This window comes from Pseudoalteromonas spongiae UST010723-006, from assembly GCF_000238255.3.
GTDB lineage: Bacteria > Pseudomonadota > Gammaproteobacteria > Enterobacterales > Alteromonadaceae > Pseudoalteromonas > Pseudoalteromonas spongiae.
Genome location: NZ_CP011039.1, coordinates 1,330,758 through 1,561,443, shown reverse-complemented (window position 1 = coordinate 1,561,443; position 230,686 = coordinate 1,330,758). Strand labels below are relative to the sequence as shown.

At 40.6% G+C, this 230,686-nt stretch carries 211 protein-coding genes and 3 tRNA genes (1 of these 214 running past the window's edge); 94 read left to right on the top strand and 120 right to left on the bottom strand.

Translation table 11 applies throughout. The annotated features are described in order from the left end of the window. Positions 1 to 91 precede the first annotated feature (91 nt). The 5 genes from yfaE to ubiG all read right to left on the bottom strand — a co-directional run bounded on the left by yfaE (position 92) and on the right by ubiG (position 5,623). On the bottom strand, positions 92 to 355 hold the full coding sequence (yfaE, locus tag PSPO_RS07360; protein ID WP_010560077.1) for a class I ribonucleotide reductase maintenance protein YfaE: 264 nt from the start codon (positions 353 to 355) through the stop codon (positions 92 to 94). Further along, on the bottom strand, positions 355 to 1,485 hold the full coding sequence (gene nrdB / locus PSPO_RS07355) for a class Ia ribonucleoside-diphosphate reductase subunit beta (protein WP_010560078.1): 1,131 nt from the start codon (positions 1,483 to 1,485) through the stop codon (positions 355 to 357). Before nrdB ends, yfaE begins: the two co-directional genes overlap by 1 nt. Before the next feature lie 64 nt (positions 1,486 to 1,549). Further along, positions 1,550 to 3,835, bottom strand: a complete 2,286-nt coding sequence (gene nrdA, locus PSPO_RS07350) for a class 1a ribonucleoside-diphosphate reductase subunit alpha (RefSeq protein ID WP_010560079.1) — start codon at positions 3,833 to 3,835, stop codon at positions 1,550 to 1,552. A gap of 401 nt (positions 3,836 to 4,236) precedes the next feature. After that, positions 4,237 to 4,911, bottom strand: coding sequence for an HAD family hydrolase (locus PSPO_RS07340; RefSeq protein WP_010560081.1), 675 nt, complete (start codon positions 4,909 to 4,911; stop codon positions 4,237 to 4,239). 1 nt (position 4,912) lies between these two features. Next, positions 4,913 to 5,623 (bottom strand): bifunctional 2-polyprenyl-6-hydroxyphenol methylase/3-demethylubiquinol 3-O-methyltransferase UbiG, encoded by a 711-nt coding sequence (gene ubiG / locus PSPO_RS07335; RefSeq protein ID WP_010560082.1) that lies wholly within the window; start codon positions 5,621 to 5,623, stop codon positions 4,913 to 4,915. 154 nt (positions 5,624 to 5,777) lie between these two features. On the opposite strand from ubiG, the gene gyrA reads away from it, so the two are divergent. The 10 genes from gyrA to PSPO_RS07285 all read left to right on the top strand — a co-directional run bounded on the left by gyrA (position 5,778) and on the right by PSPO_RS07285 (position 16,486). Continuing rightward, a complete protein-coding gene (gene gyrA, locus PSPO_RS07330) occupies positions 5,778 to 8,474 on the top strand; it encodes a DNA gyrase subunit A (RefSeq protein WP_010560083.1) in 2,697 nt (898 codons plus the stop codon). A gap of 122 nt (positions 8,475 to 8,596) precedes the next feature. Continuing rightward, positions 8,597 to 9,676: a 3-phosphoserine/phosphohydroxythreonine transaminase gene (serC, locus tag PSPO_RS07325; RefSeq protein WP_010560084.1), complete on the top strand. Its 1,080-nt coding sequence runs from the start codon at positions 8,597 to 8,599 to the stop codon at positions 9,674 to 9,676. Beyond that, a complete protein-coding gene (aroA, locus tag PSPO_RS07320) occupies positions 9,676 to 10,953 on the top strand; it encodes a 3-phosphoshikimate 1-carboxyvinyltransferase (RefSeq protein ID WP_010560085.1) in 1,278 nt (425 codons plus the stop codon). Before serC ends, aroA begins: the two co-directional genes overlap by 1 nt. 108 nt (positions 10,954 to 11,061) lie before the next feature. After that, on the top strand, positions 11,062 to 11,751 hold the full coding sequence (cmk, locus tag PSPO_RS07315) for a (d)CMP kinase (protein ID WP_010560086.1): 690 nt from the start codon (positions 11,062 to 11,064) through the stop codon (positions 11,749 to 11,751). A 77-nt stretch (positions 11,752 to 11,828) separates the two neighbouring features. Then, a complete protein-coding gene (rpsA, locus tag PSPO_RS07310; RefSeq protein ID WP_010560087.1) occupies positions 11,829 to 13,496 on the top strand; it encodes a 30S ribosomal protein S1 in 1,668 nt (555 codons plus the stop codon). Positions 13,497 to 13,560: 64 nt separating this feature from the next. Then, positions 13,561 to 13,848 carry an integration host factor subunit beta gene (gene ihfB, locus PSPO_RS07305; RefSeq protein WP_010560088.1) on the top strand — a complete coding sequence of 96 codons (288 nt, stop codon included), beginning with the start codon at positions 13,561 to 13,563 and terminating at the stop codon, positions 13,846 to 13,848. A gap of 12 nt (positions 13,849 to 13,860) precedes the next feature. Continuing rightward, complete coding sequence (locus tag PSPO_RS07300; protein WP_021033007.1) at positions 13,861 to 14,124, top strand: LapA family protein; 264 nt, start codon at positions 13,861 to 13,863, stop codon at positions 14,122 to 14,124. A 3-nt stretch (positions 14,125 to 14,127) separates the two neighbouring features. Further along, positions 14,128 to 15,264 carry a lipopolysaccharide assembly protein LapB gene (locus tag PSPO_RS07295; protein ID WP_010560089.1) on the top strand — a complete coding sequence of 379 codons (1,137 nt, stop codon included), beginning with the start codon at positions 14,128 to 14,130 and terminating at the stop codon, positions 15,262 to 15,264. Between the two features lie 47 nt (positions 15,265 to 15,311). Next, positions 15,312 to 16,010 carry an orotidine-5'-phosphate decarboxylase gene (gene pyrF / locus PSPO_RS07290; protein ID WP_010560090.1) on the top strand — a complete coding sequence of 233 codons (699 nt, stop codon included), beginning with the start codon at positions 15,312 to 15,314 and terminating at the stop codon, positions 16,008 to 16,010. 86 nt (positions 16,011 to 16,096) lie between these two features. Beyond that, positions 16,097 to 16,486 (top strand): hypothetical protein, encoded by a 390-nt coding sequence (locus tag PSPO_RS07285; protein ID WP_010560091.1) that lies wholly within the window; start codon positions 16,097 to 16,099, stop codon positions 16,484 to 16,486. A 24-nt stretch (positions 16,487 to 16,510) separates the two neighbouring features. Here PSPO_RS07285 and PSPO_RS07280 read toward each other — a convergent pair whose 3' ends face one another. Together PSPO_RS07280 and PSPO_RS07275 are read right to left on the bottom strand one after the other, a co-directional pair. Then, on the bottom strand, positions 16,511 to 17,347 hold the full coding sequence (locus PSPO_RS07280) for a CvfB family protein (RefSeq protein WP_010560092.1): 837 nt from the start codon (positions 17,345 to 17,347) through the stop codon (positions 16,511 to 16,513). After that, positions 17,347 to 18,681 (bottom strand): DEAD/DEAH box helicase, encoded by a 1,335-nt coding sequence (locus PSPO_RS07275; RefSeq protein ID WP_010560093.1) that lies wholly within the window; start codon positions 18,679 to 18,681, stop codon positions 17,347 to 17,349. Before PSPO_RS07275 ends, PSPO_RS07280 begins: the two co-directional genes overlap by 1 nt. Before the next feature lie 207 nt (positions 18,682 to 18,888). Here PSPO_RS07275 and trhO point away from each other — a divergent pair, with 207 nt between their 5' ends. The 6 genes from trhO (at position 18,889) to PSPO_RS07245 (ending at position 26,029) form a co-directional block, all read left to right on the top strand. Continuing rightward, positions 18,889 to 19,875: an oxygen-dependent tRNA uridine(34) hydroxylase TrhO gene (trhO, locus tag PSPO_RS07270; protein WP_010560094.1), complete on the top strand. Its 987-nt coding sequence runs from the start codon at positions 18,889 to 18,891 to the stop codon at positions 19,873 to 19,875. Between the two features lie 327 nt (positions 19,876 to 20,202). Continuing rightward, positions 20,203 to 20,694 carry a hypothetical protein gene (locus PSPO_RS07265; RefSeq protein ID WP_010560095.1) on the top strand — a complete coding sequence of 164 codons (492 nt, stop codon included), beginning with the start codon at positions 20,203 to 20,205 and terminating at the stop codon, positions 20,692 to 20,694. Positions 20,695 to 20,890: 196 nt separating this feature from the next. Then, positions 20,891 to 21,796: an AAA family ATPase gene (locus PSPO_RS07260; protein WP_010560096.1), complete on the top strand. Its 906-nt coding sequence runs from the start codon at positions 20,891 to 20,893 to the stop codon at positions 21,794 to 21,796. A 27-nt stretch (positions 21,797 to 21,823) separates the two neighbouring features. Further along, complete coding sequence (locus PSPO_RS07255) at positions 21,824 to 22,774, top strand: DUF58 domain-containing protein (protein WP_158523439.1); 951 nt, start codon at positions 21,824 to 21,826, stop codon at positions 22,772 to 22,774. Further along, positions 22,767 to 24,713 carry a transglutaminase TgpA family protein gene (locus tag PSPO_RS07250; protein WP_010560098.1) on the top strand — a complete coding sequence of 649 codons (1,947 nt, stop codon included), beginning with the start codon at positions 22,767 to 22,769 and terminating at the stop codon, positions 24,711 to 24,713. Before PSPO_RS07255 ends, PSPO_RS07250 begins: the two co-directional genes overlap by 8 nt. Continuing rightward, positions 24,710 to 26,029, top strand: a complete 1,320-nt coding sequence (locus PSPO_RS07245; RefSeq protein WP_010560099.1) for a Na+/H+ antiporter family protein — start codon at positions 24,710 to 24,712, stop codon at positions 26,027 to 26,029. The genes PSPO_RS07250 and PSPO_RS07245 overlap by 4 nt, the downstream gene beginning before the upstream one ends. A gap of 20 nt (positions 26,030 to 26,049) precedes the next feature. On the opposite strand, the gene PSPO_RS07240 is transcribed toward PSPO_RS07245, so the two are convergent. The 4 genes from PSPO_RS07240 to PSPO_RS07225 form a co-directional block, all read right to left on the bottom strand. After that, on the bottom strand, positions 26,050 to 26,481 hold the full coding sequence (locus tag PSPO_RS07240; protein WP_010560100.1) for an Mpo1 family 2-hydroxy fatty acid dioxygenase: 432 nt from the start codon (positions 26,479 to 26,481) through the stop codon (positions 26,050 to 26,052). A gap of 86 nt (positions 26,482 to 26,567) precedes the next feature. Next, positions 26,568 to 26,990, bottom strand: coding sequence for an acyl-CoA thioesterase (locus PSPO_RS07235; protein ID WP_010560101.1), 423 nt, complete (start codon positions 26,988 to 26,990; stop codon positions 26,568 to 26,570). Between the two features lie 2 nt (positions 26,991 to 26,992). Beyond that, entirely contained in the window at positions 26,993 to 27,808 is an 816-nt protein-coding gene (locus PSPO_RS07230; RefSeq protein WP_010560102.1) for a M23 family metallopeptidase, read from the bottom strand. Beyond that, positions 27,801 to 28,655: a 6-carboxytetrahydropterin synthase gene (locus PSPO_RS07225; RefSeq protein WP_010560103.1), complete on the bottom strand. Its 855-nt coding sequence runs from the start codon at positions 28,653 to 28,655 to the stop codon at positions 27,801 to 27,803. The genes PSPO_RS07230 and PSPO_RS07225 overlap by 8 nt, the downstream gene beginning before the upstream one ends. A 146-nt stretch (positions 28,656 to 28,801) precedes the next feature. Between PSPO_RS07225 and fabA the strand changes: the two genes are divergently transcribed. Then, a complete protein-coding gene (gene fabA, locus PSPO_RS07220) occupies positions 28,802 to 29,317 on the top strand; it encodes a 3-hydroxyacyl-[acyl-carrier-protein] dehydratase FabA (RefSeq protein ID WP_010560104.1) in 516 nt (171 codons plus the stop codon). 55 nt (positions 29,318 to 29,372) lie between these two features. Here the strand turns inward: fabA and rmf are convergent, their stop codons facing one another. From rmf to PSPO_RS07175, 9 genes are all read right to left on the bottom strand, one after another. Continuing rightward, positions 29,373 to 29,543: a ribosome modulation factor gene (gene rmf / locus PSPO_RS07215; RefSeq protein ID WP_010560105.1), complete on the bottom strand. Its 171-nt coding sequence runs from the start codon at positions 29,541 to 29,543 to the stop codon at positions 29,373 to 29,375. 420 nt (positions 29,544 to 29,963) lie between these two features. Continuing rightward, complete coding sequence (locus tag PSPO_RS07210) at positions 29,964 to 31,805, bottom strand: protein kinase domain-containing protein (RefSeq protein ID WP_010560106.1); 1,842 nt, start codon at positions 31,803 to 31,805, stop codon at positions 29,964 to 29,966. 88 nt (positions 31,806 to 31,893) lie between these two features. Further along, positions 31,894 to 32,655, bottom strand: a complete 762-nt coding sequence (locus PSPO_RS07205; protein WP_010560107.1) for an SDR family oxidoreductase — start codon at positions 32,653 to 32,655, stop codon at positions 31,894 to 31,896. Between the two features lies 1 nt (position 32,656). Next, positions 32,657 to 33,553, bottom strand: coding sequence for a 3-hydroxyisobutyrate dehydrogenase (gene mmsB, locus PSPO_RS07200; protein ID WP_193437081.1), 897 nt, complete (start codon positions 33,551 to 33,553; stop codon positions 32,657 to 32,659). A 2-nt stretch (positions 33,554 to 33,555) separates the two neighbouring features. Continuing rightward, on the bottom strand, positions 33,556 to 34,659 hold the full coding sequence (locus PSPO_RS07195) for an enoyl-CoA hydratase/isomerase family protein (RefSeq protein WP_010560109.1): 1,104 nt from the start codon (positions 34,657 to 34,659) through the stop codon (positions 33,556 to 33,558). Next, on the bottom strand, positions 34,659 to 35,435 hold the full coding sequence (locus tag PSPO_RS07190; protein WP_010560110.1) for an enoyl-CoA hydratase: 777 nt from the start codon (positions 35,433 to 35,435) through the stop codon (positions 34,659 to 34,661). The genes PSPO_RS07195 and PSPO_RS07190 overlap by 1 nt, the downstream gene beginning before the upstream one ends. Before the next feature lie 10 nt (positions 35,436 to 35,445). Beyond that, on the bottom strand, positions 35,446 to 36,603 hold the full coding sequence (locus PSPO_RS07185; protein WP_010560111.1) for an acyl-CoA dehydrogenase family protein: 1,158 nt from the start codon (positions 36,601 to 36,603) through the stop codon (positions 35,446 to 35,448). A gap of 35 nt (positions 36,604 to 36,638) precedes the next feature. Next, positions 36,639 to 38,129 carry a CoA-acylating methylmalonate-semialdehyde dehydrogenase gene (locus tag PSPO_RS07180; RefSeq protein WP_010560112.1) on the bottom strand — a complete coding sequence of 497 codons (1,491 nt, stop codon included), beginning with the start codon at positions 38,127 to 38,129 and terminating at the stop codon, positions 36,639 to 36,641. Positions 38,130 to 38,179: 50 nt separating this feature from the next. Beyond that, positions 38,180 to 39,376, bottom strand: coding sequence for an acetyl-CoA C-acyltransferase (locus PSPO_RS07175; RefSeq protein ID WP_010560113.1), 1,197 nt, complete (start codon positions 39,374 to 39,376; stop codon positions 38,180 to 38,182). Between the two features lie 290 nt (positions 39,377 to 39,666). Between PSPO_RS07175 and PSPO_RS07170 the strand changes: the two genes are divergently transcribed. From PSPO_RS07170 to asnB, 9 genes are all read left to right on the top strand, one after another. Beyond that, the gene (locus PSPO_RS07170; protein WP_010560114.1) at positions 39,667 to 40,065 is read left to right on the top strand and encodes a MerR family transcriptional regulator; all 399 of its coding nucleotides are present in this window, start codon (positions 39,667 to 39,669) and stop codon (positions 40,063 to 40,065) included. A gap of 48 nt (positions 40,066 to 40,113) precedes the next feature. Beyond that, on the top strand, positions 40,114 to 41,289 hold the full coding sequence (locus tag PSPO_RS07165) for an isovaleryl-CoA dehydrogenase (RefSeq protein WP_010560115.1): 1,176 nt from the start codon (positions 40,114 to 40,116) through the stop codon (positions 41,287 to 41,289). Between the two features lie 8 nt (positions 41,290 to 41,297). Next, positions 41,298 to 42,905: a carboxyl transferase domain-containing protein gene (locus tag PSPO_RS07160; protein WP_010560116.1), complete on the top strand. Its 1,608-nt coding sequence runs from the start codon at positions 41,298 to 41,300 to the stop codon at positions 42,903 to 42,905. Positions 42,906 to 42,914: 9 nt separating this feature from the next. Further along, positions 42,915 to 43,682 (top strand): enoyl-CoA hydratase/isomerase family protein, encoded by a 768-nt coding sequence (locus PSPO_RS07155; RefSeq protein ID WP_010560117.1) that lies wholly within the window; start codon positions 42,915 to 42,917, stop codon positions 43,680 to 43,682. Positions 43,683 to 43,693: 11 nt separating this feature from the next. Beyond that, the gene (locus PSPO_RS07150) at positions 43,694 to 45,655 is read left to right on the top strand and encodes an acetyl/propionyl/methylcrotonyl-CoA carboxylase subunit alpha (protein WP_010560118.1); all 1,962 of its coding nucleotides are present in this window, start codon (positions 43,694 to 43,696) and stop codon (positions 45,653 to 45,655) included. Next, positions 45,655 to 46,554 (top strand): hydroxymethylglutaryl-CoA lyase, encoded by a 900-nt coding sequence (locus PSPO_RS07145; RefSeq protein WP_010560119.1) that lies wholly within the window; start codon positions 45,655 to 45,657, stop codon positions 46,552 to 46,554. The genes PSPO_RS07150 and PSPO_RS07145 overlap by 1 nt, the downstream gene beginning before the upstream one ends. 34 nt (positions 46,555 to 46,588) lie before the next feature. After that, complete coding sequence (locus PSPO_RS07140; RefSeq protein ID WP_010560120.1) at positions 46,589 to 47,287, top strand: CoA transferase subunit A; 699 nt, start codon at positions 46,589 to 46,591, stop codon at positions 47,285 to 47,287. An 8-nt stretch (positions 47,288 to 47,295) separates the two neighbouring features. Continuing rightward, a complete protein-coding gene (locus PSPO_RS07135; protein ID WP_010560121.1) occupies positions 47,296 to 47,952 on the top strand; it encodes a CoA transferase subunit B in 657 nt (218 codons plus the stop codon). Between the two features lie 441 nt (positions 47,953 to 48,393). After that, positions 48,394 to 50,055 (top strand): asparagine synthase B, encoded by a 1,662-nt coding sequence (gene asnB, locus PSPO_RS07130; RefSeq protein ID WP_010560122.1) that lies wholly within the window; start codon positions 48,394 to 48,396, stop codon positions 50,053 to 50,055. A 50-nt stretch (positions 50,056 to 50,105) separates the two neighbouring features. On the opposite strand, the gene PSPO_RS07125 is transcribed toward asnB, so the two are convergent. From PSPO_RS07125 to PSPO_RS06995, 28 genes are all read right to left on the bottom strand, one after another. Beyond that, positions 50,106 to 50,513: a hypothetical protein gene (locus tag PSPO_RS07125; RefSeq protein ID WP_010560123.1), complete on the bottom strand. Its 408-nt coding sequence runs from the start codon at positions 50,511 to 50,513 to the stop codon at positions 50,106 to 50,108. Positions 50,514 to 50,596: 83 nt separating this feature from the next. Beyond that, complete coding sequence (locus PSPO_RS07120) at positions 50,597 to 51,679, bottom strand: DUF3137 domain-containing protein (RefSeq protein ID WP_010560124.1); 1,083 nt, start codon at positions 51,677 to 51,679, stop codon at positions 50,597 to 50,599. Between the two features lie 30 nt (positions 51,680 to 51,709). Further along, complete coding sequence (locus PSPO_RS07115; protein WP_010560125.1) at positions 51,710 to 52,291, bottom strand: LemA family protein; 582 nt, start codon at positions 52,289 to 52,291, stop codon at positions 51,710 to 51,712. A gap of 263 nt (positions 52,292 to 52,554) precedes the next feature. Next, positions 52,555 to 53,214 carry an IPT/TIG domain-containing protein gene (locus tag PSPO_RS07110; protein ID WP_010560126.1) on the bottom strand — a complete coding sequence of 220 codons (660 nt, stop codon included), beginning with the start codon at positions 53,212 to 53,214 and terminating at the stop codon, positions 52,555 to 52,557. Positions 53,215 to 53,386: 172 nt separating this feature from the next. Next, positions 53,387 to 53,974, bottom strand: a complete 588-nt coding sequence (locus PSPO_RS07105; protein WP_010560127.1) for a hypothetical protein — start codon at positions 53,972 to 53,974, stop codon at positions 53,387 to 53,389. Positions 53,975 to 54,090: 116 nt separating this feature from the next. Beyond that, positions 54,091 to 54,783: a hypothetical protein gene (locus PSPO_RS07100; protein ID WP_010560128.1), complete on the bottom strand. Its 693-nt coding sequence runs from the start codon at positions 54,781 to 54,783 to the stop codon at positions 54,091 to 54,093. Between the two features lie 71 nt (positions 54,784 to 54,854). Beyond that, a complete protein-coding gene (locus PSPO_RS21940; protein WP_267890923.1) occupies positions 54,855 to 54,983 on the bottom strand; it encodes a hypothetical protein in 129 nt (42 codons plus the stop codon). Positions 54,984 to 55,014: 31 nt separating this feature from the next. Further along, on the bottom strand, positions 55,015 to 57,042 hold the full coding sequence (locus PSPO_RS07095; protein ID WP_010560129.1) for an IPT/TIG domain-containing protein: 2,028 nt from the start codon (positions 57,040 to 57,042) through the stop codon (positions 55,015 to 55,017). A gap of 72 nt (positions 57,043 to 57,114) precedes the next feature. After that, on the bottom strand, positions 57,115 to 57,540 hold the full coding sequence (locus PSPO_RS07090) for a hypothetical protein (protein WP_148665232.1): 426 nt from the start codon (positions 57,538 to 57,540) through the stop codon (positions 57,115 to 57,117). A gap of 32 nt (positions 57,541 to 57,572) precedes the next feature. Next, the gene (locus tag PSPO_RS07085; protein WP_010560131.1) at positions 57,573 to 58,271 is read right to left on the bottom strand and encodes an IPT/TIG domain-containing protein; all 699 of its coding nucleotides are present in this window, start codon (positions 58,269 to 58,271) and stop codon (positions 57,573 to 57,575) included. Positions 58,272 to 58,404: 133 nt separating this feature from the next. Continuing rightward, positions 58,405 to 58,860, bottom strand: coding sequence for a hypothetical protein (locus PSPO_RS07080; protein ID WP_010560132.1), 456 nt, complete (start codon positions 58,858 to 58,860; stop codon positions 58,405 to 58,407). Positions 58,861 to 58,906: 46 nt separating this feature from the next. Continuing rightward, complete coding sequence (locus tag PSPO_RS07075; RefSeq protein WP_010560133.1) at positions 58,907 to 63,070, bottom strand: IPT/TIG domain-containing protein; 4,164 nt, start codon at positions 63,068 to 63,070, stop codon at positions 58,907 to 58,909. A gap of 14 nt (positions 63,071 to 63,084) precedes the next feature. Beyond that, positions 63,085 to 63,888, bottom strand: coding sequence for a TadE family protein (locus PSPO_RS07070; RefSeq protein ID WP_010560134.1), 804 nt, complete (start codon positions 63,886 to 63,888; stop codon positions 63,085 to 63,087). Next, positions 63,875 to 64,378 (bottom strand): tetratricopeptide repeat protein, encoded by a 504-nt coding sequence (locus tag PSPO_RS07065; RefSeq protein WP_010560135.1) that lies wholly within the window; start codon positions 64,376 to 64,378, stop codon positions 63,875 to 63,877. Before PSPO_RS07065 ends, PSPO_RS07070 begins: the two co-directional genes overlap by 14 nt. Further along, positions 64,369 to 64,713: a DUF192 domain-containing protein gene (locus PSPO_RS07060; RefSeq protein ID WP_010560136.1), complete on the bottom strand. Its 345-nt coding sequence runs from the start codon at positions 64,711 to 64,713 to the stop codon at positions 64,369 to 64,371. Before PSPO_RS07060 ends, PSPO_RS07065 begins: the two co-directional genes overlap by 10 nt. Beyond that, on the bottom strand, positions 64,714 to 65,577 hold the full coding sequence (locus tag PSPO_RS07055) for a type II secretion system F family protein (protein ID WP_010560137.1): 864 nt from the start codon (positions 65,575 to 65,577) through the stop codon (positions 64,714 to 64,716). A gap of 9 nt (positions 65,578 to 65,586) precedes the next feature. Beyond that, positions 65,587 to 66,435, bottom strand: a complete 849-nt coding sequence (locus PSPO_RS07050) for a type II secretion system F family protein (RefSeq protein WP_010560138.1) — start codon at positions 66,433 to 66,435, stop codon at positions 65,587 to 65,589. Further along, positions 66,428 to 68,167 (bottom strand): TadA family conjugal transfer-associated ATPase, encoded by a 1,740-nt coding sequence (locus tag PSPO_RS07045; RefSeq protein ID WP_010560139.1) that lies wholly within the window; start codon positions 68,165 to 68,167, stop codon positions 66,428 to 66,430. Before PSPO_RS07045 ends, PSPO_RS07050 begins: the two co-directional genes overlap by 8 nt. Positions 68,168 to 68,172: 5 nt before the next feature. Continuing rightward, positions 68,173 to 69,468 (bottom strand): type II and III secretion system protein family protein, encoded by a 1,296-nt coding sequence (locus PSPO_RS07040; RefSeq protein ID WP_010560140.1) that lies wholly within the window; start codon positions 69,466 to 69,468, stop codon positions 68,173 to 68,175. Positions 69,469 to 69,476: 8 nt separating this feature from the next. After that, complete coding sequence (gene cpaB / locus PSPO_RS07035; RefSeq protein ID WP_010560141.1) at positions 69,477 to 70,364, bottom strand: Flp pilus assembly protein CpaB; 888 nt, start codon at positions 70,362 to 70,364, stop codon at positions 69,477 to 69,479. Between the two features lie 18 nt (positions 70,365 to 70,382). Then, entirely contained in the window at positions 70,383 to 70,613 is a 231-nt protein-coding gene (locus PSPO_RS07030; RefSeq protein ID WP_010560142.1) for a hypothetical protein, read from the bottom strand. Beyond that, entirely contained in the window at positions 70,614 to 71,291 is a 678-nt protein-coding gene (locus PSPO_RS07025) for a hypothetical protein (protein ID WP_010560143.1), read from the bottom strand. Beyond that, the gene (locus PSPO_RS07020) at positions 71,284 to 72,189 is read right to left on the bottom strand and encodes a hypothetical protein (protein WP_010560144.1); all 906 of its coding nucleotides are present in this window, start codon (positions 72,187 to 72,189) and stop codon (positions 71,284 to 71,286) included. Before PSPO_RS07020 ends, PSPO_RS07025 begins: the two co-directional genes overlap by 8 nt. Further along, positions 72,190 to 73,602: a pilus assembly protein TadG-related protein gene (locus PSPO_RS07015; protein WP_010560145.1), complete on the bottom strand. Its 1,413-nt coding sequence runs from the start codon at positions 73,600 to 73,602 to the stop codon at positions 72,190 to 72,192. A gap of 61 nt (positions 73,603 to 73,663) precedes the next feature. Further along, on the bottom strand, positions 73,664 to 73,957 hold the full coding sequence (locus PSPO_RS07010; RefSeq protein WP_010560146.1) for a Flp family type IVb pilin: 294 nt from the start codon (positions 73,955 to 73,957) through the stop codon (positions 73,664 to 73,666). 28 nt (positions 73,958 to 73,985) lie between these two features. Then, positions 73,986 to 74,249, bottom strand: a complete 264-nt coding sequence (locus PSPO_RS07005) for a Flp family type IVb pilin (RefSeq protein WP_010560147.1) — start codon at positions 74,247 to 74,249, stop codon at positions 73,986 to 73,988. A gap of 132 nt (positions 74,250 to 74,381) precedes the next feature. Continuing rightward, entirely contained in the window at positions 74,382 to 74,978 is a 597-nt protein-coding gene (locus tag PSPO_RS07000; RefSeq protein ID WP_010560148.1) for a response regulator transcription factor, read from the bottom strand. 14 nt (positions 74,979 to 74,992) lie between these two features. Further along, positions 74,993 to 75,712 carry a hypothetical protein gene (locus PSPO_RS06995; RefSeq protein WP_010560149.1) on the bottom strand — a complete coding sequence of 240 codons (720 nt, stop codon included), beginning with the start codon at positions 75,710 to 75,712 and terminating at the stop codon, positions 74,993 to 74,995. Between the two features lie 135 nt (positions 75,713 to 75,847). Between PSPO_RS06995 and PSPO_RS06990 the strand changes: the two genes are divergently transcribed. Beyond that, the gene (locus PSPO_RS06990; protein WP_010560150.1) at positions 75,848 to 76,753 is read left to right on the top strand and encodes an OmpA family protein; all 906 of its coding nucleotides are present in this window, start codon (positions 75,848 to 75,850) and stop codon (positions 76,751 to 76,753) included. A gap of 68 nt (positions 76,754 to 76,821) precedes the next feature. Here the strand turns inward: PSPO_RS06990 and PSPO_RS06985 are convergent, their stop codons facing one another. From PSPO_RS06985 to PSPO_RS06975, 3 genes are read right to left on the bottom strand one after another with little or no spacing between them, the layout of a single operon-like run. After that, positions 76,822 to 78,024, bottom strand: coding sequence for an ABC transporter permease (locus PSPO_RS06985; RefSeq protein WP_010560151.1), 1,203 nt, complete (start codon positions 78,022 to 78,024; stop codon positions 76,822 to 76,824). Continuing rightward, entirely contained in the window at positions 78,017 to 78,805 is a 789-nt protein-coding gene (locus PSPO_RS06980) for an ABC transporter ATP-binding protein (protein WP_010560152.1), read from the bottom strand. The genes PSPO_RS06985 and PSPO_RS06980 overlap by 8 nt, the downstream gene beginning before the upstream one ends. Beyond that, the gene (locus PSPO_RS06975; protein WP_010560153.1) at positions 78,802 to 79,611 is read right to left on the bottom strand and encodes a DUF3025 domain-containing protein; all 810 of its coding nucleotides are present in this window, start codon (positions 79,609 to 79,611) and stop codon (positions 78,802 to 78,804) included. Before PSPO_RS06975 ends, PSPO_RS06980 begins: the two co-directional genes overlap by 4 nt. Positions 79,612 to 79,718: 107 nt before the next feature. Between PSPO_RS06975 and PSPO_RS06970 the strand changes: the two genes are divergently transcribed. Both PSPO_RS06970 and PSPO_RS06965 read left to right on the top strand, forming a co-directional pair. Beyond that, on the top strand, positions 79,719 to 81,344 hold the full coding sequence (locus tag PSPO_RS06970; RefSeq protein ID WP_010560154.1) for a M28 family metallopeptidase: 1,626 nt from the start codon (positions 79,719 to 79,721) through the stop codon (positions 81,342 to 81,344). 91 nt (positions 81,345 to 81,435) lie between these two features. Then, positions 81,436 to 82,593: a putative manganese transporter gene (locus PSPO_RS06965; RefSeq protein ID WP_010560155.1), complete on the top strand. Its 1,158-nt coding sequence runs from the start codon at positions 81,436 to 81,438 to the stop codon at positions 82,591 to 82,593. 37 nt (positions 82,594 to 82,630) lie between these two features. Here the strand turns inward: PSPO_RS06965 and PSPO_RS06960 are convergent, their stop codons facing one another. The 6 genes from PSPO_RS06960 to seqA all read right to left on the bottom strand — a co-directional run bounded on the left by PSPO_RS06960 (position 82,631) and on the right by seqA (position 89,965). Further along, on the bottom strand, positions 82,631 to 84,187 hold the full coding sequence (locus PSPO_RS06960) for a dihydrolipoyllysine-residue acetyltransferase (RefSeq protein ID WP_010560156.1): 1,557 nt from the start codon (positions 84,185 to 84,187) through the stop codon (positions 82,631 to 82,633). Between the two features lie 9 nt (positions 84,188 to 84,196). Next, positions 84,197 to 85,174 (bottom strand): transketolase C-terminal domain-containing protein, encoded by a 978-nt coding sequence (locus PSPO_RS06955; RefSeq protein ID WP_010560157.1) that lies wholly within the window; start codon positions 85,172 to 85,174, stop codon positions 84,197 to 84,199. Continuing rightward, entirely contained in the window at positions 85,174 to 86,388 is a 1,215-nt protein-coding gene (locus tag PSPO_RS06950; protein WP_010560158.1) for a thiamine pyrophosphate-dependent dehydrogenase E1 component subunit alpha, read from the bottom strand. The genes PSPO_RS06955 and PSPO_RS06950 overlap by 1 nt, the downstream gene beginning before the upstream one ends. Before the next feature lie 288 nt (positions 86,389 to 86,676). Further along, positions 86,677 to 87,720 (bottom strand): succinylglutamate desuccinylase, encoded by a 1,044-nt coding sequence (gene astE, locus PSPO_RS06945; protein WP_010560159.1) that lies wholly within the window; start codon positions 87,718 to 87,720, stop codon positions 86,677 to 86,679. Positions 87,721 to 87,778: 58 nt separating this feature from the next. Further along, positions 87,779 to 89,419 (bottom strand): phosphoglucomutase (alpha-D-glucose-1,6-bisphosphate-dependent), encoded by a 1,641-nt coding sequence (gene pgm, locus PSPO_RS06940; protein WP_010560160.1) that lies wholly within the window; start codon positions 89,417 to 89,419, stop codon positions 87,779 to 87,781. Positions 89,420 to 89,437: 18 nt separating this feature from the next. Next, on the bottom strand, positions 89,438 to 89,965 hold the full coding sequence (gene seqA / locus PSPO_RS06935; RefSeq protein ID WP_010560161.1) for a replication initiation negative regulator SeqA: 528 nt from the start codon (positions 89,963 to 89,965) through the stop codon (positions 89,438 to 89,440). A 132-nt stretch (positions 89,966 to 90,097) separates the two neighbouring features. Here seqA and PSPO_RS06930 point away from each other — a divergent pair, with 132 nt between their 5' ends. The 5 genes from PSPO_RS06930 (at position 90,098) to fur (ending at position 92,785) form a co-directional block, all read left to right on the top strand. After that, entirely contained in the window at positions 90,098 to 90,868 is a 771-nt protein-coding gene (locus tag PSPO_RS06930) for an alpha/beta fold hydrolase (RefSeq protein WP_010560162.1), read from the top strand. 343 nt (positions 90,869 to 91,211) lie between these two features. After that, positions 91,212 to 91,433 carry a DUF2788 domain-containing protein gene (locus tag PSPO_RS06925; protein ID WP_010560163.1) on the top strand — a complete coding sequence of 74 codons (222 nt, stop codon included), beginning with the start codon at positions 91,212 to 91,214 and terminating at the stop codon, positions 91,431 to 91,433. Then, positions 91,433 to 91,711 (top strand): LexA regulated protein, encoded by a 279-nt coding sequence (gene ybfE / locus PSPO_RS06920; protein WP_010560164.1) that lies wholly within the window; start codon positions 91,433 to 91,435, stop codon positions 91,709 to 91,711. Before PSPO_RS06925 ends, ybfE begins: the two co-directional genes overlap by 1 nt. Before the next feature lie 6 nt (positions 91,712 to 91,717). Then, entirely contained in the window at positions 91,718 to 92,245 is a 528-nt protein-coding gene (gene fldA, locus PSPO_RS06915; protein ID WP_010560165.1) for a flavodoxin FldA, read from the top strand. A 96-nt stretch (positions 92,246 to 92,341) separates the two neighbouring features. After that, the gene (gene fur / locus PSPO_RS06910) at positions 92,342 to 92,785 is read left to right on the top strand and encodes a ferric iron uptake transcriptional regulator (RefSeq protein ID WP_010560166.1); all 444 of its coding nucleotides are present in this window, start codon (positions 92,342 to 92,344) and stop codon (positions 92,783 to 92,785) included. A gap of 258 nt (positions 92,786 to 93,043) precedes the next feature. Here the strand turns inward: fur and PSPO_RS06900 are convergent, their stop codons facing one another. From PSPO_RS06900 to lrp, 11 genes are all read right to left on the bottom strand, one after another. Beyond that, entirely contained in the window at positions 93,044 to 94,327 is a 1,284-nt protein-coding gene (locus PSPO_RS06900; RefSeq protein ID WP_021033004.1) for a sensor histidine kinase, read from the bottom strand. Next, entirely contained in the window at positions 94,314 to 95,681 is a 1,368-nt protein-coding gene (locus PSPO_RS06895) for a sigma-54-dependent transcriptional regulator (protein WP_010560168.1), read from the bottom strand. Before PSPO_RS06895 ends, PSPO_RS06900 begins: the two co-directional genes overlap by 14 nt. Positions 95,682 to 95,687: 6 nt before the next feature. Continuing rightward, the gene (locus PSPO_RS06890; protein ID WP_010560169.1) at positions 95,688 to 98,084 is read right to left on the bottom strand and encodes an ABC transporter permease; all 2,397 of its coding nucleotides are present in this window, start codon (positions 98,082 to 98,084) and stop codon (positions 95,688 to 95,690) included. A gap of 3 nt (positions 98,085 to 98,087) precedes the next feature. Beyond that, entirely contained in the window at positions 98,088 to 98,810 is a 723-nt protein-coding gene (locus PSPO_RS06885; protein ID WP_010560170.1) for an ABC transporter ATP-binding protein, read from the bottom strand. A gap of 12 nt (positions 98,811 to 98,822) precedes the next feature. Continuing rightward, positions 98,823 to 99,986: an efflux RND transporter periplasmic adaptor subunit gene (locus PSPO_RS06880; RefSeq protein WP_233430465.1), complete on the bottom strand. Its 1,164-nt coding sequence runs from the start codon at positions 99,984 to 99,986 to the stop codon at positions 98,823 to 98,825. 331 nt (positions 99,987 to 100,317) lie between these two features. Next, entirely contained in the window at positions 100,318 to 101,610 is a 1,293-nt protein-coding gene (serS, locus tag PSPO_RS06875) for a serine--tRNA ligase (RefSeq protein WP_010560172.1), read from the bottom strand. A gap of 6 nt (positions 101,611 to 101,616) precedes the next feature. After that, the gene (crcB, locus tag PSPO_RS06870) at positions 101,617 to 102,003 is read right to left on the bottom strand and encodes a fluoride efflux transporter CrcB (RefSeq protein ID WP_010560173.1); all 387 of its coding nucleotides are present in this window, start codon (positions 102,001 to 102,003) and stop codon (positions 101,617 to 101,619) included. Next, complete coding sequence (locus tag PSPO_RS06865) at positions 101,990 to 103,333, bottom strand: replication-associated recombination protein A (protein WP_010560174.1); 1,344 nt, start codon at positions 103,331 to 103,333, stop codon at positions 101,990 to 101,992. The genes crcB and PSPO_RS06865 overlap by 14 nt, the downstream gene beginning before the upstream one ends. After that, complete coding sequence (gene lolA / locus PSPO_RS06860; protein WP_010560175.1) at positions 103,326 to 103,991, bottom strand: outer membrane lipoprotein periplasmic chaperone LolA; 666 nt, start codon at positions 103,989 to 103,991, stop codon at positions 103,326 to 103,328. Before lolA ends, PSPO_RS06865 begins: the two co-directional genes overlap by 8 nt. 1 nt (position 103,992) lies before the next feature. Next, positions 103,993 to 106,599, bottom strand: coding sequence for a DNA translocase FtsK (locus PSPO_RS06855; RefSeq protein WP_010560176.1), 2,607 nt, complete (start codon positions 106,597 to 106,599; stop codon positions 103,993 to 103,995). Between the two features lie 96 nt (positions 106,600 to 106,695). Next, complete coding sequence (lrp, locus tag PSPO_RS06850) at positions 106,696 to 107,163, bottom strand: leucine-responsive transcriptional regulator Lrp (protein WP_010560177.1); 468 nt, start codon at positions 107,161 to 107,163, stop codon at positions 106,696 to 106,698. A 146-nt stretch (positions 107,164 to 107,309) separates the two neighbouring features. Here lrp and ald point away from each other — a divergent pair, with 146 nt between their 5' ends. Further along, complete coding sequence (gene ald, locus PSPO_RS06845) at positions 107,310 to 108,428, top strand: alanine dehydrogenase (RefSeq protein WP_010560178.1); 1,119 nt, start codon at positions 107,310 to 107,312, stop codon at positions 108,426 to 108,428. Between the two features lie 75 nt (positions 108,429 to 108,503). On the opposite strand, the gene pssA is transcribed toward ald, so the two are convergent. Then, the gene (gene pssA / locus PSPO_RS06840; protein ID WP_040641594.1) at positions 108,504 to 109,829 is read right to left on the bottom strand and encodes a CDP-diacylglycerol--serine O-phosphatidyltransferase; all 1,326 of its coding nucleotides are present in this window, start codon (positions 109,827 to 109,829) and stop codon (positions 108,504 to 108,506) included. A 245-nt stretch (positions 109,830 to 110,074) separates the two neighbouring features. Between pssA and trxB the strand changes: the two genes are divergently transcribed. The 4 genes from trxB to infA all read left to right on the top strand — a co-directional run bounded on the left by trxB (position 110,075) and on the right by infA (position 112,802). After that, the gene (trxB, locus tag PSPO_RS06835; protein WP_010560180.1) at positions 110,075 to 111,028 is read left to right on the top strand and encodes a thioredoxin-disulfide reductase; all 954 of its coding nucleotides are present in this window, start codon (positions 110,075 to 110,077) and stop codon (positions 111,026 to 111,028) included. Between the two features lie 41 nt (positions 111,029 to 111,069). Beyond that, positions 111,070 to 111,789, top strand: coding sequence for a leucyl/phenylalanyl-tRNA--protein transferase (gene aat, locus PSPO_RS06830; protein WP_010560181.1), 720 nt, complete (start codon positions 111,070 to 111,072; stop codon positions 111,787 to 111,789). Then, on the top strand, positions 111,782 to 112,486 hold the full coding sequence (locus PSPO_RS06825) for an arginyltransferase (protein ID WP_010560182.1): 705 nt from the start codon (positions 111,782 to 111,784) through the stop codon (positions 112,484 to 112,486). The genes aat and PSPO_RS06825 overlap by 8 nt, the downstream gene beginning before the upstream one ends. 97 nt (positions 112,487 to 112,583) lie before the next feature. After that, positions 112,584 to 112,802, top strand: a complete 219-nt coding sequence (infA, locus tag PSPO_RS06820; protein WP_010560183.1) for a translation initiation factor IF-1 — start codon at positions 112,584 to 112,586, stop codon at positions 112,800 to 112,802. Between the two features lie 64 nt (positions 112,803 to 112,866). Here infA and clpA read toward each other — a convergent pair whose 3' ends face one another. Further along, on the bottom strand, positions 112,867 to 115,137 hold the full coding sequence (gene clpA, locus PSPO_RS06815) for an ATP-dependent Clp protease ATP-binding subunit ClpA (protein WP_010560184.1): 2,271 nt from the start codon (positions 115,135 to 115,137) through the stop codon (positions 112,867 to 112,869). A 23-nt stretch (positions 115,138 to 115,160) separates the two neighbouring features. Beyond that, positions 115,161 to 115,478: an ATP-dependent Clp protease adapter ClpS gene (gene clpS / locus PSPO_RS06810; RefSeq protein ID WP_010560185.1), complete on the bottom strand. Its 318-nt coding sequence runs from the start codon at positions 115,476 to 115,478 to the stop codon at positions 115,161 to 115,163. Positions 115,479 to 115,735: 257 nt separating this feature from the next. Between clpS and cspD the strand changes: the two genes are divergently transcribed. The 8 genes from cspD to PSPO_RS06770 all read left to right on the top strand — a co-directional run bounded on the left by cspD (position 115,736) and on the right by PSPO_RS06770 (position 124,119). Next, a complete protein-coding gene (cspD, locus tag PSPO_RS06805; protein WP_010560186.1) occupies positions 115,736 to 115,951 on the top strand; it encodes a cold shock domain-containing protein CspD in 216 nt (71 codons plus the stop codon). A gap of 274 nt (positions 115,952 to 116,225) precedes the next feature. Beyond that, the gene (locus tag PSPO_RS06800; protein ID WP_010560187.1) at positions 116,226 to 118,454 is read left to right on the top strand and encodes an NADP-dependent isocitrate dehydrogenase; all 2,229 of its coding nucleotides are present in this window, start codon (positions 116,226 to 116,228) and stop codon (positions 118,452 to 118,454) included. An 89-nt stretch (positions 118,455 to 118,543) separates the two neighbouring features. After that, positions 118,544 to 119,212, top strand: coding sequence for an rRNA large subunit pseudouridine synthase E (locus tag PSPO_RS06795; RefSeq protein WP_010560188.1), 669 nt, complete (start codon positions 118,544 to 118,546; stop codon positions 119,210 to 119,212). Positions 119,213 to 119,299: 87 nt separating this feature from the next. Continuing rightward, positions 119,300 to 120,400, top strand: a complete 1,101-nt coding sequence (mnmA, locus tag PSPO_RS06790; RefSeq protein WP_010560189.1) for a tRNA 2-thiouridine(34) synthase MnmA — start codon at positions 119,300 to 119,302, stop codon at positions 120,398 to 120,400. Further along, positions 120,400 to 120,999, top strand: a complete 600-nt coding sequence (gene hflD / locus PSPO_RS06785) for a high frequency lysogenization protein HflD (protein WP_010560190.1) — start codon at positions 120,400 to 120,402, stop codon at positions 120,997 to 120,999. The genes mnmA and hflD overlap by 1 nt, the downstream gene beginning before the upstream one ends. A 28-nt stretch (positions 121,000 to 121,027) precedes the next feature. Beyond that, a complete protein-coding gene (gene purB / locus PSPO_RS06780; RefSeq protein ID WP_010560191.1) occupies positions 121,028 to 122,398 on the top strand; it encodes an adenylosuccinate lyase in 1,371 nt (456 codons plus the stop codon). An 81-nt stretch (positions 122,399 to 122,479) separates the two neighbouring features. Then, a complete protein-coding gene (locus PSPO_RS06775) occupies positions 122,480 to 123,649 on the top strand; it encodes a cupin domain-containing protein (protein ID WP_010560192.1) in 1,170 nt (389 codons plus the stop codon). 8 nt (positions 123,650 to 123,657) lie between these two features. Beyond that, positions 123,658 to 124,119, top strand: coding sequence for a GNAT family N-acetyltransferase (locus PSPO_RS06770; protein WP_084616533.1), 462 nt, complete (start codon positions 123,658 to 123,660; stop codon positions 124,117 to 124,119). On the opposite strand, the gene PSPO_RS06765 is transcribed toward PSPO_RS06770, so the two are convergent. The 6 genes from PSPO_RS06765 to PSPO_RS06740 form a co-directional block, all read right to left on the bottom strand. Further along, positions 124,103 to 124,543 carry a DUF4826 family protein gene (locus PSPO_RS06765; protein WP_010560194.1) on the bottom strand — a complete coding sequence of 147 codons (441 nt, stop codon included), beginning with the start codon at positions 124,541 to 124,543 and terminating at the stop codon, positions 124,103 to 124,105. The genes PSPO_RS06770 and PSPO_RS06765 overlap by 17 nt on opposite strands. Before the next feature lie 68 nt (positions 124,544 to 124,611). After that, the gene (locus PSPO_RS06760; protein ID WP_010560195.1) at positions 124,612 to 125,142 is read right to left on the bottom strand and encodes a DUF924 family protein; all 531 of its coding nucleotides are present in this window, start codon (positions 125,140 to 125,142) and stop codon (positions 124,612 to 124,614) included. 1 nt (position 125,143) lies between these two features. Further along, the gene (gene gltS, locus PSPO_RS06755; RefSeq protein ID WP_010560196.1) at positions 125,144 to 126,349 is read right to left on the bottom strand and encodes a sodium/glutamate symporter; all 1,206 of its coding nucleotides are present in this window, start codon (positions 126,347 to 126,349) and stop codon (positions 125,144 to 125,146) included. Then, a complete protein-coding gene (locus tag PSPO_RS06750; protein WP_010560197.1) occupies positions 126,350 to 127,576 on the bottom strand; it encodes an FtsX-like permease family protein in 1,227 nt (408 codons plus the stop codon). Beyond that, positions 127,573 to 128,256, bottom strand: a complete 684-nt coding sequence (lolD, locus tag PSPO_RS06745) for a lipoprotein-releasing ABC transporter ATP-binding protein LolD (RefSeq protein ID WP_010560198.1) — start codon at positions 128,254 to 128,256, stop codon at positions 127,573 to 127,575. The genes PSPO_RS06750 and lolD overlap by 4 nt, the downstream gene beginning before the upstream one ends. Continuing rightward, positions 128,249 to 129,445, bottom strand: coding sequence for a lipoprotein-releasing ABC transporter permease subunit (locus tag PSPO_RS06740; protein WP_010560199.1), 1,197 nt, complete (start codon positions 129,443 to 129,445; stop codon positions 128,249 to 128,251). Before PSPO_RS06740 ends, lolD begins: the two co-directional genes overlap by 8 nt. Before the next feature lie 193 nt (positions 129,446 to 129,638). Here PSPO_RS06740 and PSPO_RS06735 point away from each other — a divergent pair, with 193 nt between their 5' ends. From PSPO_RS06735 to PSPO_RS06695, 9 genes are all read left to right on the top strand, one after another. Continuing rightward, a complete protein-coding gene (locus tag PSPO_RS06735; RefSeq protein ID WP_010560200.1) occupies positions 129,639 to 131,300 on the top strand; it encodes a SulP family inorganic anion transporter in 1,662 nt (553 codons plus the stop codon). Between the two features lie 79 nt (positions 131,301 to 131,379). Continuing rightward, positions 131,380 to 131,961, top strand: a complete 582-nt coding sequence (locus tag PSPO_RS06730; RefSeq protein ID WP_010560201.1) for a PilZ domain-containing protein — start codon at positions 131,380 to 131,382, stop codon at positions 131,959 to 131,961. A 60-nt stretch (positions 131,962 to 132,021) separates the two neighbouring features. Beyond that, complete coding sequence (locus PSPO_RS06725; RefSeq protein ID WP_010560202.1) at positions 132,022 to 133,059, top strand: agmatine deiminase family protein; 1,038 nt, start codon at positions 132,022 to 132,024, stop codon at positions 133,057 to 133,059. 2 nt (positions 133,060 to 133,061) lie between these two features. Further along, on the top strand, positions 133,062 to 133,949 hold the full coding sequence (locus PSPO_RS06720) for a carbon-nitrogen hydrolase (RefSeq protein WP_010560203.1): 888 nt from the start codon (positions 133,062 to 133,064) through the stop codon (positions 133,947 to 133,949). A gap of 15 nt (positions 133,950 to 133,964) precedes the next feature. Continuing rightward, positions 133,965 to 137,432, top strand: coding sequence for a transcription-repair coupling factor (gene mfd / locus PSPO_RS06715; RefSeq protein ID WP_010560204.1), 3,468 nt, complete (start codon positions 133,965 to 133,967; stop codon positions 137,430 to 137,432). Continuing rightward, on the top strand, positions 137,432 to 138,511 hold the full coding sequence (locus PSPO_RS06710) for a CsiV family protein (protein ID WP_010560205.1): 1,080 nt from the start codon (positions 137,432 to 137,434) through the stop codon (positions 138,509 to 138,511). The genes mfd and PSPO_RS06710 overlap by 1 nt, the downstream gene beginning before the upstream one ends. A gap of 12 nt (positions 138,512 to 138,523) precedes the next feature. Further along, positions 138,524 to 138,772, top strand: coding sequence for a hypothetical protein (locus tag PSPO_RS06705; protein WP_010560206.1), 249 nt, complete (start codon positions 138,524 to 138,526; stop codon positions 138,770 to 138,772). A gap of 238 nt (positions 138,773 to 139,010) precedes the next feature. Beyond that, entirely contained in the window at positions 139,011 to 139,955 is a 945-nt protein-coding gene (locus tag PSPO_RS06700) for a LysR family transcriptional regulator (protein ID WP_010560207.1), read from the top strand. A 136-nt stretch (positions 139,956 to 140,091) separates the two neighbouring features. Beyond that, positions 140,092 to 140,544, top strand: coding sequence for a hypothetical protein (locus PSPO_RS06695; protein ID WP_010560208.1), 453 nt, complete (start codon positions 140,092 to 140,094; stop codon positions 140,542 to 140,544). Here PSPO_RS06695 and PSPO_RS06690 read toward each other — a convergent pair. From PSPO_RS06690 to PSPO_RS06675, 4 genes are all read right to left on the bottom strand, one after another. After that, positions 140,536 to 141,645: an isocitrate/isopropylmalate family dehydrogenase gene (locus PSPO_RS06690; protein WP_010560209.1), complete on the bottom strand. Its 1,110-nt coding sequence runs from the start codon at positions 141,643 to 141,645 to the stop codon at positions 140,536 to 140,538. The genes PSPO_RS06695 and PSPO_RS06690 overlap by 9 nt on opposite strands. A 54-nt stretch (positions 141,646 to 141,699) precedes the next feature. Further along, positions 141,700 to 142,809, bottom strand: a complete 1,110-nt coding sequence (locus PSPO_RS06685) for a DUF3083 family protein (RefSeq protein WP_148665231.1) — start codon at positions 142,807 to 142,809, stop codon at positions 141,700 to 141,702. Positions 142,810 to 143,048: 239 nt separating this feature from the next. Further along, positions 143,049 to 145,643, bottom strand: a complete 2,595-nt coding sequence (locus PSPO_RS06680; RefSeq protein ID WP_010560211.1) for a TonB-dependent receptor — start codon at positions 145,641 to 145,643, stop codon at positions 143,049 to 143,051. Positions 145,644 to 146,038: 395 nt separating this feature from the next. After that, positions 146,039 to 146,434 (bottom strand): hypothetical protein, encoded by a 396-nt coding sequence (locus tag PSPO_RS06675; protein ID WP_010560212.1) that lies wholly within the window; start codon positions 146,432 to 146,434, stop codon positions 146,039 to 146,041. A 335-nt stretch (positions 146,435 to 146,769) separates the two neighbouring features. Between PSPO_RS06675 and ccoN the strand changes: the two genes are divergently transcribed. From ccoN to PSPO_RS06615, 12 genes are all read left to right on the top strand, one after another. Then, positions 146,770 to 148,200, top strand: a complete 1,431-nt coding sequence (gene ccoN, locus PSPO_RS06670) for a cytochrome-c oxidase, cbb3-type subunit I (RefSeq protein ID WP_010560213.1) — start codon at positions 146,770 to 146,772, stop codon at positions 148,198 to 148,200. A gap of 10 nt (positions 148,201 to 148,210) precedes the next feature. Further along, on the top strand, positions 148,211 to 148,861 hold the full coding sequence (ccoO, locus tag PSPO_RS06665) for a cytochrome-c oxidase, cbb3-type subunit II (RefSeq protein WP_010560214.1): 651 nt from the start codon (positions 148,211 to 148,213) through the stop codon (positions 148,859 to 148,861). A gap of 6 nt (positions 148,862 to 148,867) precedes the next feature. Next, a complete protein-coding gene (locus PSPO_RS06660) occupies positions 148,868 to 149,056 on the top strand; it encodes a cbb3-type cytochrome oxidase subunit 3 (RefSeq protein ID WP_010560215.1) in 189 nt (62 codons plus the stop codon). After that, positions 149,053 to 150,000, top strand: a complete 948-nt coding sequence (ccoP, locus tag PSPO_RS06655) for a cytochrome-c oxidase, cbb3-type subunit III (protein WP_010560216.1) — start codon at positions 149,053 to 149,055, stop codon at positions 149,998 to 150,000. The genes PSPO_RS06660 and ccoP overlap by 4 nt, the downstream gene beginning before the upstream one ends. A gap of 158 nt (positions 150,001 to 150,158) precedes the next feature. Then, positions 150,159 to 150,650, top strand: a complete 492-nt coding sequence (locus PSPO_RS06650; RefSeq protein ID WP_010560217.1) for a FixH family protein — start codon at positions 150,159 to 150,161, stop codon at positions 150,648 to 150,650. A 3-nt stretch (positions 150,651 to 150,653) separates the two neighbouring features. Then, positions 150,654 to 153,023 carry a heavy metal translocating P-type ATPase gene (locus PSPO_RS06645; RefSeq protein ID WP_010560218.1) on the top strand — a complete coding sequence of 790 codons (2,370 nt, stop codon included), beginning with the start codon at positions 150,654 to 150,656 and terminating at the stop codon, positions 153,021 to 153,023. Between the two features lie 14 nt (positions 153,024 to 153,037). Next, complete coding sequence (ccoS, locus tag PSPO_RS06640) at positions 153,038 to 153,208, top strand: cbb3-type cytochrome oxidase assembly protein CcoS (protein WP_010560219.1); 171 nt, start codon at positions 153,038 to 153,040, stop codon at positions 153,206 to 153,208. Then, a complete protein-coding gene (locus PSPO_RS06635) occupies positions 153,198 to 153,860 on the top strand; it encodes a sulfite exporter TauE/SafE family protein (RefSeq protein WP_010560220.1) in 663 nt (220 codons plus the stop codon). Before ccoS ends, PSPO_RS06635 begins: the two co-directional genes overlap by 11 nt. 47 nt (positions 153,861 to 153,907) lie before the next feature. Further along, positions 153,908 to 154,639 carry an FNR family transcription factor gene (locus PSPO_RS06630; RefSeq protein WP_010560221.1) on the top strand — a complete coding sequence of 244 codons (732 nt, stop codon included), beginning with the start codon at positions 153,908 to 153,910 and terminating at the stop codon, positions 154,637 to 154,639. An 80-nt stretch (positions 154,640 to 154,719) separates the two neighbouring features. Then, on the top strand, positions 154,720 to 155,649 hold the full coding sequence (gene uspE, locus PSPO_RS06625) for a universal stress protein UspE (RefSeq protein WP_010560222.1): 930 nt from the start codon (positions 154,720 to 154,722) through the stop codon (positions 155,647 to 155,649). A gap of 58 nt (positions 155,650 to 155,707) precedes the next feature. Further along, positions 155,708 to 156,610, top strand: a complete 903-nt coding sequence (gene ttcA / locus PSPO_RS06620) for a tRNA 2-thiocytidine(32) synthetase TtcA (protein WP_010560223.1) — start codon at positions 155,708 to 155,710, stop codon at positions 156,608 to 156,610. Positions 156,611 to 156,737: 127 nt separating this feature from the next. Then, positions 156,738 to 157,730 carry an ATP-dependent 6-phosphofructokinase gene (locus tag PSPO_RS06615; protein ID WP_010560224.1) on the top strand — a complete coding sequence of 331 codons (993 nt, stop codon included), beginning with the start codon at positions 156,738 to 156,740 and terminating at the stop codon, positions 157,728 to 157,730. 79 nt (positions 157,731 to 157,809) lie between these two features. Here the strand turns inward: PSPO_RS06615 and PSPO_RS06610 are convergent, their stop codons facing one another. Further along, the gene (locus tag PSPO_RS06610; protein WP_010560225.1) at positions 157,810 to 158,370 is read right to left on the bottom strand and encodes a TetR/AcrR family transcriptional regulator; all 561 of its coding nucleotides are present in this window, start codon (positions 158,368 to 158,370) and stop codon (positions 157,810 to 157,812) included. Between the two features lie 113 nt (positions 158,371 to 158,483). Here PSPO_RS06610 and PSPO_RS06605 point away from each other — a divergent pair, with 113 nt between their 5' ends. After that, on the top strand, positions 158,484 to 159,419 hold the full coding sequence (locus tag PSPO_RS06605; RefSeq protein ID WP_010560226.1) for an NAD(P)-dependent alcohol dehydrogenase: 936 nt from the start codon (positions 158,484 to 158,486) through the stop codon (positions 159,417 to 159,419). A 145-nt stretch (positions 159,420 to 159,564) separates the two neighbouring features. Here PSPO_RS06605 and PSPO_RS06600 read toward each other — a convergent pair whose 3' ends face one another. The 6 genes from PSPO_RS06600 to PSPO_RS06575 form a co-directional block, all read right to left on the bottom strand. After that, positions 159,565 to 160,389, bottom strand: a complete 825-nt coding sequence (locus PSPO_RS06600; RefSeq protein WP_010560227.1) for a LytR/AlgR family response regulator transcription factor — start codon at positions 160,387 to 160,389, stop codon at positions 159,565 to 159,567. A gap of 2 nt (positions 160,390 to 160,391) precedes the next feature. Next, positions 160,392 to 161,456 carry a sensor histidine kinase gene (locus PSPO_RS06595; protein WP_040641592.1) on the bottom strand — a complete coding sequence of 355 codons (1,065 nt, stop codon included), beginning with the start codon at positions 161,454 to 161,456 and terminating at the stop codon, positions 160,392 to 160,394. Positions 161,457 to 161,619: 163 nt separating this feature from the next. Beyond that, a complete protein-coding gene (locus PSPO_RS06590) occupies positions 161,620 to 163,176 on the bottom strand; it encodes a SulP family inorganic anion transporter (RefSeq protein WP_010560229.1) in 1,557 nt (518 codons plus the stop codon). Between the two features lie 198 nt (positions 163,177 to 163,374). Then, entirely contained in the window at positions 163,375 to 163,833 is a 459-nt protein-coding gene (locus PSPO_RS06585; protein ID WP_010560230.1) for an Lrp/AsnC family transcriptional regulator, read from the bottom strand. Between the two features lie 78 nt (positions 163,834 to 163,911). Continuing rightward, the gene (locus tag PSPO_RS06580) at positions 163,912 to 164,556 is read right to left on the bottom strand and encodes an MBL fold metallo-hydrolase (RefSeq protein WP_010560231.1); all 645 of its coding nucleotides are present in this window, start codon (positions 164,554 to 164,556) and stop codon (positions 163,912 to 163,914) included. 2 nt (positions 164,557 to 164,558) lie between these two features. Further along, entirely contained in the window at positions 164,559 to 166,316 is a 1,758-nt protein-coding gene (locus PSPO_RS06575; RefSeq protein ID WP_010560232.1) for a M14 family metallopeptidase, read from the bottom strand. Between the two features lie 106 nt (positions 166,317 to 166,422). On the opposite strand from PSPO_RS06575, the gene PSPO_RS06570 reads away from it, so the two are divergent. Further along, on the top strand, positions 166,423 to 167,250 hold the full coding sequence (locus tag PSPO_RS06570; protein WP_010560233.1) for an SDR family oxidoreductase: 828 nt from the start codon (positions 166,423 to 166,425) through the stop codon (positions 167,248 to 167,250). 636 nt (positions 167,251 to 167,886) lie between these two features. Here PSPO_RS06570 and rplT read toward each other — a convergent pair. From rplT to thrS, 4 genes are all read right to left on the bottom strand, one after another. Continuing rightward, positions 167,887 to 168,246 carry a 50S ribosomal protein L20 gene (gene rplT / locus PSPO_RS06560; protein ID WP_010387194.1) on the bottom strand — a complete coding sequence of 120 codons (360 nt, stop codon included), beginning with the start codon at positions 168,244 to 168,246 and terminating at the stop codon, positions 167,887 to 167,889. Between the two features lie 15 nt (positions 168,247 to 168,261). After that, complete coding sequence (gene rpmI / locus PSPO_RS06555) at positions 168,262 to 168,462, bottom strand: 50S ribosomal protein L35 (RefSeq protein WP_010560234.1); 201 nt, start codon at positions 168,460 to 168,462, stop codon at positions 168,262 to 168,264. A 170-nt stretch (positions 168,463 to 168,632) separates the two neighbouring features. Continuing rightward, the gene (gene infC / locus PSPO_RS06550; protein WP_010560235.1) at positions 168,633 to 169,190 is read right to left on the bottom strand and encodes a translation initiation factor IF-3; all 558 of its coding nucleotides are present in this window, start codon (positions 169,188 to 169,190) and stop codon (positions 168,633 to 168,635) included. 62 nt (positions 169,191 to 169,252) lie between these two features. Next, positions 169,253 to 171,163, bottom strand: a complete 1,911-nt coding sequence (gene thrS / locus PSPO_RS06545; RefSeq protein WP_010560236.1) for a threonine--tRNA ligase — start codon at positions 171,161 to 171,163, stop codon at positions 169,253 to 169,255. A 232-nt stretch (positions 171,164 to 171,395) separates the two neighbouring features. Between thrS and PSPO_RS06540 the strand changes: the two genes are divergently transcribed. Further along, positions 171,396 to 172,316: an endonuclease/exonuclease/phosphatase family protein gene (locus PSPO_RS06540; RefSeq protein WP_010560237.1), complete on the top strand. Its 921-nt coding sequence runs from the start codon at positions 171,396 to 171,398 to the stop codon at positions 172,314 to 172,316. A gap of 95 nt (positions 172,317 to 172,411) precedes the next feature. Further along, positions 172,412 to 172,852 (top strand): DUF3010 family protein, encoded by a 441-nt coding sequence (locus PSPO_RS06535; protein ID WP_010560238.1) that lies wholly within the window; start codon positions 172,412 to 172,414, stop codon positions 172,850 to 172,852. A 42-nt stretch (positions 172,853 to 172,894) separates the two neighbouring features. Here PSPO_RS06535 and PSPO_RS06530 read toward each other — a convergent pair whose 3' ends face one another. The 4 genes from PSPO_RS06530 to cobU form a co-directional block, all read right to left on the bottom strand. Further along, the gene (locus PSPO_RS06530; RefSeq protein ID WP_010560239.1) at positions 172,895 to 174,142 is read right to left on the bottom strand and encodes an amidohydrolase family protein; all 1,248 of its coding nucleotides are present in this window, start codon (positions 174,140 to 174,142) and stop codon (positions 172,895 to 172,897) included. Between the two features lie 11 nt (positions 174,143 to 174,153). Continuing rightward, a complete protein-coding gene (locus PSPO_RS06525; protein WP_010560240.1) occupies positions 174,154 to 175,536 on the bottom strand; it encodes an amidohydrolase in 1,383 nt (460 codons plus the stop codon). 106 nt (positions 175,537 to 175,642) lie between these two features. Beyond that, complete coding sequence (locus PSPO_RS06520; protein ID WP_010560241.1) at positions 175,643 to 176,242, bottom strand: histidine phosphatase family protein; 600 nt, start codon at positions 176,240 to 176,242, stop codon at positions 175,643 to 175,645. Next, complete coding sequence (gene cobU, locus PSPO_RS06515) at positions 176,223 to 176,747, bottom strand: bifunctional adenosylcobinamide kinase/adenosylcobinamide-phosphate guanylyltransferase (protein ID WP_010560242.1); 525 nt, start codon at positions 176,745 to 176,747, stop codon at positions 176,223 to 176,225. The genes PSPO_RS06520 and cobU overlap by 20 nt, the downstream gene beginning before the upstream one ends. Positions 176,748 to 176,816: 69 nt before the next feature. Between cobU and cobT the strand changes: the two genes are divergently transcribed. From cobT to PSPO_RS06495, 4 genes are all read left to right on the top strand, one after another. After that, complete coding sequence (gene cobT / locus PSPO_RS06510; RefSeq protein WP_010560243.1) at positions 176,817 to 177,830, top strand: nicotinate-nucleotide--dimethylbenzimidazole phosphoribosyltransferase; 1,014 nt, start codon at positions 176,817 to 176,819, stop codon at positions 177,828 to 177,830. Then, positions 177,830 to 178,597 carry an adenosylcobinamide-GDP ribazoletransferase gene (cobS, locus tag PSPO_RS06505; protein WP_010560244.1) on the top strand — a complete coding sequence of 256 codons (768 nt, stop codon included), beginning with the start codon at positions 177,830 to 177,832 and terminating at the stop codon, positions 178,595 to 178,597. The genes cobT and cobS overlap by 1 nt, the downstream gene beginning before the upstream one ends. A gap of 2 nt (positions 178,598 to 178,599) precedes the next feature. After that, a complete protein-coding gene (gene cobO, locus PSPO_RS06500; protein ID WP_010560245.1) occupies positions 178,600 to 179,196 on the top strand; it encodes a cob(I)yrinic acid a,c-diamide adenosyltransferase in 597 nt (198 codons plus the stop codon). 256 nt (positions 179,197 to 179,452) lie between these two features. Beyond that, complete coding sequence (locus PSPO_RS06495) at positions 179,453 to 179,803, top strand: DUF3718 domain-containing protein (protein WP_010560246.1); 351 nt, start codon at positions 179,453 to 179,455, stop codon at positions 179,801 to 179,803. A gap of 95 nt (positions 179,804 to 179,898) precedes the next feature. Here PSPO_RS06495 and PSPO_RS06490 read toward each other — a convergent pair whose 3' ends face one another. After that, entirely contained in the window at positions 179,899 to 180,603 is a 705-nt protein-coding gene (locus tag PSPO_RS06490) for a DUF445 domain-containing protein (protein ID WP_010560247.1), read from the bottom strand. Positions 180,604 to 180,813: 210 nt separating this feature from the next. On the opposite strand from PSPO_RS06490, the gene PSPO_RS06485 reads away from it, so the two are divergent. Next, positions 180,814 to 181,689, top strand: coding sequence for a fructosamine kinase family protein (locus PSPO_RS06485; RefSeq protein WP_010560248.1), 876 nt, complete (start codon positions 180,814 to 180,816; stop codon positions 181,687 to 181,689). A gap of 60 nt (positions 181,690 to 181,749) precedes the next feature. After that, positions 181,750 to 181,953, top strand: coding sequence for a CPXCG motif-containing cysteine-rich protein (locus tag PSPO_RS06480; RefSeq protein WP_010560249.1), 204 nt, complete (start codon positions 181,750 to 181,752; stop codon positions 181,951 to 181,953). A 15-nt stretch (positions 181,954 to 181,968) separates the two neighbouring features. Here PSPO_RS06480 and PSPO_RS06475 read toward each other — a convergent pair whose 3' ends face one another. Next, positions 181,969 to 182,598, bottom strand: a complete 630-nt coding sequence (locus tag PSPO_RS06475) for a riboflavin synthase (protein ID WP_010560250.1) — start codon at positions 182,596 to 182,598, stop codon at positions 181,969 to 181,971. Positions 182,599 to 182,664: 66 nt separating this feature from the next. Here PSPO_RS06475 and PSPO_RS06470 point away from each other — a divergent pair, with 66 nt between their 5' ends. The 7 genes from PSPO_RS06470 (at position 182,665) to PSPO_RS06440 (ending at position 189,914) form a co-directional block, all read left to right on the top strand. Next, complete coding sequence (locus PSPO_RS06470; RefSeq protein ID WP_010560251.1) at positions 182,665 to 184,020, top strand: MATE family efflux transporter; 1,356 nt, start codon at positions 182,665 to 182,667, stop codon at positions 184,018 to 184,020. A gap of 61 nt (positions 184,021 to 184,081) precedes the next feature. Continuing rightward, a complete protein-coding gene (locus tag PSPO_RS06465; RefSeq protein ID WP_010560252.1) occupies positions 184,082 to 185,005 on the top strand; it encodes a DUF3080 family protein in 924 nt (307 codons plus the stop codon). 182 nt (positions 185,006 to 185,187) lie between these two features. Beyond that, positions 185,188 to 185,264, top strand: a tRNA-Val gene (locus tag PSPO_RS06460). Between the two features lie 164 nt (positions 185,265 to 185,428). Continuing rightward, positions 185,429 to 186,541, top strand: a complete 1,113-nt coding sequence (locus tag PSPO_RS06455; RefSeq protein ID WP_010560253.1) for an MltA domain-containing protein — start codon at positions 185,429 to 185,431, stop codon at positions 186,539 to 186,541. Beyond that, on the top strand, positions 186,538 to 187,179 hold the full coding sequence (locus tag PSPO_RS06450) for an LOG family protein (RefSeq protein ID WP_010560254.1): 642 nt from the start codon (positions 186,538 to 186,540) through the stop codon (positions 187,177 to 187,179). Before PSPO_RS06455 ends, PSPO_RS06450 begins: the two co-directional genes overlap by 4 nt. A gap of 21 nt (positions 187,180 to 187,200) precedes the next feature. Further along, on the top strand, positions 187,201 to 188,907 hold the full coding sequence (aceK, locus tag PSPO_RS06445) for a bifunctional isocitrate dehydrogenase kinase/phosphatase (RefSeq protein ID WP_010560255.1): 1,707 nt from the start codon (positions 187,201 to 187,203) through the stop codon (positions 188,905 to 188,907). A gap of 65 nt (positions 188,908 to 188,972) precedes the next feature. Continuing rightward, positions 188,973 to 189,914 carry a LysR family transcriptional regulator gene (locus tag PSPO_RS06440; RefSeq protein ID WP_010560256.1) on the top strand — a complete coding sequence of 314 codons (942 nt, stop codon included), beginning with the start codon at positions 188,973 to 188,975 and terminating at the stop codon, positions 189,912 to 189,914. A gap of 228 nt (positions 189,915 to 190,142) precedes the next feature. Here PSPO_RS06440 and PSPO_RS06435 read toward each other — a convergent pair whose 3' ends face one another. The 7 genes from PSPO_RS06435 to glk all read right to left on the bottom strand — a co-directional run bounded on the left by PSPO_RS06435 (position 190,143) and on the right by glk (position 196,891). Beyond that, a complete protein-coding gene (locus PSPO_RS06435; protein ID WP_010560257.1) occupies positions 190,143 to 190,475 on the bottom strand; it encodes a membrane lipoprotein lipid attachment site-containing protein in 333 nt (110 codons plus the stop codon). 91 nt (positions 190,476 to 190,566) lie between these two features. Then, positions 190,567 to 190,845 (bottom strand): hypothetical protein, encoded by a 279-nt coding sequence (locus PSPO_RS06430; RefSeq protein WP_010560258.1) that lies wholly within the window; start codon positions 190,843 to 190,845, stop codon positions 190,567 to 190,569. Positions 190,846 to 190,924: 79 nt separating this feature from the next. Continuing rightward, entirely contained in the window at positions 190,925 to 191,929 is a 1,005-nt protein-coding gene (gap, locus tag PSPO_RS06425; RefSeq protein WP_010560259.1) for a type I glyceraldehyde-3-phosphate dehydrogenase, read from the bottom strand. A gap of 1 nt (position 191,930) precedes the next feature. Next, positions 191,931 to 192,560: a bifunctional 4-hydroxy-2-oxoglutarate aldolase/2-dehydro-3-deoxy-phosphogluconate aldolase gene (locus PSPO_RS06420; protein ID WP_010560260.1), complete on the bottom strand. Its 630-nt coding sequence runs from the start codon at positions 192,558 to 192,560 to the stop codon at positions 191,931 to 191,933. A gap of 12 nt (positions 192,561 to 192,572) precedes the next feature. Next, positions 192,573 to 194,435, bottom strand: a complete 1,863-nt coding sequence (gene edd / locus PSPO_RS06415) for a phosphogluconate dehydratase (RefSeq protein WP_010560261.1) — start codon at positions 194,433 to 194,435, stop codon at positions 192,573 to 192,575. A 458-nt stretch (positions 194,436 to 194,893) separates the two neighbouring features. After that, positions 194,894 to 195,910, bottom strand: a complete 1,017-nt coding sequence (locus tag PSPO_RS06410; RefSeq protein WP_010560262.1) for a LacI family DNA-binding transcriptional regulator — start codon at positions 195,908 to 195,910, stop codon at positions 194,894 to 194,896. Positions 195,911 to 195,925: 15 nt separating this feature from the next. After that, entirely contained in the window at positions 195,926 to 196,891 is a 966-nt protein-coding gene (gene glk, locus PSPO_RS06405; protein WP_010560263.1) for a glucokinase, read from the bottom strand. Between the two features lie 249 nt (positions 196,892 to 197,140). Between glk and PSPO_RS06400 the strand changes: the two genes are divergently transcribed. Continuing rightward, positions 197,141 to 198,160: a LacI family DNA-binding transcriptional regulator gene (locus PSPO_RS06400; protein ID WP_010560264.1), complete on the top strand. Its 1,020-nt coding sequence runs from the start codon at positions 197,141 to 197,143 to the stop codon at positions 198,158 to 198,160. 21 nt (positions 198,161 to 198,181) lie between these two features. Here PSPO_RS06400 and PSPO_RS06395 read toward each other — a convergent pair whose 3' ends face one another. The 6 genes from PSPO_RS06395 to PSPO_RS06370 form a co-directional block, all read right to left on the bottom strand. Then, entirely contained in the window at positions 198,182 to 198,583 is a 402-nt protein-coding gene (locus tag PSPO_RS06395) for an energy transducer TonB (RefSeq protein ID WP_084616575.1), read from the bottom strand. A 227-nt stretch (positions 198,584 to 198,810) separates the two neighbouring features. Further along, positions 198,811 to 201,216, bottom strand: a complete 2,406-nt coding sequence (locus tag PSPO_RS06390; RefSeq protein WP_040642419.1) for a glycoside hydrolase family 15 protein — start codon at positions 201,214 to 201,216, stop codon at positions 198,811 to 198,813. A 24-nt stretch (positions 201,217 to 201,240) separates the two neighbouring features. Beyond that, positions 201,241 to 202,734: an MFS transporter gene (locus PSPO_RS06385; protein WP_010560267.1), complete on the bottom strand. Its 1,494-nt coding sequence runs from the start codon at positions 202,732 to 202,734 to the stop codon at positions 201,241 to 201,243. Positions 202,735 to 202,737: 3 nt separating this feature from the next. Then, on the bottom strand, positions 202,738 to 204,540 hold the full coding sequence (locus tag PSPO_RS06380; RefSeq protein ID WP_040642398.1) for an alpha-amylase family protein: 1,803 nt from the start codon (positions 204,538 to 204,540) through the stop codon (positions 202,738 to 202,740). Then, positions 204,541 to 206,037: a tryptophan halogenase family protein gene (locus PSPO_RS06375; RefSeq protein ID WP_010560269.1), complete on the bottom strand. Its 1,497-nt coding sequence runs from the start codon at positions 206,035 to 206,037 to the stop codon at positions 204,541 to 204,543. It abuts the gene before it with no gap. 54 nt (positions 206,038 to 206,091) lie between these two features. Further along, complete coding sequence (locus PSPO_RS06370) at positions 206,092 to 208,887, bottom strand: TonB-dependent receptor (protein WP_010560270.1); 2,796 nt, start codon at positions 208,885 to 208,887, stop codon at positions 206,092 to 206,094. Between the two features lie 646 nt (positions 208,888 to 209,533). Here PSPO_RS06370 and PSPO_RS06365 point away from each other — a divergent pair. Then, positions 209,534 to 211,144, top strand: coding sequence for an alpha-glucosidase (locus PSPO_RS06365; protein ID WP_010560271.1), 1,611 nt, complete (start codon positions 209,534 to 209,536; stop codon positions 211,142 to 211,144). A 109-nt stretch (positions 211,145 to 211,253) separates the two neighbouring features. On the opposite strand, the gene PSPO_RS06360 is transcribed toward PSPO_RS06365, so the two are convergent. From PSPO_RS06360 to PSPO_RS06345, 4 genes are all read right to left on the bottom strand, one after another. After that, on the bottom strand, positions 211,254 to 211,652 hold the full coding sequence (locus tag PSPO_RS06360) for an FAD synthase family protein (RefSeq protein ID WP_010560272.1): 399 nt from the start codon (positions 211,650 to 211,652) through the stop codon (positions 211,254 to 211,256). Positions 211,653 to 211,774: 122 nt separating this feature from the next. Next, the gene (locus tag PSPO_RS06355) at positions 211,775 to 212,848 is read right to left on the bottom strand and encodes a CDP-glycerol glycerophosphotransferase family protein (protein ID WP_010560273.1); all 1,074 of its coding nucleotides are present in this window, start codon (positions 212,846 to 212,848) and stop codon (positions 211,775 to 211,777) included. 68 nt (positions 212,849 to 212,916) lie between these two features. After that, positions 212,917 to 213,966 carry a CDP-glycerol--glycerophosphate glycerophosphotransferase gene (locus PSPO_RS06350; protein WP_010560274.1) on the bottom strand — a complete coding sequence of 350 codons (1,050 nt, stop codon included), beginning with the start codon at positions 213,964 to 213,966 and terminating at the stop codon, positions 212,917 to 212,919. A 45-nt stretch (positions 213,967 to 214,011) separates the two neighbouring features. Continuing rightward, positions 214,012 to 215,301, bottom strand: a complete 1,290-nt coding sequence (locus PSPO_RS06345; RefSeq protein ID WP_010560275.1) for an NCS2 family permease — start codon at positions 215,299 to 215,301, stop codon at positions 214,012 to 214,014. 297 nt (positions 215,302 to 215,598) lie between these two features. On the opposite strand from PSPO_RS06345, the gene PSPO_RS06340 reads away from it, so the two are divergent. From PSPO_RS06340 to PSPO_RS06330, 3 genes are all read left to right on the top strand, one after another. Beyond that, on the top strand, positions 215,599 to 216,069 hold the full coding sequence (locus PSPO_RS06340) for a tetratricopeptide repeat protein (RefSeq protein ID WP_010560276.1): 471 nt from the start codon (positions 215,599 to 215,601) through the stop codon (positions 216,067 to 216,069). Positions 216,070 to 216,152: 83 nt separating this feature from the next. After that, on the top strand, positions 216,153 to 216,590 hold the full coding sequence (locus PSPO_RS06335) for a SulA-like leucine-rich domain-containing protein (protein WP_010560277.1): 438 nt from the start codon (positions 216,153 to 216,155) through the stop codon (positions 216,588 to 216,590). 30 nt (positions 216,591 to 216,620) lie between these two features. After that, positions 216,621 to 217,079, top strand: a complete 459-nt coding sequence (locus PSPO_RS06330) for a YchJ family protein (protein WP_010560278.1) — start codon at positions 216,621 to 216,623, stop codon at positions 217,077 to 217,079. Positions 217,080 to 217,559: 480 nt separating this feature from the next. Here PSPO_RS06330 and PSPO_RS06325 read toward each other — a convergent pair whose 3' ends face one another. Then, a complete protein-coding gene (locus PSPO_RS06325; RefSeq protein ID WP_010560279.1) occupies positions 217,560 to 218,069 on the bottom strand; it encodes a VC2046/SO_2500 family protein in 510 nt (169 codons plus the stop codon). 112 nt (positions 218,070 to 218,181) lie between these two features. Here PSPO_RS06325 and PSPO_RS06320 point away from each other — a divergent pair. Then, positions 218,182 to 218,266 (top strand) — tRNA-Tyr (locus PSPO_RS06320). Positions 218,267 to 218,739: 473 nt separating this feature from the next. Beyond that, positions 218,740 to 218,824, top strand: a tRNA-Tyr gene (locus PSPO_RS06315). Between the two features lie 25 nt (positions 218,825 to 218,849). On the opposite strand, the gene PSPO_RS06310 is transcribed toward PSPO_RS06315, so the two are convergent. Next, positions 218,850 to 219,542, bottom strand: a complete 693-nt coding sequence (locus PSPO_RS06310) for a M48 family metallopeptidase (RefSeq protein ID WP_010560280.1) — start codon at positions 219,540 to 219,542, stop codon at positions 218,850 to 218,852. Positions 219,543 to 219,602: 60 nt separating this feature from the next. On the opposite strand from PSPO_RS06310, the gene PSPO_RS06305 reads away from it, so the two are divergent. Beyond that, on the top strand, positions 219,603 to 221,249 hold the full coding sequence (locus PSPO_RS06305) for a response regulator (protein WP_010560281.1): 1,647 nt from the start codon (positions 219,603 to 219,605) through the stop codon (positions 221,247 to 221,249). Between the two features lie 56 nt (positions 221,250 to 221,305). Then, positions 221,306 to 222,283 carry a pentapeptide repeat-containing protein gene (locus PSPO_RS06300; protein ID WP_010560282.1) on the top strand — a complete coding sequence of 326 codons (978 nt, stop codon included), beginning with the start codon at positions 221,306 to 221,308 and terminating at the stop codon, positions 222,281 to 222,283. A gap of 472 nt (positions 222,284 to 222,755) precedes the next feature. Here PSPO_RS06300 and recD read toward each other — a convergent pair whose 3' ends face one another. The 3 genes in view from recD to recC are tightly spaced (each overlapping or abutting the next) and all read right to left on the bottom strand, a layout consistent with a single transcriptional unit that may run on beyond the window. Then, entirely contained in the window at positions 222,756 to 224,570 is a 1,815-nt protein-coding gene (gene recD, locus PSPO_RS06295) for an exodeoxyribonuclease V subunit alpha (RefSeq protein WP_010560283.1), read from the bottom strand. Then, positions 224,563 to 228,132 (bottom strand): exodeoxyribonuclease V subunit beta, encoded by a 3,570-nt coding sequence (recB, locus tag PSPO_RS06290; RefSeq protein WP_010560284.1) that lies wholly within the window; start codon positions 228,130 to 228,132, stop codon positions 224,563 to 224,565. The genes recD and recB overlap by 8 nt, the downstream gene beginning before the upstream one ends. Beyond that, positions 228,119 to 230,686 carry the 3' portion of an exodeoxyribonuclease V subunit gamma gene (gene recC / locus PSPO_RS06285; RefSeq protein ID WP_010560285.1) on the bottom strand. Its footprint extends 714 nt past the window's final position, so only the last 2,568 of its 3,282 coding nucleotides appear in the window; its start codon lies off the right edge, out of view; it ends in the stop codon at positions 228,119 to 228,121. The genes recB and recC overlap by 14 nt, the downstream gene beginning before the upstream one ends.

Here is a 230,686-nt window from a genome sequence, read left to right as displayed (position 1 = left end):
CAAATAAATAAATTGTTATATCATTACATATATTAATTGTTTCTAATTACGGAATTATTACGGCGAAATACAGAAAGAGGAGTAGGCAGCTTTAAAACTTTGGAATGTCTATTTCGATATCTTCAAGTGGCGTGGCGCAACACAATAAAATCTCACCTTTACGAACAAATGCCAATGGTTCCTGTTGGTAGTCGACCTTGCCACTGACTAGCTTACAGCGGCAGGCACCGCAAAACCCTTCACGGCAGTGAAATTGTGTTTGGATTTTATTTTTTTCTAAGAAGGTGAGTAGATTTGGCTGATCAGAGTCGAATTCAAGACTCTGATCAGTATTTACAACAGTAACTTTGCTCATCAAAGATCAAAGTCACCAAAGTCAGAAGCATTTACTTCTGAATCAATTTGACCGACAAGGTAAGAACTAATTTCAGCTTCTTGTGGTGCTACCTGTACGTTATCTGAAACTAACCACGCGTTGATCCAAGGAATTGGGTTTGAGCTGGTTTCAAATACAGTTGGTAAACCAACGGCTGCCATACGTACATTTGTAATGTATTCAACATACTGGCAAAGAATGTCTTTGTTTAAGCCAATCATTGAGCCGTCTTTGAATAAGTATTCTGCCCATTCTTTTTCTTGCTCTGCTGCCTTGGTGAACATTGCAATCGATTCTTCGCGGCATTGCGCTGCAACAATGGCCATTTCAGGGTCGTCATCACCTTCTTGCATAATGTTTAGAATGTGCTGTGTGCCCGATAAGTGAAGCGCTTCATCACGTGCGATAAGCTTGATGATTTTCGCATTACCTTCCATCAATTCACGTTCTGCAAACGCAAACGAGCAAGCAAAACTAACATAGAAGCGGATTGCTTCTAAAATGTTTACTGACATGATGCAAAGATACAGTTTCTTTTTAAGATCGAATAGATTGATCTTTACTTCTTCACCGTTAATTTGGTGTTTGCCTTCACCGTATTCGTTGTAAATCGTCGTTAAGCTGATTAGTTCATCATAGTAACGCGTCACTTCTTCTGCGCGCTCTGCAATTTTTTCATTGGTAACAATGTCGTCAAAAATCAGTTCTGGCTGTTTTGTTACATTGCGAATAATGTGGGTGTACGAACGGCTGTGAATTGTTTCACTGAACGCCCACGTTTCAATCCAAGTTTCAAGTTCTGGAATTGATACGATAGGGAGTAACGCAACATTTGGTGAACGACCTTGTACACTATCAAGTAGTGTTTGGTATTTTAAGTTACTCAAGAAAATGTGCTTTTCGTGCTCTGGTAAACCCTCGAAGTCGATGCGGTCTTTGCTTACGTCAACTTCTTCAGGACGCCAGAAGAACGAAAGTTGCTTTTCAATTAGCTTTTCAAAAATAGGATGCTTTTGTTGATCATAGCGCGAAACATTAACAGTTTGTCCAAAGAACATTGGTTCTTTTAGTTGGTCATTATGCTCGCGACTAAATGTTGAATACGACATATTATTATTAACTCTAGAGAAAACAAACTAGCGGGCAAAGAGTGTATACTTTGCCCGCTGGGATTTAGATCTTACACGCGCCGCCTGCACAGCCATCATCTTCAGGCTCTGGCTTAAGCTCGTCCTGAGAATCCGATGCACCATCACGGGTGTTGTGGTAGTAAAGTGTTTTAACACCAAGTTTGTATGCAGTTAGTAAATCCTTAAGCAATAGCTTCATTGGAACTTTACCGCCTTCAAACTTATTTGGATCATAATTTGTGTTAGCAGAAATGGTTTGGTCGATAAATTTCTGCATAATACCCACCAATTGCAAGTAACCATCGTTGCTTGGAATATCCCAAAGTAACTCGTACGCATCTTGCAAGCGCTCGTACTCTGGTACTACTTGCTTTAAGATACCGTCTTTACTCGCTTTAACACTGATGTGTCCACGCGGTGGCTCAATACCATTGGTTGCGTTAGAGATTTGCGATGACGTTTCTGACGGCATTAACGCAGATAACGTTGAGTTACGCATACCGTGTTTAACAATGCTGTCACGTAGGCCATCCCAATCAAGGTGCAATTGCTCATTACATACCGCATCAAGATCTTTCTTGTAGGTATCAATTGGCATAATGCCTTTTGCGTACGTTGTTTCGTTAAACTTAGGACATGCGCCTTTTTCTTTAGCAAGTTCATTTGACGCTTTCATTAAGTAATATTGAATTGCCTCAAATGTACGGTGAGTTAACGCGTTTGCTGAACCGTCTGAATACTTAACACCGTTTTTCGCAAGGTAATAAGCGTAGTTAATTACACCAATACCTAACGTACGACGACCCATAGTTGCGTTATATGCAGCCGGTACAGGGTAATCTTGATAATCTAGTAAGTTATCTAGTGCACGTACAGCAAGTTCTGCTAATTCGTCTAATTCATCAAGTGATTTAATCGCACCTAGGTTGAACGCAGAAAGCGTACACAGTGCAATTTCACCTTCTTCGTCCATTACGTGTTTTAACGGCTTAGTAGGAAGCGCAATTTCTAAACACAAGTTAGACTGACGAATTGGTGCTACTTTTGAATCAAACGGGCTATGTGTATTTGTGTGGTCTACGTTTTGTAGGTAAATACGACCTGTGCTTGCACGCTCTTGGGCAAACATAGAGAATAATTCAATCGCTTTAATACGTTTTTTACGAATTGATTCATCTTGTTCGTATTGTACGTATAAGCGCTCGAACTCATCTTGATCTTCAAAGAATGCATCGTAAAGACCAGGCACATCTGACGGGCTAAACAGCGTGATGTAATCGTCTTTAATTAAACGCGAATACATTACTTTGTTAAACTGAACGCCGTAATCTAAGTGACGAACACGGTTGTCATCAACACCACGGTTGTTTTTAAGCACCAGTAGGTTTTCAACTTCTAAGTGCCATAACGGGTAGAATAGGGTTGCCGCGCCACCACGTACACCGCCTTGTGAACAGCTTTTAACTGCCGTTTGGAAGTGCTTGTAGAAAGGAATACAGCCAGTGTGGAATGCTTCACCGCTGCGAATTGGGCTACCTAATGCGCGAATTCGACCAGCATTAATACCAATACCAGCACGTTGGCTTACGTATTTTACAATCGACGATGACGTTGCATTAATTGAATCTAGACTATCGTCACATTCAATCAGTACGCATGAACTGAATTGACGTGTAGGGGTACGCACACCCGCCATAATTGGCGTTGGTAATGAGATCTTAAACGTCGATGTCGCGTCATAAAAACGTTTTACATAGTCTAAACGCGTGTCTTTCGGATATTTTGAGAATAAACATGCTGCAACTAAAATATAAAGGAACTGCGCGCTTTCATAAATCTCACCGGTAACACGGTTTTGCACAAGGTATTTACCTTCTAACTGCTTAACGGCAGCATAGCTGAAGGTAAGATCACGAGAATGATCAATATATGCGTCAAGCTCTTCGATTTCCTGCAGGCTATAGTCGGCAAGTAGATGTGGATCATACTTGTTCATTTCAACCATCTTAACCATATGATCATATAGTTTCGGTGGCTCAAATTTACCATAGGCTTTCTTACGCAAATGGAAAATTGCCAAACGCGCAGCAAGGTACTGATAATCTGGTGTTTCTTTCGAAATTAGATCAGCAGCAGCTTTGATAATGGTTTCGTGAATATCTTCTGTACGGATACCGTCGTAAAACTGAATGTGTGATTTTAGTTCTACTTGCGATACAGATACGTTATTTAGGCCTTCTGCTGCCCATGCAATAACGCGGTGAATTTTGTCTAGGTCAAGCGGTTCCTTGCGACCGTCACGTTTACTGACTGAAAGCTCTTGGTTCATAGTTATGCCTGCAATTTCCTTCAAACGAGCAAAAAATTTTTATTATGTCGAAATATTAAACTGGACTTTTGTCCTATTATTTAAGCGCACGGCTCAGGCGAAATTACCACTAGTGCTCGTTTTTCGCTTAGCTACTAGATATGGTGTCGCCATCACAGATGATCACAAGATAGAGGGGTATGCGTCTTTTTTCAAGGCCTAGAAAAGCGAGATAATTTGTGATCAATTTTTTACTAACTAGTCTGTTAGCATCCACTAACTTGTTAAGTAAAGTGTGTTTAGTCTATGTGAAAAAACAACGAAAAAAATACGATAAAAAAAAATATTTAAAATTTATTTGTTGCAAATTCACAAGGTATTGTTTTTGGGTCCGAGATTAAAATAACCACTATATCTAGTGGTTATTTTTTACCATAGTAACTAGATATATGGTTAAGCAGTGAGCAGGCGTTGGTAAAGCTAAAGTCAGATTGCCAGCTTGAAACAGGGTTGCCATTTAAATATCCCCAAAGCGCCGAAGCTGTTTTCATCCCCGCAGATTTGCCAGCAATGATATCGCGCTCATCGTCACCGACATAGATGCAACACCTAGGATCAACCTTCATTAATTCACAGCTGTAAAGCAAAGGATCAGGGTAGGGCTTGGCCCGCTCAAGTGTGTCACCCGATACAATATTTTTGCAGTTTGCAAATTGTGTGATTTGCGCAACAAGGGGGTTAGTTAAGTGCTTTGGTTTATTTGTCACAATCGACCAAGGAACTGCGTGCTCATCTAAAAACGTAATTAGTGGCACAATACCTTGGTAAAAACGGCTTTTACACCATAAATTGTTCGCGTAATAAGTAAGAAACGCTTCTTTTAAATGTGTTTGTTCGTCGTTTGAGAAATGTCGCCATTCATCACCAAAACCAAGTTTGAGTAATGCAAGCGTACCGTTAGAGGCCTGCGTACGATATGTTTCTGCACTTACCGTCGGTTTATTATGTTTGGCCAACACAAAGTTAAGCGCAGCACCTAAATCATCCGCACTGTCGATTAAGGTGCCATCTAAATCAAACAATACTGCTTGATACATTTTATGCTAACTTTTCGAAATGGATCATATAGTTAACTGACACATCGTTGGTTAAACTATACGTTTGACCAAGCGGATTGTAACTTAACCCTTTCATAATGCGCGCTTTAAGGCCGTATTTTTCAGCCCAATTAATCAAAGTTGCAGGCTTGATGAATTTGTCGTGGTCGTGTGTGCCTTTTGGCACAATCTTAAGTAAGTGCTCGGCACCGACAATGGCAAATAAATACCCTTTAAGTGTTTTATTAAGCGTTGACATAAACACATGACCACCAGGCTTCACCAATGTTGCTAATGATGCGATTACCGATTCAGGGTCCGGTACATGCTCAAGCATTTCCATACACGTAACAACATCAAATTGCTGAGGGTTTTGCTCGGCAAACGCTTCAGCGGTCACTTTTTCATAGTTAAGGGAAACGCCCACTTCTAATGCATGTAATTTAGCAACATTTAAGGGCTCTTCACCCATATCAATGCCCGTCACATGCGCGCCTAGTTTAGCCATGCTTTCAGCTAATATACCGCCACCGCAGCCAACATCTAATACATTTTTTGAGAAAATGCCTTGGCTATATAAGTTAATAAAGTCTAAACGAAGCGGGTTTATTTCGTGTAGCGGTTTAAATTCACCATTAAGGTCCCACCAACGGTCGGCCATGGCTTCAAATTTTGCAATTTCACTTGCATCTACATTTTGTTGAACGGTCATAAAAAGCATCCAGAGTGATTTGAGGGCATTATAAAGGGATTTTTTATAAAAAGACTACCGCTTACAACCTGTAAATAATGATTTTTTGTGTTAGCATGCTTTGGTTATAAAAATAATAACTGAATTAATACACGATTGAAGGAAGAGAAATCGGATGACAGATCTCGCCAATGAAATCCTTCCAATCAATATTGAAGATGAATTAAAAAATTCATACCTCGATTATGCCATGAGCGTAATTGTAGGACGTGCGCTTCCTGATGTACGAGATGGTTTAAAACCAGTTCATCGCCGCGTACTTTTCGCAATGAATGAACTCAATAATGATTGGAACAAACCTTATAAAAAGTCTGCACGTGTTGTAGGTGACGTAATCGGTAAATATCACCCACATGGTGATAGCGCGGTTTACGATACGATTGTACGTATGGCTCAGCCGTTCTCACTTCGTTATTTATTAGTTGATGGTCAAGGTAACTTCGGTTCGGTAGACGGCGACAGCGCTGCTGCGATGCGTTATACCGAAGTACGTATGGCTAAAATGGCCCATCAATTATTAGCGGATCTTGAAAAAGAAACGGTTGATTACGTTGATAACTATGATGGTACGGAAAAAATCCCAGCGGTACTACCAACACGAGTTCCTAACTTGTTAGTAAACGGTGCATCGGGTATCGCGGTAGGTATGGCGACTAACATTCCGCCACACAATTTATCTGAGGTAATTAACGGCTGTTTAGCGGTTATTGAAAACCCTGAAATACAAATTGAAGAGCTTATCGATTATATCCCAGGCCCTGATTTCCCAACAGCGGGTATTATCAGCGGCAAAAAAGGTATCGAGCAAGCGTATAAAACAGGCCGTGGTAAAGTTTATATCCGCGCCAAAGCAGAAGTTCAAGTTAACGAAAAAACGGGTAAAGAAACAATTATTGTTCACGAAATCCCGTACCAAGTTAACAAAGCACGTTTAATTGAAAAGATTGCTGAACTTGTTAAAGACAAGAAAATTGAGGGCATCAGTGCACTGCGTGATGAGTCTGATAAAGACGGTATGCGCATTGTTATCGAAATTAAACGTGGTGAAGTAGGCGAAGTTGTTCTAAACAACCTGTATGCACAAACACAAATGCAAACAGTGTTTGGTATGAACATGGTTGCGCTAGATAATGGTCAACCTAAACTACTTAACCTAAAAGAAATGCTTGAAGCGTTTGTTACGCACCGTCGCGAAGTAGTAACGCGCCGTACGGTATTTGACTTACGTAAAGCACGTGACAGAGCACATACCCTTGAAGGTTTAGCAATCGCGCTTGCGAATATCGATCCTATTATCGAGGTTATTCGTCGTTCGCAAACTCGTGAAGAAGCAAAAGTAGCCTTACTTTCTCGTAGCTGGGAACTTGGTAACGTTAAAGGCATGCTAGAAAAAGCAGGTGAAGACGACGTTGCTCGCCCTGAATGGCTTGCACCAGATTTAGGTATTCGCGATGGTCAATACAACTTGTCAGAAGCACAAGCGAATGCAATTCTAGACCTTCGTTTACATAAACTAACAGGTTTAGAACACGAGAAAATCTTAAATGAATATAAAGAGCTATTAGATCTAATCGCTGAGCTACTTTATATCCTTTCAACTCCTGAGCGTTTAATGGAAGTTATTCGTGAAGAGCTAGTTGAAATTAAAGAAAACTTCGGCGATGAGCGTCGCACTGAAATTACTGCAGCTGCGCACGATATTAGTCTTGAAGACTTAATCACTGAAGAAGACGTTGTGGTAACACTGTCACACGAAGGTTATGTTAAGTATCAACCGCTTTCTGATTACGAAGCGCAGCGTCGTGGCGGTAAAGGTAAGTCTGCAACTAAGATGAAAGATGAAGACTTTATTGAACGTCTATTAGTTGCAAACACCCACGACACTATTTTATGTTTCTCTACGTCAGGTCGTTTATATTGGCTGAAAGTGTATCAGTTACCATTAGCGAGTCGCGCGGCGCGTGGCAAGCCAATTGTTAACTTACTACCACTTGAAGCTGATGAGCGTATTACCACTATCTTACCAGTACGCGAGTATGAAGAAGATAAGTATGTATTAATGGCCACAGCGAACGGTACAGTTAAGAAAACACCACTTAAGGCATATAGTCGCCAGCGTGCTTCGGGCATCATCGCAATCAACCTAAACGAAGGCGATAGCTTGATTGGTGCAGATATCACCGACGGCACAAACGACATCATGCTGTTCACTGACCACGGTAAAGTAGTACGCTTCAACGAAAAGCAACGTGATTCAGAATCAGGTGAAGTGAAACTTGACCCAGAAACAGGTGAAGAATTACTAGCGTTACGCCCAATGGGCCGCACAGCGACAGGTGTACGCGGTATTAAGATGCCAGATGACGTGAAAGTTGTGTCACTTATTGTACCTAAGAATGATGGTCCGGTATTGACCATCACTGAAAATGGCTACGGTAAACGTACACTACTTGAAGATTACCCAGCGAAGAGCCGCGCAACACAAGGTGTTGTGTCGATTAAAGTATCTGAGCGTAATGGTAAAGTAGTTGGCGCGGTGCAAGTTGAAGATAATGATGAAATCATGATTATCTCTAACAAAGGCACATTAGTACGCACCCGTGTTAATGAAGTATCTACCGTTGGTCGTAATACACAAGGTGTTATTTTAATTCGTACAGCTGATGACGAACAAGTTGTTGGTTTACAGCGTATCGATGAAATTGAAGAATCTCAATTCCTTTCTGAAGAAGGTGAAGATGAAGCAGTTTCAAGCGAAAGTAATGAAACACCAAATACAGATGAAAATAATTCAGAGCAACCGGCTGAATAGAAAAAATATTCATCTTTATCATGCGGTAATTTGATATTTAATCAGTTACAGTATGAACAATGTTAAAAGCGGCTAACAGCCGCTTTTTTGTTTTCTAATTATGTACAAATGAGGTTTTGGGAATGAGTGTATATAATTTTTGTGCAGGGCCAGCTAGTCTGCCCCGAGCAGTATTAGAAAAAGCGCAAAAAGAGTTTTTAAACTGGCAAGGGCTTGGCGTTAATGTGATGGAAATAAGTCATCGCAGTAGCGAATTTATAGCGCTTGCTGAGCAAAGCGAACGTGATTTACGTGAGTTAATGAACATACCTGATAACTATGCTGTATTATTTATGCACGGTGGTGGTCGCGGTCAGTTCGCTGCAGTACCGCAGAATCTTCATGTTGCAAACAAACAAGCGGTCTACATCAATAGTGGCATTTGGTCTGATGGTGCATTTAGCGAAGCACAAAAGTTTACTGATGCTATTGAAATTAATGTACGCGATGATAAAAACGGCGAGTTTAATTGTTTAACGCCTGACCTTTGGCCATTACCGAGCGATGCGTCATACATTCATTATTGCCCAAATGAAACAATCGACGGTATTGAAATTTTTGATACGGTAAAACACAGTGCGCCAATCGTCGCTGATATGTCTTCAAACATTCTTTCGCGTGAAATTGACGTTAATCAGTTTGATTTAATTTATGCGGGCGCACAGAAAAATATCGGCCCATCAGGCCTTGCGATTGTTATTGTGAAAAAATCACTGCTTTCACGTGAAGGTACTGAGAAGCCGAGCATTTTTGATTATGCCTTAGAAGCTAAAAAAGAGAGCATGTATAACACGCCACCAACGTATTCTTGGTATTTAGCTGCGGAAGTTTTTAAATGGCTAAAAGCACAAGGTGGCGTTGCCGCAATAGAACAACAAAATATCGAAAAAGCGTCATTACTTTATGACTTTATTGATAATAGCCAGTTTTATAAAAATACCGTTGCGCGTGACTTCCGTTCACGTATGAATGTACCATTTTGGCTTAACGACGAATCACTGAACAAAGCATTTTTAGCAGAGTCGAAACAAGCTGGGTTACTCGCCCTCGAAGGCCACCGTATGGTAGGTGGTATGCGTGCCAGTATTTACAATGCAATGCCAATTGACGGCATAAAAGCATTAGTAGACTTCATGCATAAGTTCGAACAGGAGCATAAGTAATGGAACAGTTGCACTTAAAAGCGATTCAGCGTGTAAATGGCGAAGTAACGTTACCGGGCTCTAAGAGTTTATCTAACCGCATTCTATTACTAGCAGCACTATGCGAAGGTACAACACAAGTAGAGAATCTTCTCGATAGCGACGATATTCGTCATATGCTTAAAGCGCTCAATGCTATGGGCGTTGAGGTATCGCTAAATGAAGATAAAACAATTGCCCAAGTTCATGGTAAAGGCGGCAATTTTGAAACACCTACTGAACCACTATTTTTAGGTAATGCAGGTACCGCATTTCGTCCACTTACCGCGGTTTTAGCGACTTCCAATGGGGAATATGAGCTAATCGGCGAACCTCGCATGGAAGAAAGGCCAATTGGTCACCTTGTTGATGCACTTCACGCATTAGATGCAGATATTAGCTACTTAAAAAATAAAGATTATCCGCCACTTAAAATCGTGGGTAATCAACTGGCCGGTGGTAAAGTAGAAATTGACGGTAGTATTTCGAGCCAATTTTTAACCGCGCTGTTAATGGCGGCGCCGCTTTTTAAAAACAACACAGAAATCACGATAAAAGGTGAGCTTGTTTCAAAACCTTATATTGATATTACGTTAGGCGTAATGGCCAAATTTGGCGTTCGTGTTGAAAATAACGATTATCAATCATTTGTAGTGACCGGTAACCAGCAGTATCAATCGCCTGGTCGCATTATGGTTGAAGGTGACGCATCAAGTGCGTCTTACTTTGTTGCGGCCGCAGCGATTAACGGCGGCACAATTCGTATTAATGGTGTTGGCGCAGCAAGTGTGCAAGGCGATATTGGTTTTGCAAAAGTGATGGAGCAGGTGGGTGCAAAAATCGAATGGCATGACGATTATCTTGTTGTGTCTAAGGGGGAGCTTAAGGGCGTAGATATCGACGCCAATGCAATCCCAGATGCAGCGATGACACTTGCAACCGTTGCGCTTTTTGCAAAAGGTAAAACAGCGATACGCAACATTTATAACTGGCGAGTAAAAGAGACGGATCGTCTTTATGCTATGGCAACGGAGCTTAAAAAGCTCGGTGCAGAGGTGGTAGAAGGGCATGACTTTATTGAAGTAACCCCAACTGATAACATTCAACTTGCTGAAATAGACACTTATGATGATCACCGAATTGCCATGTGCTTTTCAATGGTGGCGGTAGGTGGTCATGATGTAATTATCAATGATCCTAAATGTACCTATAAAACATTTCCTACCTATTTTGAAACACTTGCAAGTGTGTCGGAATAATCGTCTAAAATAGAAATCACAGATTTTTCGCCGTAAAGTAGCGATAATTTTTTAATTATCGCGTATACTGCGCGGCGATTTTAGTTTTGTACATTTTGGGAGGTTGTAATGTTGGGTAGTCAACCAGTAATTACAGTCGATGGACCAAGTGGTTCAGGTAAAGGAACCGTTTGCCGTTTATTAGCAAATAAGCTTGGATGGGACGTATTAGATAGTGGCGCGATTTATCGTGTTTTAGCGCTAGCAGCGAGCCACCATATGATAGCGCCAACAGACGAAGAAGCTTTATTGCCGTTAGCGGCTAATTTAGATGTGCAATTTGTGGTAGATAATGAAACCGGCAATGGTAAAATTATTTTAGAAGGTGAAGATGTTACCAAATCGATTCGTACTGAAGAGGTTGGTGGCATGGCATCTAAAATTGCCGCATTGCCGAGTGTTCGCGAAGCGTTATTACGCCGCCAGCGTGCATTTAGAAGCGAATCAGGCTTAATTGCGGATGGTCGCGACATGGGCACTGTAGTGTTCCCTGATGCAGTGCTAAAAGTATATTTAACAGCATCAGCAGAAGAGCGCGCAAATCGCCGTTTTCTTGAGTTGAAGCAACGTGGTGTTGATGTTAAAATAGACAGCCTAGTTGCAGATATCAAAGCACGTGACGACCGCGATATGAATCGCCCAGTTGCTCCGCTTGTGCCTGCTGAAGATGCAATTGTTATAGACACTACCGAACTCGATGCAAATCAAGCATTTGAGCAAGTAGTGTCTTTGTGTATCGAAAAGAATTTAATTGGTTAACTCATAGGAAGAGTTAATTTTTACAACAACCCCACGCGGCAGGATAGCCAAATGGATATTTTATTTAGAGACTTATAATGTCAGAAAATTTTGCACAGTTATTTGAAGAAAGCCTAAAGGGTTTTGAAGCAGAACAAGGTTCAATCGTTAAAGGTACTGTTATTTCAATCGAAAACAACATCGTACTAGTAGACGCGGGTCTTAAGTCTGAAAGCGCAATCCCTGCTGAGCAATTCAAAAACACTGCTGGTGAATTGGAAGTAGCAGTTGGTGATGAAGTAGATGTTGCACTAGATGCAATCGAAGATGGTTTCGGTGAAACTATCCTTTCTCGTGAGAAAGCTAAGCGTCACGAAGCTTGGATCCGTCTTGAAAAAGCATGTGAAGAGCAAGAAACTGTTACTGGTATCATCAATGGTAAGGTTAAAGGTGGTTTCACTGTTGAAGTTGACACTATCCGTGCATTCTTACCAGGTTCACTAGTTGACGTGCGCCCAGTACGCGACACAGCTCACCTTGAAGGTAAAGAGTTAGAATTCAAAGTTATCAAGCTTGACCAGAAGCGTAACAACGTTGTTGTTTCTCGTCGTGCTGTTATCGAGTCAGAAAACTCACAAGAGCGTGAAGAACTTCTACAAAACCTTGTTGAAGGTCAAGAAGTTAAAGGTATCATCAAGAACCTTACTGACTACGGTGCATTCGTTGATTTAGGTGGTGTTGACGGTCTTCTACACATCACTGATATGGCTTGGAAACGCGTTAAGCACCCAAGCGAAATCGTTAACGTTGGTGACGAAATCTTAGTTAAAGTACTTAAGTTCGACAAAGATAAAACACGTGTTTCTCTAGGTCTTAAGCAGCTTGGCGAAGATCCATGGGCAGCTATCGCTGGTCGTTACCCAGAAGGTTCTAAGCTTTCTGGTCGTGTAACTAACCTTACTGACTACGGTTGTTTCGTTGAAATCGAAGAAGGCGTAGAAGGTCTAGTACACGTTTCTGAAATGGATTGGACTAACAAGAACATCCACCCTTCAAAAGTTGTTAACTTAGGTGACACTGTAGAAGTTATGGTTCTTGAAATCGACGAAGAGCGTCGTCGTATTTCTCTAGGTCTTAAGCAATGTAAAGCTAACCCATGGCAAGAATTTGCTCGTCTACAAAACAAAGGCGACCAAGTTACTGGTAAGATCAAGTCAATCACTGACTTCGGTATCTTCATCGGCCTAGAAGGCGGCATTGACGGTCTAGTTCACCTTTCAGACATTTCTTGGAACACGCCTGGCGAAGAAGCTGTACGTGAATTCAAGAAAGGCGACGAAATCACAGCTATCGTTTTACAAGTTGACCCAGAGCGTGAGCGTATCTCTCTAGGCGTTAAGCAAATCGAAGCTGATCCTTTCAATAACTACCTGGACGCAAACAAAAAAGGTGCTATTGTTAAAGGTAAAGTAACTGAAGTTGACGCTAAAGGCGCTACAGTTGAACTTATCGAAGGTGTTGAAGGTTACATCCGTGTAGCTGACGTAGCAGTTGAGCGTACTGAAGACGCTTCAACAGTTCTTTCTGTAGGTGACGAAGTAGAAGCTAAGTTTGTTGGTGTTGATCGCAAGAACCGCGCAATCAGCCTTTCAATCAAAGCAATTTCAGAAGCTGAAGAGAAAGAAGCGCTAGATAAGCTTAAGAAAGAAGAGCCACAGTTCGAAAACGCTATGGCAGCAGCTTTCAAAAATGCTCAAAAAGACTAATTAGTCGACTTGGAAGAGCAGCTTAATAGCTGCTCTTCCTATTACAATTATAAAGGGTACTTACATGACAAAATCAGAACTGATTGAAAAACTTGCTGAACAGCACGCAAATATTCCAGCGAAAGATGTAGAAAATGCAGTAAAAGAAGTGTTAGAACTTATGGCTGATTCTTTATCAAGTTCAGATAGAATTGAAATCCGTGGTTTTGGCAGTTTCTCTCTACATTATCGTGCACCACGTGTTGGTCGTAACCCAAAAACGGGTGATAAAGTAGAATTGCAGGGCAAATACGTACCTCACTTTAAGCCAGGAAAAGAACTGCGCGACCGCGTGAATGCAAGTATTGCATAATTTGAGGCTGTTTTGACCAAAATTCTCAAAGTAACTTTTCTCCTGTGCTTGCTATTTGTTTTATTTGTATTGGGGTCGCAAAACCCTCATCTGGTAAAAATTAACTTTATAATAGCAAGTGCAGAAATCCCTCTCGCTTTCATAATAAGTATTTGTTGTGCTTTAGGCCTATTTTTAGGTGTAGCACTCAGTACAATTCTATTGTCAAAAGCTAAACTGCAAAACCGTCGTTTAAGAAGACAAAATCAGAAGCTTACTTCTCAAAGTCATGGATAGTTAATGATCGAATTGCTGTTTTTGTTGTTACCAGTAGCGGCAGCTTACGGTTATATCATGGGTAAAAACAATGCAAATAATGAAGCCCAACAACAAAACCAAGAAATTATTAATGAGTATAGTAAAGGTTTAAAGTTCTTACTTGACCGTGAAGAAGACCAAGGCTTAGAACACCTAATTGGTTTACTAGAAATTTCAGCAAATTCTGTTGAACATTATTTAACTCTGGCAACCTTATTCCGTCGACGTGGTGAGTTAGACCGCGCAATTAAAGTACACGAATTACTGTTAAAACATGACGGACTTTCATTAGAGCAAAAAAAACATGTTCTTTATGAACTTGCGCAAGATTATATGATGGCAGGATTGCTTGACCGCGCTGAAGAAAATCTTGTTTATCTGCATTCATTAAATGATAACAACGCGCTTTGTCAGTTAATGCTATTGTATTTACAAAGTCATGATTGGGATAAAGGCATTGCGCTATTTCAATCTCACGAGTCCGACTTTAACACCAGCCAATTAAAGAAAACAATCGCTAATTTTTATTGCGAAAAGGCGATTCAAGACAAAGATTTAAAACCTCTTGATGTCGTAACAGAACTGACACAAGATCTCGTTAGACCAAAGTACATGCTTGGCGCAAAAGCATTTAACGATGGTGATTTTCTTCAAGCGATTAAATACTGGGGTAGTTTACTCGATAAAAATGTCGCATTCGCGCCAATTTTTTTAGATAGATTAGAAGTAAGCTACGAAAAGCTTAACTTACAAGATAACTATTTCTCTCATCTTTCTAAGCATTTAAAAAGCGATAGTGTGCTTATAAAAATACATTATTGTAAAAGTCTTATGGCCCAAGGTAAGGTTAATGAAGCGAGAAACTATATTACACAAGTTTTGCGTAAGCAGCCCAATATTAGGGGCTTTAGTTACTTATTAATGTTAATGTCTGAACAAAGCCAAGACATTAAAACAGTGTTAACGGAAATAAATAATTTAGTCCAAGACTACATCGCCACAAAATCATTGTATCAATGTAACCACTGTGGCTTTACAAGTAAAAAAATGTATTGGTTTTGTCCTTCTTGTAAACATGTTGAGTCATTGGTGCCATTGAGTGGCGTAGACGGGTTTTAAACAAAACACATAAAATGTTATTCCTTTTTTTGAGTTAGGATTTATTAATGAACCACGATGCCAAAGTATTAATTGCATTAGATTACGCAGATGAAAGCGCCGCGTTAGATTTTGTAAAACGCGTTTCACCACAAGATTGCCGCTTAAAAGTGGGCAAAGAAATGTTTACGTATTTTGGCCCTCAATTTGTGAAGAAGTTAATTGATTTAGGCTTTGATGTATTTCTAGATTTAAAATTTCACGATATTCCAAATACAGTTGCAAAAGCAGTTGCCGCAGCGGCGGAATTAGGCGTTTGGATGGTCAATGTACATGCCAGTGGCGGCCCAGAAATGATGCGCAAAGCCAAACAAGCGCTTGAAAAGTATGGCGATGACGCACCATTGCTGATCGCAGTAACAATTCTAACATCAATGGACGAAGCTGAACTAAAACGTTTAGGTGTTGATAAAACGCCTAATGAACAAGTGCAGTTTTTAGCGAAATTGGCAAAAGATGCAGGCCTTGATGGCGTGGTATGTTCTGCTCAAGAAGCGTCAGTATTAAAGTCAACTTTGGGTCGTGAATTCAAGTTAGTCACCCCAGGTATTCGACCTGCTGGTTCTGATAAAGGCGATCAAAAACGCGTTATGACACCACGAGAAGCAATTGATGCCGGTAGTGATTACCTTGTTATTGGTCGCCCAATTACCCAATCTCCTGATCCACAAGCGACTTTAATTGAAATAAATAACACTTTAAGTTAACCTCATTAAAGTAGTTGCACTAATGTAAATTAAGGCATTAGTGCATTCCCGTTTGAAGCTAAAAAGAATAAGAAGAGTAGTACTTCATGCGTTTTATTTTTGCAATTGCTGCTATTGTTGCAGCCTATCTAGGTTATCAACATTACGATAACGAAACACGCCAAAATGCGTTTATAGATATATTAGATACCATTAATCACCAGCCCATTAATCAATTTGAATTAAAGCTTTCATTAAATACGCAAGTTGAGGCTCGTTGCCAAGCGATTGGTAAAAACGAAACTAATTTAGCAAAAATGGAAGAGTGCTTGAATTTAATTGAAACATATAAAGACGAATGCGAACTGCAAATTTTCCGTTTAGCGCCTATCGAGTTTGAAGACGGTAATGAGGCATTAGATTACGGCAAACGTTATCAGAAATGTGTTTACAGTAATCAATTTGCTGATCTCGTAGATTCAACAAACCATTTATAGAAAAAGGCACGCAATGTGCCTTTTTTATTTAACTAACGTAATCTTAGTCGCGGCAAGATCAATCTTACCTTCCTTAAACAAATGCCCAATAGCACGCTTAAAGTTTGCTTTACTGCAACCAAATGCTTTTTTGATGGCGATTGGATCTGACTTATCACCTAAATGAATAACACCGTTTTCCTGTGTTAACTTATCGTAAATTACATCAGATAGTTCATTTGAACCTGCAATACCAGGCTTACTTAAACGAATATCTAATTTGCCATCTTCACGTAATTTAGCAACATAGGCTTGCAGCTTTTGACCAATAAACAGAGGTTTAAAAACTTGGTCAGTAAACACCATGCCCCAGTATTCATTATTTACAATCACTTTAAAACCTAGATCTGTGCGACCAGCAACAATAATGGATACTTCTTGAGACTTTTTAAAGCCTGTTGCTTCTTGTTTAACAAATTTGTTTAGGTTTGATGAACCACATAAACGCTGTGATGCTTTGTCCAAATAAAGATGTACTAAGTATGAACGTGATAACTCAAATTTTGGGCGTTGCTCGTTGTAAGGCACCAATAACTCTTTACCAATGCCCATATCAACGAACGCACCAATGGCATTAATTGATGTGACTTGGAGTAGGGCAAAGTCACCTAATTGTGCAATTGGGGTTTTGGTTGTTGCGGTTAAGTTTCCTTGCTCCTCAAATACAAATACCTCAATCACTTGTTTTACTGCTAAGCCATTGGGCATCTCTTCTTTTTTAAGAAAAACTTCACCATTACCGCTGTCATCTGTTAAATACGCACCTTCATACGCAATTTCGTTAACAACTAAACTATTCATTTTACCACGTTGAATTGTCATTATTCTTCATCCTTTTTTGGGCGACGCTTTAACGGTGCAACACCATCAACATCAAACGGTGCCGGAATAGCCTTCGCAATTTTGGCTTTATTTGGCTTTTTGAATGGTTTTTTATGTTTGCTTGTTTTTTGATTGACGGATTTTGCTTTAACATTCTGTTTTGGTTGATGTGTTTTTTCTTTAAACCCTTTAAATTTACCTACTAAGCCATCAATTTCTGAAAAGCCAATACGCTTAGATAAGTAACTTTCAATTGCTTTAAAACTCTGCCAATCTTTTGCACTTACTAAAGACAATGCGTTGCCTTTAAAGCCAGCGCGTCCGGTGCGACCGATACGATGCACATATTCTTCAGCTTGCTTGGGTAAATCGAAATTAATAACTTGTGATACATTGAGTAAATCTAGACCACGAGATGCAACGTCCGTCGTCACTAAGATTTGTGCTTGGCCACGAGAAAACGCATCCATAATAGAATTACGTTTGCTTTGATTCATATCGCCCGATAACGCGAGCGTTTTATAGCCTTCTTGCTCTAAGATTTCGGATAACTTTATCGTGTCATCACGGGTTGCGGTGAACACGATTTGTTGGCCGGATTCAGCGCTTTTTGTTGTGGCGATTAATAGCGCAATCTTATGATCTAAGTGATCCGCTAAGAAAAACTTTTGCGTAATGTCGTTGTGTTCTTGTGTACTGGCATCAATGGTTACGCGTTTTGGGTTCTTAAGTAAATTACGTGAAAGCGCATCTACTTCGGCATGCTCTAATGTAGCCGAGAAAAATAAAGTTTGGCGTAAACGGTGATTTGCCGCAGTGTTTATTTTTTCGATTTGTTCTTTAAAACCAAGCTCTAATACACGGTCCGCTTCGTCAAGAATCAATAATTCAAGACCTTCTAAGTAGAAATTACGGTCATCAAGGTGGTCAACTAGTCGACCTGGTGTTGCAACAACAAATTGTGGGTCTTTAGAAAGCGCTTTAACTTGGTCGTTATAATTATCACCGCCAACAATTTTTGTCGCTTTTAATCCTGTGCCTGCAATAATCAAGGTTAACTGTTTATACACTTGATTCGCCAATTCACGTGTCGGCGTAATGATTAACGCACGCGGATCACGTTTACTTAACGCTTTTTGCTTACTTAAGCGTGTAATTGCAGGTAATAGAAATGCAAATGTTTTGCCCGAACCTGTTTTTGATTGGGCAAGTAAATCATGTCCAGCAATGGCAACAGGAACTGCTTGTTGCTGGATATCCGTCGGCGTAGTAATACCAATGTGTGAAAGTTGACTTGCAATTCGCTTATCAACGCCTAAATCTTCAAAGGACAAATGTGTCTCTCCACTCAATGTGTTTGTGGCATAAAATAAAGCGAGCATTTTACATGAAAGACAAAAACATAGCTAATTAGCGATGGTTTTGTGTGCAAAATATAGACAGTAGAATTGAACAGTACAAAGTTTCTGATACAATAGCGACCCATTTTGGCGCCGGAATTACGCTCCGGTTAGTATTTAAAGCTAAACATTAGGAAAATTATGTCTCAACAATACGTCGTGTGTGCCCTTTATAAATTTGTTTCTTTACCTAACTATAAAGAAATTCGTCAACCTTTACTTAATACTATGGAACAACATAATGTGCGCGGTACATTATTGTTAGCTGAAGAGGGTATTAACGGAACGGTTGCCGCAAAGCGTGAGGGTATCGATGCATTATTAGCGTGGTTAGATAAGCAACCAGGACTTGATAATATTGTATCGAAAGAATCGTTTGATGACGAATGTCCGTTTTACCGCACCAAGGTAAAACTTAAGAAAGAAATCGTTACTATGGGTGTACAAGGCATTGACCCTAAAGAAGTTGTTGGTACTTACGTAAAACCAAAAGACTGGAATGCACTTATTTCAGACCCTGATGTTGTGCTAGTTGATACACGTAATGATTACGAAATCGAAATTGGTACTTTTGAAAATGCCGTTGATCCAAAAACCAAAACATTCCGCGAGTTTCCCCAATGGGCTAAGAAAAACCTCGACCCAAGCAAAAATAAAAAAGTAGCAATGTTCTGTACCGGTGGCATTCGCTGTGAAAAATCAACAGCTTATATGAAAGAGCAGGGCTTTGAAGAAGTTTATCACCTTGAAGGCGGTATTCTTAAGTACTTAGAAGAAGTTCCAAAAGAAGACACTATGTGGAAAGGCGAGTGTTTTGTATTTGATAATCGCGTTGCGGTAGACCACGACTTAAATAAAGGCTCATACGATCAGTGTCATGCGTGTCGTATGCCTATTACCGAAGAAGAAAAGCAACTTGAAGCTTATCAAGAAGGCTTATCATGTCATCATTGTATCGATACAGTAAGTGACGAGCAACGTGAGCGTTTTGCAGAGCGTCAAAAACAAATTGAGCTGGCAAAAGCACGAGGAGAAGGCCACATAGGTAAGGAAGCACAAGAAGCTATCATCAAACGTAAAGCTGAAAAAGCCGCGCGTAAAAAGGCACAATCTGAAAAAGCTTCATAGCAATATTAAAACGTTGTTTTACATTAAAATCCGATGGCGTGTAGTCATCGGATTTTTTTATTCTTTCAATAAACACAACTCAGTAATAAGCGCAAAAAAGCACGTGTGATAAAGCGTTAAAAAATAGGGTGGTTTTAAGTAAAATTTATTTTCTTTCCTTAAAGCACCTTCCTGTAAACATGTGAATACTGGTGACAAGTAAACTATGGGATTATAAAATTCTTATCTATTGATGAGCATTCGGTAAAAACATGGCCTGATATTTGTAAATTAACATACGTATTTAACTGTTCGCACAGCGAACAACATAAAGGTTAAGGGATTATTATGTTGTTATTTAGCACATCATCAACCAATGCAGAACACCTGATTAAGCAACCAAACCACAACAACAACGTTAATGAAAATAAAACTGGCAAGGAAATGCCGCTAGCTGATGAAAATTCGGCAACATTTAGCCACGCATTGACAAAAGAAATGCCAAGTCAGACTGCATCTGAAACATCACAAAAGTATCAAAATAAAAGCATGTTTGAATCAGAGCGCAACGCGAGTTTTTTAGAAAAAATTCAAGAAGCGATTTTAATGCAACGACTCGGCGTCGATCTTGAAAAAGTGAAACAGCTGAAAGAAAAAATAGCCGAACTTGAAAGCATGCTTGAAACGGGTGACATTAGCCAAGAAAATTTCCAAAAACAAGTTTTAGCATTAGAAGAAATGATCGCTGAAGAATATCAAAAAGGCCAAGAACGACGTCAAGAAAAGGAATTAAAACAAGCCAATGAGACCCAAAATACCAACGACGAATTGAAAATCTAGCAAAGATAAATTTATTACGATGTTAAGATGATTGAAAGTAATAAATTCAAGTTAACTAGGGGAAGTTATTCAATAAAGTGATTCCTATAACATATATTATGTTAAATAATGTATTTGATACTGTTTTCCTATTTGTTGCGTCCACTTCTTTGTTATATGCTGTTGTGAATTATTAGTTTATTTAAACATTAGCATAATGAACAAAACACTCGACCAGATAATACAACAACTAAATTCGGTCATCTTAGGTAAACAACAACAAATTAAACTCTCAATATGTTGTTTGCTCGCTAAGGGTCACTTATTAATTGAAGACTTACCAGGTATGGGTAAAACTTCTTTGGCGCATGCGCTATCCAATGTTCTTGGTCTCAATTATCAACGCGTGCAGTTTACTAGCGATCTGTTACCGTCGGATATTACCGGCAGCACCATCTTTGATCCAAATAAGCAAACTTTTCATTTCCATGCAGGCCCACTATTTAATCAAGTTGTGTTGGCAGATGAAATAAACCGCGCAGGCCCTAAAACACAAAGTGCCTTGCTTGAAGCAATGGAAGAACAACAAGTGAGTATCGATGGTAAAAGTCACACACTTCCTTCTCCTTTTTTTGTGATAGCTACACAAAACCCAATGCATCAAGCTGGCACCTTTCCATTGCCAGAGTCTCAGTTAGACCGATTTTTGATGCGTATCGGTTTAGGTTATCCAGATAAAGCTTCAGAAAAATCTATTCTTCTTGGTGAAATAAATAACGCGGCAAAGAAAATTAATGCATTACTTTCACCAGAGCTTTTAGTCGAGATGCAGCAAATCGTTAGCGAGGTCGTACTTTCTTCAGTTGTTGCTGATTATATTTTAGATTTAGTAAATGAAACACGCGATAGCCCTGATTACCCAATGGCATTATCGCCACGAGCATCCATAGCGATAGCAAACGCAGCTAAGGCGTGGGCATTTATACACCAACGTGATTATGTTATCCCAGATGATGTACAAGCTATATTTCCATTTGTTGCGGAACATCGTCTTGGATTAACCAGTAATACCTCAAATAGTTTGTCATATGACTTATTAAATAAAGTTAAAATCAACCCTTAAGTTATGTCCGATACTAAAACAAGTCTTGTGCAGTCAATAAAATCGCACGTAAATGTTTGGTTTAACAATCAATTAAAAAAACGTAAGCACAGCGAAACGTCTATTACCCTTACTCATAAAAATATTTATATTTTACCGAGTAAATTTGGCATGGCGTATTTGATATCGAACGTTTTGGTCTATGTGTTAGGTATTAATTACCAAAACAACTTAGTAATTATGTTTAGTTACTTAATGTTTTCGTTTCTTTTAGTGAATTTTATCGTTGCGTTTATCAATCTGTATAATCTTAAAGTATCACTTTCTCACACAGTCGCGGGTTATCAGCACACCGGGTACTTTGCCTACTTTCAATTGGTCAATAAAGATGGCACCACGAGTTTAGAAGTTAGTGGTGAGCATATTCGCAGCCAGTTTATTGATAGTATTGAAGAGACTACGCAAAAATTAGAATTACAAATTAATATCGCTAATCGCGGTCTGCATAGTTTGCCACGGTTAAAGTTTTTTTCTCGCTATCCTTTTGGTCTTGTAACTACTTGGAGTTACTTTGTTCCCGATAAAAAAACGTATGTATACCCCACTCCACTGTCGTTTTCATTTCACCAAGTAAGCCAAGCTGAAATTGAATCAGACAGCCAATCTCAATCTAACCAAGCAACGGTTAGTGAGAACTATCAAGGAGTTAGGCCTTATATTGATGGCGACAAAGTGAATCGCATATCGTGGAAACATTATGCAAAAAACCAAGTACTTGCAACTAAAGACTTTTCTTCAGGCAGTACCAGTGAATACGAATTCAGCTTGCAAACAGTACCCGGCAACCTAGAGCAAAAACTGCAACATCTAAGCTATTTAGTAACCCATGCGGAAAATGAAAATTTACGATATAGCCTATTGTTACCACACGCTAAAGTAGATTTAGGTTCGGGTACACCGCATATGACCAAATGTTTGGAAGAATTAAGCAATGTATAATCATCAAAGCGTTAAAAGCTTATCTGCGCTGATCATCGCTATTGTTAGCGCCTTATTATTTAATGAACTTGCGGTATTATTTGTTGCTACCGTTGCACTTTTAATTATTTGGGTATTTGCAATTGCTTACACAAAAGCCAGTGCACCAACTGTTATCGTTGGTAATGTACTCGCTTTGGTATGCACGCTTACCTTATTCTTAACAATCGGCATCAGTGAGCTTGTAAATTTATTTATCGCCATGTTATTGCAAGCCAATTGTCTGAAACTATTGATTGCTGAAAAGCCACGTCAAATCAAATCAATTGTGTTAGTTAACTTTTTCATTTCAAGCTGTGTGTTTTTGTTTTATCACTCGCTGCCGGTTACACTTTTGGTTTTGTTTTTATTTTTGCTCAACATCACCGCGCTGTATTTACTTACCAACCGAAAAATCATAAAACAAAGCGGCGCACGTGCTTTTAAGCTATTACTGTTAAGTTTGCCAATAACCTGTGTACTTTTCCTGTTTTTACCAAAATTGCCAGCCTTTTGGCGAATGCCTAGTTTATCTACCGCGCAAGTTGGATTATCTGAATCGGTAAACCCTTTTAATATCTCTGATCTCACTAAGTCAGACAAACTCGCATTTCGCGCTGTTGTGCCTGACAATATTGCTGCTCCTTACTATTGGCGCACTATGATACATGAAGAGTTTGATGGTCGTTCATGGAATATCGTTGATTCAGCGGATTTAAAATTGCGCAACAGCGCGCTTAAAAAAGCCGGTCACGAGATTAAAATCTACCATGAACAAACATCATTAAACTGGCTACCCACTTTGTATGCAGGTTCGTCAAGCACCGGTAATATCTTCACTACAGTTGACGGTGGTTTATATCGAGTTAACCCTAACAACCAAAAATTTACGTATGACATAACCGAAATAGACTTTGCTGACGATTTAACGTCTAGCAAACGTCGGTTAAATCTCACATTACCACAAGATATCAATACTCAAGCCATTGCGTTAGCTGCTCAATTAAAAGCACAATCAACATCAACCGAGCAGTTTATTCAATTGCTATCACGCTATTACACTCAACAACAATTTAGCTATACGTTAAAGCCACCTATTTATACTGGTAACAATTCAATTGATGAGTTTATGTTTGGGGAAAAACAAGGTTTTTGTGGGCATTACGCAAGTAGCAGCGCCTTTATATTTCGAGCAGCGGGCATTCCTGCTCGGGTAGTATCGGGTTACTTAGGTGGTGAAGCTTCAAATAGCGCGAAATATTTATCAGTTTATCAATACGATGCACACGCTTGGACGGAAGTTTGGCTACCTTCAAAAGGTTGGGTTAAATTTGATGCGACTGCATTTGTCGAACCTGATCGTCTATACGGTTCTCTCTCTCAACTTGATAATACACGCGATGACTTCGAAGATAATATTGGCGTGGGCCTCACCGCGTTAAGTGATATTGCTGTTTTTAATGAACTAAGGCTTTATCTCGAACAATTGGATTATCAATGGACAGCATGGGTGCTGAGTTTTGATAACGAAGCACAAAATAAGTTATTAAAAGAGCTTATAAAGGAAACCAGTGCGCTCAAAATAGCAGTGATTGTGATGTCGTTAATTGGATTATTTTTGGTAAGCTTTTTAGTGATAAAACTATGGCAACTACGTACGCAAATTGACGACCCAGTTGCTGCTTACTTAATTGCATTAGAGCATTTTGCGAAAGGCAAAAATCTCGCCCGTGAAAATGGCGAAACTGTAGCACATTTTTTAACACGATTATGCGAACATTTCCCTAATAATAAAACCGATTTAATGAGCTTCTTAAGCCTTTATAGTCGCCACCGTTATGGTGAAAAAACGCTTACAAAGGCACAAACTAAGATGCTTAAACGTAATGTCAATAACATAAAATATAAGAGACAATTATGAACTCAGTCGTACTCGGCGTTAGTGTAATGCTGATTTTAAGTTTACTGCGTATTAATGTGATCGTAGCGATGACAATCGCCGCGATTACCACAGGATTAACCGCAGGTCTTGGCCTTGAACAAACACTGCAAGCATTTAATGATGGTTTGCAAGGTGGCGCAAAAACCGCTCTAAGTTATGCAATGCTTGGCGGGTTCGCAGTTGCTATTGCCAAATCAGGCTTAACCGATATCGTCGCAGACAAATTAATTAACCAGATAAAAGGTGAACAAACTCAATACTCACAACTTTTTATTAAAGCAAGCGTATTGAGCTTAATCTTACTTGTATCAATCAGTTCACAAAACTTAATTCCAGTGCATATTGCGTTTATTCCAATTTTGATACCGCCTTTGCTTATTATTTTTGATCATTTAAAACTCGATCGCCGCGCAATAGCATGCGTGTTGACCTTTGGTTTGGCAACCGCCTATATGGTGCTGCCTTACGGCTTTGGTGGAATATTTTTATATGACATTGTGCACACCAATCTTGGAAAAAATGCGCTAGAAATTGACGCTTCCAGTGTACCGTTTGCGATGATTATTCCAGCTATTGGCATGTTAATTGGTTTGATAATCGCGGTGTTTTTTACTTATCGCAACGAGCGAACTTATCAAGCGTTAAACCAAACTTCCGAAATTAAACTGCCTAAAAACAAAAGCAAAGTGATTGCTGTTGGCTTTATTGCAGTAGTGACTTCTCTTTACGCGCAAACCATTACCAACTCAATGATTCTAGGTGGCTTAATCGGCGTACTTATTTTTACTATTTTTGGTATTGTAAAATGGCAAGAGTCGTCTGATATTTTCAGTAAAGGTGCAGCAATGATGGCGATGATCGGGTTTATTATGATCTCAGGTCAAGGCTTTGCCTCTGTTATTCAACAAACCAATGAAGTATCAACGCTTGTGCAAAGTATCTCGAGTTCAATTGGTGATAGTAAAGCACTTGCCGCAGCACTTATTTTAATAATTGGCCTGTTGATCACTATGGGCATTGGCAGTTCGTTTTCCACGGTGCCAATCGTGGCGACGATTATTGTACCACTTGCCATAACACTTGGCTTTTCGCCAATGGCCACCGCTGCGTTAGTGGGCACGGCAGGTGCATTAGGTGATGCTGGCTCCCCTGCTTCTGATTCAACCCTAGGTCCGACATCTGGTCTCAATGCCGATAATCAACACGACCATATAAGAGATACCGTTATACCAACATTTATTCACTTTAACATTCCGTTGTTAATATTTGGCTGGATTGCTGCAATGGTATTATAAAAAAGGCCTTATTTGGCCTTTTACTTTTTGTCAAAACTAAAAATCGGATTAAATACCCAAGCAGGCCCTATGAGTAAAAAGCTCAAGTCATCAAAAAATGATGGCTTTTTACCTTCTACTTTATGCCCCACAAACTGAAATATCCAAGCGACAACAAATACCGCAATGGCAATTTCAATCACATAAATTGAAATACTGCTCGCAACGTAAATACACAGCCCAGTAAAAATCAACATTACAAAACCAAGTTTAATGCTCAGAATAAAATAAAAGAGTAATGCGGCCAGCGTGATAGCACCAAGAATAACGTGCCCCGTTAGCCCTGGTATTGCACTAATTAGCGCTACAACAGAGAAGTAAATAAGCGGCACTGCGACTTTGTGGATTTTAATGTTGGTGGGGTTTTGATGGCTTTCGCCATACAAAGAAAACCATTGTTCAATCGTTTTCATAATTACCTCAGTGTTATTAGATTTATTAGAATAATTACACTAACAACAATAATACACTGAGGTATAAAAAGCCAATTTGCTCGATGCTATTCGAAACCATTTATCATTTTGTCACATACAACCGGTGTTGGCTTATGCTCGGCATCGACAGCAACAAATGTAAAACTACCTGAAATAGCCTGATGCTTGTCATCTTTGTGCATAGTTTCAAGGTAAATAACTACCTCTACTTTCAAACTGGTATTACCTACGTGTACCACTTTAGCTACAAGCTCAGCAAAACTGCCTGCAGGGATCGCCTCTTTAAAATCAACGCGATCAGAAGAGATGGTTACTAAAGGCTTACGACAAAAACGTGTTGCAGCAATAAACGCCACTTCGTCCATCCATGCAAGTGCATCACCACCAAATAAGGTGTTGTGATGATTTGTACGACCTGGAAATACCGTTTTAGTTACAGAGGTAATTGAGTCTTTAATACGTTGTTCAATAATATCTTGATTTGTCATGATTACTTTTGTTTACTCGCAAGCTGAACTTGCATTAATAGTGCGGGATCTAGGCGAACTTGACCCCAGTTTAAGCGCCAATCTAAATGAGGCCCAGTAACGCGGCCAGTAGCGCCTATTTCAGCGATTTTATCGCCTAATTTGACTTCCTGACCTTCTTTAACGTGCAGTTTATGAAGGTGAATATAGGTTGTGGTTACGCCATAACCATGGTCAAGAATAAGCGTACCACCTGAGTAATATAAGTCGTTATTGGCAAATACAACTTTACCTGAAACGGGTGCATATACAGGTGTACCGGTTTTGTTAGCAATATCTAACCCAAAGTGTGGACGTTTAGGGGTACCATTGAAATAACGCTGACTACCATACACGCCAGAAATACGTCCTGTCGCAGGGCGATAAAGCGGCGACAAAAAATCTTCTCGATGAGAAAAGGTACTGCGTGCCTCTTTCACGGCTTTTGCTTCTTTTTTAGTGCGCGTAAGCACTGATTTTGGCGGAGAAACATATTTCTTTTCTACACCAGTAATTTTATCAATGTCGTAATCACGCTTGGTTATTACTATCGGTTGCGTTTGCCAGCTGCCATCAGCAGTTTGCCAAGAAAGCGTGTGTGTTAATGTTTCATCGCGGCCAAAACCAAAAACAAAATGGCCTCCGGGGGTAATCGCAAGCGGTTTATCGTTTAGCTTAACCTGCTTAGCGTTTTTTATATGACCTGTTACTAAGCCACCTTGGGTTAAATGCCCTTTTAGCTCTAATGCTTGTGCTGAACTTATAATTGAAAGACTTAATGCCAACAGTTTTTTAAGCATATGCAATAGCTCCTTTCCCAACACCTTCATAGGCGGCTACGCGATAAGAATTCTCTGGGTTATCATTTTTTAATGTTTGTACAACATGTTGTGCAATGCACTCAACGGTTGAATCAACCGGTAAAATATCGGTAACCGCTTCACTGATGCTTAGCTCAAAATACCCTTGCGATGCGTTGTAGGCAGAGTGAACACCATTTTCAATTGGTGCTACAAACTTAAGTTCGTTTGCGTTGATACGATCCTCTGCACTTACAAGGTAAATATCTTGCCACTTTTGACACCAAAGCTTGTTAAGCCTTGGGCTGCGCATGCCATTTTCTTCAATTTCAATGGTGCTGCGATGACCGTGAATAATACGCTGACAATTACCATCGTGTTTTTTCAAACCATGACTATAATGATAATAAAACCCGTTGGTGTGTTCTGGTCTTAAGTTCAGTATGATTTTACTTACGTTACTAGGTAGTTGTGGCAGTATTGTTTGTTCTAAAAAGCCTTTAACACTGGTTTCGTTGATTTTATCTGTATCAATCAAACAAAACGCTTGATGAGGCGAACTGACGGCAAGCTGATGCTCGCCAAAGCTAAAACTAACATTGGTTTGTTCACCGGCCTCAGAAATAACCGCATCGCCTTGTGTTGCAATCGCTAATTTATGGTCAATCACATCATCTATAATGCGTTTCACTTGTTTTTTAACCAGTGAAAAATCAAGCACCATTGATTCGTCGTTTAAATCGCCATGCATTTCAAGGTCGACGATCCAACTTTCACCCAATGGACCACGGTCTTTACAAAGGTAAGAAAAATCAATAACGGTTAGGTCTTTTACAAATAAAATCATAGATAAGCTGCGCTTTTTAACAATGCTGTAATTATAAAGGGATAACGTGGCTATTAGTAGCAAATTGTTGTAATTCAACTGTTCGGAGTTGTTTGGCGTACAAGTGTAAGCTAAAGTAGCCGGAAAAATTTAAGAAGAAAGAAGTTATGGAACAGAAAAACAGTTATAGCAAAGCCGAATTAGAAGCATGTGGTCGTGGTGAAATGTTTGGAGAAGGCAATTGCCGCCTTCCGTCAGATAATATGCTCATGATGGACCGCATCATTAAAATCGCCGATGAAGGCGGTGAATACGGTAAAGGCGAAATCATTGCTGAGCTTGATATCGACCCTAGCCTGTGGTTTTTTGACTGTCACTTTAAAGGTGACCCAGTAATGCCAGGTTGTTTAGGTCTAGACGCTATGTGGCAGTTAGTGGGCTTTTTCTTAGGTTGGTCTGGTGGTCCAGGTCTTGGCCGTGCATTAGGTGTTGGCGAAGTTAAATTTACAGGCCAAATCTTACCAACAGCTAAAAAAGTAACGTATCGTTTAAATATGAAACGTGTAATCAAGCGTAAATTATTTATGGGTCTTGCAGATGGTACGGTTGAAGTTGATGGCCGTGTAATCTATGAAGCAAAAGATTTAAAAGTAGGTCTTTTCCAAGATACTAGCGCGTTTTAATTTAAAACGAGCAGATACAAAAACGCCCACTTTGTGTGGGCGTCGTCTCCTAAAACTATGATTTAAACATTGTGCGATCTTCCATCGCTTCTCGCCATCCACCGAGCCATTGAGATCTTGGATCAATATTGTCATACGGACACATTTCTTTGGAACGACCTGCTAGGCCTGCTTTGTAACCTTGAGAATGTGCTCTTTCTAAACGATCTCTTTTTTGTCTCTTCATAGGTAATGTCCTCACCTTCTTATTAAACTAATTGGATGTTGAAGTTGGGCAAAGGCCCTTAACCAATAACTTAAAAAATTCGTAACGGTCTCACGTTACAGTTACGGTGTTTAACATTTCCTTGTTAGCAATCGTTGCTAACAAATGGAAGTGCTCTACATAGATTTAAGTTGCTCCTTTTTACATTATGAGTAAGTGAACTGGCTCAAAGGCCACATGTCTAGAAGACCATATTTATAAGGTTAGATCAAACACAGAAAACATGTTAGATAGAATAAACATGACAAATGTATGAAGATTTAATTGCATATTTGGGAAATCAATGCAGTTTTGTGTAAATAGGAAAATTATTTTTTAATGAAGTGACAATAAGCGAATAAATATTTTTATTTGTGTTTTTTTTAAAACAATTTTTGAACTTTATTTATTACCTCTATCTATTTGATTTTCAATGAATAGTTTCGGATTTTTCGGGTAGTAAAAGCTAGGGTGTTGATCGCAAAGAGAAAACTCACGAGTGTTTTTATACGGCAACTTCATAAAGCCCGCAACACCATGATCTTTGATCCGTACGATGTTTGCCATAATGCGGTTTAACAGATTTTCAAACAGGCCTTTTTTGCTAGGTTCTAACAAGCGATAGTAATAATGCACTTTGATACGTTCAGGCAGCGACTCAATAATAATGCAACCTGTATGGTGAATTTGGTTTAAGCCAAAAACTGCTTTTAAAATTTCATTGGGTAACGTTAGTTGTTCGTCTGGGTCTTTACCATCTTCAAAATAACTGTGCGGCCTTACTATTTCGCTATCAGGCATTTCAGAGACGGAATAATGCAAGGTTGGCATTTCATCGAAAATGAGTGCACCTTCTTGGTCGCGCTCAAGCTGAATGGTTTGCCTTGCATCGAATAAACAACACTTAAACAACCCTTTTTGCTTAATGCCTTGAGCAATACGAATGGTATTGTTTACCGCTTGAGTAAAGGCTGTGCGATATGATTCATCGTGCAGCACCAAATTAGATTCAACATACAAATTATCTTCACGCCATTGATAACTTAAGCCGCCTACCACAGGATATTTAGCTAAACGTGAAATAGACGCCAAAAACGCTTTTTCAGTATCCCCCATATCCACTAAAAACTCTTTGTAGTAGCGATCAAGCTGGGCATCTTCAACCTTAGCAAGTTGCTTTTCACTGTCGGCTTGACGTAAAAATTGTTTTCGAGAGCTATACACTACGGTATCAGGCTTATCATCAAAGGGATGATGCCAAAACGGAATAAGTGCTTTGTCTTTATGAAGTGGTAAGTCAGGTAAATAGCTTTTGGCAATTTTTGGCATGTTTTTAATAAAGTAATCGCCTGATAAATCGCGAGTGGTTTTATCTTTACTGAGCATGCCATCGATAATACTGGCAAACTCAACCGGTAAGCCTAAACTTTTAGCGGGTAAGATTTGATTAGCAAAACGACATGATTGTGCAGACGCTAACGCATAAAGTGTAGATGCTACACCTTGTTCATCAAAACGAGGCGAGGATTTAGCCCCCGACATCTGCTCATCACCAATAAAATAAACATCGCCCATGCGTGCATTTGAATAATTCGCATCATGGCTCATTAAATCCATCATATTGGCTGCAACGGGATTACCAAAACCGTCTTCTTGCGCAAACACACTTGAGCCCCAATCAACTAACGAAAACTGGTTTGTGTTTTCATCCCACACAATATTAGAAGGTTTAATATCACCGTGCACTATAGGCTGTTCGGTAAAGCCAGTTTTATGATTGCGAAGTGCCAGCAAAATATTGCGAAGTTCAAGACCCAGATTTACCAAAAAAGGCACTGACACGCGGCCTTGTTGTAAGCTGACTTGTTCTAGGTTATCGCCTTTCGCATAGGCCATCATTAAAATGCCCTGCTTTTTAATGCGCTCAAAGGCATAGAATTCAGGCACCATAGGATTTTTTACCTGAGAAAGCATGTAGCCTTCATCTTCTAAGCGATCCCGAACACTTTGTGCAAGGGTAATACGTGAAAACTTAAATACGCATTCTTTACCTTGAGTATTGGTGCCAACAAAAACAAAACCAAATGCGCCTGAGCCAATTACTTTAACGTGATGGTAGCCAAGTTTTTCTAGCTGCTTTTCGCAAATTTTCAGCCATTGCTTATGTTTTTTAGCATCAATGTGTGAAAGCAAATAAATTGATTGCTCTTCATTGATATAAAAATTACGAATGGCTTTAGACATGAAAGGAAATAAACTGTGTTTTTATTGATTATAAAGAAAAAAACGAGTGAAAGACCACTCGTTTTTAGATTTAAACGCGCTTTAATGGTTAGAAAGTGATACCTCCATCAATTTCCATTACGCGGCCAGTAACAAAGTCATTTTCAAAAATAAAGTTCGCTGTATGCGCGATTTCATCTGCTTCACCTAAACGACCAACAGGCTTCATTTTAAGTAAACGCTCTTTCGCTTCAGGTTTCATTGCATCTGTCATGGCAGTGCGGATAACACCGGGTGCAATAGCAGCTACACGAATACCATAACGGCCTAGTTCACGTGCCCAAGTGGTCGTCATTGCAACAACGCCGGCTTTTGATGCTGCGTAATTGGTTTGTCCCATATTGCCTGCTCGGGCCACACTCGACATATTAATAATAACGCCTTTATTCCCGTTATTAACCATATGGTTTGCCGCTTCACGGCCACACAGAAATACACCTGTTAGATTAACGTCAATGACCGATTGGAACTGCTCTAGTGACATTTTTTTGGCCACTTTGCCCTCTTTGACTTTTAAAAATAAACCGTCACGTAAAATGCCTGCGTTATTTACTAAGCCATCAATCTGACCAAAATCGCTATTAATTTGGTTAAAGGTGTCTTCAACTTCTTGTTCTTGCGTTACATTACATACGTAAGTGCGAATAACGCCCGTTGTGGTGCCTAATTCAGATTTCGCATTTGCAAGCATCTCTTCTTGCATATCAATAAGGGCAATACTCGCGCCTTTATCTGCAAAATGTTTTGCCATCGCAAGCCCTAAACCTTGCGCACCTCCGGTAATAACAATGTTTTTACCATTTACTTGCATATTATGAATCCTTATTAAACAACTTAAAGATTGAAGAAAAGTCGAGATTACCCATCTCTTGATTTTGCATTAACTGATATAAGCTTTGCGATAAACGGCCAAGTGGTACAATTGATTGACTGCTGTTTGCTGTATCCATCGCAAGGCCGAGATCTTTTGCCATTAAATCAACCATAAAGCCACCTTTATAGTCATTTGAGCTTGGCACATTTTCAAGCACATTCGGGCAAGGGTTATATAATTCTAACGTCCAGTTACGGCCAGAACTTTGCAGCATAATGTCTGACAAAACTTTAGGATCAAGGCCATTATCGATACCCATTTGAAGTGCTTCGCTGGTACCCGCCATTAAAATAGCAAGTAGCATGTTATTACAGATTTTAGCTACCTGACCTGCACCATGGTCGCCCGCATGAAAAATGTTTTTACCCATATCAGCTAGTACGGTTTTAGCATTTTCAAATTCAGTAACACTGCCGCCAACAATAAAGGTTAATGTGCCATTCGTAGCGCCCGCTACGCCACCAGAAACAGGTGCATCTACAAAACTAACGCCACGTTTGGCAAGTTCGCTTGCAACAAATTTAGCCGTATCCGCATCAATGGTGCTGCAATCAATCACTTGTGTATTATTTGTAAGCGCAGCGCCAACACCGTTTTCATCCAAATAAATAGACTTAACGTGTTTGCCAGCAGGTAGCATGGTAATAACAAAATCTTTCTCTTCCGCGCATGCTAAGGCTGTTGTGGCGCTGTTAGCACCTTTTTCAACAAGTTCAGACACTGCTGAATCATTTAAGTCAAATACCGTAACTGCATGACCTGCTTTAACAAGGTTTGCAGCCATTGGGCCGCCCATGTTACCTAAACCAATAAATCCAATATTTGCCATGATTATTCCTATAAATCCGTTAGTGGATGCCCGTTTGACCATTCAACATTAAAGAATGATGCAATCACATCGCTATCTACATTGCTGATGGCGTCAAATTGCCATTGAGGTGCATTGTCTTTATCAATCAGTAATGCGCGCACACCTTCTTTAAATTCACCAAGTTGACCACAACGTACGCTCATACCTAGCTCCATTTGAAAGCAGGCTTTGAGTGATAAGCCATTTGCACGATTAAGCTGTTGATATACTAGATGTGCACCCAGTGGGCTACCATGTGAAAGGCCTTTTTGCGCACGTGTTAGCCATTTATCGTCTGTTTCAAACGATAAAATGGCATCTACTTTATCGGTAAGTTCGTCTACTTCTGCCATTGCAGCAAATACTGCGTTGTGCGATTCAACATTGGCTGGCAGGTTAATATCACTTTTCGCGTTAAACGTTGTTAATAAATGACTTAATGCTTGATGGTTTTCATCAGCATTGGTTGACCACTTTGTACTTATAAGTGAATCTATTAGCTCACTTTTAAACTGATGCTCGATTACGGTATCGCCTAAACCAATATAAAGCGCATCTTGGGCATTCACCGATGCACCGGTTAATCCCAAAAATAAGCCTACTTGCGTTGGCATTTTATTTAGAAAATAGCTGCCACCGACATCAGGGTATAAACCAATGGTAAGTTCAGGCATAGCGATACGCGATGATTCAGTTAACACACGGTGAGATGCACCAGCCATTAAACCAAGGCCGCCACCCATAATAATGCCATTACCCCACACACAGATTGGTTTTGCATAATTATGAATAAGGTAATCTAAACGATACTCTTTAGTGAAAAACGTCTCAATGTAATTGCTTGGCTCGCCGGTATGCATTGCATTGTACAAGCTAACTACATCACCACCGGCGCAAAACGCTTTATCGCCCGCACCTTGTAACAGCACCATGCTAACCTTTTCATCACTTTGCCAATCAAGTAACTGGTTATAAAGCAGCTCAATCATTTCAAGATTAAGCGCATTAAGTGCCTTTTCAACGTTTAAGGTTGCGATACCGATAACAAAGCCGTTATCGGTATTTTTTGTTTCAAACGTAACAACAGCCATTAGCCGTTCACCCAGTTTGCTTTACGCTTTTCTAAAAAGGCATTCACGCCTTCTTTTTGATCTTGCGTATCAAATAGGTTGATGAAAAGTTCACGTTCAAGTGGTAAAGCTGAACTCATAGTGCCTGAGCGGCTATGTTGGATCAGTGATTTACACGCAGCAACCGAAGTTGGGCTTTGTTCTTCAACTTGTTTTGCAAGCGCAATTGCTTTATCAAACGCTTCGCCTTTAGCAACAACCTCTTCCACAAGTCCAATATTATGGGCTTTCTCGGCAGTTAATCGCTCACCACATAAAATCATGCGTTTCGCCCAGCCTTCTCCAACAAGCCATGCAAGGTTTTGCGTACCGCCAGCACAAGGTAATAAACCCACTTTTGCTTCAGGCAATGCCATTTGCGCTTGTTCTTCAGCAATGCGTAAATCACATGCAAGTGCAACTTCTAAACCGCCACCCATGGCATAACCGTTAATCGCTGCAATAGATACACCACGGAAATTACTTAACGCTTCAAACGCCTGGCCAAAAATAATAGACATTTCAGCGGCAACGCCTTTGTCGCCACTTGCAAATAGGTTTAGGTCAGCGCCAGCTGAGAAGAATTTTTCACCTTCCCCTGTGATCACAAGCGAATACACATCTTTATTGTTATTCAGATCAGCGACCATATCACGCAATTGCGTTAGTGTTTCTTTGGTCCACGTATTTGCCGGTGGATTAGACATAGTAACAACTGCGATATGCCGTTCAATCGATAATTTGATTTGTGCGCTCATTGTGCTCTCCTTACAAAATCTCTTGTGAACCTTCAGCCAAAATACGACGACCAATAATTAGGCGCATAATTTCATTTGTGCCTTCTAAAATTTGGTGTACACGCACATCACGGAAGTGACGCTCTAACGGGTATTCTTTGATGTAACCATAACCACCGTGAAGTTGCAGTGCATCGTCACATACTTTAAAGCCAACATCGGTTGCATAGCGTTTTGCCATTGCACAATACGTGGTGCGCTCAGGATCTTTTTCATCCAATTTAAATGCAGCAAGGCGTACCATTTGACGGGCAGCTACCAGTTCTGTGTTCATATCAGCAAGTTTAAATTGAAGTGCTTGGAATGCTGCTAATGGTTTGCCAAATTGCTTACGCTCAAGCATATATTCTTTAGCTGTGTTAAGTGCTTGCTGCGCAGTACCAATTGAACAGGTCGCAATATTAATGCGGCCGCCATCTAAGCCCATCATGGCAAATTTAAAGCCTTCGCCTTCTTGACCAAGTAAGTTTTGTTTTGGAATACGTACACCATCAAACGAAATAAGACGTGTCGGTTGCGCGTTCCAACCCATTTTTTCTTCTGCTTTACCGTATTCAATACCTGCAGCATTGGCATCAACTACAAACGCCGAAATACCTTTCGGGCCATCTTCACCAGTGCGCGCCATAACTACTAATAAATCTGTTTCGCCTGCACCTGAAATAAACATTTTAGAACCAGAAATAACGTATTCATCCCCTTCTAAAACCGCTTTGGTTTTAAGAGATGCGGCATCTGAACCGGAACCTGGCTCTGTTAAACAATACGATGCAAGCAATTGCCCCATCACAAGTTCATCACAATACTGCGCTTTAACTTCATCAGTACCAAAGCTTGCAATCATCCAAGTTGCCATATTGTGAATGGTCAACATCGCAGTGGTTGCCGTGCATCCCATTGCCAACTGCTCAAAAATAATGCTCGAATCAAGACGCGATAAACCAAGACCGCCAGCTTCTTCAGGCGTATATAAACCACAGAAACCTAGTTCACCGGCTTTTTGGATTACGTCTTTTGGAAAAATATGTTCTTGATCCCACTTGCCCGCATTTGGTAGTAATTCGCTCATCGCAAATTGTTTAGCGGTTTCTGCAAACGCTTGTTGATCTTCTGTTAGATTAAAATTCATAGTCACCCCTTTGAACGTCAGATAAGGCAAACGCCTTATCGTAGGTTGATACTCATATTTGGACCGGTTGCGATATCATCTTCAAACCAGCGTGCAGTAATTGTTTTAGTCTCAGTGTAAAAGCGAACACCTTGTTTACCATAGGTGTGTTGGTCACCGTAGAATGAGCCTTTCCAACCAGTAAATGAGAAGAAAGGAAGTGGTACCGGAATTGGCACATTAATACCTACTTGGCCTACTTCAATTTCATGCTGGAATTTACGTGCTGCAGCACCGCAAGCAGTAAATAGAGATGTACCATTACCGTATGGGCTTTCATTGATAATTTGGATTGCTTCATCAAGCGTATCAACGCAAATACACGCAAGCACAGGACCGAAAATTTCTTCTTTGTATAAGTCCATTTCACGCGTTACATCAGTAAATAACGTTGGGCCTACCCAGTTACCTTTGTCATAACCTTCAACAACAAAGTCAGAGCCATCTATTAAACACGTTGCACCTTGCGCTTTACCACTTTCAATAATTGATAAAATACGCGCTTTTGCTTGTGGCGATGTTTGTGGGCCATAGGCAGCTTTAGGGTCATTCCAAACGCCAGGACGTACTTTGGTAAATTCTTCTTTTAATTCGTTTATCCATTCTTTTGATTGACCAACGAATACAGCGACTGAAATGCCCATACAGCGCTGGCCAGCCGCACCAACCGATGCACCAACAAGGTTTGAAATGGCACGCTCTTTTTTCGCATCAGGCATAATTACCATGTGGTTTTTAGCACCAACACAGGCTTGAACACGCTTAAGATTCGCTGTACCACGTGAATAAATGTACTCACCAACACCACATGAACCAACAAATGAAATTGCACGTACACTTGGCTCATCTAAAATACGGTCTACTTGGTGTTTTGTACCATGAATAACCTGTAATACACCTTTAGGTGCGCCAGCTTCTTCAAACAGTTCAACTAAACGCATTGGTGTAAGCGGATCTTGCTCAGACGGTTTTAAAATAAAGGTATTACCGCAAACAATCGCCATTGGGAACATCCAAAGTGGGATCATCGCAGGAAAGTTAAATGGTGTAATACCAGCACACACGCCGAGTGGCTGCATGTACGAATAAGTATCGATATTACGCGCTACGTTTTCAACGGTTTCACCCATCATTAATGCAGGCGCGTTAGCTGCTTGTTCAATAACTTCAATACCACGCCACACATCGCCTTTAGCATCTTCAAAGGTTTTGCCTAATTCGTGACAAATAATGGTTGCTAGCTCGTCATGGTGTTCTTTTAAAAGTGCTGCGTAGCGCATCATAATGCGTGCACGTTCTGTTACTGGAACATCTTTCCACGTTTTAAACGTCTCTTTTGCAGAGGCAATTGCTTCATCAATTTCACTGTCTGTTGCCAATGGCACTTGTGCTAGTACTTCTTGATTAGCTGGGTTTACAACATCTAACCATTCATTTGATTCCGACTGGCGCATTTCGCCATTAATATATAAAGGAACCTTTACCATTATTCTTCTCCCCAATAAAAAAGGCGCATTAACGCGCCTTTAATTTTTAATTATTTTACTTCGATTGCCATTGCGACCGCTTCACCACCACCAATACACAGTGATGCAACGCCTTTATTTAGGCCACGGTTTTTAAGTGCATGAATAAGGGTTACTAAAATGCGCGCGCCACTTGCACCGATTGGGTGACCAAGTGCACATGCACCGCCATTCACGTTTACTTTATTGTTATCAAGTTGCATTTCGTTAATAGCAAGCATGGTTACCATGGCAAATGCTTCATTAATTTCCCAAAGATCAACGTCTTCTTTTGACCAGCCCGCTTTGTCTAACACTTTTTCCATCGCACCAATTGGCGCTGTTGTAAATTCAGCTGGAATATGTGAATTTGTTGCATGTGCTTTAATTTCACAAAGAGGTGTTAAACCAAGTTCTGCTGCTTTTGACGCTTTCATTAAAACAAGTGATGCAGCACCGTCAGAAATAGACGATGAATTTGCCGCTGTAATGGTGCCATCTTTTGCGAATGCAGCACGTAGGCTTGGAATTTTCTCAGGACGCGCATTACCTGGCTGCTCATCAATTGCTACTGTCACATCACCTTTACGGTTTGAATAGGTATGTGGCGCAATTTCAGATTCAAATGCACCACTTTCAATTGCAGCGTTGGCTTTAGAAAGGGATGAAATGGCAAACGCATCCATATCGTCACGGGTTAAGCCGTACTTATCAGCCGTTTCTTGTGCAAAACAACCCATTGCTTTGTTGTCGTATGCGTCTTCTAAACCATCAGCCATCATGTGATCTTTAATTTCACCATGACCCATACGGAAACCGCCACGTGCTTTTGGTAAGAAGTAAGGTGCGTTACTCATGCTTTCCATACCGCCAGCAACGGCAACATTAATGCTGTCTGCTTTAATTAAGTCATGGGCTAACATCGCTGCTTTTAAGCCTGAACCGCATACTTTATTAATAGTTGTAGCTCCTGTTGCTAAATTAAGCCCTGCTTTTATCATTGCTTGACGTGCAGGTGCTTGGCCAAGACCTGCTGGTAAAACGCAGCCCATAATTACTTCGTCGATGATATCAGCGTTTAAATCGCAGCTTTCAATACTACTTTTAATAGCAGTAGCTCCTAAATCAGTTGCATTTACCGATGATAAAGCACCCATAAAACCGCCCATTGCAGTGCGTTTTGCACTCACAATTACTACCGGATCGATTTGTGAATTTTCAACAGACATTTGTTATCTCCAAAATTTATATGTTTTCAGCATACATAAAAATTACGTTTACGCAAACGTAAATCTAGATGTCATACCTTTTATAGTGTTAAGAAATAATGACAATGAATGGCAACTATGTAATGAAAATAAGGCGGTAAGCTTATTAAAGATTGTTGGCGACGCAACATTTATTGCATATACCTACGACTAGTTGGGGTAGATAAATACTCTCTCTCTCAAGTATGCAGCTTTACCTTTACGTAAACTTCACTTATAGTTAATTACCAAATTAATAAGGTGTAGTTTAGATGAGTACAGAAAATACAGAACAGACCTTTAGTATTAGCGAACTTGCAAAAGAATTTGACATAACAACTAGAAGCATTCGTTTTTATGAAGACCAAGGTTTGGTTACGCCCCGCCGTCAAGGGCAAACACGTATCTATAGTAAACGCGACAAAGTGCGTTTAAAACTGATCTTACGAGGTAAACGCCTAGGATTTACGCTAGCTGAAACAGGCCGTTTGTTTGAGCTGTATGATGCCGACAAATCAAGTGCAACTCAACTTAAAATTATGCTTGAGCTAATCTCTGATAAAAAAGCACATCTAGAACAGCAAATGGATGACATTAAAGTTGTTTTAATGGAACTGGTTACCGCTGAACGACGCTGTCGTGACACACTTAAAAACCTAGACGACGCTTAAAATAATAATCACACCTTATGGCAACAACACATCAATAGGATACACACAATGAGCACCGTTTCTCTTTATAAAGAATTAAATTTTGGTCTTGGTGAAACAGCCGACATGATCCGTGACCACGTAAATAGTTTTGCAACAAATGAAATTGCCCCTCTCGCCGAAAAAACAGATATCGACAATATGTTTCCGAATGAGCTTTGGCCAAAATTTGGTGAAATGGGCTTATTGGGCTTAACCGTTGATGAAGAATTTGGCGGTTCTAACCTAGGTTACCTTGAACATGTAATTGCAATGGAAGAAATCAGCCGTGCCAGTGCGTCAATCGGTTTAAGCTACGGTGCACATTCAAATTTATGTGTAAACCAAATTGCCCGTAACGGTAACCAAGTGCAAAAAGAAAAATATTTGCCAAAACTTATTTCAGGTGAACACATTGGTGCGCTTGCCATGAGTGAACCAAACTCTGGCTCAGACGTTGTTTCTATGCGTTTAAAAGCCGAAAAGCGTGGCGATAAATACATTCTCAACGGTAATAAAATGTGGATCACCAATGGTCCAGATGCAGATACCTTTGTTATTTACGCAAAAACGGATTTAGAAGCGGGCCCGAAAGGCATTACAGCTTTCATCGTTGAAAAATCGTATCCAGGTTTTAGTCAAGCACAAAAACTCGATAAATTAGGTATGCGTGGCTCAAACACTTGTGAGCTTGTGTTTGAAGATTGTGAAGTACCAGAAGAAAACATTCTTGGCGAGTTAAACCAAGGTGTAAAAGTGCTCATGAGCGGCCTTGATTACGAGCGTGTTGTGCTTGCAGGTGGTCCACTTGGCATTATGCAAGCGTGTATGGACATTGTTGTACCTTATATTCACGAGCGTAAGCAGTTTAATACTGAAATTGGTAACTTCCAGCTAATTCAAGGCAAGATTGCTGATATGTATACGCAAATGAATGCCGCACGTTCTTACGTTTATACCGTTGCAAAAGCCTGTGACCGTGGTGAAACAACCCGTAAAGATGCTGCTGGCGCAATTTTATATGCCGCAGAGCTGGCTACCAAAATGGCACTTGATGCAATTCAAATTCTAGGTGGTAACGGTTACATCAATGAATATGCCACAGGCCGATTACTGCGTGACGCAAAGCTCTATGAAATTGGTGCGGGTACATCTGAAATTCGCCGTATGCTGATTGGTCGTGAACTATTTAACGAAAGTAAATAGGATGTACCATGACCATATTAACTTCAAATATTAACCCGCTTGATTCTGACTTTTTAGCAAAAGCTGAATCAATGCAGCTACTGGTTGATGACTTAAAAGCTAAAACGCAAGAAATCACCCAAGGTGGTGGCGAAAGCCTTGTTGAACGTCATCGCAGTCGCGGTAAATTATTTGTCCGTGACCGCATTAATTGTTTATTAGACGAAGGTTCACCGTTTTTAGAAGTATCGCAATTTGCAGCTTTTGGCGTGTATCCAGAGCAAATCCCATGTGCTGGCGTAGTCGCAGGCATTGGCCGCGTTAAAGGCGTTGAATGTATGATCATCGCAAACGACGCAACAGTTAAAGGCGGTACCTACTTCCCTATTACGGTAAAAAAACACCTGCGTGCACAAGAAATTGCAGAGCGTTGTCATTTACCGTGCATTTATCTAGTTGATTCAGGTGGTGCTAACCTGCCTGAGCAAGATGAGGTATTCCCAGATAAACTGCATTTTGGCCGTATTTTCTATAACCAAAGCCGTATGTCAGCAAAAGGTATTCCGCAAATTGCTGTGGTAATGGGCTTATGTACCGCAGGTGGCGCTTATGTACCAGCAATGGCAGATGAAAGTATTATCGTTAAAGAGCAAGGCACCATCTTTTTAGCAGGTCCGCCTCTTGTAAAAGCAGCAACAGGTGAAGAAGTATCAGCCGAAGAACTTGGCGGCGCAAATGTGCACTGTAAAACATCTGGTGTTGCCGATCACTACGCTGAAAATGATGAGCATGCCCTTTCAATTGCACGCCAATGTGTATCGCGTTTAAATCATACACGCCCTACTGCCCCAATTTTAACAAGTTTCAAAGCTCCTCGTTATGATGCGAAAGAAATTTACGGCATAGTAGGTACCGACCTTAAAAAACCATTTGATGTTCGTGAAGTGATTGCCCGTGTTGTCGATGATTCATCGTTTGATGAATTTAAACAGTACTTTGGCGAAACCTTAGTCACCGGCTTTGCTGAGATCTTTGGTATGCCCGTAGGTATTGTTGCCAACAACGGAATTCTTTTCTCAGAATCAGCGCAAAAAGGCGCGCACTTTATTCAACTTTGTGCTCAGCGCAATATTCCATTAGTGTTTTTACAAAATATTACCGGCTTTATGGTGGGTAAAAAATACGAAGCTGAAGGCATCGCAAAACACGGTGCGAAAATGGTAACAGCTGTAAGCTGCGCTGATGTGCCGAAGTTCACTATTTTAATTGGTGGTTCGTACGGTGCTGGTAACTATGGCATGTGTGGCCGTGCATTTGAGCCAACCATGATGTGGATGTGGCCTAATGCTCGTATTTCAGTAATGGGTGGTGAACAAGCCGCTGGCGTATTAACCCAAGTAAAACAAGATGGTTTAAAACGTAAAGGCCTTGCAATGAGCGATGATGAAGTTGCGGCATTCAAAAAGCCTATTATTGCGCAGTATGAAGAACAAGGTCATCCGTATTATGCCAGTGCACGATTATGGGATGACGGCATCATCGACCCTGCTGAAACACGAAACGTACTCGGACTTGCTTTAAGTGCAGCTAAAAATGCGCCAGAGCAAGAATCGAAGTTTGGCGTATTTAGAATGTAGGAGTAAGTGATGTCTGTAACCTTAACAATAACAAAGCAGAAAGTTGCGACGCTTACAATTGAACGCAGCGAAGTACATAACGCATTTGACGCACACACCATCGCACAACTTATTCAACAAATTGAATATGCCAACACTTTAGATATTCGCGCGTTAGTTTTAAAAGGCGAAGGTAAGCATTTTAGTGCTGGTGCTGATTTAAACTGGATGAAATCCATGGTGTCTAATACGTTTGAAGATAACGTAGCGGATTCAATGGAGCTTGCCCGTTTAATGCAGGTACTGTTTGAAACCAAAGTGCCTACCTTATGTTTAGTACAAGGCGCGGCTTTTGGTGGTGCCCTAGGTTTAATTGCCTGTTGTGATATTGCGGTAGCTAATGAAAAAGCGAAATTTTGCCTAAGCGAAGTAAAACTTGGTCTTATTCCCGCAGTTATAAGCCCATATGTAATTAATGCAATTGGTGAGCGACAAGCGCGTCGTTATTTCCAAACGGCTGAAGTGTTTTTTGCCGATAAAGCTCTTGCCCTTGGTTTAGTTCATGAAGTATCAGATTCACCAGAAGATACACTCGACACCCTACTTCATGCAATTTTACAAAACGGACCTGAGGCTACAAAGCAAGCAAAACAGCTTATTTGTGATGTAGCAAACAAATCGATTGATAACGATTTACGACAACTGACTGCAGAACGTATTGCCCAAATTCGTGTATCGGATGAAGGACAAGAAGGTCTGCAAGCCTTTTTTGATAAACGCAAACCTAGCTGGCAATAGAGAGCATCACCATGATTAATAAACTTTTAATAGCAAACCGCGGTGAAATTGCGTGTCGTATTATCAAAACAGCACGTCGTCTAGGCATTAAAACAGTTGCGGTTTATTCCGACGCTGATATTCATGCCGAGCATGTAAAATCAGCGGACGAGGCCTACCATATTGGCGCAGCACCAAGCCGTGAATCTTATTTAGATGGCGATAAAATTATTAATGTTGCGCTTAAAGCAGGTGTAAATGCAATTCACCCGGGCTATGGTTTTTTATCAGAAAACACACATTTTGCTGATAAGTGCGAGCAAAATAACATTATTTTCATTGGTCCAAGCAGTGAAGCGATTAACGCTATGGGGTCAAAATCACGCTCAAAAGAGCTGATGTTTGAAGCCAATGTGCCGCTTGTACCCGGTTACTATGGTGAAAACCAAGACCCAGCATTTTTACTTACAGAAGCGGAAAAAGTGGGCTTTCCAGTTTTAATTAAAGCGACCTATGGCGGTGGCGGTAAAGGCATGCGTGTGGTACGCGATAGCGCATCATTTAACAAAGAGTTAGAAGGTGCAAAACGAGAGGCACTTGCTGGCTTTGGCAACGATAAAGTGCTGATTGAACGCTATGTTGAAGCACCGCGTCACGTAGAAGTGCAAGTGTTTGCAGATAACTTCGGTAACTGTATTTATTTAGGCGATCGCGACTGTACACTGCAGCGTCGTCACCAAAAAGTGATTGAAGAAGCTCCAGCGCCTGGTTTAAGCGCTGAGCTTCGAAAAGAAATGGGAGAAGCGGCGGTACGCTGCGCCAAAAAAATTAACTATAAAGGCGCAGGTACCGTTGAATTCTTATTGTGTGGCGATGAATTCTTCTTTATGGAGATGAATACACGCTTGCAAGTAGAGCACCCTGTTACTGAATGTGTGGTGGGTCAAGATTTAGTAGAATGGCAATTAGCCGTGGCTAGTAACGAGCCGCTACCGCTAGAGCAAGACCAAGTAGTGATTTCTGGCCATGCTTTCGAAGCGCGTATCTACGCAGAAGAGCCAAGTGATGACTTTATGCCATCTTCAGGTGTATTAAGCCTATTTGATATGCCAAATGAGCATGCAAGTGATCTTTCAGCAGTAAGAATCGATACGGGTGTAATTGAAGGTTCTGAAATCTCGGCATTTTACGATCCGATGATTGCAAAACTGATTGTGCATGGTGCCAATCGCACAGTTGCGTTGCGCCAGCTATCACTTGCCCTTGAGAAAACAGCCATTTCAGGTGTTGCGACTAACGTAAGCTTTTTGCATACCTTAGCAAATCACCCAAGTTTTATTGAAAGCCCAACTAGCACCCATTTTATAGATGATCACATTAGTGAGCTAACGCAAAAAGATGAACAAGAACAGACTCTGCAATTAATAATGGCGGCGCTTGTTTATATTAATGCAAATACGTGTCAAACAAGTACATCACCTTGGAATACGCTTACCGCATTTAGCTTAAATGCCAGTAATCATTATACCTTGCCATTTGTTGATTTTAACCTTGAGTGCCAGCGTAATAACGATGCTATGACCTTGGTTTACGATACTGAACACTTTGCAGTAAATGCCGATTTTAACGGTAACAACCTCACCGCATTTATCAACGGTGAGAAACACACGGCGAAGTTTGTATTAGATGAGCAGTCTATTGCGATTATGCACAGTGGTAACACTCACCAATTTGCATTGAAAAGTAAGCACTATGTGGCTGAAAAACAAAATGATGGTAATAGTTTACAAGCACCACTTAATGGCACAGTAGTCAAGCAAGTGGCAAGCGTAGGCGATAACCTTAAACAAGGTGATGCAGTTATTATTATTGAAGCGATGAAAATGGAATACACCTTAACGGCACCATTTGATGGCCAGTTAAGCCAATTTTATTTTGCTGAGGGCAATCTTGTATCGCACGGTGACCTACTTGCTAAAGTTGAGGAAGCGTAATGCAACCAAAGTTTGTAAAAGTAGTTGAAGTAGGCGCTCGTGATGGCTTGCAAAATGAAGGTTCAGTTTCAACACAAGATAAAGTTTCGCTGATTAACGCTTTAGCAAAAGCGGGTGTTAAGCATCTCGAAGCCGGAGCTTTTGTGTCACCCAAATGGGTGCCACAAATGGCTGATTCTAGCGATGTATTACGCCAAATTGATAAAAGTGCACTCACTACATTCAGCGCACTTACACCTAATTTAAAAGGCGCTGAGCTTGCATTTAATGCAGGCGCAAATGAATTTGCCATATTCACTGCGGCAAGCGAAGCCTTTACCCAAAAAAACATTAATTGCTCGATTGATGAATCCATAGCACGTTTTCAACCTGTAATGGATTTTGCTAAGCAACATAATATTCCGGTACGTGGTTATGTGTCGTGTGTTATGGGTTGCCCCTACGATGGTGCTGTTAGCCTTGATACTGTTGTAAAAGTAACCAAAAAGCTTTTAGCTATGGGCAGTTACGAAGTATCGCTGGGTGACACCATAGGTGTTGGCACACCTCAATCTACCGAACAATTATTAAACGCCCTGCTTGAGCAAGTATCCGCTGACAAGTTAGCTGTACACTTTCACGATACCTACGGCCAAGCACTTGCTAACGTGTATACCGCGCTTAATATGGGCATTAAAACCGTCGATTCAGCGGTTGCAGGCCTTGGTGGCTGCCCTTATGCTGCTGGTGCGTCAGGAAATCTTGCCACTGAGGATTTAATTTATATGCTTAATGGACTTGGCATTGAGCATGGAATTGATTTAGAAATGCTAGCCCAAGCAGGTTGGCAAATTAGTGAAGCATTAAATAAACAACCAACAAGTAAAGTTTCACTGGCATTACAAGCCAAACTAACTTAACCGATTTCTCGCCCTACTCGTTCAGGAGAATTTTATGGCAGGTTTTAATAAGGTCGTCGACAATTATCAAGACGCACTTGAAGGCATTAAAGACGGCGATACTGTTATCGCAGGCGGATTTGGCTTATGTGGTATTCCAGAGGGCTTAATCGCAGAAATTAAACGTAGAAAAACCACTGATCTTACCGTGGTTTCAAATAACTGTGGTGTGGATGATTTTGGCTTAGGTATTTTATTACACGATAAGCAAATTAAAAAAATCATCGCATCATACGTTGGTGAAAACGCGATTTTTGAACAGCAGTTACTTAACGGTGAAATTGAAGTTGAGCTAACACCACAAGGTACGCTTGCCGAGAAAATGCGTGCTGGCGGAGCCGGTATCCCTGCGTTTTATACCGCAACGGGTTACGGTACACCGGTGGCTGAGGGCAAAGAAGTAAAAGAGTTTGACGGTCGCCCGTATATTCTTGAAGAGTCAATTACCGGTGAATTTGCCATTGTAAAAGCGTGGAAAGCAGATCGCTACGGTAACTTGGTGTTTCGCCACACAGCAATGAATTTTAACCCTATGGCCGCAACAGCAGGTAAAATTACCGTAGCTGAAGTGGAAGAGATTGTTGAGCCTGGTGAACTATCACCAAGCGAAATTCACACCCCAGGCATTTATGTTAACCGCGTGATTAAAGGTAACTTTGAAAAACGCATCGAACGTGTAACTACAAAAGACTAGGAGGCAACATGGCGTTATCAAGAGAACAAGTTGCAATGCGTGTTGCACAAGAACTACAAGACGGTTATTACGTTAATTTAGGCATTGGTATTCCTACCTTAGTGGCAAACTATGTACCCGATGGTATGGAAGTCATGCTGCAGTCTGAAAATGGTTTGTTAGGTATGGGTCCATACCCTACACGTGACCAAATTGACGCGGATATGATCAACGCGGGTAAAGAAACCGTTACAGCAGCCATAGGTGCGGCAATATTTAATAGTGCCGAAAGCTTTGCAATGATCCGTGGTGGTCATGTAGATTTAACAGTACTTGGTGCCTTTGAGGTTGATCAACAAGGAAATATTGCTTCTTGGATGATCCCTAAAAAGCTTGTTAAAGGCATGGGTGGCGCAATGGATTTAGTGGCAGGTGCAAAAAATATTGTCGTTACCATGACCCACGCCAATAAACACGGTGAATCAAAGTTACTTGAATCATGCACGTTACCACTGACAGGCGTTAACTGCGTTAGGAAAATCGTAACCGATTTAGCCGTGTTAGAAGTAAAAGACGGTGCATTTTATTTGTTAGAGCGCGCACCTGGTGTAAGTGTTGATGAAATTATCAGTAAAACGGCTGGTAAGTTAATTGTTGAAGGTGATATTCCTGAAATGAAAGTATAAACCGCTTACACAGTAACAGTTCCTCATTCCCGGTGTAATGAACACTGAGAAACCCAACAAAAACCCCTCAATTGAGGGGTTTTTTCTTTAACCCTATCGACAAAACGACTTAATAAATTTATCACGTCGCATTAAAAGGCTAATAAATGTCTTTGTTAAAGCCAAAATCTAGTTTTTTGATTAACTGCATAAACTAGCTCAAAAATACTTTTTTGTGCGAAAAACACACTAAATTATCGATTTGATAATATTCATTGTAAATCATCGTTAATTATTAATAATCCAATCATTGAGAGCTTATATTTTTAACGAATTCACAATCAAATTGATAAATCATTATTTTTTGTTCATTTTGATGTGACATTTGATTTTTGGTTTGGTACAAATTAATTAACAAACTTATCCAAGATAAGAAAAATTGACAGGAATGAGGAAAGAAGTATGTGTTCAATTTTTGGCGTACTAGACATTAAATCAGATGCAGCGCAGTTGCGTTCACAAGCAATCGAAATGTCGAAGTTACTTCGTCACCGTGGCCCAGATTGGTCGGGCGTATATTCATCAGAAAAAGCAATTTTGGTACACGAGCGTTTAGCCATCGTTGGTGTTTCAAGTGGCGCGCAACCACTTTATAACCCAGAGCAGACACACGTACTGGCAGTAAACGGTGAAATTTATAACCACAAACAATTAAAACAAGATCTAAGCGTAGACTTTGAATTTCAGACCGAATCAGATTGTGAAGTCTTACTGGCTCTTTATAAACAAAAAGGGCCTGAATTCTTAGATGACCTAAACGGCATTTTTGCATTTTGTTTATACGATGAAGAAAAAGACGCATACTTAATTGGCCGTGATCACATTGGTATTATTCCACTTTATACCGGTCATGATGAGCATGGTAACTTTTATGTTGCATCTGAGATGAAAGCCCTTGCACCTATTTGTAAAACCATTGAGGAGTTTCCTCCAGGTCATTACTTATGGAGTCAAGATGGTGAAATTCGCCCTTATTACGCACGTGACTGGCAAAGTTATGATGCGGTAAAAGATAACGAAGCAAAAGTAAGCGATGTAAAAGAAGGCTTAGAAGCGGCAGTTAAACGTCAATTGATGTGTGATGTGCCTTACGGCGTATTATTATCGGGCGGCTTAGACTCATCGGTAATCTCAGCAATCACGCAAATGTTTGCCGCTAAACGTGTTGAGGATAACGATGAATCGAGTGCCTGGTGGCCTCAGTTACACTCTTTTTCTATTGGCTTAGAAGGTTCGCCAGATCTAGCTGCTGCACAAAAAGTAGCAGACAGCATCGGCACAGTACACCACCCTATTACCTTTACAATTCAACAAGGTATCGATGCGCTTAAAGAGGTTATCTACCACATAGAAACATATGATGTAACAACCATTCGTGCGTCTACACCGATGTATTTAATGGCACGTTATATTAAAGCCATGGGCATTAAAATGGTGTTATCAGGTGAAGGTGCTGATGAGTTATTTGGCGGTTATTTATATTTCCACAAAGCGCCAAATGCTAAAGAGTTCCATGATGAATTAAACCGTAAAGTAAGTAAGTTACACCAATTCGATTGTTTACGAGCAAACAAATCGATGGCAGCTTGGGGTGTTGAAGCGCGTGTACCATTCTTAGATAAAGAATTTGTTGATACCGCAATGCGTATCAACCCTGAAGGTAAAATGTGTAAAGACGGTAAAATCGAGAAACACATTATTCGTGAAGCGTTCGATGGCTATTTACCAGATGAAGTATTATGGCGTCAAAAAGAGCAGTTCTCAGATGGCGTTGGTTATAGTTGGATTGATACTTTAAAAGAGCATGTTGAATCAATCGTAAGTGACCAAATGATGGAAGCTGCTGCGTTTAAGTATCCGATTAACACACCACAAACAAAAGAAGCCTATTACTATCGTTCAATTTTTGAAGAGCACTTCCCAGGTGATGCTGCAGCGAAAACTGTACCACATGGTAAGTCGGTAGCCTGCTCTACTGAAGCCGCTCTTGAATGGGATGAAAGCTTTAAGAACAACGCCGATCCATCAGGTCGTGCAGCGGGTGTTCATAACGAAGCGTATTAATAATTCACTTTATATAACATGATAAAGCCCGAATTTTCGGGCTTTTTTATTTAAAACGGTCTTGGATTTTTAGTGAAAAACGCATCTAAGCCTGTAGTTGAATTAAATTTTATAACCGCTATGTAACTTATATCACTATCAATCGAAGCGGGTTTAGTAAATTCAACCTCATTGGTTACTGCGTTATTTCCCGACACTTGCCAGCTAAGAGAGAGCTTCGCATTTTTATAATGCGTTTGCGGAAAACCTGTCGCACAATAACGCTTTGGCTCTACAAGCGTGCAACTCACCATTTTCCCAGTCTCTGTTACTTTAAGTGTTACATTTTCAATGGTTTCGTTGCTGTCGTTGTAAAAAGCCAGACCCGAAACCATTAGTTGATTTTCAACATGTGAACTGCAACCAAATAACGCGCTAAATAAAGCCATAAAGGCTAAGTTACGCATATTGTTTTGCACTGTGTAATACCCCTTTACATAAAAAGAGCGCCTTTAATATCAGGCGCTCTAGCCATAAAACCATAAATAAAACACACAAACGATTATTGATTTACGGCCATTTGTGCACTTGATACTTTTCGTGCTGCCATTAAATCAAGGTTAAGTTGTTTTGATATAGAGGTTAATAATTCAAGTTCTTGCTCAATCAGTGGTAACGCATCAATATCGTAAGCTGACTGACTTATCCACGCTGGTTCAATCAGATTAGCTTTGTAACTAATTAAAAATATCGCAGTGTTATCAATAAATTCACACTCAAAGCTTTGTGCACCGGCTTTGTGCATAAACATGGTATAAAGCGCTAGGATCTGTTCCATCATCACTGGCGTAAGTATATAGCGAGCAAGCACTTGATCAGTTGAAAATACTTCGAATGCTTGTTCAAAGTAATTGTTTTCTAATTCTACTTTTTGTGTTGCTTTGGGATCTTTTGTTAGCCAATTTGCTACTTTACCGCGATCTTGCTGAACGATAGTGTGTGAATTAAAATCAAACGGCATGGTTAACTTAACCATACAGCCTTTAAACATAGTGTGTCGGCCATTATTACCACTGCGCTCAAGCTTTAGTTCACAAAATTGAAAGCCAATATTATCAAGCTCGCCAACAATGCTATCTTCTGTTTCAATGTGATCAAAACTAGGTGAGATTGCGAGCTTTTTAATCTCGTCTTTTTTGATTTCTGAGGTCAGTGAATAACTAAATTCACCATACATTTTAACTAATATCGGCATCACGTTTCGTTTGTAAAAGTGTATATAATCAAGCGCTGGTTTATACGCCCAACTGGTGCCAATACAAAACGCAAATATAAGTGTAGAAAAGAAACTACCATCGCCCCCTAGCGCAACCACTAACAAAACAATAATTACCACTGCAGGAAATACTTTAAAATTAAGCAGGCGATTTCTCTTTTCAAACTCGCTGTTAAACGAATCTCGTTGCTGCTCAATAAGGTCTAACTTTGGTTTAATCTCATGTTCAAACGTGTTTTTTAAGGTGTCTGATGCTGGCACATCGGTGGCATTTTTTTTATGACGTCTGAAACGTAATGACAATGCATCAATATATCCTTTTATTTCTTTCGACAAAAAATCTGCAAACTCATGTTTATCCGATGACATAAACTCTCCTTGTTGCTAAAAAGCCCGTAACTAGTTTAAAAGTTCTGCGGCGTTAACCGGCTGTCGTTCAGATTCAGAAATTTCGAAAAATGCCATCGCTTTTACGCCAACCATGGCGGCAATGATGTTGCCTGGAAACACTTGAATTGCGTTACGTAATACACGATTTGCGCTATTAAAATTACGTCTTGCCGCGGATATATGCGCTTCTACATCGGCATAGGTACGTTGCGCATCAAGCATTGTTGCATCCGATTTTAGCTCTGGATAATTTTCTACCGCAATCATCAAACCAGATAGCGAGTTTTCTAACTGACCTTCGAGTTTAAAACGTTGTTCGTTGTTATTGCTGCTGGCCGCATTTAATACATCAGTTCGTAAACGGGTGACTTCTTCAAGTAGCTCCTTTTCGTGTGTCATAAATTTTTTCGCGATTGCTAATACATTTGGAATTAAGTCGGTGCGTTTTTTAAGTTGCACATCAATGCCAGAGAACGCTTCTTCCATCGCGTTGCGTTTGGTTATTATTGAGACATACCACGCATAAAAAATAACAATAAAAACGACTAAAATTGAAATGAGCAACCAGTTTGCTGTGAGAAATTCAGACATAATTGTTTCCTTTTAACTTTATCAATCCTTTTAATAAACGGGCTAGTAATAGCTTGTGTATGACTTAGTAAAGCCCGTCTAGGTTTTAACCATTACCTTAACATTTAAGTACATCATTTTAAATTACCTATATATCTGGTATGTGTAATTTTGCTGCGCTATTTTAGCTCTTATTAACTGTATTTTTTCGCGTCGTTCGACGTAACGCCTAAACCGATATGCTATTCAAACTGCGATAAGCAATCATAAAATATCAACAGTTTTTAATAACTAACAATTCGTACAATGTTACTCTTTGAGGACGCATTTTCGACGTATAACTGCAGACCTGCAGCGTTATTGGGAACATCAAATTGTATTTGCGTACTGGTGACGTTTGACGGGGTTACTTTTAATGCGCCAATGACAATTTTGCTGCCTTTTGTAAAACCAACGCCGTTTAAGGTAAACGACTTGCCTTTACTAAGCGATATCTCACTGTGACCAAAAATAAGCGGAGACGCATTATTAAACGCATCGACTTTCATTTCATTTGTTTTGCTATCAGCGTCGTAAATAAACAAGGCATACTTGCCTTTTGGCACATCAAAATTAAAGGTTAATTGATTAGCGGTTACGGAATTAGGTTTAAAGTTAAATACATTATTGTGTTGATACACAACCACAACAGGATCGTTTAACGCACTGAAATTATCACCTATTAACGTAATTGAATCACCAAAACGATAGCGCCCTTTTTCTATCACGTTGTTAAAATTTCCACCCAATTCATTAATTTGAATAAAACCTTTAGCAAACGGCTTTACTTTAGAAGATGGATTTAAATCAAAGGTATCAAGTACTTTATCGTTATCACTGTCTGATGCAAAAGCATTTGCACAAAACAAACAACCCGTAATAATAGCGATAACATAACTTCTCATAATTAACTCAAATTGTGACTACTTTATTAAGTTAGTCATATACCATTTATTAATAAAGATGTTTATAAAAATATTGCACAAAAGTGCGTTTTTCTCGACTGTTAACACACAGCGTTGATAAAGACGGTGCTTTGTTTATTCAAGTACATAATTAACGATCTCGAAACTAATTTTATACCAGCCACGAAAGCGCAAAAAACAGTGGAAACAGAAAAATATAAATAACAGGCCAACGTGCGATACGATATTTGACCTTTACCCCGCGCGCCTTTAAAAACGCAATGAACAATTCTGAATTTTTGGTGTTAAATGTATGCACTCCATGAGACACGTTTAATATATCCGTTAGGGAAAAGTGCGTTGTAATGTACGGACCAAATTTGAATAATGGGGTTAGTGGTAAATAATACACGTTAATACTTACGATATTGGCATATTTTATAAAGTAGTCTTGATGCCCTTTTAAATCAGGAATACTCACACCTTTACGGGTAATAAACACATCTGAGTTATAACAGGTACTGCGTTGAAAAAAAGCCTGTAACCACACTAACAATGTAAAAATAAACGGCGTTGCCGCTAATATAACGCTTGTTTGTGATTCCCGTGTATTATAAAGCGGCCCAGCATCGATAAAAAATGCAATAACCACTGATGCAATCAACATGATTAAAAATGAGGTAAAACGTGTATAAGGTATTCGCCGAGTATGCGCTAAACATACTTGGTGTTGGTTTTTAAGTAACTCTTCGATATTCATTTGGATATATTTTACGTGTGTTAGGAATAATTAGATGCTATATGAGTTTGATATAACAAAATCGATGCAAATAAGTTAGTTCAAATTTATCACGTATTTCTCATAATTTATTCTTGTTATAAAAAGCTATCACTGAATAATGCTCCGCTTATAGCCATTACACTAATTACCGGAATAATTAACATAAACATACGTGCCATTTTTAAAATACCAAAATGTGTTCTTTCGAAACTAAGCGGGTAACCAAAGTACGTTAGTAAATAAAGCATTGATTGAATTGGAAAATAATCCACTTTTAGTGTGATGACGTTGTTAGAGATTGACTCTATTGTTAACTGTAAGGCGCGACAAGACAGACTATGACTCGTAGTATTTTGCATATACTGCACTTTTATCTCTTTTATATCGCCTTTTGCTAAAACCAGCTGCCCTTTTTTATGACCAATTAAGCGATTTGCAGGCAGCACTAACGCACTGTTACTGACTGACACAAACAGTTTGCTACCAGTTTGATAATACAAATTCACCAGTAGCATTCGTATAACTAAATAACATGGCACAATGGGCAGATAGACTAAGGTTAAGTCTCTAAAAGCAATATTAACTATTGCAACGTAATGATTAACGAGCGGAAACAGCGAAACTGCTAACAGTAATACAAAGAAAATAAGTTCAAGCCAAAAAGGTAATGGATAAAATGTCTTTGTTACTCTTAATTGGATAACACTGTTTTCACACAGCTCGTTTTTACCGTTAAAGTCGGTGTATTTAAACCAATGTTTATTGTCGGTTGTTATCGTCTCTTCCATGGGTTGTTTACCACAATCCTTTTTATTTTAATAAGTTGATCATGTACCACTTGTTATCTAAGAGCGCGAATTTACAGTGCATCAATTCCGGTTGCTGGTGTACCTTTTGGGTTAGGGTTTTGATCTAGTTCATATACTGCCGCACTTAAGTACATCGGTGTACTGTTTTGAACTTCCGTGTATCCGTCGTAATCAAACAAACTTGTTACGCCTTTCCTCGTCGGTTCAACCTTAATTCCATCTTGCCTGTTGAGACTGTTTTTTTGCCATTTCTGCAATTAAGATATCCCTAATTTGAACTAGCTTCATTTCTAATGCATATTCTTCATCAGTAAGGAAAACTTCATAATCCGAAGCTAAACCTTGCTCATAATATAAAATAATTTCTTGATATTCATCCAGCTCAACAAGTGTGTTTAATGCACTAGTTTTAAATGCGTCGTCTTTGTTTAAAAATAATGGCGTTAGGACATTTTCTTTAATAAAGCTTTCTAACGAAAGTTCAACACTAGTCTGACCTTTTAACAATATAGTTGATAATATTTCTTGCTCGTTATGCCAAATACTCACCTTGGTCTCATCAATGTCTACCACCAACTGTTCTGGCAAATCTTGCCATGAGGCAACCTCTTGCTTTGTAGGTAATACTTTAAAAGGTCCTGTGAACCCTTGATATACAGAAGGAATATCTACTGACGTTTGCAGTGATTTACTTTCGTCGATTGCAAAGAAGACCTTGTTACTCTTTCCATATGAGTTTTCTACATGTAAATAATTAGACTGTGTATTTTGTGGGACAATAAAACTAATAGAGTTATCGCTTTGCCAAGTAACCGCTGTTTTATATTCACCAAGCACTATTTCTGATAGAGAAGTAAGGTTTTCTCCATCTATAACAACACTGGTACCGGGTGTAGCCCGTTTTTCGCTAATAGAGTAAATAAGCGGTGTTTCTGGGTGTAGTAAATGCAGCTCGACACTATTAGTTTTGTACTCGTCGGTTGCAACAAACACAGTTAACGGTTCTCCACCCAGTTCAACTGATTCATAATTTGGTACGACAATAGTGAGCTTATCAGGGTCGTTGTTGTTAATCCTTTCGTTAACGATTGGTATACGTTTATCACCTTTAAAAACAACTACAGTGGCATTTGTTAAGTCTAGATTCTGGCCATGTAATGTAATAGGCCAAAAAGGACGGGCTGTGTTTACCATTGATTCCGACTCAGACAATGATAGAGTCACCTGAGTTAACACAGCATTAGTTTGTTGACTTGAATAATCAATAGGCGTTAGCGGAGCTTTATCGAATATATCGAGTACCCCATCATTGTCATCATCTATATCAACAACATTTATTAGTGAATCTCCATCGCTATCCAAAAGCTTTTCATCAGCCTCAAACGTTGCCTTGTCGGACGTACCATCGTTATCACTGTCCTTATCAATGAACGCAGGCAGTTTGTCCGCATCAAGATCCGTTGTTTTTTCAAACGTATCTTTTATGCCATCGTTATCACTGTCTTCATCTAACCAGTTTGGTACTGAATCATTATCACTATCGTGAGAAAATACATTGCGACTTGAAAAAGCATAATACTCATTGCCATCTACTACGCCATCACCGTCTGTATCTTGAACTAAGTGGTTTAAGCCTAGCGCTTGTTCCATTTCATCTGGCACGCCGTCTCGGTCTGAATCGATAAATGCGATAACCTCATATTCGAATAATTCATCATGAATACCATTCGCATCTAATATTGAGAAGTTCAGTTGTCCTTCTTCTTTTGGTCTGATATTAATCGCAGCACCCAATGGATTAACGGTATCTATTTTAAGTTTCACATGTTGAACAGCTTTACCTTCGTTAGTTAACACACCAACGGTTGGTGAAAATCTATCTGCTTGCTTCAAAACTATAAAAGTAATTAGGTCATCGTTATCAATAATCTCTTGTGTTACGTCAAATTTGAAATCATCAATATCAATATGTTGGTTAATGACCCCCTCTACTCTAAAAGGGACTGAACCAATATAGTTTGCTTCACCAACGTTATTGTTAAATTCTTCTTCTATGTGTTCAGGAAAAACCGCTTTGCTCTTGTCAAATGGAAAATCATCGTTTTCATCTAAAACGCCGTCGCCATCTTCGTCTTTGTTTTCCCAAGTGCCCTTAGGCGTTTCGAGTTGATTAAGTGGCGCTGCATACACGCCTGCGCTATATAATGTGAACGCTACTAACGCTAATCGAAAAATCATAACAATCCTTGTTACTTTATTTATGTTCACGGTTTAACCGTCATCATAAAGCGACTTTAGTAAATAAAAACGCTATAAGTGAATTCTCCACAAATCGCTATCTTTTATTTTTTCAAAAACACAACCGTCATGTGATGAAAATTTTTCCCCATTTGTCCAATTTATGAGTACTTCTGCGAAATTATCTTGCGTTTTATCTGAAAGACGCTTTTCTTTAACGATATAGTTACCGGCTTTTGACACTCTTTGTTCAAAGCGGGCTGCTTTCTTTAACAAAGCTTGCTCCGCTCTTTTAGCTTTATCACCTTCAAACCACACTTTATCTACAAATGACTTTAGAGTTTCTAAGTCTCCCTCTTTTTGCGCTTGTTGATAAACATCGCATTTTTCTATAAAAATTGGATCTTGGTTATTTTTTGCAGCGATACCGTAGTTTGGTGATGCAATTAGTGATGCGCTAGACAATGCTAGTGCAAACATAGTCCATCTAAATTTCATAACAGTCCTTGTTTAGCTTGATATGTGAATCGTTAATTATATTTGAATACGCGAATACTATTACTTTTTGCGAATTTATTGCGTACTTGCAAATACCCTTCACTACTCGACTCTGGCACTTTAAATGACAGGGAATCGTTTGACACTGCGAGAGGAGTAATGGTTTTAGCGCCAATTAACACTTTTGTATCTGTATCAAATCCTGTACCAGTTATGGTGTATTCTTTCCCTCTCGTTAAGATAACTGACGTGCTGCCGAAAATTAGCGGTGCGTCCGCTGCAAAAGGTTCGATATATAAGTCATTTGTACGCTTATCATTGCTGTAAACAAATAGCTTATATTTACCTTGCGGAACGCTAAGTTGAAAAGAAATGCCTTTATTGCTTAATTCGATCTGCTTTACGTTATAGCTTCGTACGTTATCGTAAATTACAACCACAGGGTCTTTAATCTTGTCGATGCCCATGCCGGTCAGTGTAACTGTATCACCGATGCGATAACGCCCTTTTACAATTTTGTTATTAAAGTTGCCTGATATTCGTGATAATTGAATTATCGGCAGGTCCTCAATCGACATTGTTTTAACTTTTTGCTGTGGCGAACTGTCATAGATATCAAACACTTTATCATGATCTGTGTCTTTTTCAGTTTGACTACTTAATACTGACCCAGATGCCATTACATTGGTTGTAAACAGCGAAAGAAATAATAAATTTGCTAGCTTACTCATCTTTACCCTTTGCTTAGTAATTAAATACACTGTTTTATCAGTTGAGGTCACGTTATTGTTAGAATCAAACTTGAGCGCAAGTTAACCTTTATACAAGTGTTAAATACTTCTCTAACCAATGAATTTTTGCGCTCTATTTAAGTAAGTTCAGCATATACCAGTTATTATCTATATAGCCAAACTCACAATAACCACCAACTGATTGTTCTTTTTGAGTTCTTACTATCGTTGTATCAAATGTATACCTGATTCGTAATAGCTTGGTGGCCCCCCATTTTTCATGACTCCTTCTAACTGAAGAAACCTTATGACTTTGAGGTTGCTTTATGAGCTCATAATCAGTTGTTTTAAAGTTTGCTATGCCGTTATATCGAGAGCCAAAGTACTTGTTATGTTGTTTAGTAACCAAACGTTGAAGCGCAGAGGTATTATTCGACAGTACCTCTGGTAAAAATGATTTAAACGTATCATAGTCTTGGTTCGTTACAATGTCTGACGCTGTTGCACATTGATTTTCTTGCTCACTATATTCCGAAGCGTATACGTGACTTAGTGAAAAAAAGCATACAACACAGAATAATTTTTTCATTACAACTCCTATAAAAGCCCTTAAAAAAGGGCTTTATTTAAATTAACTATCTCGCTGCACATTCGTCATCTGTTGAGCGTGCAAATTCAGATTGTTTTACCATTACTTGTTGTGTAACTGCATGATAATGAGTGCCTGATTGACCTACTTCTACTTGATAGCGCTTAACAACATCTGGACATAAATCTCTGCCTGACTGCGCATCACCGGAAACACTTATAACATCACCGCCGAACTGTATGTAGTAGGTACCAATTCCATCATCAGCTCGGATACCTGTAAGTTCAACTGAGTGTGTTCCCTCATCTAGAGATACATAGACAGGTCCTACTTTTCGTTTTGGAGAACTATTGTCATATTTAACCGCACCATTAACAGATAGTTTGTAAACGTCATCATTAAAGTTACCGTTGTCGCCAAATATAATTTCTAGCTGACTTGGGCCGAAGAAAGGATATTCGTTACTTAAATCGCCATTTACTTCTACAGTAATAAAGCCTGTTTGAACCTGATTCGGTACTTTAACTACGAGCACTTCGGTAGTGGCTGAAACAATCGTGGCACTGATCCGCGTGTCATTCGGGCCTGTGAAAGTGACTTTATTATCTGATATTTTCGTACTGAACCCGACGCCTTCAATTGTTACCTCAGTTCCGGGTGGCGCTTTGTTAGGTGTAACATTTGTGATTGAAAGACTAGAGCCAATTAGTATTTCATAACCTAGCTTTGCTTCATCGCCTCGATGTCTAACATAAACCGTAAGAGGACCAACTGCCTCTTCAATCTGCTGGATATTATCGAGTGTAAATGTTAGTTTTGTACCCTCTTTGTTTACATACTGAACATCAGTATCAAGCTCTTTACCCGTAACGCTATCAATAACAATTACTTCTGGTTCGTCGTCCCAAATCCCTTTTACAACAGCCATACCACTGCCGACAATCTCAAATGATTTTTGGGTATTATCTTTGAAAATTGTTCGTGGTGTAATGTCTGAAAGCGTTAGCCCCCACGAAACAACATAATCGATCTTTGTCGGAACCGCCGCCATATCTTTTAGTGTTTTTGCCATATCTATCATTGCGGACGCAACCATTGAGGCATCATATGCTGTGTCTATGGCCCCCCAACCAGGGAATAACTTTTTCGCAAGCTTTTCAGCGAGTGCCTTTCTAAAATCAGGCATTTGAATTTCATAGGCAGAAAGAATCGCTTGAGTAGCTGGGCCTACCGGTATGTTTGGTAGTTTACTCATATCCATCGTTAGGATTGGCTGAATTTCTTTCTTATAAAGTTCTTGACCAATATTATATGCAAGATCTTCCCAATCCTGCGCGGTCACAGTGTCCTTAGCGGCCAGAGCTTCAACCTGATCTGTGATTGCAGGCATATGCTGATACACTGCCATAATAACGTCACGTACCATTTTCGCTTTTGTTGCGTTGTCGGCTGGTATGCCAATTCCAACAGCATCAATTAGCGTATTGTAAAAGCGAATTACAATGTTATCGATGATCGTTCTAATCGCTAACATTTTCTTAGCTTTTTGGCCCGATAAATTATAACTTTCAGTACCTTTTAAACTAAAAGGACTGATGCCATAGATGCCATCTACTCCAGGCGTGATTATTTGATACAAGCAGTCTTTATAAACGCATTTATCAATTAATGAATCAGCTGACCAAAACTCTAAACCAAGGAAAGTACCACTCGTAGGCCCCATCATATCTTTATGATAAGGTGTATCGACATGCTCTTGCAGTGGGTTATTTAAAGCACCGTCTTTCAAGTTACCGGTCATGGGGTTTACCTCATATACACGATAACTTAAGTACAATTGGCTTCGGTTTTGTAACTCGACACAGCCATCGTAATTGAGCACTTCGTGCCATTTAGGGTCTACGCCTTCACCACACTTATGTCCGGCAACAAACTTATTCTCAAGAAAGGTAGTTGCCTCCATAGACATATCGAAAAGCGCCCAAGTTCCGTTGGTTTCAGGGTAAGAAACAATACTTGGTTCAATTGACGTATCAGTATTGGTAGAAATAAATTTATTTGTCGCGCCAGTTTCACCATTGGCTTTAGCAACTCGATGCTTTTCGGCACTGTTAGGCCTAGTTACTTTGTCTAAAATTTTACGTCCATATTGGTTCAATAGCGCAATACGCTCCTGACGAGGTTCGGTAAACGAGAAAAACGCCGAGTCTTGTTCTAAATAAGCCACAGACTGTTCGATATAGTCTTTATACTCCTCAAATTCAGCTACTTTCTCTAAAACTTCCTGTGGTCCAATACCCGCACCTAATAACATTAAATCAAGATAAGCAACCAGTGCTGAACTCGCTGTAGACTCATCACTAAATTCGATTTTACGCTGACCAGGAACCAACAATGTACTCAAATAAGTTTCACGCTCACCTTGTTGGTTTACTGTATAGCTATAAATCACTTCAGGTTGGCTACCGAGTACTTGGTGCTCAAATGTATTTCCTGTTATAGCGGAACCATGGCTAGGTAAAATTCCTCCGATATGGGTAATTTCCTTTACATTGCTTGACGTTACATTAAATTCAACATTTGTGTTCAATATGTAACTAACAGCGTTACTTGCGCCATGTGTGTTAGTAACCCAATATGAACCACCAGTGATGCCCTCTGGCACTTGCACCGTGATTGTGTTTTCGTCAATCAAGCTTGCTTTAGCCGCTTTACTACCAAAAAACACACTTGTGTCGTTATCAAAATTATCACCTGATAACGTTAACAAATCTTTTTCTTCTATCGTTCTAATCTCATTAGACAACAGAGGTAAACTTGATTCGTGTACAGTGAAAGGCATTTCCTCAGAAATGTAATCTCCTTCATAGGCTACTTTTAGATAACCATTACCAACAATATTTGGTACCTCTAACGTCAATCTATAATTATTATCTTGATCTTGTGTGATTTGAGGTTTTGAATTTGTTACGACGCCGTTTATTTTATATGACACCACAACATTCTGCGTTTGTTCTGTTATACCACTTACAATTAACTCAGCCTTGTCTCCAGCTCTAATAAAATCTCTTACCGTATAAGCTGTTGACGTTACATTATTCGTCCAGCGCAGCATGATGCCGTTTTCTTCTATAGCAGTAATACGCGACGCGTGTTCTAAACGCTTTTGGTCATATACATCAAGAATATCATCATTGTCATCATCTAAATCTAAGTGGTCGATAAACGAATCATTGTCAAAATTATTAGGATTCTTTGGGTCGCCACTTTCTAACTGGTCGTCAATATTATTTCCGTCCGAATCCCTATCAATGTAATTTGGGAAAAAATCGTTATTTAGATCGTTGATACCTTCAATTTCATCACTAAATCCGTCTCCATCCGCATCTTCATCGAACCAGTTTGGAATACCATCCTCATCGAAATCAATATGACTTGGTGCAGCCATAAGCGCGTACTCGAAGCCGTCCTTAATCCCATCTTTATCGTTATCTTGAGATACCAGACTAGAGCCAAATGCATATTCCTTCATGTCATCAAAGGCGTCTACATCTTCATCGGTAAAAACACTTACGTTGTAAATTAGGTCGCTTCCACCGGCGTAATTGTTATCCATTACACTTAGGTTATATGTACCGGCATTTTGAATTTGAAAGTTAACAATCACAACGTTTGGACTTACTGAACGATACATTTCATAAGATTCAAGCACTTCACCGTCTGCATTTGACAAATAAACTTGTGGTGAAAACCTTTGTGCATCTGTTCTAAAAATTGCGGTAATAAATTTAGTGTCTTGTACTTCAAACGCGAATAGATCACCTTTATCAAGGTTTGAAGAAATCACACCATTAACAATAAACCCATGTTCTAAGCTTACTGGATTAGCAATTGATGGATTGTCATTGGGTTCCTGTTCAAAGAACTCTGGATAACTGTTTTCATTAGGGTCGAAAGGTAAGTCATCTTCTAAATCAGGTGTACCATCCCCATCTTCGTCATTGTTTTCCCATGTACCTGTCGAAGGGTCGATTACATCTCCACCGTCATTACCATCAGTGCCATCATTTCCGTTTCCATCATCAGTCCCCCCATTTCCATCATCTGGTTGCACCGTGTCAGGTTCTGTTTCTATTGGGTCGTTACATCCAGCTAATCCGAGTGAAATTACACCACTCAAAAACATCGCTATAAGCGTTTTAGTCTTCATTAGTTGTCCTTTTTCTAATCTTTTATATCCGGTATAGATGAGTCTTGTTGTCTATATGGGGTTTGCATTCGTGCAATCGCATATGACTTAAGTGAAATGTAATACTCGTTAATATTGAATGTACCGTCAGCACCCGATACTAAGCCGAGCGCATTACAACCAAGTTGATGGTTACTCGGTACATAATTTACATATTTTGCGTCAAATGGATTAATAGAAACGTCGGTAAACGTTAAGATTTTACCGATTACCCAATTGGCAATTGGCACTTCAAGTTTTTTACACCAATTTACTTCTATCTTGAGTAAATTGGCATCTTGTACATTGAGAAACACATCACCTTTAATATGCTTTTGTACTGGATTTCGATACATTAAATTATCGTTCGGGATTTCATACCAGACATTGCCGCTGCCATCTTTTCTTAAAACCTTATGTTTCTCGTAGACTTCGTTGGTAGGGTGTAATTGTTTAATTTGCGCGCCTACCCCAAGCATATTACTCCCTTCAACATAAGCTCTTGCAAGCAAATAAGCCCTACCAACCTCAACACCAGACGACTCATCACGCATAAATAATGGCGTCATACCTTGTGCGAGCGCTTCTCGCATTTTAGCCATACTACCGTGATTTAATGTTCCCGATCTCACAGCATCAAACGTTGCAGCGTTTAATGTCATTTTGTCTCGGTAAATCGTCGCCCATTGAATCAAAAGCATAATTAATACAAGTACGATCGGAGCTAAAAATGGCAGACTGATTGAAAACTCAGCCATCGATTGTCCCACTTGCCCCCTTTTAACGTTATAAGTTTTCATAACTCGCTACTTTCGGTCCCTGATTTTTAGCCGATTGGATCCGCATTAGTTCAAGAAATAGTTGGTCCATTCTATCTTTCGCTGCGGTGTCTACCACCAAATGATTCTGCGCTTCAATTAAAACATCAGTTGCTTGTCTAACACGTGCAATCGCAAGGTTATGCCAAGCTTTTGCATGCTCGTTGTCACTTGATATACTGTTTTGATACGCATTAACTGCCGCGTCAAGACGGTTAGTGCGGGTGTAAATATTTCCCAACCGAAACCATGCCGGTGCATAATCTTTTTTATAAGAAAGCAATTGACGATAAAGCCCTTCTGCTAGTTCTAAATGACCAGATTTGTATGCTGTATCTGCGTTACCTTCTAACACCAATAAATCAATATTGTTCTCTTGTGCAGCACTTTTCGGTGCATTTGCAGTTGAACATCCATGAGTGAGTATTACCGCAAGCACGAATGCGATGCATCGAATTGATTTTAACCCCATGAAATTACACTCCCTTCTTTTAACTTTAGCTTTTCTGCATTGCCAGACTTTAGCTCCAATACATTTTTTGCGTTTTTGCATCGCGCGAATTTCCAAGGTGCTAAATGTTGATGTATTGACGTTATACGTCCTTTGGAATCCAAAAATACCGCATCGATATCGTAGGCCATCCACATTGTGTGAATGCTATTACAAGGCATAATAATTAGACCAAAATTATTTGATATTTTGCGTCCAAGCAATCCACGAAGGCGTAACCAAATTGAATCTGCAATACCCAAATCAAAACCTGATATGTACTCACCATCGAGCATCAATCTACTAACTCTCATCATTTACACTTCGTATATAAATTTCATAACGATTGGGAAAAATAAGATTGCAAATGTCACAGGAAATATGAATGCAACAAGCGGAAACACAAGTTTAACTGGCGCTTCTAGAGCCTTTTTCTCAGCACGTTGAAATCGTTCTACTCGCCTTTGATCAGCTTGTATACGTAACGTAGAACCCAAACTCGCACCGGTACGTTCAGCTTGTGCTAAAGCACTTACTAAGTTATTGATCTCACTTATATGGACACGCTCAGCCATCGATCTAAATGCGTCGATTTTGCCAACGCCAGAACGTAAATCTCGCATTACTTTTTCAAACTCTACTTTTAATGGACCATCAGGGCCTTTATCTACGGATTGTGCGATCGCGCCTGTTAAATTCAAGCCTGCTTCCACCGCCATAGTAATAAAGTCGAGATAAACAGGAAGCGCTTTAACTATTTTTAATTGACGTTTCTTTTTCAAATCACTTAACGTGACTAACGGTAAAAAGTAACCAGCAATCAACGCGAAAACAATATAGTCTAACGACACAGAGTCCAAAGCAGATAAACAAAACCATGTCATTAAACCGCATATCATTGACACAACAAGACGAATGCCAAAGTAGTCTTCTGCTGAAATAATGTAAGAAAGACCTGAAATTTGCAGTTTTTTATTGGTTTTAACCAAGTAATCAATTGGTAAACGTTCACCGATATAATAGGAAGCAATTTTAACCAAAGGCCATATAATCTTTAACGACGGTGGCAATGGATCCATAAAATCACGCGTATCTTCAGGCACTTCCTGTTTTATTTTAGTAACGCTATATATACCTAGGCATATTGATGCGCCAAAGAAAAAAAGTATCCAATAAACCATTTTTACCTTCTAAACATCTATGTTAACTATTTTCTGAATAAAGAAATATCCGATGTACAACATGACTGATGACCCCGCAATGACAATCCATCCCATCGGTTCTGTAAATAAGCGTGACATATGAACTGGCTCCATGTGATACAGCACGTATCCTAGAAAAATAGGTAAACACGTCATCACAATTCCCTGAATTCGACCTTGCGCAGTTAAACTGTCAATTTTACCTTCCATCTCAATTTTCTTTCTAAGAGTCTCGCCTAGACGTTCGAGCGTTTCGGCCAAATTGCCACCGATTTCTTTCGAAATTTGCATACCCGAAACGACGAGTTTAAAGTCTTGTTCAGGCATTCTTTCGACCATGTTGTCCAGGGCTTCCATAAAATCTACCCCCAACCGCTGCTCTCTTAAAAAGAGTGAAAACTCTTGAGAAATTGGCGCTTCAGCTTCCTGCACCATAGCCTCTATGGCGTTAATTAAACTTGAACCTGAGCGCATTGATGCGCAGATCATATTCAATCCATCAGGCAATTGTTGAATAAACTTTTTACGACGTCGTTTTTGTAAATACTTGTACAAATACGGCGGTAAAATAGCCATGCCAATAACCGCAATTAATGCTACAAACCATGCGCCTGTATAAGCCCACACGACAATAAAAGTAACAACCATTAAGACAATGTTTCCAACAAAAAGCTTTCCTGGTTCAATAAATAGAAACATGTCAGAAAGGTTACGCTTCGCATTGTATTTGAAGGTTTCATGGTATTTTTGCGCTAACTCTTGTGAAATAAAAGAGCCTCCGAACACTAAAATAGCAACGGATATACCAACTATTACCATCAATAAGACACTAGACATTTGGCACCTCAGGTTTGAAGATACTTAGATCTACATCAATACCACGATCTCGGAGATTTTCATAAAACTCAGGCACCATACCTGTTGCCATATAGTGCCCAACGACCTTCCCGTTCTGGTCATACCCTGTTTGCTTAAATTTGAAAATTTCAGACAATTGCAAGGTGTTACCCTCTACGCCGGTAACTTCTGTAATTGACGTAACACGCCTCGAGCCATCACTAAAACGTGATTGTTGAACAATCATATTTACTGCTGAGCCAATTTGTTCGCGTATCGCCATTATTGGTAAATCCATTCCCGCCATCATAACCATGACTTCAAGACGGGAAATACAGTCTCGCGGAGTGTTTGCGTGAGCGGTAGTTAAAGAACCATCATGACCCGTATTCATTGCTTGCAGCATATCTAACGCTTCACCGCCACGACACTCGCCTACTACAATTCTGTCCGGGCGCATACGTAAACAGTTTTTAACTAAATCTCGAATTTCAACAGCACCTTTGCCTTCTTGGTTAGGTGGCCTTGCTTCAAGTGACACTAAGTTTGGTTGGTAAAGTTTTAATTCAGCCGCATCTTCAACAGTAATAATGCGTTCATCATCTGGAATAAAGTTTGATAACACATTCAGTAATGTTGTTTTACCCGAACCTGTTCCACCCGAAATAACGACATTTCGCTTATTTAAAACAGTAGTTTTTAAGAAGTTAGCCATATTTTCATTCATTGAACCAAAGTTAATGAGGTCTTCTATCTCTAACTTTTTTTCCATGAACTTACGAATTGTGATACAGGGTCCCTTTAATGCTAATGGCGGAATTATTGCATTAACTCGAGAACCATCTTTTAAGCGCGCATCAACCATTGGCTGCCCTTCATCGATACGACGCCCAATTGGAGTCACTATTCGTTCAATTGCACTAAGCACAGCCTGTTGGTCGGTAAAGCTAATATCTGAAAGAAAAAGCTTTCCAGAGCGTTCATAAAAGATCTCATCATAAGCGTTTACCATAATTTCAGACACATTTTTGTCGTTGACAAGTGCTTCCAAAGGACCTAAACCAACAGATTCATCCAAAACCTCTTTAGCGAGCTCTTGTCCATCTATATGCGGAGGTACATTTAATCCTTTAATTATGTTTGAGATTAAATTTCCACTTTGAGAGCGCAATTCTTCATCGGACATTTCAGATACATTGACTCGTCTTAAATCAATTTGATTGATCAGTTCCTTGTGAACACGTCTACGCCATTCGTTACGCTCTCTAATTTTTTGTCGCGTCTCGTCGTTGTCACCTTGAGCCAAATCATGACCTTCTATTTTAGTTTCAGGCATTGGCTTGCTCGGAACTGAAATGTCAGTTTCGAGGTCTGGGCCTAAAGGTCTATTTGTTGACGCGCTTGTATTAAACGATTGGCTCGAATTTGTAGAGTGTTTGTTTTCAGCTTTTACGTAAATATGATAACCACCAATTTCGATTCTATCAGACTCAGATAAAGGTCCTGCAGACTCAATTTTTTGGCTATTAACAAATGTACCTGTACGACTAGCTCTGTCTTCTAAAAAAATACCCTCGGGACGGTAATATAACTTAGCGTGTTCTTTTGACACTTTAAAACCATGTAGTTTAATGTGGTGATGCTTGTCTTTACCGATTAAACAAGATGGTTCACTACAACGAACGGTGCCTACATCTGTGCCCTTAGCTGTTTTTATACTTATCTCAAACATAATAATTAATCCAAGATATTAAACATTTCGAGCTTTTCAGCGTCACCGATCAACTCTTTAGCACGTTTTAAGCGGTTTTTATGAGATTCGTCCTCAATTGGCACTATTTTTGGTGTAACTAGTATCACAAGCTCACTTTTCTTGTCGATAAAGTCGCGAGATTTAAAGAGCTCTCCTAAAATTGGAATGTCGCCTAATAATGGCACCTTATTAACAGATTTCGACATATCACTATTCACAAGCCCCGAAATTACAAGTGTTTCACCATTTCTTACATTCACAACTGATTCGGTTTCACGGGTTTGAAAACCTGGATAACCGGCAACCGTAACCGATGGGTCGATAGCACTAACTTCCGCTTTTACATAAGACACGATGTTGCCGCTTTCATCTGATGTCGGCTCAATTTCTAATTTAACGCCATACTCTTTATATTCGACATTAAGCCCACCATTAGAATCAGTAATTGGGATAGGAACTTCACCACCCGCTAAAAACTTTGCCTTTTCGCCGCTTCGAGTGCTTAACGTTGGTCTTGCCAACGTACGAGAGTCGCCCTGCTCGTCTAACAATTGAATTTGCGATGCAAGTCCTGTCACAATTCCAAATGACGCATAACCGTTGCCTCCGATTGCAACATCACCGATAGACTCAACAATTTTGTCGCCAATGTCACTTTGTGTATATGTTGCAAATAAATCGTTATGCACAAAGTTCTTTACTCCACCATAAGCAGGGCCTGCCATAGAATTGTCCCACTTTACACCAACATTTTTTAATGTGTTGTTACGCATTTCAACAATTTGCACATCCATGCGGATCATGTGTTTAAGATCAACTGATTGAGGAGATAAACTCAGCATTGAAGTTAAGTTTGGAATAACCTGAGACAATTTAAGCGCTTGTTTCATTGTTTCGCTACTCACCTCACCCTCTAAAACGACTAGTGAGCCAACTTGTTTGGCGCTTACACCAGGTAATCCTGCAACTAGCACTCGTACTTGCTCGACAAGTTGCTCCATATTGACCGAATCTACGTTGACATAAATCTTTTTAGTATTGTTTGCCTCATCCCAAATTTGAATTTCAGTCTGTCCAAACTCTTCTGCAATAAGCAGTAAGCGGTTGTCATCTAATACTTTTGCACTAACGATGCCACCTTTACCAACCACTACTCGCGTAACTTTAGAAACCGGCAAAACCTCTATGGCACCCACATGCATATCAAGTTTAATACTTGCCAGCAAATAACTAGGAAAAAGCGCTACGACACACATCGCTAAATAAAATAAACTTCTCATTTTTATCCCTAAAACTTGTTATTCACATTATTTGCGAATGATTTCAATGTACTTAAATTTTCTTTAATTTTATTTTGGCTATTTACGCCTTCAGCGATACCACCGCTGCCACCAATAATGTATTCAACGTGATGCTCTCTTTCATTATGTAAAAAAACATCCGCCTCTTTTACAAGGCGATTTGTAACTTTAAGTTCATCAGTACGATTTCTAAGTAATGCCACAAAGTTTCCATATTCTTGTGCCAAAGATACTCGGCCTGCGTCTTTAACTGACAGATCCAACGTCACTGTAGAGTAATCTTCGCTTTCGCCAAAAATGCTTTGCTTGATCTTGTCTTTCTCGGAAATGCTCTGACGCCCTGTCGCCAACACTGTCACACGCTCTAATATTAAATGAAGGCTTTTTTCGTCTTGGCTTTGAGATAAATACAAATCGATGAAATCACCAGGTTTTAACATGTTTGCATTAGAGTTATTTTCATTAATATTTATCGTTACTGCGCGGCGCCCGTCTTGAAGGATGTCAGAGAATTGCTGCTGGCCCGTTTTTGGTACGTAAGAACGTAAAATAGGTTTTCCTGGTTGTACGTCATTCAGCATAATTTTGTTCGCAATTTGACCGAAGTCATTTGGGTGCACTGCGTCATCTGGCACATAGTCACTTGGGATTTCACGTACAACAACTGACTCAGGGGTTATTACATCACCACGTGACAAAGGTGAAACCGCCACTACTACAGGTACCTTTACAATGTCGGTACGTGCATACTGTTGTTTGATCTCCCCCTCTTTTACTTTTAGATAGTTTCCCACTGCCCAAGCGGCAATGCCACCTAACAACAGTGAAACGAATAACAGTATCCAGTTTCTATCCAAAAACTTTATAGACTTCATGTAACTAAAACCTCTTCCTTAGTTGTTTGTTATGTTTGTAGGGATTGGTGTTATGCTTTTTGCATAACTATACGCAGCGTAACTTTCTTTAATTTTTATCGTTAAGATTTCAATCGCATTTTTACCTTGATGCTCTTGTAAAAAACCGCCCAACTCATTACTTGGTATTGGCGTGAGTAACGCAGCTACGAGCGCGCCGGTAACAACGAAAAACTCGACTGCCGATTGTCCTTTTTGTGTCCTTTTCATCTATATATCCGTGTCAACTTTAATTGCGGTAACAAAGGTTTGGTTATTTTTTCTTTCAAAGGTTACATTAAATTCGTTAGGCCCTTTACGAGCGAGTAAAACGCCCATTGTACGCTTTGGATGCACTTGTGCTTTCTCGACCGAAAACCCTTTCTTTTGAATAAACGTTTGATAAAAATTCATATTTTTCGAAATCGTACGGTTATTCTTTAATACCAAGGTGTTTGAATATTTTGCGCCGTCTTTTGCTTTAATGTTATTTAAAATCTCGCTTCCGCTTGGGCTCGGTAAGTCTTCAATTTTTCTAACTATTCGTTTTAATGAGTTTGACGGTTCTTTTGATACCGAGACTACAGCGATTGAGTGAGGAAAGTGTTGAATAACTTGTGCAGTATAGAGTGCGTTATCATAAAGTTTACTTACCACAGTTTCGGTTTTTAGTGCAGTAACGCCAAAGTTGTTACCGTTTCGCTTCCATTGCTCAGCATAAAACTGAGCATGCTCTTCACGGCTCATTTTACTCTCTACTTGCCAAATAGAGACTTGTTTACTATCGATAAAAAGGTCGTGACCAACTACTTTTACTGACGCATCGTTCGGAAAATCAAGCGTAAAAGCATAAATTTGATTACAAAAAACAAGAGTGAATAGAACAAAAAAAACGTTGTACTTATTCATTTCGATACCTTTCCTTAGGAAGCTCTTCGATGGCTATATGTCCAAATTTCAAGTCACTGGGACCTAGCTTTTTAACAATTGGAATACCTGATTTTGACAATAAATTACGGGCCTTGTTTAAGATGTCACCATCTAAGAATGACGACGGCACAAGACCACGTACTTGGTTATAATTGTGTTTTGGTCCGCCGACATTCCAACCATCGGCTAAAAGTGACAGTGAGCTATTCATTACAAACTCAAATTCGCTACGCCGCTTGGTTTCACGACCACTGATATTCGACGGCTGGTTCCGATAGCGCTCATCCTCTAGTAATAAATGACTCGCGATTTGTATTGACGAGCGACCCGTATAAAAGCTTTTATCATTGAAGTCCGTACCCCCCAATTCAAGCAGGTTTAAAGAACCATTGGTGATACTTGAAATTTTACCCGGCGCTTTTCCGTTTCCTGACTCAACCTTGAAAAACTGTTGTTTGCTTTGCTCTGCATTAGGATTAAAAGCTGCGAATAGACTCTGAGCATCATTACGTTTCGATTGATTAAATTGGAATGTTGCATAACCATGTTCTTTTGCATTCCAAACCAGTGATGACGGCAAGCTAGAGTTAATCGCTTTTTCTATTTTACCAAATACCCTATCGGGCACCTCTTTTGATATATCTGTTGTTTGCTTTACTGCCAGTCTACCGTATCCACTATTTGCGTAGTTCTCAGGTCCTTTTTCTAACCATACGGTTTTTTCAAACGCAACATAACGGGCGGCCATATCGTTGTAATGTCTCGCTTCAATGAGCTTTGAAAAATAGGGTAAAATTAGCATTAACGGAGCAATAACAAATGCCAACAATACTGATAGCTCGACAAGCGACTGTCCTTTATTACGTGAAATAAACATTTAGGCACCTGCTAAGTTAAAGGAAGCTAACAAGAGAAGAAGATCTCTACGCTGATTATTATCGATATCGGATAAGGTATTTTGCCAGTAAGGGTTATATAGATTACCGTATTCAAATTTATTGTTTTTCCACAGGTCGTTCGCTCGATAATAATAAATCCGAGCTTTTGACGCTGATGATTGTTGATTTCTCGGCACTTGTAAGTGTTCTTCAATATTGATGTCTACTTCTTTAGTCGTCGCCTCGTTAATAGTGCCTATATTTAGCGATTTTGAAGATTGAATATCATTGATTGATTTCGACACAACAATTGTTACTGGTGGCGCATCATTTGATTTGTTAATTTTTTTTATCGAATAGAAATCATAAATGCCACCGTATGCATTATTGAACTCCGATTCGTTGTACCTTGCTCGATTTGATGCATCGCGATTTATCATACGCGAGCGCCCATAATATTGGCGGCTTCTAAACTGACCTGTATCTTTATCCTCGCCAGCATGTGCTGCCCCCCAGCCGATTTCTAATTCGCTGCGACGACAACCTGAGCTGAATAAACTTTTTTTAAACCATTCTTTATGCCAACTTAATGTGTCCATTGATGTCCACGTTTCTGGGTCATATCTACCATTGTTAACAAGATCTGTACCGCCTGCCTGTTTGGTCCAGTAATTCATACTCATACCTAAAAAGCAGAAACTAATAATGTCTATCGTAAAAGGGAATGGCCACTCATGTGAGCGGTTTTTCATAAATGGGTCTCGAGAATTTAATATAACTTTATAGAAATCGTTATACCTGCCTGAATTATCTTGGCGGTTGAAATCTCCTTGAAACCCACGCCAATCATTAAAAAGTGTATTGGCTAAGGTAGGAGCAGCAATCGCATCAAGAGATGCGTGGTTATCATTAACTTTGATCACGTCATTAAGTGATTCAATCATGGTCGCTGACGAGGCGTAAGCCATAATATCTTGCGACATAGAAAGGGCGTTATTCACCAAATCAGTCGCTCTAACAGCAATTTCCATTCCTGGCTGAACAGCCACTTCATTAATATTATCTACCCACGCTTCAGCCTGAGAAAAAACAGGCCCAACGTAGGGAATATATTTAGCTACATTCTCAATGTTATCAATTGTTTCGACAAGGAAGTTGAACCATGACGCTACACCGACATATTGTCCCACTGCAACATGGTTGGCGATCATTGCGCGATTGGTGTACGCCTTAAAATTTAATTCCCTCACTAAATATTGAGAACTACTTAAGACCGCTGCGTCTGCAGTGTTCTGTAGTCTCGTTTTATGAAGGTTTTGTTGAGAAACGTTATACAAATAAAGTATGAACAGAACAATAATTGGCAGAAACATGAGCCCTACAACCAACGATTGACCACGCTGCTTTTTCATTTTCATCTCCATATGTAGTTCTAGGAAGCGAAACTCCCTAGAACTATTTAACTAACAATCCCTAATCGACGCCACCAGAACCACTACCGCCACCACCTGACGCTTTATTTGCGCCTTCATTGTAGTTTCCAAGGTTGTAGTTCTTATTAGCTGTGTTGCTCGCGTCATCTGCGGCGTCTTTCGCTGCTTGGATTTGATTGCTTGAATCGACACCCGATATTTCAGTTGAAATCGCAGCAGCTTGGTTGCGGACCGTTTTCCCGAAAAAACTGTAAACACCAATTGCCGCTACCGCTATTAACGCAACAATAATGATGTATTCAGTCATTCCTTGACCATGTTGGTACCGTTTCATAACCCACCTCAACTAAATATGGTTTAGCTTAGTTTGATGACTTATTAGCAGCTTCGTTGTAGTTACCAAGGTTGTAATTCTTATCCGCTACCTTAGCTCCGTCTTCTGCAGCCGTTTTAGCAGCTTGAATTTGAGTTGACGAATCAGTACCACCAACTTCTGTTGCAAGTGCTGAAACCTGGTTACGTACTGTTTTACCAAAAAAGCTATACACACCAATCGCTGCAACCGCAATTAAAGCAACAATAATAATGTATTCGGTCATACCTTGACCAAGTTGACGTTTTTTCACAATTTTCTCCTTAAATAGAATAAACGCAACAAAATGATACGTGCTTTAGAGAGAATGCTCTATTCACCAAATGGAGGATTAGATTTTGTTACAAAATTAAATAAGGGTAAAAAACTACTCCGTTTGGCGTACTTAAAAATACGCAGTTTTACTTATGATTTGCGTTCTGTTTTTTGCGCCCGTTTTCTTCAAAATACGTTGCACATGTGTTTTTACAGTTGCCGGAGAAATCGCTAACTCTTTCGCTATTTCCTTGTTCTGAAGACCACTTTGAATGTAAGTAACTATTTGATTTTCTTTGCGAGTAAGCGCACTAATAGGTTTAAATTCAAGCACGCGATTTTGCAAATATTCCAACGCAATCGTAGACAATGCTGCCCTACTATAAATCAGCTCCACATTGCTTAACAAAAGTTGTAGTTGATCGATAATTTGCTGTGGCGATCGTGTGGTATCTATAATTCCGCGATATCCTTCTCGCATATACACACATTCCTGCTCTAAGCTAATCCGTTTTGATAGCACCACAATCGAAGTTTTATCAAATTGACGAGTTAATTCGTCTGATAAACAATCAGACTCGACGAAGCAAACAGCATTGAGTGTATTATAAATTTTTATAATACTGTCGCCTGGCATTACAAAGCGCACTTTAACGTCAATTAAGCAAGCACATTTAAAGACCTTGCTCGCAAGATCATGCTCTTTACCAATAATGTAAAAATCCATTTTAATCTCTGATATTAACGTTTAGACATTTGATAGTTTTTTGGTAGGTTCTCTAAAAAAAGCGTGTTATTCATGCGCTCAACAGATTTTAGTTTAAATGTTAACGCATACATTTTGTTTGTATATTTTGAAAACATCATTTGAGGTTTTTCACTCAACATATACAAAATATCGAGTGGTAAAAAATCAATTAAGCCCATTTTTGCGAGCGCCATTTTTTTACGTTCTACAACTGCGTGTTTTATTAGTTTTAACTCATCAGTTGTTAATGAATACTGGTTACCTAAAACTGGCGTTACAATGTAAAGTTGCTCACCCTCATTTTCAGCGACAAAGACGTTGCCTTGTTTTTCAAAATCTAAAAAACGTGGGTACCCAGATTGTTTTTCCATTTGTAAAAGTAATTGGTGAAATTCGTCATCCGACTTTTTCCAATTCATTTGCTTTTTAACACGATTTTTATAACTTTTATCGTCCAAAACATAATGCTGTTTAGAATCGTGTTTATATAGCGATGATGTTCTTTCGTTAAACAATACGACTTCTGTCATGTCGTGTTGTGCTTCAATATTTAGATCAAATCGTGTGGCTTCGGCACTAATCCATAACTCACTGTTACCATAGGGCGAATCATCATGAAGCACTTGATAAGTTAACTTAATTGATTTCGCATGTAGAGAATTACACAAAGAGAATAATACGAATACAATGGTCGTAAGTAGGCTACGCAGCATAGTTTCAATCCTTGAAGCATTTTTCAGAAATTAGAGGTTTTACTTAAATCTTTTTTATGGGAACATATTATTTTACATTTTGCAACGCTTTGTAATTTAGTAACTTTATAAATTCAGAACAACATAGGACGTGTTATGAAAATCAACCCCCTTGCTATTTGTGCCACAATAGCAATTTCTGCATCATTCGCTTTAAATGCTAAAACCAATCAACTAGCGCAATTTATGTCGAATATTGAAGGGTCTTCGATAACCCATCAAGATTACAAAAAGTACGTTAAAAAAACCGTATTGGTTGGGTTTGAACAAACTGGCTATCAAGGTAAAGATGTCAAAGGTTCACTGAGCTCAACTAGCTATAGTATTCCACTTGCGTTGAGCGAAGTGGATGTTGTAGAGCAATATCAAGCAGCGCTTGAAAAAAGTGGTTTTACACTATTAAGTCAATGTTCTGCATCGGCATGTGGCAGTATCGCGAGTATGGCTAACGCCTTAGGTATTTCTGCTCCATTTGGATTTGATGAGACACAAGAGTTTCGCTCTTTTGCCATTAAAGACGACCTTTATGTCACCATTTATGCAACGGGTTACGATAAAGCGCGCAATCTAAATGTGCAGGTTGTGGAAAAACGCAATAATGATTCAACGGTATCTGTCGACAAGGCGTATATCGATTCGCTTATCGACAAACAAGGAAAGTATCAAATCCCCAATATTCAATTTAAGTTTGACAGTGATGAGTTAACCGAATCTTCGGGTAAAAGCATCGAAAAGCTGGCAACTTACCTAAAATCTGTGCCTAATCAAAACTTCTATTTAGTCGGTCATACGGATGACAGTGGTAATGCTCAGTACAATCAAACATTATCGAAAAAGCGCGCCTTGGCTATTCAAACTAAGTTAAGTGATTTAGGTATTGAGAAATCGCGTTTAGTTGCAATTGGTGTCGGTGAGTTTTCACCTAAAGAAAGCAATGCATCAGAAAACGGGCGTTTATCTAACCGCCGTGTCGAGCTAGTTAAACGCACAGACTTGCTCTAAACAAAAACGCCCAACCTGTGTTGGGCGTTTTACAATTCCATTTTTTAAAATTGTTATCTAACCAATTGTTATCTAAATAACACTTCTTCTTTTTTAAACCAATGTACGCATGCAGCCATTAATACACCAGCTAAAACAGCAGTAGCAATAAAAATCATACCAACATAGCTATAATCTACTGTGCCTTTAATAATTTCTTTAATTGCTAATGCAACATTGGTAATTGGCACCATAGCTGTACTCATGCTGAGTTCCATATTTGGCATCATGGCAACAATCAGCGGTAAAAACGCCAGCATTGATAATGGTCCCATATAGTTTTGCGCTTCTTTAAACGAACGTGCATAGATTGAAATCGCAAGCACGAGTGATGAAAATACGCACGCAAGTGGAATTAGCAGTAATAAGATCAAGGCAAAGTCCATAAAACCTAGCATTGAAAATGCATCAGTTATTTTTTCAACGTCAAAGAAGCTACTTGCCAACTTCATCCAGACTCCCATACTGGCAACGGTTATTAATGCCGTGGCAAGTGAGGTAAAAAGTACTGTAAAGAACTTGCCCAATACCAGTTCGGTACGTGGAATTGGTGTAAGCAGTAGAGTTTCTAATGTACCGCGTTCTTTTTCACCCGCGCCTAAATCAATGGCTGGATAACTTGCACCAGCAAGCACTAACGGGATCAATAAATATGGAATTAACGCGCCGAGTTTTTCACCTAAGTTTTCACGTAAATCGGCGGTATCTACTTTTTCTAATACAACAGGGTTCAATAGTGATTCTTGATGCTCTTTCGCAATACCGAGCTTGTTAAATTGCTCACTTTGTAATGTTTGCGAAAACTCTTCCGCCATTTCTTTAATGCGGGTAAAAATAAAACTCAGTGATGACGCATCGTTAAATACAATTTGCCATTCATTACTGCTACCATTTTCCAACGCGTCGCGCGCATCTGAAGGAATAACAATACCGACATCAATTACTTCGTCTTTCACCGCTTGTTTTAATTCTTCAACGGTTTTGAAGTCACCTTCTACTAGCTTAAAGTTTTTATGAAAAAACAATTTGTCTTTAAATTCAGGTGCGTACTCAGCGTTTATAATTGCGTAATTATGAACCTTTTGCTCAGCCTCTAAGGCTGCTTTACTCATTAGAAAGCCCATCAGCGCAAAAATCACCGGAAAAATTGCAACCGGTAAGGCAACGACAAAAATAAGGGTTTTTCTATCGCGCAGCAGTTCTTTTAACTCTTTTAAAAATACCTCAAACACTTTGTTGCTCCTTCAAAATCGTTAAAAACGCATTGTTTAATACATCGCTTTGGCCACGTGCTTTAAATTCATCAATCGTACCATCAAAACAGGTAATGCCTTTATCAATAACACTTACGCGTTCACATAAAAGCTCAACTTCATCTAAATGGTGAGTTGAGAAGATAACCGGTGTGCCCTGCGCTTTAATACTTTGAATAAAGCTAATAACAGTTTGCGTTGTCATAATATCAAGGCCCGTTGTTGGCTCATCAAGCACAATCACTTCGGGGTTATGCACTACTGCACGGGCAATATTGGTTTTTTGCTTCATGCCGGTTGATAAATGCTCCGCTCGCTTATCTAAAAAGCTATGCATATCAAGCATTTCAAATAACTCTTCACAACGCGTTTTTACCGCTTGCTTATTCATGCCATGAAGCCGTGCAAAATACTCGATGTTTTCCTTCGCCGTTAAACGCCCGTAAAGTCCGGTAGAACCTGATAAAAAGCCAATCTTTTTACGTGCTTCAAGTGGCTTTTTAACAACATCTATGCCGTTAATTTCAATTTTTCCAGCATCAGGGCCCAATGCAGTTGAAAGCATGCGTAATGTCGTAGTTTTACCGGCTCCATTTGGTCCTAATAAACCCAGTACTTCACCCTTGTTACAGGTAAACGACACATCACGAACTGAGTGAAAGTAATCTTTGTCTTCTCTAGGATCCTTTTTTTCTTGGTTTTTTACTTTGTGATCTTTAGTAAGCTTAAAACGCTTTTTCAGCGCCGACACTTCTATCATTTCAACTTCCTTCGTTTAGGACGAAAATAATCGGTATTTTCGTAAAATGCTTTTTCTTTGTTTTGCTCGTACCAATTTGGTACGCCAAGTAACGGTAATGGAAACAAACTGCTGTTATCGCAAAGAATGTCTTCGTTTTCAATAAGATTTTCAAGATAACTGTCTAGCCAAGCATACCTATCTTTCAGGCATTTTGGCATTAATTGATGTTCAACGGTGATATACAGGGCTTTTCCGGTTAATCCAAGGTAAGGGCGTGTTGCCATTTCGTAATTTGCATGGCCAAACATAAACGGATAAATCGTACTGTGCCACTGTTCACGCTGATTATAAAAACCTTCGACCCATAAGTGATTTTTCAATAAATCTGCCTGTGCTTGGTCACATACGACTAACACGCCGCATTCATCCAATAATGTGATAGCATTGCGCTTTTTTGAGCGCTCGGTTTTACCATGTTTATTTATTTGCTCAATATGTAATTGATTAAGCAATGCCTTTGTCTTTGGAAAGAGTAACCAAATAAAGGCACCAAACAAATCGTGCCAGTTCTCCAAACGCGTTGGGATCTCTCCCTTATCAAAAATGATTTCTTCGTAATAACCGTGTTGCCAGTCAACATCGTCATTGGCAACAAATGAAATTTGCTGGTTATTTCGGTTTGTTATGTTTATAGCTAAGGAGTTTAGCCAATCAAGTGTTGGCCAGTTGGAAAATTGCGTTAAATTAAATAAGGCGTTTAAATCGTCAAAGATCCCATGATGTAAAAAATCAGTCGTCCAATGTGCTGGGGCTTCAAATTTCATTCTGGTGATTTAAAAAGTAAAAACTAAAACGCGTACTTTAACGCATTTACTAGCACAACACTAAACTAGTTTTTATAATCGCCTAAATTTGTGACACAGGTTGAATTATGAAAAAACTTACGCCAATCGGTATTGCCGTCTCTTTATTGTTAAGTGGCTGTGCAACTACCAATGATCAACACGCGCTCGATGCTGCTTATAACAGCATTAATGCCGAACAACTCGGACAACATATAAAAACAATTGCATCAGATGAGTTTGAAGGTCGTGCGCCATCCACTAAAGGTGAAGAGCTCACTCTTGCCTATTTAGAAAAACATTTTAAAGCATTAGGCTTTGTAGGTGGCAACAAAGGTAGCTTTTATCAAGAGGTACCACTTGTATCAATCGAAGCATCACCTGATATGTCGCTAACCATTGATGGCAAAACATATCAATACAAAAAAGATATGGTAATGGGTACGAGTCGCATGAGCGAGCTTGAAGCCATCGAAAATTCAGAGCTGGTATTTGTCGGGTATGGTATTAACGCGCCTGAATATAACTGGAACGATTACGAAGGATTAGACGTAAAAGGAAAAACCGTCGTAATGCTGGTTAACGACCCTGGTTTTGCTACGCAAGACGAGTCACTCTTCACCGGTAATGCAATGACCTATTACGGCCGTTGGACGTATAAATACGAAGAAGCATCACGCCAAGGTGCTGCTGGCGCAATTATAGTTCATGAAACTGCCCCTGCATCGTATCCATGGTCGGTGGTTGAAAACTCATGGTCAGGCCCGCAATTTGGTTTTCAAAAAGAAAACAAGAATATGGATCGCGTAGCAGTTGAAGGTTGGATCACACTTGATGTTGCCAATGAACTGTTTACGAAAGCCGGACTTGATTTTGCTAAAGAGAAAGCAAAAGCCGCGAAAGGTGGCTACTCAATTGATATGGGTGATCTAACGGCGTCTGTAACGGTTAAAAGCGAAATTAAAAAGTCAGTTTCGCGTAATTTTATTGCTACATTGCCAGGTGCTGAAACACCTGACGAACACATTATATACTCAGCGCATTGGGATCACCTCGGCAAAGATCCAAGTAAAAAAGGCGACAACATTTATAACGGTGCGCATGATAACGCAACCGGTACAGCGGGTATGATTGAAATCGCAGAAGCATTTGCAATGCTACCTAAGAAACCTGCTCGTTCAGTCACATTCTTAGCGGTAACAGCTGAAGAGCAAGGCTTGTTGGGGGCCAAGTATTACGCAGCAAACCCAGTTATCGACGCAAATAAATCTGTTGCCAATATTAATATGGATAGTTTGAACCTGCTAGGTCGTGTAAAAGACATGAGCGTAGTTGGCGCTGGTAAATCAGAAATGGATGAGTACTTAGCACGTGCTGCTGCAAAGCAAAGTCGTACACTATCAGGCGATCCGCGCCCTGCTGCTGGTGGCTATTATCGTTCTGATCACTTTGCATTTGCACAAATGGGCATTCCAGCGATGTATTCAGGCGGTGGCACCGAAGCGATTGACGACGAAACAGCCCGTTATCGCAAACGTATGGGGCTGATTTTACGTGGATGCTATCACCAACCATGCGATCAATACCGTAAAGGCTGGGACCTTTCAGGTGCTGTTGAGGACTTACAGCTGTTTTATCAAGTTGGTTTAGATATTGCTGACAGCACGGCTTGGCCTAAGTGGTACAGTCAATCAGAGTTCCAGCGAAAAAAATAATCACTACGATTGATTAAATTAAACGGTAATGTGATTGATTCGCATTACCGTTAGTACTATAGTGAAGCTAATATTCGATTAGGTACACTATATGTTGTTTTCCCTCTCACAATTCGCGCTACCAAAACACACAATTAAAAGATCTCTCGCTTATAAACGCTTGTTTTTACCAATAGCATTGCTCTGCCTTATTTTTAATGAGTCTACCCGCGCTGTGGTGCTCGGCGCACTCGCCGATGCATTTTTACAAGTAACTATGTTTGTTGCAGTAACGCTTTATGGCTATTACTTATTGGTAAATCGATTTCCTAAACTCGAGTTGAGTTATATTGCACGGGTTGCACCAAAGCTTGAAATTCCGTTTGCCGCTTTGCTCGGTGCACTACCAGGCTGCGGCGGCGCAATAATAGTAGTAACACAATACACTAAAAAACAAGCCAGTTTTGGCTCCTTGGTAGCAGTGCTCATTGCCACTATGGGCGATGCTGCATTCTTACTTATCGCGGCAGAGCCAAAAACAGCACTGTTGGTGTTAACCACTAGTTTTACAGTTGCAACACTGTTTGGTTGGCTCGTGAATTTGCTGCACCCAGCTGATTTTCTTGCGCCAAATACACCATCACATCAACAATTACAGTGCCAAAGGTTGCCTAAGCCTATTGGTTTTATTAGCCTTCAATTTTGGCGTATTGTCGCGTTACCGATGACACTTGCCGCTCTGCTTGTCGCATTTCAATATGACTTTGATGAAAATATTAACCAAGGCTTAGGTTATATCGCTGCGGCCTGTTGTTTTATCGTGGCGCTATTGTGGGCGTGCTCATCTCCTGGTAAAAGTTATCAAGATGTCACCGCTGAAGACGACTGCAGTAAAGAAAATTTAACGACAAAGGTACTGCAAGATACACACTTTATTACCAGTTGGGTGGTGGCTGCGTTTATTGGCTATGAATTATTCGTGCTGTGGTCTGATGTGAATATAGCAGCTCTTTTTCAAAACTACGCCGTGTTACTGCCGCTTATTGCCTGCTTAATTGGTTTACTACCAGGGTGCGGGCCACAAATTCTTGTCACCTCACTTTATATGCAAGGATTAGTACCCTTTTCGGCACTTATGGCGAATGCCATTTCAAATGATGGTGATGCCCTTTTCCCGGCGATTGCACTTGCACCAAAAGCGGCGCTCATAGCAACCTTGTATACCTCCATACCTAGTTTAGCTATCGGCTACTTAATCTTCTTTTTTTAGTAAATTAAAAAAGGGGTCATGTGACCCCTTTTTTCTATTAGCTCATTGCCATTAACATGGCACTTGGCGTTTCCAAATAGTGTTTCCACAAGTTATTGAATCGTGCCATCGTTGCACCATCAATAATGCGGTGATCGCCTGACCACGATATTTGCATAATTGCACGTGATTCAACCTCACCTTTTTCATTAAAGCGCGGTAAATGTTGTAGTTTACCGAGCGCCACAATCGCAACTTCTGGCTTATTGATAATTGGTGTTGCTGTTGTGCCACCAATTGCACCAATATTTGAAATTGAAATTGTGCCGCCTTTTAAATCTGCAGGCGTTACACGGCCTTCTCGCGCTTGCTCTGTTAAGCGAGATACTTCATTGGCAATGTCCACCATATTTTTAGCTTGGCATGATTTGATATTTGGTACTAACAGGCCAAGTTTTGAGTCAACCGCCATACCTATGTTGTGATCATTAAAGTATGTAAGCTCTGTGCAATCCGCATTAACTTGCGAATTGATCACAGGGAACTCTTTTAACGCTAGAGACAATGCCTTAATAAAGAACGGCATCATGGTGAGCTTAACGCCCTGCTTTGCATACTGTTCTTTAAGACTTTTACGCAAGCTAATAAGTTCTGTTAAATCAATCTCATCGCTCAATGTGAAATGTGGAATGGTCGATACCGACTCCATCATTTGTTTCGCCATCGCAGCTTGCATACCACGAATTGGCTCAACGCGCGTTGCTTGCGTTTGTGTTGCTACTACTGGCGCTGATGTGTCGTCAGTGCGCTTAGACGCTGTACTGTCGTCATTTAAGAAACGTTTAATATCTTCTTTATAAACACGGCCATTTTTACCAGAGCCATCCACCTTCGCAATATCAATGTTATGCTCTCGCGCTAAACGGCGTACTGCTGGGCTAGCAACGGCTTTGCCGCTCGCAATAGCTTGTGATGGTGTCGCTTCAAGCTGTTTAGCTGAGGCATTTTGCTGAGCGTTCACCACTTTTTCTTGAATATTGATAACTTGTGCACTGGCAACCTGCATTTGGAAAAGCGGAGCGTGTACTTTGGCAATCTCACCTTTTTGATGGTAAAGCTTGGTTACTCGGCCCGTGTGTTTAGCAGGAATTTGTACCAGCGCTTTATCTGTCATTACATCACAAACCGCTTGGTCTTCTTTGATTTCATCGCCTTCAGCAACTAACCAATCAACAATTTCACACTCGACGATACCTTCGCCGATATCCGGTAAAATAAAATCTTCAAGTGCGGTGCCTTGTGGCGCATCGCTTACCACTGGCTGCTCAGTGCTGGTTTCTGGCGCTACTTCTTGAGGTGCACTCGTAACCGCTGCACCATCAACATCCATCGCAAAAAGCGGCGCATGCACTTTTGCTATTTCACCTTTTTGATAATACAGCTTAGTGATCACACCATTATGCACTGCAGGTATTTGTACCAATGCTTTATCGGTCATTACATCACAAATAGGCTGATCTTCAGCTACCGTATCGCCTTCGCTAATAAGCCATTCGACTACTTCGCATTCAACAATGCCTTCACCAATGTCTGGTAAAATAAAATCTTGACTCATAACCACTCCTTAAAACTGCACTGACTGCTTAATTGCTGATAACACTTTTAATGCATCAGGAATGTATTCTTTTTCCAGTGCAAGCGGATACGGTGTATCTAAACCACATACGCGACTAATTGGCGACTCTAAATGTAAGAAACACTCTTGCTGGATTGTTGCAGCAATTTCGGCACCAAAACCGCACGTAATAGGTGCTTCGTGGCTGATGATTAAGCGACCAGTTTTAGTTACTGACTTTGCAACCGTTTCAACATCCCAAGGTTGAATACTGCGTAAATCAATCACTTCACAGCTAATGCCATCTTGCTTCGCCATTTCAGCTGCTTTTTCAATGATTTCCATTTGTGCGCCCCATGCAAGCAGCGTGATGTCTGAACCTTCAGAAACCACTTCCGCTTTACCAATTGGGATAATAAAATCATCTTCTGGCACATCGCCGATAGAGGCGCGATATAAACGCTTAGGCTCAAAGAAAATAACTGGGTTATCGTCTTTAATACATGCGCGTAACAAACCTTTTGCTTGGTAAGCGTTGCGTGGCACAACCAATTTTAAACCAGGTGTATGAGCAAAATACGCTTCTGGCGATTGAGAGTGGTATAAACCACCGGCGATACCGCCACCGTATGGTGTACGAATAGTTAGCTTACCCACATTAAATTCATTACCACTGCGGTAACGGAACTTAGCAGACTCGTTTACGATTTGGTCAAACGCTGGAAAAATATAGTCAGCAAATTGGATTTCTGCGATGGCAGGTGCACCTGCTGCCGCCAAACCGTTAGCGAAACCTAAAATACCTTGCTCTGTAAGCGGCGTGTTAAACACACGGTGTTTACCGTATTTTTCTTGTAAGCCACTGGTAGCACGGAATACACCACCAAAGTAACCCACATCTTCACCAAAAATACAGGCAAGTGGATGTTCCGACATTGAAATATCAAGCGCAGAATTAATCGCTTGTAACATATTCATTTGTGCCATTATTTGATTCTCCCTGCGGTTGTCGGGTAAGCGTCTGGATGCGCTTTTACATGCTCTTTTAATGCTTCGAGTTGTTTTTCAAGTAATGGAATTGGTGTGTCGTACACATCTGTAACTAAATCTTCAATCGGTGGCTTAGCCACTTTTTCAGCTACTTTTACAGCGTCTAAAATTGCTTCTCGCAAGCTTTCATCTTCTGCGTTATCTTGCGCTTCGTCTAACCAACCTTTGCTTAATAAGTAGCCTTTAAAGCGTTGAATTGGGCATTTCGTATTGGTGCTTTCTTCTTCTTTTGAACGATAGCCCGTTGGGTCATCCGACGTCGAGTGCGCACCTAAGCGATATGCAATCGATTCAATTAATACTGGCTCACCCGTTTCTACACTGTATTGACGTGCTTTTTGCGTCGCAGCGTAAACTGCAAGCGCATCTGCACCATCAACACGTATTGTTTTGATGCCATAACCAACACCGCGGCTGGCAATACCGTCGCCGGCAAATTGCTCGTCTGCCGGTGTCGAAATTGCATAACCGTTGTTACGCGCAAAAAAGATAACCGGCGCTTTTAACACTGCAGCCATGTTCAAGCCCGCGTGAAAGTCACCTTCAGATGCAGCACCTTCACCAAAATAGCATAACGTGATGTTATCAATTTCAGAATCAAGCTCGCCCGATTGCGCATTAATGTGTGGAATTTTTTGTGAATATGCATAGCCTGTTGCTTGTGGAATTTGCGTTCCAAGAGGGGATGAAATCGTCATGTAGTGCAATTCTTTTGAACCATAGTGAATTGGCATTTGACGACCTTTACCCAAATCTTTCTCATTAGAGAACATTTGGTTCATAAACTGCTCTAAGCTAAAACCGCGATAACGCAATGCTGCTTGCTCGCGATACTGCGCCATAATCATATCGCTGTCTTTTAGCGCTGCGGCACTGGCCGTAACTGCGCCTTCTTCACCTAAACATTGCATATAGAACGAAACGCGACCTTGCCGTTGGGCTGCTTGCATACGTTCATCTAACGCACGGATGAATCGCATGGTTTTGTAAATTTTTAGTGCAGTGTCTTTATCAATGTTTGGATCTACTGCGCCTTTTACTAAATGACCATTTTCATCTAATAAACTAACAGTAGGTATGTCTAATGCGGATGGATCGATAAACTCGAGTTCCGTTGACGCATTTAACGACACATTTTGCGGGTTCGTCATAGCTTACCTCTAATGATGTAGCGCTTTAAAAATGAGTAAATATCCAATTTAGCAACATAATTAGCAACACGTTGAGATACGCATAACAGCTAGGTTATTTGAAATAAATGCATCAATTCAACTAACAATAACCATTAAACAACTAATTTATGCAAATGACTGGTATGATTAGTACATATCACCCATAAATTGGACTGATATTAAATTAAAGTTAGCTCGACTTTACGTTAACGTAAACGGATATTCAACTAATTTTAGCTGAATATCCGAAAAGGTGTGGCAAGATATTTATACAAAATCTGTTTTATTTTGTAGCGGGATAACTGTCAATAATGCGCGTTGGCCAAGTGCCACCTTTGCGTTAGGGAAAATAATTGCTTCGCCATCAACATCGGCAAAATATTCGGTATTGCCGTCGGTTGCCAATAGCGCTCCTTTGGCAAAGCCTGTAAAGTTTGCAGCGCTGTCGCTAAACGGAAAACTAAAGTTTTGCTCTGTACGATTAATGGTGCGGTATACATCGAATAATTCAAAGTCATCAAAGTTAAACGCGGGATATTGCATCTCATGTTGAGAGATCAGCTGCGTTAAGCTCTGCTTTGCCTTTTCAAAGCGTGACATATCGTTTTCGCCAAACGGCCTTACTTTACCTAGTTCGATAGTAAACGCATCGGCACCAAAGGTACTGCTAGAAAAATAGCTGAATGTGGTTGCAGCAGACTTCATCATCATTACAGTATTTACACCACAGCTTAATAAAAAGCTTAATTCTTCTTTTTTCCATGGTTTACCGTGTAAAAATGGGTATACCGCGAATTTTTCATTCTTAGAATCACGAATGGCTGTGTGTAAGTCGTAATGGATACGTTTTCTGTCTTCACCGGCCTCTTTATTAAAGAAATCACTTACGTAGTTTTCGAGTTTTGCCGCACGTATTTTTTCATTATTCTGCTCACCTGCTTTGTGTGCGCCACAAAACAAACGATTGAGGTTTTCTTCAACAAAACGCTTCGCAATATTAATAGATGCAGGGTTACCAAAAATAAACAGCACACGATGCGCTAGGGTTAATTTACCCTTGATAATGTTTTGGATTAGCTCATCGCAAATTTCGATTGGCGCAGTTTCATTGCCGTGCACAGCTGACGATAAGACAATGTCCTTTTTGCCATAGCGAGGAGGAGTAAACTCGATTACGCCGGTATCTTTAACACTAACATGAGTGCCGTTCTCTAAAGTGAACTCAAAAGGGTCTAAATGCCATTCATGATTACGGCTAATTGATAAAAAATCGCCTGAAGTTGCTAGATTTGTTGTTGTCATAATACTCATCTTTGTTCTTTACATAATAAAAAAGGCGGTAAACCGCCTTTTAAAACTTCTAATAATGTTATGAAATAACTGAATTAACTAAAGCGATGGCTTCAGTTTCAAGCTCGTTTAAATGTGCCTCAGAGACAAATGATTCAAGATAAATTTTATAGATATCTTCGGTACCTGAAGGGCGGGCTGCAAACCAGCCATTAGCCGTTGTTACCTTTAAGCCACCAATTGCCGCGCCGTTGCCCGGTGCGTGCGTTAGCTTTGCGGTAATTTCATCACCTGCTAAGGTATTTGCACTAACGTCTTCCGCCGATAGTTTTGATAGTTTGGCTTTTTGCGCCGTATTTGCAGGGGCATCTAAGCGCTTATAAAGTGGTGCACCGAATTCGTCAGTAAGTGCTTTATAATGCTGACTAGGTGTTTTACCAGTTACAGCTAAAATTTCAGCGGCTAGTAAAGCTAAAATAAAGCCGTCTTTATCGGTTTCCCAAACGCTACCGTCGCGTCGTAAAAATGCGGCTCCTGCACTTTCTTCACCGCCAAACAGTAAACTTGATTCTAGTAAACCATCAACGAACCATTTAAAGCCAACAGGCACTTCAAATACTTCACGACCGTGCTTGGCGACGACTTTGTCAATCATGCCACTGGATACCAAAGTTTTACCTACTTTGGCGTTGGCCGGCCAATCTGGGCGATGACTTATTAGGTAATCAATCGCAACAGCTAAATAATGGTTCGGGTTCATTAAACCATCGGGCGTGACAATGCCATGACGGTCATAATCAGGGTCGTTACCTACCGCAATATCAAACTTATCTTTCATGGCAATTAAGCTTGCCATTGCGTGTGGTGATGAACAATCCATACGAATTTTGCCGTCTTTATCTAACGACATAAACGAAAACTGTGGGTCAATTTGCTCGTTAACCACAGTAATATCAAGATTGTATTTTTCAGCAATGAGTGGCCAGAAATTAATACCAGAACCACCGAGTGGATCAACGCCAATTTTAATGCCTGCTTTGCTGATCGCTTGCATATCAATAATGTTAGCTAAATCGTCAATATACGGTGTCATTAAGTCTTGGTATTGAATAAAGCCCGAACGCTTTGCTTTTACAAATGGAAATAGCTCAACTTCAACCAAGTCTTCAATTAACAATTGGTTTGCTCTATTTTCAATCCATTTTGTAATGTCGGTATCAGCAGGACCACCATTTGGCGGGTTGTACTTAAAACCACCATCTTGTGGCGGGTTGTGTGAAGGTGTAATCACGATACCATCCGCAAGTTCAGCACTGTGCGTTTTATTGTGCGTGACAATCGCATGACTAATTACAGGTGTCGGTGTGAAATCATCATTTTCTTGCGTTACAACCTGCACTTCGTTCGCAACTAATACTTCAATAGCAGAGTTAAACGCAGCTTCTGATAACGCATGCGTATCTTTGCCTAAAAACAGTGGGCCAAATATATTGTTTTGTTTACGGTAATCACAAATCGCTTGCGTGATTGCCAATATATGAGACTCGTTGAATTTTGTGTCTAACGAACACCCACGGTGCCCTGATGTACCAAACGCAACAGCTTGCTCTGGGTTTTGCTCAATATCTGGTTCATACAAATAATAAGCTGACATCAGTTTAGGAATGTTGACTAAATCAGATTGTACGGCGCGCTGCCCTGCTCTTTCATGGTTTGCCATGATTCACCTTCAATATATTTATAAGTAATCGCGTAGCTTTTCGGCTTCTTCTTCACTGTAGCCTAATGATATGGCAACTTCGTGAACCATCATTTTTTTACGTGTCGTGTTTGAGTTCGTCATAACCCAATAGCCACTATCCATAATATTTTTTGGGTTAGTACTGCTACCCGATGCAATTAAATCTTCTTTATTGGTTGCAAAATAAATACGGTCGCGCCCTTTAATATCCAGTACACGATTAAAAATGCCTTTATGTGTACGATGCAGCGCAGAAAGAATAAACAAAAAGCGGCCAACCACACCTTTTTGCATTGCCAACTCTTCTTTATTAAGAATATTAAATACGTTGTCGCATTTATGTTCTTTTTGTTCTGGTTGGGCGGCTTCAGGCGCCTCTTCTTGCGTTTCTGTTACTGCCTTTTCTGGGAGTTCCGTATCCAGCTGTAACAAACGGCGCAATATTTGCGATGCACTTTCACCAATACTCTGCGTATTACTTGCTATATACTGATATAACTCGTCGTCGATTTCGATTTTTTTCATGGTTATCCTAATTGTTAGACGAATTTAGCAAAAATCCCGCATAGTATACCCAGTTTAAATTCATTTCTCTATGTTTGCTTTTTCAAGTTTCACTCGGCACAATGCAGCTTTTACATTAGCTTAGCGACCCCTATGCAATTAAATTACACTCAGCTAGGTGAGAAAACCGACGCGCTCCCAATTGTCATTATTCATGGACTATTTGGTTCAAAAGAAAACCTAAATGTAATCGCCAAACCTCTGAGCGAACAAAATTGTGTAATCAACATTGATTTACGTAATCACGGACAATCATTTCACAATAGCGAAATGACGTACACCGCGATGGCAGATGATGTTTTTAAACTATTAGATGAGTTAACTATTTCTCGTGCAATTGTTATTGGTCACTCTATGGGTGGTAAAGTCGCAATGCAAATGGCGTTAACGAATAGTAACCGTGTCGAAAAATTGGTTGTACTCGATATCGCACCAACTAAATATTTACCTCGTCATCAACAAGTATTTAATGGATTAAATAATGTGGATTTACAGGCAATCACTAACCGCAGCGACGCCGATAAACAATTGGCAGAGTACATTCAAGAGGCTGGTGTAAGGCAATTTTTATTAAAGAGCCTTAAAAAAACAGATAGCGGGTTTGCATGGCGCTTTAATTTGCCTCAACTAATTGCATCTTACGATAGTATTTTAGATAAGCCGCAAGGTGATGCGTTTAAAAAGCCAACCTTATTTATAAAAGGTGCTAACTCAGACTACATTTTAGAAGCCCATCGCGGCGAAATTGCAGCGCTTTTCCCAAATGCAAAAGCCAAGATCATCGCAGGTGCAGGTCACTGGTTACATGCTGAAAAACCAAGCCAAGTGAATTTAGCAATAGCTCAGTTTCTAAGTGCAGATTAAATAGTTTTGTTTTTATCAAGAGCCTAGCTGTTTTTAACATGCAAACGATTAGTTAGGTTCTTTCCCCCTCGATGTTTTATACATTTATTAAATTATCTATTCATTGCATTCACTAAATTCACGCTTTTATATTTGATGTTACAAACGTACACGAAATTTACAAAGCACACTAAAATGCTTTAAATACAAACCGAAAACATCCCAAGTGGATTTACTTATTTGTGATTTTGTTCGCCTTAAAAACCACACTTTTTAAAGTGGTACTATTTTTGATCTTTGATAATGTATTTAACGGCTTACTATGCTATAGTTGCGGCCGTTTTCGCGCAGATACAGAATAATAATGTTAGATAAATTATTAGATGGTATTGATATACTTGGACTCTATTTCGGCTTAGCCGGAATATTCTTTTTAATCGGTATGGCAATCCAAGACGTTTTAAAAAAAGGTGACGTTCCTAAATTTGGGCGTTACGTCGTTTGGTTAGTGCTGTTTTTAGGCTGTTCTGGGTTTATTGCGAAAGGGCTTATTCAGGTATTTTGGCAAGGTGCTGGAGTTGGATAATGGCCAAAGCGGAATCTGACAGAACGACCCGAGACTTATTTGAACACGATAAGCGACCGGGGCGTCCAAAAACCAACCCCTTACCACGAGAATTACAGCTTAAAATCAATAAGCGTAATCAGCTTAAACGTGATAAAGCACGTGGTTTAAAACGCGTCGAATTCAAGGTGTCTTCAGAGCTATATCAAGCATTAAATGATATGGCTGAAGAGCAGAACGTGAGTCGAAGCGCATTAATAGAAATTATATTACAAGAGAAATTAGCGACAAAAAGGTAATAAACTATGGCAAGCGTAGGCATTTTTTTTGGTAGTGATACAGGTAACACAGAGCACGTCGCCAAGCTAATTCAAAAAGAGCTAGGTAAGAAAATGGTAGATGTTCATGACATCGCTAAAAGCTCAAAAGAAGACATTGCTGAATTTGATTTAATTTTATTTGGTATCCCAACTTGGTATTACGGTGAAGCGCAATGCGATTGGGATGATTTTTTCCCGGAACTGGAAGAAATTAGCTTCGACGGTAAGCTAGTTGCTATTTTTGGCTGCGGCGACCAAGAAGATTACGCCGAGTACTTCCTTGACGCTATGGGCATGATTAACGATATCGTTACTGAACGTGGCGCTATTGTTGTTGGCCATTGGTCAACTGAAGGTTATGAATTTGAAGCGTCAAAAGCATTAGTTGATGACAACCACTTTGTTGGTTTAGGTATTGATGAAGACCGTCAGCCTGAACTAACAGAAAAGCGCATTAAAGATTGGTGTGCTCAAGTGTATGATGAAATGTGCTTGGCAGAATTAGAAGATTAAAGTTAAACCTGCGTTTACATTAGGCTATATCTAGTATAGCCTTACTAAAACGTCGTGCAAATATAGACAAAACAATAGAAAAACGAGACCAAGTTGATGACTGATCACAATTTAGAGCTAAAAAAAGCAGGTTTAAAAGTAACACTGCCGCGAATCAAAATCTTGGAGATTTTACAGTCGCCAGATAATCAACATATCAGCGCTGAAGATGTTTATAAAATCTTATTAGATAAAGGCGAAGAAATTGGTCTTGCCACTGTTTACCGTGTTCTTAACCAATTTGATGATGCCGGTATTGTTACCCGTCACCACTTTGAAGGCGGCAAATCAGTATTTGAACTAGCTGGCAGCACACACCATGATCACTTGGTATGCTTAAAGTGCGGTAAAGTAGTTGAATTCGAAGACGACGTGATTGAAACGCGTCAAGAAGAGATTGCTAAAGACAACGGCATCAAGCTAACAAACCACTCGCTTTATCTTTACGGTGAATGTGAAGATAAAGAAGCATGTAAAAAATATGCAGACGATAACAGCTAATTGTTAAGTCGATGATTTAAAAGCGCCAATTGGCGCTTTTTTGTTTGTATTATGTTGTTTTTATAATGCTTGTTAGCAACCAACAGGCACTTTGGTTTATCAATTGACCGCTAATTATATCAATTCTGTTAAGTATGTGATCAGCGAGAGCGCTGGATAATTGAAATTCAAACTCGGCGGAATTTTTCTTATATTGTTGCTGAACATTGATAAATTCTAATGCAGCTCGCATGATATTTAGCGCGCTAAGATGCTCAGCTACTTAAATGAATTGGTATTGTTAATAACCCGTTCTAATGCAAATTGTACCCACGCCCCACCCTCTGTGTGGTTTTGAAGTTTAAGTACCGAACCATGATTTTCAATAATTACGCGTGACAACATTAAACCAATACCATTACCCCCGCTTTTTGTTGTATAAAACGCAGTGCCGGCGTCTTCCAAATTAGAAAAGCCAGGTCCAGTATCGATTACATCAAATATAATGTCTGTATCGTTTGCGCTAAGCTTTAAAAACACATGTGGTGATGGACTAGATGCTTCACATGCATTATTAATTAAATGACAGAGCACTTGTTTTATCTGACTTATATCGAAAAAGCCAAACACGCTTTGCTCATATTGAATTTTGATGTCTGGGTAAATTGCCGTTAACTGCTCGCATAACGTATCACAGCTTTCAATGTTTTTGTGAGCCGCTGGTAATTTTGCCAGTGACACATAGTTATCCATAAACGACTTTAAATAATTCGCACGTTCATTAATTAGCGTTAATCCCGTTGCAAAACTATCCTTGTCAATGTCATTTGCGAGCCGTTTATTTAGGCTGCGCGCGACTGTGCCAATTGGCGCCAGTGTATTATTAATCTCGTGACTTAGAATACGAACAAACTTTTTAAGCGCGTCTTTTTCTTGTTGATATAAAATAGAATCCAATTGCTTTAAAACTAACAAAACGTAATTTTGTTCACCGATACGACAGTACGATTGCTCGATTAAAAATGCATGCTGTTTGCCATTAATTTTTAACGCCACTTTTCCTTGTTGTTGATTGGCTAGTAACGCCTTGTACCAAGCCCACATATTACTTTGATCACTTGCATCGAATGTTTGCGCCGCGTATTGATTTCTGAATATACAGCTGTGTTCGTTGAACACCAGCAATGCAAAATCAACCTTCTCGATTATCTGCGCTAGCAAATCTTGTTGCTCGGTTACTAACCGCTGGTCTCTTTGCATTTTAGTTGCAAGGGCATTTAAGTGTTCAACAGTGGAGCTTAGCGCGCTATCTTGTGCCTCATTTGCTCTAATTGCATACTCACCTTGGCGCAATGAAATCAATAACGTATCGATTAAATTAATCGTATTGCATTTAGCTATCGCATCGCGATAGGTCTCTATTAAAAACCATAATGCTGAGGTGAGATTTACCAATAAAATAAGCGCTAACGGGTAATCATGAGTGATCAGTAAGCCATTGACGAGTATCAATAACAGCAGGCTTGTCAGCCAGCGCCCTGAAAATGCGTTAAACCGCATCATACTTAGACATTTTGCGATACCAAGCACTGCGCGACATTCCTAAACTTTTGGCCGCTTTTGATGCATTGCCATTAAAGTGTTCGAGTCGTGATAATAACGCTTGTTCAATGACTTCATCGATACTGAGCGTCATATTAACTGTGTGTTGTACATTTGGTTTACTATTGCTTGTTGTAGCACTTAACATTAAATCTTGAGCAGTTATTTGCTGTCCATTCGCCATAAATATAACGCGCTCAATAATATGTTTAAGCTCCCTAACATTACCCGGAAAACCATAGTTAAGCAGTGCCTGTTTGGCGCATTGTGCAAGTGATAAAGCAGGCTTATCGTATTGCTTACAGAATGATGTTAAAAACTGGTTTGCAAGCGGTAAAATATCGTCTTTACACGATCTTAACGGGGGGATTTCAATTTCAACTGTGTTTAAACGGTAATATAAATCTTGGCGAAACAAATCGTTTACAATTGCCTCAGATAAATCCGCATTAGTTGCAGAAATAATACGCGCTTTATTCTCTAACACCTTGCTGCTACCAAGGGCTGTGTATTTTCGCTCTTCAAGTACATGTAATAACTTTGCTTGTGATTGTGCGGATAAGTTAGCGATTTCATCTAAAAACAAGGTGCCATCTTCAGCTAAGGTAAACGCTCCTAAACGATCTTGGCTTGCGCCAGTAAACGCTCCTTTTTTATGGCCAAACACTTCAGAGTTAAACAACTCATCACTCAGCGCCCCCATATTGAGAGCGATAAAACCGGCTTTAGAGCGATTAGAATGCTGATGAATATACTTCGCGTAATAGCTTTTGCCGGTGCCGTTTTCACCCGTTAGCAGTATATTCATATCGCTTTTTGCTAAGTTTTCGAGTTGACTCAAAACTTGCTGCTTTTGTGTACTATATGCGTGTAATGCGGATTGGTGTGCAATTGAGCGTTGTTTTTCTTGGGTTAATCGCGCTAAGTCTTGCTTATCGCGACGTGCGTTCAGCTGAAGTTTAATTGCATGAGCTAAACGTTCATCTTGCCACGGTTTTTCGATAAAATCTGCAGCCCCCGTGGTTAACGCTTTAACGGCTAAATCAAGCGTTGCCCAACCCGTCATCACAATCACAGGTAACAGCGGGTCTAGTTCTTTCAGCGCTTCAATTGCAGTTAAACCCTCTGCGCCACTGGTAGTGTTTTGGCTAAAATTCATATCAAGCAGCACTAAATCGACACTGTTTTTTGCAACATAATCGAGCGCTGTATCCGGTGAAAGCACACCGTGACAAAGATACCCTTCATCTTCTAAAAAGAACTTGAGACTCGCTTGAATATCAAGCGAGTCGTCGACAACTAAAATTGTTTTCAAGAAACCTTAATCCATTCTTAAACTTGTTGCAGGCTGCTGTTTAATAACGTGCCTTACTGGTACGTATAGTGCGAGACAAACCGCTGCAAGTACCACAACTACAGTCAATGCACCCGCCTCTAACATAATGTTAATTGGCACATTTCCTCTTAAAAAGCTTTCTGCAAGATAACATAGAATGCCAAACACTAACAACGACGTACCAATACCGTACAAAATATGCGTAATGTTCTTTTTAATAAATAACCGCATAATTTGGCTATCTTTAGCCCCAATCGCGCGGCGAATTCCTATCTCATAGCGGGATTTATTGATATTACTAATACCCATCGCATAAATACCGATTAGCGATAGCGTTAGAGCGAAACCACCTACCAGCAAAAATACATAAATAATCGCTGCAAATGATTTAATCATGGATGTGTGGTTATCGTAATGGTCGAACATGTAATACATGGTTAAATCATGAGATAATTGCATCTTAACGCGATAGAAGTCCTCTAATGCTTCATTTGCCGTGTTATTGGTCAATAATCGAATGTTTACACTGTCATCCATAAAATGGGTTTGGCGTAAACTAAAGTAAAGCTCATGGCGCGAGTCACCTGATACTCCGCTGATTTCATCTTTCGCAACGCCGATAATCTCAACACTTGGCCACATCGCGTCTTTCAACATTAATTGCGACCCGATTACATTTTGATTACCAAACAAAGCGTTAGCAAGTGACTCACTAATGATGACTACTGGTTTTGATTCACTGTTGTCATTGCTATTGAAATTTCGCCCAGTTAACAACTCTCGGGCAAACAAATGTGACTCTGCACTAATACTGATAAACTTCTCATTATAGATATCACCATTTGGGTACAGTACGTCAGCGTGTATATGCGAATCAAACACTACCGCGTCAATAATATTGCCTTGTTTTGAAAGCCCCACCGCTAACGTATTTATTAGTGTTAATTGCTCGTCGTTGGTTAACTCATCATTATTATCAAAATCTAGATAAACTGAGTAAACGCCTTTACTGAGCTCGCCATCGATATTCGTTGCAATTGAATACATCACATAGCCAACAGTACTTGCAATCATTAGCAAAAAACTCACCAATGATACTTGTACGCACAATAAGCGACGTGACATCAGTGTGGTTTCTTTACCCGTTGCGCCTCGTGTACCATCGCGCAGTACATTGCTAATATTAAACTTTGCCGATTTATATGCCGGCAGTAACACAGCAAATGTAAAAATAATGGCTAATAGTAACAGCGAGACTAAAACTGTTTGCACATTTAAATGCCAATACCACCAATACGGCATTTTTCCGCCAAACATTACATTCATGTAAAAATTCAGTATTTCTAGTCCTAACGACGTAAAGATCAAGGCAAATACCCAACTAACGATGCAATATATTAGACCTTCTGTAACATGCTGCTGGATCACACGCTTTTGTGTTGCACCGATTGCAGCGCGAATAGCAGACTCCTTTTGCTTTTCCATAATTTTCGCAAACAGTAAGTTGCCAATATTCACCCCTGAAATAAACAGCACAATCACAATACCAAACACAAACAAACCAAATACAAATACGGCTTCACCGTCGGTATTGAGTTCAACCAAAGTGAGTGACTCAATACGCACACCCTGCCCGGTTTGTTTATCACTGTCACTTACCTGATCTTTGATTGCGTTGTAAAAATAATGAGCGATTTGGGTTTCGAAGGTGCGTTCAAATTCGGCATTTGGCAACTTATAAAGAATATCGATACCATCATCAGGCTTCATATTCGCCTGCTTTAGCGGCAACCAAATCTTTGAAAAAATCGGAAAATGATTACGCTTTTCCATTACGCCAACAATAGTATGGGGCTTGCCTGCCACGTTTAACTGTTTACCAAGAATAGCGCTATCGCGCTGAAATAGTTGCTGCCACACGATATGTGAAATCACTACCACATCAGGCGCATTATTACTGTAATCGACGTTCGTAAAGCCTCGCCCAATTACCGGCTCTTGTCCCAAAAACTTAAAAAATGACGGGTCAACATAAGACGCTCGAAAATGCTTACCATAATGTTGCGTACTCAACCATAAACTGCTGCGCTTAATGGTGATCCAGCTTTCAAGTGAATTGACCTCATCCAGCTGTTTAAAGCCATCTAACATCGAATACGTAAATTCTCGTTGCGATGTTAACGAATTCCATACCTTTAAGATGCGAATGTCTTCTTTGTTGTGATTAAAACTTGAGTGCGAAAACGCGATGGTATGAATAAAGTTAAACCCTATCAATGAAATGGTTAAACTCCCTACCATAATAAAGATCATTAACAGTGAAAAACGCAGTGATTTAACGATATTGCGTAGCGCGTAGCGAAAATCTAATAACAGCCCCATAGCTTATACCTCTAACACCACTGAAGGGTTAGTATCCGAGGTTTTCTGTTTATCACGCACAATTGCACCGTCTAACATGTTCAACGTACGACTGGCATAGTGTGTTGACTCTGCATCGTGGGTTACCATACAAATTGTTTTACCTGACAGGTGTAAATCTTTTAGTAACTGCAATACTTGTTGCGCGTTTTTCGAATCTAAGTTACCCGTTGGTTCATCCGCTAAAATTAAATCAGGCTCGTTAATAAGCGCGCGAGCTACCGCAACACGCTGCTGTTGCCCCCCTGATAACTGTGAAGGAAAGTGATTAATGCGATTTTCAAGGTCAACTAACATCAACGCCTTACGCGCTTTTTCTATCATTTGTTGTTCCGAGTAGCCACCGATATAGGTCAGTGGCAACATCACATTTTCAAGTACATTTAAGTCACTTATAAGGTTAAATGCTTGGAAGATAAATCCAATATGATTAGCGCGAATATGCGCGCGTTGATCAGAACTTAAATTAACCGCTTGTTTGCCACTAATGCTGTATTCGCCATCTGTTGGCTCATCAATCAGCCCTAACACAGAAAGTAACGTCGACTTACCGCAACCAGAAGGCCCTGTTATAGCCACAAACTCCCCGGGATTAACCACTAGATTAATGCCATTAAGTGCTTGCGTTGCGATTTCATCGGTTTTGAATAATTTTTCTATGTTTTTTAAAGTAATAACTGGATTCATTGTAATTCCCTTCTAGCGTACAAGCACTTGCGTGTCGTTGGTGTATTTTTCCATATCGGAAATAATAATTTCTTGGTCGATTGTTAGCCCTGCTACAACTTCAATATAATTCACGGAGCGTTTACCAAATGTTACCGCTTGTTTGGTTGCAAGATGCTTTTCCAGCACAAATACATTGTTTGTGCTTTCGGCAATGGCGTTACGCGGTAGCGCAACAAATAGTGTATGAGTTTTAAAGCTAGTGTTAATAATGCCTTCAATATTGAGTTTATCGCGCGCTTCTGACGGAATTGCATCAATTAATGAAAGCTCAACTTCAACATGGCCGTTGTTCACTTTGGGCGATACGCGAGTGACTTGTGCATCTAAGCGAGACGTATAGGTATCAATTGTAGCCTGCTGGCCTACTTTAACGTTAGGTGCATCAAGTTCTGCTACATTTATTTTGGCAATTAGTTTGGTTTGGTCTGCAACTTCGGCAACTGAGCCAGTACTTGCCAGCTGTGTGCCTAGCTCAACAAACATATTTTGGATTTGACCAGTAATTGGTGATATCACATCTAATTGTGAAATATGTTGGCTAAGCAAACTGATTTCAGATTTTAAGCTTTGCTGCTCTGCTTGTTGCGCGTTTTGTTTTGCGGCGAGTATTTCTTTTTGCGTCGCCACTTTCGCTTTTTGTAACGCAAGTTGCTTTAAACTGCGCTTTACGGTGAATTCGCTACGCTGATGTTCAAGTTTCGAAATAGTGCTATTGCCTTGTGCGATTAAGGTTGCCTGCGCTTGCCACTCCATTGTGTTGGCTTTGTGGGCGAGGTCGGCATCATGGTAGGCAGTTTCAGCTTCTTGAAGATACGCTTTTTGCTGTGCCAACTCCGCTTTATGTTGCGCAACCATTTTAAGCAAAAGGCTATTTTTTTGAATGAGAGTCTCTTTGATTTGCGGGTTGTCTAAGCGCGCTATAATGTCGCCTCGTTTTACATATTCACCCGGTTTTACCAACACTTCAACAACCTTTCCGCCTGCATTTGTCGTTATTAAATGGCGTTTTTCAAGTGCTAAACTGCCTAGTCCTTTTACGTCTATCGCAAAATCGCCCTGTTTAACTTTTGCGACCAAGATTTCGTCTCGTTTAACCAAGTTTGACGCACCTTGGGTATAATGACGAATAAACATAACAGCGCTTAGTAACAGACACGCAAAAACTGCGTAGGTCAATGGCCTTTTAAGCTTATGTGATTTGTTCTCTATTTTTATGTCCATAAAGCATAATCCAATAATTGCATTACATGGATAATTACAATTATCAGGCCAAGATTATTTTATCTATTTTTCAATCGCTTATAAATTTCACACTAGAATAAATCTAGATAACTGTGCCATATTCGATACAGTTTCTAATTTTAATGTGTGTCGATAGCGAAACACTATTTATCTACGTAATAGACAGGCTATTCAACAGGCATAAAAAAACCGGCATATCGCCGGTTTTTAATACTATTAACTGTTATGCAGTAATAACTTCTAAGCCGCCCATGTATGGACGAAGTACTTCTGGTACCACTACCGAGCCATCTGCTTGCTGATAGTTCTCTAGAATCGCTACAAGTGTACGACCAACCGCTAAACCAGAACCATTTAGTGTGTGCAGTAACTCAGGCTTTTTCTCACCTTGACGACGAAAACGTGCTTGCATACGGCGTGCTTGGAAATCTTGCATATTTGAGCAGCTTGAAATTTCACGGTAAGTGTCTTGCGCTGGCAGCCATACTTCTAAGTCGTATGTTTTGCTTGCGCCAAAGCCCATATCACCAGTACATAAAATTACTTTACGGTACGGTAGTTCAAGTGCTTGTAAAATACCTTCGGCGTGGTTAGTCAGATCTTCTAACGCTTGCATTGAGTCTTCAGGCTTTACTAGCTGTACTAATTCAACTTTGTCGAACTGGTGCTGACGAATAAGACCACGTGTGTCACGGCCATAGCTACCTGCTTCACTGCGGAAACACGGTGTATGTGCAGTCATTTTTAATGGTAATTCAGCTTCATCAAAAATAACATCGCGGCCAAGGTTAGTTAATGGTACTTCTGCCGTTGGAATTAGGCTAAACCCTTCATTATGCTCGCTGATTGCTTCTGTGTGGAATAAATCTTCTGCGAACTTAGGTAACTGACCTGTGCCGTACAAGCTGTCTTTGTTTACTAAATACGGTACATACATTTCGGTATAACCGTTTGTGTCTGTGTGCGTATCAAGCATAAATTGCACAAGGGCACGGTGCATACGCGCCACTTTGCCGCGCATTACAGTAAAGCGTGCGCCTGAAAGTTTAACGCCCGCTTCAAAATCTAAGCCTTTTGCTAAACCTTCACCTAAATCAACGTGATCTTTTACTTCAAAGTCATATTGTTTTGGCTCGCCCCATTTAACCACTTCAACGTTATCGTCTTCGTCGTTACCAAATGGTACTTCGCTATCTGGTAAGTTAGGGATCGTTGCAGCAATGGCATTTAATTCAGCAAGGATTTCGTCTTGTTCTTTTTTAGCAGCATCCAACTCATCACCTAAGGAACCTACAGCAGCCAACAGAGGTGCAATGTCTTCACCTTTTGCTTTTGCTTGACCAATTGCTTTGGAGCGTGTGTTACGCTCATTTTGTAATTCTTGTGTTTTAACTTGTAGCGCTTTACGCTTTTCTTCAAGCGCTTGAATTTCTGCTACGTTTAATTCAAAACCTCGGCCTTTTAGGCGCTCTGCGGCTTCTTCGATATCCTGACGTAAAAATCGTGGGTCTAACATTCTTTTTTAACCTTTTTGCATTGCTAGCTGCATACCTAAATAGGCAACAAAAACACAACCAATTACATTTAAAAATACATTGAGTGTTGCTTTCAACCAGTGCCCTTGCTGTAACAGCAATAGCGTATCTATCGAGAAGGTTGAAAACGTTGTTAACGCCCCTAAAAAGCCAATTCCGATAAGTGATTTGGTGGGGTTAACAACAATTAATTCTTTTTCTAGTAGGCCGTATAAAACGCCTAACATTAATGAACCGAGAATATTAACTGTCAGGGTAGCAAAAGGGAATCCCTTTCCCAAAAGTTTTATCATTGATTCACTAATAAAATAACGAAGACACGCACCTGTTGCACCACCAAGAGCAACGTAAAAATAGAGTTTAATCCCTGTCATAACGTTTCCTAGTGGCTAAATTGTCTTGCTCGGTTAAATAGTCGAGCTTTGCTTTTATCTTTTGCTCAAGACCGCGCTCTGTCGGTTGATAGTATTTTCTATTTGCGATTTCTTCCGGAAGATATTTCTCGCCGGCAGCGTAAGCACCTGGTTCATCATGGGCATAGCGATACTCTGCACCATAACCAAGGTCTTTCATTAAATTGGTTGGTGCATTACGCAGATGATGCGGCACTTCAAAACTTGGCTCATTGGCAATATCGTGTTTTGCTTGCTTAAACGCTGTGTAAACTGCGTTACTCTTTGGTGCACTGGCTAAATATATCGCGGCTTGGGCAAGCGCCCTTTCACCTTCTGCAGGCCCTACACGATGATAAATATCCCAAGCATTAAGTGCGACTTGCATCGCACGAGGATCGGCGTTGCCGATATCTTCTGTAGCAATCGCTAATAATCGTCTACCAACGTAAAGCGGGTCACCGCCACCTGCTAAAATACGGCAAAGCCAATAAAGCGCACCATCAGGATTAGAGCCGCGAACTGACTTATGAAACGCTGAAATAAGATCGTAAAATAAATCGCCGCCTTTATCGTATTTTGCAATATGTGCAGGCAGAACATTCGCCAGCACATTTTCGCTCACAATCAGTTTATCATTTTGTTGATCGGCCATATCAATGGCTTGCTCAAGTAAATTAAGCGTACGTCTAGCATCGCCATCTCCTGCGAGTGCCAGTTTTTCAATTGCAGCATTATCAATCTCGATTTGCTTTTGCTGTAGCTGCTCATCGTTATTAAGCGCACTGTGTATGGCTTGCATTAAGTCCTGCTGTTCAAGCGCTTTTAATTGATACACGCGTGCACGCGATAAAATTGCATTATTCAGTGAAAACGAAGGATTCTCCGTTGTGGCACCAATAAAAATAAAAGTGCCATCTTCGATATGTGGTAAAAACGCATCTTGCTGCGACTTGTTAAAGCGGTGCACTTCGTCAATAAATAACAATGTACGCTGCCCTTGCATTGCTAAATGATCTTTTGCCGATGCAACGCTTTCTCGTATTTCCTTCACGCCTGAGGTCACTGCTGATAAACGGATCACGTTTGCATCTGCATGATGGGCGATGACTTCAGCTAACGTTGTTTTACCAACGCCGGGCGGCCCCCATAAAATTAAACTATGGCAACGACCGGCTAAAATAGCGTTGTACAGTGGTGAACCTTCGCTAAGCAGATGTTTTTGCCCTATGTATTGGCTTAAATTAGTTGGCCGCATGCGTGCTGCGAGCGGCCTAATTTCCGGGGCAAATGAAAAGCTTAAATTACTCACCTTGACTTTGATCGTCCACTAATACGTCAGCTGGAATGGTGAATTGAAAATACGCATCATCAATGGTTTGATTAACTTGCTGTTTTGAGAACACATAAACGGAAGTTTGACCTGTATTATCAAACACTGTCATTGAGCGTAATGCATCTGCATCAAATTTAAGCTCTAAACGCTCTACTTGGCTTTGACCTTGATTGTTCGGTGTAATCACATACGCGTTATCTGCATGCGTTACTGAGTAGTTTTGCCATAAGCTTTCATCCGCAGAAGTTAACAACGCAAACGGCGTATTATCGATTAGTTTTTTGCTATCTAAAATAGTGACTTGTTCTGCGAACTCATCGTAATAAAAGGTTTTAATGCCATCAGAAACCAGAACCGTTTCATCTGGTGATGTTTGCTTCCAATAAAGCTTTTCTGGACGCTTAATTTTTAATAAACCCGTACCTTGCATAATTTCGCTACCGGTATTGTCGATTACGGTTTGAGAAAAGTCTGCTTGTAAGTTGTTTAGCTTTGTTAAACGCGTTTTTAATTCACTTTGCGCTTTACTGTCTACGACGTGTTGCGCTGTTTCTGTTTGCGCGTGCACTGCTGTTACACTTACCGTGCTCATCGCGAATACGCTCGCAACAATTAATGTGATTCTTTTTGTCATATTATCCTGCATTATTCGGAACAATTACTTCACGAGTGCCATTGTGACCCGGCGCTGATACGATACCGGACATTTCCATCTGCTCGACTAAGCGTGCTGCACGGTTGTAACCAACCCGCAATTTACGCTGAACACTCGATACAGACGCACGACGACTTTCAATTACAAATGCGACCGCTTCATCGTAAAGCGGATCGCTTTCTTCGTCGCTTTCGGCAGTCTCACCTGGAAGTAAGACATCTTCAACGGCTTCTCCGTTCAATATCTCGTCGACATAATTTGGTTTACCGCGCGCTTTCCAATCATTTACCACCGCGTGAACTTCGTGGTCATCAACAAATGCACCATGCACACGAATTGGCACGCTAGTACCTGGCGGTAAGTAAAGCATGTCACCCATGCCTAATAAATGCTCTGCGCCTTGCTGATCTAAGATCGTACGCGAGTCAATTTTACTTGATACTTGGAATGCCATACGCGTTGGAATGTTCGCTTTAATCAAACCCGTAATTACATCTACTGACGGACGCTGAGTTGCTAGCACTAAATGAATACCCGCAGCACGTGCTTTTTGAGCAATACGGGCAATGAGCTCTTCAACTTTTTTACCAACAATCATCATCATGTCGGCAAATTCATCAATAACCACAACGATGGCTGGCAACTTGCCTAAGTCAGGCGCTTCCGTTTCCATACCATCTGTATCTTTCCAAAGCGGGTCTTTAATTGGGTCGCCTGCTTCAATGGCATCTAACACTTTTTGGTTGTAACCCTTTAAGTTACGTACACCCAATGCAGACATGAGTTTGTATCGGCGTTCCATTTCACCAACACACCAACGCAGCGCGTTAGCTGCTTCTTTCATATCTGTTACAACTTCACACAGCAGGTGTGGAATGCCTTCGTAAACCGATAATTCAAGCATTTTCGGGTCAATCATGATCATGCGAACATCATCAGGAGTCGACTTAAACAGTAACGATAAAATCATTACGTTTACACCCACAGATTTACCCGAGCCTGTGGTACCAGCAACTAGAAGGTGTGGCATTTTTGCAAGGTCAGCAACTACAGGTACGCCTGCAATGTCTTTACCTAACACCATTGCTAAGTCAGACGGGTTATTAGCAAATTTTTTCGCACCAATAACTTCTGAGAGGCGTACAATTTCGCGGTGCTGATTGGGCAGTTCTAAGCCAACATAGGTTTTACCAGGGATCACTTCCACTACACGCACACTTACTGCTGAAAGTGAACGCGCTAAATCTTTCGCGAGGCCGCTAATTTTCGCGACCTTAATACCTGGTGCTAAGTCCAGCTCAAAACGCGTAACGACAGGGCCTGGGTAAACTCCTACAACCTGCGCTTGCACACCAAAATCTAATAACTTGGTTTCAACTAAGCGAGAAACCGCATCCAGCTCTTCTTGTGTAATTGGGTTTTCTTTTTTATCTGGTCTATCGAGCAAATCTAACGTTGGCATTGGCGTTGCTGGCGGTGTCACCTCAAGTAAGTCTTCAAACTGCTCTTTGGCTGTTTTTGGCTTAACATATGTAGATTTGCGCGCTGGCTCTGTTGGGGTTTCATTTACGCTTGGCTGCACAACCGGTGCCAACGTAGGCTCTGCATCTGATTGTGGTTCTAGCGTGCTTAAAAAATCTTCCGAAGCAGCCTTTGGCGCATTCGTTTGTTTATCGTCATCAAACGGAATATCGTCAAGCGCTGAAAAACTTAAATCATCACTAATTATCTCGTCGAATTCTTGTAGTGCCGGGTGCATTTCGCTTTTATTATTCGCCTCAGGCTGTTTTGCTGTTTCAATGTCAGTATTTTCAATATCATCGCCAAAAGTTGGTTCGATTGTGGTTTCAGGCTGAACATCGATTGTCGGCTCTTGTGGCTCATCGCTTACTTCTTGCTCTGGTAATTCGTCAACATGATAGGTTACTTGTTTTGGCGCTTGAGTAACCGATTCATTAGTTACGGTTTTAATCGGTGCGTTATTCGCTTCTTTTCGTTCTGCTAATCGTTCTGGTAACGCTTTTAACCATAGAAAAGCATGCATTGCAAAACGGCCAATTTGGTCGACAAACTGTACCCAAGAAACCCCTGTCAGCAGGGTTAAGCTTGAAAAGAAAAAACACAGTAAAATGATACTTGTGCCAGTAAAGTTAAAGGTAGGCAACATGGCATTGGCAAACACATCGCCAATTACACCACCAGAAGAAAATTCATAGAAGTCATCGAAATTAATGCTGCTAATTGCCGTTGATGACACGACAAACAGTACCAAACCAACAACGCGTAATGACAAAGTGAGGTAGTCTAACTTAAATACTTGGTGTGTTTTTTTAAACAGCAAATAACCGATGACTTGAATAATAACGGGAACAAGTAACGCCAACCAACCAAAACTAAAGTACAGTAAATCGGCAGTCCACGCCCCTGCTGTACCTGTCATGTTTTTTACTTTGATATAGTCACCCGTTTGAGACCAAGACGGATCGATTGGGTCAAATGTTAATAAAGCAACTAACACAAACGCTGCAAATGCAGTCGTTAAAATAAGGCCTGCTTCTAATAATCTTTGAACACCATTAAGGCGCATTACAACTCCCCTTTTTATTATTCTTTACTTCCGACTACATCAGCGCAAATAACACTTTCTAAGATACAAATAGTATGTAGTGTGCTTATTCTATTACTATGGTGCTACTTTTAGAAGCGAAACATCATCACTTTTCACTTCTTCCATGACAACATAAGTACGACTTTCTGAAACTGCCGGTAAACGCAGTAATATATCACCTAATAAGTCACGGTATGCAGACATATCTGCTACACGGGTTTTTAATAGAAAGTCAAAGTTACCAGAAACAAGATGACATTCTAAAATCTCATCATGGGTTTTTACTGCGCTACTGAATTCTTCAAATACATCAGGTGAGGTTTTTGTCAGAGTAATTTCAACGTAAACTAATAATGCTGCGCCTACTTTTTTTGGGTCGATAATGGCTTTATAGCCTTTTATATACCCTTCCCTCTCGAGTTTTTTTACCCGCTCCAAACAAGGTGTTGCACTTAAACCTATACGGCGCGCAAGTTCCACATTCGAAATTCTGCCATCTTTTTGTAATTCGACTATTATCTTTTTATCAATGCGATCTAACACTAGCTAACCAAATTAGAATATTACTCTTTGTTTTTTGATTATATGGTTTTATTAACCAATATTTCAATTAAATAAAGTTACATCGACTAATTAAAGCTAGATAAAATAGTATTATCTATTACCACAGTTCAAAGTAAGGTGAATTTATGATTATCGGTGTACCTAAAGAGATTAAAAACCACGAATATCGTGTAGGTATGGTTCCGGCAAGTGTTCGTGAGTTAATCAACCACGGTCACAGTGTGTTTGTAGAAACGAATGCAGGTATTGGCATTGGTTTTACAAACGAAGATTATGAAGCCGCAGGTGCTGAAATTCTAAATACTGCTGAAGAAGTTTTCGCTAAAGCAGACATGATTGTTAAAGTGAAAGAGCCTCAAGCAGTTGAGCGTGCAATGCTACGCGAAGACCAAATTCTATTCACTTACTTACACTTAGCACCAGATCTTCCACAAACTGAAGACCTAATTAAGTCTAAGTCTATCTGTATCGCTTACGAAACAGTAACAGACGCACGCGGTGGTTTACCACTTCTTGCGCCTATGTCTGAAGTAGCGGGCCGTATGTCAATTCAAGCAGGCGCACAAGCACTTGAGAAATCAAATGCAGGTCGCGGTATGCTACTTGGTGGTGTACCAGGTGTTGAGCCAGCAAAAGTTGTTGTTATTGGCGCAGGTATGGTTGGTAACAACGCAGCACAAATGGCGGTTGGCATGGGCGCTGATGTTGTTGTTCTTGATCGTAACGTTGATGTTTTACGTCGTATCGATGCACAATTCGGTAACCGCGTTAAAGCTGTTTATTCAACTGCTGATGCATTGGAAAAGCACGTACTAGAAGCTGATCTTGTAATTGGTGGTGTTCTAATCCCTGGTGCTGCAGCACCAAAACTAGTAACAGCAGACCACATCAAACGTATGAAGCCAGGCGCAGCTATTGTTGACGTTGCAATCGACCAAGGTGGTTGTATTGAAACTTCTAAAGCAACAACGCACGCAGAGCCTACTTATATTGTTGATGACGTTGTTCACTACTGTGTTGCAAACATGCCAGGTGCAGTTCCTCGTACGTCAACGTTTGCACTTAACAATGCAACACTACCGTACATTATTAAGCTAGCTAACAAAGGCTACAAAGCTGCATTACTTGAAGACTCACACTTCATGAATGGCTTAAATGTATTTAAAGGCAAAGTAACATGTAAAGAAGTTGCTGAAGGCTTCAACATGGAATACGTAGCGCCAGAAGATGCTTTAAATAGCTAATCATTCTGCAAAGCATAAAAAAAGCAGCGAAAGCTGCTTTTTTTATGTGTGTTTTTTAGTTTCAAACATTATTAATTAAATAAAGCGCTTAATAATAAAATCAACTTTAACACGCTTCGCTTGCCCTAAAAGTTTAGCAACCGGTTCTGGGTAATTATGCATTGTTTGCAGCTCTTTGTAGCTGTTTAACTTAGTACAATGCGTTAATATTTGTTGCTTTTCTTGCTCAAGTACATCTGTTAGTAAACCTTGGCTGTCATCAAATAAAATACCGTTTTCGATATCTAAACCCCACGCTCGAGGGTTTAAGTTGTGCCCTGTCATCATTTGATAACGGTTATCGACACTAATGCCCTTTAAGTGAAATGAGTTGCTGTCATGACGCCAAAGATGCACATTTAAAAGGCCATCTTGCACAAACTTATCATTAAGTTTTAAAAACTTAGCCAATATAGTTTCGTACAAATACGGCAACGCACCAATTTTACTAAACGGCTTATCGGGCGAAATATAAAAATCGTTCGCGGTTTTATCACCCACAACAATGGTCACTTTTAGCCCTTGCTTTAATTTCTTTCTAAGTACGCGCAATAGTGGCGCCGGAAAATTAAAGTAAGGGGTGTAAAGAACCAACTCTTTCTCACCGAGTTCAAACAGATTTTTAATCGCTCGGTTAAGCATATTGCCGCGACGACCAAAACCTAAAAATAAAAAGCTATCAATTGAGCCTTCGTCTGACGATGTAACATACGGATACTTCGCACGTTTTAGCGACTTCATCAGGGCTTTATGGTCAGATTTGCACTCTGCTAATTTTTTAATCGGACGTACATCAAGACGAATTACCGCACTTGACGCAATCAGGTAGTCATCAACAAACTGTGTGAAGGAGTCTGCTAGTGCTTGATTAGCAATAGTGAAATAACGGTCAAGGCGATAGCGCTGTTCATATTGTAAATAAACATTGTTTAAGCTCGCGCCGCTGTAAAGCACGGTATCATCTATCACCATACCTTTTAGGTGCAACACACCAAATACTTCTTTACCTTTTACAGGAACGCCAAAAACACGCACACGATTTTGATGGGCTTGTTGCAGTTTTAAGTATAGTGCGGCATTACCTTCACTTTGGGCTTCACCAATTAAGCCGCGCTGGGCACGGTGATAATCAACCAAAATGTCGACGCGTAGTTCAGGGTTCGCATTTGACGCTCGATGAAGTGCCTCTAAAATTTCACGGCCCGCTTCATCATCCTGTAAATAGAGCGCGGTAATAACAATGCGCTGTTTAGCATTTTTAATTAACGATAATAATTTTGCTCGATAAGACGACGCATCAAGCAATATTGATATTTGCTCGCTATCAAGTTTAAAGCTTGGCTCTTTTTGCCAAAAATCCAAACGCACGCTGTTATCCTATAGCATCAGTTTTGTATAAAAGCGTCAACATAACAAATTATTAGATTAAACGCACAATTTTTGAGAGAAAGATTTGCTAAGTGGCTAAATTTGCGACGGGTGTTACGTTAAATTGACGCTTACGCCAAGTTGGTAATATCAAATTCCGTAAAATAATTTACATCTGCCTTGTTTTTAATAGAATCAACCGCATTAATTAGCAAAAGCAGTATTAATTAGGAAATGCGATGAGCGCAAGCAAACACAGTAAATTACTTATTTTAGGCTCAGGCCCTGCAGGTTACACAGCTGCAGTATACGCAGCACGAGCAAACTTAAACCCTGTATTAATCACAGGTATGCAACAAGGTGGTCAGCTAACAACGACAACTGAAGTTGAAAACTGGCCTGGTGATGCGCACGGTTTAACCGGCCCTGCTCTTATGGAACGTATGAAAGAGCACGCTGAACGTTTTGAAACTGAGATCATTTTTGATCACATTCACACTGTTGATGTAAATAACCGTCCATTTACCCTAACAGGCGATTCAGGCACGTATACATGTGACGCACTTATTATTGCAACAGGTGCGTCTGCTCGTTACTTAGGCTTAGATTCAGAAGAAGCATTCAAAGGCCGTGGCGTTTCAGCATGTGCAACATGTGACGGTTTCTTCTACCGTAATCAAAAAGTAGCGGTTGTAGGTGGCGGTAACACAGCTGTTGAAGAAGCACTTTACCTATCTAACATCGCGTCTGAAGTACATTTAGTACACCGTCGTGACACTTTCCGTAGTGAAAAAATCTTAACCGATCGTTTAATGGATAAAGTTGAGAACGGTAACATTACCCTGCACCTTAACCAAACGCTTGATGAAGTACTTGGTGACGATATGGGTGTAACAGGTCTTCGTACTAAATCAACCACAGACGAAAGCACTAATGAGCTTGACGTTGCAGGTGTATTTATTGCTATCGGTCACTCGCCAAATACAGGTATGTTTGAAGGCCAGCTTGAAATGAAAGACGGCTACCTAGTTGTTGAGTCGGGCTTAAACGGCAATGCAACTCAAACCAGTGTTAAAGGTGTATTTGCAGCAGGTGACGTAAGCGACCACATTTATCGCCAAGCAATTACCTCAGCGGGTACAGGTTGTATGGCAGCACTTGATGCCGAGCGCTACCTAGACAATCTCAAGTAAAATTCGCTAAACTGAAGGCTGCCACTAACGCAGCCTTTTTTATGACAGCACAACTTACACTACTCGATTCATTATCAACTCAATTTCCTCCCGCAGATCTTGCTTTATCCGAGCCTGATGGTTTGCTTGCAATTGGTGGCGACTTATCAACGCCACGATTAATAACCGCCTATCAAAGTGGTATTTTTCCTTGGTTTAATCAAGGTGAGCCAATTATGTGGTGGTGTCCAAGCAGCAGAGCGGTATTAAATATCGGCGACATCAACATCAGCCGCAGTTTGCGTAAACTCGCTCGACAGGGTAAATACACCATTACCGTTAATACTGATTTTAGCGGTGTTATAAATAATTGTATTAAGCAACGAGAACAACTTGAAGGTACGTGGATAACCGATGATATGAAGGCAGCGTATATCGCACTTCACAATCAAGGGTATGCGCATAGTATCGAAGTGTATAATCAAGACAACATATTAGTTGGCGGACTGTATGGCATTATGGTTAACCATGTGTTTTGTGGTGAGTCGATGTTTCATTTTGAAAGTAACTGTTCAAAACTAGCATTTTGGGCGCTACATAATCACTTGCGAAACCATAATATTAACTTGATTGATTGCCAAATCGAAAACCCGCATTTATCGTCATTAGGTGCTACTTGCATTACACGTGAAGAATTTTTGGCTAAACTTACTGTAAAAGATGATCAACCAATTCACCCCACTATGTGGAATAAGGCACAATTGACGGATATTTATGACTGAGCATATGCCGGTAAAATTGGGGATAAGCCAACAATTCCCATGCAGTTATATCGATAAAGAGCAAGAGCGCTTACTGGTGGTACTAGACCACGATTTTTATACCCAGCAGCGTTTTGAACACCTTCTTGCGCTGGGCTTTCGTCGTTCTAGCGACCAGATTTATCGTCCACATTGTGCTAACTGTACCGCCTGTGAAGCTATCCGCCTTGATGTGTCACAGTTTTCACCAAGTAAATCACAAAAGCGCATCATTAATAAAAGTAAGCAGTTCGAACTTAAAGTAAGTAGTGTCAGCAAAGATATTTATTACACACTGTACGAAAAATATATCACGCTAAGACACCAAGACGGTGCTATGTTTCCACCATCTGTTGAACAATACGAAAGCTTTTTGACCTGTAGTTGGTTACCAATTAACTACCTTGAACTTTGGCACAATAACACATTGATTGCAGTTGCGGTCACAGACACATTAAGTAATGCGCTTTCTGCTATTTACACTTTCTTCGACCCTGATTTTGAAGATTACAGTCTTGGCACCATGATGATTTTGAAACAAATCGAATTTGCTAATAGCATCAACAAGCAATATTTGTATTTGGGTTACCAAATCGATGAATGTCGCAAAATGAATTACAAAACTAAATTTAAACCTTACCAAAAGCTCAATAATAATGTTTGGCATCTGGAATTATAAAAAGATGACTGTAAATGCCAATCATAGCTTTACATATGCATGGGTTTTCGGCAAAATCTGCAGCTTTAAAGAATACAACTGAGGTTATACGCTCAATATGGCGAAAGAAGACGTAATTGAAATGCAAGGCACTGTCCTTGACACACTCCCTAACACTATGTTCCGCGTTGAATTAGAAAACGGTCACGTGGTTGTTGCACACATTTCTGGTAAAATGCGCAAAAACTATATTCGTATTTTAACAGGCGACAAGGTTACGGTTGAGTTAACGCCATATGACCTTTCGAAAGGTCGCATTGTATTCCGTGCTCGCTAATTTTTAAGTAGTATCGAATATAAAAAAAGCCCGCTAATTGCGGGCTTTTTTATTGATGTTTTGCTTATGCTTCAACGCTTTCATTTTCGTAACTAAATGTAAGCTGCTTATCTTTAATGCTTACTTTTACGTTACCACCATCACTGAGTTCACCAAATAAAATTTCATTGGCTAATGGCTTTTTCAGCTTTTCTTGGATCAGGCGAGCCATTGGGCGAGCGCCCATCGCTTTATCGTAGCCTTCTTTTGCAAGCCATTTACGTGCAGGCTCGGTTACTTCCAGTGACACTGATTTAGCATCGAGTTGTGATTCCAGCTCAACAATGAACTTATCAACCACTTGCAAGATCACTTTTTCATCTAAGTGATTAAACCAAATGGTGTTATCTAAGCGGTTTCTAAATTCAGGTGTAAACGTTTTATTAATCTCACTCATCGCATCGTGGCTGTGATCTTGTTGCTTAAAGCCAATTGATTTACGAATTGTTTCTTGCACACCCGCATTAGTCGTCATCACAAGTACAACGTTTCTGAAATCTGCCTTGCGGCCGTTGTTATCCGTGAGCGTGCCGTGATCCATTACTTGCAACAATACATTGTAAATATCAGGATGCGCTTTTTCGATTTCATCGAGCAATACCACGCAATGAGGCTGTTTAATCACTGCATCAGTTAATAAGCCGCCTTGTTCATAACCCACATAACCAGGAGGTGCACCAATTAAGCGACTTACCGCATGTTTTTCCATGTATTCAGACATATCAAAACGCACAAGTTCAACGCCTAAACATTTTGCAAGTTGCTTGGTGATCTCAGTTTTACCGACACCCGTTGGCCCTGCAAATAAGAACGAACCAATTGGTTTATCTTCGCTAGACAAACCTGAACGCGATAATCGAATTGCTGCACTTAGTGCATCAATGGCATCATCTTGACCAAATACCACCATTTTCAGATTACGATCAAGTAATTGCAGAACTTGCTTATCTGAGTTTGATACATTTTGCTCTGGAATACGCGCGATTTTCGCAATAATGTGTTCAATATCCGATACCGTTACTGTTTTCTTACGACGCGATGCGGGTAACAAACGCTGACTTGCACCCGCTTCATCAATCACGTCAATCGCTTTGTCTGGTAAGTGGCGTTCATTGATATACTTAGCTGATAGTTCAGCAGCAGCTTTCAGTGCTGTTTGCGTATAGCGAATGCCATGGTGCTCTTCATAGCGTTCTTTTAAGCCCATTAATATCTTAGTAGTGTCGGCAACTGACGGCTCAACAATATCGATTTTTTGGAAACGACGTACTAAAGCGCGGTCTTTTTCAAAAATATTTTTAAATTCGTTGTACGTGGTCGAACCCATACAACGAAGCTTCCCGCTTGATAGTAACGGTTTAATTAGGTTTGATGCATCCATCACACCACCAGAGGCTGCACCCGCGCCAATAATTGTGTGGATTTCATCAATAAACAAAATTGCGTTTTTGTGTTGCTGAAGTTGTTTTAGCAACGCCTTAAAACGTTTTTCAAAATCGCCACGGTATTTTGTACCAGCAAGCAACGCGCCCATATCGAGTGAAAATACAGTCGCATCTGAAATAACTTCTGGCACTTGCTCGTTGACGATGCGATAAGCAAGACCTTCTGCGATAGCAGTTTTACCAACGCCCGCCTCACCCACAAGCAATGGATTGTTCTTTTTACGACGGCATAACACCTGAATAGTGCGCTCAATTTCACTGTCGCGCCCAATCAGCGGGTCGATTAAGCCAAGCTCTGCTTGCGTATTAAGGTTTGTGGTAAAGTTTTCTAGCTTAGATTTCTCATCTGCGCTCTGCTCGGCACTGTTTTCAATCTCTTGCTCTTCTTCACTTGGGTGGTGACTTTCTTCCTCGTCTAAACGCGAAATACCGTGTGATATATAATTAACGATATCGAGGCGAGTAATGTCGCATTTTTTAAGTAAATAAACAGCTTGGCTTTCTTGCTCGCTAAAAATTGCAACAAGTACATTAGCACCGTTCACTTCACTTTTACCCGACGACTGCACATGAAATACAGCGCGTTGCAATACGCGTTGAAAACCAAGCGTTGGCTGTGTTTCGCGCTCTTCTTCTAAGTCGGGGATTAATGGTGTGGTTTCATCGATAAAATCTGACAACGCGATTTTAAGTGATTGTAAATCGGTGCCACAGCTCGACAACGCATCAATTGCCGATGGGTTATCTAATAGCGCTAACAGTAAGTGCTCCACAGTCATAAATTCATGCCTGCGACTACGCGCTTCTCTGAATGCGGAGTTTAAGGTAATTTCTAAGTCTTTATTAAGCATAATAAACTCCTCTAAATACTTCTTTATTCGGGCTCAAAACTACATAACAGTGGATGTTCATTGTCACGCGCGTATTGGTTCACTTGCGCTACCTTGGTTTCAGCGACTTCTGCACTGTAAACGCCACAGACAGCTTTGCCGTCATAATGGACCTTTAACATAATTTCAGTCGCCCTGTCTGAATCCATATTAAAAAATCGTGCTAAAACCTCAACAACAAAGTCCATTGGCGTGTAATCGTCATTATTTAAAATAACTTTATACTTGCGCGGCGGCTTAATACTTTGTCGCTGTTTTTCCTTTTGGCTATCTACTAAATCTGAAAATTGTGTCCCACTCATAATTTAATATAGTCATCTCTTGTAAACTCAAGCAACTTTGAGTCTTAAAAATTAAAAAATTATTTAAATTGTTAAAAACAATTAAAAAAAACTTGACTGTTTGGTCAATTAAACTACAGTCAATATGTGATTATTTACTAAGCAATTTACGAACAAAAGCTTGTGTAATCCGCAGCACTGGTTCGTTTTAAGCTTGTTAAGTAATTTACCATGTAGAATAACATGATTTTAGTCAACTTATAGAAGGATGTTGAGGTATGGCTTGCGGAAAAGTCAAATGGTTCAATAACGCAAAAGGGTTTGGGTTTATCGTAGAAGAAGGCAGCACGGAGGATATCTTTGCGCATTTTTCAACCATTCAAATGGATGGATACAAAACACTTAAAGCTGGCCAAGATGTAACATTTGAGTTGCAACAAGGTCCGAAAGGCCTACACGCGACCAATATTGCGCCAACTGAAGGCGAAGTCTAAGTAGTACTGCTTACGACACATTATAATAATAAAGAAGCGGATCGCCCGCTTTTTTTATGCCTAAAATTTACCCTCCCATGTCAATTGAACATTTTGTGATTGCTAATTCTTTTTATTTAAACTAGCCCTGCTATACTATCGGCCAATTGTCAGCACTATAAATAACGCTAGACTAAGTCAATTACATTCAGTTTTTGTGATTTTGCAAAATCACACCCCTTTCAATGTAAGTATTGAACGCCATAGTAATGGCATTTAAAAGTTAGGAATAATAATGACTAGTAAATCTAAGATAATTTATACAAAAACGGATGAAGCACCGGCACTTGCCACGTACTCGTTTTTACCAATCGTTAAAGCCTTCAGCGCTGTATCTGACGTAAACGTTGAAACACGTGACATCTCTCTTGCAGGTCGCGTTATCGCAAACTTCCCAGAGTACTTAACCGAAGAACAACGTATCGGTGATGCACTAGCTGAATTAGGTGAACTAGCAAAAACACCTGACGCAAACATCATTAAACTACCAAACATCAGTGCATCTATTCCTCAGCTACAAGCAGTAATCAAAGAATTACAAGCTCAAGGTTACGCACTTCCTGAGTACCCTGAAGAGCCGAAAAACGAAGAAGAAGCGAAAGTTAAAGCAACTTACGACAAAATTAAAGGCAGTGCTGTAAACCCAGTACTACGTGAAGGTAACTCTGACCGTCGCGCACCTGGTTCTGTTAAAAACTATGCTAAAAATAACCCGCATTCAATGGGCGCATGGGCAAGCGATTCTAAATCACACGTTGCATCAATGAACGAAGGCGACTTCTTTGCATCTGAGCAATCAGTGACGGTTGATGCTGCTGATGATGTGCGTATTGAATTCGTAAACGAAAATGGCGATGTTGAAGTATTAAAAGCATCAGTTCCATTACTTGCAGGCGAAATCATCGACAGCTCTGTAATGAATGTTGCAGCGTTAAATACATACTTAGAGCGTGAAATCAACGCAGCAAAAGACGAAGACGTATTACTTTCATTACATATGAAAGCAACCATGATGAAAGTATCTGATCCAATCATCTTCGGTCACGCTGTAAAAGTATTCTACAAAGACGTATTTGCAAAACACGCTGCAACCTTTGAAAAGCTAGGTGTCGATGCTAACAACGGTATTGGTGATGTTTACGCTAAAATCGCACAGTTAGATGACGCAACACGCGCTGAAATTGAAGCTGATTTACAAGCTGTTTATGCAAACCGCCCTGCACTTGCAATGGTTGATTCTGACCGTGGCATTACAAATTTACATGTACCAAGTGACATCATCATTGATGCTTCAATGCCAGCATGTATTCGTTCATCAGGCCAAATGTGGGGTCCAGATGGCAAACTAAAAGACACCAAAGCACTTATTCCAGACCGTTGTTATGCAAGTGTTTACCAAGCAACGATTGATTTCTGTAAAGAAAATGGCGCATTTGATCCAACAACTATGGGTAGCGTACCAAACGTTGGCCTTATGGCTCAAAAAGCGGAAGAATACGGTTCACACGACAAGACATTTGAAATTAAAGCAAAAGGTCAAGTACGCGTAGTTAACCAAGCAGGCGTTGCTGTAATGTCTCACGACGTTGACACGGGCGATATCTTCCGCATGTGTCAAGTTAAAGACCTACCAATCCAAGATTGGGTTAAGCTTGCAGTGAATCGTGCACGTGCAACTAGCACGCCAGCGGTATTCTGGTTAGACGAAAACCGTGCTCACGATGCGCAGTTAATTAAGAAAGTTAACCGATACCTACAAGACCACGATACTAACGGCCTTGATATTCGCATTCTTGCACCATTTGAAGCAACGCAATTCTCATTAGCGCGCATCAAAGAAGGTCAAGATACTATTTCAGTAACAGGTAACGTACTACGTGACTACCTAACTGACTTATTCCCAATTCTTGAGCTTGGTACAAGTGCTAAAATGCTATCAATCGTTCCATTAATGAACGGTGGTGGTTTATTTGAAACAGGCGCAGGTGGTTCAGCACCTAAGCACGTTCAGCAGTTCGAAAAAGAAAACCACTTACGTTGGGATTCACTTGGTGAATTCTTAGCGTTAGCGGCTTCTTACGAGCACCTTGCAGTAAACGCAGGTAACACTAAGGCACAAGTATTAGCAGATACGCTAGACGCGGCAACAGCTAAATTCTTACTTGAGAACAAATCACCTTCTCGTAAGGTAAACGAATTAGATAACCGCGGTAGCCACTTCTATCTAACGATGTTCTGGGCACAAGAACTTGCTGCACAAGACAAAGACGCTGAACTTAAAGCGAAGTTTGCACCAGTTGCAGAGCAATTAACAGCAAATGAAGCGGTTATCGTTAAAGAGCTTAACGATGCACAAGGCGTTGCAGTTGACATTAAGGGCTACTTCCAGCCTAGCGAAGAGCTTGCATACAAAGCAATGCGTCCAAGCGAAACATTCAACAACATTATCGCGCAAATCGCATAATCGTACTGTTTGAATAAGAAAAAGGGCAACATGTTGTTGCCCTTTTTTATTTGCTACAATACCTACCTTGCTTGTAATTAATCAAAGTCATGACTCGATTATCTAAACCTAAATCTGCACAAATTACTAAAAAGCCAACACGACCAAATAAACAACGTGTCGCCGCAGCTAAAAAACACATCAAAACGCGCGATGTAAAGCCACACCAAGGGCCAACTCATATCGTGTTATTTAACAAGCCTTTTGATGTGCTAAGCCAATTTACCGATGAAGGTAATCGCAAAACACTGGCTGATTTTATCGACATTAAAGATGTGTATGCCGCAGGTCGTCTCGATAGAGACAGTGAGGGATTATTACTGCTTACCAACAACGGTAAGCTGCAACATAAAATTGCTTCACCTAAACATAAATCACCGAAAACCTACTGGGTGCAAGTAGAAGGTGATGTAACACAAGATGCCATAAACGCCCTATCGCAAGGCGTTGTACTGAAAGATGGTAAAACCCTACCGGCAGACGTTAAGCGGATCAATGAGCCCAACGTTTGGCCCCGTAACCCACCTATTCGTGAGCGCAAAGCAATTCCGACAACTTGGCTGTCAATCACCATCACCGAGGGTAAAAATCGCCAAGTAAGACGTATGACAGCACATGTTGGCTTTCCGACGTTACGCTTAATTCGTTACGCCATTGGTAAATACACCTTGGACGGTATTGAAAATGGCGAATATAGACTTATAACAGAGAATAAATAAGCACCTTACTCGCGCATTTTAGAACATGTTTTATTAAAACAGCTATGATATAATTCGCGCCTCAAATTTTCGGAGTAATTCAATATCATGAGTGATAACAGTAACATCAAAGTCATCGTTGGCATGTCTGGCGGTGTAGACTCTTCCGTTTCAGCTTATTTACTTAAGCAACAAGGCTATCAGGTAGAAGGCTTGTTTATGAAAAACTGGGAAGAAGATGATACTGATGAATACTGTGCAGCTGCAGAAGATTTAAAAGATGCACAAGCTGTATGCGAAAAACTGGGTATTGAGTTACACACGGTAAACTTTGCCGCAGAATATTGGGATAACGTGTTTGAGTATTTCCTTGCTGAATACAAAGCAGGCCGTACGCCTAACCCCGATATTATGTGTAACAAAGAAATTAAATTTAAAGCGTTTCTTGAATTTGCTGCTGAAGCGCTCGGTGCAGATTATATTGCAACTGGTCATTATGTTCGCCGCGCTGAAAAAGACGGTAAAGCAACCTTAGTACGTGGCCTTGATGACAATAAAGACCAAAGCTATTTCCTATACACCCTTGGTCATGAGCATGTTGCGCAAACCTTATTCCCAGTAGGCGAAATTGAAAAGCCTGAAGTACGCCGTATCGCGGAAGAACAAGGCCTTATTACCCACGATAAGAAAGACAGCACGGGTATTTGCTTTATTGGTGAGCGCAAATTTAAAGACTTCTTACAAAAATTCTTACCAGCTCAACCTGGCAAAATTGAAGATTGCGAAGGCAACGATGTTGGCGAGCATGAAGGCTTAATGTATCACACCTTAGGTCAACGCAAAGGCCTACTCATTGGTGGTATGAAGGAAGGTTCGGGTGAGCCTTGGTATGTTGTAGATAAAGATATTGCGCGTAACGTACTTGTTGTTGGTCAAGGTAAAGATCACCCTCGCCTATATTCAAACGGCCTAATGGCAAACCAGCTGCACTGGGTTGACCGCGTAGGTCCGCAATCAACGCTACGTTGCACAGTGAAAACCCGTTACCGCCAAACTGATATTCCATGCACTTTACTGGTTGGTGAAGACGGCGTTGCACGCGTATTATTTGATGAGCCGCAAAAAGCCGTTACCCCAGGTCAATCTGCGGTATTTTACCTAGATGAAACATGTTTAGGTGGCGGTATTATTGATTCGGTGATCCGCTAATGGATAAAAATCAGGTTATGGCGCTTGCCGCCATGTGCCAAATTACCAAAGCAGTGCAAAAAGTTGCGCAAACCGGTTCAATTACCGATTATGAAATGCAGCAACTACTTTCGGGTATTTTAGTAACCAATCCAGATGCACCGTCAGATGTATTTCGTGATATGGATTTACGCCAAGGTTATCAATTAGTTGTTGAACAACTCGAATCAGGCCAAAATAAAAGCATTGAGCTTGTAAAGTACGTTGGCGGTTTAATTCAGTTAGAACGTGCTTTAAACGCAAACCCCAAAGCATTAAATGAACTTGGCTCACGCATTAATTCAATCGACACACGATTGGCACATTTATCAATTTCAGATGACGCCATTATTGCAAGCCTTGCGGATATTTATGCAGATGTAATTAGTCCGCTTGGACAACGTATTCAAGTATTTGGTAAACCAGCATTGCTACAACAAAAATCGGTGCAACATCGTATTCGCGCCCTGTTGTTAGCTGGTATACGCGCCGCAGTATTATGGCGCCAAGTTGGTGGTAAACGCCGCCACTTTTTCTTTGGCAAAGGTAAAATTGTCAAAATTGCAAAACAGTATTGTTAATCTCTAGTACAAATATTTAGGAGTGATTATGGAGCTTTCAGCGTTAACTGCTATTTCACCTGTTGATGGTCGTTACGGCAGCAAAACAACTGAGCTTAGAGAAATCTTTAGTGAGTATGGCCTAATTAAATACCGCGTTACTGTAGAAGTTCGCTGGTTACAAGCACTTGCTGCTGCCGAGGGTATCGACGAAGTACCATCACTAAGCGCTGAAGCAAATCAAATCTTAGATAACATCGTTGCAAACTTTAATGTAGAAGATGCAATGCGTGTTAAAGACATTGAGCGCACCACAAACCACGACGTGAAAGCGGTTGAATACCTACTAAAAGAAAAAGTAGCTGACAACGCCGAGCTTAATGCAATTAACGAATTTATTCACTTTGCATGTACCTCAGAAGACATCAATAACCTATCACACGGTTTAATGTTAAAAGAAGCACGTGAAAATGTTCTTTTACCATACTGCGATAAGCTACTTGATGCTGTTCACGCACTTGCAAAAGAATACCAAACAATTCCGATGATGTGTCGTACTCACGGTCAGCCAGCTTCACCTTCAACTATGGGTAAAGAAATGGCAAACGTGTACATGCGCTTAAAGCGTCAACGCGACCAAATCGCTAATGTAGAATTACTTGGTAAAATCAACGGTGCAGTTGGTAACTACAACGCACACATTAGCGCTTACCCTAACTACGACTGGCATGCACATGCTGAAAAGTTTGTAACAAGTCTTGGTCTTGAGTGGAATGCGTTTACAACACAAATCGAGCCACACGATTACATCGCAGAACTTTACGATGCAATTGCACGTTTCAATACTATCTTAATTGATTTTGACCGTGACGTTTGGGGCTACATTGCGCTTAATCACTTCAAGCAAAAAACAATTGCAGGTGAAATTGGTTCATCAACCATGCCACACAAAGTTAACCCAATTGATTTTGAAAACTCTGAAGGTAACTTAGGTATTGCGAACGCAATTTTTGCACACCTAGCGCAAAAACTACCAGTATCTCGCTGGCAGCGTGACCTTACGGATTCAACCGTGTTACGTAACTTAGGTGTAGGTATGGGTTATGCGTTAATCGCTTACCAAGCAACACTTAAAGGTATTAGCAAATTAGAAGTTAACCAAGAGAAGCTACTTGCTGAACTTGACCAGAACTGGGAACTACTTGCTGAGCCAATCCAAACTGTAATGCGTAAATATGGCATTGAAAAGCCATATGAAAAACTTAAAGAGTTAACACGTGGTAAGCGCGTTAACAAAGAGATCATGGCTGATTTCATCGATAATCTTGATTTACCAGAAGCGGTAAAAGAAGAATTAAAACAACTTACACCGGCTAATTATATTGGCCGTGCAGTTGAATTTATCGACGACATCAAATAACTAGCAGTTTTAGCTTGAATAAAAAGCGAAAGGTATTTCTAATATCTTTCGCTTTTTTATTATCAATTTTTAGAGACGCCTATGTATCAACTCAGTTTCAATATCAAAACACCAGATGGTGTTAAAACCCTCTCTCAACAAGAATTTATTAATGAGTATTGGCAAAAAAAACCGGCGTTAATCAAGTCGGGGTTTGCTGACTTTGTTGATCCAATTAGTCCAGATGAACTTGCAGGCCTTGCGATGGAGGAATGCATTGAGTCGCGTCTCATTTCTAATCACAACAATGAATGGCAAGCACACCACGGCCCGTTTGAAGATTTCGAATTATTAACACCAAAAAACAGCACACTTCTTGTGCAAGCCGTTGACCACTGGCATCCTGAGGCTGCCGAGTTAATCGAGCCGTTTCGCTTTATTCCAAACTGGCGTATTGATGATTTGATGATCAGCTTCTCTACGCCCGATGGCGGCGTTGGGCCTCACCTAGACCAATACGATGTATTTATTATTCAAGGCCAAGGTAAACGACATTGGCGCGTTGGCGAATCTAAGCAAACCTTCAATGAAGTTATTCCGTGTAAAGATCTGCTGCAAATTGACGGGTTTGATGCCTGTATTGATGAAGTACTTGAACCAGGCGATATTTTATATATTCCACCTGGCTGCCCTCACGAAGGTTACGCAGTCGAAAACGCCATGAACTATTCAGTTGGCTTTAGAGCGCCAAATCAGCGCGAATTATTGTCGTCATTTTCAGATTACCTCATTGATAACGATTCGGGTAATACACGTTACAGTGATCCAACGCTTCAATTACGTAATAACCCCGGTGAGTTTTTAGCAAATGAAGTCGCAGATGTTAAACAACAAATGCTAGATGCACTTAATAACAATCAAGATTTTAATTTATGGTTGTTACAAAGTCTGAGTGAAGCAAAACACGATCTCGATTTAGCGCCGCTTGAAGATGAATACGATCCAAGTTATGTACTTGAATTACTAAACCAAGATATTGAAATTCATCGCCTAGGTGGTCTTCGCTGCTTTTATTTATCAACAGAAAGCAATGTGTTGTTTGCAGTAAACGGTGATGTACTTACCCTACCACTTTCGTGCCTTTCATGGGTGGAAACACTTTGCCAAAACGTAACAGTGACATCCGATCAGATTAAAAGTTCCACAACTTGTTCACACTTTATGCAAAACTTTACTAATCTTTTAAATGAGGGCTATTGGTATTTCGATTAGTAGAGGAAATGATGAGCTTCACATTTAAACAGGTCACATGGCGAGAAAAGCGTAACGAACTCAAACAAGTGAGGGAAAAAGTATTTGTTTATGAATACCATATCCCAAAAGACGTTGAATTTGATAAGTGCGATTTAAGTTGTCAGCATCTGCTTGGGTTTGATCATCAAGGTAACAGCATAGCAACCGCAAGAATAACGCAACAAGGTGAAATTGGCCGCGTTGCTGTGCTGCAAGCTTACCGAACTCATGAGTTTTATAATCTAATGTTTGAGCAAATTGCGCTGTGTGCAAAAGAATTAGGTGCCGAAGAACTAAGTTTCAATTGTAATATTGTTGAGAAAGAAAAATTTAAGCGATGCGGTTATGCCGAACAAGGCAATGTGTTTATGGAGGCTGGAATAGCGCGACAACGATTATCGTGTCCGTTATCGCGTTTTGATCCTAAACCCTTTACTTTGGTTCATTAGTCCAAAGTTTTTCATTGCTGTATAAGTCATACAGACCTTCAGCACGGTTCACAAGCAAGTTAGCAAAATCGATTTGCGCTTTGTCACCTGCACTATTTTTTGCGAGCTGGTCTGCTTTTAATTGCCATTGAAACGAAAAATGGCGAAGTGCGTCACGGGCATTGGTTGCCGCAGTCACCTCAACGTGATCTGTCGGTAAATTGCCAGATACAACCCAATATGTTTTGCCTTGTTGACTTTTGATTTTCCAAATTGCACACATAGGCGCAATATAACGGCTTTCTTTATCTAGAATCGTCTTTGGAATAACGCCTTTTTCAGCTAAATGTTTATTAGCGCGATCAAGTGTAGAGCGGATCCATTGATTTTGAGCAGCTTGAATTTCTGCTTGAGTTGGTTGTGGTTTTTGTTCTTGGTTTTCCATAATACATCTTTAGAAAATTTCAATTTCATCACTGTACTGTGTCACCCTTTGCAAAGCAAGATGTAACGTTAAAAAGATGAATTTGGTTGTGTCAAAAATGTTAACTCTTGCTCAGTCGATTTGCGCCCTAATATAGCGTTGCGGTGTGGATAACGCCCAAACTGGTCGATTATTGCCTTATGCGCCGCTTCAAATTCATAACTAGGATGATCTTTATACAGCATCATCGCCAATTCATGAATTTTCGCGCTTTCGCTGTGCATAAATGGTAAGTACAAAAACCCGACCTCAGTTTCATTAAGTTGCTTATCAAAGCCCTTATCAATTGCTGTTTGCGCCAAAGCTAGCGCCAACGGATCTTGGCGAAACGCCTGAGCTTGGCCTCGATAAATGTTCCGTGAAAACTGATCGAGCACTATTATCTCACACAGCGAACCCATCGCAGTGTGTCGCCAATGATGTAATTCACCTGCAATCGCTGCATCAAGAATAATCTTAAATTTATTGTCGATTGTTTTATCTAGCGCGTCATTGACTGAAAACCAATCATTTGGCGTTAATTCCGTAAACCAAAAGTCATATATATCTTGATAATTCATATCATCCCAGCCAACTAATAAATTGATTAATCACCAACGCATTTACAATATCAATAAAGAATGCGCCAACCAAAGGTACAACAATAAATGCTTTAGCTGAAGGCGAATAATGTTGCGTAACCGCCGTCATATTAGCAATTGCTGTTGGTGTCGCGCCTAAGGTCAACCCAGCATAGCCAGAAGCCATTACCGCTGCATCGTAGTTCTTACCTAGACTAGGAAACACAACATAGGTGCTATAGAGTATTGTCGCCAACACTTGAAAAACAAGTAACACAACAAATGGCATTGCTAAACTCGTCAATGTCCAAATCTTAATACTCATTAACGACATTGCTAAAAATAGCCCTAAGCAGACATCGGAAATAAACGACAACGACGCACTATTGGTAGGCCAAAGCTTGACTGATATTAAGCGTGGTACCGTGTTACTAATAATGATGCCGGCAAACAGACAACATACAAAAAATGGTAATTCAAAATCAAAATAAACTAATGCGGCTTCAATACGATTACCTAGTCCAATTGCCAGTAAAATAACAAAGATACTGATCAGAAACTGATCTATGTTAACACTTGCAAATTTCGCATTGTCATGGGAAACCCCAACTTTCAGTGGCTTAGCAGAATAAACCGTTTGTTTTAACTGGTGTTTCTCTATTATGAACTTCGCGATAGGACCACCAAGCACACCACCAAAAATTAAGCCAAATGTCGCGCACGCCAAAGCGAGTTCCAACGCCCCTTCAATCTGATACTGCTCACTAAAAAATGGCGACCAGGCGATTGCCGTGCCATGCCCACCGCTTAATGAAATCGAGCCACCTAGCAATCCGCTCACCGGTGGCATGCCAAACGAGGTAAATACACCAATCCCAACAAGGTTTTGTAAGATTAAAAAGCCGACTGCCAGTAGTAATAGAATCATTAAGCTTTTACCGCCTTTTATTAGGCTATCTAACTGTGCATTTAAGCCAATCGTGGTAAAGAAAATGATGAGTAGCACATCGCGCTGTTGAAGTGAGAATGTGATTTCAGTATTGAAAACATAAAACGACAAAGCCGCTAAACTTGAGGCAACAATGCCGCCGGTAACGGCTTCTGGAATATTAAAGCTTTGTAACGGCTTATAACGACGGTTTAACCATTTACCTAAAAAGTAAACCAGTATTGCCGCCATTAAGGTAAGCCGTTCATCTATCAGCATTTAATGTCCTAGTATTTTTGCAGGGTCCGTTTTGCTGGCTTTAACTGCTGGATAAATGCACGCAATTATCGCCATTGTAAACGTAATCACCGTGGTGATCAGTAAATCGTTTACGTTAAGCTGACTTGGTAGATAGTCTATAAAGTAAACACCAGACAACACATTTTTGCCTAGCAATTCACTTATTAATAAATAAATATCGCTTACTGTCAGCGATAAAATAATGCCTAGAATCAAGCCAATACCTAACCCTATTGCCGCCTGATGAATACCTTGCAGTAAAAAGCAGCGCACAATTGTGCCATCGGTTGCACCCATGGTTTTTAAAATCGCAATACTCGCGCTCTTTTCTTTCACTTCCATAATCAAGGTAGAGACAATATTAAAGCTGGCAACAGCAACAATTAAAAACACCGTGATGTAAACAATTAAGCGCACCATTTGTATATCTTGATACAAATTGCCCTGACTACGGTACCAGGTTTCGATATACACCAATTCATCTAATTTTTGACCTATCGCAAGCGCACTGTTTCGCACATTAAATACATCACGTATCTTAACTTGCAGCCCATCAAACTGGGTATTGCTCACATTTTTTAGCTGTTGCGCTTGGCTTAATGTAATTTGGCCAAAATTCATATCAAGTTGACCACCTAAATTAATGGTGCCAACTAAGCTTAAATTAATTCGCTTAATACTCGCGAGCGATTGAGTGCCCGGCTCTGGCAGTAACACAGATACCATATCGCCAATTTCCAGCTGTAACTTATTTGCCAGAGCCTTACCGAGAATAAGCTCACCCTTTTCAAGATTAACGCTGCTTTTAGGGGAAATGTACTTAGCGCTGTCTGACACGGTCGCGTCTAACTCTGGATCGACGCCTTTTAATAGCACGCCATGCATTTTACCTTTGTGCGACACCATTGCATTTAGCTTAATATAAGGGGCAACTGCGACCGCTTCTGGGTGACTGAGTAGTTTTTCTTGATGAGAAGCGAAATTATCCAGCGGTTTTGCTGGCGCATAATACTCAATATGTGGAATAACGCTTAATAAGCGCTCTTTTAGTGCAACTTCAAAGCCGTTAATCACCGATAGCGCCAAAATAAGCACCGCCACACCAAGTGAAATACCAATTGTTGATGACTTACTAAAAAAGCCACTAACCGTGGTATCGCCTTTGCCGCGTCGAAAGCCTTTAACTAAATAAACACTTAAACTCATTGGCTAACCAACTTTCCCTGTTTAATAAACATGGCTTTATCAAGCTTTGCCGCTAACTCTAAATCATGGGTCACCACAATAAACGCAGTATTGTGGGTGGTTTTTAACTGGTTAATCAGTTCGTATATGTTCTCGCCATTATCTTTATCAAGGTTACCTGTCGGTTCATCAGCAAGCACTAATGCAGGTTTGGTGATAAGCGCACGGGCAATGGCAACACGCTGACGTTCACCACCCGAGAGTTGATCCGGTTTATGCGTAATTCGATGACTTAATCCCACGTTTTCGAGCATTTCACTTGCTTGGATTTTGGCGTCTGATTTTGCCATTCCCCCAATCAATAGCGGCAGCATTACATTTTCAAGCGCACTAAACTCCATCAGTAAATGGTGAAATTGATATATAAAACCAATGTGCTTATTACGAAAATCGGCTTGCTGCTTGCGATTAAGCGTCGTTGTATCGACACCTTTTATTTCGATTTTACCGCTATTAGGCTTATCTAATGTACCAAGCAAATGTAATAGCGTACTTTTTCCCGAACCTGAGCTGCCAACAATGGCAAGTGTTGTGCCCGCTTCGAGGGTTAAATTTAAATCATCTAAAATATCAACTTTAACATCGCCATCTTGATAAGACTTAGCGAGGTGTTCACATTTTACTACTAGGTGATTATTCATATCGTAAAACCTGTGCTGGTGCTAATTTCGCAGCGCGTCTAGCGGGATAAAAAGTGGCTAAATAGCTCATCGCAATACTTAACGTAAAGATCACACCTACTTGTAACCAAGAGACATCGACCGGTAACTGCATACCTGCAATAATTTGAATGCCAATCAGTGCTAATATTTCATTAATGTTTAGTGCAACAGCTAGACCAAGTAATACCCCAAGTACACTGCCAACTAAGCCATTGTATAAACCTTGTACCATAAATACCTGTAACACACCGTTGGGTGTTAAACCTAAGGTTTGTAAAATAGCAATTTCAGACTGTTTTTCAGATACCATCATGGTCAAAGCCGAGAGAATATTAAATACCGCAACTAAAATAATCAGTCCAAGTAATAAACTCATAATGCGCTTTTCCATTGCCACTGCAGAAAAGAGCGAACCTTGGGTATCTTTCCAATCTGCTACCTTCAGCGTTTTCAGCTCTGGCATGTCATTAATTAGGTCATCTAATTTAAATGGATCGGTTAAATACAGTGCAAATTCGTCAAAACTCGATGGTTTTATACGATTAAGTCTTAATAAGTTTGATGTACTCGTTAAAATTACCTGACTGTGAAACGCGCTGTTATCAAGCAGTACTGCAACGGTAAATAAACGTTGCGATGGCATACGTCCAACTGGGGTAAAGGTAGTGACACTCGGTAGCATTAAGCGAATTTTATCGCCGACAAAAACATTAAGCTCTGTTGCTAAGCGCCGCGTAATCGCTACCGAATATTTAGTGTTCGCCAATTGTTTAACGGTTTCACTATTAAGCATGGCTGTCAAAGGCGTGTCTTGGCTATCATCTATGCCATAAATTTTTGCCGCTAATAATTTAGTATTTGACACAACCAACCCTTCACTGCTTTTAAAACGTGATATTGAGGTAACATCTGAATGTGTTGCCAAGGTTTGATATAAGGGGTGGTTTTGCTTATCAGGTAGTGCAACAGATAAATGCGGCGTAATTTGAAGCATAGATTGCTTAAGTCGGTTCTCAAACCCGTTCATTACGCTGGTCACACAAATTAACGCAATAATACCAAGCGTAATACCCGCGATAGAGAAAAATGAAATAAAGGAGATAAAGCCGTTGCCCTTGGCTAATTTCGCATAGCGCATGCCAATAAACAAACTAACTGGCTGAAACATAGATTACTGATTGTTTAATAAGTGTAATTTTTTGGAAGTTTAACACTTATTAATAAGAAGTGTATTATTTTCTAGGCAATCTCAGAATAACAGATCTGATCAGTGAAATTTTTGCCATAATTCCAGCTAAGCTACTGTAACTATTTAAACAGTCTAGGTAGAATACCGCGTCTGCAATATAGGGGTATGCCTTTTGTTCGAGCGATTTAAGCACTTTCAACTCCGTGGTGACTTATTTGGTGGTGTCACTACTGCAATTATCTCACTACCACTTGCCCTAGCCTTTGGTGTGGCGTCAGGCGCGGGTGCCGAAGCCGGTATCTGGGGCGCTATTTTAGTGGGCTTATTCGCTGCACTGTTTGGTGGTTCTAACTCGCTCATTTCTGAGCCGACCGGTCCGATGACCGTGATAATGACCGCAGTACTCACTGCAATGATGGCCAAACATCCAGAGCAAGGCATGGCAATGGCCTTTACCGTGGTGATGATGGCCGGCGCATTTCAATTTTTACTTGGTTCATTAAAACTGGGTAAATACGTTACCTTAATGCCTTACAGTGTTATCTCCGGTTTTATGTCAGGCATTGGTGTTATTTTAATTATCTTACAATTAGCACCACTTTTAGGCCATCAAACGCCATCTGGTGGCGTAGTCGGCACGCTGACTGAACTCCCCAGTTTAATTTTCAATCTTCACTTTTCAGAATTATTTTTAGGTCTTGCAACGCTCGGTATCTTATTTTACTTCCCAAAGAAATACCGTAAATATATCCCCGCTCAACTCGTTGCACTTATCGCAATTACGCTTGTTTCCGTAATTTTATTTAGCGATGAATCGATTCGCCGTATCGGTGAAATTCCAACTGGATTACCTAATTTAGTATTCCCGACATTTACCGCCGACCAATTCGTTACCATGATCATTGAGGCCATGGTACTTGGCACACTTGGTTGTATTGATACCCTGTTGACTGCCGTAATCTCGGATTCATTAACGCGTCAAGAACACGATTCAAATAAAGAACTAAAAGGTCAAGGTATTGCTAACATGATCTCAGGTTTATTTGGCGCACTGCCGGGCGCAGGCGCAACCATGGGCACAGTTGTAAGTATTCAAGTGGGTTCTCGATCTCCTGCCGCGGCAATTATTCGCGCCGTTATTTTGATGCTTGTGGTATTAGTTGCGGGCAGTTTAATTGAGCCAATTCCAATGGCGGTGCTTGCAGGTATCGCGCTGTATGTTGGTATCTCGATTCTCGATTGGAGTTTTTTGCAGCGCGCACACAAAGCCAGCATGCAGCAAACCGCGATTATGTATGCGGTAATGCTATTAACTGTTTTTGTTGACTTACTTATTGCGGTTGGTTTGGGTGTATTTATCTCAAATATCATCGTGATTGAACGATTAAGTCGTGAGCAGGCAAAACAAGTCAAAGCTATTAGTGATGCTGATGACGATGATGTACCGTTAAATAAACAAGAGCGCGCAATTTTAGACAAAGCAAAAGGCAATATTCTGTTCTTTTACTTGTCGGGTCCAATGATTTTCAGTGTATCTAAAGCGATTTCTCGTCAGCATTCTTCTGTACATAAGTACAAAGCGATGATCCTAGATTTAAGTGATGTACCAATGATCGATATGACCGTTGGCCTCGCCTTAGAAAATGCCATTAAAGATGCTATAGAAGCACGCTGTGAAGTCTTTTTATATTGCCCAAATAATGATGCTAAACATCAACTTGAAAGGCTTGGCATTGATGAATTAATCGGTAAAGAGCGTTTTGTAAATACACGACTTGAGGCACTTAATCAGTCGTTAGAAGTTATCGAGAACGTGCCGTTCACCGGCAGCTAACTGAAAGTTAAATAAATTCTTTGCCTGAACTCCCCTGTTCGGGCTAAGATTATTTATTATTTAATTATTTACAATGCATATGTCCGACCTCATCGAACAATTTAATCAATACTTTCAAATCGAACACGCAATTAGCATTAACTTAGAACAGGTTAACGAAGATAAATTGCCTAGCGATGACAGTGACATAGACAGAATAATCCCACCGCTATTTAAACTAGCCAATGAAGTAAACGTGCTAGAGCAAACCGCCCTTCGCCCACTCAGACAGTTAGGTGATGTAGCAGATGATTTAGCGCAGTACCTTAAATTACAGTCACGTAAAATTGACCTTATTTTGTCGCATATATTAGCGACGGAAAATGAAGACGAAGCTCAGCTAGAAACGGTAAGTTTTGGTGGCAGCGGCTTTGTACTGCAAACAAACACTTCCTATACCCCCAACAGTTTTTTTCGGAGCAAACTGTTTTTAGCGGATGAAGCGGCAGCAGTGTTTTGCTTTACCCAAGTTGTGGATAGTGAACCGCACCAAGATGGATATAAGACACGATTTATATTCAGCCACATTCGAGAGCAAGATCAAGAGCTTATGGTTAGAGCAAGCCTGCATACACAAGCCAAAGTGTTAAAAAAGAAGCAATCAAAGAAAAACATCAATTAAACACTAATAAATAGTGTCGCCATTTGCTAATATTGGCCAAAATTACCCTTGTTAACTACTATGAACACTGTTTTTCCAGCTGAATGGGCATTGCAAGATGCCGTGCTTTTAACTTGGCCGCATAAAGATACTGATTGGGCCGATATTTTGCCTCAAGTTGAGCTCACCTACCTTGCTATCGCAAAAGAAATTCTGTCGCAGCAAGCACTTGTGATTGTTGCGCATAATGATGCGCTAAAACAACATATTAGTACGCTTTTTCATAGCAACGACCTAACACTAGACAAGGTCCATTTTGTTGTATGCCCAACTAATGATACGTGGGCGCGTGACCATGGGCCAATTAGCACATATCGTGGTGACACTCTTCATGCCCTTGATTTTACCTTCAATGGCTGGGGTAATAAGTTTCAATCAGAACTTGATAATGCGATTAATCAGCAGCTATTTAACACAGTATTAGCCAATAACGCTTCATCACAAAAAGTGCCGCTGGCACTCGAAGGTGGTGGTATTGAAAGCGATGGTAACGGCACACTGTTAACAACCAGCGAATGCTTATTAAACGACAATCGTGAAAACAATTTAAACAAAGCACAGCTAGAAGCAAAGCTAACGGAATTATTAGGCGTTAATCACTTTCTTTGGCTTGATCACGGTTACCTTGCAGGAGACGATACCGACAGCCATATCGACACGTTAGTGCGTTTTGCGCCAAATGATGCCTTAGTTTACGTTTCTTGCCCTGATCAAAACGATGAGCACTTTCAAGCGTTAGACGCAATGGCTAAGCAGTTACAGACATTCACTACAAAAAGTGGCGAGCCTTATACTTTGCACGCCTTACCTTGGCCACACGCGAAATACGATAACGATGGCGAGCGCCTTCCAGCAACCTATGCCAATTATTTAATTATCAATAACAAGGTATTGGTACCTACTTACCAAGATGCTAATGATCAAGCTGCACTTGATGTAATCGCAGCAGCCTACCCTCAACATCAAGTTGTTGGTATTGACTGTCTGCCATTAATTCACCAATTTGGCAGCTTACACTGTATTACCATGCAATTACCTTACGGTTTTTTACGGAGCTAATTATGTCTCAAACGATTAAAGTTGCGGCAATTCAACATTCAAATAGCGGTGATTTACAGCATAACCAAGACAAAACAGTACTTGGCATAAAAGAGGCCGCAAAAAATGGTGCCAAGTTAATTGTATTGCAAGAACTGCATCGCAGTCTTTACTTTTGCCAAGTCGAAAGTACCGATAACTTTGACTTAGCAGAATCGATTCCAGGCCCAAGTACAGCGCTTTACGGTGCCCTTGCCAAAGAGTTAAATGTCGTTATTGTTACCTCATTATTTGAAAAACGTGCAACGGGCTTGTATCACAATACCGCCGTTGTACTTGATACTGACGGTGAAATCGCGGGCACTTACCGTAAAATGCATATTCCTGATGACCCTGGCTTTTATGAAAAGTTTTACTTCACACCGGGCGATTTAGGTTTTCAACCAATCGAGACCTCAATTGGTAAACTTGGCGTGTTAGTATGCTGGGATCAATGGTTCCCTGAAGCTGCGCGTTTAATGGCAATGGCAGGTGCAGAGTTTTTAATTTACCCAACTGCCATTGGCTGGGATTTAGACGACGACAGTGCTGAACAACAACGTCAACTTGATGCTTGGGTTATTGCCCAGCGTGCTCACGCGGTATCAAATGGACTGCCTGTGATTGCCTGTAACCGCCAAGGCCATGAAGCCGATCCAAGCGAGCAAAGTAAGGGCATTCAGTTCTGGGGCAATAGTTTTATTACTGGTCCACAGGGCGAAATTTTGGCGCACGCGTCAAATAATGACGATGAAATCCTGTATGCCGATATCGATCGTGCACGCAGTGAATCCGTACGTCGTATTTGGCCGTATTTACGTGACCGTCGTATCGACCATTACCAAGATCTAACGAAATTATACCGAGATTAGTAAGGAGTGACATTAATGCAAAGTCAGTGGCTTAACTTACCCTGGATCAAAACCCAAAACGACAAAATTGCGTGGGGCAATTTAGCAGGTTCAGCCTTAAGTTTAGCAATTTCAGATGCGGTAAAAAGCCACGCTGGATTTAAATTAATTGTCACTCAAAACACGCAGCAGGCGCTTAAGCTTGAAGCTGAGCTAAATTACCTATTGCCAAGTATCCCAGTTAACTTATTTCCAGACTGGGAAACCTTGCCTTACGACCATTTTTCGCCGCACCAAGATATAATTTCCCAGCGCTTAAGCCTATTAAGTCAGCTTAGAAATCAGCATAATGGAGTGTTGATTGTGCCTATTGAGGGGCTTATGTTGCGTACCGCACCGTGTGAATTTATTTACGGTAAGGCAATCAAATATAAAGTTGGTGACACACTCGATAGCATGACGTTGCGCACCGCTCTCGAGTCGGTTGGCTATATCAACGTACAACAAGTAATGGCCCATGGTGAATTTGCGATTCGTGGTTCCATCATCGATCTATTCCCGATGGGCAGTAATACGCCGCTGCGTATTGATTTATTTGATGATGAAATTGACTCGATTCGCCAATTTGATCCGGAGACCCAACGCTCACGGGACAACATTCAAGAAATTGACTTATTGCCCGCGCACGAATTTGGTACCGACGAAGATGACATAGAGCGTTTTCGTATTAACTATCGTGAAACCTTTGGCATGGCGCATGAAAAAGGCTCTGTCTATTCACAAGTCAGCCAAGGTAGTTTACCCGCAGGTATTGAATATTATTTACCATTGTTTTTTGATAACACTGCAACCCTGTTTGATTATTTACCAAGTGACAACGTTATTTTTACCTTGGGCGATATTGAACACAGCTGCCGTGAAACTTGGCAAGATATTGAAAAACGCTTCGAAAATCGTAAAGTTGATCCATTACGCCCACTGCTCGAACCGTCAAAGCTTTATCTTAATGTAGAAAACTTATTTTCTGCGCTAAATGGTTCCCCGCGCGTTGCGCTCTCTCAAGCAATGCTTGGTACGAAAGCAGGCAATAGCAATATCGCCCTTGATGCAGTGCCTGATATCCGTGTAAACCATCAACTTAAGCAGCCGTTTGAACACGTCTTAAACTACATTAGCGCGTTAAAAAGTAATAACACGCGTATTTTATTTTCAGTAGAAAGTGACGGCCGCCGTGAATCATTATTAACCTTGCTGAAACCAACTGGGTTAAAGCTTTCAGAGTTCGAGTCTATTGATCAATTTGTAGCAGCAAACAGTGATGTTGGCTTAATTGTTTCACCGCTTGAGCAAAGCATTCACCTTACTACGCAGAACTTATGCATTATCACTGAGCAAGAGCTGCTTGGTGTAAAAATATCTCAAAGACGCCGTCGCAAACATAAATACGAAGTCAGTCAAGACTCAATCATTCGTAACCTTGCTGAACTGCAAATTGGTCAACCCATAGTACATTTAGATCACGGTGTCGGCCGTTACCAAGGGCTAGAAACCATTGACGCCGGAGGTGTCAGTACTGAGTTTGTTACCATTCATTATTTAAACGACGCGAAGCTTTATGTGCCTGTGGCATCACTGCATTTATTATCGCGTTATTCAGGTGGCGACTTAGAAACTGCTCCACTCAATAAACTGGGCTCCGAAGCGTGGGAAAAAGCCAAACGTCGTGCCGCCGAAAAAGTCCGCGATGTTGCCGCTGAATTACTTGATATTTATGCCCAGCGCGAAGTTAAGCCAGGTCACGCATTTAACCATGACAGCAGCGCTTATCGCCAATTTGCCGATAGCTTTCCGTTTGAAGAAACCGATGACCAACAAAATGCCATTGGTGCCGTGCTGAATGATATGCAAAAAGCGCAAGCAATGGATCGTTTGGTGTGCGGTGATGTTGGCTTTGGTAAAACTGAAGTTGCAATGCGCGCCGCGTTTGTCGCAGTAAACGACTCTAAGCAAGTTGCAGTTTTAGTGCCAACTACCCTGCTCGCTCAACAGCATTTTGAAAACTTTAAAGACCGTTTCGCCAACTCTGCCGTTGAAGTCGCCTTATTGTCGCGATTTAAAACCGCCAAAGAGCAAAAACAAACGCTTGAAGGCTTAGCCGAAGGTAAAATTGATATTGTTGTTGGAACACATAAATTACTGCAGCAAGACATAAAGTTTGATGATCTTGGCTTACTGATTGTTGATGAAGAACACCGTTTTGGCGTACGCCAAAAAGAAAAAATTAAGTCGTTACGTGCTGATGTTGATATTTTAACGCTCACCGCAACGCCAATTCCGCGTACGCTGAATATGGCAATGAGTGGCATGCGCGATTTATCAATTATTGCCACCCCACCGGCTAAACGGTTAGCAGTCAAAACCTTCGTTCGTCAAAACGACGATGAACTGATTAAAGAAGCAATCATTCGTGAAATTAAACGCGGTGGTCAGGTTTACTTCTTACATAACAATGTTGAAACCATCGACAGCTTTGCGAGCGACATTGCTACATTAGTACCTGAAGCAAATGTTCAGTACGCCCACGGGCAAATGCGCGAGAAAGAACTCGAATCATTAATGTCGGATTTTTATCACCAAAAATTTAACGTGTTGGTGTGTACCACGATTATTGAAACTGGTATTGATATTCCAACCGCAAATACCATTTTGATTGATAGAGCCGACCGTTTTGGCCTTGCACAATTACACCAATTACGTGGCCGCGTTGGTCGAAGTCATCACCAAGCCTACGCTTATTTACTGACACCAAATGAAAAACTGATCAGTAAAGATGCAAAGAAACGTTTAGAAGCGATTTCATCACTTGAAGATCTTGGTGCTGGTTTTACTTTAGCAACGCACGATTTAGAAATTCGTGGTGCGGGTGAACTATTAGGTGATGAGCAAAGCGGTCAAATTGAGAGCATTGGCTTTAGCTTGTATATGGAAATGCTCGACCAAGCTGTTGAAGCATTAAAACAAGGTAAAGAGCCAAGCCTTGATAATTTATTGCGTAAACAAAGCGACGTTGATTTAAAAATTCCTGCGCTTATTCCAAACGACTACATTCATGATGTAAATACACGCTTAAGCATGTACAAACGTATTGCAAGTTGCACCGATAAAGATGCAATGGATGAATTGTCAGTTGAATTAATTGACCGATTTGGTTTACTACCAGAAGCGTTGCAAAACCTATTTGCAATTCAACAACTCAAAATTACAGCCTCAAGCCTTGGTATAACTAAGATTGATGCCAATATCAAAGGCGGTTATTTTGAATTTGGCCAAGATACTAAAGTCGATCCAAGCTTTATTATTGGATTACTGCAATCCAATCCGCAATTTTATAAGATGGAAGGCGCCAGTAAATTGCGCTTTATGATTGAAGAAAAGAATAACCAAGAGCGCTTAAAGCTCGTTACTGCAATGCTAAGAGACTTTGCCCAAAAGGTTGTAAAATAATGATAATAAAATATGTTTTGCCGTTAAGCCTGCTTAGCGCAAGTTTTATGGCCAGCGCCAATTTACGTTGGTTTGATATTGAATTGATCTTTTTTGAAAGACCCACCGACAGCGAATTAAAAGAAGATCTTTCAGCCGAAGACTTCCCAGCGATTAACTACACTAACAGTAAAGACATTATCGCTGAAGCCTATCAAGAACTGCAAAATGTGAAATATAAAGAATGCATGGGTATCGAAGTCGATAATGAAAATGGCGACCAGATTGACGGCCTTGACCAGCCTGCCATTAGTAACGATGACGTTATTGAAGCGTTTGAGACATCATCACAAATTAATAACGATGATGAACTTGATAACTTAGCGCAGCTTGAGTGCCAACGTTATAGCAATGTAGCCGAATTAGAGGCGTTACCGCTTACCCCAGATGCACTGACGTTCGAACACACCGATTACATTTACTTGTTATCAAAAGAGCAGCTAGAGCTTAACGAAACCGTAAGCCGCTTAAAACGACGTGGCTTAACGCCGTTATTGCACACCGGTTGGCGCCAACCTGAAAGTAATATTCGTAACGCGACACCTATGTACTTGTATGGTGGAAAGAACCTATCGGCAGTTATTAATAGATCAGAAAATGAGAAATCACTTGAACAAATACTTAATGAATATACGCGATTTGGACAAAGCGAGGCAATTGATTTAAATGGCGTGCCGCAAAGTTCAGACATAGATGCGTTTCCAAACGATATTGTTAACAACGTTGAACCGTTCGAAAACACTCCTAGCCCGCTTTTAACTGAACAAACATGGCAGCTACAAGGCAAATTTAAAGTATTTATTCGTCGCAATTATCTCAATATTGAAGCCGATTTTGATCTTAACGAGTTAGTGGAACAGACCGTTGACAACATCAACTTTACAGATGGTGACAATGGCTTAGCTTTGCAACAACTCACTGAAACTGTATTAAAAACCGAACGATTTTCACAATTCCGTCGTGTGATAAGCTCCGAAATACATTATTTCGACCATCCAAAGCTCGGCATTATTATGCAAATTCGTCGTTATAACCATTAAGGACTTTGTCTTATGAAAAAATTATTTATTACTGCTGCTGCACTACTTACGTTAACTGCATGTTCAAAAGTGACCTTAGAAAACTACGAAAAAATTAAAGTAGGTCAAGACAAGCAAGAAGTTGAAGCGATCCTTGGCAGCGCATCACAATGTGAAGAAAAAACCATGCACACAGACTGTACTTGGGGCAATGACAGCACAAACATTAAGGTAACCTTTGTAGGCGGTAAAGTAACCCTTTACTCAGAGAAAGGCCTTTAATCGCTTATTGCCGATACCGTAAAAAAGCCGAGCTATCTCGGCTTTTTTTATTTTTAAATAACGCTAAGTTTAACTAATACTAAGCCGTAATTACCGCACAAACATATTTATTATTAAGCTAAGTGCATTCACATCTAACTGTTCTGAATACATATTTTTATGTGCGAGAAGCATCGCATAAATATTCAAATTGGTATAAGTTGTACCTTGATTTAACGCAAAGCTTGTACAGAAACTTATGAATATTCGCAATATTGACCTAAATCTGCTGGTATATTTAAACGTCTTATTAGAAGAACGAAGTGTTTCACGCGCTGCAAACAAGCTTGCTTTAACACAGCCAACGGTCAGTGCTGCATTAAAACGACTACGTGAATATTTCTCTGATCCTTTATTGGTTCGCACCGCAGGTGGCATGCAACCAACTGAAAAAGCATTAGCACTAAAACCGCAGATCAATGAGTTTATTCGCCTCAGTGAATCGATCACCCAATCCGACAGTCAATTTGACCCGGTTACTGCGCAACACACCTTTAAAATTTTAACCAACGATTATATTGAAAGCTGTTTACTGTTTCCGTTTATAGCGAAAACCGCTGAGTGTTATCCGAATATTAGCTACAACATTACGTCCCCTGGCGACAGTTCACTTGGTGAATTGCAAGAAGGCAGTGTTGATATCGCAATTAACCGCTTTAAACAAGCGCCGACGTCATTTCATCAAAAACGATTATGGCGCGATAATTTTAGGGTGATCTGTCATCAGGATAATCCGTTTGCACAAATGCCAAGTCTTGATAGCTATTTAACACAGCCTCATATTTGGGTGAGTCGCAGTGGTATTATCAGTGAAAACCGCATTTCAAAAGATAGTCATCCCAGTAAGCTTGGCGAGCTTGACGAAGCCCTTTGGCAGATGGAAAAAAAGCGTAATATTCAAATTTTTACCCGTCATTTTCAAGCACAAGCGTTAATCACCGGAAGTACAAGTTTACTGCTTACTATTCCTAACCGCTTGGCATTGGCGAGTTTTCAAAACGAACCATTGGTTACCCTGCCATTGCCATTTCAAATGGTGCCGCAAGAAATCAGCATGGTTTGGAGCCCCATAAAGCACTACGATCCTGCGCACACTTGGCTGCGCCAGCAACTGACAGAGTTTGCATCGAGTTTACCGAGTTAAACTTAGGTTTAGCACCGCAATATAGACAACATCTATATCAATAATTGAATTATTCAATTTTTAAATTTTGATTAGGTTAGTTACTCTTTTTGTTAAGGCAAATGCCAATTTATCAACAAAAACGAGGAACATTACAATGAGCTCAGGTCAATTTCATAAACATCAATTCTTATACATCGAAGAAAACTTATTTAACCAGCTAACAGCAACTTACCATTTAGATAATGCAGAATGTCAGGCGCAGTTTATCGAGAATTACATCAAACTATTAAAAGAATTTGGTGGCAAAATCAGAAAAGCGATTACTAAGCCGTGCGAACACACGATTAGCAATGAATCACTCTGTGAACTTGCAAGCGTTACAACACCAAGCATTACGGCTCGCCTGTTGGCTGGTGAAACATTAGAAATTAAAGATAAATACAGCTGTCCCACGCCAACGTTAGTATTTGCAGCTTTTATTGCTGCCGCAGGTAATGCGCAAGTCGTTGATGTTAAGAATATTGATGCAGCGCTGCTGTCGGTATATCAACAATGCGTTGATTACTTGCGACCGCTTTATCAATCACAACTAAAACTATCAGCCTAATGTTAAGGCTAATGTTTCTTGAAATTGCTTAAAGGATATCGTGTTATCCTTTAAGCTTTTTTCCGCCTCAAATAAACCCTTTGTTAGATAGTTAGCCGCTTCTAAACAACCCAAATGATAAAACAGCGAAACAACTGCATTTATCAGTGCAACTGGGGTTATCTCATCACTACCCACTAAACTGTGCAACGGTCCGTGTTTTGGTTCAAAAATACAGATGTCATTGCCAAAATTAGTTTGGCTTACCTTGTTTATTTGCCCTAAACTACCCGTAAAATATTCATTTAAAATGGTCGCTAAATAGTTCGCTGAAATATAAATGGTATCGCCCTGCTCTGTGCGGTTTTGCGTGAAAAACTGCAGCAAAGAGCACACATCAATTGCAATATCATCAACATATTTTGGCAATGAATCATCGTCTGAGTTTTGACTGTAACGCTTGATTGAACTGAGCGCCCAACGCACAACACTGCCCTCAGAAATCGGTAAACTATTGGCATGGTGCACTATAGTAATGTTTTTAATATTGCGCGATTTTGCGAGCTCAGTTGCAGAAGATAGCAACATATCTACGCCACTTTCTGAAATATACTTAAGTGCCATTACACTTTTTTCTGCCAGTGGCACCTTATTGACACCTAGCTCTTCTTTTAAAAATGTCGCAAGTAAATTGCCATCAAATGAATCCGTTTGCCACTCAAGCTTTATCGGTAAATCTTCACTGTTATCGCGCAAAACATAAAGAGAATTACCATTATGTGATACATATCGTGTATACGACGCGCGCAATCCAAGTTCGTGGCGTAGCGCAACATTAAGGGATTTAAAACCATAACCTATCGGTGCGGTAATAGGCCCTATTAATGCGCATTTGTATTGTTCAATTACATTCAATGTTTCTTCAGGAAACCAATCACCTTGATACTGCGCTGCGGCTTTCTCACCGCAAAGTACAGCTTTCCAAATAATTCTACGCTGCTCGCCATAGCACTTTTTAAGCACCTGATCAGCGACGGCACGGGCATAGCTCATTAACTCTGGGCCTACACCATCACCTTCAACATAAGGTACACAAAATTCTTGATTGGACTGGATTGTCATAGTGTGGTTGATTGATTTATTTTCCTACACTATGACAAATATGTAAGCTTAGGTTCAAGCTTTATAACTAAAGTGTTGATAAAACCTTAGTAACATGGCTTTGTCGTGCTCAGCGAGGTGCAACTTTTGGCCAAGTTTATCAATCAATTTAATCACCTTGTTAATGTAGGCAGCATACCCTGCTTTCACTACACAGTTTTCAGGCATGTAAAATACTAAATAGGCGTTACTGTTGATGTAGTCGTCGTCAATTAATTGGATCACTTCATGTTCTGTATTGCCAAAATTTAAACTCACTAGCTCACCGTTTTGATTAGCACTGCCTGAGACTAAGTTTGACTTAACAACCGGGTAGCGATTCGATGCAACATAGGCTAAATGACTGATGCCAGCTTCTTGTGCAAGTTGAATAAGCAAGTGTGATACTTCACCATGTATCTGACTGACATCGTATTCATGATTCAGCACTTTTTCACTCAGTAGCTCACTAAAATTGGCTTTTACCACGATAAAGGCTTTACTGTTGCGCTCTTGCGGCAAGGTTAAACCAGAGCTTTCATAACGTTTTTCAATAACACGAAAACCATGAGCTTTCGATTGGGTAGCCGAAGAGTGCTTTTCAAGTCCGAAACTAATGTGTTGGTGATCTTGTAGTTTAATTGCATCAACAAAGCTAAACGCCGCTTTAATCTCATTTACCAACATCACAACTTTTTGATGAAATAACGCTGCATTTTCACGTAAATTTTCGCCGGTAGCGAAACACACTAAGCGAAAAGAGTGGATTGCGTTTGCATCGTCTGCACATACACCCACCACGCCTTTACTTTTTTCTGGGTTGTAGTAAACGATGTGCTGCTCATTAGTGGTGTTAATTTCATTATCAACACCATAACGTACTCGGATAAACTTGTTTGACGCAATCAAGGCAACAAAATCTATCTCATGGTTTGCGACAATACGTCTTACCTTGTTAAGCAATAACGAAAGTAATTCTTTTGGCGATGGGTTAAGTGTTTTGTCAGATAATTGTGCAACAAGCGCGTCATTTACCGCGATCTCCGCGATCACATACTGATTATCCCTTGAATCAGCCGGTACATAAACGCGATTATCTTGCTGCTTATTACGACTAATTAAACTTCTATTCCTGATGATTCCCATGTGCTTTCAACTCAATTGTGGATTTGCCGAGAGCTTAGGTGGGTTTAATGACAATTAGTTTGCAGTTTAGTGACAGGTAAATTAAATAGACGAGAAATGCATTCTTGAAGTAGTTTACAACGCATTTTATTCGATAATTAATGTCAAATATTACATTTGAATGACATCACAATGATCGTTTTGTGAATAAAAAAGCCGCAGGTTATTAACCTGCGGCTTTATCGCTAATTATTCTTAAATTAGAACTTAACGTTTACACCAGCGAAGAAACGACGACCAAGTACATCGTACGTGTACGGGTCAGTGTTTGAATCGTTGTTACCTGTGTAGTAAGGCGCTTGCTTATCAAATAAGTTGTTTACGCCAGCTTGTAATGACACAGTGTCATTAAGCATGTAAAAACCGCTGATGTCGTGGTAAACCACAGTACCAACACTTGGTACTAAACATTTTGCGTCTGCTTTTTGACATGAGTAGTCATCAACACCATCGATCATACGCGCTTCGTACTGTGCATCCCAGTTGTCGCCAGACACTTTAAGGTTTAAGTTAGTTTTTAGCTCTGCGTAGCTACCTAGACCCGAAGTGATTAGGCCTGCGTAATCTACGCTGCCTGCGCCTGCCGATTCAACTGTGTATTCGTCTAGAATTGTTACATCTAGACCAGTACGCCAAGCTAAACCAAGTGCGTCGAATGTATACTTGAAGTTTACATCGTAACCTTTAGTGTGCTCAGTACCAATGTTTTTAAGTTGGTTGTTAAACGTTACACGACGTGTTTTGTCGTTATATTTAACAGATGCGAACTGACATAGTGCTAAATCGTTATTAACGTTTTGACCTGTCGCATCAAGACATGTTTCAACAATGTATTGCTCGTTTTCACGTGCGATTGCGTTTTCAATTTCGATATCAAAGTAATCAACCGTCATTGAGAAACCGTCTAACCAAGATGGTGCATATACAAAACCAGCTGTTAGTGTGTCAGCTTGTTCTGGTGTTAGGTTTTCGTTACCACCAACCGTTACTTCAGCTTGCTTTTGAGCATATGGTAAATCAATTTGCTCAAATGACGGACCTTGACCTGCATATAGTTCGTTAACTGTTGGTGCACGGAAAGCGGTTGAGCGTACTGCACGAGCCATAAACTCATCATTTACACGCCATGTTAAACCTAGTTTCCACGTTTCGTCAGAACCGAATGTGCTGTAATCGAATGCACGTACTGCTGCACTTAAATCAACCATTTCTGCAAACGGTGCGTCAGCTAGAAGTGGTACTGCTAATTCAACGTAAGCTTCATTTACGTCAAAACGGCCGCCTGTAGGATCAACGCGAGGGTCGTTAGCTAAACCTTGTGATGTAAGTGAATCTGGCACATACCATGCTTTTTCTTCACGGTGCTCGATACCTGCAGCAAAACCTACGTAACCTGCTGGTAATTCCATTACTTCGCCGTTTAAACCAGCTGAAAGAACTAATAACTGGCTACCACCTGAGTTGTTTTCAGTGTAGTTGTAAGGCTTTAAGTTCTCTTTTGACCAGTCGCCTTGATCTAATGGGTTGAATTCTTGCTTGCTGATAGCGTCTTGAATTGAGCCCATGTTTAGTAAGTTTGTAGCGCGGTCAACTGAGTCGTTACGACCGAATACAACTGACGTATCCCAGCCCCAACCGTTATCGAATTCACCGTTTAAGCCAATTACTGCGCGAACTGTATCAACAACTTGCTCGTAACCACGAGGACCAACGTCAGTCATACGACGGCCGTAAGAGATCTCCTCACCATCAACTACACCGTGAGATAATAGTGAATCACCCATTGCGTCAGCATCGTATTTAAAATCAAACCATACTGGCTGTGGTGCCATTTGCTGATCTGACCAACGCTTTGAGTAAGTGAATTCAGTTACTAAACGTGTATCGTCAGTTAGGTCAAAGTTACCAACACCCGTTAGGTTTAAACGACGCATTGGCGTATATAAATAGCTCGCCTGTGAGAAGTTATACGCATCGTTTTCAGTTACATAGTCATGCCAGCTGCCGTCTGCGTTACCTTGAAGATCAGCAGTGTCACCCCATACGCGACCGAACGGTGAGTAAGGAGAACCACCACAGTAGAAGCTACCATTGTCGAAATCTTCTTCGATTGGACAATCAGAGAAATCGCGGTCCGCTTGAGACGCATCGCCACGGTCTGTGTATTGTAAGCCAATTACCACGTTACCGCGGTCAAAGCTTGAACCCATTGTGATATCAAATGATGTTTCGTCTGCATCGCCCTCACCGCTAATCGCGCCGTTAAGGTTCATATCTAGACCTTCGAAATCATCTTTTAAGATAATGTTTACAACACCCGCTACTGCGTCAGTACCGTATACTGCTGAAGCACCATCTTTTAGTACTTCAACCTGTTTGATCATTGACACTGGGATTGTGTTTAAATCAACGGTTGATGCAGCACCTGTACCTGAGTTGATCATACGACGACCATTAACAAGTACTAATGTACGTTGTGCACCTAAACCGCGTAAATCAACACGCGCATTACCACCAGAACCATTGTTTACTGCTGGGTTAGTCATTGCACCGCTTGCAGCAGTCATTTTTTGTAAAACGGCATCAATTGACGCTGCGCCAGAGGCACGAATTTCATCAGCACCAATCACTGTTACCGGGCTTGCTGTTTCCATATCAGTACGTTTGATACGTGAACCTGTTACTTCGATACGTTCTACAGCACTTGCTGACGTTTCTTCAGCTGCTACAGCATTATGAGCAGAGAATAGTGGAACTGCTGCGGCAATCGCTAAGCCCAATTTAGTTTTATTCATAATAAACCTTTATTAGTTGTCTAACCCTTTAGTTGAAAGCACTTCAACTAAGTGAATAACTTGTTGCATTACCCACTTTCAGATACAGATTGTTGTTCCTAAATTGACGCTAGAAACATGGCTTCGGATATAAAACCAGGGAGAAATCTGAAAACGGATGCAGCAAACTAGGCTTGTGAAAATGAATGAAAACTGAATGCGAGTTCAGCTTTTGTTCAAGCATAAAAAACGGCGCTTAGGATGCGCCGTTTGTTACTATTAGATTAACAGAAATAACATCTGTACCGCTTATTTATCAGCATGTTACACACTAATAACGTGCTTTTATTGATACTCGTTTTCGTGCGTTACCAGATGTAATCAATTGTAACCAAGCTACATCTGTAGACGCTCAGTTAAGCATTTGTTACGACAAAGTTGAGAGTTGCTGTTTTTTCACGCTGGCTTGAAACATCACGGTAACGTAGCTGAATTTGCCACACCATTTCGCGCTTGCTACATACCCCAACCATGCCCATGGCGTGATAAGTTGAGTCATCTTTTTGCGAAAAAAATAATGGGATTTTTCCCATATACATATTTACCCCTTCAATATGCGCGTCGATGATGTCAATTTTATTACGCGGGGTAAAAACAATCTCAAACTCGGTTTCTGGTTTGACGGTTTGTTCATTAATTTTGAGCTCAGAAGAGTTTATGTGTTGCTCTTTACTCGGTGCTTTTTGTGAACGACTAAACTCACCACAGCTTGTTAAAATTAGTGCTGTAAAAATGATGGTTAAAATGCGCATTAATTTCTCTTCAATAACGGGCGTTTGTAAGATGGCCGCGAATTTAGACTAAATTTGCACAAAAATAAATCACCCTCACCGAGAATATTTGATTGAAGTCATAATTTTGGGCAAATGCGCTATCTTTTTAAAAGCAAAAATTTTATTATTTCTCATGCAAAAAAAGAGTTTTACTGGGTTTGTTTTCTTGCCAGCTTAATCTTTGACTTTAGTCGTACAAAAAAGTTCGAGTTAGTAAGGTAACGAATTTGGTAAATATTTTAGAGGCCCCATTTCTTTAATTAGAACTGGGAAATTCATTTCTTATTGCAATTTATTGCAGCGGAAACCGGAAAATGAGCCAAACAACAGTAGCATCACAAACAGAATACAACTATAAAGTTGTACGCCAATTCGCCATTATGACGGTGATTTGGGGCATTGTTGGCATGGGTGCCGGGGTTTTCATCGCAGCTCAGCTAGTATGGCCTGCGTTAAACTTTGACATTCCATGGTTAACTTACTCTCGACTTCGTCCGTTACATACGAACGCAGTTATTTTCGCATTTGGTACAAGTGCACTATTTGCAACGTCTTACTACGTTGTACAACGTACCTGTCAAACGCGTTTATTCTCAGACAAGCTTGCAGCATTTACCTTTTGGGGTTGGCAACTTGTTATTGTATTAGCAGCAATTACACTGCCTCTTGGTTTCACAAGTGGTAAAGAGTACGCTGAGCTAGAGTGGCCAATCGACATCCTAATTACGGTTGTTTGGGTTGCTTATGCGGTTGTATTCTTTGGTACCTTAATCAAGCGTAAAGTGTCGCATATTTATGTTGCTAACTGGTTCTATGGTGGTTTCATTATCACTGTTGCTGTTTTACACATTGTAAACAGCATGGCAATTCCAGTTTCCCTAACTAAGTCGTACTCAATCTACGCGGGCGCAGTAGATGCCATGGTGCAATGGTGGTACGGTCACAACGCAGTAGGTTTCCTACTGACAGCTGGTTTCCTAGGTATGATGTACTACTTCGTTCCTAAGCAAGCTGGCCGTCCAGTTTACTCTTACCGTTTATCGGTAGTTCACTTCTGGGCACTAATTTCGCTTTATATTTGGGCAGGTCCTCACCACCTACACTACACTGCTCTACCTGACTGGACTCAGTCTTTAGGTATGGTTATGTCAGTAATTCTATTTGTACCATCATGGGGTGGTATGATTAACGGTATCATGACGCTATCTGGCGCATGGCATAAACTTCGCCACGATCCAATTCTTCGTTTCTTAGTTGTTTCACTATCTTTCTACGGTATGTCAACATTCGAAGGCCCAATGATGGCAATTAAATCTGTAAATGCACTATCTCACTACACTGACTGGACTGTTGGTCACGTACACTCAGGTGCATTAGGTTGGGTTGCAATGGTATCAATCGGTGCGGTTTATCACTTAATCCCTAACCTATTTGGTCAAGCTCGCATGTACAGTACTAAGCTTATCAACACACACTTCTGGTTACACACAGTAGGTGTTGTACTGTACATCGTTGCAATGTGGATTTCAGGTGTAATGCAAGGTCTAATGTGGCGTGCAGTTAACTCTGACGGTACATTAATGTATAGCTTTGTTCAGTCACTTGAAGCATCGTATCCATTCTACTTCATGCGCTTTGTAGGCGGTGTATTCATCGTTGTTGGTATGCTAATTATGTTATACAACGTTGTTAAAACTGTTGCAGCTGAAAAAGGTGCATTGCAAGCTGAAGCTCAGCCTGCTTAAGGAGTAATGTATGAGCCAGAATAATTCACAAAACAAACACGAGATTGTTGAAAAGAACGTTGGCCTAATGGCTATCCTAACGGTTTTCGCAATCAGCTTTGGTGCACTTGTGGAAATTACACCACTAATGTTCCAAGAAGATACGACAAAACCTGTAGATGGCTTACGTCCGCTAACAGCGTTAGAAATGGAAGGTCGTGATATCTACGTGCGTGAAGGTTGTTACAACTGTCACTCACAAATGATCCGCCCATTCCGTGACGAAGTTGAGCGTTACGGCCACTACTCGGTAGCGGGTGAAAGCGTTTGGGATCACCCATTCCAGTGGGGTTCTAAGCGTACTGGTCCAGATCTAGCTCGCGTAGGTGGTCGTTACTCAGACGATTGGCACTATGCTCACTTGGTAAACCCACGTGATGTAGTTCCAGAGTCAAACATGCCAGGTTACCCTTGGTTAGCGACAAACAAAGTTGACACAACGCATACACTTAAGAAATTACAAGTGTTCCGTGACAACTTTGGTATTAGCCAAGAAGCGTATCCAGGTCGTGGTTACGGCAGTGATGAAGAATTACAAGCTGATGTTAAATCTATTGAAGGTAAAACTGAAATGGAAGCGCTTATCGCGTATCTACAGCAGCTTGGTACTCACTTAAAGTAAACCACTATGGATTACGGCACATTCAGAGGCATATTTACTCTGGTATTATTAGTACTTTTTATTGCCATTGTATGGTGGGCTTACAGCAAACGTTCTAAAAAGAACTTTGATGAAGCAGCAAACGCGATTTTCGAAGACGAAAACGTACATAACAATACAGTTGGCGAAAAGGAAAAAAAGGAGTCTGAGAAATGACTACGTTTTGGAGCATTTGGGTTATTGTATTAACCATAGCATGCTTAGCAATCTGCTTCGGACTACTAGTTTGGAACTTAAAGAACTACGTAGGCGTTGAAGAAAATGAAACATGTGGCCACGAATTCGATGGTATCGAAGAGATAAACAACCCACTACCTAAGTGGTGGACAATTATGTTCTTCGCAACCTTCGTATGGGGCGTTGTATACCTTATCCTTTATCCGGGTATGGGTAACTTTAAAGGTGTTTTAGACTGGACGAGTTCAAACCAAGGTGTTTTGAATATCCAAGAGTCGAAAGACGCTGTAATAGCTAACGCAGACAAACGCGTACAGCTTGATAAAGAAATGGAAGCTGCAGAAGAGCGTTTCGGCCCGGTATTCCAGCAATTCGCAAAACAAGATATTAAAGATCTTGCGACTAACGAAGAAGCACTAGAAATCGGTCAACGTTTATTCTCGCAAAACTGTGCACAGTGTCACGGCTCTGATGCACGTGGCGGCCAAGGCTTCCCTAACCTAACGGATAACGATTGGTTATACGGTGGTTCACCTGAAGCTATCAAACAAACACTTCTTCACGGTCGTGTTGCTGCAATGCCTGCGTGGATTGATGCACTTGGTGAAGATGGCGTTAAAGAAATGACAGCTTATGTACTAAGCCTTTCTGGTCGTACTGTTAACCAAAAAGATGCAGCTGCAGGCCAAGCTAAATTTGCAATGTGTGCTGCGTGTCACGGTATGGACGGTAAAGGTAACTACGCGTTTGGTGCACCTAACCTAACAGATAATGTTTGGTTATACGGTGGTTCACAACGCGCGGTTGAAGAAACGCTTCGCAATGGCCGTGCCGGTGTAATGCCAGCGTGGAAAGATATCCTAGGCGAAGATAAAGTACATATCTTAACAGCGTACGTATACAGCTTATCTCAAGATAAGTAATTGATTAGTTAAACTTAACGCGTTATTTAAACTAATTTTAAAATTGCGTTAAGAGTACGAATCTAGATCAAAAAAGCTCCCAATCGGGAGCTTTTTTTTACCCTTTTCACACCACATCAAGTAGAATAACGCCACATTTGATTTAACGATTATTCACTATGTCTACAACCCCTTGGTATAAACAATTTTGGCCTTGGTTTATCATCTTTGTACCAGCGAGTGCCGTTATCGCATGTATTACCCTGCTTTTTTATATGTCTGACAAAGGGCCTTCAATGGTTGTTGACGACTACTACAAAAAAGGCAAAGCAATTAACTTAGAACTCTCTAAGTTTGACCGTGCTAAAGCACTTTACTTGCACGCAGACCTGACCGTTAGTAACGGTGTTGTTACCGTTAATTTCACAAAGGGCGACTCACTTAAGCCAGCAGCACTAAAAGTATCGTTTTATCACACCACATTAAAAGATAAAGACGTTGACTTAATGCTAGCACCTAACGCCAACGGTGCGTATTCAAGCGTTACAGACGAATTGCTTGATGCACGCTACACGGTATTTATTGAACCGATTGGTGGCGAATGGAAATTAAAGGAAAACATAAAACTACCTTACGACAGCGCATTTAAGATTAAGCCAGAATATAAGTAACCTATGTCTAAAAACTGTTTTCATTGCTTAGAGCCTATTCCAGCAGGTATTTCATTAAGCATTACCTTTGAAAATGACGAAAAGCCGATGTGTTGTTTGGGCTGCCAAGCAGTTGCCGAGGCGATTATCGACCAAGGTATGTCGGATTATTACAAATACCGCACCGACAGCGCAGGTAAAGTTCAAGAACTTGTGCCGGAACAGATTAAAATGTTCCAAAGCTACGATGATGAAGATATTCAGTCAGAATTTCTCACCAAGCAAGGTGATATCGCAGAAATCTTGCTGAGTGTCGAAGGCATTAGTTGCGCGGCATGTGCTTGGCTTATTGAAAAACAGTTACTTAATCTAGGTCACGTGGTGCGTGTTGATGTAAATACATCAACCTATCGCGCCATGGTAAAATGGGATCAGTCTAACCTAAAACTCAGTACCATTATTGAGTCATTGGCACGCATTGGTTACCGTGCCTACCCCTTTCAACAAGATCACGAAGAGCAACAAAAGCGACAAACAGCGCAATCCTATGTGCGCAGGTTAGGTGTCGCTGGCCTGATGACCATGCAAGTCATGATGTTCGCTTTTGCCATGTACTTTGGTATGTTCTCAGGAATGGATGAAGGCTTTGAACAATACTTCCGTTGGATCAGCTTAGTGCTTGCCACACCGGTTATTCTCTACTCTGCCCTACCATTTCTTACGTCAGCTATTCGCGGTTTAAAAGCCAAGCAACTGAATATGGACTTACCGGTATCACTTGCTATTTTTGGTGCGTATGGTGCAAGTTGCTGGGCAACCGTGTTTGAAACTGGCGAAGTGTATTTTGAATCTATCTGCATGTTTACCTTCTTATTATTGTTAGGTAAATATCTAGAATTCCGCGCCCGATTAAAAGCCTCTGAGTTTACTGCCAACTTGCAAAAACTGTTACCGCTTACCGCCCGTTTAGTAAATGATGAAGAAGAAATCATTGCGGCAAAACGTCTTAAATTAAACGACAAAGTGATGATCAAAGCAGGTGAAACAATCCCTGCGGATGGTATTTTAATTGACGGTAAAACGTCTGTTGACGAAGCAATGATGACAGGCGAACACGCCGCCGTTGCAAAAACGGTTGGCGACCAAGTTTATGCCGGCACGGTCAATCATGATGGCGTTATTAGCATTGAAGTTAACCAAATTGGGCAAGACACTCTTATCAATCAGATAGTCCGCCTGCAACATCAAGCGCTCACTTCGCGCCCTAAAATCGCAGAAATTACCGATAAAGTGGCGCAATGGTTTGTGGCATGTTTACTTGTATTTGCATCGATTACCGCTTTTTCGTGGTACCACATCGAACCAGAACATGCGTTTTGGGTGACCATCGCAGTACTGGTAGCTACCTGTCCATGTGCTCTGAGTTTAGCTATCCCCACAGCACTTACCTGTGCTGTTGCCAAACTCACCCAGCAAGGAGTACTAATTAAACGCTCCCACGTGCTCGAAACCTTAACTAAGGTTACTGATATTGCGTTTGATAAAACGGGTACGTTAACCGAAGGTAAATTCACCTTACTTGATACCAAATTGTTTGATGACAGCGTGTCATTAGAACAGGTTTACGCGCTGGCAAAAACCTTGGAAACCTATTCAGAGCACCCTATTAGTAAAGCTTTTACCGAATTAGATGTGCCACCTGTCGCAATTAGTGATGTTGAAATTGAAACAGGAAAAGGTATCTCTGCAGAATTCCAACAGCAAACTGTTGCTATCGGTAAAGCAAACTGGCATTGCCAAGTAGCAGATACAACGCACGACGTGTTTTTATACCTAAACGAGCGCGTGATCGCGGGCTTTAAATTGCAGGATAAAATTCGCGACCATGCGGCAGATACCTTAAGTGCACTTAAAGCTAATAATTTACAGCTGCAAGTTTTAACGGGCGACCCTTCACTTGCAGGTAAACAACTAGTATCAAGCTTAGATATTGATCATGTAAAAACAGGTTGTAGCCCAAGCGATAAACAAAAAGAGGTTGAGCAACTTTCGCATCAAGGCAAAATTGTTGCTATGGTCGGTGATGGCGTGAATGACAGCCCGGTATTTAATAGCGCGCATTTATCAATTGCGATGGCATCGGGTGCAGATATATCGAAAAACACCGCCGATGTTGTTTTGCTAAACAGCGAACTTAATGGCATCAGTCGATTATTTAATACCGCTAAATTGACTCGCCGAGTGATAAAGCAAAACCTTGCTATTTCGCTATGTTACAATGGTTCTATATTACCACTTGCGGCAATGGGTATGGTACCGCCATGGGTAGCTGTTATCGGTATGTCGGCAAGTTCACTAATTGTAATCGGTAATTCATTACGTTTACTTAAATAAAGGGGCACGTAACAGTGAGCATTATTTATGTATTAATTCCCATCGCTATTTTGTTGGTAATTGTCGCAATTGGCGTGTTCTTTTGGGCTGTTCGCAGTGAGCAGTTTAATAATCTTGATAAACAAGCACACAGCATATTATTCGAAGACGATAAAGAGCAGCACAACAAAAGTAATGACAACTAGTCACTTAATATCAGCGCTTATTATGGGGTTGTTAGGCAGCGGACACTGCTTAGCAATGTGTGGCGGTGTTGCGTCATCATTAACGCTCGCCGTTAAAGACAAAGCACAAATTAAACGCTATACCCTACTCTATAATTTAGGCCGCGTACTAAGCTATTGCATCGCCGGTGCTCTGGCAGCAGGCATCAGTCAGCAGTTTGCTTCGCAATCAACCTCATTTTCACATGCTTTATCAATATTAAGCGGTGTGTTTATGATTTTGGTTGGACTTTATATTATGCGCCTTACGTTTTCGCTTAATTGGATTGAAAGTGTTGGTAAAGTCGCTATCTGGCAACATTTAGTTAAACTAAACAAACGCTTATTACCGATTAACACAAAATCAAAAGCACTTGCGTATGGTATGTTGTGGGGCTGGTTGCCTTGTGGCTTAGTCTATTCTGCCCTGCTTTTTGCTATATCAACCCAATCAGCAGTGCAAGGTGCTGCCTTTATGTTGTTGTTTGCCATTGGCACGTTACCTGCCATGGTTGGACTGGCATTTGCGGCAGAAAAATTTAAGCAAATACTTAATCATACGATGATGCGTATGGTGTTTGGTAACATCTTCATTTTCTACGGTTTATACCTTTTGATAATTGCGTTACTATAAGGTTTTAGTATAAATTATTCTGGTATTTCCTTTTCTCTAGGTGTGTCATGGAATTGAACAAAAAATCAGTATCGAAAAACTGCGCGATTAAGTGTCAGGATTGTAGTATCAGTCAGCTGTGTATTCCGGTTTCTCTTAACGCGGAAGAAATGGGCAAGTTAGATGACATCATCGAGCGAAAGAAACCGCTTCATAAAGGTGATTACTTATTTGAAGCCGGACAACCACTTCGTTCTATTTACGCCGTGCGTTCAGGCTCGTTTAAATCATATACCTTAACTGAAAGTGGCGAAGAGCAAATCACTGGCTTTCATTTAGCGGGCGACATTGTTGGCTTTGATGGCATTAGCACGATGAGCCATAAAAGCTACGCACAAGCGATGGAAACAGCCATGGTATGTGAAATTCCATTCACTACATTAGATGACCTTTCAGGGAAATTGCCTAAATTACGTCACCAAGTGATGCGTATGATGAGCAATGAGATCAATTACGACCAAGAAATGTTACTGATGCTGAACAAAAAGACAGCTGAAGAGCGCCTAGCTGCGTTTTTAGCGAATCTTTCTACCCGTTTTGGTGAGCGTGGTTTTAGTAAAAAAGAATTCCGTTTAACCATGACCCGTGGTGAAATTGGTAATTACCTTGGCCTAACCGTTGAAACTATCAGCCGTTTATTAAGCCGCTTCCAAAAAGCCGAGATCATCAAAGTTGAAGGTAAGTTCATTACCATTTTAGATGCTGACGAATTATTCAAAGTCGCTTCTATTAAGTCTTGATCTAAAACAAAATAATCTATTAGAAACCTTTCAAATTAGTATAGATCCAGTACACTGAATTTATAATTTGGGAGGTTTTTATGAATACCATCAAAAAAATTCTTGCGGTTATCGACCCAAGTAAAGATAAGCAAATCGCGCTAAACCGCTCATTCGAGTTGGCAAGGAAGTCCGGCGCTCAAATTACTGCCTTTTTGTCTATTTACGACTTTTCATATGAGATGACAACTATGCTCAGTCGTGAAGAGCGCGATGCCATGCGCGACGCGGTTATCAACGACAGAAAAGAATGGATCACATCTTTAATTAACCAGCATGGCGGTGACATAAAAGTGGATTGCCAAGTGGTTTGGCATAACCGCCCTTTCGAATCCATTATTGAAGCGGTGCTAAAGCAAAACTACGACATGGTTGTAAAAGGCACGCACCAGCATGATACGCTTAAATCGGTTATTTTCACGCCGACCGATTGGCATCTAATTCGAAAATGCCCAGTGCCTTTGTTACTTGTAAAAGAGCATGATTGGCCAGCAGGCGGACAAATTTTAGCTGCAGTTAATGCATCAAGCGAAGAAGAAACCCATCAAGCGCTTAACCATACAATTATGAAAGAAGCCGCTTATCTGGCTGATTTAATTGACGGTAATCTTAACCTAGTCAATGCCTATCCAGGTACACCGGTTAATATTGCAATTGAAATTCCAGAATTCGACGCAGGTCAATACGCAGAGTCAGTAAAGGCACACCATGTTGCAACTACCCATAAGCTTGCAGAGCAATATCAAGTCGAGCCAAGTCATTGCTATATTAACGAAGGCTTACCTGAAGATGTACTGCCACAAGTAGCAAACCAATTAGATGCAGAACTGGTTGTCATGGGCACCGTTGGGCGCACTGGCATTAGTGCAGCACTTATTGGTAACACCGCTGAACATGTAATTGATAGTTTAAATTGCGATGTATTAGCCTTAAAACCACAAGGTTATAAAAGCCCTTTAGATAAGTCTTAACCTCGCTAATATTTTCACCTATAATACGCCCCTTTATTTGTTCTAGGGGCGTATTTGTATGTCGCATTCAGCAGAAGCTAAAGCGAAATATAACCTTAATAAGTTACAGAAACGACTTCGTCGTTTTACTGGTCAAGCAATTGCAGACTTCAATATGATTGAAGAAGGCGACCGCATAATGGTGTGCTTATCAGGCGGTAAAGACAGCTATACACTGCTTGATATTTTGCAAAACTTGCAACGCTCTGCGCCGGTTAACTTTGAGCTTTTTGCAATCAACCTAGATCAAAAGCAACCTGGTTTCCCTGAGCATATTTTACCTGAATACCTGGAGTCTCTGGGCATTGAGTTTAAAATCGTAGAAGAAGATACCTACAGCATCGTAAAGGATAAAATTCCTGAAGGTAAAACCACCTGCTCACTGTGCTCACGCTTGCGTCGCGGTATTTTATACCGTACAGCAAAAGAAATGGGCGCAACTAAAATCGCACTCGGTCACCACCGTGATGACATGATTGAAACCATGTTCTTAAATATGTTTTATGGTGGCAAATTGAAAGGTATGCCAGCAAAGCTATTAAGCGATGATGGTCAGCACATGGTTATTCGTCCACTTGCCTACTGTAAAGAAAAAGATATTGTAAAATACGCTGAAGCAAGAGAATTTCCAATTATTCCGTGTAACTTATGTGGTTCGCAAGAAAACTTGCAACGTAAGCACATTAAAGCAATGTTAAATGAATGGGATAAAACTCACCCAGGCCGTGTAGAAACTATTTTTACATCAATGCAAAACGTGGTGCCATCGCATTTAGCGGACCCATCAATCTTTAATTTTGCTGAGTTAAATAAAGATTCGCAGATTGATGAAGGTGATATCGCCCTTGATAAACCTGATGTGCCTGCGGTACCCGTTGGGTTAGAAATTGACGAACAAGACGTGAACGTTATACAACTCTAATCAATTTACTACTTATCTCTTTATAAAAGGAAGCTTCGGCTTTCTTTTTCATATCAAACAACTATTTAATTTAATACTGTTTTTTACTAGTATTGGCTTATCAGCCCTCAATATGGCTCGCGTTACTATGTCTAAAAAAATTGCATTAATTACCTCTGGCGGCGATGCGCCCGGCATGAATGCCGCTATTCGCGCCGTAACACTGCAAGCTGAAAAATATCAGTATCAGGTACTTGGATTTATCGGCGGTTATAACGGGTTAATTGACAATCACTTTATTACCCTTGATTGCCATAAAGTCGACGATATTATTCGTAAAGGTGGTACCATTTTAAAGTCAGCGCGCTGCCCTGAAATGCTTGACAGTAGTGGTCCAAAACGCGTAGTTGACACCTTAGACAGCAATAACATCGACTCATTAATTGTGATTGGTGGTGATGGCAGTTTTAAAGGCTGTTTAGCTATTAGCGAACTGTGGCAAGGTAATATCATTGGTATTCCAGGCACCATAGATAACGATATTAACGGCACAGATCAAACAATCGGGTTTTGGACCGCAGTAGAAACCGCGCTCGACAGCATAGATAAAATTCGCGATACCGCTAACGCGTTTGAGCGTATTTTTATTGTTGAGGTAATGGGCCGAAACTGTGGCTTTTTAGCGGTTGAGTCCGCCATAGGTTCTGGTGCGGAACATATTGTTTGCAAAGAAATTATTGAAGACGAAGTTCAGTTTATTGATAACCTACTCGTCAACATCAATAAAGCCATTTGCAATCATCGAACCGACAGCTACATTATCGTTATGGCGGAAAATTCTCTTAGCTTTAGCGCTCATGACTTGAGTAAGAAAATCGAACGCTATACCGGTGTAGACAGCAAAGCAGCGATTTTAGGGTATATTCAACGCGGCGGCAGTCCGGTTGCGCCTGACAGAGTACTCGCAACTCAGTTAGGTGTCGCGGCGGTTGAAGCAATAAAAGCGAATAAAAGCAATATTATGGTTGGCATGCTAAATAACACCGCCACCGAAACTGCCTTTAGCGCCACCAGTTACAGAAACACGTATAATCAGAAAATTATCAGACGTCTTAACCAGTTGAACTTTAATTTAGATTAAAACCGATTAGCTTTGGCCTACCAAGCCCCTTTCACTGCGCCCAGCAAACACTTTAATTGTTGCTGCGTGACAAAGCTTATTACTTAGTTAAACTGCCACGCACAGCCTCTAGTAAGGTACTTGCGATACGCTCACTCTCAACAGGCATAAATTTACCTGTTACTGAGTAACCTTCAACAAAAGACACAAGCAGTGCTGCTGATGTTTTAAGCGTGCAATCATCACTGCTTAACGGCCTTAACACATCGCATATCACCGTAAACACCGTTTCATAGTAGCGGCGTAAATATTCATTTATATCGTCATTTCGTGTTGAAATCGCCCAATACTCTCTGAATATTCGACACATATCCGATACTTCTCGAGCATAATTAAGCTGAGATGTAATTAACACTTGTAACTGCTCAAAGTTCTCAAGCGGAGTTTGTTGCTTTAACTGTGTTACGCAATCATCAAAATATTGATCTGCTATCGCCTGAAGCAGGACATTTTTGTTGGTGTAATAATATTGCACGTTACTAAGCGAGATACCTGCTGAGGTTGCCACTTTACGCATCGTCAAGCCCATATCACCTTCACTTTTTAATAACTGAGTTGCCACCTGCAATATCTTTTTATTTTTATCGTTTTGTTTAGTCATTACGGGATATCTACTAACGTTAAAATTTTAAATACACCAACTATTGACATTTTAGGTCGACTGACCAAATATAACAATAGGTCGAGTGACCTAATAATTATATAAGGTGAAATATGAAAGGACTTGTCGCTGAAAATAGGCAATTAGTGATTAAACGCGATTTGAACATGCCACTAGTTGGTGAAGGAGAAGTACTAGTTCAAGTTAAAAGCACAACGATTAATTTAATCGATTTAGAGTTTGCGAAAGGTAAGTATGATTTGTTTCTTAAATTGGCAAGAAATAACCACACAGTTAAGACGGGTATCGAGTTTTCAGGTCTAGTGGCAACGGATGGTCACGCATTTAAAAAAGGCGACAGGGTTTTTGGTTACGTCAATCTGCTAAAAAGCGATAAAACTCACCAAGAATTTGTTAGCGTACACGAGCAATACATTGCAAAAATACCCGCGAACTTGTCGTTTTCACACGCAGCGGCCCTACCGCTTGGTGCACTAACAAGTTATGTTGCGCTTAACGAATTAGTTAATCTCACGAGTAACAGCAAAGTGCTTATAATCGGTGCATCAGGCGGACTTGGTGTATATGCAATTCAAATTGCTAAGCGCGCTGGCTCACACGTCACAGCGCTTACAGGTGATAAACATCTGCAATTTTTAAAATCATTTGGCGCCGATGATGTAATCGACTATCACGCGAGCCCTTTAGAATCTTTAAAAGACAAGTACGACGTTGTTTTAGACTTATCCAATACAAAATTATATAAACAAGTTAAGCACTTGCTAGTGAGTGATGGGGTCTTTATACCTGCTGAGCCTAACAAACACTTTTTAAGTTTTGTTATGAATGCATTTAGAAAGCGAAAAACCAAATACTTGTACGTGGATAAAGGTGATAGCGCAAAATTAACACAGATCGCAAATTGGGTCGCGCAAGGGGAAATCCAAACCTGTGTTGATAGTGAGTTTCTATTCGAAGACTACCAAAGTGCTATTTCACGATTTTTACAAAAAGGGCGACGTGGTCGTGTTGTGCTCAATTTCGAATAATTTGGCTATTGGTTATTAGCAATTGAGAAGTGAAACATAAGAAGCGCGATTAAATTGCCACAGTGAAAATTTGGCAACACGCCGTGAATAAAGTATCTGTTGCTCGATATGCGCAACAGATACTGCATGCTAGCGATTTATCAACTTAGCTCGCTAAGGCGGCTTTTACTTTATCGCGGTAGCTGCGGCTTACTTTTAATTCTTGACCGTTTTCTAGTACCAGTAAGTATTCGCCACTTACCTGCGTGACTAGCTTGTTGATTTGCTTGCTATTTACAATAGCGCTACGGTGTACGCGCACAAACTCTTTTGGATCAAGTTCGGCTTCCAGCTCTTTCATGGTTTTGCGTAAAATATGTGTTTTACCATCAGCACAGTGTAAACACATGTAGTCGCCTGCGGCGTCAACCCATTGAATACTGCTCACCTGCACACGAACAATTTCGCCTTGCTCTTTTACCGCAATGGACTCTGGGAAACGGGTTTCTTCTAGTTTATCGCCAGCAGCAAGCTTTTTAAGAATTTCTTCACAGTTGTTACCCGTAATACCCGCAACAAAGCTAGCAAGTTTACGTTTATGGCTTGTATCTTCTTGTGATTTTAAATATGTTTGCACTTTTTCTACCGCCTTCTTCAATCTGTTGTCGTCTACTGGTTTAAGAAGGTAGTCTAATGCGTGAATTTCAAATGCTTTCACTGCGTATTGATCAAATGCAGTAACAAATACAATTGCAGGGATCCCTAACGCCGATTCAGACAGTTGTTTTACAACTTCTAACCCCGACAACCCTGGCATTTGTATATCTAAAAACATTAGATCTACTTGCTGACGTTTACATTCCGCCAACGCTTCTTCACCGTTTTTACAAAGGCCCACTACTTCAATTTGTGGGAAATCTCTTAACCTTATTGATAACCCCTTTCGTGCAAGAGGTTCGTCATCAACAATAAGTGTTTTTATTGTGTTCATGGTTATCCTTTTTCAAACGGTATACGTATATTTACAACAAGACCTTGCGGCTGATTGTTAGATAATACAAATGAATAGTTATGTTCGTAAAGCGTCTTTAAGCGATCTTGCGTATTTGCAAGCCCTACGCCTGAACTTTTCACTAATTCACCCTCACTGATATCCGTACCAGGACCGTTATCGGATACTTCTAATAATAATTCGTTAGCAAACACCTGTGCCTTAATTGCTATCGCCCCACCACTTTCTAAATTGGCAATGGCGTACTTAATTGAGTTTTCAATCAAGGGCTGCAAAATCATACTGGGTACCAGCGCATGTTTTGCTTCTTCGCTTACATCAATTTCTATGCTTAAGCGATCGTCAAAGCGTACTTTTTCAATATCAAGGTATAACCCCAAAACATGTAGTTCTTGTTCAAACGGCACGCGTTTAATGGGATCGGTGTTTAAGGTATAACGTAAAAACTCACTTAACTTAGAGACCATTTGGTTAGCGTTTTTATTCTCTTCTACCAAAATCAACGTCGAAATTGCGTTAAGCGTATTAAATAAGAAATGTGGATTAAGTTGATAACGCAACATTTTTAATTGCGCTTCATGTGCCATGGTATTGGCTTTTAACGCCTTTTGCTTTTCGCCTTGCAGTAGTTGATAGTATTTAATACCAAAATACAAACCACTCCAACACAGCACAATGTAAACTGAATCTAAGCCTTGTTTGAAATAATAAAACCATTCATCAGGGCGATAACCATGGCGATAAATTTCCCACAAGTTAAATTTTTGAATAACTGACCAAGATGTACCGACAATATAGGAGGCGACAAATACCACAAAAATCAAAAATAGCGGCTTGGCATTCCAAATCTTACGATATAAATAACGCAGAGGGATCGTTAACAAGCATCCTGCATAGGCATTTAGCACGATAACAAATACGTAGATGTCGCGCATTTCGAAAACGCGTGAGCCAATATAGTTTACTAAGGCATAACCAACCCAGCCGGCTATTTGTAATACCCAAAAAAACTTTTGTCTGTCTTCTACTAGTCTTTGCCAGTTCAAAATTCTTAAATTCATGTATACTTGGTATCTCTTATTATAAGAATGTGGGCCAGAAAGGCACTGACAGCTACCTTGCTTTCCATGCAACTCATCGCAAGGCAGTTGCAATTTGCCATAAAAAAAGCTGGCAGAAGCCAGCTTTCAATTGTTAAGTGATTATAAATCAACCTAATTTATCAGACGCAACTTTATAGGTTGGATCTTCAATTACGTTAACTTCGACTAAGTCTTTTGCGCGAGACAATAACTTCTGACAGTCTTTAGAAACATGACGTAAATGTAACTTTTTACCTTGCTTAGTGTAACGTTCTGCAAGACTATCAATTGCTTCAATGGCGCTGTGATCGGCAACGCGACTGTGTTTAAACTCAACAATCACATCCGCTGGGTCATTTTTAACATCAAATAGCTCTAAGAAGTTTTTAACTGAGCCAAAGAATACCGGACCGTGCAATTCATATACTTTTGAGCCGTTTTCATCGATGTAAGACGTCGTGTAAATATGTTTTGCGTGTTCCCAAGCAAACACTAACGCAGACACAATAACACCAACACATACCGCTACGGCAAGATCGGTTACTACCGTAACACCCGATACTAACACAATCACAAACGCGTCTGTTTTAGGCACCTTTTTCATAATACGGAAGCTTGACCACTCAAATGTGCCAAGTACTACCATAAACATTACGCCTACAAGTGCTGCAAGCGGGATCATTTCAATTAGGCTGGCTGCAAACAAAATAAACATCAGTAGCATAACTGCCGCTGTAATACCTGAAAGACGTGAGCGACCGCCTGAGTTAATGTTGATCATTGACTGACCAATCATCGCACAGCCCCCCATCGCACCAAAGAAACCGCATGTTACGTTTGCCGCACCTTGGCCAATACATTCTTGGTTTCCGTTGCCTCGTGTTTCAGTAATTTCGTCAATTAAGGTTAGCGTTAATAACGACTCAATTAAACCAATTGCCGCAAGTACTAAAGCATACGGTAAAATAATCCACAGAGTTTCAAGTGTCATAGGTACGTTCGGAATATGAAATTCAGGTAAGCCGCCTGCCATCGTCGCGTTTACGTCACCCGTCATATCTTTTAAGAAATCAACAACAGTACGTGCTTCTAAATCTAAACCAATCACCAAACCAGTTACTACAACAATTGCCGCAAGTGATGAAGGAATTGCAGATGTGAGTTTTGGTAAGAAATGAATAATCGCCATGGTTAACGCAACAAGGCCTGCCATGATAAACATTGGTTCGCCTGTCATCCATTGCATTTCACCATTTGCATCAGGCGCTTTAAATTGCCCTAGCTGCGCTAAGAAAATAACAATAGCCAAACCATTAACAAACCCGAGCATTACAGGGTGCGGCACCATGCGAATAAATTTACCAAGCTTTAGCACACCCGCTAATATCTGCAAAATACCCATCAAGAGTACGGTTGCAAATAAATACTCTACACCGTGGGTGACAACTAGACTCACCATAACAACCGCTAACGCACCCGTTGCACCTGAAATCATACCTGGGCGACCACCAAATACAGCAGTAATTAGACCAACAATAAATGCTGCATACAAGCCAACCAAAGGTTCTACGTGCGCAACAAATGCGAAAGCCACCGCTTCTGGCACAAGGGCTAGTGCGACGGTTAAACCAGACAGAATATCGTTCTTTGCCGATTTAGGGGCTCTAGATAATAAGTTAAACATGGATCTCCCATTGAGTAGCACAACATTGAGCAAAACTTGCTGTAATGCGTTTATTTTAGTCTATTTTGAGGGCGCGAAGTTTAGCAGAATCGACGATTTATAACAATTTATTAAATTTCACAAAAAAACCGCCTAAAGGCGGTTTAAATACAAATTTTGTTAACTGTGAGCCCCGTTGTAGTGCTCAATAACTCAAAATTATAACGGCAGCGAAGTTGAGCGCTTTACGCAGGTCATGGTTACGTTCGAGTGTACTTCTTGAACGTAATCTAAACTTAATAATTTATCACGCACAAACTGCTCATAGCCTTCAATGCCTTTTGAAATAATACGAAGCATAAAGTCCATAGTGCCTGCCATGGTGTAACACTCAGTTACTTCATCATAGCTTTGAATAAGTTCTTCAAATTCAGCTAGCTGCGCGCGGCCATGGCTAGACAGGCGCACATGCGCGTAAACCAACATATCAAAACCGAGTTTTTTCGGCTCTAAAATCGCTACCTTGCCTTTAATGTATCCTTCTTGTTCTAAACGAGAAATACGACGCCAACAAGGAGACTGTGATAGCCCTACTTTGTCGGCAATCTCTGCCGTTGATAAGCTCGCGTCTTTTTGAATCAATGCGAGTATTTGACGATCTACTTGGTTTAATGACATAGCTTATTCTTAAATTTACTCATTAATGGTTAAATAATACTATACAATAGTCTTTGCGTCTGCTGATTTATTAATAATTTAGCCAAAGCGACCACTGGTAAATGGGTTGGTACGTTTTTCATGACCTACAGTTGTGGTTGGCCCATGACCTGGGTGAACCGTATAATCCTCTTGCAGCGAATAAATCTGTGATTCAATCGACTGCTTTAGCTGCTGTGCATTGCCACCTGGAAAATCAGTGCGCCCTACCGAACCGTTAAACAAAACATCACCAACGAATATCTGTTTAGAGTCATGTTCAATGAAAACAACGTGACCTGGCGTATGCCCTGGGGTAAAACGCACTTCTAGGGTGATTTCACCAAATGAAAAGGTATCACCGTCCGCTAGCCAGGTATTAGGGGTAAACACCTCAGCAAGCGGAAAGTTAAACATTTCACTTTGTCGTGGCAATGCATCTAGCCAAAACTTATCGCCTAGATGAGGACCAACAATGTCCACATCGTAAGTTTCGGCCAATTGCTTCGCAGCACCAACATGATCTAAATGACCATGTGTTAATAAAATCGCTTTTAGTGAGGCATTTGCACTATTAATTGCCGCGATTAACTTTTCAATATCCCCACCGGGATCAATAATTGCAGCATGTTTAGTTGTTTTACACACTAATAAATTAGCATTTTGTGCAAACGGCGTAACAGGATTTGTAAAAACGTCTAACATAATCACTCATACTCAATTAAAACGGGGTAATTTAAGTACCCGCCATCGTAAAATGGGGTTTTGCTGTACAGCCACGCTAAACGTTTTTGCGCGCTGTTTTTAAACTCACTATCGCTGTCTAGCTTTTCGTCAAACGCACGCTTCAACGCTGGGTCATTTGCTAGCATTTTTTCTGCAAACGGCAATAACGCATAGTTTTCTGAATATTCAGTGCGTTGAAAGATACTATTAAAAAAGCCCCACTTAAAGAACGAGTCTTCCGCTTCTGGTTGCAGTAAATGCACCGCCAATTTACCATTTGGTTGCGCAGTGCTTATTTTGTAATACGTACTTAAATCAACTTTAGCGGCATTTGAATACTCAAATTGGCCAGATACCTGCAATCGGCTTTCAAATGGTGTTGATGAAAAAGTGTGATCGGTAACCGTAATTGCTTTTAAGTTATTTACAACACCATAGGCACGCTCAAGCTTAATACCATGTTGCTGTAATTTTGCTGCGATATTACTCCACGCTTTTGGTAAATAATATGCGGCAGGCACTTTCACTTTTTCAACCACCTCTTTACGCCAAAAAACCGGTAACCCTTTGTACGTTTTTGCCTTACCTGTGTAACGCACTTCTTGTTGAGCGCTTAATTCGCTGAAGTACTTTTCATATTCAATACCCAAAAAGTCAATATTTACCGGTACCTTGCTATAACTACGGGCAACAACTAATTCACGCGGCATAAAGTCTTTTTCAATTTTCACTGTGCGGCGTAACTTGCTCAAATTATTTGAAACGGCATCAATCACACCATCTAAAAATACGTAAGTGCCAAGTACACGTTGTTTGTATGGTTTTAATGAATGATTTTCTAATAAAATGGTTGGCAAATTAGTAATATCACCCCAGCCATTAGAATAGCGCGGCGTGGCAACCCAACCTGCTAGACCTTCGCTCATTTCACGCTTATTCATAACAAACACCAGTGGGCCTGGGATATGGCCAAAACGTGACAGTTTCGCGTCAATTACCGGATTGATCTTTTCTGTAATAAATTGCGCAATTTTTGGTGATTCCGAAGCGAAACTAGGCGTTGAGCCATAGGTAATATCATACTGATAGTCCGCACCGTCGGTTACATGCATATCAACGTACATATCTGGTTGATATTGATTAATCACGCGCATCACCGCCTGAACGCCAGGGGTTTCAAGCTTAGTGTAATCTCGGTTTAAGTTTAAATTGCGACCATTAGTACGAAACCCCATGACCTCAGGACCACGCTGATTAATACGGTTAAAGCGGCTCGCATTTTCATGTCCATCGACATTTAAAATCGGAATAAACAGTAAATTTACGCGTTTTAAAATATCATTTCGCTGCCCTTGAGCGATATCACGCAGCAACATAAAGGTGGCATCTTTGCCATCTATTTCACCAGAGTGAATACCCGCTTGTAGCAAAATAGTCGCTTTATTGTTATCGATTTGACCTGTTTCACTGGCGATAAGCATTTTTATTGGCCGACCCGCGTCACTGGTACCAATCGACTCGATTTTAAACTGCTTACTATTTGCCTCAACCAGTTTATCGAGATACACCATGGTATCGTGATAATTAGGGGATTCCATACCACCTGAACGTTCAAATTGTGTTGCCAGTGGATTGGTTGGTTGTAATAGGCGTTCACTTTGCCCTTGCCACGCGGTAAGTGGCGGTAAGTGGTCAACTGCAGAAAGGCTCGCAGTCAGTAATAAAGCGTTTAAAAACATGCGTGTTATTTCTTTATAATAATTTGGCTTTACGGTAATCAAATTAACTTGAATTTGCAATTGAACGCGTTAAGGTAGGGCCAATTATTCTTTAAAATCAGAACATATGACTAAAACAGTACTAATAACAGGTAGTTCAAGCGGCATTGGCTATTACTGTGCAAAAGCGCTCGTTGAACGTGGCTATAAGGTCGTCGCAACTTGCCGTAAATTAGAAGACGTTGCGCGCCTACAACAAGAAGGTATTCACAGTGTCCAGCTCGACCTTGCGAGTGAAGCCAGTATTGAAAGTGGTTATCGCCAAGCGCTCGATATTCTCGGTCATATTGATGTGCTATTTAATAACGGTGCATATGGCCAGCCGGGCGCAGTAGAAGACTTGCCAACACATGCACTGAGAACCCAATTTGAAACCAATTTATTCGGTTGGCACCATTTAACCTGCCTAGCCATAAAGCATATGCGTGAACGTGGCCAAGGCCGCATTATTCAAAATTCATCTGTGTTAGGTTTAGTCACTTTACCTTATCGTGGTGCCTATAATGCCAGTAAATTTGCACTAGAAGGCTTAACCGACACTCTGCGCCAAGAGCTATCAGATACCAATATTCAGGTTAGTTTAATTGAGCCTGGGCCAATTGAATCGAAATTTAGAGACAACGCATTAGCCGCATTTTTTAGTGCTGAGATTGACGCTGAAAACAGTGCCCACTATGAAAACTATTTAAAACAACAGGCACGTCTTGAAGTAAAAGGTAAAGCGCAACCATTTACACTTGGCCCAGAAGCGGTTTATAAAAAGTTACTGCATGCCATTGAAGCAAAACGTGCGAAACCACGCTACTACGTGACCTTCCCTACCTATTTATTTGGCTACTTAAAGCGTATTTTATCGACCCGCTTAATGGACAGCATTTTAACCAAGTCGAGATAGGGTTCTGGGTTCTGGGTTCTGGGTTCTGGGTTCTGGGTTCTGGGTTCTGGGTTCTGGGTTCTGGGTTCTGGGTTCTGGGTTCTGGGTTCTGGGTTCTGGGTTCTGGGTTCTGGGTTCTGGGTTCTGGGTTCTGGGTTCTGGGTTCTGGGTTCTGGGTTCTGGGTTCTGGGTTCTGGGTTCTGGGTTCTGGGTTCTGGGTTCTGGGTTCTGGGTTCTGGGTTCTGGGTTCTGGGTTCTGGGTTCTGGGTTCTGGGTTCTGGGTTCTGGGTTCTGGGTTCTGGGTTCTGGGTTCTGGGTTCTGGGTTCTGGGTTCTGGGTTCTGGGTTCTGGGTTCTGGGTTCTGGGTTCTGGGTTCTGGGTTCTGGGTTCTGGGTTCTGGGTTCTGGGTTCTGGGTTCTGGGTTCTGGGTTCTGGGTTCTGGGTTCTGGGTTCTGGGTTCTGGGTTCTGGGTTCTGGGTTCTGGGTTCTGGGTTCTGGGTTCTGGGTTCTGGGTTCTGGGTTCTGGGTTCTGGGTTCTGGGTTCTGGGTTCTGGGTTCTGGAGTATTCTGAAATCTTAAATCTGAACACTCAATACTTAGAAATTAAAAAAGGGAGCAAAAGCTCCCTTTAAATCTGTAAAGCGTTTTAATCAAAGATTAAGCAGCTAGACCTTCTTTTGCTTTAGCAACTAGTGCTGCGAAAGCTACTTGGTCGTATACAGCGATATCTGCAAGGATCTTACGATCGATTTCAACAGATGACTTCTTAAGACCGTTAATGAAACGGCTGTAAGATAGACCGTTCTGACGTGCTGCCGCGTTGATACGTGCAATCCATAATTGACGGAAAGTACGTTTCTTAGCGCGACGGTCGCGGTAAGCGTATTGACCTGCTTTAGTTACTGCTTGGAACGCTACGCGATAAACACGTGAACGTGCTCCGTAGTAACCTTTAGCTTGCTTTAAAACTTTCTTGTGACGTGCACGTGCGATAACACCGCGTTTAACTCTTGCCATGACTAAAAACCCCTATTAAGCGAATGGTAACATACGGTTGATAAGGCCGATATCGTTCTTATGAACCATAGCCTTAGGACGTAAGTGAAGCTTACGCTTAGAAGATTTCTTAGTCAGAATGTGACGTAAGTGCGCTTGTTTACGCTTGAAACCGCCTGAAGCAGTCTTTTTGAAGCGCTTTGCAGCACCTCTGTGGCTTTTTAATTTATAGCCCATTGCAATAACTCCAATTGATATTGCTTTAATATTCAGCAAGTAGGCGGAATTTACATTCACTTTGCAGGCCTAACTTACTACCAATTACCGGTGGAACAAAGTTCACTTTAACCGGCTAAACAAGGTGGAGGCTAAAAGCCTCACTTTATACCTAGTTTATCTTTGCACCATTACTTTTTAGCAATTGGTGATAACATCATAATCATTTGACGGCCTTCCACTTTTTTAGGGAAAGACTCAACTTGAGCGATGTCTTGTAAATCGTCTTTAATGCGGTTTAATAAATCAATACCGATTTCTTGGTGCGCCATTTCACGACCACGGAAACGAATAGTAACTTTTGCTTTATCGCCCGCTTCTAAGAACTTAGTTAAATTGCGTAATTTAACTTGATAATCACCGATGTCAGTACCTGGACGGAATTTGATTTCCTTAATCTGGATCTGCTTCTGCTTTTTCTTTTGTTCTTTTTGTGCTTTGCTTTTTTCAAAGATGAACTTACCGAAATCCATCACTTTACAAACAGGTGGCTCTGCATTTGGGCTAATTTCAACTAAATCAACACCGGCAGCATCTGCTTTATCAAATGCTTCTTGCAGGCTAACTACGCCTAATGGCTCACCTTCAAAGCCGACTAAACGGACTTCTTTTGCTGTAATTTCTTCGTTGATACGATTTTTTTGAGCCGCTGGGCCCTTTTTTCCGCCTCTAATGGTTCGTTCCTCCACGAAATACCAAGATTAAAAACAAGGTGCGTAATGTACATTATTTATACACACCTTGCACTATTTTATTTTCTATTTTTAACTTCTTCAGCAAGCTTAGCAATAAAGTCATCAACTGATAACTTGCCAAGGTCTTCACCAGTACGTGTTCTAACTGCTAGTTCTTGTTGTTCTACTTCTTTATCACCAACAACTAGTAAATACGGAATACGTTTTAAAGTATGCTCGCGAATTTTAAAGCCTATCTTCTCATTTCTCAAGTCAGCACAGGCTCTAAATCCAAGATTATTCAATTTTTCTACAACTTCTGTAACATATTCAGACTGTTTATCGGTAATATTCATTACAACAACCTGTTTTGGTGCCAACCAAGTTGGGAATAATCCCGCATATTCTTCAGTTAAAATACCGATGAAACGCTCAATTGAACCTAAAATCGCACGGTGTATCATCACTGGCGTTTTACGTTCGTTATTTTCTGCAACATAAGTTGCACCTAAACGACCTGGTAATGCAAAGTCTAACTGAACCGTACCACATTGCCACGCACGCTCTAAACAGTCGTATAATGTGAATTCAATTTTCGGACCGTAGAATGCACCTTCACCTGGTAGGTATTCAAATTCAATACCATTTGCATCAAGTGCATCAGCCAGTGCTTTTTCTGACTTGTCCCACATTTCGTCTTCACCAATGCGCTTTTCCGGACGCGTTGATAGTTTTACCACGATTTTTTCGAAGCCGAATGTTTCGTATGTGTCGTATACCATTTTGATACACGATGATACTTCTTCCATTACCTGCTCTTCAGTACAGAATACGTGCGCATCGTCTTGTGTAAAGCCACGTACACGCATTAGGCCGTGTAGTGCACCCGATGGTTCGTTACGGTGACAACAACCAAATTCAGCCATACGCAGTGGTAAATCACGGTATGATTTTAAACCTTGGTTAAAGATCTGAACGTGACCTGGACAGTTCATTGGCTTAATCGCATATTCGCGCTTTTCAGATTCAGTGGTAAACATCGCATCGCCATATTTATCCCAGTGACCTGATTTTTCCCAAAGTACACGGTCCATCATTAATGGGCCTTTTACTTCTTCGTACTTATATTCGCGCAGTTTCTCACGCACAAAGTCTTCTAGCTCGCGGTAAATGCTCCAGCCGTCATTGTGCCAAAACACCATGCCTGGCGCTTCTTCTTGCCAGTGCCATAAATCCAGTGCTTTACCAATTTTACGGTGATCACGTTTTTCTGCTTCTTCAAGACGCTTTAAATACGCTTTTAATTGTTTTTTATCTGCCCACGCTGTGCCATAAACACGTTGTAGCATTTTGTTATCTGAGTCACCACGCCAGTATGCACCTGCCACTTTCATAATTTTAAAGTGCTGACAGAATTTCATATTAGGTACGTGTGGACCACGACACATATCAATGTATTCTTCGTGGTGGTATAGACCTGGAGTATCATCACGGCTGATGTTTTCGTCTAAGATTTCCATCTTGTACGTTTCACCACGCGCTTCAAATGCATCGCGCGCTTCTTGCCAAGTAACAACTTTTTTAACAACGTCGTAATTTGTTTTCGCAAGTTCTAACATACGCTTTTCTAGTTTTTCTAGATCTTCCGCTGTTAATGAGTGCTCCATATCGATGTCGTAGTAAAAACCGTTGTCGATTGTTGGACCAATCGCCATTTTAACATCTGGGTAAAGCTGCTTAATTGCATGACCTAATAGGTGAGCACATGAGTGACGAATGATTTCTAAACCATCGTCATCTTTTGCGGTAATGATTTCCAGCTGGCTGTCTTCGGTGATTAGCTGGCATGCGTCTACACGTTCGCCATTGATACGACCAGCAATGGTTGCTTTAGCTAAACCAGGGCCGATGTCTAGTGCAACGTCTAATACAGAAACAGGATTATCAAATGCTCGTTGTGAGCCATCTGGAAGAGTAATAATTGGCATGTTTTGTCCTTGCTACAGTGGTGATGCCTACAATGCATCACATGCAGTTAATAAAGTGAGTCCAGCATTCAAAACACTTTTACAATAAGTGTGGTTACTTAAATACTCGGCTCATGAAAGTAAAACAGTTATTTTAACTAGCAAATTATGAATTACAAGGAGAAACCGAGCCGATTGACTAATTTTCCAAATCACACATACTTAGGGGTAATCAGCAAGCGAAGTAAAGACAATGTCACTGACCATAGCCTCTCTAAATTTATGCAATTACTGCAAGCCACCTTACAGCTTTTATGACTTCGAATCGACCTACACTAAAGCGCAATGGCAGCAAAAAGAAGCGTGGCTGAGTCAATTGTTATTAAACACCCGCCCCGATGTCATTTGTTTTCAAGAAGTGTTCTCAGTATGCGCATTAACTGAACTAATCGCCCAATGCGGGCTTCCCCACTTTGCTATTTGCGATGAACCTGCGCTCGATGAGCACAATCCTTATTTATATAAACGTCCAATTGTTTTAATTGCATCGCGGTTTCCTATTACCAATGTCAGGCGCATTGATGTGCCGCCATTTTTAAAAATGTCGGCGCTGTCGCGTGAAATTATTAATTGTGAAATCACTCACCCTGAATATGGCCATATACGATTATACGGCACACATTTAAAATCAAAACGCGCAACCGACATTGCCGACGAACTGCCTAACGCAGACGAAATATCACCTGTCGCAATCTCCCATATTGGCCGAATACTATCTGATAAACAACGTGCCGATGAAGCCATGGCACTGTATTTTGATTTTATCAGTCAGCAACTTAAACACCCGCTTCCCAGTTTTATTATGGGAGATTTTAATCAACAAGCGGTGCAATCGAACTTAGCATTTTTTACCGAAGAAACTGAATTTAAACAAGACCTTGATGGCGATTTAAAACTGCTCGACAGCTTTTATTTGAGCCAATTACAAACCCGTAAACCAACTCACTATTATTATGGCAAAGGCAGTGTGCTCGACTACATCGTTTGCCCTGAATCGATTTTAAGTGAATTAAATTTGGGTACACTTGATTTCAAGGTGCAGGACGAGCATATTAGCCAAGACGAAATCAACGTAACAACCGATCATGCAATGGTCTGTATTACCCTTTCCTAACAGCGCCATTAATCATCGTAATTTATCTGAACACACTAATGTTATTTATAAGGCCTGTGGTAAACTAGCGAAAATTTTTAGTTAGGAATGCCCCAATGAGAACATGTGGTGTTGAAATTAAAGGCTCTGAAGCCTTAATTTGTGTATTAGCAAAAGACAACGATGTATTTGATATTCGTGATGTGCGCCAAACACGATTTGTATTACCAAAAAGCGATGATGCTGAAGAAATCCGTAAATTTCAGTTTGATTTTGCAAAACTAATGCAAGATTACCAAGTTGATAGCATTGCTATCAAAGAGCGTCAACAAAAAGGGAAATTCGCGGGCAGCCCACAAGGCTTTAAAATTGAAGCGGCACTGCAACTGATTGACGATATGCGTGTGGTATTACTTAATCCAACGGCAATGAAAGAACAGCTGAAGAAAAATCCGTTGCCAATTGATTTTGAAGATACCGGCCTTAAAAAGTTTCAAGAAACGGCATTTTTTACAGCCTACATAGACCTAACGCACCGCACTTATAATAAAGCGTAAGTAAAAAGGCGCCAATTGGCGCCTTTTTTAATGTGCTTGAGTTTACTTAGTGTAAGCTCGTGGCATATTGGTTTCAGCCATATAACGGTCACGTAATTTATCGTGACGCGACTCAGTCGATACTTCAACACCATTAATCATCACTTTTTCAAGTGTAGTGCTGAATTCAAATGGGTCTGCCGACCATACAGCTAAATCTGCAGCCTTGCCAACTTCAATGCTACCTGCATCTTCAATATTAAAGATTTCAGCAACATTACTTGTAATCGCTTTCAGTGCACCTTCTCGGCTCATGCCATTGGCAATTGCATTACCCGCATCATAACGCAGTTGATACACATTGTGGCTGCTATCGCCTGCAATAGTAAGTGCCACCAGCACACCGGCTTTTTCTAACTCGCCAGCTGTTTCAAGTGACGCATTTAACGAATCAAAATCACCCGGTAAATTTGCCATCGCACTTAAAATAACAGGTACCTTAGCTGCCGCCAGTTCTGCTTTGATTGGCAATGCATCTTCCGCGCCTGAAATCACCAAATCGATACCAAAGCGCTCTTTCACTTTAATTAGCTCAAGCATGTCTTGTGCACGTGATACACGCACAACAACAGGTTTTTCACCGTTTAATGCCGCTGTTAATAGCTTTTCTTTTTTAGAAGGCTCTGCTTTATCGTCTTTTTTGTCAGATTTTTTTGCTTTCGCAATTTTCGTTTGCTGCTCTTCTAGCGTATCGATAAATTCACTTAAAGACGCTGCACGTGAACCGTCTTTAGTACCGCCTAGATTAACAATAATCGCATTTTGGCTATCAACCACACTTGTACCAAACTCGCCGCTTAAATTAACCGTTGAGCTTAAACCAACAAATGGACTTTCACCCCAACTTGGCGCAATAACATCACGGGTGATCCCGCCTTTACGTGCATACGCAATCAGTGTTGATTTTGGGTTAAACGCAAGTGATGGGTCAAAGGTAATACCACCTTTTTTCTCGTTGCCATCACGCGATGAAGCAACGGCGCCCACTTCCACTAAACCAAGTTGGTTCATGCTGCCAATAAAACCAGGCGTTACAATTTTACCTTGTGCATCAATAATCACATCTGCGGTTGCTGCGTCAGTAGTAACGGCTTTGATTTTGCCGTCTTCGATGATCACACTACCGTTTTTAATAACACCTTGCTCAGATGCAGTATGGATTTGTGCATTAATAATTGCAGTTGTTTGCGCCATTGCGCCTGCTGAACTTAACACCGCTGCAGCAAGTAAGGTCTGTTTAAATAATTTCATCACTGTATTCCTTATTGCTGGCCTAACATAAAGTCGCTTTTCGCTTGGTATTTTTCATCGTTGCGGTCATATACTTTTGCGCCGTCAATAAATACTTGCTCTGCCTGTGCGTAAACACTAAATGGGCTTTGATTCCAAATAACAACATCTGCTTGCTTGCCGGCTTCTAGGCTACCCACTTTATCTTCAACACCCAGCGATATCGCAGCGTTTTGCGTGATCCAACGAATAGCATGCTCTTCTTTAATATCAAAACCGTTTTCATTAGCGCGGTACATTACTTTTGCCGCTTCTTGGTTTAGACGCTGAATTGTTGTGTCTGAATCTGAGTGAACGATGGCACATGAATTTTTAACCGCATCAACAATGGCAATGTTTTCTTGCACCATGTCGTAAGCTTCCATCTTAAAGCCCCACCAATCAGGCCAAAGTGCAGCACAGCTGCCGTTATCTGCTAGTAAGTCTGCAATTTTGTATGCTTCAATACCATGGTGGAACGTACCTGCGTGGTAACCAAATTCTTTTGATAGGTCAATCATCATCGCCATTTCTTCTGCTTTGTAGCAGTGGTTATGGATCATGATCTCGCCATCTAAAACGCCACGTAGTGTATCTAGTTTAATATCACGCTCTGGTGCATCAACGGTTAAACCTAACTTATGCTCGCGATCGTATTTTTCCCAAGCAAGTTTGTATTCTGTTGCCTCAGCCCATGCGCTGCGATAGCCAGCCATGTTACCCATACGTGTTGCTGGTGACTCTTTGCGGCTACCATATACGCGTTTCGGGTTCTCACCACATGCCATTTTTAAACCATAAGGTGCATCTGGGAATTTCATTGCTTGCATGGTGTGCGCTGGTACGTTTTTAAGCGTTACGCCGCGGCCGCCAAATAAATTAGCTGAGCCTGGTAAAACTTGCAGTGATGTAATACCACCAGCACGGGCAGTATTAAAACCAGGATCTTGTGGCCAGATTGAGTGTTCAACCCATACGTAAGCGGTATTTGGGCTAGTCATTTCATTGCCGTCTTGGTGCGATTCAACCGACGGGCTTGGGTAGGCACCTAAATGCGAGTGTACATCAATAATACCCGGAGTAACCCACTTGCCATTGGCGTCAATTACGCGTGCACTTGCATGACTTAAGTTTTCGCCTACTTTTGAAATTTGGCCATTTAAAATCAATACATCTGCATTATCAAGACGTTCGCCAGTACCTGTTAATACGGTAGCATTCTTAATCAGTAATTCTGTACTTTCATAAGGTTGATAAGTACTCGGGTATGGATTTTTGTTAATTGAAACGTGCTCACCTTGTGGTGCTTGTTTATTACAAGCTGCCAGCCCCAGTGACATAGCAACAACTAACGCAGAAGGGATAAATCTTTGCATTATTGTTATTCTCCGAAAAAATACTGCTCAAATGTAGCGAATAAAAGCCGCAATTGCACATTTTTACGGTAAACACCCGCTTATTTGCTATAAACAAATGTAAACGCTACAAATGTAATCGGTAAAAATAGTCGCCCTTGTCATTTATCACGCTAATCTTTAACAAACTAGCGTAGGCTAAATCAATGGATTGCTGAAACTGCCCATCGGATTGTTGTACCCCGAGTACTAACTGAAGAATTTCGCGCATCACGCCAGCGTGACTTACCAGTAATAGATTCTTTCCTTGATACTGCTGACAGACAAATTTAAACGCTGTGGTTACACGTTGATTAAACGCCACCATGGTTTCACCATTAGGAGGCGATACCGAATACGGCGATTTAAAAAATGCCATAATTTGGCTGTTATGGTGCTCAAATAATTCGCTAAATGGTTTGCCATCCCAATCGCCAAAATTCATTTCAGCAAAATCACTCATCGTTTCAAAACTGAGGTTTTTGTCATCGGCGTAGGTTTTTGCAAAGTAGCAACAGCGTTTAAGTGGCGAGCTTATAACGGCATCGATAGTTAGCCCATCGCTAGCTTGCTGCATTTGTGAAAGCCCGTGTTCGGTGATCGCAAAATCCGTCAATCCACGTAAGCATTTATCACCCTCTGGTAACCCATGCCGTAGTAAGTAAATGTTAGTCGTGTTTGAGTTCATGAGCGATCCCAGCAATGGTAAACGTAACCGTGCTTGCAATACGCGCAACATCTTGATTTAACCAACCTTGCTCATCGGCAAATTGGCGCGCTAATGCATTATCGGGTGTTATAGAAAAACCAACCTCATTACTTACCATAATCACAGCATTTTTAGTTCGCGTTAACCAATCAAGAAAGCGTTGCTTTTCTTCTTGCCAATCAATTTGTTGATAATACAAACAGTTATTTAGCCAAACCGTTAAGCAATCAATCAATATAATGCAAGGTTCTTCAACTGCATTCAATGAGTCAACAAGTTTGGGACCGCTTTCAATGGTTTGCCACTGCTTAGGGCGCGTGTGTTTGTGGCGCTCGATACGGCTTTTCATTTCATCGTCAAACGCTTCAGCGGTTGCAATATAAACAACCGGAAGTCCTAGCTGAGTTGCGTATTCTTGCGCTGTTTGTTCGGCATAACGGGATTTACCAGAACGCACACCACCAATTACTAAATTTTTCTTCATTAAAAGCAAAAGCCCTTGTTACTGCTGGGTTTGTCACGCACAATAACTAAAAAATATTTGGAAATCCAGATGTCTACCAGCAACAATATTGCCGACACAATTCAAAACACCATTAACGGTAAGATTAAACCGTTAGGCTCGCTTGGTAAAATAGAACAACTTGCAGCGCAAATCGCTACGCTACACCTTACCCCTAGCAGTGAAAATTCATTATCTATTCTAAATCCTACGTTACTTGTGTTTGCTGGTGACCATGGTATTGCTAAACACAATATCAGTATTGCCCCAAGTGACGTTACCACGTTGATGGTGAGTTGCTTTTTAAGCGGGCAAGCTGCGATCAATAGCTTTATAAAGTCAACAAATTGGCAATTAAAGGTAGTCGATTGCGGTATTCAGACCCAATTACCAACGCATAATAATTTAATAAACGCGCGCTTAGGTAATGTTTGTGGTGATATAAGCGTAGAGCCCGCTTTAACTGAAACACAGTTCGATGAAGCACGCTTGCATAGTGAAAAGTTGCTACAACAGCTAGATACTAATCTAATAGCCTTTGGCGAAATGGGGATCGGTAATACCAGTCCAGCAAGTGCTATATTTGCAAAACTATTTAAGCTACCTGTAGAAAATGTGGTTGGACATGGCACTGGCATTGACCAGCAACAATTTAACAACAAACGTTTGCTTATAAGTAAGGCGGTTAAGCGTGTAGACAGCGACCAGCCGCTCGAAATTTTGCGCCAGCTAGGTAGTTTTGAGATTGCTACCATGACCTTTACCATGCTGGAAGCTTCTATACACAACAAATTAATATTGGTTGATGGATTTATTGTAACAAGCGCAGCGGCTATTGCTCTGGCAATCAAACCAAGTATTAGAACTAATTTAGTATTTGCCCATAAATCAAACGAATCCGCACATGGCCAAATGTTAGACAAATTAGCGGTAGAGCCATTGCTTGATCTTTCTTTAAGGCTAGGAGAAGGCACTGGCGCCGCACTTTGCCTTGGGTTAATTGAGGCAGCCGTTAACTTTTACAATGAGATGGCCAGTTTTGAAGATTTGGGAATTGCCTTGTAATGACGCTACAACATGAAATCGCGTTATTTAAGTTAGCGCTCAGCTTTTTAACGCGTATTCCCATTCATATAGACGACTACAGTGATGACAAACTCAACAAGGCGTCTGGTTATTTTCCGCTAGTTGGCGTATTTATTGGGTGTTTACTCGGGTTATGTGTTTACCTTTTACAACTTGTGTTGCCAATTAGCGTATCGGTTGTGCTTGTAATAATAATTGGTTTATTACTTACGGGCGGTTTTCATGAAGATGGCCTAGCAGATATTGCCGATGGCTTTGGCGGTGCATTCGATGCCCATAGAAAACTGGAAATTATGAAAGACTCACGCCTTGGCACCTATGGTACACTAGCTCTGATTTCGCTGTTTGCAATCAAGTATCAAACCCTCGTTGCAACAAGTCATATTGTCATGGCATTAATCGCAGCACATGGTATTAGCCGTGCATTTGCCACTAGTATTATTGGCACATGCCCTTATGTCACAGAAGACACCATAAGCAAAGTAAAACCAATTGCCAAACACTTGCCAAGCAGCGCTCAGAACCGTTTATGGCTTACCTTTTGTGTACTATGTGCTGTGTTATTTTTGTATGGCATGAGTTTACTAAAGCTTATAGCACTCTTTGTGACCTGTTTCGCGGTTCGCAGCGTACTTATCGCTTGGTTTAAAAAACACATTAATGGCTATACCGGAGATTGTTTGGGCGCGGCTCAGCAAATTTTCGAAGTATTGATATATTGCTTAGTTTTATTATTTTTGGAATAACAATGTCAGATAAATTTGAACAACATCAAAAGCGTCAAGAAAAAATCAAAAAAGCGGTCGATGAGAAAGTTGCCAAAGCAACCATAGAGAAAGGACTATTTCTCGTTATCACTGGTAATGGCAAAGGGAAGTCGACCAGTGCGTTTGGCACGGTTGCACGTGCTGTAGGTCATGGGCAAAAAGCAGCTGTAGCACAATTTGTTAAAGGCGGCTGGGAGTGTGGTGAGCGCAATTTACTTGAAAATGCCGGCGCCACTTTTTTTGTTATGTCGACAGGCTTCACTTGGGAAACGCAAAACCGAGAATCAGATACACAAGCCGCGCAAGCTGTGTGGCAAGACATCAAACAGTGTTTATCAGATGACACCATAGATTTGGTCGTACTTGATGAAATCACCTACATGATTAATTACGACTATATTGACCTTGATGACGTACTAATGGCAATTGCCAAACGCCCAAAAGAGCAATCCGTGATTGTGACCGGTCGCGCAGCACACCGTAAGTTAGAAGAGCTCGCTGACACAGTCTCCGAAGTACGTAATGTCAAACATGCCTTTGAAAACGGCGTTAAAGCGCGTAAAGGCATCGACTGGTAAATTAACACAAAGCGACGTGTAATTACTTCAGCAATGAAAAAAGTTAAAAAATAATTTCAGCTATTTATTGCAAATGTCACATATTAACGCCATGAAAAGTGGCGTTTTTTATGCGCTAATGACACATTTGAAATACTCTTTTACACCCTGTCACGTTCGGTTAACAGCATTTTTTCGAGTTTCAGCGACTATATAAGTACGTTCAATTGAAAACGTGAACATTTACTTTAATTAATGTTGGAATGAGGAATTTAACATGAAAATTTTAGCAGCAGCACTTATTAGCACCACCCTTTTCGCTTCAGTAAACGCATCTGCAGATACACAATTTGTCGCAGCAGATAATTCGCCGGGTACTGCGCTTTGTATGGCAATGACAACAAACAAACCGCTTAAACTACATCGTGAACTTAAAGAAACTTATCTTAAAAAGCATTCACTGGCGGATAAACTAACTTGTAATGATATGTCGCTGGCGAAATTTGCAAATACATATGGCCTTAACCGCACTGGCAAATATTTAAACTTAGAAGTTAAAACATCAACCAGTATTCAAGACTTAGCAATGGCGAAAAAACAAATCATCTATGTTTCAGGCAGCAAGTAACCTTAACATGGTGTTTGGATAATGACAGGAATAAGACAAGAAAACGGAGGCTCTGCCTCCGTTTTTACGTAATTCTTTTTAATAGATAATCGGCTTTAAATAAAATGAGCAAGTAAGCCAAATAAACCACCGAATACTCCACCCCAAACAACCAACCAGCCTAGGTGCTCTTTAATAAGGTTTTGAATAAGCTCTTTGACAAGTTCAGGCGTTAACTCGGTTAAACGCGCCTCAATAATCGCTTCAATTTTTGATTGGAGCTTTTCCGCACTGGTGTTAGATGTTAGCTGTGCTTGCACAGTTTTATGGAATACTTCAGAGCTACTGATCTCAATAAGCGATGACTGCATTTTTTCAATAAACGGCTGTTTCATTGGTTCAAGTACTGCTGTACCACCAAACATGCCAAGCATCGCGCCAAACTGCGAGTTTTCAACCACGTCTACCAACGAGTCAAACGCAGGGTTTAAATCGGTATTTTCAATGATCGGCGTGAAATCGATGCCATTATCGCTATTATCCAGCTCTGCTGACATGAGCTTATTAATATTTTCTTGAGTAAAGAACTGCGACATAAATAAGCGCTTAATGGCTAATTTAATCTGTTCAAACTGATTTGGAATCACACCCGAACCGTAAAGACCGGGTACTTTTTCAAATAACATGTGCACAGCAAGCCAGTTTGTTAGCGCACCTGATAACGCAAATAAACCAATGCTAAGTAACCACGGTAAAGACAATACAAAACCCGCCACTGTTAACACCACAGCGACAAGATTGGTGATAGCGTGCTTGTTCAACTAACCCTCCAAATTCCAGCTAAACCCAAATCGCCGCTATTTTAAAGTTTGGGTTTGGCTAGAAGCAAGGGCAAAAAGCCGAATTTCTTCTTATTTTATGTGCTTTTTTGTAAACGGTGCTCAAAAATAATGAGCCTTGACTATAGTTAGTTTGTTGCTCAACTGTGTGCTTGCGCCACTAGCAAACTAAATCGCGCGAAGGACTTAATCATGTGGAATGCCCTAATCACCGAACTGTCAAAAACCCTACATTGTAACCTCGCTATATCGAACAAAATTCAACTGTCGAACTCTGGAGATGATCTGCTTTATAAACTTTCAGATGATAAACAGAGTTTTTTTGTTAAAGTCGCAAGTAAAGACAAACTCGATAACTTTGAACAAGAACGCATTGGTTTAAACACCCTTACCAAAGAAAGCACTTTTTACGTTGCCGATTCGCTGCTTGTCGGTCAAAGTAATGAGTTTGCCTACCATGTAATTGAATGGCTTGATTTAGATGACGGCAGAGAAACCGATTGGTATCACTTTGGTGTGACATTAGCTGAACTTCATAAAAAACATCAACAACAAATGTTTGGCTTTGATTTAGATAACTACATAGGTTTAACTGCTCAGCCTAATGAGTGGCATAAAAAATGGGATACTTTTTTTGCCGAACAGCGAATTGGTTTTCAACTGCAACTGCTGGCGGAAAAACGCATTCATTTGGTGGATATTGACCGCTTTGTCGATTTAATAAAGCAAATACTGCATACCCATCGTTGTCAGCCATCATTACTGCATGGTGATTTATGGCGAGGCAATGTAGGCTTTTGCCAACACAAACCGAGCGTGTTTGACCCAGCATGCTATTATGGCGACCGCGAAGCCGATATTGCTATGACCGAGCTGTTTGGCAAATTTCACCATGATTTTTATGTTGGCTATCAAGATACCTATCCACTGCCCGAAACTTACCAAGAAAGAAAGCATATTTATAACTTGTACCACGTGCTTAATCATGGAAATATTTTTGGTAATCAATATATTGAAGATGCGCATATGCAAGTTGTTAAAATCCAGCAACGATATGGTCTAGACTAGCGGGTAAAATTAAGGTTTTCGACTACACTTTAACAAGTGTCTTTATTGTTGGAAACTGCTATGAGAGACCATAAATTTCAACGGATCACTTGCCCGCATTGTGGCAATCATGTCGATGTAGAACTTGATACAACACTCGGCGACCAAGAATACTACGAAGACTGTGCAGCCTGTTGCAATCCTATCCATTTAAATATGCACATAAATAGGATTTACAACAAAGTGGAACTCAGTGTCGACAGTGATGACGAACAGGTTTTTTAAACCTTTCGGCAGCAATTAGAGACCTTTCGCTTTCATATAACGTTCGATAGTTTCAACAATAGTATAGGTTTGTTGGTCCACCTCGATATTAAATTCGCTACCAATGTGTGCAAGACCCAAATTGGTTACTTCTAGCGTTTCTGGAATTAGGTGTAGATAAAATCCGTTGTGAGTAACTTCGCCAACCGTTAAGCTGCAGCCGTTTACACTAATAAAGCCTTTGTAGTTAATGTATTTGAGCCATTTTTCCGGTAACGAAAGAAACATTGCGCAGTTATCTTGCTCACGTTCAATACGCGTAAGCTTAGCAACGGTGTGAATATGCCCAGAGACAATATGTCCGCCCAACTCAGTACCAAAGGTAACCGAGCGTTCAAAGTTTACTTTTTCGCCTTGTTTTAATTTACCTAAGTTAGTGAGCTTCAAGGTTTCGTCGATCACATCAAAATGCACTTGGCCAACTACGTCTTTATGACCGAGCTCGTATTCCACCACAGTAAGACAACAACCATTGATTGAAATGCTCGCACCAATGTCCAAATGATTTAAATATGCGTTGGGAGTAGACAAAACTAGACGCATAATTTCACCACTTTTGGAAACAGATACCACCGACGCCTTTGTTTGTACAATACCAGTAAACATTTAATTCCTATCTATCTCTACATTCAGTAAACTACGATTTTCCTTATTTTGCTAGAATGCGCAAGTATGACCTTTAATGTTTTTGAAGCGAGATTTATTCTTCGCTTGGCTATCCCTGTTTTTATTGCCCAAGTTACCATGATTTTAATGGGCGTTGTGGATACCGTAATGGCGGGACAAGTAAGTGCCTATGATTTAGCAGCGCTTGCCATTGCGTTAGGTATTTGGAACCCAGTTTTACTGACACTACTGGGTGTCTTATTAGCTTTAACGGGTATGGTAGCGCAAAACTTTGGGGCAAAGAAGCTATTTGCAATTCGCCATGATATGTATCAAGGGTTTTACTTAGCTTTGCTGCTTGCGGCACTTGGTTTAGCACTCATATTCTTTGTTGATATTCCGCTTTCTTATATCAAAATGGAACCGGAAGTAGCAGGTCTTGCTCTTGGTTATATTAGCTATGTTAAATGGGGCTTACTTGGCTTTTTAATTTACAATGTACTTCGCTGTGTCTGTGAAGGTATGGCATACACCAAGCCTGCGGTTTACATTGCCGCAATTGGCTTAGCAATTAATATTCCCGCCAACTATATTTTCATTCACGGTAAATTCGGTATCGACGCCTACGGCAGCGCTGGCTGCGGAATCGCCACGGCTATTGTGTATTGGTCAATGGCGTTCAGTTTGTTTATTTATATGCTGTATTCAAAACGCCTAAAAGGTCGTTTTCTATTTTCTCGCGCAATTAAACCACACTTTGCTACACAGCTAACGATTACCAAGCTTGGCACACCCATTGCCCTTGCACACTTTTTTGAAGTAACGCTATTTGCCTGTATTCCACTTTTTATTGCACCGCTTGGGGCTATTGCGGTATCAGGTCACCAAGTGGCTGCAAGTGTATCAACGGTATTATTTATGATCCCATTAAGCCTTGCGCTCGCCATTTGCATTCGTGTTGGTAATCTTACCGGACAAAAAAACTATGCCGCAGTAAAAAGTACCGTATCAACTAGTTTGTTATTAGCATTGATGATTTCAACACTAGTAGCGCTTATTACGTTCTTGTCACGTAGCGTGATCGGTAGTGTTTACAGTGATAATAGCGAAGTGATCGCCCTCGCCAGCGCGATTTTAATTTTGGCGTGTTTTTATCAATTACCCGATGCGCTGCAAGTCGCTGCAACAGGTATTTTACGTGGCTTAAAGTACACCGCGCCTATTTCGTATATTACGTTTATATCGTACTGGTTAATCGGTTTTAGTTTAGGTTACGTATTAGCATTAACTGATTTAATTGTTGAGCCTATGGGACCAGAAGGCTTTTGGCTCGGCATTATTGTTGGTTTATCAACCGCAGCCGTTTTATTAATTTATACCGTGAGGAAACGTCTTGCTAACGCGCCATTTAATAACGCTTAGTACCACAACCTTAATTATTTTAATACTTGCTGGGTGCTCAAAGGCACCTAGCGAGATTAATTTGGATTACCACGCACGCTTAAATACACAGCTCACGTTACCCGAGCTTAGCCCCTATCAAGACAGTAAAAAGTTGGTTTTACCAACCTTTTCCAACATCGATGCTAGCACTATTGGCATTCTACAACTTAATAAGTTACAGCATTGCCAATTAGGTCAATTGATTGCTGAGCGCAATTCACAGCTGGGGAAAGTCAGCGGTCCAAGCAGCGAGTTTGTATATAACGTGCGTTTTATCCAGATGGTACCTAATTGTGTTACAACACTTAACGACGCTGAGCTTACAAAGCAGCTCAACGAAGTAAAACAACAAAAAGCTGACTTGCTGTTTACTTATTGGGAAAAAATGCTGTTTTTAGACAAGCAACTTGCCTCGCTTTATTTACCTGTATCTTATTCACTGCTCGATGTTAACCAAACGCAAAAGCAACACACACTTAATACCTTAAATTATTTAGCGAGCGTTAAAAGCGCGTTGGTAAATCAAGAATTTAACCAAATAAACAGCGCTGAATTAGAAGCGCATTTAGCAACACTATTCAAAAACAGCTATTTGCCAAGTTTGTTGCGAGCTTTGTACGAACAAATTTTTATACTGCAGCAACAAAATAAAGCACTCGAATCTGTATCGTTTAACGATATTTGTAAAACCGGACATAACAATCAAAGCGCCACCGTACTAACAAATATTTTTAGCAAATTCTATGGCAGCAAAATTCAAGGCTATCACAACTATCTGTTGCAGGAATATATGCAAGTAAAGCCTGCATTACTTGGCCTTTGGCAAAATCAGAACCAACAACCTTACAAAAGTGATTTAAAAATTCATCCGCTTTCGCTCGATACCAGCCTTAAGCACTATTCAGTTACGCATGTTACTTGGTGGCAACAACTGTATAAACGCTGCAACATTCAACCAGGCTAAGCCCGATGTTCTTTTGTGGTTGAGTTGGCGTCGTCTTAGACTTACGTTCAATATCTACATCTGTCTAACATGAATATAAAAGAACACAGCAAACTGCATATAAATCCATCAGTTAAACGCGTTTGGTGAAAATTCTGCTTGTGCAACAAAAAATTCTATGTAGAATGCGAACCATAAATAGAGGGTCTGTAGCTCAGTTGGTTAGAGCGCCACGTTGACATCGTGGAGGTCGGTGATTCGAATTCACTCAGACCCACCATTTAATTCCAAAATATCTTCCCCCTTAAATATTCGTTGTTTCTAATTTTATTCTACGTTCATAAGTTTCTTCTATTAGCTTCATCATCTATGCGTTTTTCTAGCTTCTCACTTTTGAAATTAGTAAACTGGCATCTATCACTTAGCTTACTTATTGATGTTTAAATGAAGTTTAATGTTCTACTTTCTTTTCTAGTGTGCGCTATATACTCAACTCACCTGTTCGCGAATGCTTTTTCAATTAGCAAACAAACACCGCCAACAAGCCTTAAAATTAATACTGACAGCGATAAGCTTTGTCAGGTTGCAGATAATACCCTTGCCTATCGTGCACTGGGTAACGCATACGATCCCGCGGTGATCCATGCAAATAAACTTTCGCAATTTGGGATTACTGAAAAAGACATCGAACGAACGCTTAAATCACTGTGTGAATTTGCTAAACACGATGATATGAATAATACCCATCAGCTGACAAACTTTGAGTTTCTAACGAAACATTATGATTTCTATCGTATTAGTTCAGACACAAAACATGCGAAAAAACTAAGTAACAAAAAACCATTACTTAAAAATCTCACCGCCGATAAAGTGTTAATGACAAAATACTATGTGCATTTAGCGAGCGGCAGTGACAGCAAAACAAGCGAAACACCGTTTCCACTTTATGCGCTGCCGTTTGATGAACACCATTTATCACTAGAAGAAGCAAATACAAAAAAACACCTAACGCGATTCAAATACGGTAAACAAGCTATTTTAGGTGGTGTGATTGACGCCAAAAAGCTAGCAAAACCGCTTGTTTATTTGTCACGAGAAGATATAGAGTCAGCACTGTTACAAGGTACTATCGTTGTTGATATTAAGGGACAGCAGCGTGTTTACAATGTGCATCGCAATAACGGCATTGCCTACGACCGAGCAATTAAGCCATATTTACAAAATCGTTACTGGTACTTTAAACAAGTAGATGGCATTTTAGGCTATGGCAAAGACGCAGACCATAAAATTGAAGTATTACCGGAAGTAACGTTTGCGGGTGATATTTATCAACTCGGGCTGGGCGCATTAGTTTTTGCGCAATTTGATTTTAAAAGTCATAGCGAATACCGAATGGCAGTGATGGCCGATACCGGTGGCGCGTTTGAAAATAACTTGTATCAGCTGGACTATTTAGCAGGCAGTTACCCAGGCATTAACGCCTATTACGATGCAAACCGACATATGCCGGATTATATTGACGCGTGGTTTATGGTGTTAAAAGGAGATGCACAATGATCGATGATTTAAAGGGTGACGAATCATGGCGCATGTTTCGTATTATCAGTGAGTTTGCCGATGGATTTGATAAATTATCAGATACGGGTCCTGCCATCTCTATTTTTGGCTCAGCACGCTTAGAGCCAAGCGATACGTACTATCAAGCAACCGTCGATATTGCCAAACGCTTTGTAGAAGAAGGGTTTGCGGTGATTTCTGGCGGTGGGCCTGGGATCATGGAAGCAGCCAATCGCGGTGCAACAAACGGCAAAAGCATTGGCCTAAACATTGAACTGCCACACGAACAAGTGCCTAACCCATATCAAAATCAACCTCTTGATTTTCGCTATTTTTTTACCCGTAAAGTGATGTTTTTAAAATACTCTATGGGCTATATTTGTATGCCTGGTGGCTTTGGTACACTCGATGAAACATTTGAATCGCTTACGCTACTACAAACCGGCCGCATTTCAAAAATGCCTATCGTGCTATTTGGCTCAGAATTTTGGCAAGGGCTGGTTGATTGGATGCAAGCACAGCTAGTTAAAAAAGGATTGATTGACCAAAGTGACTTTTCGTTGTTCACTGTAACCGATGATATCGAAGAAGCGGTGGCGATTATTGTTAAACACGCTCGAGGTCGTCAACAACCATAATAACAATAAAGGGATATAAAAATGCAATTGAGCCAGGTTATTGCTAACCTAATTTTAAAAGGGTTTAGCCATCACTATTCATTGTTTCAAGGGTTAACCTCGCAAGCTCAAGTGCATTTTGCCAATGCCGATTGGCAATCAATGCAGCGTATTAGCGCTGAGCGCATTAGTTACTACGACAAGCGCGTAAATGAATGTATTGAAAAGTTAAAGCGCCGCATTGATGCCTCGCATATCGATACCGAATTATGGCTTGCCACGAAAGCCGAGTATACCGATTTACTGAGTTTTCACCCACAAGCCGAGCTGGCTGAAACCTTTTTTAATTCGGTATTTTGCCGCTTATACCACCGCAAATATTTTAATAACGACTTTATTTTTGTTGAAAGTACTTTAACCGCGCCACTGGTTCCGGTTGAAGAAGAATACAAAAGCTTTTTTCCCGTCGTCGATGGTTTATTGCCCACCATTAAACAAATATTCGCCCAATTCGACTTAAAAGCACCGTTTATCGACCTTGAATCAGATATAAAAAATATTGTTAAGGCCTTTGTTAAGCAAGCACCGAATGTTAACTCGCGCAATCATCAAATGCGCTTTGATATATTGAAAGCACCGTTTTATCGCAACAAAGCAGCTTACATTGTCGGCCGTATTGTTAGTAAAAATGGCGTACAGCCGTTTATTATTCCTATTTTGCACAAAAAAAATAAAGGGCTGTATATTGATGCCGTGCTAACAAATTCAATTCAAATGCGGGTGGTGTTTGGCTTTGCTCGGGCATACTTTATGGTCAATACTCGCTCGCCATCTGGTGTTGTAAGCTTTTTAAATCAGCTTATGCCGAACCGCACACCTGCTGAGCTATACAACGCCATTGGTTTTCATAAACAAGGTAAAAGTGAGTTTTATCGCGAGTTTTTAAACCATTTAGCTTCGTGTAAGGAAGATTTCGAAGTAGCGGCAGGTACACCTGGCATGGTTATGGAAGTATTTACCCACCCTACTTTTCCGTATGTATTTAAAGTTATTCGCGATAAATTTGGTGATGGTAAACCCTTTGGCAGACGCACCGTACTTGAGCGATATCAATTGGTAAAACAACACGATAAAGTCGGGCGCATGGCCGATACCATTGAATTTTCAGATGTTGCCTTCCCAATTTCGCGCTTTCCAGAGCCTTTGTTAAATCGGCTTAAAAAATCAATTGCCGGTTCACTCGAATTTGACGGTGACTTATTAATCATTAAACATCTTTACATTGAAAGGCGTATGACACCGCTTAATTTGTTTTTACAAGATGCCAACGAGCAAGATAAACGCCATGTGATGGGCGAATATGGCCAAGCACTTAAAGAAATGATGTCGGCCAACATTTTTCCAGGCGATATGCTGTTAAAGAACTTTGGTGTAACTAAGCACAAACGCGTTATTTTCTATGATTATGACGAAGTGCAGTATTTAACCGATATGAATTTCCGCGATTTACCTAAATCCGACGGTTATTTTGATTACCCCGATGCCTATTCAGTTGCGCCACAAGATGTCTTTATTGAACAACTCACCACGTTTGTTACCACAGATCCACATATAAAAGCCTTACTGCTCGACCAACACCCTGAGCTCAGTACCGCAAGTTTCTGGCGTGATGAACAACAAAAAATTAAACAAGGCATAAGTACAGATATTTACCCTTACCCCGAAAGTCTAAGATTTAAATTACGATAACATCTTGTTATTTATTCATTCGTTTATTAAAGTCTTTTATAAAATACTTTAGCCACATAAATAAAATGAATATTAGTAAAGTCGATTTAAACCTTTTGGTGTATTTAGATACCCTGCTTAGAGAATGTAATGTGACGCGTGCTGCGAATCAGTTAAACATTACACAACCCGCTATGAGTAATGGTTTAAAACGCCTGCGAGCGCTGTTAAACGACCCAATCTTGGTGAGAACCAGTGATGGCATGGTACCGACTGAACGCGCTAAAGAATTACAACCTGTGATCCGCGGGGTATTATTAACCCTTGAAGAAACACTGCAGCCTAACCGCGATTTCGAACCAGCAAGCAGTAATCGCGTATTTCGTATCATGGCCAGCGATTACGCTGCAAGCACCCTCGCGCCTATGTTATTAAATCGCTTACAATCCTTAGCCCCTGATACAACGCTCGATATTGTTACGCCCAGTGATGTAACCTTTCACGACGTAGAAAACGGTAAAGTGGATATGGCGATTAACCGGTTTGATAATTTACCGCAATCGTTTCACCAAAAGCGTATATGGAAAGACAGTTTTTCGTGCGTAGTGAATGCCAACAATCCCGTATTAGAAAACTACAGCTTAGATGCATACTTAAAAGCCCGTCATATTTGGGTAAGTAAAACGGGTTTTGGTGTGGGGGTGGGCATGGATCCTGCCGATGTACAAAAACTTGGCTGGGTTGACGAAGCGCTTGCTCATTTTGGTAAACACCGCAATATTGCATCATTTACCCGTAATTACCATGTGGCTATCCACCTTGCTAAAGCACAAAACCTAATCGCCACGCTACCAACCAAAGTAGCTAAAATTTATGAAAGTGATAACGCGCTAAAAATAGTCGAGCCACCGTTCCCAATTCCACCGTTTGAACTCGATATGATTTGGAGTCCATTATTACACCGCGATGCAAGCCATATTTGGCTACGCCAACAAATTGCCGATGTAGCAGAAACGCTTTCAAGCTAACTGAAGCCGTTTATAACGTATAAAAAAGCCGACAAACAGTGTCGGCTTTTTTAATCAGAGCTGGGATTATACCAATTCACTTAAATAGCAGCCCATCCTAGCGGACTAAACGTCATGCTAACTGCGTTAGAATATATCAATATAGAACAACTATATAAAAATATTCTGCCTTGTTACCATTTCATTTATCCAGCGCTACCCCTGTTCTCATTCTTAACAGAATTGGGATTATTCTTCACGTTTAGTAAGCTTAACACCATCGACTGTCATGACCCACTGATCGTTTTCAATCGAAGGTGGCTCTGTTACATCAAAGGTAGTCGTTAAAAATCCCACACCCACAATAAAATCATCACCTTGAAACTCTTTAAGTGGCCCATTAACCTCGGTGCTACCGCCGCCCTTCAGGCGCTTATAAGATACTGTGCCGTCAGGCAAGATTAGCAAATACATTTCTTTACTCGACCACTCCCCCGCATACGATAACCTATCGTCTGGTAACGGTTCGCTACATGCACTTAAAAATAATAAAGCAAAAATAACCAATAATGATTTTTTCATATTCCCTCACAAAAAGTAAAACAAAATAAACGTAAATAAAATTAGGTGATAATGCGCATTTTATAACAAGCTTACAGTGGCCATAAGACTTTTATAACTTAGCGTCTGACGTATTCGTTTCAAGTAAACGATAAATGGCATCCAGATAGAAACACGGATAAAACCCGCCAATAAACAACACTAAGCTGCTCGCACTAAGTAAATCAGTAAACGTAAGTGCCTTAATATCCAGCTTAAGTGATATTTGATCAAACATCAGCCAAAGGGCAAAAAATAGTAAAGCGAAATGAAGAAGCGAAAATGCCATAACGCGCAATTTAGACTTGGCAATTGAGTGCGACCATGTCGCAGGCTGTGATGCTAAACTCATAAACAATCCTTTGTTTTTTAGCATTGTAAAACAAAAACGGCTGCAAATGCAGCCGTTTTTACTTAGTCGGTAGAGTAAATTATAAAAACTTACCTAATGCTGTTACTTGGTCAAGCATGCGGTTTGAGAAACCCCACTCGTTATCGTACCAAGCCATTACTTTAACTAATTTACCATCAACCTTAGTTTGCGTTGCATCGAATACTGAAGACGCTGGGTTGTGGTTAAAATCAATTGATACAAGCGGTGCTTCGTTGTACTCAAGTACTTCTGCCATTGCACCTTCAGCTGCAGCTTTAACCGCTGCATTTACTTCTTCAGCTGTCGTGTCACGCTTGGCAACAAAGGTTAAATCCACAAGTGATACATTGATAGTTGGTACACGTACCGCCATGCCGTCTAGCTTACCAGCAAGCTCAGGTAATACTAAGCCTACTGCTTTTGCTGCGCCCGTTTTAGTTGGGATCATACTTTGTGTTGCACTACGTGCACGGTATAAATCGCTGTGGTACACGTCCGATAGGTTTTGGTCGTTGGTGTAAGCATGAATTGTTGTCATGCTGCCTTGCTCAATACCAATTGTATCGTTAAGCGCTTTAGCAACAGGCGCTAAACAGTTAGTTGTACACGACGCATTTGAAATAATAATGCTATCAGCGTTTAACACATCTGAGTTAACACCGTGCACAACCGTTGCGTCCATATCTGTACCTGGCGCAGATACGATTACACGCTTTGCACCCGCTTCAATGTGTTTTGCTGCCGCGTCACGTGATGTGAAAAGACCAGTACATTCAAGCACGATGTCCACAGCTAAATCAGCCCAAGGCAAGTTTGCAGGATCGCGTTCTTGTACTAATGCAATTTCATCGTTGTCGATAACCAGTGTGTTTTCAGCAAGCGTTACTTTTTTACCAAACGTACCATGCACTGAATCGTACTGTGTAAGGTGTGCATTTACGTTAGCTGGTGCTAAGTCGTTAATTGCAACAATTTTAATTTCTTGTTCGCGATTTGACTCATAAAGCGCGCGTAATACGTTGCGTCCAATACGGCCATAACCGTTAATAGCTACTCTGATCATCTTATTCACCCTCATTCACTTTACTTGCTTGGCGCGCTAACTCTTCGATTGCTTGCCAGTCTTTATTTGCGATTAATTCTTTATCTAACATCCAAGTACCACCCACACACACTACATTTGGCAGTGCTAAATAGTTAGGCGCACTGGCAAGGCTTACACCGCCAGTTGGGCAAAACTTAACATGTGGTAGTGGACCAAAAATTGACTTCAACATTGGCACACCACCGGCGGCTTCTGCTGGGAAAAACTTTAAAAAGCCGAAGCCTTTTGCTGCCAGCTGCATCACTTCACTTGGTGTTGCAGCACCTGGTAAAAATGGCACATCTGTTTCACTGGCAAGCGCTAACAACTCATCGTTAACACCAGGGCTCACCATAAAATCAGCGCCCGCTTCAATTGATGCATTAAAGGTTGCTTTATCTATTACAGTGCCAGTACCAACGTACGCTTCTGGCAATGCTTGTTTAATTTGTTTAATTGCTTCTACCGCTACAGGTGTACGCAGGGTAATTTCTAATGCGCGTAAGCCACCGTTGTACAATGCCTTTGCAAGTGGCACTGCATCTTCAAGGTTATTAATAACAACAACAGGGACTACCGGTGCTGCTTGAAGAATTTTTTCAATACTCATTTTTACTTCCTGTTATTGGTTTGTATTTGGGTAGATCAGACCAAATGCACTGGCACCTAAATCTGCGCTAGATACCGTTTGGCGAATACCTTCAAACAATTCACGACCTGTTCCAAAAGTTTGAACTTGTTCGCTAATTTCTATTTCACGCTGTGCAAATTCATCATCAGCAACATGCACTTTTAATACGCCATTTGGTGCATCAAGTGTTACCACATCACCTTCGCGGATTTTTGCAATAAAGCCACCCTCGACTGCTTCTGGCGCAAGGTGAATAGCCGCTGGCACTTTACCTGATGCGCCAGACATGCGGCCGTCAGTAACAATCGCCACTTTAAAGCCTTTGTCTTGCAACGTTGCCATAATTGGCGTTAACTTGTGTAGCTCCGGCATACCTTTCGCTTTAGGGCCTTGCTCTTTAATTACAGCGATAAAGTCAGTTTCAAGTTCGCCGCGAGCAAAGGCATCTTGCAATCCTGCTTGCGAATTAAATACTTTTGCAGGTGCAGTCACTGTTTGATGCTGCTCTTGTACCGCAGATACTTTAATCACCGCATGGCCCAAGTTACCCGTTAATAGCTGCAAGCCACCTTGCGGGTTAAATGGATTTGTAACTGGGCGAAGTACTTCTTCATCGTGCGAATTTTCTGGGCAATCTTGCCATTTCACTTTCGCTGCAATTTGGTTGTCGGTAGCAATTACCGAAGTGTCAATTACTGGCTCTTTGGTGTAATCGTTTAGGCTATTACCAACAATGGTCTTCACATCTTCGTGTAAGAAACCGCCTTTTAATAGCTCTTTCACTAAGAACGGTAAACCACCTGCTGCATGGAAATGGTTAACATCTGCCGAACCATTTGGATAAACACGTGCAAGCAGTGGCACAACTTCAGAAATATCTGACATGTCTTTCCACGTAATTTCTACGCCTGCTGCTTTTGCCATTGCAACTAAGTGAATTGCATGGTTAGTTGAACCACCTGTTGCAAGTAAGCCAACTAAACCATTCACAATGGTTTTTTCACTGACAATTTCACCAATTGGATTGGCATCTTGGCTGGTGATCAGCTGGTTAAGCATCATTTCTACCGCATTAACCGTTAAACCATCACGTAATTCTGTGTATGGATTTACAAACGAGCTGCCTGGCAGGTGCAGACCCATAATTTCCATCAACATTTGGTTAGAGTTAGCAGTACCGTAGAAAGTACATGTACCGGCGCTGTGATATGACGCGCTTTCTGCTGCAAGTAATTCATCACGACCGATTAACCCTTGCGCAAATTTTTGGCGTACACGCGCTTTTTCTTTATTTGGAATACCTGAAGGCATTGGGCCTGCTGGTAAAAAGTAAATTGGTAAGTGGCCAAAAGACAGTGAGCCAATTACAAGGCCCGGGACAATTTTGTCACACAGACCTAAACAAAATACGCCATCAAAAACGTCGTGCGACAGTGAAACAGCCGTAGACATTGCAATCACATCACGGGAAAAAAGTGAAAGCTCCATGCCATCACGGCCTTGCGTTACACCATCACACATAGCAGGTACACCACCGGCAACTTGTGCAGTGGCATTAAATTTGGTTGCAACCTTTTTAATAAGATCTGGGTATTCTTTGTAAGGCACATGCGCTGAAAGCATGTCGTTGTAAGAATTGATAATACCAAGATTAGGTTGTTCGTCTTTGGTTAATAATGCTTTGTCTGAGCTTGAACAGGCTGCCATTACGTGTGCAAGGTTACCGCAACCTAAGCCAGCACGTACGCGTTTTTTAGATTTAGCTGCTGTCATACGCGCTAAATACGCTTGACGCGTTGCTTTACTGCGTTCAATGATTCGTTCGGTTACTTCTTGGATTCTTGGGTGTAGCATTTTCGCACTCATTCATAAAGATTTGGGAAAAAGGCTCAGTACTTAAATTAGAGACTCCTGCTAGTCTAAGTACCGAGCGACTTTGTCTACCCGTTCAAAGGTCCGATATCGAGCGTCTCTCACAATCACTCTATGACACCGGTGTCACATTATTAAAACCGATCCATGACACCGGTGTCAACCCTAATTTTAGTGCTTTTCTTGTGAACTGCCCAATTTATCTACAATAAAAAGCATGAATTGAGTTCAACAAGTGACAATGACATTAAAATGACAGAAAAAATAATTTACGAGGAACGCTTAGATATAAGGTAATAAAGAAAAAACGCGGCAAAGGAACCGCATATTGTTAAGGTATAAGTGAAATGTTTAGCGCCTCTTAAATAAAAGAAGCGCTTTGTTTTAACTGGGAATTATCGACCGTTATTTTCGTATGGCGTGAAGTCTTACGTAAAGAATTATTTTTGCACAGGCGCGGTCGATTCACGCTCAATTAATTTGCCAGCGAACACTTCTTCGATGTCTTCGCTTTCCGGCGCATTGATCTTATCGATTAATAAGTTTACCGCACGAAATGTCATATCTTCTACCGGTTGCGCAATCGTTGTAAGGCCAGGCCAAATATGGCGCGCAATCGGGGCATTATCAAAGCCTGCAATTGACAGCTCATCAGGTACTTTCAGTGACATTTGCGAGGCAACTTTTAATACCGCTGCGGCCATGTAATCATTCGACGCAAATACCGCACTTGGTCGAGCTGCTGATTCAAGGATTTGTCGCGCACTGTCTTCACCAGAATGATAACTAAAGTTACCCTCGGCAACTAGCTCACTTTTAAGGGTTATGCCCTCTTCGTTCAAGGCATCAACATAGCCGGCGAAACGCGCTTCAGTCGCACTGTGATCTGGGTGACCTTTAATAAACGCAATATCTTTGTGGCCAAGTTTTAGCAATAACTTGGTAATATCGTAAGCCGCTTGCGTATCGTTACTTTTAATCGAGATTGATTGGTCGTCTAGGGTCACTGGTGCGACGCGCGCATACGGGATATTGCGTAGCTTTAAATGGTCTACTAACTCTCGGTTATCTGAAAATGGTGGCGTTAATACAATACCATCTAAGCGCGATGTGCTAATAAGTGTTTCAATATTATCAATAAGTGGTTCGCCGCGCAGTTCACATGGGTGAATTAGCAAGTTGTAGTTGCGCTCTTGGCAGGCTTCTAACGCGCCTGACTGTACACGGGTGATATAACTTTTAGACGGGTTGTCATACAAACAACCAATGATAAAGCTGCGGTTATGCGCAAGGCCTCGGGCAATCGGATTAGGACGATAATTTAGCTCTTTAAACGCTTGCTGAACCTTCTCTCGGGTCGCATCAGACACGTTTGGCTCGTTATTAAGCACGCGAGATACCGTCTTTTTTGATACCCCAGCGTGTTTAGCCACACTATTTATCGTCACTTTTTCCATATAAATCTCTAATTATTACTTCGTATCTAAACTGGCAGCCGCACCCAACAACGGAATATTGTCTTGAGTGATTAAAATTACCGGAATATCGTTAACAATGTGCTGCATTTTTCCTTTTGCAACAAAACGTTTTACAAACTCACTCGCCAGTAGCTTATCTTGAAAACGGGGCAAAATACCGCCGCCAATATACACACCACCGGTCGCGTTAAAGGTCAGGCTCAAATCACCTGCTACAGCGCCAATCCAATCGCAGAATTGGTTGAGTGTTTTTACACAAATGTCGTCATCATTTGCGAGCGCCAATTGTGTAATTGTTGGCGCGTCAAAGTTCTTTGCTGTTTGCCCATGGACTTTCGCCATCGCACGGTACAAGTTTTCAATACCCTGACCGGAAAATACATGTTCAACCGAAACATGTTCAAATTCTTCGCTTAATGCAGTAATTAAGTTGCGTTCAAGTTCATTACATGCCGCTAAGCTGATATGGCCGGCTTCACAGCTCAATACCACATTCTGCTCTTCGCCTTTCACAAGTGCAGCAGCGCCAAACCCTGTACCTGGACCAATCACCGCAATATTACCATCGCTGTGACTATGCCCATCTTTAATGACTAAGTTTGCAGTGTTATCAATGTAAGGAGATGCGTGTGCAAATGCCGCAAAGTCATTGATCACTTTAAAATTAGCAAAGCTGAATTGCTGTTTAATATCGCTTACATTAAATTGCCAACCTAAGTTAGTTAAAAAGACCGTGTCTTTTTTACGTGGACCCGCAACGGCAAAACATGCATTGTTGGGCACGCTTTCTAGCGTATCAATGTAGGCTGCAACAACATCAGCAAAGCTATCAAACTCTAAACTTGAAAACTTTTGAATGTTGTTAAATACAATTTCTTTTGTCGTTTTATCAAATGCTGTAACGAGTGCAAAGCGTGCATTTGTACCGCCAACATCCGCAACTAATATAGGCTCAAACATATTAATTCTCTCAATTGAATTAGCTAATTTTTAAGTGCAGCAATTGCAACTCGTAACTAGTTATATCTTGCCCTGCTACAGACAATCAACTAAATGGCAACAAACCCAATTGACTTCGGTTAAGTTGACTAATTATGACACCGGTGTCAGATTAAATTCAATATCTCATCACATAAAGTTAGTTTTTTTATTAAGTTTATGGCTAAAATACCGTCTAAATTAACGTGTTTATCATAAAAAGGTGCACAGTTGAGTAAATCCAAAGCCACATCGTTCGATATTGCCCACTATGCAGGCGTATCACAATCTACGGTTTCGCGCGCATTGCGCAACAGCCCGTTAGTGAACGAGGAAACCAAAAAGAAAGTCTTTGAGATTGCCAAAAAACTTAATTACAAAGTCGATAAAAACGCTAGTAACCTGCGCACGCAACAAAGCAATACCATTGCACTGTTACTATTTGAAGATCCCACCAGCGATGAATCAATGATCAATCCGTTTTTTCTATCAATGTTGGGCTCAATCACACGTGCCTGTGCTAATCAAGGCTATGATTTGCTTGTGTCATTTCAGCAAATGGATCAAGATTGGCAAGCGCAATACGAAGACAGTCACCGCGCTGATGGCTTAATTTTGCTGGGCTACGGCGATTACATAGATTACCAAGCGCGACTTGCCACACTGTTACAAAACAACACTAAGTTTGTTTGTTGGGGCGCACGTGTTGATTCGCGTCCAGAGCTTTCTATTTCCTGTGATAACTATTTTGGCGGTGAGCAAGTTGCAGAGTTTTTAGTCGCTAAAAAGCGCACCCAATGTGCGTTTATCGGTGATGCATCAGAACACAGCCCTGAATTTTTCGCCCGTTTTAATGGCTTTAAGAACACGCTTAATAAACATGGTTTAGATGTTGATGCGCGCCAAATTATTAATGCCATTTCAACCGATGAGTCAGGCTATAACGCCACCAAGACTTTGCTTAGCTTAAAACGCCCTATTAATGCTATTTTTGCTGCCAGTGACTTAATTGCAATTGGCGCTATTCGCGCAATCAAAGAAGCGGGATTAAATGTACCTGAAGATATTAGCGTGATTGGCTTTGATGATATTCCTGTTGCGAGCTTTACTGAGCCCGCACTCACCACAGTTAATCAAAGTACGTCTGTAGCGGGAGAAATGCTTGTTGCGAATTTGCTAGCCCAATTAAAAGACGAGCCTCCAGCACAAACCCAGTTAAAGCCCACCTTGGTTGTGAGGCATTCGGCATAAAAAAGGCGCTTAACGCGCCTTTTAAAATGCTATTTCTTTACTTATTAAAGTGCCAACAGATGCCACAACATCATTGCCAGGACAGTGACTCCTTGCAATTAATTTATTTATTGCACAGTTTCCTTTTCCATCTTCTAAGCAATACTCAAACCGAGTTCGGAGCTTTATAGGTTTATCCATCCCTGCTCCACTTAACGCTTGCCAATTCCATTTAGGAATAACGTTTTTTGCCTCTCTCGCAAAGCTTTTATGAGTAGAGTTTATTAACGTTATATCTTCAATTTTGTGTTCCGCTGTTACTACATATTCAATAGTTGCACACCCTTGCTTGCGTGAAACCACTTGATCTTCAGGATAACGTGGTGCAAATCTCTTTACTGAATTAAACTGCAATAATTCCGAAAAATCGTTTGATACGCTCAAATCAGCGTATTTACGACTTTATTTATCAGCAGTTGAATTACACCCGAATAAAACAATTGCTGTCGCAATGCAAATCAATCTTTTTGCCATATACACTCCTTGTAAATTAATAATTACTAATTGGAACGTTATCACTTAAAAACATGTTTTTCAAATCACTTACTGCAGGGCTTCCAGAAGTGCTAATCTTTGAAACTGAATTAAAAAAGGCGCGTTAAGCGCCTTTTTTAATTCAACTTTTCTTTGACTACTGGGTAGTAGTCCCAAACTTGTTTGTCTGACATTGAACGCAATAATTTAATATATTCGGCGTGTGTCCATGCAAGTGGTGTCGCTGAATTTGTGCCTTCGCCAAATGTGTAATTATGCGGGTTAACACCAACACCATCCCACACTTGCTCTGGTAACATTAAGCCTTCGTTGGCGAATTGTTCCATGCCTTTTACATAGGTTTGCGTCAATGCGGCTTGCTGTTTCGTATCGAACGAATCAGATTGCACGAGTTTTGCAATTTCATAGTGGCCTCGTTCACCGGTAAAGAACGGCCAAACACGTCCACGTTGCCCTGGGGTATTATTACCACCTTCGGCGTAGTTGGTGCCAGTCACTTCGTCTTCACCATAACCGTCATTACCGTAGCGACGCCAGCCTGGGAATTGCCCCTTTACCCCCTCAAAAGTAAAGTTATATTTTACTTTAAGGTTTTCAGGTAAATTTTGTGCATCATATTCATCAAGCGTATCAATAATATGCTTATCTTCAGCGCTTCTTACACCATAACGCACAAGTTCCAAAAAGCCGCCATCCAAAATGCTTTGTTTGACTAAACCTTTGCGGCCATTGTTATCGCCTAGCACCGTCGCTGAGTTTGCATCGTCATCTTGGCTAATGCGTACATAGTGCTGGCCGTTTGATGCATCACTTGGTAACGTACTTTTAGTGGTATACATGCGCGATTCAACTTTGGCATTGTAATCTTTTGCTACATTTAAGTACTTAGTAGCCAAGGTATCATCGCCTGCCAGCTTTGCAATTTCACTTGCCGTAATAAGACCAGCAATTACAGCAGCAGTGGTTGATGGCGAATGCCCCGCTTGCTCTTCCCAACGTTCTTGCTGAGTAAATGGCGGCTTTATTTCGGTGTCATTCCATAAAATTTTAGCAAGACCACCTTCAACTAGAAAATCAGCCGCAGGTTTGAGCATTTTGTTAAACCAAAGGATCAGTTCTTCTTTGCTAAGCACATCGGCAAGATAAAGCTTCCAACCAAGCATAATTGGCATAGCTGTTTGGTCCAGCTGAACACCCACCCATTCTAGTTCACCGTCAACATGGGTCTTTTGTAAAAACCAGCCCGTATCACCTTGGTTACCCGGTGTTTTATCCGTCACTTGTACTTTTTCTAAATATTCAAACGCGGTTTTAGCGGTGGCTTTATCACCCATAGCTAAAAACGCCATTGCTACTTGGTAGAAATCACGTACCCAAACAGCTTTATATCCGGTATGCCCTTCAATTGCAGGTACGGTATCACCCCAAGGGTTTGACAGTGATGCAATCAATGCGCCCGCATGTGTTTTATCTTCCTGCGCTTTTAACACTAAGGCACTTGCATACGCTAAGCGGCCATTATCAGCTGATTGTGAGCTTAGCGCTTCAAGATCAAGCGATGCTAAATAACTCTGCCAATCAGCACCAAATTCAGTTAATAGTGCTTGGTAACCTTTCTGTTGGCTTGCGTTTGCTGCCGCAATACTCTCATCTAAGGTGTTACCAAATGACAGTGTTAAATCAAATTCTGCTTTGCTTGATGTGCTGCCAAGTAAGGCGTCAAGCGACACGTTACCCGTTTTATCACCGGTTGTTGCATAGCTTATGAACGTTTTGCCCGACTTCATTTGTGATATCAAATCAGATGTACCAACAAAACCTACACTCGCTTGTTCAAATGTTGTGTTACTTGAAAGTGTCAGATAATTATCGCCATCAACCGCTACTAATTTACCTTCTTTCACCGTGGCTTTATCGCCAACACCGTTATTATTAACATACGGGTTAGCATGCACATAAAGTGATAATGGCTCGCCTTTAAGTGATTCTAATACCACTTTTACAAATAACGTTTGATTGTTGCTATCAGTAAAAATGTGCTTTTCAATTTTAAAGCGGCCTTGTTTGTCAGTATTCGTCAACTTGTAAGCAAGTGACAAGGGTCTGCCTAGCTCATCTTTTTGTAGGTAGTCAATTTGCCACTGGGTATCATCAAGTTCTGTAGCAATGAAGTTGTCGCCTTTAACAACAAATTGCATTTCTTTTAACTGTGCTTGATGAATTAAACCAAACATGGTTTCGGTAATAATCCCCTGCGCTAATGAGAACCACACTTTTGAAACCGGGCCTGTTGCCGCTTTATCGCTGTAGCTGCCATCTAAATACGCTTCGTAACTGGTACCAATACCGGTTTTGCCTGAATAAGCCCAGAACGGTTTGCTACCTGGTGCGCCTGGTGCCGTTAAATTGTTTTGCGCTGTACTTTCTGAGTTAGTTTTCGCCACTTCAGCACCACAGCCAGAAATTGCAAGTGCTACTGCGCTTGCAAGCAATGATTGTTTAACAAATTTAGTTTTAAACATGGTTAATTTTTCACTTGTTGTCATTTACTTGTTATAGGTCACACGGGTTACCGCAATGGCAGCAATCAAGTATGAAACGCCACCGAGAGAGAGTGCATAAATTGCTTCGCCATCGAATACAAAGCGCACTAATGCGCCTAAAATGGTTGCTGCTAACATTTGCGGAATAACGATAAAAAAGTTGAAGATGCCCATATACACGCCCATTTTATTGCTCGGTAAGGCGTTACTGAGCATGGCATATGGCAGAGATAAAACAGATGCCCAAACAAAGCCGATGGCTATCATGGCATAAATTAGATGATCGCTATTCGAAATAAAGGCAAAACTCAACATGCCGCCAGCGCCAAGCAATAAATTGATCATATGGCTTACTTTTAAGCCAAGCTTTTTAACCATTAACGGTATTACAATTGCGGCAATTACTGAAAAGCCGTTGTAGGCTGCAAATAATACCCCTACCCAATCAGCACCATCGTTATACGCTTTTGTTGCAACGTCGCTGCTGCCAAAGTGGAAACTGGTTACAGCGGGAGTGGTGTAAATCCACATCGCGAAAAGAGCAAACCAACTAAAAAACTGTACAACGGCTAATTGTTTCATGGTGCTTGGCATGCGCATCATGTCAGACATCACCGTATAAAAACCGTTTTGCGTTTTACCACGAGTTTGCATACTGTTTGAAAGTAAAAAGAGCCCACCAAATACACTCAGCGCGCCGCCTAAGAATACGATATCTTTACCAAGCGATAACACATACACTGCCGCCAAAACTAACAAACCTAAGCCAAGTAATGCCACGCCAATGCGAGCAAACGGCAAATGGCCTTGGTTTGAATATGCAAGTGTTACTTGTGGATATTCATACTTCGCGAGTTCTTCAGGGCTATATTCTTTTGTGGTGACAATGGTCCAAAGTACCGCAATCAGTAATACCACAGCACCAAAATAGAATGAAAATGTTACTGATTCGGGAATAACGCCAGCTTCTGCGGTATTACTAATACCAAACCAATTAGTCATAATCCAAGGCAGTGCCGATGCAACTACGGCGCCAACACCAATGAAAAAGCTCTGCATGGCATAACCCATACCGCGTTGCTTCTTCGGAAGGTTGTCACCTACAAGTGCACGAAACGGCTCCATCGTCACGTTGATAGCAGCATCCATAATCCACAACATACCCGCCGCAATCCACAAGGTGGGCGAATTTGGCATAATACACAGTGCTAATGTTGTTGCCAGTGCACCGTATAAAAAGAAAGGTCTGCGGCGACCTAATTTCCCCCAAGTGCGGTCACTAAAATAACCAACAATCGGCTGCACAATTAAACCTGTAAGCGGCGCGGCAATCCATAAAATAGGGATCTCATCGATATTTGCACCTAAAGTTTGGAAAATACGGCTCACATTGCCATTTTGCAGGGCAAAACCAAATTGAATGCCCATAAAACCAAAGCACATATTCCATATTTGCCAAAACGACAGCGTTGGTTTGTCTTGCACGGGTGTTGTCATAAATTACTCCACTACCACAACTACTGCGCCCTCTGGCACTAGTGTGAAGTTAGTTGTTTTATTATTAGTTTGAATTTTGTTATTGCCAGCAAAGCGCAACAGGTTTGCTGGCTTTGCATTATATGGCAATGTAACTGACTGCACTTTATCGCCAAAATTAGCAAGTATCAGCAAAGTGTCATGCTCACTTTTACGGATAAAACCAATCACCGTATCTTTAGCCTCACCTAGCTCACTGGTTATATCAATCAGCGAACCTTGTTTAATGGCATCGCGCTTGGCCAAATTTAATAGTGTTTTGTAGAATTCGCGCAGCGCTTTTTGTTGGTCTGATAACAAGCCACCATCAAATTTGCCATTATTCACCCATTTTTGATGTTGCGGCACGCCAACATAATCAAAAATACTGGTACGTGTTGGGCTACCAAACCCGGCGTTTTCAGCGCCTGGCTCCCCTACTTCTTGACCAAAGTAAATTAAACTAGGCGATTGGCTGATAAGGTGCGAGACCACCATCGCGGGTTTGCCTTTATCCATATCGCCAACAAAATCAGGGCTCGCAATACGCTGCTCATCATGGTTTTCTAAAAAGTTAAGCATATGTGGCGCGATGTCTTTTACGTCGTGGTGAACGGGCATTAAGGTCGTTGCCGATTGCTTTCCTTGCATGATCCACTTTAACGTATCGTAAAAACCGACTTTGTCGTAGAGATAATCCATTTTACCTAAGTGGATATAATCACGATAAAGTATTGGATTGTATACTTCGGCAATTAACGTGGCATGCGGATTTTTGCGCTTGATATGCGCATTTAAGTAGCTCCAAAATTCTACGGGTACCATTTCAGCCATATCATAGCGAAAGCCATCAACCCCTTTGTCTAACCAATAAAACGCGATATCGCGCATTTTGTGCCAACTGCTTGGTAGCTCTTTATCTTGCCAAAACGCGACAACATCACGATAGCTCTTGGTTGCGTACTCACTTGGTAATGTCGCAAAGTCATAGCTGCCATCAGGTTTTACACCGTAGTTTACTTTTATTGTTTCGTACCAGTCATTAAAATTTGGCTGCGCCTCGCGTGAGCCATTACCTGTCCATTTCGCCGGGTTTTCATCAAACTTTCCATCAACTAATGGATGCGCATCACCGCCTAAAGGTGAATAATCTTCAGGAAATTTAGGCAGTGAAAACGCTACTCCAGGAATATAGTAAAAATCATTAAACTTGGAATAAGTAACGTTGGTATCGTCCTTTTCACCTAAGCCAATCACACCTTTAGGTTTTGCGATTGACTCATAGCGGCGCGCAACATGATTTGGCACGATATCAATAATTACTTTTAGACCCGCAGCATGGCTTCGTTTAATCAGTGCTTCAAATTCTTCAATACGCTTGGCCGGATTATTTGCAAGATCTGGGTTAACTGAATAATAATCTTTAATGGCATAAGGGGAGCCTGCGCGTCCTTTTATCACATCGGGGTCATCTAAACTGATACCAAACTGTGTGTAATCTTCAGCCATTGCATGATGAAGCACACCGGTATACCAAATATGGCTCACACCCATATCTTTTATTTCATTAAGTGCTTTCGGGGTAAAATCAGCAAATTTTCCAACACCGTTTTCAGCCTTGCTACCCCAGGGTTTATTGGTTGTATTTGTGTTGCCAAACAAACGGGTAAACACCTGATAAACAACCGGCTTTTGCACTTTGTTTTGTTCTTCTACAAGTTTAGATTGGGCACTGACACTATTTGACGCCACAATAAGCGCAAATAAGGCATACATCTTCTTTTTCATTTAATTACCAAATCGTTTTAAAAATTCATTATGGGTTGGCAGTTTTTCACTGGTGTGGGCAACCAAGGTTTTTAAGCTTTCAAGTAAATCTTTAATTTGTGCATCATTTAAGTTTTTCGCGAGTGGATGATATTGCGCCGGCGCAATGCCTTGCCCTAGCATCACTTGCTGCCAGGCCACTTCACTAAACAACTCGTCATCTTGTCTGAAAAACAAGGCGTTTTCAGCAAAAAGCTGTATTTTGTGGCGTAAGCTGTTTGGCACGTCCATATCTTTACACTGACGCCAAAAAGCGCTGTCTGTGCGCTCGGTTAATTTATAATGCAAAATAATAAAGTCGCGAATGCGTTCAAATTCAACCTGACTTTGACGATTAAACTCTGCTACAACCCGATCATTAATACCCATTAACGGAAAATGCTTTACGAGGCGAGTTGCCGCAGTTTGAATTAGGTGAATACTGGTTGATTCAAGTGGTTCTAAAAAACCACTTGAAAGGCCTATCGCCACAACATTCTTATGCCATTGTTTTAAGCGACGGCCAGTGCGAAAGCGAATAAGCTTTGGCTCTGCAATTGCCTTACCCGGTAAGTTACTTAGCAGTAATTGTTTTGCGTCATCATCCGAGAGATGATAACTGGCGTAAACCAAACCATTACCAATGCGATTGGTTAGCGGAATTTGCCATTGCCAACCGGCATCATGAGCAATTGAACGTGTGTAGGGTTTAATTTCATTCTCATCATGTTCACACGGTACAGCCAAAGCACTATCACAGGGTAACCAATGGCGCCAATCCTCAAAGCCAACATTCAGAGTTTTATCAAGTAATAAGCCATGCAAACCAGAACAATCGACAAATAAATCACCCGTTACAAACGCTTGGTTTTCGAGCTTGAGAGATTTAATAAAGCCATTGTTATGGTGAGTTTCGACATGGGTTACTTTGCCCTCAATGCGCTTTACCCCGAGCTGCTCTGCGTGATTTCGCAAAAACTGTGCGTATAAACTCGCGTCAAAATGATAGGCGTAGCTAGTTCCCGGTAATTTGGTATTTGGTAAATATTGAAGTTTATCGAAGCGGTTGCGCTTTGCTGCTTGATAATTAATCGAGTAATCCCAAAAACTACTCGTATCGCCCTGCTCTTTGGCTTTAAGCCAATAATTCAAAAAATTGCAAAATGGAAAGTCCTTACCAAAACTGCCAAACGCATGCATATAATGCTCGCCTTGTTGCCCCCAGTTTTCAAACTGAATGCCAAGCTTAATAGTTGCGTTAGTTGCTTTGATAAAGGCTTTTTCATCAATGCCAATGGCGGCATTAAAAGGAATGATGGGAGGAATGGTTGCCTCGCCAACGCCAATTGTGGCGATGTCTTTTGACTCAACTAGCGTAATAGAAATCTGCTTGCCAAGTACTTTTGCAAGTAAGCTTGCAGTAAGCCAGCCAGCAGTACCTCCGCCGACGATGACAACATTGTTGATTTGATTTGTCATGGTAACCTCAGATAAAAACAAAGCCCTTTTCAGGGCTTTGTTGCAACATTCAGGTTAGAACTGGTAGTTCACGCCTAGCAAGAAAGTGCGACCATAATCTTGGTAATCACGTACTTGCAATGCGTTATCACCTGATAACGAGATAAACGGTTCTTCAGTAATGTTTTGCACTTGGAAAGTCACCGTCATGCCCTCTAGACTCTTTAAGCCACTTTCAGAGAAGTCATAACCAATTTGTGCATCCCAAATCGTCTCGCCTTGAATATCAACTTGCTGTGAGTCAAAACCGCGGCCATAAACGTCACCTTTAAAGTCATCACGTTTACGCATGCTAGCACGCGCTTGGAAACCGTAATTTTCATAATAGAAAGTTAGATTTTGAATGCTCTTAGATAAACCTGGAATTTCATAATCGTTGCCATCTTGGTCAACCATGTCTGAGCTATTAACAGTATGGCTTGCAATTAAACCAAAACCATCCAGAGCATCAGCAAAGTAGTTAAATGGTAATGTGACTGAGAACTCAGCACCTTTAACCGTGCCGTCACCACCGTTTACTTTACCATTACCTGTACCATCTGGGTTAGCAGGTACTAGGCCTGTTGATGGATCTGCAACACCTGTCATATCGATTGAATAGCTACCATCAAAGATCCAGTCTTTTAAATCTTTATGATAAAGCGCGATAGCAAAATAACCTTCTGGGCTAAAGTAGTTTTCATAGCTTAGGTCAAAGTTAATTGCTTGGTACGGTTCAAGTGACGGGTTACCGCCATTCACTACCCAGTTACTACCATTTTCGTCTGGCTGCTGATTGTAAGTAGCATTAACCGAGGCATTCATTTCATCCATACGTGCACGTGAAATCGTCTTAGCAGCGCCAAAACGTACCGACTGTTCATCATCAATCGATAATGATAGGTTTAAGCTTGGTAATAGATGTGCGTAATCGTGTTCAATATGCGTTGGCGATGTAATAACTTTGCCGTCTTGTGTATTGAAAGCGTTACCTTTAGATTCTTGCTCAGTTTTAACATAGCGAAGACCTGCATTACCAGTTAACGGCATGCCTGCTAGTTCAGTATCAATGTTTGCTTTAACAAACGCACTGGTTAATTGCTCTTTAACCGTCCACGATTTAGTTGCGTGGCTTGGATCGGTTAAGCTTTCTGCCAGTAAATCGTAGTAACCATCTTCAACCATTGCGCGTGAGTTAAACGCAATCATGTCGCCCATGCCGATAAAATCAAGGTTTGCAGTACCTAAACGGTACTCTTCTGGCACCATCATCATACCTGGGTTATCTAACGAGAAGCTTGATACTGTTAAGAAGTAACCTTCAGAGCGCTTGGTTTTTTCACGCTCACTGTAAGACAAACCAAATTCAACAGACGTTACATAATCGTTTTCAATTACTTTAGTTGCAGCAAGGCGAAGTGCATTTAGCTCATCGTCAACTTCAGGGGTATTTAAAAAGCCGTCTTGCAATTGGTTTTCATATTCAGTACCAACAACGCCGTATTTTTCATTAAGTGCAGAACTCCAACCCCAAGAAAGTGGGCCGCCAAGTTGAATTAAATTATAGTCACTATAATCCAGCTCATGGCTAAAGGTTGCGCCTGTATTTCCAGAGTTAAATGCGTAACCTAGGTTATCTGCAACACCACGTGCATCGCCACGACCTGTTCCAGCATAACTTTCCATACTCCAGATTTCACGCTCAACACTTGAGTGACTTGCATCGAACTCAAGTGACCAAGAATCACTTAAGTCATATTCTAAATTAAAACCAAATGATGTAAGTTCAGCGCTGCGATCTTCGTAGTCGTTACGTACTACAACACGCTGCCCTTCAGTAATCGCTGATGTAACAAAGCCTGTTGCTGGATCTACAACTGCGTTATCCGCACTGATTGAACCCTGACCCCAAGCAAATGGCACTTCGATACCACGGAGAATTTTTTCATCTACGAAATCTACATATAAGCTATCAAATACCATACGTAGATTTTCGCTTGGTGCATATTCAATCACCGCCATAACTGAATCACGTTCTAAGGTAGATGAACGTACAAACGGCTTTGCACCACCTAAAATTGAATAGGTATTACCATCATCACCCGTGAATTCAGGGTAGCCCCAAGAGTTCCAACGCTTTTCTTGGTTTGGTGATGACATTGTATTAAATGCAACTGCCACACCTAGGGTGTTATCGGCAAATTGGTCAATGTAAGACAGTGTACCGCGAAAGCCATTATCATCAGCATCTGGATTTAATTTTTCAAAGCCCGTTTGCTCATACATGGCGTTAACTTTGATAACGCGCTCATCCATTGATAGCGGTTTAATTGTTTGCAAATCAATAACGCCAGCAAGGCCCGATGCTTCTAAATCGGCACTCGGCGTTTTATAAACTGTTACCGCGCTCATGATTTCTGATGGGTATAAATCTAATTCTGCACCGCGGTTATCGGTTATCGATACTTGTTCACGACCATTAAATGTTGTGCCAACATGGTCTTCACCAAAACCACGAATAGTAACGCGACTTGCGCGACCGTCTAAGCGCTGAGCGGCTAGACCCGGTAAGCGTGCAATTGATTCTGCAATTGAAGAGTCTGGTAATTTACCGATGTCTTCTGCTGATACTGATTCAACCACTTCTGGTGAAAAGCGCTTGGTGTTAATGGCTTTAACTAAACTTGCGCGAAAGCCTGTAACCTCAATAACCTCAACTTCTTTTTCTTGTTCTTTATCGTTGTTTTGGTTCTCTGCAGCATATAAGTTTGCAGAGCCTACACCTGCTGCGACCATTGCCAGCGTCAGCATACTTGGTTTGAAAATAGACATAAATTTTGTTCCCGATTGACTATTGCTAGTGCAAATCATGGTGCGAAATAACATCACTAAACGAATATAGCTTACTGACAGTATTTGTAGCAGTTGCACCAAATGAGTTCGCGTTTGTTGCCGACAGTGATAGTAACGCTATAAATTTAGCAACCACAACAAACTGCATACGTATTCAAATTTATGCAATGGCGCTTTTGGTTACAAATATTTTACATTTATTTTTTGTTATAGATTGATTAATAAGTGTTTTTTAAAAGTAACATCAAACAAAACGTTAACTTAAAGAAAATGACATAAAACCATCACAAATACGGGCTAATTCAGTGCAAATTCAGCACAAACTGAGTATAACCTGCACTTAAAAGGTGCAATACAAAACCAATGATAAATTGGTATTACCAATTTAAGGCATTATTTTAGTACATTTTAACAATAAATATTAAAATTGGTTATTTAGTGTGACCAATAAATATCGTTCCAAAGACTTCTCTTCTTACAACTATTTTCACTGCATACGTATGTAGGCTTTTTACTCGCAGCCGCTATATGACGTAAGCTGACGGTTATTCGCAGTAAACAGATACTGCGAAATGGCAACGCAAACGTAAAAAAGCATTTAGCATCAGATAGTAATGAGAAAACGATGTCGAAACTAACAGCGCAACTAAATTGGTGGAAAGGCGCGGTAATTTACCAAATCTACCCACGCAGCTTTCAAGACACTACAAATAATGGTGTTGGCGATTTACAGGGAATAATAAAGCGACTTGATTATATTAAAGCGCTTGGTGTTGACGCTGTATGGATTTCGCCGTTTTTTAAGTCGCCAATGAAAGATTTTGGTTACGACATAAGCGACTATCGCGATATCGACCCATTATTTGGCTCTCTTGCTGATTTTGACGAACTCATCGCGCAAGCTCATCAACGCGATATTAAAATTGTGATTGACCAAGTATTGAGTCATACCTCAGATCAACACCCTTGGTTTATTGAGAGTCGTGAAAACAAAACAAACGATAAAGCCGACTGGTATGTGTGGGCTGATGCCAATGAAGATGGTTCACCACCAAATAACTGGTTATCAATTTTCGGCGGTTGTGCATGGCAATGGGAGCCGCGTCGCTGCCAATACTATTTACATAACTTTTTAACACAGCAGCCCGATTTAAACTTCCACAATGAAGATGTGCGCAATGCTGTATTAGATAACGTTGAGTTTTGGTTAGCTCGCGGTGTTGATGGCTTCCGTTTAGATGCTATTAACTTTTGTTATCACGACGCGCAACTGCGTGATAACCCTGCAAAGCCAAAGCATTTAAGGCAAGGTCGTGGGTTTAGTGAAGATAATCCATACGCATTTCAGTATCACTATTACAACAACACCCAGCCTGAAAACCTGGCATTTATGCAGGAAATTCGCACGCTAATGAACAAATACCCGGGCGCTGTGACCCTTGGTGAAATTTCATCTGAAGATTCACTTGCCACCATGAATGAGTACACAGCAGGTGGCGACAAACTGCACATGGGTTACAGTTTTGAGCTATTAACAAAAGACTACAGCCCAAGTTACATTCGAAACACAGTTGAAACCCTTGAATCGCAAATGACTGAAGGCTGGCCATGTTGGGCATTTAGCAATCACGATGTAGAACGCGTTTCATCGCGTTGGAGCAAGAACGGTATTGTTAATCATGAGCAAGTAAAAATGCTACATGCGTTACTTGCAAGTTTGCGTGGCAGTGTGTGTTTGTACCAAGGTGAAGAATTAGGTTTAGGTGAAGCTGAAATCACCTTTGAGCAATTACAAGACCCTTACGGCATTACCTTCTGGCCAAACTTTAAAGGTCGTGATGGCTGTCGTACGCCATTGCCTTGGCAGCGTGAAGATGAATTCGGTGGTTTCTCAACTGTTGAACCTTGGTTACCTGTGGTTGACGCGCATAAAGATGTCGCAATTGACGCACAACAAGCTGACGAAACTTCTGCGCTAGTACATTGCCAACAATTTTTAGCTTGGCGCAAGCAACATGATGCGCTGCTTTTTGGTGACATTAAATTTACGCAAAGCGACGAACATATTTTAGGCTTTGAGCGTAGCTATAACGGCAAAACATTAGTCTGTTATTTCAACCTAGGCGAACATAGCCAAACGGTTGACGTACAAGGTAAAGTAATTAAATCACACCAGTATGAGAGCGCGACATTAAGTGGCTTTGGCTATGTGATATTTGCAAAAGAGGACGTGTAAAAGTTACTAACGCAGGGTAAATGGAATTACCATTTTAACTAATCGAAAGAATTACATATTGTTCTTCCCATGTGAACGTAAGGCTAGCCCATCTGGGTTAGCCTTTTTTTTAGCGTTCAGTTGCACGAACAACTTCAATAATTTCTGTTGTGGAAATAGAGGGAGTACGAGGTAGGTAAACCACTTCACATTGTGATTTATAGTTATCAAACTTTCCTTGCCAATCATCACCCATGACTAAGACATCTGCTTCAAACTGTTCGATGTAGTCGCCTTTTAGCTCTAAAGACTCTTCAAAAAATACTTCATCAACAAACTGTAATGACGAGATAATTTTTTTGCGGTCTTCTTGAGAGTAAATAGGGTTACGGCCTTTTTTTGAATAGTTAAGGGCATCAGATGAGACGCCCACGATTAAATAATCTCCAAATTCACGGGCGCGTTCTAAAATTCGTACATGGCCAACATGGAAAACATCAAACGTGCCGAAAGTAATTACTCTTTTCATTAAATTGCAATAGTTCTGTGGTATGTGCTTGGCGCGTACTATACCACGAGTAAGGCGCAAGGTTGACCGTATAATTACAAATAGCCACAAATACAAACCGCTGAGCTGAGATTTGCGGAAAGCTATGAATGCTTTAATAGGTAATCAACAATACGCTTGGCACACTGCCCGTCAACTTTCCCCACATATTCTTCAGTAACTTGCGCTCTAATATTTTGTTTTGCTTTTGAGTTATCAACCGCATTTTTTACGCACTGTGTAAGTGCTTTATAATTTTCCGCTCGTTCGCACAATTGATGAAATACCTCAATGCTTTCATCAATGCGTTTTTTAAATCGATAAGAGAAAATACCTCGGTAACTCCAGCGTAATTTGTAAAAATCACACCAAATAACCGGTTTATCTAGCGCTGCAAATTCAAATATTGCCGACGATGCATCTGATAACATAACATCTGAAATTGCCATAAATTCGAGTAAATTGAATTCATCAACACCTGCTAAATACACATTGTCTTGCTTAGCCCAATTTTCTAACAAGGCTTTTTGCTTTTTATAACGCGGTTTTGTCAGTGAGAAAAAATGTGGCTTTAAGATAATATTGTAATTTTCAAAGTCACTTGGAAATGATTTGGCAAACAGTTCTATCGAGCTGGGATAAAAAGTAGGTGCGTAGAGTAAGGTTGGTTTAGATTCATCTAAGCCGAGAGATGCAAGAGTACGCGTAGTCGATGTGCGATTGATAGCAGGATCCAGCTTTGCATAGCCACTATCTACAAAATTACCATTGGGAAACATGGCTTGAAGATTACTCAGGCGCTTTTCACCTTCAACAAATCGCACAGTGGTTGGATTTTTAGATACATCATAATAACAACTTTTCGGGCCGACACCATGTTGCATCAATACGGTTTTACTCACTGTATGGAGCTGTTCTAAATCTGCAACGGCATTGCCAAAGACTAACCAATCTGCTTTTTGCGCTAAGTAATGGGCTAACGCATCTTGCCAATTGTGTACAATTTTGATAGTTAACTGTGTCTCGTTTAATGCGCTCTCGATAATGCGGTTTAAATCTTCGTCGTCAGTTTTGTAGCCAACCAATTCAATTTCTGTGTTGTGCGCTTTGAGTGCATCAATTACCGGTAAATACTGCGGTAAATAATACAGATGTTGAATATCAAAAATAACCTTCATTGAACTGCCTAAACGATTTATGTGACATTTTTATGATCTCACAAAAACTTAACATCAGGCAAAGTTTTTTAATTGAATTTCCAGTATTTGAGCTTTTTTCTTAGCTTAAAATTGCGAATAAAGTTAAGTGGTTTAGTTTTTTCAACAGTAAGTTCACCCAGTAATACTTTCTCAACCGCATCCAGTACTCGGCCACTCGATTGCCCATCGCGATACGGATGCAATTGCTTTATATACTCGCCAATCTGCTGAGTAAGGTCGTGTGGAGATTGCAATGCATATGACAGCTTTTCTTCAAGTAAATTAGGCTCAGTGAAATTAACCATATACGGTTTAGGATCAATATTGTTAAACGTTACGACCGGTTTATTTTGCACTAAAAACATTTGAATCACTGACGATGTATCGCACAACATCACATCAGCCTGTTTAAGCAGCGGTAATACATTATCGGTTTCAACAAACTGTAAATGTTCGCTTTCAAGGGATTTATATTGCTCAACAATATGTTTTGGCATTTTAGGATGAAATTGCACTAGCCATTGCCACTTTCCCGTTGTGCTAAGTTTTTTAACTTGCTCGAACAAATGCGGTGCACACGTTAAATTGCGAGAAAACGTCGAGCACATTAACACCGTTTTCTTACTTTTATTGGCTGTCGGCTCGGTTAGCGTGTCAGTAAATAATGGATCAAGCGTAGGCCAGCCTGTTTCGACCACATTAAAATAGCCATGTTGTTTGGCAAGCAGCTTGAACGGTTCGGTAGTATCTGGTCCTTGGGTGCAATATAAATCAAAGCATTGACGAATATTGAAATGGTCATTGTTACCGCGTCTATTTAACTTACCCGCGTTAAAACCATGGAACACCGCCACTTTAACGCCTGGGAAAAAGCGCGGTACCGTATTACCAGGAACAAATACCGCATCTGGATTAAATGCTTTTACTGCATCAACTGATTTAAGTACCTGCTCATCTTCTTTTAAATAGTTCGCATTAACTTCATTACCCCACAAGAACCAAGCAACCTCGCCACCGCGGCGCCAAATTTCTTGCTGTAACGGGCGTAAAATCGCATAACTGTAATTTTGAGAGATAAAGAAAAGGTACTTACGCATAAATAATCCGTTGTGTTAAAGGCGCAAACAGCGCCCCGTTTATTTTTATAGTAGAGCGAACTTAACCACAAAGAGAATAGATAACACCCAAACGCTAATGCTCACTTCTTCTGCGCGATTGCACATTACTTTTACTGCTGTGTAAGCAATGAAACCTAATGCAATACCGTGCGCTATCGAAAACGTAAGCGGTGTCATTAATAATACAACGGCCACAGGCACGGCTTCTGTCATATCATCCCAATCAATCAGTTTTAAGTTTTGTAACATTAATACAGCAACATATAAAATTGCGCCAGCTGTGGCGTAAGCCGGTACCATGGCCGCAAGCGGTGCAAAGAACAGCATTAATAAAAAGCAGATACCAACAACAACAGCTGTTAAACCTGTTTTGCCGCCAACCGATACCCCAGCAACAGATTCAATATAAGAAGTCGTTGTTGATGTACCTAACGTTGCGCCCGCGATCGTTGCACAACTATCTGCACTAAGAGCGCGGCCCATACGTGGAATATTGCCTTTTTCATCAGCAATACCGGCTTTTTGTGACACCGCAACAAGTGTGCCTGAGGTATCAAATAAGTCGACAAAAAGGAAAGCAAAAATCACACTAAGCATTGAAAGCTCTAGTGCGCTGGCAAAGTCCAATTCCATCCAGGTCGGTGCAAGTGATGGTGGCATTGAAACAATGCCGTTGTATTCAACTAAGCCAAATGCTAACGCGATAGCGGTGACACCTAAAATACTAAACAGCACGCCACTTTTAATATCTCGGTATAAAAGCGCTGCGATAAAAAAGAAACTAATAATTGCAAGTAACGGGCCCGCTTGGGTTATATCACCAAGCTGTACCAAGGTTTCAGGGCTTGCCACAATAATACCCGAGTTTTTAAGGGCGATTAACGCTAAGAATGCACCAATACCGGTGGCAATTGCGCGCTTTAAAACAAGAGGAATGGCATTAATAATCCACTCACGCACTTTAAATAAACTTAACAGTAAAAAGATAATGCCAGAGAAAAACACCGCGGCAAGTGCACTTTGCCAGCTGTAGCCCATACCTAGCACTACGCCATATGTGAAAAATGCGTTAAGCCCCATGCCTGGTGCCAGTGCGATTGGGTAATTGGCCCAAAACCCCATAATAAAACAACCAATTGCTGCGGCTAAACAGGTGGCTACAAATGCTGCGCCTTGGTCTATGCCTGCTTCGGTTAACATTGCAGGGTTTACAAATACTATGTACACCATAGTGACAAATGTGGTGATGCCAGCGATCACTTCACGTTTAACCGTACTGCCCTGTTGGTTAATTTTAAAAAGTTGCTCAAACATGATTTCGTTACTGTGTCTTAAGGGGGCGATGATCATACCAGTGACACAGCAAAAATTAAATTTTTAAGTCATTTCGAAATGAAATTAAGTGAAAAAAACAAAAGCTTCTAAACTTAGGGTAATTCATCACGCTTAGATTGAGATAAACGTTCACCATGCAACGTAATTTTAAAGGTGCCAGATCAACGTCTGGTCACTCGTAATTTTATTTAAACACGTTTTAATCGGAACGTTTCTAACAATCACCGTAAAAAAATTATTAACCTTGTCTTAGGTTGATTAGCAATAAGGAAGCATATGTCCGACGAAAATAATTCCATTGAAGTAGATTCATTAACAATAGAGGAAGTAGAACACCTTATTCTTTCTACATTACTTGCGATCAAAAAAGAACTAACTCAAAAAGCCCACACCATTGTAGAGCAAGATGCCGAACGTTTGTTTGCAACCTCAGTCACCATGTCAAAAGCCAAAAATGATGTTGGTGCTGCCAAATATATGCGTTTCGCTGCCCTGCAAGGTCATGTAAAAGCGCAGTTTTATTTAGGCATGATGTTCGCAAAAGGTGCCGGATTACCGCAAAGCGTGTATCACGCATATACCTGGTTATACCTAGCTGAAAGCCAAGGCTCGATAGAAGCGGTAGAGGCAATTGGTAAGCTACAGCCGCTACTCCAAGCAAAACAAATCACCGATGCAAAAAAGCAAGCTGCTGATTTATATGAGAATATTAATGACGCAATAATCCAATCTGAAAAAATTGTGTAAAAAATAGCAAAAAGTGCTTGAAACAAAATACTGTATAAACTACTGTATAGATAATTCCACTGTATATTTAAACAGGTATCGTTATGTTACAAGCTCAACACCTTTCATCACAGCACGCTGTACAGGTTTCAACACAAGATACAGACAAGCTGAAAGTTATTAATGTGCAAGATGACATTCAAGAAACATTGGCACTTATTGAAATACTGCAAAAGCATACCTGCGAAAATAAATGGACACTGCTGCTTGCACCCGATGCAGTGCCAAGTAAAACCCTGTTAGAAAGTTTATCTATCGACCACAGCAAACTGCTTATTATTCGCCAGCGTCATCTTATTAATATTGAATACGTGGTTAATTCTGCGCTAAAAAATGGCAATTTTGGTGCAGTTGTATCGTGGACAAATATGCTTGATGAAGTAACACTTAGTTCACTCTATGCAAACCAAACAGAGTTTAATGGCTATTTTTACCACTTTGCAGCTAGCAAAGGTGTGACGGCAAACCCTACTCTCTGCTAAAATGCTGGTTTTGAAAAACGAAATCTATTTATGTGTTACTGTGGAACAGCACAAGCATTTGAGCAATGTTGTGCACCCATCATCAATGGTGAAAAAAAAGCAGATAATGCAGAGCAGCTAATGCGCTCTCGCTATTCTGCATACTGTGTAAATAACAGTGAATATATTCATAACACCTATGCACTGACTAAACGTGCCGAAAACAGTGTTAGAGAAATAAAGTTATTTGCTGAACTTGCTGATTTTATAAAACTTACGGTGAATAGTTTTAATGAGCAAGGCAATTCAGCCCAAGTGCATTTTAAAGCAGAGTATATTTGCGACGGCTACTACTGCCAGCTTGAAGAAGTATCAAACTTTGTTATTGAAGAAGATCAATGGCGCTATTTAGATGGCACCCTTACCCCTCATAACGAAACTAAGCTAGGCAGAAACGATACCTGTCCATGTGATAGTGGTAAAAAGTTTAAAAAGTGTCATGGTAGCTAAGTAAGCCTTAATCACTTTTTAAATCTATATTCCATTAGCATAAGCAACATTGTCTTAGCCTATCACCAAAATTAAAACGTTGACTGAAAGTTTTAATAGGGTGGCCCAATTAGATAGAGCGCCCTATTTCTCAACCCCATCTATCAATACCAAAATACCCATTTTTTAGATATATTCAGATAATGCACATGGATGATAATAATTGAGTTTCGCGATAAGTTTTTATGCAGTTTTTTCCGCTTAACTTTTCCTTTTGGCTAAATTACGAACAAAAAGCAAAACATTTAGCCCACACATTAAGCCACTACCCGACCAACGACCACTCACATAACGCATTTTGAAAAAAGACATAAACACGTCAAATATATATTTAATGGCAAGCACGCTAATAACTGCCGCTATTTATACAAAGATTAACGTTACGAAAGATTCAGTAAGTATTTAACAAAAGAGCCGTGTGAGCCGCTACGGCCAGCTTAACTAAGCGACAGAAGCGAAGCTGTACTCTTGGCTCTTTTCAATACTTTGATAGAAATTGTCGATATCCATTTCGTTATTGTTAAGTCCCACTTGTTTAGCACTGTGCAACTTCTTTTGCACCGCAGGCGGACAATTATCAACAACTAGGGGAGGAATATAGTTTTTATCATTCTTACAAGTGAAAGGTTCGGGCTTTAAACATTCATTAAATTGAATCGCGATTAACCCTTGGTTTTCTAACAATGTACGATTGTGTTCGCCAAGCAAGCCGTTAAACGGTTCACTTGCTAATGGCTTTTTCGGGCCTGCTGCGACCTTCGCGTATGAAAGAACCGGATCCGCAGTCGGTGACTTTTCGCTTTTTATTAGCTGAAATTGCGAAAACTCCGTTGCGTCATTACTTAATAAAGAAAGTAAAAGTGCAAAATCAGAATGGCGCTGCTCTTTAACACTGTGAGAAAGTTGCTCTCCAAGTTGCGCTTCATGTGTGATGATTTGTTCGATTTGCATCTTTAATAGTCAATCTGATTGATAACAAAGCTGTTATCGACAAAATTAAAAAAAACTTTAGCTTTAACCTTTACTTAATTTTTTAGTTTGTTAATATTCGCCTCGTTCTCGTGGAGGGGTTCCCGAGCGGCCAAAGGGATCAGACTGTAAATCTGACGGCATTGCCTTCGATGGTTCGAATCCGTCCCCCTCCACCACTTCTCTTTTATTCCAAGTTCCAAATTCCAAATTCCAAATTCCAAATTCCAAATTCCAAATTCCAAAAAGTGAAATGTTATCTGGTGCTAAGTCAAACTATTTATCTTATTGATACTCACTTAGCGATTAATTACATACCTATAATTTAAATTTCAACACACAAAATACACTGACCAACTCGTTATCAAAAATGCCTGTATTCACAACGCGTAAAATAACGCTCGATTACGTTAACAAATAATTGAACGTTACTGCCTAACATAAATTATTCTTTTCCAACTAAACAAATTAACTTGTGTCCCTATGTGTCACGAACATCAAATATGAATAACAAAAATGCTTTTGGCGGTTACTTTGAGTGGTTTTGTATGAAATTTAGCAGTTATGATTGCATTTTGAGCGGTTGACCACTTTTTTATAAAAAGTGCTTTACAGTAAGATAAAGCTTCACTAATATTGCGCCTACTTCAGTGGAGGGGTTCCCGAGCGGCCAAAGGGATCAGACTGTAAATCTGACGGCATTGCCTTCGATGGTTCGAATCCGTCCCCCTCCACCACTTTCTTTCTGAAGCTCATCTAAATCTATTCAAGTTTAAATACATCCAATTTATATCCGTTTTCTTTAAGCCAGTGTTCAGCTTTTCGATAATCTGGATAGATACTCTCAACCGTATGCCAAAACCTACGGCTATGATCCATCACTTTTAAATGCGCTACCTCATGTGCAACAACATATTCAATTACCCATAACGGTGCACTTACTAGCTGCAAATTAAATTGTAATCGTCGTCTCGAATCACATGCGCCCCAACGACTGCGCACATGTTTAACACTTACACTGTGAAATGACTCCTTGATTTGCTTTGCCAATCTCTGCGCCTTGGCGCTGCAATAATTAGTAAGTTTATTTTTTGCAAAATCAGCGATTAATGCCAGCTGCTTATCACTTACATTTTTTACTCGTCGCGATGTGTTAATAGACAGTACCCCGTCAACTAATTCAACGTTACTTTTTACCTGCCCTTCTACAAATATTAAATTGATCTCTTCACCTAAAATAGTGAGTGTTTTTTGCGTTAATACCGACGCTACATCAACACGTTTAATCTGCTTTTCTAAGTGCTTATTAATCCAACCTTGTTTTTGCATTAACCATTGTTCAATAAAGTCTTGTTTTAAATGCATAGGGGCATAAACAAACACTTCTTTTGCTTTAATTTTTATAGCGAGTGTTTTACGATTTTTACTACGTTTTAACTGATATTTGATCGACATTATTTTCTATTGTGGTTAACTTGCTATAGTTATAAGAATCTAGCGCTAATCTGTATATAAATGAGTCAAAACAGCGAAAATCCACTCAAAGATAAGTCCATTTTAATTATTGATGACCAGAAATCGTTCCAACAACTGCTTAAAGGTATGTTGATACAACTGGGCGCCAATAATGTCTCATTTTACGATTCCGGCGAAGCCGCGCTTAATAAAATTGACAAAGATTCTGTTGATATTGTGTTTATCGATTATAACCTTGGACAAGGCCGAAATGGTAAACAGTTTTTAGAAGAGCTTAAGTATTTAAACAAATTATCTCGCCACAGTATTTCCATTTTAGTTACAGGGGAAAGTACTCGTTCAGTTGTTTTGTCGGTACTTGAAATTGAGCCTGACGATTATTTAATTAAGCCGTTTTCAAGTGGTATGTTAAAAACACGCTTAAGTAAGCTCTCCAACAAAAAGAAGCTATTTTTTGACGCGAATCAGGCAATCGAAGACGGCCAACTAGAAGCCGCTGTGCAAATTTACTTAAAAATAGCCAAAGATAAGCCGCGTAATGCCCAATTTTGTTATAAACGTGTCTGTCAGATCTACTTTGATTTAGGGCAATACCAAAATGCCTTTGAATTACTTGGTAATATTTTAGCAACAGCACGGCCCACTTGGGCGCTAACTTATATGGCACAAACTTGCATGTTTTTGGCGCAGTACGGCAAAGCGATTCGTATTTGTGACGAATTACTCGGGCAAAACCGCTTTAATATCGATGCCTTAGATATTAAAGCCTTATGTTTAAACCATATTGATCAAGGGAAAGAATCGCTTTTCCTTATCGAGCAAAGTTGCAATATTTCACCGCATTCATTTGCGAGGCAAAAAACCTTCGCTGAAATCGCGCAAGCTAACAACGATCTTGAGGCGCTTATTAAAGCCCACGGCACCCTGCTCGCCATGTCTAAAGGCACCGCATTTGCCCATATTGATTATCAGTTTAACTACATTCGTGCCATGTTCAGCCAACTCCATTTGGCTAACTCAAAAGAAGAAAAAGCTGACCTAAGTAATCAAATTAAAGGGAGTTTGCGTCAAGCACAAAACGACCCTACCGTTACAAAGCAACATGCATTGTTTAAAGAGTTTAATACCTTTTGCGAAGCGCGATTAAGTGTCAGTGAAGGCGACTTTTTAGATGCGAAAAAAATGATAGCGCCTTATATTGCTGAACAATCATTAAGTAGCTCCGTATTGCCTGATTCTGTTATGGCACTATTTGATTTAGGTGAATTTGACGATGCCAACGCGCAGCTTGAAAAATACAAAGGACTGAACGAATGCGATGGGCAAACCCTTAAGCAATTACAAGAGCGTAACGAGTCGCTTGCAAATCATCAGACCGAGTTTGAGCAGCATAATGTCCGTGGCATTGAGCTGTATAAACAAGGCGATTTTCAAAACGCTATTGAGCAATTTGAAATGGCACTTAAATACGCACCTATGAATACGGGGAGCGCACTTAACTTACTGCAAGCCCTATTACAGCTTTTGCCTCGAGCAAATCAAGCAGCCGATGTTATTTTGGAAAAATGTCGCAGTAATTTTCGCTTGGTCGAAGGTATGGCATTGCCGCGTCAACACGCTAAACGACTTGAAGATCTTAAGTTTGAATACAACAAGTTAGCTAAACTTTATTCACAATCAAATTAGCAAAACCTTAGCTAAGTGCTAGGCTTAAAGAATTCAATATCTGATATTTTTGATCTATGAGCAATGCACCAAAATGTAAATATGTATCGCCTGAAAACGAGCAATGTCGTGAGCTTGATATGGGTGGCGGCTATTGTTTTTGGCACGATCAAAAATACGATAAAAGTGGCTTAGCGTTAACAGAAAAATTAGAGCGCTATGCCAAACGCGGCGGCTTATTAAAAGGCTTACAGCTAAAACGAGCTGACCTTACCGGGCTTAACCTAGTCAATCACCACGGTGAAAATTTCGACCTATCGTACAGCAACTTTTATCGCGCAAATATGCAAAACGCGCATCTTTACAATACCTGTATTCGTGATGCGTCACTGATGAAAGCCGATTTACGTGATGCCAATTTACATTGTGCCAAATTAGAGGGAACAAACCTACTTGGCATCAAACTAGTCGGTGCACGTATCGACAATATGAAGTTAGGGCACACCTTATTGCAAGAAAATCTTGCGCGAAAAGCTGAAAAACAAAACGACAGTGACAAAGCATTGGATTATTTTGAACAATCTGAAGAGATCTATCGCGATCTTCGAAATGCCGCAGAGAATCAAGGACTGTTAGAGCTATCAGGCAAATTCAATCACAAAGTACTGATTATGCGCAGGCATCAATATCCCAAATTTTCAAGACATCGCATTGCCTCTAAGTTTTTCGATATCTTGTGCGGCTATGGCGAGCGCCCTGTAAACGTTATTTTCTTTTCGATGATGCTGATTCTGCTTTGCGCTCTAGGTTACTTTACGTTTGGCGTAAGTTTTAATGGTGACACAATTCAGTTCAGTTCAACGCAAAACACGCAAGAAAATTTAATGGCGCTGGTTAACAGCCTTTACTTTAGTGTAGTGACCTTTACAACCTTAGGATACGGTGACATAACGCCCCTTGGCTATTCCCGATTTATCGCCGCTGTCGAAGCTTTTTGCGGTAGCTTCTCTCTAGCCCTGTTCGTGGTAGTTTTCGTTAAGAAAATGACGCGTTAGCGTGAACACCCTTAACGAAAACTCAAACCATTAACTCGAGTATTAACGTCATATTCGTTTTGCTAATTAATGTTGCCAATAATAAACAACATCATGAATACCATTGAAAGTAATCGAAAAAAGAACAACTGCCCTTTTAAACTGCGTACCTGTTTAGACGTTTTAAAAACTTTCAACTCTAATGCTTTACAATATTCACGACTAATCATAATAGAACCCTCATAGTAGTATCGGTGTTATACCAACATACCTGTTTGGCACACTTAGTTAAACTATGCATAATCGTTACCAAGTTTTAATATGCCTTCGCGTTCCTTTTTAACCTCGCTCCTAACTTGCTATCGACCTATCAGATAAAACTTTAAACGATATTTGCCGCTAACCTTGCTGTTAGCGACTTACTTTCAAAAAAGTAGGTCATAAGTCGCCAGTTCAAGTTAAACCCTAGTTATCTTTTGTGCGCTTTTTCTATCTAGCGTTCATTACGTTGAAAACGCGCATACAGACCTGAGTATCGCGATACTGTGCGTGCCATGGCGCGCTCTAAGCCTCCCGCTAACGATACCAATTCAAACGATTCTTTCGCACGCGTAATGCCTGTGTATACCAACTGTCGATTGAGTACCGGTGAATTAACTGGTAGTAACATAGCAACATGTTTAAATTCAGAGCCTTGCGATTTATGAATTGTCATTGCATAAACAGTATCAAATTGCGGTAAACGGGTTGTTGAAATCACGCGTTCAGCACCTTGATCGTCAATAAAGCTCGCCATCAATCGACCGTTTTCGTCTTCGATGATAATGCCAATATCACCGTTAAATAAATTAAGCTGGTAATTGTTTTCGCTGATCATAATTGGCATACCAATATAAAAATTACCAGTGCGTTTAATTAACTGCTGCTGGCCAAGCTGTTTCTCAATTTTCATATTGAGTTCGTTGGTACCATACGGCCCAACACGCGTTGCACACAGGACTTGGTAGTTTGCGAACGCTAAATGAATGTCGCGAATGCTGTCGCCATTGCGTATTGCTGCAAGATAAACACTGTAGCGCTCGGCTGCACGGTCAATAAATCCCTTAAAATCAGTCTCAAGCGAGCTAAACATCAAATCTGCACTGTTTGAGTGATATACCTCATTCAGGGCATTCAAATCATTGCTATTAACCGCTTTTGCTAATCGCCCTATGCCGCTGTCGGTTTTAAAACGGTGGCTAACTTGCAAATAAGCAAGGTTATCGTTGAGCTCATACAAGGTTGGTTTTGCCGCATTCATTGGCATATTAAGTAGCTGCGCAAGGGCTTTTGCCGTCTCTGGTGTGTAATTATGATCGACACCTAACGTTAACGGGCGACATAAATCTGACAGTACATTACCCGTATCAACCGACGATAATTGGTCTTTGTCACCTAATAAAATAACTCGCGCATGACTTGGTAATGCATCAAATAGTTTAGCTAACATGGCTAAATCAACCATCGAGGCTTCATCTAAAATCACTAAGTCCACGTCGAGCGGGTTTTGTCGATTGTGGCGAAACTTGTTAGATAAATGGATCACCCCCAACAAACGGTGCAAGGTTTGCGCTGTGTCTGGAATATGCTTTGCAATTTGCGAATCAATATTCAAGTGTTGCTTTGCACCTGCAATCGATTCACTCAGTCTCGCCGCGGCTTTGCCTGTTGGCGCAACAAGTTGCACTTTTAGTGGTACCTTGCTGTAGAGCGATTGTAGAATTGCCAACAATTTAGTTACTGTGGTGGTTTTACCTGTACCCGGTCCACCAGAAATAATACAAAAACGTTTTAAGCAGGCTACGGCGCAGGCCACTTTTTGCCAGTCAAGGGCCTCTGAGTCTTTAAAATAATGCGACAGCAAATTACCCAACTCAGTTAAATCGAGGGTAGTAGAAAGTGCATTTCTTGCCTTTACCGCCTCTACAAACTCACGCTCATAATCATCATAGCGAGCAAAATACAGGTGTTTTGCAAACAAACGAAGTGGCTGTTGCTCCCCTACGCTGTGGTGTACCTGCAAAAGTGCACAAAAGTCATCATCAGTTGTAAATGGCGACTGCTTTTTACCATATTCAGTGAGAGCAAGATTAAACGGGTCGTCTTTATCAATGCTTTCAAGCGGTAAACATGAGTGCTGAGAGCGCACCGCACGGCTTAATAACAGTACTAGGTAAAATATTTTAGAATCGATATCTGGTACTAATATGCTCGCCAGATTAAGGTCAAACTGATCGATTTTGTCATATTCAATAAGTAGTTCACGCATTGAATGTCCCCTTATCAAATAAGCTATCTAATGCAAGCACTTGCTCAACATCGGGTGCTTTGTAATACACGCCATTACCCGTTGGCATACCGCGCATAAATAAGTAAAGGCTGCCCCCTAAATGGGTGTGAATGTCGTAATTAGCAATGCGTTGTTTTAACAAACGGTGTAACGCTACCGTGTAGAGTAAGTATTGCAAATGGTAGTGATGTGAACTCATCACAGTTTCCATATTGTCTTGATTATAATCTTCGCCGCTATCGCCTAAATAATTCGACTTATAATCGAGCACAAAGTAACGGCCATCAAAACAAAAGATTAAATCGATAAAACCTTTCAGCATGCCGCTTATGGTAGCGCTTGTAAGCGGTGTAAAATGGTCGCGACTCTGTACTAACAAAATATCGTTAAGTTTGCGGGTCACTAATTCGTTTACTGGCAGCATAAACTCCATTTCGATTAGGCACTGCGTCATATCTAACTGTTCCATTGATATGGCAAGTGGCGCTAGTGGCTTAGCTAATAACTGTTTAATCCAGTTTTCAACAACCTCCTTCCAACCATCATCTATTTGATATGCGAGTAACTGCTTTTCCACAACATCTGCAAGCGGTTCTTTTTGCTCGAAAACTGGCTGTTCAGCAGCGTTAAAATCAATCTCTTCCATAATGGCGTGTAAGCAACTACCGGCATTGGCGCCTTTTGGAAAGCTAAACTCATTTTGTACGATTGCAGTAGTGCTCTCTTGCCAATCGAGTAAATGCATTTCATCATTAGCACCTTGCTTGTAATCAAACGAGCTGCTATCGCCATGAGACGACTTAGTTAATGATGAAAAACTCGAAAGTCGCCATTTATTTGGTACGCTTTTCGTTTTTTGTTTAACCAATAATTGATCAAACGTGTTGGCTGCTTGAGGTAACACTACCGGCGATTCTGGTGCACTATAAAGTGACGCGCTTAAACCACTATGGCTATCGCAAAATCCGCGCAATTGGCTATACCAGTCATGCCCCGTATCAATATCATCTTTATCAAGTAACAAATGCCCTAAAGGCGTTTTTGCAATACCTGGGGTTTTACTGCGGCCATCTTTACAGTTGTATAAGCCCACCACTAAATAATGTACCGCGCGCGTTAGCGCAACATATAAAAGGCGTAAGTCCTCAGCAAGACTTTCTTTACTTGCCAGCGCTTTCGCGTCATCGTCAGGCGCTAAATCATAAATAAGTGTGCCATCGTCTTTATGATAAACCGCATCGTTATTTTCTCTAAAGCTTGCAACAAACGGCATATACACAACAGGGTATTCCAGCCCTTTTGAGCCGTGCATGGTTACAATGTTCACCAGTTGTTGATCGGTTTCTAGACGCAGTTGCGAACCTTCTGCCGCGAATTTAGTAATTTGATCATAAAGCCAATGCAGTAAACGATGATAACTGTTCAGCGCCAGCTGTTTTTGCTGTAATAATTCACCTAAATGCCGAATATCCGTTAGCAAGCGTGGTACATCCCAGCCTTTTTGCTGCCAACGACTCGGAAGCGCATTTAATTCGACTAATGATTCGATCACCGCCATTACGCCTTTTTGCTGTAATAACAATTTTAGCTCGGCAAAGTGTTCTAAGGTTTCTTCCCATGCATTGGTATTTTGCGTTAATGCATGCACTTGTGAATAATTTAGCGCAAACAGCGGTCCCACTAAAACGCCGCGAAAAATCGCTTCATTGTAGGGGGTAATAAGCGCAGAAAGAAAAGTCAATAAGTGACTCGCGAGTGGCGTTTCAAACACACTATCGCGCGATAAAAACACACTGGCAACGCCACATTTATAAAGGGCGCTTTTAATTGAATTTGCTTGGTTGCGATCCCTGACGAGTACCGCAATATCGCTTGCCTTTAACGCGTCACCTTCCAATTTGGCACGTCCCGCTGCGGCATCAATTAATAGTTCGGCAATTTGCGAGGCGCAAATGTTAGCAAGGTGATTATCCCCTTGTCCTTTAGCCACGGTGTCATCGAGTTCATCGAATACACAAAAATGAATACCCGACTTACTTTCTTCATTAACAAATAATCCCAACTCGCTGCTTTTACCAAACGCCTTTACTTTGCTAAATGGAATGTCTTTATTAAAAATAAAACTATCGTCTTTGTTAGCGAAAATACTGTTTACACCATCAACAATTTGCTGCGAAGAACGATAGTTAGTATCCAGTGTGTAATGACTTTCTAACGGTACTTGGCGCTTGGCGTCAATGTAGGTAAAAATATCAGCGCCACGAAATCCATAAATAGCTTGCTTAGGATCGCCAATCATAATCAATGCGTTGTCGTTATGTGATACGCTGTTATTGTTTAAATAAATATTGGCAAATATACCGTATTGAATAGGATCGGTATCTTGGAATTCATCGATTAGTGCAACCGGGTACTGGCTTAAAATTGCATTCGCCAGCTCACCACTTGTGTTAGTTTCAAGCGCTAAACTTAAATTTTGTAATAAATCATCCGGATTAATCAGCTGATGCTTTTGTTTTTCACTGAGTAACCAATCAACAAGGTAGTGATACGCACTAATTAAAATCGACACTGGCAATGCTGCTTCGGCCTGTGCTTTTAGCGTTGCCGCTTCATCAAATAAGGTTGCAAGTTGATGGCTAACCGGTGTTTTATCTTTTAAATAATTGCCTTTATCCGCAAATGCTTGCTCACCCCAGATTTCAAACGAACGTTTTGATGCGCCTTCAAAAATGACCTCATCACTTTGGCAATAGGCGTTTAATAATGCTAAGTTTTTACTGCTCGCAATGGGCTTTGATTTTTTAAACGGCGTGTTTTCAATAAAGCCGATAAATTCTTGCGCTAAGATCTGCTGTTTAAGCGTACTTGTAGTCTCATAAAGGGCATTTTGTAACGAAAGCGCTTGCTCAAAGGTATAATGCGGCGTAATTTCAACGCCTGTACGGCTCAATAATCCAAATAAATTTTTAAGTAATACATCCGGTGATGCAAAACAGCTGGTTACCGCCGCGTAGCTCTGCTTTTCAAGTGGAAAAACAAATTGACGCCAAAAATCTTTAATCGCGGTCTCAAGCAATTCACTCTGATCCATAATAAATTGCAAATTAAACGCCATTCCTGATTCAAACGCATGTTGTTTAAGCATACGTTGACAAAAACCATGAATCGTAAAAATGGCGGCATCATCGAGCGATTTAACTGCACTGTCGATTTGATAAAACGCACTGTGGCTATCATCTATTTGGCTTACTAACTCGTTAACTACCTGATCATTGGTTTCTTTACCCAGCAGTGTGTCACGCAAGGTAATTAAACGCTGCCTTACCCTGTCTTTAATTTCCGCGGTGGCCGCTTCGGTAAACGTTACAACTAAAATCTGTTCAATACTGAGCGGCGTTGTACGTTTGCCCTCTTGAGTAAAGCCAAGTAGTAACCGTAAATATAGTGCTGTGATGGTATACGTTTTACCGGTACCCGCGCTTGCCTCAATTAAGTTTGCGCCGCACAGCGGCATCGCCATAGGTTTAAGATTTTGCATATTTATGCTCCGTAATAATGGCGTCTATCGGTGCAAGATAGGTTTCGGTTAATTCAATAAACTCTTCAGCGACACTTTCTAGGGAGGTAAAATCAAGCGCAATATACGGATCGCTCAATTCGTTTTGACCAACAAACGAGGCACCTGAAAACGTGTTTTCGGCCGCGGCAAAATCGCGTTTTTGCAAATAGCTAAATCCAGTCGTCGCAAACAGTGGCAACGGTCGAGTAAACATACAGAGATATAGCTCACCCCATTTTTCAAGCTGACTTAATGCCTCGTCTTGGTTCAGTTGCTGGTATTCAATATAGCCATCAAGAGATAAAAACACGGTGCTGTTTACATCACCACTGGCTGAGCCCGCAAGGTGATATAAATACCCGGCAATTTTATCTTTTGCTTTTAATTTAGCTGTTGGGCGATACAAATATTGCGTCGCCAACGATACAGGTTTTAATGCCCCACTTATTCTCAACATTGATAGTGACAAATCAACACGTGTTGACTCAATGGGTGTTTCATCACCTGTAATAATCTGATGGCGCTTTAACTCCATCAACAAAGGCTCTACAGTATTCACCATGTTATCGAACGCGAGTTCGGCACCCGCACCTTGCGGTAAATCGCCCCTTGCAATAATTGCCGCTAAATTAGGGGCATTACTGAGATAATCGCGCTCGATAATTTCTTGCAAATAGCGATAACGCGTTAAACCGTCTAAGGCAAAGGTTTCGTCATCTTGATTATTAAATTGATAGTCACCTAATCGTGCACCAATGGTGGAGCGGTAAAACGATTGCTGTGGTGCAAGTAATTGCTGAATAAACAGCGCTAAATCAACTTGCGTGTCGATATCTGCAACTAACGGTTCGTTTTGACCCGTTGCAGGCGTTTGTTTTGGTAACCAAATCGGGTTATAGCTTTGCAGGTGCGATTGTTGATAATACGCAGGATTAAACGGCTGCAAGTAGTGTCTAACCGTTAACGATTCAATTAGTCTATCTTTACCGTGCTCAAACACTCGGGATAAATAGTCTGTTAATTCACTGACTAAAACACTCGGTAAACGCTCCGAATTATCCACACACGAATTACCGATATAGCTTAGATACAGATGTTCACGGGCACTTAAAATTGCTTCTAAAAACAAGTAACGGTCGTCCATTTTACGTGAACGGTCACCTTTTTGTGGTTTGCTGTGCTGAAGTAAATCAAATCCCAGTGGCTGCACAGTGCGCGGATAATCACCATCATTCAAGCCTAAAATACACACCACTTTAAAGGGCACTGCACGCATAGGCATTAAAGTACAAAAGTTTACCTGGCCCATAAAAAAGCGCTGGCCAACCCCTTTTTGCATCAGTTGCTGCTTGAGAATATGCACCATTAGCACTTGTGATACCGCGCCAGTATGATCATTGTTTTCAAAGTGCTGCAAAACGTGTTCGAGTGCTTTTTGTACAAAGCCTAAATCGTTATTTTGGCTTATATCACTTGCGTAAAAGCGCATTGTAAGTTGTTGCAACTGCTTTACTTTATCAGCTAAGTTGCCACTGGCTTTTAACTCTTTTTGCGTTTGTTCAAGTGCATCAAAAAAACGAATTAATTTAGCCAGCGTTTCAACTGCCATGCCTTCAACTTGATCGGCGGCAAATAACTGGTTAAATTCGGTGTTTTCGTCTTTGCTGGCAAACCCCAGTATTAAGCGCGATAACCCCTGTCGCCAACTGTTAATGGCAATTTTAGGTTGGTTAAATTCGCCCTTATGTTCGCCATCAATGCCCCAGCGAATATTAACCTGCTCTAACCAATAACCAATTTGATTGAGTTCTTCGCTCGAAATTTCAAACTTTGTTGAGATTTCGTCAACTTGTAATAAGTCCAAAATATCAGATACATAAAAACGGCACGCGCCTAAATCAGCAAGTTTAATAAAGCTGTTTACGATTGGTTTTTCTTGCTCAACACCTAAGTCAGAAATCGCAAATGGAATGTAACGGTTGTCTTTTGCACTGCCAAATACCGCCTCAATATATGGGCTGTACTGTCCCGAATCAGGCATCATCACAATAATATCGCGCGGTGATAAGCTATCGTCAGCACTAAATAAGTTCAACAAATGGTCGTGCAGCGCTTCTACTTCTCTAAGTGCATTATGGCAGCGCGCAAACTGAAACGACGAATAGCCTTTGTTTTCACTATAAGTTAACTTGCCCTCATCTGATACAAACCAAGTTGGGTCACTAGCAAGCGGCATGCCTTTAAACGCTAATTCAAAAATTTCCTGTTGTAATTGACCCAGTAAATTCTCATCAAACGCTTCAATAAATATATCAGTCCACTGTGCATCTAATTCCACCAGCTGCTCTAAATATTCGCGCCCTAGTTTACCCCATGATGCCAAAAGTGGATTACCTACAATGTAATAGTCCTCGCCTTCGGCATCAATATTTGGTTTAACGTCATAATTGGCAATAATTTTCGCTTTGGTTTTTTCATCAACCACATCGCCCCAGTAGTGTTTACTTGGGTTACATAAATAAATGTACACATC

What these genes read in the sequence shown, in the direction of transcription:
- yfaE (WP_010560077.1), bottom strand. Translation starts at nt 355, where the DNA reads ATGAGCAAAGTTACTGTTGTAAATACTGATCAGAGTCTTGAATTCGAC.
- nrdB (WP_010560078.1), bottom strand. Translation starts at nt 1,485, where the DNA reads ATGTCGTATTCAACATTTAGTCGCGAGCATAATGACCAACTAAAAGAA.
- nrdA (WP_010560079.1), bottom strand. Translation starts at nt 3,835, where the DNA reads ATGAACCAAGAGCTTTCAGTCAGTAAACGTGACGGTCGCAAGGAACCG.
- PSPO_RS07340 (WP_010560081.1), bottom strand. Translation starts at nt 4,911, where the DNA reads ATGTATCAAGCAGTATTGTTTGATTTAGATGGCACCTTAATCGACAGT.
- ubiG (WP_010560082.1), bottom strand. Translation starts at nt 5,623, where the DNA reads ATGACCGTTCAACAAAATGTAGATGCAAGTGAAATTGCAAAATTTGAA.
- gyrA (WP_010560083.1), top strand. Translation starts at nt 5,778, where the DNA reads ATGACAGATCTCGCCAATGAAATCCTTCCAATCAATATTGAAGATGAA.
- serC (WP_010560084.1), top strand. Translation starts at nt 8,597, where the DNA reads ATGAGTGTATATAATTTTTGTGCAGGGCCAGCTAGTCTGCCCCGAGCA.
- aroA (WP_010560085.1), top strand. Translation starts at nt 9,676, where the DNA reads ATGGAACAGTTGCACTTAAAAGCGATTCAGCGTGTAAATGGCGAAGTA.
- cmk (WP_010560086.1), top strand. Translation starts at nt 11,062, where the DNA reads ATGTTGGGTAGTCAACCAGTAATTACAGTCGATGGACCAAGTGGTTCA.
- rpsA (WP_010560087.1), top strand. Translation starts at nt 11,829, where the DNA reads ATGTCAGAAAATTTTGCACAGTTATTTGAAGAAAGCCTAAAGGGTTTT.
- ihfB (WP_010560088.1), top strand. Translation starts at nt 13,561, where the DNA reads ATGACAAAATCAGAACTGATTGAAAAACTTGCTGAACAGCACGCAAAT.
- PSPO_RS07295 (WP_010560089.1), top strand. Translation starts at nt 14,128, where the DNA reads ATGATCGAATTGCTGTTTTTGTTGTTACCAGTAGCGGCAGCTTACGGT.
- pyrF (WP_010560090.1), top strand. Translation starts at nt 15,312, where the DNA reads ATGAACCACGATGCCAAAGTATTAATTGCATTAGATTACGCAGATGAA.
- PSPO_RS07285 (WP_010560091.1), top strand. Translation starts at nt 16,097, where the DNA reads ATGCGTTTTATTTTTGCAATTGCTGCTATTGTTGCAGCCTATCTAGGT.
- PSPO_RS07280 (WP_010560092.1), bottom strand. Translation starts at nt 17,347, where the DNA reads ATGACAATTCAACGTGGTAAAATGAATAGTTTAGTTGTTAACGAAATT.
- trhO (WP_010560094.1), top strand. Translation starts at nt 18,889, where the DNA reads ATGTCTCAACAATACGTCGTGTGTGCCCTTTATAAATTTGTTTCTTTA.
- PSPO_RS07265 (WP_010560095.1), top strand. Translation starts at nt 20,203, where the DNA reads ATGTTGTTATTTAGCACATCATCAACCAATGCAGAACACCTGATTAAG.
- PSPO_RS07260 (WP_010560096.1), top strand. Translation starts at nt 20,891, where the DNA reads ATGAACAAAACACTCGACCAGATAATACAACAACTAAATTCGGTCATC.
- PSPO_RS07250 (WP_010560098.1), top strand. Translation starts at nt 22,767, where the DNA reads ATGTATAATCATCAAAGCGTTAAAAGCTTATCTGCGCTGATCATCGCT.
- PSPO_RS07245 (WP_010560099.1), top strand. Translation starts at nt 24,710, where the DNA reads ATGAACTCAGTCGTACTCGGCGTTAGTGTAATGCTGATTTTAAGTTTA.
- PSPO_RS07240 (WP_010560100.1), bottom strand. Translation starts at nt 26,481, where the DNA reads ATGAAAACGATTGAACAATGGTTTTCTTTGTATGGCGAAAGCCATCAA.
- PSPO_RS07235 (WP_010560101.1), bottom strand. Translation starts at nt 26,990, where the DNA reads ATGACAAATCAAGATATTATTGAACAACGTATTAAAGACTCAATTACC.
- PSPO_RS07230 (WP_010560102.1), bottom strand. Translation starts at nt 27,808, where the DNA reads ATGCTTAAAAAACTGTTGGCATTAAGTCTTTCAATTATAAGTTCAGCA.
- PSPO_RS07225 (WP_010560103.1), bottom strand. Translation starts at nt 28,655, where the DNA reads ATGATTTTATTTGTAAAAGACCTAACCGTTATTGATTTTTCTTACCTT.
- fabA (WP_010560104.1), top strand. Translation starts at nt 28,802, where the DNA reads ATGGAACAGAAAAACAGTTATAGCAAAGCCGAATTAGAAGCATGTGGT.
- rmf (WP_010560105.1), bottom strand. Translation starts at nt 29,543, where the DNA reads ATGAAGAGACAAAAAAGAGATCGTTTAGAAAGAGCACATTCTCAAGGT.
- PSPO_RS07210 (WP_010560106.1), bottom strand. Translation starts at nt 31,805, where the DNA reads ATGTCTAAAGCCATTCGTAATTTTTATATCAATGAAGAGCAATCAATT.
- PSPO_RS07205 (WP_010560107.1), bottom strand. Translation starts at nt 32,655, where the DNA reads ATGCAAGTAAATGGTAAAAACATTGTTATTACCGGAGGTGCGCAAGGT.
- PSPO_RS07195 (WP_010560109.1), bottom strand. Translation starts at nt 34,659, where the DNA reads ATGGCTGTTGTTACGTTTGAAACAAAAAATACCGATAACGGCTTTGTT.
- PSPO_RS07190 (WP_010560110.1), bottom strand. Translation starts at nt 35,435, where the DNA reads ATGAGCGCACAAATCAAATTATCGATTGAACGGCATATCGCAGTTGTT.
- PSPO_RS07185 (WP_010560111.1), bottom strand. Translation starts at nt 36,603, where the DNA reads ATGAATTTTAATCTAACAGAAGATCAACAAGCGTTTGCAGAAACCGCT.
- PSPO_RS07180 (WP_010560112.1), bottom strand. Translation starts at nt 38,129, where the DNA reads ATGGTAAAGGTTCCTTTATATATTAATGGCGAAATGCGCCAGTCGGAA.
- PSPO_RS07175 (WP_010560113.1), bottom strand. Translation starts at nt 39,376, where the DNA reads ATGTCTGTTGAAAATTCACAAATCGATCCGGTAGTAATTGTGAGTGCA.
- PSPO_RS07170 (WP_010560114.1), top strand. Translation starts at nt 39,667, where the DNA reads ATGAGTACAGAAAATACAGAACAGACCTTTAGTATTAGCGAACTTGCA.
- PSPO_RS07165 (WP_010560115.1), top strand. Translation starts at nt 40,114, where the DNA reads ATGAGCACCGTTTCTCTTTATAAAGAATTAAATTTTGGTCTTGGTGAA.
- PSPO_RS07160 (WP_010560116.1), top strand. Translation starts at nt 41,298, where the DNA reads ATGACCATATTAACTTCAAATATTAACCCGCTTGATTCTGACTTTTTA.
- PSPO_RS07155 (WP_010560117.1), top strand. Translation starts at nt 42,915, where the DNA reads ATGTCTGTAACCTTAACAATAACAAAGCAGAAAGTTGCGACGCTTACA.
- PSPO_RS07150 (WP_010560118.1), top strand. Translation starts at nt 43,694, where the DNA reads ATGATTAATAAACTTTTAATAGCAAACCGCGGTGAAATTGCGTGTCGT.
- PSPO_RS07145 (WP_010560119.1), top strand. Translation starts at nt 45,655, where the DNA reads ATGCAACCAAAGTTTGTAAAAGTAGTTGAAGTAGGCGCTCGTGATGGC.
- PSPO_RS07140 (WP_010560120.1), top strand. Translation starts at nt 46,589, where the DNA reads ATGGCAGGTTTTAATAAGGTCGTCGACAATTATCAAGACGCACTTGAA.
- PSPO_RS07135 (WP_010560121.1), top strand. Translation starts at nt 47,296, where the DNA reads ATGGCGTTATCAAGAGAACAAGTTGCAATGCGTGTTGCACAAGAACTA.
- asnB (WP_010560122.1), top strand. Translation starts at nt 48,394, where the DNA reads ATGTGTTCAATTTTTGGCGTACTAGACATTAAATCAGATGCAGCGCAG.
- PSPO_RS07120 (WP_010560124.1), bottom strand. Translation starts at nt 51,679, where the DNA reads ATGTCATCGGATAAACATGAGTTTGCAGATTTTTTGTCGAAAGAAATA.
- PSPO_RS07115 (WP_010560125.1), bottom strand. Translation starts at nt 52,291, where the DNA reads ATGTCTGAATTTCTCACAGCAAACTGGTTGCTCATTTCAATTTTAGTC.
- PSPO_RS07110 (WP_010560126.1), bottom strand. Translation starts at nt 53,214, where the DNA reads ATGAGAAGTTATGTTATCGCTATTATTACGGGTTGTTTGTTTTGTGCA.
- PSPO_RS07105 (WP_010560127.1), bottom strand. Translation starts at nt 53,974, where the DNA reads ATGAATATCGAAGAGTTACTTAAAAACCAACACCAAGTATGTTTAGCG.
- PSPO_RS07100 (WP_010560128.1), bottom strand. Translation starts at nt 54,783, where the DNA reads ATGGAAGAGACGATAACAACCGACAATAAACATTGGTTTAAATACACC.
- PSPO_RS07095 (WP_010560129.1), bottom strand. Translation starts at nt 57,042, where the DNA reads ATGATTTTTCGATTAGCGTTAGTAGCGTTCACATTATATAGCGCAGGC.
- PSPO_RS07090 (WP_148665232.1), bottom strand. Translation starts at nt 57,540, where the DNA reads ATGAAATTTAGATGGACTATGTTTGCACTAGCATTGTCTAGCGCATCA.
- PSPO_RS07085 (WP_010560131.1), bottom strand. Translation starts at nt 58,271, where the DNA reads ATGAGTAAGCTAGCAAATTTATTATTTCTTTCGCTGTTTACAACCAAT.
- PSPO_RS07080 (WP_010560132.1), bottom strand. Translation starts at nt 58,860, where the DNA reads ATGAAAAAATTATTCTGTGTTGTATGCTTTTTTTCACTAAGTCACGTA.
- PSPO_RS07075 (WP_010560133.1), bottom strand. Translation starts at nt 63,070, where the DNA reads ATGAAGACTAAAACGCTTATAGCGATGTTTTTGAGTGGTGTAATTTCA.
- PSPO_RS07070 (WP_010560134.1), bottom strand. Translation starts at nt 63,888, where the DNA reads ATGAAAACTTATAACGTTAAAAGGGGGCAAGTGGGACAATCGATGGCT.
- PSPO_RS07065 (WP_010560135.1), bottom strand. Translation starts at nt 64,378, where the DNA reads ATGGGGTTAAAATCAATTCGATGCATCGCATTCGTGCTTGCGGTAATA.
- PSPO_RS07060 (WP_010560136.1), bottom strand. Translation starts at nt 64,713, where the DNA reads ATGATGAGAGTTAGTAGATTGATGCTCGATGGTGAGTACATATCAGGT.
- PSPO_RS07055 (WP_010560137.1), bottom strand. Translation starts at nt 65,577, where the DNA reads ATGGTTTATTGGATACTTTTTTTCTTTGGCGCATCAATATGCCTAGGT.
- PSPO_RS07050 (WP_010560138.1), bottom strand. Translation starts at nt 66,435, where the DNA reads ATGTCTAGTGTCTTATTGATGGTAATAGTTGGTATATCCGTTGCTATT.
- PSPO_RS07045 (WP_010560139.1), bottom strand. Translation starts at nt 68,167, where the DNA reads ATGTTTGAGATAAGTATAAAAACAGCTAAGGGCACAGATGTAGGCACC.
- PSPO_RS07040 (WP_010560140.1), bottom strand. Translation starts at nt 69,468, where the DNA reads ATGAGAAGTTTATTTTATTTAGCGATGTGTGTCGTAGCGCTTTTTCCT.
- cpaB (WP_010560141.1), bottom strand. Translation starts at nt 70,364, where the DNA reads ATGAAGTCTATAAAGTTTTTGGATAGAAACTGGATACTGTTATTCGTT.
- PSPO_RS07030 (WP_010560142.1), bottom strand. Translation starts at nt 70,613, where the DNA reads ATGAAAAGGACACAAAAAGGACAATCGGCAGTCGAGTTTTTCGTTGTT.
- PSPO_RS07025 (WP_010560143.1), bottom strand. Translation starts at nt 71,291, where the DNA reads ATGAATAAGTACAACGTTTTTTTTGTTCTATTCACTCTTGTTTTTTGT.
- PSPO_RS07020 (WP_010560144.1), bottom strand. Translation starts at nt 72,189, where the DNA reads ATGTTTATTTCACGTAATAAAGGACAGTCGCTTGTCGAGCTATCAGTA.
- PSPO_RS07015 (WP_010560145.1), bottom strand. Translation starts at nt 73,602, where the DNA reads ATGAAAAAGCAGCGTGGTCAATCGTTGGTTGTAGGGCTCATGTTTCTG.
- PSPO_RS07010 (WP_010560146.1), bottom strand. Translation starts at nt 73,957, where the DNA reads ATGAAACGGTACCAACATGGTCAAGGAATGACTGAATACATCATTATT.
- PSPO_RS07000 (WP_010560148.1), bottom strand. Translation starts at nt 74,978, where the DNA reads ATGGATTTTTACATTATTGGTAAAGAGCATGATCTTGCGAGCAAGGTC.
- PSPO_RS06995 (WP_010560149.1), bottom strand. Translation starts at nt 75,712, where the DNA reads ATGCTGCGTAGCCTACTTACGACCATTGTATTCGTATTATTCTCTTTG.
- PSPO_RS06990 (WP_010560150.1), top strand. Translation starts at nt 75,848, where the DNA reads ATGAAAATCAACCCCCTTGCTATTTGTGCCACAATAGCAATTTCTGCA.
- PSPO_RS06980 (WP_010560152.1), bottom strand. Translation starts at nt 78,805, where the DNA reads ATGATAGAAGTGTCGGCGCTGAAAAAGCGTTTTAAGCTTACTAAAGAT.
- PSPO_RS06975 (WP_010560153.1), bottom strand. Translation starts at nt 79,611, where the DNA reads ATGAAATTTGAAGCCCCAGCACATTGGACGACTGATTTTTTACATCAT.
- PSPO_RS06970 (WP_010560154.1), top strand. Translation starts at nt 79,719, where the DNA reads ATGAAAAAACTTACGCCAATCGGTATTGCCGTCTCTTTATTGTTAAGT.
- PSPO_RS06965 (WP_010560155.1), top strand. Translation starts at nt 81,436, where the DNA reads ATGTTGTTTTCCCTCTCACAATTCGCGCTACCAAAACACACAATTAAA.
- PSPO_RS06960 (WP_010560156.1), bottom strand. Translation starts at nt 84,187, where the DNA reads ATGAGTCAAGATTTTATTTTACCAGACATTGGTGAAGGCATTGTTGAA.
- PSPO_RS06955 (WP_010560157.1), bottom strand. Translation starts at nt 85,174, where the DNA reads ATGGCACAAATGAATATGTTACAAGCGATTAATTCTGCGCTTGATATT.
- PSPO_RS06950 (WP_010560158.1), bottom strand. Translation starts at nt 86,388, where the DNA reads ATGACGAACCCGCAAAATGTGTCGTTAAATGCGTCAACGGAACTCGAG.
- astE (WP_010560159.1), bottom strand. Translation starts at nt 87,720, where the DNA reads ATGAGTATTATGACAACAACAAATCTAGCAACTTCAGGCGATTTTTTA.
- pgm (WP_010560160.1), bottom strand. Translation starts at nt 89,419, where the DNA reads ATGGCAAACCATGAAAGAGCAGGGCAGCGCGCCGTACAATCTGATTTA.
- seqA (WP_010560161.1), bottom strand. Translation starts at nt 89,965, where the DNA reads ATGAAAAAAATCGAAATCGACGACGAGTTATATCAGTATATAGCAAGT.
- PSPO_RS06930 (WP_010560162.1), top strand. Translation starts at nt 90,098, where the DNA reads ATGCAATTAAATTACACTCAGCTAGGTGAGAAAACCGACGCGCTCCCA.
- PSPO_RS06925 (WP_010560163.1), top strand. Translation starts at nt 91,212, where the DNA reads ATGTTAGATAAATTATTAGATGGTATTGATATACTTGGACTCTATTTC.
- ybfE (WP_010560164.1), top strand. Translation starts at nt 91,433, where the DNA reads ATGGCCAAAGCGGAATCTGACAGAACGACCCGAGACTTATTTGAACAC.
- fldA (WP_010560165.1), top strand. Translation starts at nt 91,718, where the DNA reads ATGGCAAGCGTAGGCATTTTTTTTGGTAGTGATACAGGTAACACAGAG.
- fur (WP_010560166.1), top strand. Translation starts at nt 92,342, where the DNA reads ATGACTGATCACAATTTAGAGCTAAAAAAAGCAGGTTTAAAAGTAACA.
- PSPO_RS06900 (WP_021033004.1), bottom strand. Translation starts at nt 94,327, where the DNA reads ATGATGCGGTTTAACGCATTTTCAGGGCGCTGGCTGACAAGCCTGCTG.
- PSPO_RS06890 (WP_010560169.1), bottom strand. Translation starts at nt 98,084, where the DNA reads ATGGGGCTGTTATTAGATTTTCGCTACGCGCTACGCAATATCGTTAAA.
- PSPO_RS06885 (WP_010560170.1), bottom strand. Translation starts at nt 98,810, where the DNA reads ATGAATCCAGTTATTACTTTAAAAAACATAGAAAAATTATTCAAAACC.
- PSPO_RS06880 (WP_233430465.1), bottom strand. Translation starts at nt 99,986, where the DNA reads ATGTTTATTCGTCATTATACCCAAGGTGCGTCAAACTTGGTTAAACGA.
- serS (WP_010560172.1), bottom strand. Translation starts at nt 101,610, where the DNA reads ATGTTAGACCCACGATTTTTACGTCAGGATATCGAAGAAGCCGCAGAG.
- crcB (WP_010560173.1), bottom strand. Translation starts at nt 102,003, where the DNA reads ATGACAGGGATTAAACTCTATTTTTACGTTGCTCTTGGTGGTGCAACA.
- lolA (WP_010560175.1), bottom strand. Translation starts at nt 103,991, where the DNA reads ATGACAAAAAGAATCACATTAATTGTTGCGAGCGTATTCGCGATGAGC.
- PSPO_RS06855 (WP_010560176.1), bottom strand. Translation starts at nt 106,599, where the DNA reads ATGCGCCTTAATGGTGTTCAAAGATTATTAGAAGCAGGCCTTATTTTA.
- ald (WP_010560178.1), top strand. Translation starts at nt 107,310, where the DNA reads ATGATTATCGGTGTACCTAAAGAGATTAAAAACCACGAATATCGTGTA.
- trxB (WP_010560180.1), top strand. Translation starts at nt 110,075, where the DNA reads ATGAGCGCAAGCAAACACAGTAAATTACTTATTTTAGGCTCAGGCCCT.
- aat (WP_010560181.1), top strand. Translation starts at nt 111,070, where the DNA reads ATGACAGCACAACTTACACTACTCGATTCATTATCAACTCAATTTCCT.
- PSPO_RS06825 (WP_010560182.1), top strand. Translation starts at nt 111,782, where the DNA reads ATGACTGAGCATATGCCGGTAAAATTGGGGATAAGCCAACAATTCCCA.
- infA (WP_010560183.1), top strand. Translation starts at nt 112,584, where the DNA reads ATGGCGAAAGAAGACGTAATTGAAATGCAAGGCACTGTCCTTGACACA.
- clpA (WP_010560184.1), bottom strand. Translation starts at nt 115,137, where the DNA reads ATGCTTAATAAAGACTTAGAAATTACCTTAAACTCCGCATTCAGAGAA.
- clpS (WP_010560185.1), bottom strand. Translation starts at nt 115,478, where the DNA reads ATGAGTGGGACACAATTTTCAGATTTAGTAGATAGCCAAAAGGAAAAA.
- cspD (WP_010560186.1), top strand. Translation starts at nt 115,736, where the DNA reads ATGGCTTGCGGAAAAGTCAAATGGTTCAATAACGCAAAAGGGTTTGGG.
- PSPO_RS06800 (WP_010560187.1), top strand. Translation starts at nt 116,226, where the DNA reads ATGACTAGTAAATCTAAGATAATTTATACAAAAACGGATGAAGCACCG.
- PSPO_RS06795 (WP_010560188.1), top strand. Translation starts at nt 118,544, where the DNA reads ATGACTCGATTATCTAAACCTAAATCTGCACAAATTACTAAAAAGCCA.
- mnmA (WP_010560189.1), top strand. Translation starts at nt 119,300, where the DNA reads ATGAGTGATAACAGTAACATCAAAGTCATCGTTGGCATGTCTGGCGGT.
- hflD (WP_010560190.1), top strand. Translation starts at nt 120,400, where the DNA reads ATGGATAAAAATCAGGTTATGGCGCTTGCCGCCATGTGCCAAATTACC.
- purB (WP_010560191.1), top strand. Translation starts at nt 121,028, where the DNA reads ATGGAGCTTTCAGCGTTAACTGCTATTTCACCTGTTGATGGTCGTTAC.
- PSPO_RS06775 (WP_010560192.1), top strand. Translation starts at nt 122,480, where the DNA reads ATGTATCAACTCAGTTTCAATATCAAAACACCAGATGGTGTTAAAACC.
- PSPO_RS06770 (WP_084616533.1), top strand. Translation starts at nt 123,658, where the DNA reads ATGATGAGCTTCACATTTAAACAGGTCACATGGCGAGAAAAGCGTAAC.
- PSPO_RS06765 (WP_010560194.1), bottom strand. Translation starts at nt 124,543, where the DNA reads ATGGAAAACCAAGAACAAAAACCACAACCAACTCAAGCAGAAATTCAA.
- PSPO_RS06760 (WP_010560195.1), bottom strand. Translation starts at nt 125,142, where the DNA reads ATGAATTATCAAGATATATATGACTTTTGGTTTACGGAATTAACGCCA.
- gltS (WP_010560196.1), bottom strand. Translation starts at nt 126,349, where the DNA reads ATGCTGATAGATGAACGGCTTACCTTAATGGCGGCAATACTGGTTTAC.
- PSPO_RS06750 (WP_010560197.1), bottom strand. Translation starts at nt 127,576, where the DNA reads ATGAGTTTAAGTGTTTATTTAGTTAAAGGCTTTCGACGCGGCAAAGGC.
- lolD (WP_010560198.1), bottom strand. Translation starts at nt 128,256, where the DNA reads ATGAATAATCACCTAGTAGTAAAATGTGAACACCTCGCTAAGTCTTAT.
- PSPO_RS06740 (WP_010560199.1), bottom strand. Translation starts at nt 129,445, where the DNA reads ATGTTTCAGCCAGTTAGTTTGTTTATTGGCATGCGCTATGCGAAATTA.
- PSPO_RS06730 (WP_010560201.1), top strand. Translation starts at nt 131,380, where the DNA reads ATGTCCGACCTCATCGAACAATTTAATCAATACTTTCAAATCGAACAC.
- PSPO_RS06725 (WP_010560202.1), top strand. Translation starts at nt 132,022, where the DNA reads ATGAACACTGTTTTTCCAGCTGAATGGGCATTGCAAGATGCCGTGCTT.
- PSPO_RS06720 (WP_010560203.1), top strand. Translation starts at nt 133,062, where the DNA reads ATGTCTCAAACGATTAAAGTTGCGGCAATTCAACATTCAAATAGCGGT.
- mfd (WP_010560204.1), top strand. Translation starts at nt 133,965, where the DNA reads ATGCAAAGTCAGTGGCTTAACTTACCCTGGATCAAAACCCAAAACGAC.
- PSPO_RS06710 (WP_010560205.1), top strand. Translation starts at nt 137,432, where the DNA reads ATGATAATAAAATATGTTTTGCCGTTAAGCCTGCTTAGCGCAAGTTTT.
- PSPO_RS06705 (WP_010560206.1), top strand. Translation starts at nt 138,524, where the DNA reads ATGAAAAAATTATTTATTACTGCTGCTGCACTACTTACGTTAACTGCA.
- PSPO_RS06700 (WP_010560207.1), top strand. Translation starts at nt 139,011, where the DNA reads ATGAATATTCGCAATATTGACCTAAATCTGCTGGTATATTTAAACGTC.
- PSPO_RS06695 (WP_010560208.1), top strand. Translation starts at nt 140,092, where the DNA reads ATGAGCTCAGGTCAATTTCATAAACATCAATTCTTATACATCGAAGAA.
- PSPO_RS06690 (WP_010560209.1), bottom strand. Translation starts at nt 141,645, where the DNA reads ATGACAATCCAGTCCAATCAAGAATTTTGTGTACCTTATGTTGAAGGT.
- PSPO_RS06685 (WP_148665231.1), bottom strand. Translation starts at nt 142,809, where the DNA reads ATGGGAATCATCAGGAATAGAAGTTTAATTAGTCGTAATAAGCAGCAA.
- PSPO_RS06680 (WP_010560211.1), bottom strand. Translation starts at nt 145,643, where the DNA reads ATGAATAAAACTAAATTGGGCTTAGCGATTGCCGCAGCAGTTCCACTA.
- PSPO_RS06675 (WP_010560212.1), bottom strand. Translation starts at nt 146,434, where the DNA reads ATGCGCATTTTAACCATCATTTTTACAGCACTAATTTTAACAAGCTGT.
- ccoN (WP_010560213.1), top strand. Translation starts at nt 146,770, where the DNA reads ATGAGCCAAACAACAGTAGCATCACAAACAGAATACAACTATAAAGTT.
- ccoO (WP_010560214.1), top strand. Translation starts at nt 148,211, where the DNA reads ATGAGCCAGAATAATTCACAAAACAAACACGAGATTGTTGAAAAGAAC.
- PSPO_RS06660 (WP_010560215.1), top strand. Translation starts at nt 148,868, where the DNA reads ATGGATTACGGCACATTCAGAGGCATATTTACTCTGGTATTATTAGTA.
- ccoP (WP_010560216.1), top strand. Translation starts at nt 149,053, where the DNA reads ATGACTACGTTTTGGAGCATTTGGGTTATTGTATTAACCATAGCATGC.
- PSPO_RS06650 (WP_010560217.1), top strand. Translation starts at nt 150,159, where the DNA reads ATGTCTACAACCCCTTGGTATAAACAATTTTGGCCTTGGTTTATCATC.
- PSPO_RS06645 (WP_010560218.1), top strand. Translation starts at nt 150,654, where the DNA reads ATGTCTAAAAACTGTTTTCATTGCTTAGAGCCTATTCCAGCAGGTATT.
- PSPO_RS06635 (WP_010560220.1), top strand. Translation starts at nt 153,198, where the DNA reads ATGACAACTAGTCACTTAATATCAGCGCTTATTATGGGGTTGTTAGGC.
- PSPO_RS06630 (WP_010560221.1), top strand. Translation starts at nt 153,908, where the DNA reads ATGGAATTGAACAAAAAATCAGTATCGAAAAACTGCGCGATTAAGTGT.
- uspE (WP_010560222.1), top strand. Translation starts at nt 154,720, where the DNA reads ATGAATACCATCAAAAAAATTCTTGCGGTTATCGACCCAAGTAAAGAT.
- ttcA (WP_010560223.1), top strand. Translation starts at nt 155,708, where the DNA reads ATGTCGCATTCAGCAGAAGCTAAAGCGAAATATAACCTTAATAAGTTA.
- PSPO_RS06615 (WP_010560224.1), top strand. Translation starts at nt 156,738, where the DNA reads ATGTCTAAAAAAATTGCATTAATTACCTCTGGCGGCGATGCGCCCGGC.
- PSPO_RS06610 (WP_010560225.1), bottom strand. Translation starts at nt 158,370, where the DNA reads ATGACTAAACAAAACGATAAAAATAAAAAGATATTGCAGGTGGCAACT.
- PSPO_RS06605 (WP_010560226.1), top strand. Translation starts at nt 158,484, where the DNA reads ATGAAAGGACTTGTCGCTGAAAATAGGCAATTAGTGATTAAACGCGAT.
- PSPO_RS06600 (WP_010560227.1), bottom strand. Translation starts at nt 160,389, where the DNA reads ATGAACACAATAAAAACACTTATTGTTGATGACGAACCTCTTGCACGA.
- PSPO_RS06590 (WP_010560229.1), bottom strand. Translation starts at nt 163,176, where the DNA reads ATGTTTAACTTATTATCTAGAGCCCCTAAATCGGCAAAGAACGATATT.
- PSPO_RS06585 (WP_010560230.1), bottom strand. Translation starts at nt 163,833, where the DNA reads ATGTCATTAAACCAAGTAGATCGTCAAATACTCGCATTGATTCAAAAA.
- PSPO_RS06580 (WP_010560231.1), bottom strand. Translation starts at nt 164,556, where the DNA reads ATGTTAGACGTTTTTACAAATCCTGTTACGCCGTTTGCACAAAATGCT.
- PSPO_RS06575 (WP_010560232.1), bottom strand. Translation starts at nt 166,316, where the DNA reads ATGTTTTTAAACGCTTTATTACTGACTGCGAGCCTTTCTGCAGTTGAC.
- PSPO_RS06570 (WP_010560233.1), top strand. Translation starts at nt 166,423, where the DNA reads ATGACTAAAACAGTACTAATAACAGGTAGTTCAAGCGGCATTGGCTAT.
- rplT (WP_010387194.1), bottom strand. Translation starts at nt 168,246, where the DNA reads ATGGCAAGAGTTAAACGCGGTGTTATCGCACGTGCACGTCACAAGAAA.
- rpmI (WP_010560234.1), bottom strand. Translation starts at nt 168,462, where the DNA reads ATGGGCTATAAATTAAAAAGCCACAGAGGTGCTGCAAAGCGCTTCAAA.
- thrS (WP_010560236.1), bottom strand. Translation starts at nt 171,163, where the DNA reads ATGCCAATTATTACTCTTCCAGATGGCTCACAACGAGCATTTGATAAT.
- PSPO_RS06540 (WP_010560237.1), top strand. Translation starts at nt 171,396, where the DNA reads ATGTCACTGACCATAGCCTCTCTAAATTTATGCAATTACTGCAAGCCA.
- PSPO_RS06535 (WP_010560238.1), top strand. Translation starts at nt 172,412, where the DNA reads ATGAGAACATGTGGTGTTGAAATTAAAGGCTCTGAAGCCTTAATTTGT.
- PSPO_RS06530 (WP_010560239.1), bottom strand. Translation starts at nt 174,142, where the DNA reads ATGAAATTATTTAAACAGACCTTACTTGCTGCAGCGGTGTTAAGTTCA.
- PSPO_RS06525 (WP_010560240.1), bottom strand. Translation starts at nt 175,536, where the DNA reads ATGCAAAGATTTATCCCTTCTGCGTTAGTTGTTGCTATGTCACTGGGG.
- PSPO_RS06520 (WP_010560241.1), bottom strand. Translation starts at nt 176,242, where the DNA reads ATGAACTCAAACACGACTAACATTTACTTACTACGGCATGGGTTACCA.
- cobU (WP_010560242.1), bottom strand. Translation starts at nt 176,747, where the DNA reads ATGAAGAAAAATTTAGTAATTGGTGGTGTGCGTTCTGGTAAATCCCGT.
- cobT (WP_010560243.1), top strand. Translation starts at nt 176,817, where the DNA reads ATGTCTACCAGCAACAATATTGCCGACACAATTCAAAACACCATTAAC.
- cobS (WP_010560244.1), top strand. Translation starts at nt 177,830, where the DNA reads ATGACGCTACAACATGAAATCGCGTTATTTAAGTTAGCGCTCAGCTTT.
- cobO (WP_010560245.1), top strand. Translation starts at nt 178,600, where the DNA reads ATGTCAGATAAATTTGAACAACATCAAAAGCGTCAAGAAAAAATCAAA.
- PSPO_RS06495 (WP_010560246.1), top strand. Translation starts at nt 179,453, where the DNA reads ATGAAAATTTTAGCAGCAGCACTTATTAGCACCACCCTTTTCGCTTCA.
- PSPO_RS06485 (WP_010560248.1), top strand. Translation starts at nt 180,814, where the DNA reads ATGTGGAATGCCCTAATCACCGAACTGTCAAAAACCCTACATTGTAAC.
- PSPO_RS06480 (WP_010560249.1), top strand. Translation starts at nt 181,750, where the DNA reads ATGAGAGACCATAAATTTCAACGGATCACTTGCCCGCATTGTGGCAAT.
- PSPO_RS06475 (WP_010560250.1), bottom strand. Translation starts at nt 182,598, where the DNA reads ATGTTTACTGGTATTGTACAAACAAAGGCGTCGGTGGTATCTGTTTCC.
- PSPO_RS06470 (WP_010560251.1), top strand. Translation starts at nt 182,665, where the DNA reads ATGACCTTTAATGTTTTTGAAGCGAGATTTATTCTTCGCTTGGCTATC.
- PSPO_RS06455 (WP_010560253.1), top strand. Translation starts at nt 185,429, where the DNA reads ATGAAGTTTAATGTTCTACTTTCTTTTCTAGTGTGCGCTATATACTCA.
- PSPO_RS06450 (WP_010560254.1), top strand. Translation starts at nt 186,538, where the DNA reads ATGATCGATGATTTAAAGGGTGACGAATCATGGCGCATGTTTCGTATT.
- aceK (WP_010560255.1), top strand. Translation starts at nt 187,201, where the DNA reads ATGCAATTGAGCCAGGTTATTGCTAACCTAATTTTAAAAGGGTTTAGC.
- PSPO_RS06440 (WP_010560256.1), top strand. Translation starts at nt 188,973, where the DNA reads ATGAATATTAGTAAAGTCGATTTAAACCTTTTGGTGTATTTAGATACC.
- PSPO_RS06435 (WP_010560257.1), bottom strand. Translation starts at nt 190,475, where the DNA reads ATGAAAAAATCATTATTGGTTATTTTTGCTTTATTATTTTTAAGTGCA.
- PSPO_RS06430 (WP_010560258.1), bottom strand. Translation starts at nt 190,845, where the DNA reads ATGAGTTTAGCATCACAGCCTGCGACATGGTCGCACTCAATTGCCAAG.
- gap (WP_010560259.1), bottom strand. Translation starts at nt 191,929, where the DNA reads ATGATCAGAGTAGCTATTAACGGTTATGGCCGTATTGGACGCAACGTA.
- PSPO_RS06420 (WP_010560260.1), bottom strand. Translation starts at nt 192,560, where the DNA reads ATGAGTATTGAAAAAATTCTTCAAGCAGCACCGGTAGTCCCTGTTGTT.
- edd (WP_010560261.1), bottom strand. Translation starts at nt 194,435, where the DNA reads ATGCTACACCCAAGAATCCAAGAAGTAACCGAACGAATCATTGAACGC.
- PSPO_RS06410 (WP_010560262.1), bottom strand. Translation starts at nt 195,910, where the DNA reads ATGGAAAAAGTGACGATAAATAGTGTGGCTAAACACGCTGGGGTATCA.
- glk (WP_010560263.1), bottom strand. Translation starts at nt 196,891, where the DNA reads ATGTTTGAGCCTATATTAGTTGCGGATGTTGGCGGTACAAATGCACGC.
- PSPO_RS06390 (WP_040642419.1), bottom strand. Translation starts at nt 201,216, where the DNA reads ATGTTTAAAACTAAATTTGTTAAACAATCATTGCTTGCAAGCGCAGTA.
- PSPO_RS06385 (WP_010560267.1), bottom strand. Translation starts at nt 202,734, where the DNA reads ATGACAACACCCGTGCAAGACAAACCAACGCTGTCGTTTTGGCAAATA.
- PSPO_RS06380 (WP_040642398.1), bottom strand. Translation starts at nt 204,540, where the DNA reads ATGAAAAAGAAGATGTATGCCTTATTTGCGCTTATTGTGGCGTCAAAT.
- PSPO_RS06375 (WP_010560269.1), bottom strand. Translation starts at nt 206,037, where the DNA reads ATGACAAATCAAATCAACAATGTTGTCATCGTCGGCGGAGGTACTGCT.
- PSPO_RS06370 (WP_010560270.1), bottom strand. Translation starts at nt 208,887, where the DNA reads ATGTCTATTTTCAAACCAAGTATGCTGACGCTGGCAATGGTCGCAGCA.
- PSPO_RS06365 (WP_010560271.1), top strand. Translation starts at nt 209,534, where the DNA reads ATGTCGAAACTAACAGCGCAACTAAATTGGTGGAAAGGCGCGGTAATT.
- PSPO_RS06360 (WP_010560272.1), bottom strand. Translation starts at nt 211,652, where the DNA reads ATGAAAAGAGTAATTACTTTCGGCACGTTTGATGTTTTCCATGTTGGC.
- PSPO_RS06355 (WP_010560273.1), bottom strand. Translation starts at nt 212,848, where the DNA reads ATGAAGGTTATTTTTGATATTCAACATCTGTATTATTTACCGCAGTAT.
- PSPO_RS06350 (WP_010560274.1), bottom strand. Translation starts at nt 213,966, where the DNA reads ATGCGTAAGTACCTTTTCTTTATCTCTCAAAATTACAGTTATGCGATT.
- PSPO_RS06345 (WP_010560275.1), bottom strand. Translation starts at nt 215,301, where the DNA reads ATGTTTGAGCAACTTTTTAAAATTAACCAACAGGGCAGTACGGTTAAA.
- PSPO_RS06340 (WP_010560276.1), top strand. Translation starts at nt 215,599, where the DNA reads ATGTCCGACGAAAATAATTCCATTGAAGTAGATTCATTAACAATAGAG.
- PSPO_RS06335 (WP_010560277.1), top strand. Translation starts at nt 216,153, where the DNA reads ATGTTACAAGCTCAACACCTTTCATCACAGCACGCTGTACAGGTTTCA.
- PSPO_RS06330 (WP_010560278.1), top strand. Translation starts at nt 216,621, where the DNA reads ATGTGTTACTGTGGAACAGCACAAGCATTTGAGCAATGTTGTGCACCC.
- PSPO_RS06325 (WP_010560279.1), bottom strand. Translation starts at nt 218,069, where the DNA reads ATGCAAATCGAACAAATCATCACACATGAAGCGCAACTTGGAGAGCAA.
- PSPO_RS06310 (WP_010560280.1), bottom strand. Translation starts at nt 219,542, where the DNA reads ATGTCGATCAAATATCAGTTAAAACGTAGTAAAAATCGTAAAACACTC.
- PSPO_RS06305 (WP_010560281.1), top strand. Translation starts at nt 219,603, where the DNA reads ATGAGTCAAAACAGCGAAAATCCACTCAAAGATAAGTCCATTTTAATT.
- PSPO_RS06300 (WP_010560282.1), top strand. Translation starts at nt 221,306, where the DNA reads ATGAGCAATGCACCAAAATGTAAATATGTATCGCCTGAAAACGAGCAA.
- recD (WP_010560283.1), bottom strand. Translation starts at nt 224,570, where the DNA reads ATGCGTGAACTACTTATTGAATATGACAAAATCGATCAGTTTGACCTT.
- recB (WP_010560284.1), bottom strand. Translation starts at nt 228,132, where the DNA reads ATGCAAAATCTTAAACCTATGGCGATGCCGCTGTGCGGCGCAAACTTA.